The organism is Bradyrhizobium xenonodulans, assembly GCF_027594865.1.
Lineage (GTDB): Bacteria > Pseudomonadota > Alphaproteobacteria > Rhizobiales > Xanthobacteraceae > Bradyrhizobium > Bradyrhizobium xenonodulans.
On the sequence record NZ_CP089391.1, the window covers coordinates 3,011,902 to 3,240,603 of the forward strand.

A 228,702-nucleotide genomic window follows, 5' to 3' on the forward strand; every position below is an offset into this window, starting at 1 on the left:
ACTGCGAAAAATCGCGGGTTGCGAATTCATCGTGCATGGGGATGCGCCCCATCAAGAAAATGCTTGAAGATAGGAATAAAGCCTCGGCCGCACACGCGAGTAATAAGCAAAGGACTACGCTTGCGGTCGCGAGCTTGACAATCTTGTGCACGGAATATCTCAACTTCCGGTGACCCGACGTACCCTCGCATAATTCAAAACTCGCGCCATGTGTGGGCCCTTAGGGATTACCCACATCGGCTTCGTGTTTCTCATGTGCCAACCCGGAAGTTCGTCGTCCAAACGTCCGTGACGCATCGGAGACTCCACTCGGCAGGTAAGTTGCCGACGCCGAGCATGTCGAGGCGTTCGCCAGCCAGGACGCCGTGGAAATCTGGTTCGAGCGGAACGATCCCGAAAGGCGGGCTCTTGAGAGGACGCCGTGCTCGATAGAGAGAAGCCGCCAACGGATTGCTCCACGACCCGCACGAGCAAGGTTCGCTGATCAGGCCGTGCGCGTTGATAGTGTGTGACGTTGGATGGCCGCTTTCCGCATGGATGGGCGACGTTACACGCTCTTCGGTATGGCGGCCTCGAGCTCGTCGACGGGCTCCAATTGCCGGCTTAGTACGGTCTGTTGGACCAGTCATCGACCGTTGGCTGGTCATCGCGGTATTCCCACCTTCCGTCCTCGCGCCGGCGACGCCACGTCTGCACGAGCCCGGTCCAATTCCCGTCGATGGTGCGGCGGGGAAATATCGGATGGCATTTGTGCCATATCGATGGATTGAGGACTGATGAGCCGCCACGGAAAAGTCTCGTCCATTGCGCCCAAGCTGGGAGATGTCGAATGCCGATGGCTTCGATCGTCGCGAAGGATATAGCTGACAGCAGCAAGGTGCCAAATGCGAAGCGCCCGAACGCCAGTAGCGTTTCGAGATCGAGCCCCTTCGGCCAGTCGATGTTGCTGAGGAGAAGAGCGTGGATCACATAGGCGGAGTAGCAGACGGTGCCGGCAAAGACGAAGGGCTGGGCGGCCCAGCTATCCCAGAATGTCGAGCGCCGAACTGCCAAGATCAGCGTTACGCTGCAGATCGCGAAGCCGGTATGGTTCGCTGATGCAAGCGCCGACTGCGGCCAGCCGCGCGGAACGGCCTCGAGATATGACCAGGACAGGCCGACGAGCAGCAGTCCAGGGAGCGCCAGCCAGCTGTAGGCCGATCTGATCGTGATGTCGTTGCGGACCGCTCGCATCGCGGCCATTCCGAACAGGAAATCGTCAAGTCGCCCGATGAAATTGTCCTTGAGGGGATTTATGAATGGATTGGAATAATCAGTGTGCCGGCTCATCCAGACGTGGTCGCCGACGATGCGATAGACGAAGCAAAAGACGACCGCCAGAATGAGGACGCGAGGAGGGCCGAGCCGTCTCTCGGCGAGCAGAAGCCCCGGCAGCGCGATCGAAAAGATGATTTCTACGCCAAGCGACCACAGGACCCAAAGAGCCCAAGATGGTTCCCAATATCTCGGAATAACGTCGTGAACGCCGGTCAGCAGCAGTGCGAAGCTCTTGCCGAAGGTGAAGACGTCGTACTGCTTGAGGTAGCCCAGGAGCAGAATCGTCAGAATATATAGAGGCCATAGGCGAAGTGCGCGCTGGTAGTAGAACTTCAACACTGTTTCCCAGTCGTCTGCGATGTTGGGTCGATAGAAAACCATCCCACTAAGGATGAAGAACAAGCCGACGCCGAGATGTCCGTGATTGATTGTTGCCGGCGATAGCAACCTGGACGCATTGAACGGATATGCCGTAGCGATCTGCTGGTAGAAGAAATGGTGGAACAGCACGGCAAGAATCGCAAAGCCGCGGAAGGCATCGATGTAGGAACTGCGCTCCGAGTTGCCTGCCATGAAAAGTCCCGTTGATTAACGGAACCATAAATCCATCGAGCGGCTCCGCTGATCGACCTTTCGGGTTACCCAATATTCGCTGTCCGCAATCCACGAGAAGCGTCCGCAGCAGGAGCATGTGCAGGCTATCATGCGGGTGGCCTAACACATCCGCGAGCGGCATGCCGAAAAGCAAACCTATACGGAAGCGGCTCGTTCGGATTACCCGTGCTGAAACTAGGAACGCCGCGTCGTTGACGATATGCATGTCATACAATCTTCCGGCAGGCGCGCGACGCCGTCCTAGAACTCGGAGCGTTGCCGGCGTAGCATTTTTGTGTTCCTCCAGGGATCGAGACGAGTGGTGACTTTATGCGAGTGATGTTTGTACTCAACTGTCTTGGAACGGGAGGCGCCGAGCGTCATACATATCAGCTTGCGAATGCGCTGGCGGCCCACGGCGATATCTGCACGATAGTGGGCCTAACAAGCAGCTATTCGGCAGCAGGTCCAGGCCAGGAATCCATCAAGCCGGCTCATCTAACCAAAAGCTGTATCAAGCAGGCGCATCTCAGCGAGAGCTCCGTTGAGATGCTTAATGGCAATCGGATTTACGACGTTGGCACAGCATTAGATCTGTCGCGAATGATCCGCAGCCACGCCCCCGAAGTAATTGTCGCAGTGGACGAGCGGCCGTTGCTGTTCGCGACTGTGTCACGGCGATTGGCAGGCTCACATGCCAAACTCATTTTGATCCTGCATAACCCGGACATTCTAACGGTGAGGGATCGAGTACTCCAACCCATTCATCGCTACGTTGTCGCACGGGCGGACGCAATGATCTACGTCGCCCAGGATCAGCGCAAACTATGGGAAGATCGAGGGTATCTACCTCCGACCTCCACCGTCATTCGGAATGGTGTGGACCTGCATCGATTCTCAACCCATTCAACCACTGAATGGAGAGATCGGACCCGCTCAATTCTGGGATTGGGACCAGGCGATTATGTAATCGGCTTGTGCGCCCGTTTCTATCCGCAAAAGAATCATCGTCAGTTGATTGACGCCATTCGAATACTTCGAAGCCGGGGGCATCCGGCCAAGGCCCTGCTAGTAGGAGGTGGTCCGACGCAAGCGAGTATCGGGCAGTATGCCAGCGAAAGCGGAGTGTCGGAGCACATTCTCTTTGCTGGCTTCCAGCAGGACGTCCGACCTTACACAAGCGCTTTTGACGTTGGTGTTCTCTGTAGTATCTCCGAAGCGGCGTCTCTCGTCGCGTTAGAGATGATGGCAATGGGCCTGCCGGTCGTTCTCAGCAACGTCGGCAATGCTGCCGAAATGGTACTTCCCGGGGAGACGGGCTTTCTATTCCCGCCCGGAGATACGATGTCGTTTGTGGACGTTCTCCAGTCGCTGAACGACCCGCTTAAGCGCGAAATCGTTGGACGGGCCGCATCGAAATTTGTTTCCGCAAATTTTGGAGCTGGCCCCATGCTCGATAGTTACCGGGATTTCCTGACGGTCCTCTTGGCGGAAGATGCGAGGCCTGACGCGGTCAAACGCCGATCCGCAGAGATGCGCGCTACTTGAAGGTGCTTATCGATCTACTGCTGGTATCCATATCCTGTGATTTCCGGATTCAAACCGGCTGTTACGGAAGGGTAATTGGAGGTCGAAAATGTCCAGGTGGCGTTCCGTTGTTGGGTCGCCTGGCTTGCTGTACCCCGGCCGCATTCTGTTTCGACCTTCCCGCTGCGATCATCATTTCTCTTATGAAGGGCGTGGTCTCACCTGGAGAATGAACGCGCGGAGTGTCGGATACTTGGCGCTGATCTCATTAGTTGCCCAATCACGGTCGGGCGTTTCGTCCATTCGCCCTCGTCGATCGAGAATGGGTAATCCGAATGAGTCCGAGCCAGGGACCGGTCCAGAAGTTATGCTTGCCCGGGATGCGCAAACGTTCCGGCATGTTGTACCGGCAATTGCTCAGCCCGCGAACGCCTTTAACGGGCGCAGTGGTGCGATGCGCAAAGCCCTAAGCCATCACGGGCCAAGCGTAGTGACCTTTGGTTGAGGAGCCTCTTATGGAGGACCGATGAAAATCGCTATTTTGGTTGGCACTCGCCCCGAAATCATCAAAATGGCGCCGGTTATCCGCGAATGCCAGAAACGAAAACTCGATTACCTCATCATCCATTCGAAGCAACATTACTCCGAGAAACTTGATGGCATCTTTTTCTCGGAGCTCGATCTTCCCCCGCCAAAGTACAATTTGAATGTCGGCTCCGGAGGACACGCGAACCAAACCGGCCGCATATTGATCGCGCTCGAGCCGATCTTGATGTCGGAGAAGCCCGATGTATTGCTCGTTCAAGGAGATACGAACACCGTGGTGGCTGGCGCGCTCGCGGCGAACAAACTTCATATCAAGGTTGGGCATGTCGAGGCCGGATTGCGCTCGTTTGACCAAACGATGCCGGAAGAAAGCAACCGCATTATCGCCGACCACATTTCGGATTATCGCTTTGCCGTCACCGACTTGCAGGTCGATTACCTGAAAAAAGAAGGTATTCCGGAGTCGAAGATCTTCAAAGTCGGTAACACGATCGTCGACGCTTTGCTTTCTCACCGTGGCCGCGCGGAGAAAACGAGTCAGATTCTTTCCGCGCTGAAACTACAAACCAAGGGATATTACCTCTTTACGTCCCACCGGGCCGCGAACGTCGACGATCCAGACGCGCTGAAGGAAATCATCCAGCTGATTGCGAAAATCCCCGGCCAAGTGTGCTGGCCGATCCACTATCGCACGCAGAAGGTTCTCAAGGAAAACAAGATCGATTTGCCTGGGAATTTGACGTGGACCGACCCGGTCGGCTATTCGGACTTCCTGAATATGCTTTCGAATTGCGCGGCTGTTATTACTGATTCCGGCGGTGTCCAGGAAGAAGCTTGCATCCTCGGTGTACCTTGCGTGACTATTCGTGATAGCACGGAGCGGCCCGAAACCGTCGCCGTCGGCGCGAATGTGTTGGTACACCGAAATGCGGAGGCGATGGTCGCGGCGCTCAATCGGCCGATTACCCCTTGGACAAATCCGTTTGGGGACGGCCACACCGCCGAGAGAATTCTCAACATCGTCATGGACCAAAGTGTGCAGCCGGTGGCGCAAACGCAGGATACGGTTTGCGTTGCAGGCCTTGGCTATATGGGACTTCCGACGTCCCTCTTGTTTGCGAACGCGGGCATAAAGGTCACCGGCTTTGATGTCAGCGAAAAGAAGGTAAATGAGATTAACAGCGGCCACTGCCCGTTTGAAGAAACCGGAATTCCGGAATTGTTGACGGCTGCCTTGAAGACCGGAAACTTCAAGGCTCAAACGAAGCCTGCGGCCGCGGACGTTTTCATTGTGGCAGTGCCAACTCCGCACGAAAGCAAGAAATGCGATTTGTCCTTCGTTCTTTCGGCCGTGACTAGCCTGCTTCCCGCTATGAAGGACGGAAATCTTCTCATCATCGAATCGACGATCAAGCCCAAGACCTGCGAAGACATCGTCGTGCCAATTCTCCGATCGAAAAACTTGAAAGTCGAAGTCGCGCATTGCCCGGAGCGGGCGGTTCCGGGCAACACGCTGCATGAGATTGCGTACAATGATCGCATCATCGGTGCTATGTCGCCGGAATCAGCACAGAGAGCGGCGCGCCTTTATTCGACATTCGCGAAGGGTGCGATTCACCAGACGAACCTCGTGACGGCGGAGTGCGTAAAGCTCATGGAAAACACGTTCCGCGACGTCAATATCGCTCTAGCGAACGAGTTTTCCTTGATTGCGGATAGGTTGAAATTCAACGTCTCCGCTGCGATTAAGCTTGCAAACAAGCATCCACGCGTCGACATCCTGCAACCGGGAATCGGGGTCGGGGGCCACTGTATCGCGATCGATCCGTGGTTCTTGACCGAAGACATTGCCGGTCTGGATCTTATCCGCACTGCACGGGAACGGAACGACGACATGCCGAGGTGCATCGCCGAGCGAATTTGCAGCAAGATCGGCTCGACAGTTGAGAGAATCGGAATTCTAGGAGTGAGCTACAAACCGGATGTCGACGATGCTCGCGAAAGCCCGGCTTTGGAAGTTGCAAAGCTTCTCTCGAAAAAATACAAAATCCGATGCCACGATCCGTTCGTGAAGGAGTTTGATCTCGAGCTTTTCCCGATCGAGCAAGTCGACGGTTGGGCGGACATGCTAGTGATTCTGTCGAATCATAAGATCTACGCGTCCAAGAAGTTCGGATCTCCGCTGCTTTCGTTTGACAAGTTGATCAACGCTGAGCCTGATACGATTTCGGGCCCCGGGGGTAAAGAATGCGTGCTTTGACGAGCCCGATGCCGGCTGACGTCCTGGCGCGTTCGAGATCAAAGTTCTGACGTGAGGCCGTGCCGCACGCGAAGCGCGCAATGATTCCGGCTGCAGAATGTCCAGACAGCACTGCGCGAGACCATAACCGCGGGCGCAGCGAGTGGGTGGCTTCGTCAAGTTGAAACCTTGAATGTCCGCAAAAAGAGTTCGAGATTCGTCAATGACCAAAGAACCTTTTCGTGATTCTGTCGACCGTTGAGGTGTTCGGTAACAAGCCTGCGAAGCTTCGGGGCCCTTATTACTTGGGCTAAACTTGAACTGTCGCTCACCAGCAGATCTTGTAAGAAATCGCGGTAGGGGCCTCTAAACCATTCTCCGATCGGCACACGAAAGCCAACTTTTTTCCGCCGCAGGATCTCGGGCGGCAGGATCTTGTCCATCGCAGCGCGCAGCACGGTCTTGCCACCCTTGCCACCGGTGAGAAATTCGTCGGGGAATCGCGCTACGGTGCCGGCCAGCGCCGTATCCATAAACGGCATCCGGCCCTCGATCGACCCGGCCATCATCATTCGATCGCCACGCTCCAGCAAATCATCTGGAAGCCAGGATGTTTGATCGAAGAATAGCGTCCGGCGCAGACTGGATTTCAGCCCGGACGAGTACGGATAGACGTCCGGCGGCGTTGCCGACAGGGGCCGCTCCAGCATTGCTTCGGCTTCAGCGACCGAAGTGCCGCCGAACCATAGCCGCATCCTATTCGGAAGGTCGCGCTCGCCCGCGGCTAACGCGAGAATCTTTACGCGCCGCATTCCGTAGGGCAGGGACCGCACCATCGGGTATATCAGCCCGTCGTGCAGCAGGCGCGGCATCAGCCATTGGTAAAGTCCTATCCATTGCTCTGCGCGATGCTTCGGATACCCACCCATCAACTCATCGGACCCTTCTCCGGTGAGTACCATCTTGACGCAGCGAGAAGCCATCTCCGAAAGCAGAAAGATCGGGATGTCAGATGTTTCGCTGACTGGGGCTCCACGTCGTAAGACGGCGGTTGGCCAATGCGTAAAGAAGCTGTCGGGTTCGACCAATAGTTCATTGTGAGCTGTACCAAACTGACGCGCAATGACACGCGCATGATCGAGTTCGGAGTATTCCGTTTCCCGAAAACCTACCGAGAAGGTCTGCACAGGCCCAGTGCTATGCCTAACCATGGTTGCAACGACCGCCGACGAATCGATGCCACCAGAGAGATAGGCGCCGAACGGCGCGTCGCTACGCATACGAATTCGGACCGCATCATCGAATGCCTGCTGGAACAGGGAAATCGCATCATGGAATGATTTAACATCCGGCAGTGCCGTAGAAACCGGCGGGGAAAAATAGCGTCTCGTCTTCAGCGTTCCGCTCTGCCACACGGCATAGTGACCTGGCGGCAGCTTTTTCAGCTTACGAAAGAATGTGGCAGGCCCCGGAACGTAGCGGTTGAGAAGATATTGGCCAAGTGCTTCGGAATCGAAGTCTCTGCTAAAGCCCGGAAACTGAATGAGGGGGTCGATCTCCGAGCCGAAGAGAAAACCACCTTCCAGCTCGCCGATAAACAGTGGCTTTTTCCCGAAGGCATCGCGAGCAAGTATCAGCCGCTGCTCCCGTTCATCCCACAACGCAAAGCCGAACATGCCGCGAAGTCTACGTATTGCGTCGAGCTGCCACGCCCGATACGCCTCTATGAGCACCTCGCTGTCCGAGTTCGTGCGAAACCGGTGGCCGCGACCAACAAGTTCCTGTCGCAGTTCAACGTAGTTATAGATTTCGCCGTTGAAGATTAGGGTGAAGCGGCCATCCTCACTAGACATAGGCTGCGCGCCGCCACCAATGTCGATAATCGAAAGCCGGCGGTGGCCGAAGGCGATTTGAAATCGCTCATCCGCTGTTGCGTGAAGCTGGTAGCCGGCGCCGTCCGGCCCCCGGTGTAACATCAAATCGGTAAGCTTGATGAGAGTTTCGCGATCCTGATGCTTTGCAGGCCCAAGAACCCATCCAAATATCCCACACATTGCAAAATGCCTTATCTGGACGATAGTTGGACGATACTCGTCACGTCATGTGCTCCCGCTCCGATTTGAGCCAGCAATCAAACTGGAGGTCAGAAGGCCGAAAAGCATGGTTACCCGAGCTGAGATCGCGGCTCGGTGATCACGTTAGACTGAATGACCGACCTCACCCGCGCTGGGGGGCAGCCCGCTGTTCGCCCGCGATCCAATGCCTAACTTCTGGCGTACAACGGCTTGGGCCAGAATGCCGGCAAACAAGGTATTGGTCTTGGCATATCGCCACCACATGCGTCCTGGCTCCTGATAGATGCGGTAAAGCCATTCGAGCCCGAGGTGCTGCATGCGAACTGGCGCCCGCCGCACCGTGCCGGCAAGAATATCGAACGAACCACCTACACCCATGATGAAAGGCACGCCGAGCGCATCGCGATAGGACGCAAGAAAGCGCTCCTTGCGCGGTGACGGCATGCCGATAAAAAGGCAGTCGGCGCGGCTGGACCGGATTTCACGAACCACCTGGGCCTCCTGCTCGCGTGTGAAGTAGCCGTCTCTGAGGCCGGCGAACGCGATCGAGGGATGCTTGTCGAGGACTTGCCGCGCGGCATGTTGCAACACGCCGGGAGTCGCTCCGAGAAAATACGGCTTGAAGCCGTCCCTTTCACATAGTGCAAGAAGCTCGGTGAGCAGATCGATGCCCGTCACGCGCGACGGGACCGGCAGGCCGAGCGCCCGCGCCCCCCACACTATGCCCATGCCATCAATGCTGATCACATCGCTGCTGGCGACGTCGGCAGCGAGCACCGGATCAAAACGCATGCTGACCAGCTTGGCGACGTTGAGCGCAACATGTTGCAAACGCTGCTGGCTATGCATCGCAGTGCGTGCCAACTCGACCGTATCGGCCATCGTAAGGACATCAATGGGGCATCCGAGAAATGACGCACGCATCGCCAACCTCCGTTCACCGCCGTGCAGACGCAGTAAGTCTGAACACCGCAATCCTCATTGATGCGACAATAGCTTAGGGCCTGCTGAGCAAGTACAAGCAGAAGGGTTGGTGCCTGGGGCTGAGTGGCTACCCAATTGTGAGTAATTCCGTGTTGAACGGAGTCTCAGTCGTTGCCCTCCACCTGATCTCGCGACGTGAGAGAGAAGCCCGAACGCTGCCGCGATCGCTGCGGAGGCTTGAAAGCTTCCACGCGGCGGTTGGCGTGGCGCAAAGGTTTGTTGGCACTGGTCGCTCGCCGCGGCGTTGGGTGGCCAGGCGGTGCGATTTCCAAAACGGCGGTTAGGATGATCAGTGGCGTGCGTCGGACGAACGTCCGGGCCAACCGCTAGGATGCTGGGCAATCGCGTGCAACTGGACTGTCGCTATAGGGGGCCGCAGTTTATCCTACCTGCGTAGTCCGATCGAGCAGCACTTTCGTTTGGCAGTTGAGAGTGGATTAGGATAGGCGGTCTCACCAGCTGGACACCGCGCTTGTGGGTAAGCGACCAAGAATGGTAAGGTCGTAGAACGTTTCTCGTCTTATGATCTTCACTTGGCTGGGCATCGCGGAAACTATCCCGGGGCGCTGCGCAGTCTTTCGGAAGACCGTCGGATTGATCTTCCCGTTAAGGCTCGCACTGTTGGGCGGGCATCGCCGAGCATGGCTTCGCCGTAGCGTGTTGACAGATTTTCGGGGTTTGATGAGTACGACCCAGAGTACCCTTCGGTTAATCGTAGCGACGCCCTACGGCCGGCATGGCCGAGGAGGAATTGATCGCCTTACGGATCTCATCATCGATACAATCGATCAACGCGGAGATCTTGGCGTCAAGGCAGAGCGACTGGTAACCAGGGGACAGAAGAGCAAGTATTGGGGAGTGGTGGTCTTTGCCCAGGCACTGATTCAATTCTGTGTCGCCGCAGGAGGAGGGAAGGTTGACCTAATCCATTTTCAGCTTGCATGGCGCGGAAGCGCGTACCGCAAGCTGATCATCGCGGCTATAGCGCGCCATTTTGGGGTGCCCTATGTCGTTCATCTTCACGCCGGCCAGTTTGATCAGTTCTGGGCAAGTGCCGGGACATATCTGCGTCGAAGCATCAACCGATTGTTCGTTGATAGTGCAGCGATCATTGTGCTTGGCGACTATGGTGCGCGCGTCATTCTCGATCGGCTTCCCGGCCTTCGCGACAAAATAACGATTCTTCCGAACGCAAGCACCTCTCCGGGCCAACCAAATCTGGGCCGATCGGAATCCGGGCAGATTCGCATTACCTTTCTCGGCTTCCTTGAACCGGATAAGGGTGTGCCACAACTCGTTGATGCACTTGGACAGCTGGCATGCCGCACGGACTGGACCGCGACCATAGCTGGAAGCGGCGAAATAGAGCAAACCCGCGATCAGGCTGAACGGCTCAAAATCGCCCATCGCGTGGACTTCCCAGGCTGGCTCAGCTCTTCAGAAACTGCGGCGCTGCTTCAGCAGACCGATATCCTCACGCTCCCATCCTTTGTCGAATCGCTGCCAATGGCGGTCATCGAAGCCTTCGCTTACGGTATAGCTGTGGTGGCAACACCTGTTGGCGCGGTTCCCGAAGTAGTTGCTCACGAACGCAACGGGCTCCTGGTGCCTGTAGGGGACGCCGCGGCGCTTGCCAATGCGCTTAACCGATTGCTTGAGGATCGAGCGTTGAGGCTCCGCCTGGGCGGCGCCGCCTGCCGTGACCATGCAGAACGATACGAAATTAACGCTTACATGAAGCGACTGGTGCCGATCTGGCGAAAGGCCGCACGGTGTCGAGAGCCGGAGACACGTAGCTGACACCGATCTAATTTGGTGTCTTAGAGATGGACGTTTGGCAACGGCAAGTCGTAGCTCGGAGCCAGATGCACCCCGTTACTGCGTTGTCTGCGGTCGGCGATCGTCTCGGTGGTGGCGAACCACATTTCACGGGTGCGCCTCCCGAGAGTTGAGGCGGTCTCAGCTCACCGTCGCCCGGCCCAGGCCCGAAGCGTCTCTTCCAAGTGCTGCCGATGGGGTCGTCTCGCAAGTAGCGTCTGCGCGGCCAACTGCACACCATTCATTCGCGCCGCGAAGGAAATGTTCGAGTCAAACGCACTACTCACCCCAATGCGTGGAAGCGCGAATTGGTTGAGTCGATCGCTGCCCAGTTGCCCGTGTCGCGTTGTTACGGCGCTCGAATAACCCACCTCCTTGGCGAGAAGCTCTTCGCGTACACCGCACGCTCCATACGGATAAGCGTGATGCCGGACAGGCGCCTGAAGTAAGTTCTGCAGATAGTTGCGGTTATCGGCCATTTCGGCTCGCGCTAAGGTCGCGTCAATGGCCGCCAGCGCCGCGTGTGAGGTAGTGTGGCCGCCGATTGATGCGAGAGGATGACGCGCTAGTTCTTGAAGCGCGCACTCGTCCAGGAAGTATTGGTGGTTCAACGTCGCTATCGAAATGCCAGCTTTGTTGAAGGTCGGCGCAAGCATTTCGGCACGATTGTAATTCTGGTGAACCCAGTGGTCGACTTTTGTCAGGGCGAACCGTTTGCTCTCGTAGTCAGGGCAATGAAACCGAATGCCCATTGCATCGATTGTGATGTCATCTCTTGACCGAAACAGCTCGCGCAATCCTAACCACCAGGACTGCATGGTGCGCGTTACCGCAGCCGTCGGCACGTACATCATGAATGGAGCATTGTTGCGCTCCAGGATTGGCAGCGCCACCGAGACATTGTCGCGGTACCCGTCATCGAAGGTGAGGACCGCGTAGCGGCGCGATTGGTCATTTCTGGCCAGCCGCTCTAGGCACTCCTGGAGGCTGACAATCGCCCATCCTTCTTGTTGGAGCCAACTGAGCGAGTACTCGAAGAGTTCAACGGAAGTGCCGGTCATCAATTCCGACCGACAATCCCGCTGAATTTCGTGAAACATTACGATCGCCGCCCTACCAGCGAAGACACTCCGAAAGACCGGAAAAAATCCGGCACTTCCGATGGTACGAAATACAAGGTCTTTAAGCTGCCGCTTCAATTTAGGTGACCTCCGTAGCGATGAATCCGTTCAGCCAGGGCACATTTCCGATACTAGTCTAGCCAGAGGCTACGAATAACGCACTTCGATTGAGTTCGATCGGTGCTCACGTTGTGGCTACCCCGTTTTGAGTATTGGTCGGCACCTGGGACGGGTGGTATCGTGAGGAATGGCATCCGAACTCCTGATAGATCCCAAGCGCGCGCACCACTACAAGGTGGAAGTCAAGCTCGCTGATCGGTTACGCAATTCCTCGCGCGCGGAGCGCAAGCACCTTTACAGCTCGGTCTACGAAGAGTTGTTTCGCGAGGTGCCGTACCACCCGCTGCTCGAGCTCAAGAGCCAGAGGGCGGTGAAGCGGGCCGAGTTGCAGGAGCTGTTCGAGACGCTCCGTCCGTTCCTTGATCGTGACACGGTCTATGCGGAGGTCGGAGCTGGCGACTGCGCGCTCACGATGCTCGTCGCGCCGCACGTGCGGAAAGCCTATGCGATCGATGTCTCTGAGACGGTGACGCGCGGCGCGGGCGCCCCGAACCTTGAAGTGGTGCTCTCGGACGGCATCAGCATTCCGATAAAGGCGACGCTGATTTTCTCGAACCAGCTGATGGAACACCTCCATCCGGAAGACGCGTGCGACCAGCTCGCGAACGTGTTCGCCGCGCTTGAGCCCGGCGGAAAATACTTCTGCATTACGCCGAACCGAATGAACGGCCCGCACGACGTCTCGGGCGGCATCGACGAAGTGGCGCGGGGCTTTCACTTGCGCGAGTACACCAACCGTGAGCTGGCGAGCCTGTTGCGCTCCGCGGGTTTCGCGCGCGTGCAGGCTTTCGTGCGCATCCGCAAGTTCCAGACGACGCTGCCGCTAGGCGTCGTGATCGCGCTCGAAACCGTCGTCAGCTGCCTGCCGCGGAGCCTCGGACGGCGCGTTTCGAACTTGCCGATACTGCGCCGCACGCTCGGAATCCAGCTCATCGCGACACGTCGCTGAGGATAACTCCGACTGCATTGCGGCGAGACCGGTGACGCTGTCGGCATTCCCAGCCGGCCTGCCGAGCCCCTTCGCCAGGTCAGACTTGAGCAAGTGGTTGCCGACGATTGAAATTGCGACAGGCCTCGATCAGCGGGCGCTCGACGAACAGGTGCAGCAGGCAGCCGCAGGCGATCGTGCCGGCGAAGACCACAACATAGATAACTTTCGGCGTCAGCGAGACATAGGCCGAAACCCTGATCATGACCTTGGCGAGCAGGCCGAGAAAGGCCTCATGGGTCAGGTAGATCGAATAGGATGCATCCCCGATCAGGTTGAGAAGCCGCACGTTGGATGGCCACTGTCCGGCAGATTCCAGCGATGCTGCCCCGGCTATGATCAGGCCGAAGGCGATGGCGTAGGCGATCTGCGTCTGGCTGTAGGGCATGCCCTCGCTTTCGAGCGCATAGGCGGCGGCCAGCAGCGCCAGACCGGCTGGAAACGCGCATTTGACGACACTCGGCCTGCCGTTCGTCCAGCAGTGGAAGGCCAGGATACCGACAAGAAAATTGAGATTGAGCGACGTGAAATAGGTAGTCCACGGCGTCCAGCCGCTGCCATCTTGGTGCTGGAATATCGGCAGGCAGGCCAGCATCCATAGCGCAAAGACGGCCCTTCCAACATTCCTATTAATAATGAAGAGCGCGAAAACGAGATAGAAGGCCATTTCATTGACGAGGGACCACGCCGGCGCGATCGGAAATTCCAGGCTGTCGAGGCGGACGAGGAATGCGGTCGAAATCCAGCGGCCGACGGTGTCCGGCAGCACGACCGCTCCCGGCGTTCCAAATCCCATCGCCACCAGTGCGCAGAAGATGCCGACATAGACCCAATAGACCGGGAACACCCGCACAAAGCGGCGTGTCAGATAGCGGCCCAGCTGGTCTGGGTTGCCGATATCGTGACGGTGGGCGAGGGCGATGACGAATCCCGAAAGTACGAAGAAGAAATCAACGCCCAAATTGCCGCGTCGGGTGAAGTTGGAAAACAGTTCCTCTCCAAGATAACGCGGCAGAGTCATCGTGAGCGAAAGATGGTAGCCGAGGACGGCCATTGCCGCAAAACCTCTGGCCTGCTGCAAGGCGTGCAATTGCATCGCTCAACCTCCACGAGGCATCAGATGAAGAGGTAGCATGTCTATCCTTTTACTGGAGGATTCGTCAAAAATGTCGTGGCTATAAGTAGGTAACCCTCGGCCGTTGCGCGAACTAAGTGGTCTGAGCTGACCTGAGCCCCTGAACTTCCTCCAAAAATGGGTAGAATCCGTCCACCTTGAGGGAGACGGAGATGAAGCAGTCGAGGTTCACGGAAGAGCGGATCATTGCGGTGTTGCGGGAGCACGAGGCAGGATCGAAGACCGGTGATGTTTGCCGGAAGCACGGGATCAGCAGCGCGACGTTCTACAAGTGGAAGGCCAAGTATGGTGGCCTGGACGTATCCGAAGCTCGACGCCTCAAGGTCCTTGCCGACGAGAATGCGAAGCTGAAGAAGCTGTTGGCCGAGGCGATGCTCGACAACGCCATGCTAAAGGACCTCAATTCAAAAAAATGGTGACGCCCGTTGCAAGGCGGCAGGCTGTGGCTCACCTTTGTTCGAGTTTTGAGGTCAGTCAGCGGCGGGCGTGTGAAGTGATTGGGGCTGATCGGTCCTCGGTGCGTTATCTCAGCCTTCGGCCTGACGACGCGACCATTCGCGTCCGGCTGCGCGAGTTGGCGTCGGTGCGCCGGCGCTTTGGCTATCGCCGTCTGCTTCTCATGATCCGCAGTGAAGGCGTGCTTATCAACCACAAGAAGCTGAGGCGGCTGTATGCCGAGGAGCGGCTGCAGGTTCGCCGGCGAGGTGGACGCAAAAGAGCTCTCGGAACACGGGTTCCGATGGAGTTGCCGCAGGGACCGAACCAGCGCTGGTCACTGGATTTCGTCAGCGACACGCTGACCGACAGCCGACGCTTCCGTATCCTGGCTGTCGTTGATGACTTCACCCGGGAATGCATCGCATTGGTGGCCGACACGTCGTTGTCGGGGATCCGGGTGGGTCGTGAGCTCGATGCCGCGATCGCCCGACGAGGCCGCCCAACGATGATCGTCAGCGACAACGGGACCGAGCTCACCAGCATGGCCATCCTGCGTTGGTCGCAGCTCACCCGGATCGAGTGGCACTACATCGCGCCGGGCAAGCCGCAGCAGAATGCCTTCGTGGAAAGCTTCAATGGACGACTGCGCGACGAGTTGTTGAACGAGACGTTGTTCTCGTCACTCGATCATGCTCGGGAGCTGCTCGCCGAATGGCAGGACGATTACAACACCGTTCGTCCGCACAGCGGGATCGGCAACCTGCCGCCATCAACTTACGCCAGGCTAACAGCGTCCGAGATGCAACGGGACGGGACGCTGCGCTGTGTCGAGGGCTCCGCGCCCCGTCCCGTTGCATCACCAAGCCACACAGGCTCAAATGACCAAAGGATTCCGCCCATCGCTGGATGACCTTTGGGGCTCAGGTCAGAGCCCGCAGAGTCTTCCAAGAATGGTAGAGTCCGTCACCTTTGAAGGGATGGACCATGAAGCCAAGTCTGCTTGACGTTCGCTCCGGTCCGCGACGAGGGCCAGAGCGATCATGTAAGCGGTGGGACCGGCAGCGGATTGTTGATGCGCGATGCAAACGGCTGCGAGCCCGATGCATCTATCTCGATGTTCGCGTACCAAACGGCCAACGGCAGGCCATCTAGGTTATTCCCTCGATACAACGCCAGATTCCACCAGAATGGTGCCCTGGCCTGCGTGCCAACTTGCACGCCGCTCCGATTCCAGAGCTGATTGCCATCGAGCCAAGTCTGCACAAACCCATTGGGATAGTTGTCCATCCGGAATGTCGTCCTCACGAAATGCCAACGGCCAGTCGCGCAGCTGACATAGGGAGAACTCCAGGTCGTCGGATCGATATGAACCCAGGCGCCATACCTCCCGTTACGAGCATAGAGCGCATGGGTTGGTCCGGAATTGACGCCGCCAGTCTGATCGTGAAGATTGGGAAGACCACAGAAGGTGCAGTCGAAGGTCGAGCCTGGCTCTATGAAGAAGGCAAACGAGATGTCGCTGGTCACTTGCCACGGAATCAAGAGATGGGCGGTATTGAATTGAATTCGGTCGATGCTGGCCCCATCGAACGGGGCGTGATCACCTTTATGCACTTCGAAGCGATATAGATTGAGGTAGTTCGGATCGTTCACCTTGATCAGGCAATAGGGATAAGCCCCGGCACGACCCTGCAAGGACCCATTAAGAGCACTCGTCGACGTCGTGACCGGATAAATGAGGTTGTTTCCGTTCCCGGTCGGGAGATGTTTGTAGGGCGCGACATTGGTCGGCCCCGTACTCAAGCCGAGACCGCCGATCTTCGGCCTGACATCCATCGCGGTCAGGAAGCTATAGAGCGCCTTGCTGAAATCGAGCTGCTGCTGTGCTGTCAGCTTCGATCCATAATGCACGAAGGCAACCTGACGCGACGTGAAATGACCGCGCCCGCTCTTGAGGATCTGAACGGTGCCGGCGCCCGCACTGTGGGTTGCGGTGCCAGTGCCGATCGATGAGCCGTCGAGAAAGACCTGAATCTGCGCCGTTGTGTCATTCTGTTGTACTGTCCAATGTCCAACGGTCGAGCCGTAGACGCTGCTGAGGGAAATTCCATCTGACGTATTGAGGCCCGCTATGATGTTACTGATTACGGAGCCATTGGCCTTGTGACCGATAAACAGTTTTCCGCCATTGCACTGGAATGGACTGACGTCGTCGGATGTGCACTCGTTAAGACAAAAGTGCCCAAAAGCAGAATTGCCATCGGTAGCCTTGCCGCTGTTGACCTGGAAGTTGGTCGAGAACCAGCCTGTGGAGCCATCGCCTGCGAGGCAATTGTTGGCGTTATAGGAAATGGTGCCATTGGCAGCGAGGCGACCTGTGGCTGTGTTGACCCAGTTGTAGCTGCAAGCACTCTCGGATGGTGCGGCGAAGCAATAGAACAGATCGAGCGTCGCCCAGATGCCCCGTTGCTTGAGCGTGGTGATCAGGATATCGACCTGCTGCAGCCAGTCGCTGCTCGGTGCAGGCGAGATGGCAGAAGCGAGTGCATTGGTCTCATCGTTGACTGCTGGCATTGATAACCCGGCGGTCGTCCGCATGGCGCTCGCCGTCGTGGTCGCCAACAATCCGGTAAGAAGATCGCGCCGCCGCATGTGCCGGCTCCTCAACGGTCTCGCCTATGTGATGAGAAGGACGCCCGACACCTTGTCACGCAGCGCGAGCGGAAGAATGTCGGATGGCGTTTCCAGCTTTGGGCAAGCGTCCGATGCATCATGGATGTCTGCACAAAGAGCCTCGGTTTCGCTGGTCGATTGGGTCGATGATAACGCGAAATCCAATGGAAGCCCGCGGGGTAATCCGAAAGGGCGGGCACCTGAGGCGAATTAGACCGTAGGATACGTGCGGATAACCACGTTACGTTGGACCTTTCGCACACCGTCGCCCAGGTCGCCCGGGCTGAACGCCCCCTGCTGAGTGCGCTGCATCGGAGAGGCCGGCCGGACGGGAAGTCAGCCTGCGCTAAGGAGCCAGTCGATGAAAGCACGAACCCGGATTCCGCTGACGAACGGTTGGGATCACGCGATGGAGGTGATGTCCCGCGAGATTCGCTCGATCAAGGATCATGGCAAGGTTCTTGAGATCCTCGAAGCTGGCTGCGGCCAGAAGTGGGATCTCGACATCGGGGATGGCGGCTATGTGCTGACCGGGATCGACCTTGACCCCGAAGCCCTTCGCATCCGGCGCGACGAAACGAAGGACCTCCACGAAGGCATCGTCGGGGATCTGCGCACGGCCGATTTTGGCCAGCGGACCTTCGACGTTATCTTCAACTCCTTCGTGCTGGAGCACGTGCCTGGGGCACAGCAGGTCCTGGAGAACTTCAACAGATGGACGAAACCGGGCGGGCTGATCATCATCATGATCCCCGACCCTTATTCGGCGTACGGTTTCACCGCCAGGATGACGCCGCACTGGATTCACGTGCTCTTCTATCGGTTGATCCTCGGATGGAAGAACGCCGGCAAGCCAGGCTACGGCCCCTACAAGGTTACCTATGACCAAGTAGTGTCGCGCGAAGGCATTCGGACGTTCTGCGAAGAGAACGGACTGGTCCTGGCCGCCGAATACGGGATGCCTAGCAGCCACGGCCTGAACAACAACAGCCCCAAGCTGAAGCTGGTGGAAGCCTACAAGAAGGCGCTTCAGGTCCTGTCCCTCGGCCGCCTGAGCTCCGATTACAACGACATCATCTTTATCATCCGTAAACCGGCTCTTCGCGCGCGGGCGGACCTGCAGGTCAGCGCTGCCCTTCTCGCCTGATTTGCAGGCTCTAGCGCCGGGTCATATCTACCAAGCGTCGGTTGATCGCGCGGGACAGCGCCGTCACGCTTGCCGGCCCTCTCGTCAATGATCGGACGACACCGCCTTATCGCCAGGTCGGATTTCTATGAAGTCGCGGCGCGAACGGCAGAAGATCGAGATGTTGGCTCCAGTCTGAAGCGCTTCCTGCGCTTCGTCCGGCCCAGGTTGAGAGGCCCATCAGCGGCTCAAGTCGAATTCTCCTTGCTGCCACGGCTCAGAACTTTAGCAAGCAATAAACCGAGCGACCTCATGAGCGATGAAGCCGCGTTGCCTCCCTGTTTCGTTTGGGGCTCCAACGCGATCCCAGCGCGCATCGCGTGACTAAACTTTCCGGCGGAGACGACCTCTTTCTGCGAAAGAGCGGATGGCTATGAGGCGGATTATTGGGGACTGGTCGCGCAGTCCGGATTTTGAGGATCCGCAAGATCAACGTAAACGAAACCAGTTCATACGTTGGTATAAATCATACTTTGAAAGTTTTTTCGCCACTTTTGCTTATTAACCCCCCAAGCCAGCACTCGGGGGGGCCAGTTCCCGATGCTTTGAAATCCGCTCGCAGTCCGAGGCTGCGATGCGTTGAAATGTGCTCGCGAAGCCAGTCTCTGCGAGCAGCGGTATGTTGCGCGCCATCGTGATGCGCGGCACTGGAATGCTCGTCAACGCCAACCAGAAGCAGTAATTCGAAGGAGCCTGAATTGGATACTACCGGCACGATCACGTCATTTTCGGCAACGCCGCAAACGTACCTGACCATTGGGGGCGACCGCTACTACGTTCAGACGCCGGGCAAGAGCTACAGCCTGACCAATCCCGATCCGCAGACCTTGCAATTTTCAATTCAACCTGGCGATCACGCCTGGTTTGACGGATCAAGTGTTGATCGCTCTGAAATCATGTGGGCGGGTACGGCCGGAAGCACGACCACCCAATACATTCCCCCGGGGACTCCCATCGCCATCGACTACCAGTTCGCGGTACAGCCCAACGGGCCAAACAACACATTCGTCAACAACGCATGGTTCTTTGTTACCGCAGAAATGCATGATGGCGGCACTGTGGCTGGAACCTCGCCGCCATTCGCAGTTCAGCTCAACGGCGACCATCTGCAGCTTGTCGCGCTCTATGTCCTGCCTGGCGGGAATCCCGCCCAGGGCTCCCCCGATCTGCATTATCAGGTTCTATGGACCGACCCGAACCCGATTGTTCCGGGGCATTATTACGACATCAACATCCAGGCCAACGTCTCGAACAGCGGCGGCGGCTATCTCAAGCTGGCGGTCGACGGCAAGCAGGTCGTGAACTATTCCGGCCCGCTGGGCTATGGCTCGCAGACCTATTGGGAAGAAGGCCTCTATCGGAATGCAGGTCCTACCGAGAGCGTAACCGCCGACTTTCGCAGTCTGACGATGGTCACCGGATCGCAGGCGATCGGCTGGACGGGTGTGGGCGGCTCGCCCACAACGCCAACCACCCCGCCAAACGTCGCGCCGACAGTGACCCAAGCCTCCGCTTCACCGGGGACAGGTATCGAGCATGCCGGCGATACCATCACATTGACGCTCGGCTTTAGCGAGGCTGTGACCGTCACGGGCACGCCCACACTGAAGCTCAACGACGGCAATACCGCCACCTATGTCGGTGGTTCCGGCACGGGTACGCTTACCTTCCACACCACGGTTGCATCGACCGACACCAACACTTCGGCGCTCGCCATCACCGGCGTCAATCTTCCGAGCGGTGCGAGCATCAAGGACGCCTCCGGTCTCGCGGCGAACCTGTCGGGCGCGGTGAAGACGTTCACCGGTCTCCAGATCGATCCGATCTCACCGGCGGTGACGCAGGCCACGGCCACTCCGGGAACGGGTACCGAGCACGTCGGGGACACGATCACGCTGTCGCTCGCCTTCAACGAGGCCGTGACGGTAACAGGCACGCCCACGCTGTCGCTCAATGACGGCGGCAAGGCCACCTATGTCGGCGGGTCGGGCACGGGTACGCTCACCTTCAAAACGACTGTCGCGTCGACCGACACCAGCACCTCGGCGCTCGCCATCACCGGCGTGAATCTGCCGAGCGGTACGGCCATCAAAGACGCGAGCGGTATTGCGGCGAACCTGTCGGCTGCGGTGAAGACTTTCTCCGGCCTGGCGGTTTCGACGGCATCGACGACGCCGACCTCCCCAACGACGCCGACCACGCCGACGGCACCAACGACGCCGTCAGCGACCAAGCCGGTCCTCACCGTCGCGGATCACTCGCTCTGGGTGGCCGGAAGAGGCGGCTCCGTCGACCTGGGCACCAAGGTGACCACGACCGACTCCAACGATCACGTGACCGTAAACATCACGGGGTTGCCGAGGTATGAGACCATCACCGACAAGCTCGACGGTCAAACGTTCCGTGGAAATAACATCACCCTCACGGCTGCGCAGGTCGACAGCGGACTGGAACTGCACTCGTACTATCGTGGCGGCGGCCATCCGACCGCAACGCTCACGCTGACTGCAAGTGCGAAGGATCCGACCACTGGTGCGGTTGCGACGGCTTCGCCACAGACCATCACCGTGGTGGATCCTCGACCAACGACGACCACGACCACGACGACGTCGTCGCACCACCACCACACCGCGACGGATCATCAGCCTGTTGCCACCACGACGGCCGCGGCCCCGACGACCTCGCACACGACCGAGTCCACGGATCATCAGCACACGGCCTCTGCAAGCACGGGGTCCTTGGCAAACCAGGGCTTTGCGCTGCTCCAGCAGCACTTTGACCCGGCCGCCAGCACCCTGGCAACGACCGCTGCCCATCCGACCATTCCGGCGTTTCATCCGGCTGCAACCGGCACCACGATGGCGTCGTTCGCAAGTCAGAGCTTTGCGCTGCTGAACCAGTACTTGGCCGCTCACACCGGCCATGTGGACCCCGGTCAGATCGTGGCGGCTCTCTCGCACGCGACCGGTTTGGGGACCGACTCGTTGCTGGCCCGTCCGCAACACTAAGGCCGAGCCGCACCCAGGCTCAACGCCTGGGTGCGGCGCCGTCAATGTCTGGGAATGATGAGAAGGAACATCGTACGCGGCCGGTAGCCGCGAAGGGTTGAGTAATAAATGGCGATCCAGAATGGAAATGCCCATGCCGCAGATCTCGGGCTTCGGTCCCTTGCTCTGTTCCTGCGCCTTCATGGCGTGAACGCCGAGCCCGACCAGCTCCGCATCCGTTGCGGGGAGAGTGCAATCGGCATCCGTGCGATGCTTCGCTGCGCCCGCGATTTCGGACTGAAGGTCGGTTCGTGCACGACACATTGGAAACAACTCGCAGGCATCGGCCTGCCCGGAATCGCAGCGCTGCGTGATGGCGGCTTCTTGCTGCTCGGGAAGGTCGACGACGACGCCGCGCTTGTGCTGCATCCGACCTCGTCACATCCGAAGCTGATGCCGCGTGCGGAATTTGAACAAATCTGGGACGGCCGCTTGCTCCTGGCCGGATCTCAAGGCCTCGCCGATCGGGCGCAGCAGGCCTTTGCCGGTCTAATTGCGCGCGGGCGTGATCTGGTTGCGCTCGCCGGCGATGCTCTGGCGTCTGCACGGTCCGCTGAACGTCGCGATATACCCGACCAGGAGCCGGCTCCTGAGCCCGCGGTTGGCGATGAGTCGGGGCTCATTGCGATGGCGATATTGCTGCGTTGCCATGGCATTGCCGCTGACCCAGAGCAAATTCGCCATCGCATGGGCACCTCGCGCATCGGTGTGACTGAAATCCTGCGCTGTACCAGGGAGTTCGGCCTCAAGGCGCGGGCACAGCGGTCAAGCTGGAACAGGCTTGCCGTCACGCCGTTGCCGGCAATCGCCGCGCTGCGCGACGGCAGCTACCTGATCCTGGGCAAGGTTGTCGACGACAGGCTTCTCGTTCAACGCCCATTGTCGTCCCGACCCGAATCCATGACGCAGGCCGAACTCGAGGCCGTCTGGGATGGCGACATCATCCTGATGACCCGGCGTGCGGCTCTGACGGATCTGTCCAGGCGATTCGATATCGGCTGGTTTCTCGGTGCGGTCCACAAATATCGCCGTCTTCTCGGCGAGGTGCTGATCGCGTCGTTCTTCCTTCAGGTCTTTGCCCTCGTCGCCCCGCTGTTCTTCCAAGTCGTCATCGACAAGGTGCTCGTGCATCGGAGCATCAGCACGCTCGACGTCCTGGTCGCGGGCCTCGTCGCGTTGACCTTGTTCGAGACCGTTCTCGGCACGTTGCGCGTCCATCTGTTCGCGCACACGACAAACCGCATCGACGTCGAGCTCGGCGCCCGGCTGTTTCGTCACCTGATGGCGTTGCCGATCGCATATTTCCAGACACGCCGCGTCGGCGATTCGGTCGCACGCGTTCGCGAGCTCGAGAACATCCGCCAGTTCCTGACGAGCTCGGCGCTCACCCTCGTCGTCGATCTTTTGTTCACTGTCGTCTTCCTGGCGGTCATGTTCTACTATTCGACCGCGTTGACCTGGATCGTTCTGGCGTCGTTCCCGTTCTACATCGGAATTTCCGCCGGCGCCGCGCCGCTGTTTCGCCGGCGACTCGATGAGAAGTTCAATCGCGGCTCGGAGAACCAGGCCTTCCTGGTCGAAAGCGTCACGGGAGTCGAGACGCTGAAGGCGATGGCAGTCGAGCCTCAAATGCAACGCCGCTGGGAGGAGCAACTCGCCGGTTATGTGGGCGCGAGTTTCCGCGTACTCAGCCTGAACAACACGGCGAGCCAAGCGGTCCAGATGATCAACAAGCTGGTCACGGCCGCAACGCTTTACTTCGGCGCCAAGTTCGTGATCGGCGGCGACCTGACCGTCGGAGAGCTGGTCGCGTTCAACATGCTGGCGGGGCGGGTAAGCATGCCGGTGCTACGGCTCGCGCAGATGTGGCAGGATTTCCATCAGGCCCGGCTGTCGGTCGATCGTCTCGGCGACATTCTCAACACCATCCCGGAACCAAGCTTCAGTTCGGCCCGCGCCGCGCTGCCGGCGATCCGCGGCAAGGTCGTATTCGAGCACGCGACCTTCCGCTACCGCGTCGACGGCCCCGAGGTGCTGCACGATGTGTCATTCGGCATCGAGCCCGGCCAGGTCATCGGTATCGTTGGTTCTTCAGGCTCGGGCAAGAGCACCATCGGCAAGCTGATCCAGCGTCTCTACGTGCCGGAGAGCGGACGCGTGCTGGTCGACGGCGTCGACCTCGCGACGGTCGACCTGACCTGGCTTCGGCGCCAAATCGGCGTGGTTTTGCAGGAAAACGTGCTCTTCAATCGCTCGATCCGTGAGAACATTGCACTCGCCGACCCGGCCATGCCCATGGAGCGCGTCATCGAGGCGGCATCGCTCGCCGGCGCTCACGACTTCATCTTGGAGCTGCCCGAAGGCTATGACACCATCGTGGGCGAGCGCGGCAGTAGTTTATCCGGCGGGCAGCGCCAGCGTGTCGCGATCGCACGCGCACTCATTACCAACCCCCGCATCCTTATCCTCGACGAGGCGACCAGCGCGCTCGATTACGAAAGCGAACGCGCCATCCAGCAGAACATGAAAAGGATTTCTGCCGGCCGGACCGTCATCGTCATCGCTCATCGGCTCTCTACCGTACGCAATGCAAACCGGATCATCACGCTCGAGCATGGCCGCATCGTCGAAGACGGCAGCCATGATGAACTCCTTCGCTCGAACGGACGCTACGCAAATCTCCACTATCTGCAGGCCGGTATCCATGACGTCCGCTAGCCGCAATATCGTTCCGTTTCCGAGAGCCGAGGTCCGACGGCGCGAGCAAGAGATTGCGTTTCTGCCGGCGGCACTCGAGATCACCGAATCGCCGCCCTCGCCTGTCGGTCGTGCGATCGGGGCGAGCATCATCGCGGTCTTTTGCGTCGCGCTGTTGTGGGCATCATTGGGCAGCGTCGACATCGTCGCGACTGCGACGGGCAAGATCGTGCCCGGCGGACGCACCAAGCTGATCCAGCCGTTCGAGACAGGCGTTGTTCGCGCCATTCACGTACGTGATGGACAGAGTGTCAAGGCCGGCGACGTTCTGATCGAACTCGATCCGACGATGACGGAAGCCGATCAGGAGCGCCAGAGAAGCGATCTCGTTGCGGCCGAACTCGACGTCGCGCGGCTGCGAGCAGCGCTCACCAGCGATCCGCTTACCTCCTTCCGATCACCGCAGGGCGCAAGCGCCGCGGAGATCGAGATGCATCGCCAGTTTCTGATCAGCCAGCGCGCCGAGCAGAGCGCCAAGCTCGCCGAGATCGAGCGCCAGCAAGGTCAGAAGGAAGCGGAACGGGCGACCACATCGGCGAGCGTGGCGAAGCTCCAGGCGACGATACCGGTGCTCCAGGAGCGGGTCGACATTCGCAAGACTCTGGTCGACAAGGCCCTGGCCTCTCGGGTTGTCTATCTGTCCGAGTATCAGGAGCTGGTCGGCCTTCAGCAGGATCTGGTCCTCCAGCAGAGCCGGCTCGGCGAAGCCGACGCCGCCATCGCCCTGCTGAAAGAAACGAAGGAAAGGACTGCCGCGGAGTATCGGCGTGCTACCTATGACGCACTCGCGAAAGCCGAGCAGAAGGCAGCGAGCGCGGCGCAGGAAGTGGTCAAGGCGGATCGGCGCACGAAGCTTCAGCAGTTAACTGCGCCGGTCGACGGCGTCGTTCAGCAACTCGCCGTTCACACGGTGGGAGGCGTGGTGACGCCGGCGCAGGCGCTCGCCATCGTGGTTCCAAGCGAGAGCCAGCTCGAGATCGAGGCCATGCTCTCCAACCGCGATATCGGCTTCGTCCATCCCGGACAGAAGGCCGAGATCAAGATTGATACGTTCAACTTCACGCGCTATGGGCTCCTGCATGGGGACGTGCTCAGCGTGTCGACCGACGCCATCACGCGGGACAGGCAGAGCGGACTGAACGACCGCGCGGCGGGCGCGGTGCAAGGCAGCAGCGAGCCGAAAGGCCAGGAGCTGGAGTATGCGACGCGGATTTCACTCGACCGCACGCACATGCAGGTGGAGGACAAGCTCGTCAAGCTCGGTCCCGGTATGGCGGTGACGGTCGAGATCAAGACCGGCGCGCGCACGATCATCAGCTATCTTCTCTCGCCGCTGGCGAGGTACAAGCAGGAATCGCTGCGAGAGCGATAAAGGGCCGGCTGCCGTCGCCATTCGCGCGATGGCAGCCGTTTCCGTGTCCCTGCGCCTACTTGTAGAGCCGTACTGCGGCGCGAGCCCCTCGGTCGACGCCCTTGCGGAGCAGGCCGTCGATTGCGGGGACCACGACGTGACGAGAGTCGGGGGGGACCAACGGGGCCGGCTCGTTGAGCTGCTGCATTTCGGAGATCACCTCGATCGGCTTGGCGGTCCCTCTGGCAGCATCAACGGCCGGGGTGACGCGGCCGCTTGTCGACCGCATCAGTGACCCATGGTTCATTCCCCAGATCGCTGCTTGTGTCCGGTTCTGGACCCGGATCTTGCGCAGAATCGCCTTGACGTGAACCTTCACGGTGGCCTCGGCGATATTGATCTTTCTGGCAACGCACTTGTTGGAGTCACCTTCGATGAGGCAGGATAGGATTGCCTTCTCTCGCGGAGAGAGTTGCGGCAGGATCGACTCGTCGGCCGGGGCGAGAATGGCTTGTTCGCATTCGCCGGGCTCCGCCGTTTCGTGTTCGCGTTCGCGATTGGCATCGAGGGCGAAGGACAGGAATGCAGGCGGGAAGACCGTCTCGCCCATCGTCACCAATTCGACCGATTTGATGAAGGCGTCGCAAGAATTGACGTTGACGAAATAGCCGTTGGCGCCGGCGCGAAATGCGGAGGCGAGGTCGACCGGTCGATAATTGTCCGAGACGATCGCGATGCGTGCGTCCGGATGACGATCCTTCACAATTCCAATTTGCGATATCGCGTGATTGAAGCCTTCGCCCGTATGGACGATGAGGAACATCAACTTCTCTGCTCGAAGCGAACTCGGCAATTCCTCGGCACTTGACGTTGAGACGGGGATATGAAAATTTGCCGCGTCCAGAATTTTAGCAATGCCTTCTCTAATCAAAACGTTCTTTCCAATAAGAACGGTCTCGCAAGACTGCCGCCTCCTCATTTTATCCTCCAGCCTACTACGCAATGACACAACAGCGATGGGCGGTTGAACTCAATTTGGTCTCAGTTTTCTTGTCGGACGAACGAACCCTTGTTGGTTTGGTCGTTCTTCCTCGGCTTCTGGTCTTCAGAAATATCGAGTTACCCCGATCGTGATCCTCCTTTTGTTCTGCCTGATCTCAGTTGTGGATTTCGAACAATCCATCTTGCTTAATCTTTTATGAATGTTAGATGCGAATTTGAGATTGCCCTATATATCGTTGGTTATAGACGTGGGCCTGCGGATATCCAGGCGGCTACGGTGCAGAAAAAGCCTTCTGGCGCAGCCTCTGCGCGAATTAGATGACGATGTTCATTCAACATTGAAAAGGTTTTTGGTTGCGTTTTTTGCTCGATGCTACGTCTGCGCGAGCTCAGTCTGCGAGCGAGTTAACGGCGCGGCGCATATTGCACGTTGCGGAAATGTCGAAGGTATGCGCCGTTCGGAAATCGCGCCGTTGTCGGGAGCTGATAGCCGCGAAGGCCAGCCTCACCGCAGTCTGATCGCCGTGTTCTTACGGGCATTCGAGGCGCAATTTGTCGATGATAGTCGGGAAGCGAGCAGAGCAGGGCGCCAGTTAACTCTAGTTTCGCGCTGCGACATCGGCACTGCTTGCGTTAATGGAAATTTCGGATGAGTCTACCAAGGGTAGATGCAATAGCGGAAGGGTGTGCGGAGTTTATGTTTTGGGAGACGACACGCTGAGGAGCGCCGAATGCGACGTGCCAGTGTAGTCATTGCGGACCGGTATCCGGTCGTTTTGCAGGGACTGAGCAACGTGCTCGGTGCCACAACGGATTTCAACGTCGTTGCGTCTTGTAGCGACGCAGCCAGCTGCATCGAAGCGATCCGCAGCCTGGCGCCCGATATCGTGATCGCCGATCCCGCGATGCCTGAGCTCGCCGCCGCGAGAATCCTTTTGACAATCAATTCGGAAAAGCGGGCGACGCATCTGGTGTTTTTCGTCGCGAGTGAAGATTGCGAGGTGGTGCTCGCGGCGACGCCCGCAACCTGCAGCATCATCCTGAGAGATACCGATCCCGAGGCGCTGGTGCAGTCGTTGCGGCACATCGTCAATAGTCAGAACGTGCTTCCGTCGGCTCCGTCCGAGTCGATCGCGTCGCACGAGCAGGGCGCGATCTCGGAGAGCGGGCTGACGGCGCTGACGGAACGCGAGCGCCAGATCATGCGCCTGGTTTCCGAAGGATTGTCGAATAAGGAAATCGGGCGCCGGTTGAATATTACCGATGGCACGATCAAGGTGCATCTTCACAACATCTTTCAAAAGCTTGAAATCAGCAATCGTACCGTTCTTGCGGCCCTTGCCATCTCGCAACATGATCGCGCGACCGCTGCGCGGGAGAAGGCACATCCCGGATTGAGTCCGACCAGCGGCGAGCCCTGAGAGCGTCGTCACGCGCCACCATTTTTCGTCGGCGTTGTGTCCGGGAAGCCAAATGGGGTAGTCCGTCAGGACCGAAGTTGATCCAAAATCGCAGCCAGGGTCGCGGCAGAGACGTGCAATTGTTCGTCCTCTGCAGCTCTCGGTCGATCACAGCGTGCCCGTTGTCAGGTAAAAACGCAGTCGCGGGCAACAGATCGACATCCAGATGCGATGGCAGAGGTGAAAAGATGTACTGACTGGATGTCGGTACGTCTGGAGTGGCGGCCCTGGCCCTTTCTGCCCCGCCCCCAAGCGGTCAGGGCCGTTTCTCCGTCGTCGGCCTGCCAAGGACTGGAGCTCTGTGGTTGAGCTGAAAGCGAGAGGGCGGAACCCATCGTGATGTCCCTTGAGTTTCACCGAGCCGTCGAGAACATGGACATCTGGAGCCGGCTTTACCGAGGGAGCGGCGCGATCAAGATTGGAGGTCTCGACATCGAGAGCGTTTGAGCCGACCGGGGAGGTCGTCCGCGGTGCGGACGCCCCAATTCTCCCGGTCAGGCGGTGCTGCCGGCGTCGACCGTCACCACGGTGCCGGTGATGTTCCTGCCACCTTCACCGAGAAGATATTCGACCATGGAAGCGACGTCGCCAGCTTCGGGAAGGTGCCGCAATGCGCTGCGGCGAGCGATGCGTCGACGGCCTTCTTCGTCCAGGGATCTGGTCAATTCTGTGTCGATGAAGCCGGGCGCGATCGCGTTCACGGTGATGCCGACCCTGCCGACTTCTCGGGCCAGCGAACGCGTGAAGCCGGCAAGGGCGGCCTTGGACGCGGCATACACGGACAGGCCGCTGTAGCCCGTCGAGGCGACGATGGAGGAAATGTTGACGATCCGTCCCGCGCCGTCGGCCATCATATGGCGTGCAACGTATTTGGTCAGGATGATCGGCGACAGCACGTTCAACCGAATTAAGGACTCGATTTCGGAATTGTGCATGGTGGCCAGCAGCCCGTCGGTACCGATCCCAGCATTGTGGACGAGGCCGTAGATCGCGCCGAACTCGTTGCGCACCGATTTTGCGAAGGCCGGGATCGTTTCTGTGGCCCCAAGATCGCAGGCGCGGAAATGCAGATGCCGTTGTGTTTCGCCAGCTGCAGCTGCAAGCTCTTCGCTCTCGCGGCGCGCGACCGCGACCACATTGTAGTCGCCGGATGCCGCAAGCCTGCGCGCAATGGCAAGACCGATGCCGCGGCTGCCGCCGGTGACGAGGACGTTACGCATCGGTGCGCACCAGCTTTCCCGCTGCCGTGAGGTCGAGCCTCTCGACGAAGCGGATCACCGCTGGCACCTTCCATGCGGCCAGGCGGTTCTTGCACTGGCCGAGAATCTCCGCGCGGATCGTCTCGTGGCGCGCCGCATCGGTGCCGTCGGCGAGGATGACGTCGGCGACCACGATGGCGCCGGTGATCGGGCTCCTGCGCGATCGCGCGCGCGACATCCGGACGCAGACATGCCGGTTGATCACGGCCTCCACCTCCTCCGGATGCACCTTCAACCCGCCGATGTTGATGATGCCGCCTCGTCGGCCGACAAAGTGGTATCGTTCGCCGCGCCGCTCGACCATATCGCCCGTATCGACGAACCCTTCGGCGTCGGCGAGGGGCGGCGCCTCGGCGCCGACATAGGCGCGCGCGGTGCGACGGGAACGGATCCGCAGCGAGCCGTCGACCACCTTCATCTCGACGCCGGCGTGGTCTTGCCCGATCAGGTGGGCAGGAAAACCCTCGCGCCCGTCGTCCACGCTGAAACCGACGCCGGCTTCGGTCGAAGCATAGGCGTGCCCGATTGACGCGTGCGGAAATGCCCTGGCAAGGCCGTCCAGCAGGGCCTGGTCGGCGATTTCACCCGACAGGCGGACGTAGTCCGGCGAGAAGTCGGCGGACGCACCGCTCATCAGGAGCCTGCGCCAATGAGACGGCGTCCCGGAGATGTGGGTGACGCCGCCTGCGCGCAGCCGCGCCACGTAGGCCGCAACGGCTTCCCCGGGCTCCGAAAGCACCATCGATCCGCCGCCGATGACGGCTCGCAGGAAAATATGCAGGCCGCCGTAGCGGCGGATATCGTAGAACGTCCCCCAGGTCGCGTTCCGGTAGCGCGCAGGCCCCTCGGCGATGATCGCGCCGGCAAGCCCATCGAACGTATGTCGGACGATCTTCGGCAGCCCGGACGTTCCCGAGGTCAGCATCAGCCACTCGGTCGCGCGATCGACCTTCGATCCCGTGGACTTCCGTTGAGGCAGGTCGACGCCGACAACAAAGTACTTGCCCGCATGACTTGGGGGTAACGGCCGATCGGTGACGATGGCGTCGATATCGGCCTGCTCGAGCAGATCCTGCAGGCGATCCCAATCGAGGTCGGGCGGACTTAGAAGAAGGCGACGGACGACGCCGTCGAGCTCGATCATTGCCAGTGCGGACAGCAACTGTCCGGACGTCGCCAGCAGCACCGAGCGGCCGGAGAGCTCGCAGGATCTCTCAGTCAGGCAGCTGTGCTGGGCAATGTCGGTGAACGAGACGCTATGCCGGGCACCGGAAATCGTTCGGTCTTTCAATCCCGGGCCGAGATACTCGCGCAGCGCAACGCTGTCAGGCGGGGACATTCTCGTAGGCTCTGACAAACTCGCCGAAGGTTGACGGGAAGGCTGCGTCCTCGGCGACAGTGAAGGGATCGACGCCGAGTTCGTCTTCCAGCCGCGCAACCAGGATTGCGAATGCCAGCGAATCGAACCCGGTATCGTTCAGCGGCAGGTCGTCATCGAGAGGCGGCAGCGTGATCCTCTGTTCTTCTGCGATCTGCTTTATCGCGGAGAAAATCTTCGACTTGACCGACATGGTGCACCTCACATCTCGGCTTTTCGAGCCGATGCTAAAGCCTGATTTCGCCCGCAACGATGCGCGCGTAGACCACCCGGTCGATCGAACGATAGTCGCCGGTCGCCGGATCACGCAGGAACAGCGGATCGTCCACCACCGAAGGATCAAATCCCTCGCGGATCAGCCGCTGCTTCTGCTGCTTGAAAGTGTCGGTCACATCGAGCGCCCGGCACAATCTGACGAAAGTTGGAACTGCGTAGCGTGGAAGCCGGTACGAGAGGTGTTCCCTGAGCATCCCGAAATCGAAACGTTGGTCCACCACCAGGGCCGCCATGCCGGCGCGGCCATCCATCCCCGACACGGCAACTCCATAGGTCGAGGCGTCAACTATGCCTGGGCAGTCCCTTATTGCGTCGTTCACTTCGCTCGTCGCGACGTTCTCGCCCTTCCAGCGGTACGTGTCGCCAAGGCGGTCGACGAAGTGCAAATAGCCCTGCTCGTCGCGCAGCATCAGATCGCCGGTGCGGAACCACGCGTCGCCCTGGGAAAAAACGTTGCGCAGAATCTTCTTCTCGGTCTCGGCCGGATCCGTGTACCCTTCGAAAGGTGCGCCGTCGCGATCGGCGCGGCCGATGCGCCCGATAGCCTCGCCAGTCTCGCCAGGACCGCAGGCGATGCAGAGCCCGGTGTCGCTGCGGAGCGGTCTCCCGCTGTCGGCATCTACCTTGACGACCAAGGCGGGAAAGCGGTGTGCCAGCACCGGCGGGATCCGGCCGATCGCGCCGGGCTTTCCCTCGACGTTGAACAGCGAGAAGTTACCTTCTGTTGCGGCATAGAATTCGAGGATCTGCGGTATCGCGAACCGGCTGGCGAACTCTTCCCAGATGTCGCCGCGCAATCCGTTGCCGACAGCCAGGCGCAGGCGGTGTTGCGTATCGCGTTCGGACGACGGCGCCTTCAGCAGATAGCGGCACAGCTCGCCGATATACTGGAAGACGGTACAGTCGAAGCGCGCGATGTCGTCCCAGAAGCTGCTGGCGGAGAATTTCTCCGCAATGGCGACCGAAGCGCCCGCGCAAAGCATGCTGCAGGGCGCCGCGACGCCGCCAACCGAGTGATGGAGCGGGAGGCAATCGTAGATCCGATCGTCGGTGGATGCGTCCGTCAGTCCGGCGAACCACCCGCCCCAGGTGAGAATACGGCGATGACTGACGTTCGCGGCCTTTGGCAGCCCAGTAGTGCCCGAGGTGTAGATGAGGAGCGCGCGTTGATCGATCGTGACGTCGCCACGTTCGGCGGGGGGCAGCGGATTTGGCTCGAAGGTGGCGAGCGCCGCATCTAGATCGCCGCTTGCGTCGCGGGTGCCGACGGTCCAACTCCGCGGCACGCGGCGCAGGTGCGGACGTGCGCTCTCGAACGCCTCGACGCAATCGGCAGCGAGGATGAGGTGATCTGCAAGCGCAATGTCGATGCAGTGGGCGAGGGACCGGCCGACCAGCCTGGTATTGATCAATGCCACTGTCGCGCCGACGCTGCTGATGCCGATCCAGCAGGCGAGGTAGTCCGGCCGGTTCGGCATCAGAAGGCAGACGGTGCGGCCGGCATGAAGGCCGAGACCCCGCGCCCAGCGCGCATAGCGGTTGATCCGGGCGGCGAGTTCGCTATAGGTGAAGGATTGGCCATCCGAGAGCAAGGCAGGTCGTTCGGGCTGACGCTCGGCCCATTCCTCCACGATGTCGGCGAACAACCGATGCGGCCGGGCTTCTAGCCGCGCGGTGAGTGCGATGGCTCGCAGCCAGGTTTGGGCGGCGGAGCGTCTGCGCTGCGGAGTGCCGCGTCCGGTCGCCTGCGGGATCTTGGCTGGTTTCATGACGCGATCATTCGGCTGGGCGCGATCGGCATCCGCGCGCGCCTGCTTGCTGACCTGCAAGGCTGCGGCCGGAGGGACCTTGCAATCATTGGCGATGCGGCTCGCTTGGTCGTCGAAGCGGAATCTCCCTCCAACTGACGTCATCCCGACCCGGATCCCAGCTGGTTGAGGATCATCCGCTCCATCGCCTTCACCGATTGAAAATTTTCGGGCGTGATTTCGAGGTGGGGAAGGATGAGATCGAACTCGGCTTCAACCTTGAGCATCAGCTCGACCATGCCGATCGAGCTCAGCCCGATATCCACCAGGCGTGACTCCGGGTGGAGATCGGCGGTGATCGCGTTCTGCTGGAGGACGCTCTGGACGACGGATAGAACACGGTTCTGAACGTTGACGACAAAGTCGTGCATTTCACTGGCCCCTTGCCGTGGTCGGGCGTGATCACAATCGGGGCGACGATACCCAACTACTCTTCTGCTCAATAGCTCTGCTTCGGAGGTACCTCGCCCGGGAGTGGTAGCTCCCTGGCACCCACTTCTGCGCCAACGACGCAGCAAGCGAAGTGAGCTAGCTGTTGATTTTGAGCGGAATCTTTCTCGACCTGGGAACGATGAAATGGGAGGCGTTGGCGCATGAGTGTGCAGGAGGTCAAGCTTCGCAACTTCGCTACGGACATCGGACGAGCAACTTTCTCTCCCGACGGTTCCTCGTTCCGGCAGCGGATGACAAATGTCGCGGAGGTCGCTGCGACGGAGGCCGAGGCGGTCGATCGCGAGGCGCGCTTCCCACGTAAGGCGATCGACGCGGCGCGCAAGGAGAGACTGCTAGGCGCTCAGATTCCGGTCGAGTTCGGGGGGGACGGTGCGTCCATCTCCGAGGTGACAGACATGTGTTACGCGCTCGGTCGCGCTTGCGCCTCCGCGGGAATGATCTTCGCGATGCATCAGACCAAGATCGCGTGTCTCGTCCGCCACGGGACGGGCAGCGGGTGGCACGAAAGTCTCATGCGCCGCGTGGCTGCCGAACAGCTGTTGCTGGCATCGTCGACAACGGAAGGTCAGAACGGCGGAAACATACGCTTCAGCTCGGCCGCAGTGGAGCGCGCTGATACCGAGATTTCACTCGTGCGCGATGCGACGGTGATCTCGTACGGGGCCGAGGCGGACGGCATCGTCACGGTCGCCCGCCGCTCCGACTCTTCCGCCGGATCCGATCAGGTGCTGCTGGCCATCACCCGCGACGATTATACGCTGGAGCCCACTCTCGCGTGGGAGACGCTTGGCATGCGTGGAACCTGCAGTGCCGGGTTCAAGCTGAATTTCAGGGGCGCCGTCGACCAGATATTCCCCGTGCCGTACGAAAGGATCCATGCGCAGACAATGACACCCGTCGCCCACCTGTGCTGGTCCTCGGTCTGGGCCGGGATCGCGGCTGCGGCGGTAGACCGAGCGCAGCTCTTCATCCGCAAAGCCGCTCGCGGGTCGGGCGGCAATATGCCTCCCGGCGCGGCGCATTTCACCGCCGCCAAAATGACGCTGACAAAACTGCGCGCCGTCATCGCCGCGAATCTCCAGTTCTACGAAGCGCGCGAACGGGACGAGCGCGCGCTGTCGTCCGTCGACTTCCAGTCCTCGATCAATCTTCTAAAGGTGGAGGCCTCCGAGCTCGCGGTCGCCGCCGTCATGCACGCGATGCGCGCCTGCGGCCTGTCCGGTTACCGCAACGACACCGACGTCAGTATCGGCCGCCACCTGCGCGACGTGCTGTCCGCTCCGATAATGATCAACAACGACCGCATCCTCGCCAGCATCGGTACCGCCACGCTGATGAGCGCCGTCCCGGAGTCCCTGCGCGATTGAATTTCTCCCCAAAAGGAATTGACTGATGAACCTGGCCACTGTCGAAGCACCGGCGGACTCCACTCCGTCTCCGGCTGATCCGTTGGACCATCTTGCCGACGCGCTGTTCCACGAGATGGGATCTCCCGGCGTCTACGGCCGCACCGCGCTCTACGAAGACGTCGTGGAGCGAATTGGGGCGGTGATCTCGCGGAATCGCGAACCGAACACTGAGGTGATGCGCTTCCCGCCTGTCATGAACCGCGCTCAGCTCGAGAGGTCGGGCTATCTGAAGAGCTTTCCCAACCTTCTTGGCTGCGTCTGTGGCTTGCACGGCACGGAAAGCGAGATCGACGCGGCGATCAGCCGCTTCGATGCCGGCGGCGACTGGACCGGGGCGCTGTCAGTGGCCGATCTCGTTCTGTCGCCGGCCGCCTGCTATCCGGTCTATCCGATCGCGGCGAGCCGAGGTCCCGTGCCGGCTGGCGGCTTGAGCTTTGACGTGGCCGCCGATTGTTTTCGTCGCGAGCCCTCGCGTCATCTCGACCGGCTGCAGTCCTTCAGGATGCGCGAATTCGTCTGCATCGGTAGCCCCGATCACGTCTCGGCGTTCCGGGAGCGCTGGATCATACGCGCCCAGGAGATCGCCAAGGCTCTCGGACTGACCTTCAAGGTCGACTATGCCAACGACCCCTTCTTCGGCCGGGTCGGTCAAATGATGGCGGTGAGCCAAAAGCAGCAGTCGCTGAAGTTTGAGCTGTTGGTGCCTCTGCGCTCCGCGGAGCGACCGACCGCCTGCATGAGCTTCAACTACCACCGGGATCATTTCGGCACTGCCTGGGGCATCGTCAATGCGGCCTCCGAGCCGGCCCACACCGCCTGCGTGGCCTTCGGAATGGACCGTCTCGCCGTCGCCATGTTCCATACCCACGGCAAAGACGTTGCCCTGTGGCCGATCGCAGTGCGGGAACTGCTGGGCTTTCCGCTGACTGATCGCTGGTCGCCGTCAGTATTCGAGGAGTTCCGATGCGCCAAGGAAGTCGGGAGCTAGCCCGGGATCGGCGAGCCGAAGGGCCAGCCTCCATGAGGAGAGAGACTCTTGCCGTCCACGGCGGCTTCGACAACGATCCGGCAACGAAAGCCGTTGCCGTACCGATCTACCAGACGGCCTCGTATGCATTCGACAGCGCCGACCACGGAGCCGCGCTTTTCAACCTCGAAGCGGACGGCTTCCGATACACCCGGATCGGCAATCCGACCAACGCCGTGCTGGAGAAGCGCGTCGCCGCCCTGGAAGGGGGGATCGAGGCGCTCAGCGTGGCCTGCGGTCAGGCCGCGGTAAACTATGCGGTGGTCAATGTCGCGGAGATGGGCACCAACATCGTCTCGGTCCCGCAGCTCTACGGCACCACGCATACGCTCTTCGCGCACATCCTGCCGAGGCAGGGCATTATGGTCCGGTTTTCGGAAGATGACCGGCCGGCGAGCGTCGAAAGACTGATCGACGATGACACCCGGGCGGTGTTCTGCGAGAGCGTCGGAAATCCGGCCGGAAACGTCTGCGACATCGAAGCGATGGCCGAGGTCGCGCACAGGCACGGCGTCCCGTTGATCGTCGACAACACGGTCCCGACACCGATCCTGCTCCGACCGATCGAATACGGCGCAGACATCGTCGTGGAGTCGCTGACGAAATTCATGGGTGGGCACGGCACCACGCTCGGTGGAATTATCGTCGACGGCGGCAGGTTCCCCTGGGCGAAGCATCGCCGGCGCTTCCCGATGATGAACGAGCCGGAGACATCGTACCATGGGCTGGTCTTCACCGAGCGATACGGGGCCGCCGCCTACATTGCGCGTTGCCGCGCCGTCTCCCAGAGGACCACCGGCGCCGTCCTGGCGCCGATGAACGCTTTCCTGCTGCTACAGGGCATTGAGACCGTCGCGCTCCGCATCGAGCGGCACGTCGAAAATGGCGAGAAGGTCGCGCGGTTCTTGCGCGATGACCGCCGTGTCGGGTGGGTGAACTATGCGGGCTTTCACGACAGCCCGTATTACGCGCTGACACAGAAGTATCTGGGTGGCCGGGCGTGTTCGCTGCTGACCTTTGGCGTGGCTGGAGGCTTCGAGGCGGGCAAGCGGTTCTACGACGCGCTGAAGCTCTGCAAAAGGCTAGTCAATATCGGCGATGCGAAAACACTCGCCTGCCACCCCGCCTCGACAACGCACCGGCAAATGTCGGCCGACGAACAGGACAAGGCCGGCGTGCGGCCCGAGATGATCAGGCTGAGCGTCGGAATCGAGCACATCGACGACATCATCGCGGATCTCGATCAGGCTCTCTGTGCCGCGAACTGATGTGTCGTGAAACATGAAGGCATTCGGAATGACTGTCCTAATCGACATCGATTCGCACGAACACCACCTCTTCTCGAGAGCGCCGGGTGCAGGCGTCCATGCGGCGGCGTCACCGGGAAACCGGGTGGAGTGCCTCGACATCGGGGTCATCAATAACATGTCGGATGCTGCCTTGATGTCGACAGAGCGCCAGCTGTTCGATCTCATTAATGCGGCGGCCGGACGACTTTTCGTCAGGCTGCACTTCTACACGATGGCGGCGACCCCCCGTTCGGAATGGGGGCGCGATTACGTGCGGCGATACTATCGTGGCATCGACGATCTCTTGAACAGGCGCCTGGATGGTGTGATCGTGACCGGCGCCGAACCCAGGGCCGCCAGCCTGACGGAAGAGCCATATTGGGCCACTTTCGCAGAGATCGCCGACTGGGCCGCGGAGAATACCGTGTCGTCGGTGTTTTCCTGCCTGGCCGTCCATGCGGCCGTCCTGCACCTGGACGGCGTTGCGCGTCGCAAGCTGCCCAGCAAGTGTTTCGGTGTCTTCGCTCAGACAAAGACGAGACATCATCCCTTGCTGCAAGATGTGCCGAAGACCTTCAAGATTCCGCACGCCAGGTGGAACGAGGTGGAGGAGGGGGATCTGGCGCGCTGCGGATATTCAGTGCTCACGTGGTCGGCTGAGACTGGCGCCGACTGCTTCGTCAAGCAGCAGAAGGAGAGCCTTTTCGTTCATTTCCAGGGGCACCCGGAATACGAAACCCAGAGCCTGCTGGGCGAATATAGGAGAGATATGGGTCGTTTCCTCCGGGGAGAGAACGACATCTGTCCGACGCTCCCGAGCGGCTATTTCGGCAATGAGGCCGAAGAGCTGCAAATCGCTTTCCGACAGAAAGCACTTTCCGACAGACGCCCGGAACTCTTCGCCGATTTCCCTGCCGATCAAGTGGCCAAGGACCTGACCAACGTCTGGCATCAGCCGGCCAAGCGCATATACCGCAATTGGCTGCTGTATATGGTATCGCAGCGAGCTCGACGCTCAAAGCCGTTGGGCATGCGGGAAGCGGCTCTCTCTGCGGCCGGAGCGCCGGCACATCGCGATGCGCGCAAGGTGGCTGCCGCTCGATCCGCTCGCCCGGCGCGGTCGCCAAATCCGGTGACCAGGAGGCGGCTCGGATATTGCGAGTGAGAGGTCGGACCATGATCCGATGCCGCGAGATAGGAATAGCTGATCTTGACGCCATCGCCGACCTTCTGACACGCGGCTTTCCCATCCGCTCGCGCGACTACTGGATTAAAGGACTCCGGCGCCTGTCCGTGCGCGAGACGCCCGATAGTTTCCCGCGCTTCGGCTATATGCTCGAGCATGATCGGACCCCCGTCGGCGCCCTGCTGTTGATCCACACCGCGCGGAAGGATGCCGGACGCACCTCCATCCGCTGCAATCTCTCGAGCTGGTATGTGGACCCTGCCTTTCGCAGTTACGCGCCGATGCTGACCAAGGTCGCTCAGCGCCACAACGACGTCACTTACGTCAATATCAGTCCGGCGCGATGGACCTGGCAAGCCATTGAAGCGCAGGGGTTTCGCCGCTATTGCGGCGGCTTGCTCTTCTCGTTTCCGGCAGTGTCGCGCCCGGCCAAGGCCATGCGTGTCGAAGTGGTTCGGCAGGACGCGCAGGCCGTCGACGGGTTGTCCGAAGCCGATGTCGTGCTGCTTGCGCGTCACGCGGCCTACGATTGCCTCAGCCTGGTATGCCGCGCGCTCGACGGCCGCGCCTTTCCGTTCGTTCTGCAGCCGATGCGCGTCCGTCGCATCAGGCTGCCGGCCATGCAGATGATCTATTGCCCTGACGTGGCGGACTACATCGCATGCGCCGGCGCGATCGGCCGCTTCTTGCTCCGGCGTGGCCGGATATCGATCGCACTCGATGCCAATGGCCCCATACCCAACCTCGTCGGCATCTACAGGGAGCCGATCGGCCGCAAGTACTTCAAGGGCCCGCATTGTCCCCGGCTGGCCGATCTGTCGGATTCCGAGCTCGTGATCTATGGGCCATAATCAGTCGTTCCAGAATGGAGATTCGTTATGATGCCTGGCCCCAACTCCGTCAGCCATTCCCGGACATGGACGTTCTTCCAAGGCGAGTGGCACGAGGGCAATGTGCCGATCATGGGGCCGCGGACCCATGGGCTCTGGCTCGGTTCGACCATCTTCGACGGCGCGCGCGCCTTTGAAGGCGTTACCCCTGACCTCGATCGTCATTGCGCCCGCGTCAATCAATCCGCGGTCTATTTCGGGCTCAAACCGGTCGTCGATCCCGGTACGTGGCTCGGACTTGCGCATGAGGGTATCGCCCGTTTCCAGCCCGATGCCGAGCTCTACATCCGCCCGATGTACTGGCCGCAGAACGGCGTCGGCGGCGGCGTGCTCTTCGATCCGGAAACGACCGACTGGTGCCTTTGCATCTACGAAGCACCGATCCCCAAGCCTGTTGGCAGCGCGATCACGCTGTCGCCGTTCCGCAGACCGACCGCCGAATCCGCGCCGGTCGGTGCCAAGGCCTCCTGTCTTTACCCGAACTGCTCCCGCGCGCTCATCGAGGCCGCCTCGCGCGGCTTCCAGAATTGCTTGATGCTGGACATGCTCGGTAACGTCGCGGAGTTCGGCAATTCCAACGTGTTCATGGCGAAGGATGGCGTCGTCTATACGCCGGCGCCAAATGGCACGTTCCTGAACGGAATTACGCGGCAGCGCGTGATCGAACTTTTGCGCGGTGACGGCATCACCGTGCTGGAGACAACGCTGCGCTATTCCGATTTCGTCACTGCGGACGAGATCTTTTCGACCGGCAATTTCGCCAAGGTCGCGCCCGTAATCCGGATCGACGGACGGCAACTGTCGCCCGGGCGCTTTTATGCGCGTGCGCGAAGGCTGTATTGGGATTTCGCGCACGAGACGAAGCTTGCGGCGTGAGAGGGAACGAATAGAACCAATATGTTAGATCGCACCGTTTTGCAAAAATATGCGTAAAATTTGCGAATTTATGTCCGCGGCTTTATGCAGGAGACTCTTCTGCTTGGCGTCGCGGTCGAGCTTTCTCTAAATCTTCAGCGAAAAGAGCTCGCGAAGTGCGCGATCAACCCGAGCTTTGAGCCGCTCCTCGACCACCCAAGTCCTCCAACATTTTCTTGGGCGAGAGCAAGCCGGCCGCAGCCCCGACGCCGCTTGGGTTCAGCCAACGTTGTGGCGCACGAGTTCGGCTGCGCAAATAGTCAGAACTATAAGCAGAGCTTGCGAGCTGACGGCCCATGGCCACGTAAGCTAGTGCTTTGTGTGCGTCCGTGCGTGAAACCGTTGGAAGGAGCGGAAAGGTCCCCGTGGATACAGGCGATGGATCAACCGCAAGGGATCGGGCAGTATCCCACCAACCGCGCCAAGCAGTATTGCTGGGGTTGCCGGGGGAGCGGCATAAAGCAATAGCGCAATCGCAGGGCCAACTGATCCGTCGAAGGCAAGCAATCCCAAATCACGCACCCAGAGCCGATCAGCGAAAAGTGCCGGTCGGTTCCGGCTGATTGAAATGGAGCGCAGCGGATAATCTGAATGCGGGATAGCATCGATGGCAAAATGACTCGCTATTCCGGCGACGAAGGCCAACGCAGGCTGATCGGGCATTAGGCTGGCTATGGCCCCGCCTACGATAGCGTGAGTGCTCAGGATCATCTGCACGGACCTTCGTGACGCTGGCCGCATGATATCTGGCCGGACATCTCAACGCCACGGATTACATATCAGCGCTGACGCTTTTAAGGGCGTGTTCCAGCGCGTACAGCCTCTTGCCGAGTTCGTTATCAATCTCGCGAATGTCATTGCCGTAATGCCGTCGGAACCCGGCTTCAGCTCCTGGCGTTCCTCAGAAGCCGAGGCTCTGTGCAAGAGGCATCTCGGCGCCGATCGGCAAGATTGCTCCGTCCGAGGGGCTTGTGGTCGTCGCGATTGGTCGAGGGTGCGATCGGCGTAAGCAATTACCCATAGCCGGGGCGGCGTCATTTAGCGCGGTGACAAGATCCTCGACATCGTTCCTGATGAGGATTGATTGACCCCATTGAGGCGCAGGTCGGCGTCGAGGACATCAGCGACGTGCATCCGGACACGCGCGCGGAGGTTCACCTCACCGCCTACAAGCAGCCCATCATACCGATCATTCATGGTGACGTGATCCAGGTTTCGGCTGGCCGCTTGACGGATCCGAAGTCTAGCGCACCACATTACACCGCCTTTGTGCGGATTGATCGGGATGAGCTCGCCGCCATGCCGAATGTTCGGCTCTGTCCGGGCATGCCGGCGACGATCCCGACTGTGCAGCGGACGGCATTTGAGTATAACGTTGGGCCATTGGTGATCATTCAATCAGTCATTCCGATAGAAGTAGGAGCCGCGTTCATCGCTGCGACGCTTCCGACTGCGCGCAATCACCGGCTCCAGATCATCTTACGTCTGCTTTTGTGCCTGGCGCTAATGTGCGGCAACGCAGACGCACGACTGGATGCACTACGCGGCATTCGCGAAAGATGAGGCCGTTGAACTCTTGCGGCGATTGCAGCAGTCCGTCGAAGAGGCAATATGGCTTCAGCGCGCGTCTTTCAGGCTTTGTGGAGTTTGGATTCGACAGAACGAGCGGCCGTTCGGGCATCCAGCTGACCTTCCATCAGGTTTGGCTGATCGCTCGCGATGGCATCTTCTTCCCGCTCAAGGCTGTTGGCCCGCGCGGCCTGGTAAGCGCGGAGACCTGCCGCCGTGCGCCGGAATCGCCGTGTGTCGTTCGTCCGTATTTCTACGGAGCGAGGCACTTCGATAACGATTCCGGATTACCTCCGGTAATCCGAAATGCTCTGCAATAGTAGGGTTAACAAACGATTACCTGATGACAAGTTTGTTGCGATTGATTTAAGGTGTCGGTAGTTGGCGCAAATTTCTGCCGACGGACGGCAGATTTGAATGCCCAACATTGTCAGTGAATTAATCTTAGTAAGAGGGATTTTGTACAATGCTGCAGTACTACATCAAGACGACCGAAGCCTTGAAGCAGCTGCGCACGGACTCGAACGGCGTTGTGTCGTTCGAATACGTGATCGTCGCCGCTTGCATCGTTGCCGCAGTTACCGCTGCGTTCGGCACGACCACCGGCACCGGCATCGGTGCGGCTCTGACCACCGCAATCGGCAAAGTCACGACCGCGGTCACCGCAGCCGCCTAATTGAGCGCATGTAGCCGAGAGGCGCTCTTGGCTCGTTTGCAACCTATGCCGTTGGCGGCTTTCTGCCAACGGTGCCTGCCCCACAATTATTCCCATCATTCGTTATCAAAGCAGGGATTACCCCTATGCTGAAGTATTACGTTAAAACGAAAGCAGCCTTGACACTTTTGCGCACGGACAAGGACGGCGTTGTGTCGTTCGAGTACGTGATCGTCGCCGCTTGCATCGTCGCCGCCGTTACCGCTGCGTTCGGCACGACCACTGGCACGGGCATCGGAGCGGCTCTCACCACCGCGATCGGCTCGCTTACCACAGCTGTCACTGCTGCCGCTTGAGGCAGAGACCGTCCGACTTCGGGGGCGTTGCGACGCGCCCCCGTCTCGTCTGAGGCAGATATTTCATGAGCTGGATTGCGTCCACGACCTCGTGTCTGGAAATCGCATTGTTGTTGTATGTCGCAACGATCGATATCGCGACACGGTTGATCCGAAACGAAATTTGTCTGGCGCTGGCATTCCTCGGGATCGTTGGTCAATTGGCCAACCCGATGCAGATTGGCCAGTCGCTGATCGTTGCAGCAATCCTGTTTCTGGTGCTCTTCGTGATATACCAGCGCGGAATGATCGGCGGCGGCGATGTCAAGTTGCTGGTTGTCCTGGCGATCGGTCTGCCGCTGACCGGCGTGATTGAGCTGTTGACAGCAACTGCATTGACCGGTGGCGTTCTGGCCGCGGTGCATCTGATGATGCGCCACCTGCCACATCCGAAGCTGGCGCCCGCCGGATCGTCGCTGGTGCGAAGGATTTACGCGATAGAGCGCTGGCGTCATTTGCGACATGCGCCGCTGCCTTACGGGGTCGCGATTGCCAGCGGCGGTATCTGGGCCATTTCGAGCAAGGGATTTTGACATGTCGTCTGCATTGCGCGTCTCGATTATCATGGTGCTGTTGCTTGCGGCTACGGCGCTTGGGCTCATTGCCTACAGTGTGAACCAATCGAAAGATCCGGTTGTTGCGGAGATCGTGGCAAAGCAGCCAGCCGGGCCCGCGACGGTTGGTTACTTTGTTACGACACATGCGCTTTCGAAAGGAACGCTGGCGCGCGACGAGGATTTCACCGTGCGCCAGGCTGCGCCAGATCGTATTCCGGCAGGGGCGATCCTCGAAACGCCCGACACCAAGGCCGGACTTCCCGGTTCTCTGGTTCGCAAATTCGTCGACGCCGGCAGCGCCATTACATTGCAGGACATCCTGCGCCCGCGGGATCGCGGCTTCCTCGCCAGCGTTCTGGCGCCGGACAGCCGTGCGATCAGCATCAAGGTCGACGAGGAGACTGGCGTCTCCGGGCTGATCAGGCCGGGCGACAATGTCGACGTGGTGTTGACCCAGGTGTTCGAGAAGGCTGATCCGGCGCGTCGGGCCGTCAGCGAAACCGTCCTCTCCAATGTGCGCGTCATCGCGATCGACCAGGAGATTGCGCAAGGCGGGCGACCCGTCAGCAATGCCGTCGCAGGCAAGACGGCGCAAACTGTATCGTTGGAGCTTACGCCGGAGCAGGTCAAGAAGGTCTCCGTGGCAAAGCAGCTTGGAACGCTCTCCCTCGTTGTCCGGGCTGCGGCCGAGCAGTGGGACAAGGCCGACACGGGCGCGACATCCAGTTGCGATGTGTCGCCAGAGCTAGCGCGCCAGAGTGCAGTTGCCGGCCAGAGCACGACAGTGGTGATCTATAACGGCCGCGAACTCAAGCAATACTCGGTCAGGAAGCAGGACATGGACGACGATGCTCTCGTCGCCTGCGAGGGGGCGACGGAGGCTGCCCGCCTGACGGCTGCTGCGTTGGGTGATGCTGGCAAGGTGCCGGAGAAACGTTGATGAGTGTGAACATGGCAGTGGTGGAATCACCCGTAGCGACGACGTCGGCTCTCACGCGTAACCGTATCGTCTGCTTCGTGAACGACGAGTCGAGCGCTGCGGCGCTGCGCAAGGGGCTCGATGGCAGCAATCTGGCGATCCGGCGGGGCTCCATCCGTCATGCGACACGCATGCTGGAGACCGACACCGATCTGTTCGCGCTGGTGACCGACATCAGTGGGATCGATGATCCCTTCACGGAACTGGAAAGGTTGGCCAGCGTCTGTCCGCCCGATGTGCGGGTGTGCCTGATCGGTGACAACAGGGAGATCACGTTCTACCGCGAACTGATGGAGACCGGCGTTACCGAGTATCTTCCAACGCCGATCACCCGGGATATGGTGCTGGACCAGCTCCGCCCGAAGCTGCTTGGCGACGTCGCGCCCGCTCATAATGACCGGGGTGGACATGTGGTGTCGATCTGCGGTGCGCAAGGCGGCGCGGGAGCGACCAGCATTGCGATCAACCTCGCGCTGCAACTGGCTGAGACCACCAAGGCGAAGGTCGCACTGCTCGACCTTCATCTGCAGGGCGGCGAGACTGCGGTAATGCTCGGTGTTCGCCCCGGACCCGGCCTCCGCATTGCCCTCGAAAACCCGATGCGGGCCGACACGCTGTTTCTGGAGCGGGCGGCTATCGAGGTCAACGATCGGGTTTGCCTGATCTCCGGCGAAGAAGACCTCGATGCCAAACTCGACATCACTGAGGCGGGCGTTCGGCACGTGCTGGGATTGCTCCGCCAGCGGTTCAACTACGTCGTTGTCGATGTACCGGTGCCGTTCCCCGCATCCATCTATCCGGTCATCAAGATGTCCCGTCATGTATTGGTGCTGCTGGAAGCCGAAGTGACAGGGCTGCGCAATGCCCATGCGCTGCGCAACGCCGTCACCAACATCGCCGGCAAGGATCGGGTCTTTACCCTGCTCAATCGTGCCGATCGTGCCGGCGGTCTGCCCAGGGGAACAATCGTCAAGGCGCTCGGCGCAGAACCGGACATGGTGATCCCGGATCTCGGCAAGGGAATGACGCAGGCGGTAAACCTCGGCATTCCGGCTCTCAAGCATGTATCCGCGCTGCGGCGTCACCTCGCTCCGATTGTACGGGAGATCACCGGCGTCGGCTCCGAGCGAAAGGGACGGTGGAGGAGATGGCTCGGGCTATGAAAAAATTCGGCAGGCGCGATGACGACGCGCCACTGCGTTTGCCTACACTGATGGCGGGTCCGTCCACGGTGGCGCCCAGCTTGCCGCCAGCTACGCCGCCAACTGAGCCCAGTCTGGCGTCATCGGCGCCAAGCCCGTCCGCGTCCACGCCGAAGCGCGAGGAACCAGCGTCGCATCATCCGGTAATGTCGGCGTCGTTGCGCGAACGGGTCATCGAGCAGATCGAGCCATCCGTCGCCGCAACCGTCTCGCGCGATGTTCTTCGTCGGCAGATCGAGGAAATCATCCACGGCATTGCCAACCAGGACCGGCTGGAGTTGTCCGGTCGTGAGCAGCTTCTGTTGGCGGAAGAAATTGCGGACGATATGACCGGTTACGGTCCGCTCCGTTCGCTTTTGCTGGACGAGACGATCAACGACATCATGATCAACGGGCCGAGCAACGTCTACGTCGAGCGGAGCGGCAAGCTGGAGCGTGTCGCCGTGCGATTCCGCGACAACGATCACATTGCCGCGGTCGCGCAGAAGATTGCTGCGCAGGTCGGTCGGCGCGTGGATGAATCCAGTCCGATGGTGGATTGTCGCCTGCCGGACGGCAGCCGCGTCAACATCATCCTTCCGCCGCTGGCTATCCATAGCCCTTGCGTCTCAATCCGAAAATTTCCGAGCCGGCGTCTAAATATTGCTGGAATGATCGAAAACGGCTCGATGACCGCCGCTCTCGGACAGCTGTTGGAGATTGCCTCCCGCTGCCGCCTCAATGTTCTGGTCTCCGGCGGCACGGGGTCGGGCAAGACAACGCTCCTTAACGCTCTCAGCCAGTTCATCGACCACAGCGAACGTATCGTCACGATCGAGGATGCGGCGGAGCTCCAGCTTCAGCAGCCGCATGTAATCAGCCTGGAGACGCGGCCACCCAGCCTCGAAGGTACAGGACAGGTAACGCAACGCGATCTGCTGTGGAATGCCCTGCGCATGCGCCCGGATCGCATCGTCGTGGGTGAGGTGCGAGGCGCCGAAGCATTCGACATGCTGCAGGCAATGAACACCGGCCATGATGGATCGATCTCGACGGTACATGCCAATAGTGCGCGCGATGCTCTGACGCGCGTCGAAAACATGGTGCAGATGGGCCAGGTTAACCTGCCGTCGCGCGCAATCCGCGCGCAGATCGTCGCCGCCCTGGATCTGATTGTGCAGATCGAGCGCATGCGGGACGGTCAGCGACGGATCATTCAGATTACTGAGGTGATAGGCCTGGAAGGCGAGGTGATCACCACCAACGACGTCGCGCTGTTCGAGTATAAGGAGGAGGATGTGCACGGGCGTATATCGGGCACATACCGGTCCACCCAGGCAGTCCCGAAATTCAAGAGCCGTCTCGTTTATTACGGGCTTGAGCGGGCCTGGGCCGACGCGATGAGGCAGATCTGATGTCGACGCCCTTGATCATCGTTCTGGTGCTCCTGCTGTGCGCGGCGGCCAATACCCTTCGGCTCGACGCGCGACAGAGGAGGATGAATCGCCAACTCGAGGTTGCTCTACCGATCTCTGAAGCGGCAACCTTGGTGTCTATCCGTCGCGCGGCTAAAGCTTCGCGTTGGGATATGCTCTATCGCATCGCCAATTACCGCCCCGAGATCGTCTACTCCTGGCATCCGGCCTATGTGTTGCTCGCCGGCGTCATGGCCGCGGGTCCCGTCGTTTACGCCAATCGCTTGCTGGGATTATCCACGCCCATCGTGTCGATCGCTGCTGCTGTGGTCGCCATCCTGGTGGTACGAGGCCTGTTCGGATGGCAGCGAAATCGCTTCATCAATCAGCTTTTCCGCCAGCTTCCTGACGCAATTCAGCTGGTGACCAGTACCGTTCGGTCGGGGTTGCCCGTCAACGAAGCGTTTCGCACGATCGCGCGCGAGTTGCCACAACCAACGTCCGGCCAGTTCGCGATCGTCTGCAGCGAGTTGAGTATGGGGAGGCCCCCGGAAGAAGCTGTCGAAGGAATTTATCGGCGAACGCTGGTTCCTGAATATGCCATGTTTGCGGTGACGCTCGCGGTCCAGTTGAAAGCGGGCGGCAGCCTGGCAGAAACCCTGCAGATACTTGCCGACACTGTAAGCCAACGGGTTGCATTGGCTGCACGCGCGAAGGCCATGGCCGGAGAAGTCATCTTCTCTTCGCGTGCGCTTTCGCTATCGCCGTTCGTCGTGGGCGGGTTGCTCTACGTCATTAATCCACAATCCGTTGACCTGCTGTTTTATGACCCGACTGGAAACATGCTGCTGGCCTACGCGGCCGCGTCCGTAACTATCGGACACTTCGTGATACGTTGGATGATCAAAAGGGAGACGGCACTATGACTGCTGCTGTCGGTTTCGCGGCCCTCGCCACGGTAGCCGTGGCCGCAACCTTCATTCTGATCATTCGCGAGGTGCATATTCGCGCGCTGGATACGCGGGTATCGAACGCAGTGCTGGGCATCCCTGACCGGTCAAGCTCGTCGCCGGACCTGATTGGCTGGCTTTCCTCAATAGGCGCTCGCTACAGGCGCTTCTATGCGGAGGAAAATCTGGAGCAACTGCGAACGATCATTCAGTCGGCAGGATTCAACCATTATCGAACCTTGCCGATCTGGATCGGCGTCAAAGCGGTCAGCATGTTCCTGTTTCCGCTCGCGGCTTTCTTTGCGGCGCAGCTTCTCGGAAAGCCGGTCTCCGATGCGATGATCTTCACGCTGATCGGAGTGGTGATCGGCATCATGGGGCCACGTTTGATTCTCATGGTCTTGAAGCGGCGCTTTGACGCTGCCATTCGGCTGGGGACCCCGGATACCATCGATCTGCTCGTTGTATGCAGCGAGGCCGGCATGGGCCTCGAGGGCGGGGTCGAACGTGTGGCAGCGGAGATGAAGGAAACCAATCCGGCGATGGCTCAGGTATTGCGCGGGCTTCTCGACGACCTCCGCATATTGCCGAACCGCAGCGAAGCATTCGAGAAGTTGGGCTTAAAGTCTGATGGGCTTCGTCGCTTTGGAACGGTTGTCAGTCAGACCTTGCAGTACGGAACACCGCTGGGGCAGGCCCTGCGCGGTATCGCTGTCGACCTTCGGCGGGAGCGTATCACCAAGCTGGAGGAGCGAGCTCACAAGCTGGGCGCCAAGCTGACTGTTCCGATGGTGCTGTTCATGCTTCCGGCCATGTTCGTCATTCTGGGCGGGAGCCCGTTTTTGCATCTCGCTCGTGCGTTCAAGTAGGTAATTTTATGAGCACCCTCACTCTATCGAATAAGTCGACTTACGAGCGGACGATGCAGTTGCTCGGCGGCATGTGGTTCATGCTGCTGGCGCTCGTCTATGCGATCAAGATCGGATCGTTTTCCGAATCCTGGCTGATACTCGTGTCAAGTTTTTGTCTCGCCAGTTTCTACGTCCTTCTCGGGCTGCTGGTGATAACTCGGCCGCCGGCAAAGGCGCACGCGGATGGCTTGCTGCCAAGGATAGCGGCATTTGTCGGCACCTATCTGCCATGGACGATCGGCTTCTTCGGCGAGACAGGCAAGACGTTGCCAAACCTTGCATCCACGGTTTGCGTGCTGACCGGCATGGCCATGATGCTCGTCACGATCAGGCATCTTGGCAAGTCGTTCAGCCTGGTGCCACAGGCGCGTTCAGTGGTGCAAACGGGTCCCTACCGATGGATCAAGCATCCGCTCTATTTGGCGGAGGAGATCGCAATATTTGGCGTGGTTCTTAAGGTCCTTTCGCCGCTGACGTTGACTCTGTTTGTGCTGCATATCGGCGTGCAAGTGTGCCGGATCTACTACGAAGAAGATCTGCTCCGGCGCAACTGCCCGGAGTACGCGAGCTACGAAGCGTCGCGTTGGCGATTGATACCTTATGTCTGGTGATCGGACGTATGACCGCGAGATTTGTCGTAGGCAATACATGATGAGATGCATCAGTCTAGCTGTAGCGTAAAGGTGCCAACGTGTTGCATTCTTTGCTCTGCCGAAAACGGCTTGTGAGAGGCGAACGTAATCTGTTCGCGGATCAGCGCGGCGCCGTCGCGTTTGAGATGCCGTTCGTCTACCTGTTCCTGATTATGCTGATCCTTCTGCCGCTTGCTGATCTTGCGGTGGCCGGCTACCGGTACATTTCGGCGCTCGCCGCATTGCGCGCGTTCGGGCAATCCATTCAGTATTCCCAGCCACCCGACGTCACCAACGCGTCCAGCTGGGCGTCGGCCGCGCTCGCCAAGGCCGATAGCCGCTATCCGATCCCCAGCATTACGCTGATTTGCGGCGACAGCAATGCTGTCTGCGCGGCAGGAAACTCTGATCCTGCGCTGGCGAAATACTACGTGTACTCAACGACGATCACGTTAGCGCCGATCGTGTTGACGTCTGTGTTGTGCACGAGCACCACCGGCAATGCTTGTTCGTTCACGTTGTCGTACTCAGAGCGGTTTCAATAGGTGTCCCATGCTTGACATGCTCCGCTGCCGTCGAGGGTCAGCTGCATTCGCGACCGTAGTTGCATTGGTGCCGTTGGTGGGAGCGATGGCGCTCGGCGGCGAGGCCGGATCGTGGTATGTGACCAGACAACGCGCCCAGGGGGCGGCCGATGCGGCCGCCTATTCGGGCGCCTTGCGGTTGGCGTGCGACAACGCTCCACAGCCTGGCACAACCTGCAGCAATACACAGTCTGTCGATTGGCGCGGCAAGCAGGTTGCAGCCCAGAACTCGTTCTGCAATTCGGGTGACACGTCCTATCCCGGCGCCACGTGTGCTACCAGCCTTCCGCAAGGCGTGTCGAAGTCGGTGCAGATCGCCACGCTGGGGTCGTGGAACGGGATCCCGGGAAATTACGTTCAGGCCACCGTCAGTCAGCAGCAGCCGGCCTACCTGGCCCAGTTGCTTGGCTTGTCGACGATCAACGTGGTCGCGACGGCGGTCGCCAGCGTTGATAGTTTGGCGACACCTCCATGTGTGCTGGCGCTGAAAGACCCTGTTACCTTCCAGGGAAGTCCTACCGTGTCGTCGCCAACCTGCGGCATTTCATCGAACAGTACGGCCGACAACGCAATTGGCTTCAAGGGCAACAGCGGCATCCAGGTGAATGCGCCGAGCTATACGGTCGGCGGCTGCTCCCAAACGGGGGGAAGCCAGTGCACGGGCGTGAAAACCTATCAGCAACCGATTCCCGATCCGTTAAGTGCATTGAACACCGCGCTGTCCGCGTTGACCACGTCAAATTTCTCGAGCCGGAACAACAACGCAGCACCTCTGCCATATGAGACATGCAGCTGTTACAACACTAATCCGTCGTTCGGTTCGACTACTTCATTAAACGGCACGTACTATTTTTCGGGGAACGTCGTTATCAATGGCAATCCGACCATAACGGGAACGGCTACCCTGATATTTTTCGGAAGTGGTACATCGCTCAAATTTACCGGAAACCCCACGATCCAGATTACGGCAATGAAGTCACCTACGGGGCCGTCCGTATTGTCAGCATCGGTCAAGGCCCTGATGAAAGATCTTCTGATCTATGACGGCGAGGCCTATACGAAGTCGGGCGTCAACATCAGCGGCACCTCCACTAGCTACTTCAACGGCACGGTCTATGTACCGAATACTCCCGTCACCTACGGAGGCAACAGCTCATCGAGTGCCCCCGCTACCGGTTGCTATCAGGTCATAGCCTACGCGGTGAATTTCCTGGGCAATACGGCGCTGGACAATTCCAAATGTACGTCAGATGGGGCAGTAAAGCCGAATGTCCAAACTGTGCGTTTGGTGCAGTGATGAGAAAGCTCGACCAGCGCGGGGCGGCAGCTTTCGAGTTTTGTCTCGTCGGCGGGGCCTTGTTCACTCTGATCTTCGCCATCTTTGATTTCGGACGATATGCGATCACGGTGCAATCGTTGCGCATGCTTGCGAGTGCCGGCGCCCGGGCGAACATCATCAATTGCTACACGCCTGCTGTAATAGCCGGCACATCACCATCCGCTTGCACCACCGACTATCTGTCGGCCGCAGAGAAGCAGGCCATTGTTCCCTTCCTGTATAATGGCGGTCTCTCGCCTACCGTGACCACCACGGCGGGAGCCTCCGCGCTTACCATAACGGCATCGCAGTCGGGTTTCACCATGCTGGTGCCGGTATGGGGCACGTCCTTCGACACGCCGAGCGTGTCCACCCAGGTTCCGTTCTGACGTGCCCCGATTCCTTGCGGCTGATCTGGAGCGCTCGGCGCCGGCGGGCCGCCCGAAGGGCCTCGGCCCGTTGGGCAGACCGACGATTAGCCTAAGCGGGCTACGGAAGTGGTGCGCTCTGGCAACATCGGGGAGTTTTCTTAAGGGGTGCCACGGCCGGACGGGCCTCTCTCCTTGCAATCAAGGCGCGTGGCAGGGGATGATCCTTGGGCCGCGATTTGCGGCCTGGCTCCGGGGCATGCCCGGACCGAGCTCGGGTGTGCTCCGGTTCGGACATGCCAGGGAATGAGAATAGCAAGTAACTATTTGTAGTCGGACCGACTGTAAGCTCTATGTCGTGGTGCGCGAACGAGAGCGATCAGGAAGTCGGAGGCCGTAAATTTGCGGGGTTGGCCGTAGGTAACACGGCGAAGGGGATTCGGATGGTTGGTGGTCGCGTCTGGGGTAGCGCGGGACAGGCGATTGTCGCCTTGAGCATAACAGCTCTTGGCGCTGCGGCTGCCTTGTTTGATTCCACCGACCGCGCAGGGGCCGCGGACCGGCGGGCTCCGACCGGTGGCGTCTTCGTCAGCGAAATGAATGACGTCCAGCGGGTCAAGGTGATCGTCAACAAGTCGCGCACCTTCAGGGTCGAGACGGCGTTTTCTACCATCGTGGCGGGCTCGGCCGACATCATCGACGTGAAGTCGCTGAGCGATCATCAGATCTACATCCAGGGCAAGCAGCCTGGCACCACCAACGTCATTCTGCTCGATTCCTCGATGAAGCAGATCGGCATCCTAGACGTCGAGGTCACGATCGACATCGGCAACCTTCAGCAGAACATTCAATCCTCGACCGGCGCCCGTGGAATTCGGGTGTCGGCCTCCGAGGGACAGGTGATCGTGAGCGGAACAGCCCCCGACGCGGTCGTCGCCGAACGTGCGATGTCGATTGCGACCAGCACCGCTCCGAAGGGCAGCGTCGTCGTCAATGCCATGAACGTGACGGGGCCGCAGCAGGTCATGCTCGAGGTGCGCTTCCTCGAGGTCAACCGGTCTGCCGGGCGCGAGCTCGGAATGAATCTCTATGGCGCCAATGCAAGCGGAACGAACATTGGCAATACCGGACTTGGCGGGCCTAATTCCATAAATACGAGCAGCGGTCGCGTGGCGATGCCAAACACGGGGCCGCCCGCCGGCTCGATACCTCTGCTCGGCACTGCTGGCACGTTAGCGGCGACGGCGACGGGAGCGGCCGCTGTCCCGTTTGGAAGTCTCCTGACCAGCGTCCTCCGAACGAGCAGCGGCGCCTCGGTCGATTTGCTTGTGACAGCATTGGAGCAGAAAGGTCTGGTGCGTCGGCTTGCGGAGCCAAACCTGATGGCGCTATCGGGTGAATCGGCTCGGTTCCTGGCTGGCGGTGAATTCCCGGTGCCGGTGGCGTCGACGGCGGCCGGTGCCGGCCTAGCGCCAACTGTCACCATCCAGTTCAAGACGTTCGGTGTTGAATTGGGCTTCGTTCCCACGGTGCTTTCGCGCGGCGTGATCAACCTGCGGGTCGAGCCGTCTGTCAGTGAACTCGATTTCACTAACGCCGTCACGATCGCCGGTACAACGATTCCGGCTTTGAGCAGCCGCAACGCTCGGACCACGGTTGAATTGCGTGACGGTCAGAGCTTTGCCGTCGCGGGCCTGCTGCAGACGCGTAACCGGCAGGATATTTCGCAACTGCCCTGGATCGGGTCGGTGCCGGTGCTTGGGACATTATTTCGCTCCTCGTCCTATCAGCAGCAGGAAACCGATCTCGTCATCATCGTGACGCCGCGCCTCGTGGCGCCGGCGGCGCCCGGCCAGCAACTGGCGACGCCGCTGGATTCTCGGATGCCGGCCAATGACGTCGACTTCTTCCTGAACGGTCAGATGGAAGTGAAGAAGCGCTACAACGACTACGTCAGTTCCGGTGGTGAACTGAAGGGACCGTATGGTCACATCATCGCGCCCGATGCGCGCCTGCCCGCGCCGCCGGGGGTAACCGACCAGCCCGTCGTCAAGACACTCAATTAAGGGACGACCGATATGACATGCACGACGTTACTCGCGGTCTTCACGCTTGGGGCTTGCAACGGCTTGGCAGGCAACGACGAGATGGACCGCTACTTTCAGCGGTCTGACACCATTACGCTGAGCGCCGGCGACGCCAAACAAGTCAACGCCGTAACCCACACGATCCATCCGTGGCCGAGAGGTGTCGGCGATCGCAGAATCGTTGTCGATGCGGGGAAGACCAGCGGCGCTATAAAGCGCTACCGCGCCGGTACCCCACCGCGCGATCCGCTGCCGGCGTTCGGCGGAAATACGCCGGCAGCGGGGCATCCTCCAATGGGGACCGCCGGCGCGACGGCGGCCATAGTGGACGCAGGTGGCAGCGTCGACGTGGGCACGGGCGCGGCCCTTGCGGGCGCAGGCACCCGATGAGTCTGATGGTTGATTTATTGCCGGTGGTGGGGCGGGGATAATGCTCATGGGGCGCCTTCTTGTATGGCTGGCTTGCGCCATACTGGCCACAGCCTTGGCAGCTTGCGAAACGGTGCAGGAAGCCACCGTCCGCGATGCTGCCGTGGTTGCGCCCGTTGCTCCGGCCGGTCCTGACCCCGTGCAGGAGCCAACCGATGTCAAGTACTACGCTTCAGACGAACCCGTCCGGATGGGCCTGGAACACTTCAACCGCGGCAATTACGGAATCGCCAACCGCTATTTCAGGGACGCCGTCGAGAAGGCGCCGAAGGACTTGACGGCCTGGATCGGGCTTGCGGCGAGCTATGACCGGCTACGGCGGTTCGATCTGGCCGATCAGGCTTACGCGCAAGCGATCCGCCTCGGCGGCGAGACGGTGCAGATCCTCAATGACCAGGGATATTCGTACATGCTGCGCGGCAATTTGCACGCGGCGCGGCGGAAGTTCGAGAAGGCGTATTCGCTCGATCCGGGCAACCCGGTCATCGCCAACAACCTTGAGCTCCTCAACGGTAGCCGGAAGTTCATCGAGAGGCCGCCGAACAATCAGCCGTAGCCTGATCGCGTTCGCGGGACAGCAGCTTGATCTTAACGAGCGTTCTGGAGTGTGGAGTGCGAGATGCTTGATCCGCGCCCGAGCTCACTGGATGCGTGCCATTTTGACGTCATGGGGGCCAAAAAGGCCACTCGCCAGATCCTTCATGTCTAAACCGCACCAGCAATCCGGATCGTTGCTGCATCGGCTTTTGCAAATCGTCCCTTCGCATAGTTGATAAGCGGAGATTCAATCACGTGCCAGCTTATCTCAGCCAGGATGCACACGATTGGGAGCGCCACGAATCCCGCGTAAAAGCCAAAGTCGAAAAATAGGAATATGTCGAGCACGACCATGTGGAATAAGTAGAGCGAATAGCATCGGCGCCCCGGCCAGATGAAGGGCCTAAGCAGCACAGTCCTTTCCATGTTGGCCCCCGCCCATACTATTATGCAGCAAGCGAATGCTGCGATCGAGAGGAAGGAGAATGGCCCAACCATTGTGGCGTATGCCACGTCGCAGATCGGCGGCACGCAAGCGAGGATTGCCCACGCGACAGGTGACCGGCAATAGCCACGCATATAGGATGCGAGTAGAACGCCTCCGAATAGTTCGTCCAAGCGGCCTGGCAGCAAAAATTCCCAAGAGTGGTCTGGCAAATATGCGTGGAATAACCAGCGCCAAGCCGGCGCGAGCAGCACGCCGCTCCAAAGAATGCGGATCAGCCATCGCCGCGGCAACCAGTAGATCAGCATCGGCAGTATCAGATAAAACTGCTCTTCGATCGCCAGTGTCCAGGTGACAAATGTTGGTTCGGTCAGGGGATAGCCGAACTGAAGCCACGGCTTGGCTTGCATGAAGAACAGGTAGTGGCCCCAGTGATCTGGCGGCACGATCAGCAGTAACAGCCAATACAGGGGGAGGATGCGGAATGCCCGCCGTCCGTAAAAGGACGAGAAGTAGCCGGGCTGTTCGCGGTCATCCAACAGGACGCCGCCGATCAGGAAACCGCTGATGACAAAGAACAGATCGACGCCCAACATGCCATATTTGAACTCGAAATAGTGGCGGGCGATGACCGTGAGGATGGCCAGACCTCTGAGCGCATCAAGCGGCTCGGAGCGGTTCGAAAAATCCGACGGCAAATTGCTCATAAAAATCGCCCCGGGCCCACCTACAAAACTGCGCCTATCGCCCTTTCATCAGCGGCGGAGGAGCACCAAGAGACCTTTAGCCCAATCGCTCTTCGACGCTCGATGCCGCAAATGGCGGATTGGCCAGATCACACTATTGATGATGTCCACTCGTTCAGCAGGCACGAGTCCCGTTGCGGGATACTCATCCGGTTTCGGCACGCACGCTGTGCCGAAAAGAATGTCCCAGAGCGGAAAGAAGGCGGCGAAGTTTTTGTCCCGATGCTCCATGAGCACCGAATGATGGATGCGATGCCATTGCGGGTTGTTGATCCATGTCACAAACCGACCGAGTGGGATGCGCACGTTCAGGTGCGCACAAGCGTCGGGAATGAAGAAGATAAAGCCCGTGGCGATTGCCATATCTGGTGGGATCCGAAACAGGATCGCCAGAATTGGAAGAAAGGCGTCAGCCAGCACTCTCTCGAGCCAAAGATGTCGAGCGCCGGTGATGAACGTAACGGCGTTTGCGCTGTGATGAAACGAATGCATCGACCAAAGGAACGGGATGGCATGTTGGAGACGATGGAATGTGTATTTGTAGAGATCGAGCGCCACCACGACAAATGCGAGCGAGGCGTACCACCAGTAACCTTCAGTCGGTAAGTGAATCCAGCCAAGCCCAGTATAGCTCGCGATCGTACTTGCGATAATTGCTGCGAGCGGAGCGAGCAAGCTTGACAATCCGACGCTCACAATCACCGCAAGCCAATCATCACAAAACTCGGAGTGAGGGACGTCCGCGATAGGCCATGTTTTTTCCAACAGGCGACTGCCGTAGATGGCCCCTAGGAAAAGCGCCAGGTAGAAGGCACTATGTGCAATCTCACTCGACATGAACAACGACTCGCCGATTCAATATGGTCTTTGCTCGGTAGGAGCCTTTAGACTTCGCCAGCAGAAATCAAAATGCGAATAAATGAACGGCGAAAGATGCGGAAACACCCGTCATCTTGGGTGCCGAAAAACTCATATTTCCTTAAACCTTGAGCGAGCGCAAGCCGCGATTTTTGCTGAATTTTCCGGCGCTTTCTTGATCGCATCTCCCTTGAAATAAGGAGGATCATGCGCGACGCGCAGCCCTTCCTTAGCCGGCAGGAAGCTTGAATCCAGACTTTGTGTGTTTGACTGCTGTTCGCGAAGACGAGCCGGCAGAACGACAAACCTCGGGTTAGCCAGAATGGGGACGTTCATCGTCTGTTCTCGCGCCCTCGCGGCAAACCGGGGCGCATGTTCGGCGGCGCGCCGACCGAACCTCGCCTTCCGCTGACCGCGTGAGGCGCGGTCAGGATCCAATAATGCGGGATCTCGGGACGCCAAGCCCGGGCGCTCGAGTGACTCGCCCGAAGCTTGAGAGAATATAAAGTTTTCTGGCTTAGACACCCGCTATTGCATCGTTTCTGGCCCTTTTAGCTCCGCTGTTGCTCAGGATCCTTTGATATGACCAAGCCAAGCAGCTTCAGTGTCGAAGGCCTAAAAACAAACTGGGTTAAAGCACTCTTAGTGCTGTCCTGCCTGGTGCTGGGGTGCGCCGACCTCTTGACGACGAATGTGATCCTGGCTCTGGGAATGAGCGAACTGAACCCGGTCATGAGGCTGGCCCAGACCTGGCTCGGGGTGTGGTGGCTTGTTCCCAAACTCGGCTTAACGCTTCTGCTGGTGGGGCTGCTTTGGCGCAGCAAGAACGTTTACAACGTGGCCCTTGTCGTGGCTTTCTGCTCTACGCCCGTACTAAACAACCTCCTCCTCATCGTTGCGGGCACGAACTGAACGCACGACTTCGTCCCTTCAGCGATTGGCGAATAAGGAGGCACGTGATAAGCTTCCGCCATTTCCAAGGCGGCGATTTGAATGGACGAGCTATTTGGACTGAGCAGATTTCTGTTGACGCTTTTGATCTTCGTTCCGATCGAGCGACTATTTGCGGCGAGGCCTCAGAAGATTTTCAGACGTGGCCTGCTGACCGATGTGGCCTTCCAGTTCGTCAACGGGTGGCTGATCATGATCGGCGTAATCGCTATCGTCGCGGTGGCCATTGTGATCAATCAAACGGTGCTCCCACTGCCAGTGAAGCAGGCGATCGACGGTCTTCCTTACTTGGTCCAGGCGATTCTCGTGGTCTTGATCGGGGACCTCGGGGTCTACTGGACTCACCGTGTCCTGCATGTCGTGCCCGCCATGTGGCAAATCCATGCCGTTCATCACGCTGTTGAAGAACTAGATTGGCTCGCTGCGGTTCATCAGCATCCGCTTGACGTGATATTCATGAAGGCTGGCTCACTGTTTCCGCTCTTCGCGCTCGGTTTCTCCACGGAAGCGATCGGGACCTATCTCATTGTCTACTACTGGCAGGCCTATCTCGTTCACGCCAACGTGCGCTTGAACTACGGCCCGCTACGCTACGTCCTGGTGTCGCCGGAATTTCATCATTGGCACCACAGCAGCGAAAACGAAGCCAGAGACAAGAACTTTGCCGGGATGATCTCATTCTACGATTGGCTGTTCGGAAGCGTCTATCTTCCGAAGGGGCAGAAGCCGAAGACATTTGGCGTCGATAATCCTATGCCCTCAAACTATTTGGCTCTTTTGGCCTATCCGTTTATCGCATGGGCATCGAAGCAAAAAGACGACGCCAAACCACGCGAGAGATGAGCGGCCGACGTGCTGCACGGACAAGTTGGAAATGGCCGACGGCTGTGGCAACTAAAGGCTACCCGCCTCATCCGTTGGCTCAGCCTTTTGCTGCGCCAAGGCGGACTTCGTGATGCCTCAGTGCGCGCTCGCCAAGATGACAAGATTGTTCAATACTGGCGTAGAGCAGAAGGCCACCACGATAGCAATGTTGTAAGGATTATTGCTGCGCCAAAGCAACCACATCATGAAATATGTCAAGGCAAGCTTAGGGATAAGCCACCAAGCACCGAGCCATGTTTGAGCAAGGTGCATGAACGGGTTTAGCTCGTGAAGGCCAAGATTCAGGATCATGTTTGTGGTGAAGAGGTCGGCGATCCCAAGCAGCAAGACGGAAAGCACCAAGAGAGGCTTAGCCAAATTCCCATCGACCTTGGGCGCTGAAGATGGCTTGCAGCGTGGCGCCACAATGGTCTCATAAGCTAATGCAACGCCCTCGGGGGCGTTCTGCTCAAACCAAGCCTGCGCGTCCTGGTTGGTCGCAAAGACCTTCAGGTGCTGCGGGTCGCCAACGTTTCTGCTTTTGTCTGTATAGATCCAAACTTTCATCTCATAAGCTCAAATGGGCGCCGATTTAATCTGGGAGGGTGGAGAAGGTCAAACGAGAGGATCATGACCTAAATGGCTTATGCGCCGCAATTGGTCATTCGCCCGTGGTTTTACAGGAAAATGAGCTTCTCAGAGCGTCGCATTGCTAGCCCTGACCGCAAAGATCTGACCGATCTCCGCTAACTGACGGGCATTCGTGCCGTTGCGCAGCCAAGAAATGCAAAGATGCACGGCGGCATTTCATCACTATGGCTCGATCTTTCTGGCAATTCTAGGTTGAGCTCGCAGAACCGTTCCGAGCCGCTTGACGCGCTACGCGGGTAGCGGCGTCAAAAAGAAATGACCGGGGTCTCTGGGGCGAGCTGACGCCGCGAGTTGAAATGTTCGGAATTTTGGATATGCATAATGGGTTCTGCAAGCTGCCGGCGTATCTCCACCCGATCGGCCGAAAGGCCGATCGGGTTACGAGGAAGGGTGCCCTCGACTTGGCGGATCGCTAGTGGAGGCGAAGCTCGATAATTTCTCGCGGAGGTCGCGGATAATCGAGAGGCTCGCACGAATTCTGCGAGCCACATCAAGTTGGGATAGGCATGGCCATGCGTGGACAACTAGCCGGTTTGCCGCGCAGTGCAGGAAACCGCCCGAGGGGCAATCCATACGAATCGATTTTCCCGGCGCCAGAAAGTGGTGTCAGCGCGATTTCGCGGATTTGGTTCGCTTCGCTCAGCAGAAACCACTGCGCACCGCTTTTTGTAAATTTCTCTGTCAGCAGAGAACTCGGTCTTCTCGGCTTTTGATTGCATCATCCCGCGCCGCTTGCGCTCTGCCACGTCTGCCTTTTGTCAATTGGGCCCGATCACAGCATCAGCGCGATGGCTGCCATTTTGGGAAATGACAATGAGGCCATTGCGAATGGTAAATCTCGCGCCGAGCATTTTCCGCACCTTATCCGTGATCGAAGAAGGGAACGGGATTGTTTCTCCCATGACGGGATCGCCGACCTTGATCGACTCAGTTGCGGAGCCCGCAACCGGGGCGGGCTTGATATAGTCGCGGATCAGCTGAATCTCTTCGCGCGATAGGACGAGAGCAGCCTGGTCGGTGCGATTCTCGACCGGCGGCTTGGGTGCTTCGGTGCCTGGCTTGTCACGTGCCTCATTGACGCTTGCGATCTGATCGAGCCTGGCTACGCGGAGCTTGAGCGCGATGATTTCGCGTTGCAGTGTGGTGATCTCCGCTTTGAGCGCCGTGGCCTGCATCAAGACGATGGTGGCGCAAACACAACTCACGATGACAAGAACGCTCAGCAACGCGAGCAGCCAGCGCTCGATGTTTCCCATCGACCCTCCGGTTGACTCGGGGAGTTGATCGCGCTGGAGGTGCCCGCGCCAGATGCGGCGTCCATGCTGCATCCAATGCGCAATTGCTGTCACACGGGCGGACTCCTCCCGCCCGGAACCGAAGTGCGCGGACGACAAGGCAGGGGCCCCCTGGAGCGGGTGAATTATGGGCGCACTGTTACCTTGATCGGTGCGTGGCTGCTGATCTCGGTCCTCGACGACAGGATCGTCCGCCAGGGGGTGAGCGGAGGCGCGCGGATGAGTGCGGGACGGATCATCATCCATCTGGTGATCAAGTCGGCCCGTATCCGTTCTCGATGGAGCCATCTATCAACTTCAGCGGTTGTTCCGCCTGGAGCATCGAATGGGGCGGTCGTTTTGCACGCTGCGCGTTGCGGGCCCAGCCCGCCGGATCTGCAAATCATTCATGGACGTGGACGTAAACCGTGCCGATAAGCGAGCCCTATGTCAATTGAGGAAAAGGGTAGCAGCATCGAATCGGGATATCCGCAGATGGTCTCAGTCGCGCCGGCCCTGGGGGCGGGGCCGCGCCTGACGGTTCATCCTACAGACGCCCGACGTCGCCTCATAGAAGGCAGCGGCAAATGCGAAGCTGGCGAGTCGATCGAGGCCTCGGAATGGCTGTGCCTGCCAAACCAATCCGGACGAGGCCTCATCTTGAGGTCTGATCCGAGATTGGGAGAAGCGGCCTCAGTGTTTCGCGTTCGCGAATCCGTGACAAGACTTCATTCGCCCTGCAAAGACGAAACAACTGACATCGGATTGAAATCACTTTCCAGCAACCTCGAAGTCAGGGAAACGGCATTGCCGACGTAGTGTTTCCGACCCTTCTAACCTGGAGAGCCAGCAGACGTCGCGAGAGAGACGGAAGACGCCGACGTCGTCGCCGAAGCGATGGCGAAGCCCGACAGCGAAGGAGCCAGCAGGCGCGAGCGAAGGCGGGCGAAGCCGAAGAAGCGGGCGTCTTCCAGACTCGGCGACAAGGAAGCCCGCGAGGCCGTGCAGGAATTCGAGAGGAAGCCGACGCCGCGAAGACGCGGCGCGGGCAAAGCAGCGTGAGAAGCGGAAGAGAGCGATCAAGGCGCAGGCGGCGATGGACAAGGGTCGGCGTGAGCACGAGGCGAAGGCGAGGGCCATCGAGGCCGAGCGCGCGGCATTGCACGAGCGCACCGAGGCCGAAAGAGAGGCGCTGGGAGAAGGGGAGGGAAAACGTGGAGGCGGCTCTGCGCCGCGCACGAGAATAACTGGCGGCGTAACGGGAGTTCACTCCGCCTCAGGTATGAGTCCCTTGCCGCCGCACTTAATGCAGCCGCCCGGAAACATCCTGCGGCCGGGTTCGGCCTCGTGCACAGGCTGATGGCCGATGCTGCCGCAGGCGTCGCACTTGACCTCTGCAGGCCCGCTCTTCCTCATGCTTCGCCGAAGGCGGAGAAGAGCGTCGAAGGCGGGCTGGTGCGCGGTGGCGGCCGCGGCCGGGCGCGCGCTACGTCTGCCCCGATTGCGACGACGATCCGCTGCGCGATCCCGCCGCTCGGACGTGGGTGGACAGCCCGTTGCGCCGGCCGGCGAAATAGCGGTCAAGGAAAAATCAGCATGGACTGGTCCCGGCCTCGCAAAGCCAGGACCGGAGTGCGGTCCTATACTCGGTAAGGCAGATCAGGACACTCCGGAGTGAGTGCCTCTTTCGAGCAATCGTTATTCTCTGTTAGCGGTCGTAACATCTGGCGGCCTCCGGGCCCCATCTCCAGCCTCGGTATCCCGGAGCGCAGGCGGCCTCGCCATCTGTAACAGCGTTGGTGGGGCCGCTGCTGTGCGAGCGCCCGCAGGAGCCGCTGCGCGAGGACGCATGTGATGAAGTTAAAGAGGCCGCCAACTGAGGCGGCCTCATCCAGGCGCTTTCAGTTGAGCAGACGATCGTGACTTCGCCGGCGCCCGTTCCTCCGCTGCGGCAGCCCGCCGATCGGACCAGGCGGCGCCGCGAACGCCGTGAACGTCGTCGAGAGGCGCGCGAACGGGCGATCCGACACGGAAGCGACCCCGCCCAGCGGATAGCTCGGCGGGGCCCGCCTGCTTTTCCGGGCGCCAGGGCTGAAAGGATGAACCAGCCCGGTTGGCCAGCTCAGTCTATGCCGGTGAAATGGGAAAGACGACTGCCCAAAGGGGGCACTCCCTTGGAGGCTCCAAAAAGTGTCATTTGTTTTTTTACGCCTATGGTGCAACCTGGTCCGTGCCGGGATTTTGCTAGTTCCTCCCGGGACTTGGAACTTATATTCGAAGGAAATTTCAATGCCATCTTCTATTGAGCAGATTGTTTCTATCTACGTTCGGTTGAGGAATCGGACTGCGTTGGAGGACATGCGCATGCATCGGCGCCGGCTGCTAGCTGATGTCCAAAGCAGGACGGGAGTCGATCCAAGGGAATCGGTTCGGGTTCTGCAGCAGGACGTCGAGCTGATCGAAGCAGGGCTGATGCAGATCGGTCAGGATTGATCGGCAACGGGTCGAGCGCTCGACCCCGGTTCGAGTCTTGGCACCATTACAGGAAGGCGCCCCAGCCGGGGGCTCCCGCTAGGGACTGTCAGTTCTCCGGCACGACCATTTGGATAGAAGTGCCAGCCGCCTCAAGATTGAACATCAACAGTGCGGGCACGGTATGGCGACAGTTTGCGGAAAGCTAATCTAGGTTGTGGCGCTTAGGCGATTGCGCCATTCGGCAACCGCACATAAGTCCCGCTTTCGTGCAGCTCGAGCCGTCCTTGCTCCACGGCATGCTTGATGCCGGCGCCGAACTCACTGCCAGTGCCGCCGAGCGTGAACAAGAACGGGGCATGATCCTCTCGATGTAGATGCGGCCGTCCTGGACCGGCGGGGTGCTTGCGGCGAGCTGGACGAGCCGGCGCGCAGCGGCTGCCGGATCTGCACACGGGCGTTCCTCGACGTGCTTCATGCTGCAGCCTGATCTTCCTTCACGCCCCGGGCGACGATCCGGAGCGTCCCGTCCGGCAACGGTCGCTGCAGCTTGAGGTCCTCGTCGGCCGGTGCGGTTAGCCAGATTTTGACCTCGTCGGGCGTCGTCAGGATCACCGGCATGCCGTTCCGATGAACGGCGCCCACTTCGGTGTTGGCTTAACGGCGAACACTGGGAGCTGTTCGGCCCAGTTCTGGAGGTAGCGGGGCCTGCGGGCTAGGCTGCCGTGCTCTTAGGATTCAGTCGGCGGCCGGTTGTGCTGTCACTTTTTCCGACGTCGTCGGTGCTAAAGCCGGATCGGAATGCCGACAATATCGAACCTGGTCGCGACATTTGCAGAGAACGCTGTGCGGGTGACGCCCAGTGGCATCTTTCAGGGCCGAGACGCCATTCGCGGGAGTTTCCGCGACGCTCTCAAGCTCGGATTGCATGACTATTCGGTTCAAAGAACCATCTCGCGTTCCTCAGGCGCTTTCGTTTTCAACGCGGGAACGTGGCAGGCCAAGGTAGGAGATTGGTCGTTCCACGGCTACTACTCGTCCATCCTTACTAGCGAAGGCGGGCAGCCGAAGATTGTCGAAGAGACGGTTGCAGTCGCCGCGCCCTGAACGTCTCATGGTGATCGTGCAGAAGCGGGAACTGCAACTTTCTGCTTCTGGCCCATTTGCGGACTTTCCTCGCTGCGGCGCTAACGCCCGATAAGCGCCCTTAACGGCTCTAGGGCCGAAACCCAGGTGGCATTATTCGCCAAAAACCGCCCTGCGGGCAGTAAGCGCGAGCGCCTTTTTCAATGTCATCGGCGGCTACGCCCACGTTTTCCTCAAACAGAACCGCCGGAAACAGCTTTCCGTGGACGAGCTTGATCATATCGCCACGTAGAATCTGTTCGCCGGCGTACCCTAACATGACAGACATGATCCCTCGCGAGGCGGACGTCGATGCCGAACGAGCTTGTCGACCTGATGAGCTCGGTGCGAGCTTATCTCGAAGCGGAAAAGTTTTCTAATACCCGAAAGAGGTACGCCACTGACTGGGCGGACTTCACGACCGTTACCGCGCGATCAAGGACCTGAGCTTGTTGACGGCGCGGATGGCGAAGCCCAGCGGATGCGGATTGTTCAGACGAAGGAAGGCGACTTTCTTCACGTAGCCTTCGACATGCCATCTGGCGTGTGCACCGCGATAAAACACGGAGGTACCTCTTTCGAGTCTTGCGACAAAGTAGCCTCTTCACATTCGTTACGGAAATCTGACTTTGCGGTCTTGGAAACTTGGCAACTGGTAACGCCGGGATGATCCTTTCAGTTCGGGGTGACATGATGCCGCTCGCGCTTATTGAAACCAGTCATTGCAATGTGGATCTTAAACCATCGCCGATCGAGCCATCCTGGATCATTGAAGGCAATCCGGAAGCCCGCGCCTGCACGCTGTCGATCAGCACGGATCGTGCGGCCCGCACCCTGATCTGGTCCTGCACCGAAGGCAAGTTCAACTGGTACTACGATGTCGATGAGACCATCGTGATCCTCGAAGGATCGATCATGCTCGAGTACGACGGCATGCCGCCGAAGCGCTACAACGTTGGTGACGTAATCTTTTTCCGCAACGGTTCCCACGCCAAATGGCATGTCGAGGGTTATGTGAAAAAGGTGGCCTTCTTCCGTACGACCAATCCGTTGGGGCTCGGTTTGGCCGTCCGCGCGGTCAACAAGCTCAGGTCCTTGATCTCGCGGCGCCTTCATCCTGCTGCCCCACGAGAGGTAAGCGTCCCCGCCGCCTGACCGATCAATTTTTCGGTCAGGCGAAGAACGAACCGCACGCGCGGCAGCATTGAGGTCGGCGATGACCTTCGGACTTGATTGTCGTCCAAACGAGACACTCTTGCAATCATTGCTTTGCTCGCAATTAAATCCAGACCCGGCGCTGCCGACCGTTGCCCTAGGGATTAACGAAAGCAGCAAGCCGGCGATTTGCTCGCGCTCGCTGCGCCGTGATCGCCCTCGCCTATGTCGAATAGCTTGATTGCCTGTGAAGTAGTTTACATCCCTTGGCTCTTGGCGCGGGCTAGTGTGAAGCAAGGTTCTTACATCGACGGAGGCCTCCGATGCTTGCAGAAATCAAGTGGAACTCCCGACGTAGTACTCGCGAATGGGTAATGATCGCTATGGCGCGCGTCATTCGCGCACAGGCAAACCTGCGGAGCGGCGAAGGCAAGCAAAGGCAGCCACTCTGGAAGCACTTCGACGACAGCCATCATTGGGATGCAACCGCGGAAGAATGGGTTCCCAACCTGGACCGCTGATAGTGCAATGCATGCGCCTTTCACAGGCCGCCTGTCCGTTGCATTCCGCGGATGCGTTATCGTGTCTAGCCAACAATGACCCACAGACGGTTGATGTTAGCCATCCGCATTCTCAAGCATGACGTCAGTACGCTTTTCGCTCCATATCTCTGAGGCGCGCTTGGAGAAAGCCGCTTGCATGGTCATATTGTGCTCCGCCGCCTGCGATAGACGTTGCGGCGCCTCGCATTTGCGCCACCGCCGGACTCGTGGGCTGGTGTCCGCCTGAGGTTTGGACCGTCTTGGTCGGCAACTTCCGTTCCGGGGCAGAATGTGAAGAACTCGACCTGAGCAAATCCAGTCCGCAGTAAGCGGACTTCAACGGGCGGCGCGGCCACTTCGCTGATGGGCCAAAAGGTGACATGCGGGATATTGTTTTATCAACAGCAGGCCCCGCTTCTTATCCGTGGCCTCGAACAAGCACCTCGTCCTTGCGGACGAGGATGGCTAATTGGAAAAAGTGCGTTGCACGGACCGCCCAACCGGGCGCTATGGCCTATCCCGGAAGTTGGCACTGGTCCGACCGAGACCGATATGCTCTGATGCGAGGGAGCGTATGGCGCGTGGTGGCCCCATGTACATGGTCATTCGCAAGTACACGAAGGTTCGTTCGGTAGCGGACGCAGCTCGTCGCGCCAAGAGCGGCGTCGGTGAGATCCTGAGGCAATCGCACGGATTTAGATCTTACTATGTGCTGGATGCGGGCGACGGCGTCGGCATCGCCGTGATGATATTCGATGACCGCGAAAGCGCCAACGCAGCGAACGCCAAGATACTGGCGTTTGTTCAGGCAAGTTTGCATGACCTCGATCTTGGGGTTCCCGAGATAATCAGCGGCGAGCTTTTGGTGGACATAGAGCCTGATGGATCTTCCGGCATAAAGTAGCGTCGCCAGTTTCATGGCGGGTGCTGCCCTTGCTCATGTCATCGATCTGATGTCCACCCTCGCGTTTGCGACAATCGCGCCCTGAACATACGCGTGCCGCCGCTTAGGAATATTCGACCGCGGGGGCCTTTCGAGGAGCAGCAACGACATGAAGCAACACACCTTCGAAGCATTTTCCATGACGGCGATCTGCGGGACATCGCCCGTGCTCATGGGCACCGCGAAACCACCAAGAGATCCTGATGAAGAGGAGGAAGATGAGGAGGACGAAGACGACGACGGGGAAGATGACGCTGACGAACCGGCGGTCGTGCGCGAGCCGGACGAAGACTAGATTGACGCGTGTTCGGAAATCGGCGCTATAATATGCCCCATGAGCTGGGATGCGAAAGACATAGGGCTCCTCACCAAGGATCTGGTCCGCAGGACAGCTTTCGCTTCCTCGCGTTTTTACACAGCCAGGGTCACAAGCGGAGATCTATGTCGGTTCGGTTGGTCCGCTGTTCGGGGTGGACCGGCGGTGACAGGCAGAAGTTTGCATCGACGTGAATGACCCCCGGCGGACTTAGCGTCGCTGTTCTGATCAACATGTTGGAAGCACGGCGGCGGCTTGATCGACGCCTTGATTATTCCAGTCATCACGTGCCTATGACGTGCTGTTGCTGCTGATGATGATTGGAGGGCGGGCCGATCGTTGGGCCTAAAGACGGCATTGCAAGCAGCGGAGTTGCGTCGGGCAGGTGAGGGCAGGTTATTGAACTCGGAGTTCTAACGTAAACACCTTGAGGAACACCGAAGACGGCTTTGAACAGCCTCCTCAGCGGACGATGCCCTGCGGAACGATTCCGATACCGTGGTACGCCGTGAGCCGCACGATGTCGGCGACCTGCTTCGTCGTCCTCGGCTTCAGCACGGCAAACGTCGAGCCTGTGGAGAGCTGGCGTTGATCCGTCGTGTAGGTAGCCATCCGCTCTGGGTCGTCAACGACGCCTCCGTCGCCGACAAGGTCGCGAAAGGCCCGAACGTGTACTGACAGGGACATGCTCAGCTCCCGATTGGCATCGTGGGTAAATGCTGACGAGCACCGATCTGAGTGAGACGTTTGGCGATTGCTCATGACGCTGTGGCGGTCAACTCGCGGGTATCGCCAATAGTTACTTCGACGTTTGGCGCGCGCTTCTCTTCTATCCTGAGATCACCGCTGGCCGCCGACAAGCCGCAATACAACGCCGATTTCATCGAGCTGACGGCAAAGCTCCGCAAGGACATTGATTGCTCGAAGTTGGGTGAGGGGCATTGTCCGACCGTCAGGCGGCTCCGCTTTCCGTCCTTGATACATGGCCCCGGATGATGAGCTGACCCGTCTTGTCGCGAGTAAACCTCTGGTCGGCAGGCACGAACGTCGTCGTCGTGGGTTCCTCGACGAGCGCCGGGCCCGGAATCAACGATCCGATCGGGAGTCGGTTTCGATCGTAAACGTTGCAGGCGATCCAACCATTCTTTCTTGCAAGGAAGACGAAGCGTTGGCCCTTGAGGGCGTGGTCAAGCGTGTCTTGCTGGTTACCCTGAACGTTCGGCAGGGCGATCACGTCGCTGAGCACTTCGGTCTGCAAATGAAGCGTCGTGATCTCGGCTGTTGCGGTCATCAGCGCGAATGAGAAAGCCTTCCGATGGGCGGCATGGAAGTCGGACAAAAAGTCTTCGGCACCGTCGCCGGAAATGGCCACGGGGACGCTATGCTCCTGGCCACGATATCGCATCTCGACATAGCGACGGAATTTCAATTTGGCCGCACTGGTTCCGGCGAAATACTCGAGGGCCTCCTGTTCGAGCTCCGCAAACAATTGCGAGACGGAATTCATGTCGTGTTCGCTAACCGTCTTCAACACCGTACGCCTGATATCGGCGCGCGGCCGCGCGGCAAGCATTCCCCAGGCCGAAAAAATGCCGGGATGCGTGGGAATCACGGTCCGTTTGACATTCAGTTCTCGCCCGAGGCTGGCAGCCAGCAACGGTCCCGCGCCTCCGGATACGATCAACACGAGGTCGCGCGGATCGTGTCCGCGCTGTATCGTGATCAGCTTCAGTGCGTTGATCATAGACTCTTCGGCCACCTTGACGATCGCCAGCGCGGCCAGTTCGACGGAGAGCTTCATCGGCAGGGAGACACGGGTGATCGCCGCACGCGCGCGCTCGACGTCGAGCGGCATGCGGCCCTCCGCGAAGGTGAGCGGGTCCAAGATTCCGAGCGCCAGCTTGGCGTCTGTCACAGTCGGATCGACGCCACCTCTGCCGTAACAGGCAGGCCCAGGGCTGGATCCCGCGCTTTGCGGGCCGACCCGCAGCCTGCCGCTCGGGTCGAGCCAGGCTATCGAGCCCCCGCCGGCGCCGACCTCGACGATATCAACGACCGGGACTTGAATGGTGTAACCAGGAGAGCTTCGTGTCTTCTCGAGGCGATATTCTGCATCGACCTTGGGCTGTCCCGCCTTGATCAGGGAGCATTTCGCGGTCGTACCGCCGACGTCCAGATATAGAACGTCGGTTTCGCCGATTTCCGATCCGATACGCGCCGCGCCGGCCACGCCGCCGGATGGACCGGATTCGACCAGCGTGAGCGCGGCCGTTACCACCTGTTCGAAGCTTGCGATGCCGCCGTTCGACTGCATCGCATAGTAGGAGCAATTTATTCCCTTGCGTCGCAGTGCGACATCGAGGTTGTCGAAATAGCCTCTGATGATGGGCTGAACGTAGGCATTGAGCACGGCCGTGTTGGATCGTTCGTATTCCCGCCATTGCCGTGAGATTTCGTGACTGGCGCAGACCGATACCCCAGGCAGCTCCATGCGCAGCAGTTCTGCGCATTGCTTCTCGTGGGCGGGATTGGCGTAGCTATGAAGAAAGATGATCGCGACGGCGGCGACGTCCTGCTCTCGGCATTGCCGGGCGCAGCGCGCGACATCTTTCTCGTCCAGGGCGTGCAGGACCTGCCCCGACGCGCTCATGCGTTCTCTCACTTCGAACCGCAGCTGACGCGGGACGAAGGGCGCCGGAGTCCTGGCGCGCAAATTATAGAGATCGGGGCGGTTGCCCCTGCCGATTTCAAGCACGTCACGGAAACCAGCCGTCGTGATCAGCGCGGTCTTGACACCTTTGCGTTCGGTGATGGCGTTGATGACGGTCGTGCCGCCGTGCACGAAGAAGCCGACGCCGCCAACGCCCAATCCGGATTGTTCGGCCATAGCGATGGTGTCGAGAACCCCGACCGACTGGTCATCGACGGTTGTCAGGCTCTTCGAGAAGACGACGGCGCCGCTGGCGTCGTCATATGCGATCAGGTCGGTAAAAGTGCCGCCTACATCCGTGGCAACGCGAATCATGCCGAGCACCCCTGGCCAAGCGTCATAACCGTCTTCCGTAAATGCGCTGCGCGTCCTCCCGGGAGATCAGCCCACTCTCGACATCGGCTGTCACCCTTGCGGGGGCCCGGTCCGATGGCGCTCCCCAACCGCCGCCGCCGCCCGTCACGATCTTGATACGGTCGCCTTGGCCAACGGGCCTGGCCGGCGATCGTCCGAGCTTCAAGACGTTTCCATCGGCCTTCACGATTTCGAGGTAATTCACCGATCCGCACGCGCCGCCATCCATCGACCATGGTGGCGTGACCGTTCGCCCAAAGCCGCAATAGACCTCGGCGCGCTCGGCCAGTACCCGATACTCCCTCACCAGGCCGTATCCGCCGCGAAACAGGCCGGCACCGGCGCCGCCCTCGACGTTGAAACCGTAGCGCTCGACCAGCAGCGGAAACTTGGCTTCGATCAGTTCGACGGAGTAGTTGTAGGTATCGCCGTCGGTCAGCGCGATCAGCGCATTGGCGCCGTCGCTGTCGTGACAGGCACCCCAGCCCCCGTGCTCGGGCTCGATATGAACGAACAATTCGCCGGTTTCATCATGCCCGGCGATGTAGGTGACGCAGAGGCTGGTATAGGAGCCGGCGGAAAATCGTTCGGGCAGGATCGGCGCCAGCGCCTTCCAGACCAGCTCGGAGGCATGCACCGACCCCTCATAGTACCAGCCGGTGGGGGACGGCCGCTCGGCGGTGAACAGCGTGCCTTGCGGGGCCAGGATCGATAGTGGGCGGAACCAACCTTCGTTCGATGGTTCGTAGGGCGCGACCAGGGCCTTGAAGACGGTCTTCACTGCGGAGTGCAGCGCGCCGCGGGCGCAATTGATCGGACCGGCGCACGCCGCGGGGCAGCCCGTGAAGTCGACCTCCATGGCGTCGCCGGCGATACGGACTGCAACCTTGACCTCGATGGGAAGCGGATCGACTCCGTCGCCGTCGATCACGTCGGTGGCGATGTACTTGCCATCCGGCAACGATCGGATGACGTCCCGGACTCTGTTCTCGGAATCCCGCAGCAGCTGATCGAATGAAGCGAGCAGTGCGTCGGCGCCGTATCGGCCGACCACTTCCTGCAGCCGCTGATCGGCGATTCGGACGGTCGCGAGTTGGGCATGGAGGTCGCCGATGGCCATGTCGGGAAGCCGGACATTCTCGCGGATGATTTCGACGATGCTGTCGACCAATTGATCTCTTTCGGCGATCTTCACGCAAGGCAGCCGCAGCCCCTCCTGAAAGATCGAGGTCGCATCCGGCGGCAGGCTGCCCGGAATCGCGCCGCCGACGTCCAGCCAATGCGCGACGTTGATGGCAAACGCGATCAGTCGGGCCTCAGCGAACACCGGACGCACGATCGCGAAATCACAGGCATGGGTGCCGCCGCGAAAAGGATCGTTGGTGACGATCACATCGCCGGGAAAGATCGATGCGCCGAACCGGTCGATGACGCTTCGAATTTGCGCGCCGAACGTACCGGTGAACAGCGTAATGCCATTGGTCTGAGCGATGAGCTCGCCGTGCGCATTGCAGATGCCGCAGGCGAAATCCAGCACCTCGTAGATCACCGGGCTCATGCTGGTCTTGGTCATCACGATTGCCATTTCGTCGACGATCGAGAGCAGCTTGCCCTGGATGATTTCGTGGGTGACCGGATCGAACGACGCGACGGACTCGCTGGTTTCAATGGCCAAGATGCATCACTTTCGATCTTGTGCAGCCGTGCCGTGCGGTCGCACCAGATTGTCGACCCAGGCCTCGGCGATGTGGGGGTGGCCGAGCTCACCGTTGCGGGCGAGCAGAAGTTCGAGCACCCGCGGCGGCGTCAGCGGCAGTTCCTGGACACGCTTTCCGGTCGCGTTGGCCACCGCGCAGGCGACGGTCGCGCCGACGTTCAGGATCGGCACCTCGCCGGCACCTTTGGTGCCGAGCGGTCCGACCGACGGCGCGCCTTCGTACAGGCTGATCTCGACCGGCACGACGTCGAGCGCCAGCGGCAGGCGGTAGGTCTCGAAGCCGTTCTGGCAGACGCGGCCATTTGTGCCGATCGTGACCTCTTCGTGCAAGGCATAGCCGAGGCCTTGCACGACGCCGCCCTGGATCTGGCCATGGATCGCGCGCGGATTCAGTGCGCGGCCGACATCCTGCACGACGCGATAGTTCAGCACCTCCACCTGTCCGGTCTCGGGATCGACCGCGACATCGCAGTCATGGACCGCGAAGACGGGGATATCGATCGCGTCGATGAAGTGGCCGGCGACGCAACCGGGCATCGCCGGCACGCCGGCGCCCGTGAAGGCACCAGTGCCGGAAACCGGCCCGAACCGGGCCTGCGCACGGGTTGCGACTTCAGCGATCGCGTGGCCGGAGCCGGGCGCGCCGGCGATCTCGATCCGCCCCTGGCGCATCACGAGGTCTTCGGGCGCAGCTTCAATCATCTCCGAGGCGACCTTCAGCAGCTTGGTTCGCACCTCCTGCGCGGCCGAAAGGCTCGCCGCGCCGAGCGAGACCGTGGTACGGCCGCCGCCGACGCCGGCGTCGTAGCCGGCCGCGTCGGTATCGGCCGCGCGCACCACGACGTCATCGGGATTGAGGCCGAGCGTGCCGGCGACGATCTGGGGTAGGCTCTGCATCATCGAGCCGGAACCGATCTCGACCCCCGATGTCACGAGCGTGGCCGTCCCGTCGGCGTTCATGTTGATTGTCGCGGCCGAAGGGCCGACGAACACGAACCATGTGCCGACCGTGGTGGCGCGGCCGAACAATCGGCCGTCGGCCAGTTTGCGGGACGGCGCGGCCGCTTCGCGCAGCGTATCCATCCGATCGAGCATCGGACCGAGCACGTTGCCTTCGAATACCTGGCCGGTGGCGCCGAGGTCGCCGTCGCCGAGCACGTTGTGTCGGCGGAAGGCGAGGGGATCCATGCCAATCCGCGCTGCGATCTCGTCGGTATGTCGCTCGAGTGCGAAGGTGCAGTAGACACCGTTGCAGCAGCGGAAGGCGCCGTTCGGCGCTGTGTTGGTGTAGACCGCGCGCGAGACCAGGCGCGTCGTCCCAAGCCGGTAGTTTCCGCCGAGCGTATGGGCGGTCATGGTGGTCAGGAAGATCTGCTCGCCGCCATAGGCGCCGCAATCCATCAGGACGACCGCCTCGCGTCCGACGATTTCGCCGGCGCGCGTCACCGCCGAGCGAATACGAATATCGGCGTTCTCGCGGAACAGGCAGGTCAGCATCTCCTCTTCGCGCGAGTTGACCAGCCGCACTGGTTGTCCGCTGGCGCGCGCGAGCAGGGCTGCGAATGGCTCGATTGCGAGATCGAATTTGAGGCCGAAGGCGCCGCCCACCGGCGGCACCGTGACCCGGACCCGCGACGGGGCGACGCCGAGGATGCGCGCGGTCGCATTGCGGATGGTCCAGGGCACCTGGGTCGAGGTCTCGATATGGAACCGCCCGTCTTCATAGGTCGCGACGACCGCGCGCGGCTCGAAAGCGACATGGTTCTGGCGGCCAACGCGAAAATTGCTCTCGACGATCTCGACGTCAGGCCGTGCGAAGGCGGCATCGACATCGCCCCGGACCACCGTTGCCTCCCAGGCCACGTTGCCTTCGCGCGCGCCGCCCTCGAACAGCACCTCGTAGTTCGGCCAGTCGGGATGAACCAGCGGTGCCGCCGCTGCGAGGGACTCCGCCATGGTGAGCACGGCCGGCAGCGGCGCGATTTCGACGTCGATCGCAGCAAGTGCGGCTTGTGCCTGTGTGAGCGTATCGGCGGCGATGGCCGCCAGCGGCTCGCCGTCATAGCGGATCACGTCGCGGGCAAACAGCGGGTGATCGGCGATGCCGATCCCGATCTTGCCGGGGGCATCCGCCGCGGTGATGATCGCGCGCACGCCAGGCATGCACGCGGCGCGCGACGTGTCGAGGCGGACGATGCGCCCCGAGGCCACATTGGCGCGCAGCACGGCCGCGTGCAGCATCCCGGGCAGGTAGCGGTCCATGGTGTAGCGTGTGCGGCCGCGCAGCTTGTCACGCGCGTCGCGGCGGCGGAAATCCATGGTGGCTGAGATGTCGGACATGGGCGGCCCTCGGTCATTTCACGGCAAGCGCGGACAGCGTGGCGTCGACGATGCGCTCATATCCGGTGCAACGGCAGATGTTGCCGCTCAGCGCCGCGCGGATCTCGTCGCGCGTGGCCTCGGGTGAGGTCGCCAGAAGATGTGTCAGGGTCACGACCATGCCCGGGAAGCACATGCCGCATTGGACCGCATCACAGGCTTCGAGCGCGGCCTGGATTGCGGTCAGCGTACCGCCGCTGCCAAGGCCCTCGACGGTTCGGATATCGGAACCCTGAGCGAGCGCTACTGGCATCAGACACGATGGGGTCGGCTTGTCGTTGACCAGCACCATGCAGGCACCGCAAAAGCCTTCGCGGCACACCGGCTTGGCGCCGGTGAGATGGAATTCCTCGCGCAGGACGTCGACCAGTGGCGTCACGGGATCGGCGACAGAGGCGCGGTGGTCACCGTTGACGGTCAGGGTCAGAACCATGTTCACCTCCAGCAATCTCGTTCAGGTGCCAAGCGCCGCGGCAGTCGCGCGCCGGATGAGACCGGGCAGCACGCTGACGCGATACCAAGGGGGAACCTCGACGCTGTCGCGGCCGGCGAATTCGCCAGCCAGGTCTGCCGCGATATCCGCGGCCTGTGCGGGGTCGAGTGCGCGGCCAAGCAGAGCCGTTTCGAGCCGTTCCCAGCGACGTGCGACCGTCTCGACGGAACCGATCGCGATCCGCGCTGCCCGTACGTGGTTGGTCGTATCGACATCAAGGGAGAGGCTCACGATGGCAACCGGATAGTCGCCAGCTTTGCGCAGCGGCAGGCGCGCATGTGCAGACTTGGCGCGGGACCGCGGTACCACGACCTTGGTGAGCAGCCGGCCTGGCGCCAATGTCGATCGCTGCTTCAAGAACGTATCGAGTCTCATGCGTTCGCGGCCGCTCCGGCTTGAGACTTCAGTCTGGGCGTCGAGGCAGAGCAGGGCGGGCACGCAATCCGCCGCGGAAAAGTCCGATGTCGCAAGATTGCCGCCGATCGTCGCCAGCCCCCGGATCGCCGGGTTCGCGGAGCGGCCCGCCGCCGCCGCGAGCACTGTGAACTCGGGCAGATCGGCCAAAGCTGACGCCAGCGCGGCGTGCGTGACTGCTGCACCGATTTCGATCGTATCGGCGCCGATTCGGATCTCGGTCAGTTCGGGAATTTTCCCGATCGCGACATAGCGGGCCTTGAGCAGTTGGTGCCGGATCGGCGCGCGCATGATCCAGGTGCCCCCGGCAAAGGCCGCGCCCTCCGGGCCGTAGTCGCCCAGCGCATCGAGGGCCGTAGCCAATGACGGTGCGATATAGAACATTCCCGTCGCATCGCCTTGCGTGAGAGCCCCAGTCGTCATTGGCGTCGCTCCAGGCGCAGGCGATCGAGCAGCACACCGATGATGACGATGGCGCCGAGCACGACCATCTGGATGTAACCGTCGATGCGCGCGAGATTCATGCCGTTGGACAGCACAGTGATGAACAGGGCGCCGAGCACGGCGGTGCCGACCCCGCCGCGTCCGCCTGCCAGGCTCGTTCCACCAACCACGGCGCCGGCGATGGCCTGCAATGACAACGAGCCGCCGAGATTCGGCTCTCCCGAGCCGGTGCGCGCGGTCATCATGATCGCGCCGAGCGCGGCGAGCGTCGAACACAGCACATAAGTCGCGATCAGGACCCGCTTGACCGGCAAGCCGGCGACCGCCGCGGCGCGTGGGTTGGTTCCGATGATGTAGAGCGAGCGGCCGAACACCGTGCGGCCGAGCATCAGGTGCAGCACCAAGCCAATGGCCAGCGTGATGACGATTGCTGCCGGGATGCCAAAAATACTGCCGCCGTATAAGGCCTGCGAGAACAGTTTCGGTACGCCCTGGACCGGACGACCAGCGGACAGGGTGGTCGCGACGCCGATAGCGATGTTGTAGCTGCCGAGCGTCGCAACGAAGGGGCTGACGCCGAGCAGCGCGATGACCACGCCATTGAACAGGCCGCAGGCGATGCCGAGGCCGAAGCCGGCGCCGAGCCCGGCGAGCAGCACGGTGAACGGATCATGGCCGGTTGCTGTGGCACCGGCCATCGCCAGCGCGGTGCCGACGCTGACCATTGAAACGGCCGGGCCAAGGGCGAGATCGAAGCCGCGGGTGAGGATCACCACGGTCTGCGCCATGGCAAACAGCGCCAGATAGCTGGTCTGCTGTGCGATATTGAGCAGATTGGCCGGCGAGAGCACGCTGTGGTCGACGGCAGCGAAGCCGAGCAGCAGCACAACCAGCGCAATCGGCAGCACCGCGCGCCAGAGCCATTCGCGGTGAAACGACCTCTTGCGGATGGTCTGCTCGGTTGTGACAGACAATTCCAGGTCAGACACGGATCTTGCTCCGTCGGCTCAGTTCATCCAGCGCCACGGCTGCCACCATGATCATGCCAAGGAAGACCGGTTGCAGGCGGGAGTCGACATGCAGCAGGTTGAGCGCGTTGCCGAGGATGGTCAGGAACAGCGCGCTGACTGCCACGATCTCGACGCGACCGACGCCGCCGCGCAACGAGACCCCGCCTATCACAGCGGCTGCGATCGACTGCAACATCATACGGTCGCCGCCAAAGCTGGCCTGGCCGGAGCCGACCTGCGCGGTAAGCAGGATTCCGGTCAGGGCCGCGAGCAGGCCGGACACGACATAGGTGCCGACGATGTGGCGCTGGATCGACACGCCGGAAACCACGGCTGCATCGACATTGCCGCCGATCGCGTAGACATAGCGGCCGAACAGGGTGCGCCGCTGGACGAATATGATCGCGGCAATGACCGCGAGGGCGACATAGACGGCGGTCGGCAGGCCAAGCAACTGAGCGCGCCCAAATCCCTTCACGAAGCTGTCGGGCATGCCGTAGACAGGGATGCCGCTCGTGATCATGAGACCGACGCCGGCGGTCGCAGACATCGTGCCGAGCGTCACCACGAAACCGGAAACCTTCAGCTTCGCGACGCAGAAGCCGTTGACGAGCCCGACCGCCAGCCCGCAGCCAAGCCCCGCGGCAACGCCGCTGGCGATGATCAGGGCGGAGTTGCCGGGAAACGCCGCAGTCGTGGCCGCCATGGTCTTGGCGGTCACCACGCTCGCCAGCGCGACCACCGCGCCGACCGATAGATCGAAGCCGCCCGCGACGATCACCAGTGCCTGGCCGCAGGCTACAATGGCCAGCAGCGAGGCGTTGCGAAGGATGTTGAGGATGTTGATCAGGCCGTAGAACTGGGGATCGATGGCCGCCATGCCCGCGACGAGCGCGACCAGCAGAGCTGGCAGAAATCCGATTCGTCCAACCAATGATCGACCGAGGCCCATTGATCTCCGAGGCGCGCTGGCGGTCACGACGGTGCTCATGCCACCTCCGCCAGGAGATGTTCACGAAAGAAGCCCGCCAACACGTTCTGCTCGGTCTTCTCGGTGCCCGACAGCTCTGCGGCGATGCGGCCGTGATGCATGACGTAGAGCCGGTTCGACAGCGCCAGCACTTCCGGCAGTTCCGACGACACGACGATGACTGCGGCGCCGGTCCCGACCAAGCGCTTCATGAATTCGTAGACCTCGAGCTTGGCGCCGACGTCGATACCGACGCTCGGTTCGTCGAACAGGAACACGCTGAGCTCGCGCGTCAGCGCGCGGCCGAGCATCACTTTCTGACGGTTGCCGCCGGACAACATGCCGGCGGGCCGCTCGATATTGGGCGGCCTGAGCTGCAACTGCTCCATGACACCCTTGATCGCGATACGCTCTGCGGCCTGCCGGAGCACGCCGAAGCCGGCGAAGGCGGGCAGGTCGAGCGCGGTCATCGACGCGTTCTCGCGGATCGGACGCGACAGCGCGAGACCTTCGACGATCCGATTGGCCGGGAAATAAGCCATGCCGCGCTTCAGGCTGCGCCGGGGGGCCGGGAATTCATAAGGCCGGCCGTCGATCCTGACGGTGCCGGAGGCGATCGGCTCGATCCCGTAGATCGCCCGGATCAGCTCCGATTTGCCGCAGCCGACGAGGCCGGCAATGCCGGTGATCTCGCCGGCACGGGCGTGAAAGTTCACATCGCGCACGCTGCCGTCGGCCGAGGTGAGGTTCTCGACGTCGACCATCACCTTATCCGGCTTGTGCGTGATGGTCGGAAACAGCAGGTCGATCTTGCGGCCGGTCATCAGCTCGACCAGCTCGCTGTCGGTCGAGGTCGCGGCATCGAGCGTGCGGATGTGGCGGCCATCGCGCAGCACGGTCACGCGGTCGGCAAGTGCGCGGATCTCGCGCATGCGATGCGAGACGTAGATCAGCCCGATATTCTGGCTTTTCAGGCGAGCGATCAGCTCGAACAGCCGGCCGGTCTCGCGCTCGGTCAGTGACGCCGTCGGCTCGTCGAGGATCAGGAGCCGCACGCGGCCGAGCAGGGCCTTGGCGATCTCGGCCATCTGCTGGTGCGCACGCGAGAGGTCGTCGACCCGCTGCGAGGGATCGAGATCGAAGCCGAGCTCATCGATCAGCGCGGCTGCGCGCTTGCGCATCTCGCGCGCATGCAATACGCCGCCGCGCGTGATCTCGCGGCCGAGGAACAGGTTCTCTTCCACCGTGAGGCTTGGAACCAGCGAGAACTCCTGGAACACCGGACTGATGCCGATTGCACGTGCCCGCTGCGGCGTCAGGTGGCTGATGTCCTCGCCGCCGAATTGGAAGGTGCCCTCGTCGGGCGGGAACGTCCCCGACACTACGTTGATCAGAGTCGATTTGCCGGCGCCGTTCTCGCCGAACAGCACATGCAACTCGCCGGCATGGACATCGAGATCGACCCGGTCGAGCGCGCGGACACCGGTGAATCGCTTCGAGATGCCGCGCAAGGCGAGCAACGGTCCGGCCGGCTTGGGGGCGGTGTCGACGTCCATCTGGTCTCCGCACGCATTGGATGAAGGAAGCGGGAGCGCAGGTCTCCCGCCCCGACCATTTGACGGTTACTTGGCCTTGACCGAATAGACCGGCTTCCAGCTGCCCGGTGCCAGCACGAGGTCCATCTGCAGTTTCGGAGCGGTGGTCTTGTCGACGGCCGACGCCAGCGGCTGGGCGAGGCTCATCACCGGCTTCTTCTCGATCAGGCGCACGGCCTGATCGACCGAGACGGCGCCTTCGCCGACCGGGTACTGGGTCGCAAAGGCAAGGACGTCGCCGCGGTTGAGTGCGTCGAGCATCGCCTGGTTCTCGTAAGAGGACATGATCTTCATGTCGCTGCGGCCGGCTTCGGCGACCGCACCGATGGCGGCTTCCGCGGTTGGTGCGGTGCCCCAGATCACGTTCATGGTCGGGTAGGCCTGCAGCGCGTCCTGGATCAACTGCAACTGGACGGCGACGCCGGAGTCGCCGAACTTCTCGGCCAGGACCTTGGCGTTGGGATTCTTCGCCACCGCTTTCTTGAAGCCTTCGTTGAAGGACTCGGCCCAGCCCGAGCCGGCCGGCCCAGGGAAGGTCACGATGTTGAGCTTGTCGCCGGGCTTGGCCTGCGCGAGCAGACCGTTGCCGGTGACCTCGCCCATGGCAACGAAATCGACATAGATCGCGGCGGGCAGGGCATTGGGCGGCAGCGGATTAGCCACGCCGACCACCGGAACGCCTTTGGTCTTGGCTTCCTCGAACTTCTTGCTGAGGCCCGCGCCGGAGATGGCGCCGACGATGATCGCATCGGGACTGCTCGCCATGCAATCGTCGAACTGCGAGAGCTGCTTGGGCAGGTTCTCATAACCGCCGGCTTCGTAGAGCGTCATGTTGACGTTCATCGCTTCGGCCTGCTTCACGATGCCATAAGCGACGGCGACCCAGAAGCTGTCCTTCATGTGCGGGAAGAGGACGCAGAGCTTGTAGGGTTTCTCGGCCTTCGCCAGAGCCGTGTATTCGGCCGGCTTCGGCGTGCCTGAGGAAGCATCGTAGACCTTCATGGGGAACCACGGCGTCTCGGCTGCGGCGGGCGTCATGGCGGCGCAAGCGAAGCCTGCAGCGATACTGACGGTGAAGCAGATCGGCCGGAGCGGGTCGATGGAAAGCAATGTCGTACGGGTCATGGCTCAATCCTCCTGGTTCGATTGAAAGGTGAGGGCCGACGGCTTCGGTTCCTCTGCATGCAAGTGCCACGCCGCCCGTGGGCGACGCAGTCGTCGACAGGGATCAGCCGGTCGCCCATTTTGCGACCGAGCGCCGCTCGAAGGATTCGCGGAATTGACGCGTGGATTCAGGAAGGAGGACGCCGCTGCCCCAGTCGAGGATCACGGCGTGCTGGCGGATGACATCGAGGGCGTCGATCTCGCCGCCGCGAAAGCGCTGTGCCACGACCTCCGGATCGAGCCTGACCTTCGCGATCCGCTCCGCCCTGATCTTGGCGCGGAGCGCATCAGTGGCGGCCTTGTCCACCTCATATTCGCAGAGCTCGGCGTCGATGATCTGCACGACGACGCCATAGTCCTTTGCGGCGCGCTCGACCGAAACGTAGTCGTCCTTGATGTCCTCGATCACGAGGCGGGGATCGCGCTCGAGCGGATCGCCGAAACCGCCGCCGCCGGCGGTGGGCCGCGAGAAAACGTCGCCTTCGCCGATCGGCACGTCCGAAAATATCGAGCCGAGACGCTCTTCGCTCGCGCTGCCTTTGCGCTTCAGCGTCAGCCCGTGCGGCATGGAAGGCAGGCCGCCTTCGATGCCCCACACGACGGCGCGCTCGCGGTCGCAGATATAGGAGATGACGGTCTTCTCGGCCTGCAGCATGCGCGAGGTCTTCATCACGCCGGCGCCACCGCGCCATTTGCCGGGACCGGGCGAGTCCTTCAGGATCTCGCATTTCGTGGTCAGGATCGGATTGGCGCGCTCTTGGCCCTCGACCGGCTGCGACATCAGTCCGGTGCCGAAGCAGGCGGTGGTGACGTTGCTGCCGTCCTTGCCGTTGCGACCACCCCAGCCGCCCGGCAGCCAGTCGTAGAACATGAAGATTGGCTTGTCGGCGCTGCGGCCGTCGAACCCGCCGGTGAGCAGATATTCGAGATTGAAGGCGCAGGCGAGCGCGCGCTCGGGCATCAGCTTCGACCACATCTCGTAGATCGAATTCATGATCTTCTCGAACGGCATCAGGAATCCGGTGACGGCGATCGGCCACTTCGCATCGACGATCGAGCCTTCGGGGGCGATGATCTCGAAGCAGCGATAGAAGCCGGAATTGAGCGGCAGGTCGGGGAAGAAGGTCTTCATGCCGGCTGCGACGGCGGAGAATGTCGCACCGAATGCGGAGTTGTAGATCGAACCGATGGTCGGATGGCTGCCCGTGAAGTCGTAGATCGCCTTGTCGCCCTTGATCGTCATCTTGATGCGGATTGGGATCATGCCTTCACCGCCGGCCGGATCGCGATCGATGAAGTCGACCGTCTCCCATTCTCCGTCGGGCAGCGCGGCGATGCGTTGCCGTGCCGAGCGCTCGACATAGTCCTGGACCGCGGCCAGGCCCGACTCGACCGTGTCGCGGCCATATTTGTTGACGAGACGCAGGATCTCGCGACTGCAGACGGCGGTGGCTTCGGCCTGCGCCTGGATGTCGCCGATGATGGAGGCGGGATCGCGGGTGTTCGACGCGATCAAATGTGCCACGTCCTTGCAGAACCGACCCTTGTCGAACAGCCGGATTGGCGTGATGCGCAGGCCTTCGCGGAACATGTCGCGCGCCGCGACGTCGAACGAGCCGGGCACGCTGCCGCCCATGTCCGACCAGTGGCCGTTGGACTGGCTGAAGGCGATGATCTTGCCGTCGGCGAAGATCGGCCGGATCAGGCGTACGTCGGAGAAATGGGTGCCGCCGGCGTAGGGATCGTTGATCGCGAACACGTCTCCCTCGTGCATGTCGCCCTCGAAGTGGCGCATGACGTCCTGGCAGGTGAAGTGCAGCGTTCCGACATGGACGGCGATGTCCTGATTGCCCTGGGCGGCGCACTCGCCGCTGGCGTCATGCAATGCGCTCGAAAAGTCGCGGTTGTAGATCACGAAGGAGTAGCAGGTGCGCAGCACCTGCTCGCCCATCTGGTCGACACTGGTGATGAAGGAATTCTTGAGAACCTCGAAGGTCACGGGGTCGAGCGGGAGATCTCCGGCCATGGTTCATTCCTTCACGCGGATGATGATGTTGAGATATTTGTCGACCTCGGCGTTGGCGCCGGGCGGTACGACCGTGGTCGCATCGACCTGCTCGACGATCGCAGGGCCCTGGAAGGTGAAGCCGCAGGGCAGGTCGTCGCGCGCATAGACGGGCGTATCGAGCCCGTTGCCCTCGAACCACACCCTGCGGCGGCCGATCGGCTCAGGGATCACGCCAGTCGGCTTATGAACGGCGAACTCGGCTTTCGGCACTACGCCGATCGCTTTCAGATTCAGCCGGAAGAAGCTGACGGGCGAGTCGTCGCGGCGGAAATTATACTCGCGCTTGTGCTCGGCATGGAAACTCTGGACCAGGTCGGAGATCGCGCCGACCGGACGCGGCGTCTGCACCGCGAGCGAACGCCATTGGCCGCGATACATCATGTCGATCGACCGCTGCAGCACGATGTCGCCTTCCGCGACGCCCTCGTGGGTGAGCCGGGCGAGCGCCTCTTTCTCCAGCGCGAGGAATTGTGCCTCGATATCGGCAGAGATCGCCTCGTCGGCGCCGACCATGCAGCTCTGCGCGAAGTCGTGCTGCATGTCGACCAGCAGGCAGCCCAGCGCCGAGGTGACGCCGGGATTCGGCGGCACGATCACGACGGGGATCGCAAGCTCCCGCGCCACGTCGACACCGTGGAGGGCTCCAGCGCCGCCGAAGGCGACCAGCGCGAAATCGCGCGGGTCGTAGCCGCGACTGATCGAGATCAGCCGTACCGCGTCCGACATGTTGGCGTTGGCGACCTTGACGATCGCATCCGCCGCCTCATGCAGGCCGAGACCGAACGGTTTTGCGACGCCTTCCTCCACAGCCTGGCGGGCAAGTGCAGGATCGAGCTTGACCTTGCCGCCGGCGAGGTCGGTGCCGAGCCGGCCCAGCGTGATGTTGGCGTCGGTGTTGGTTGGCTGCGTGTTGCCGTTGCCGTAGCAGGCCGGGCCCGGAAAGGCGCCCGCCGATTGCGGGCCGTTGCGCAAGGAGCCGGCCTGATCGGTCCAGGCCAGCGAACCGCCGCCTGCGCCGATGGTGAGCACCTCGATGGAGGCAAACCGGATCGGATAGCCGAACTCGATGTACCAATCCTTGGTGATGCGGGACCGGCCTTCATAAGCCAGCGAGACGTCGGTCGAGGTGCCTCCCATGTCGAGGCCGATCGAATTGGGGTAGCCGCAGAGGCTGGCAATGTAGCGGCTCGCGATGGCGCCTGCGGCAATGCCGGAGCCGGCGAGGCGCGCGGCGAAGTCCTTTACGGAGGCCGGCGTCATGACGCCGCCGCCGGTGTGGAGCAGCAGGAGATCGCGGGTGTAGCCTTCGTCGGCGAGGCGCTCGCCCAGCCGGCTCGTATAGCTGACGACGACCGGGCTCACGACGGCGTTGGCGACTGTCGTCGAAAACCGTTCGTGCTCGAAGATCTCGGGCAGGACCTGCGAGGAGATCGAGACGGGAACGTCGGGCATCTCGGCGAGCAGGATATCGCGCATGGCGCGTTCATTGGCGCCGTTGAGATAGGCGTTCATGAAGCAGACGGCGATTGCGGCGACGCCCCGGCGCTTGAGAATGCGCGCGACGTTGCGCGCTGCCTCGACATCGAGGGGCTCGATCACCACGCCCCCTGCATCGATCCGTTCGGGTACGGTCAGGCGGTCGCGCCGTGGCACGTAGGGGCGCACGACATCCTTGTAGGTATCCCAGAGATCTTCCTTGTTGGCGCGCCGGATCTCGATCACGTCGCGGAAGCCTTGGGTCGTCACCACGGCGGTGCGCGGCAGCCTGCGTGTGATCAACGCGTTGGTCGCAACCGTGGTGCCGTGCGAAAACAGGGCCACCTTGGAAAGATCGATGCCGGCCTTGGATACGCCGCCCATGATCCCTTCGATCGGGTCGCGCGTGGACGAGGTCTTTTCGATGCGGATGAGACCGGTCGCCTCGTCCATGATGCAGATGTCGGTAAAGGTGCCTCCGACATCGACAGCCACACGAAGGTTCTGCGCCATGCGTCTTCCTTTCCGGCAAGCGTTTTGGCGATCATAGGCAGACCGGCCGCTTGGGCGCTTGACGCTGAGTGCAGGAAGATTTGTGCGAGAGAGCGAACCGCGCCGCTGCCTCGATCGTCGGCCGATCGCCTAAGGATCGGCCAGACCGGGGCGCCGCGGAGAGCCGATCAGGACGGTGAGACGCGTGAGGCCGCGCGTGCCTCGCTCGGGGTGCAACCGAACCGGCCGCGATAGTTCCGGCTGAATTGCGCCTGGTCGGCGAAACCCCATTGGTAGGCGATTTCCGAAATGCTCTTGCGGCAGTTGGAATCGCGCAGCAGGGTGTCGCACATCGACAGGCGCTGGTTGCGGATGTAGGCGCAGACCGTCAGGCCTTCGCCCTCGAAGATCTGGTGCAGGTAACGAAGCGATATGCCGCATCCGTCGGCGATCGTCTGGGGGTTGAGCTTCATGTCGTCGAGACGCGTGCGGATGAAATGCTCGCAACGGAGCAGATGGCCGTTTCGCACCGAGGACGAGTGGCCGGTCAGGACGCGGTCATCGGACTCGATGGCCATTGCGAGAAGTTCGACGAGGTGCTTGCCCATCATCGTGCGCGCCGTCTCGTCCATTTCGCCGATGCGTTCGCCGGCAAGGCGCAGGGTGTCGACGAACAAGGCGCCGACGCTGCGGCTCGCGTCGAACTGCAGCGTGGCGAGACGTTCGGGCCGCGAGATGCGTGCACGCAGGACTGCGCTCGGGATCTTCAGCACCCAGAGCGCCGTCGTGTCTCGATGGCTGAACTCGTATGGCAAATGGCTGCGCTCGATCAGGAACGCGCCCGGCCGACAGTGCACGACCTTGTTGTCCTGCTCGAAGCGAATTTCGGCGAGCTCCGGCACCGTGATCAGGAAGGACTCTTCACGCTCGCTCTGGAGGTGCCGTTCGTTGCGTTTGTAGAGCAGGCCGTTCGCGATGTTGCGCGATACCGCGACGGGCCCCATCGACCAGGCGCCGAGGCGCGCATCGAAATCGCGGCCGCTCGGAAAGCGCAAGTCCAGCGAGAAATAGGTCCTGGAGACGATGTCCTGCCAGTACTGCCGCCGGCTGTGCAGCGGAATGTCATTGGTCGCGTAAGTGACTTGCATTGCTGCGCTCCCCGCTGCCGGCTGCTTCTCCGGCCGTCAAGCCATTGCTGAGTTTGGCGAGGGCGGCCGGATGACGTCAAGTCGAATAAAGCGGAAACAGATATCTCAGATTTCGATCCTCTCCTCGGCGTGATGCCGGTGGTCGACGCCGATCGGCGGTCGGCCGGGGCCTACGCCTGCCACCGCAAAGCGCATGAAATCCCGGAATGCCTTTGCAGCTTCCGAGAGCCCGATGTCGCGGCGCCAGGCGAGGCCAATGTCCATGGTCGGTACCTCGTCCTCGATGACGCGAGTCTCGATCCGCTGTCCTTCCAGCGACCAGGGCCGGTAGATCAGGTCCGACAGGATCGCGATGCCCATTCCGCCGGCGACCATGGAACGCACGGCTTCGACCGAAGACGTGCGGAAGACGGTCTTTGGTTCGAGCAGAGCGTTGTTCCAATAGCGCATTGAGGTGTGCTTGGCTTCGTCCACGGTGAGCATGACGTAGGGATAGGTCGCGATTTCGGCGAGATGGACGTGCTCGGCGCGGGTGAGCGGATGATCAGGAGCGAGCCACAGGCGGCGGGGCGAACGCAACAGCGTTTCGCTGCCGAGCATGGCGTTGTCGCGCAGGTTCGAGACCAGCATCACCGCGAGATCGAGTGCGCCATCGACGAGTGCACGCTCGAGTACGTCGCGCGGGGCCTCGAACAGCTCGACGGTGATGCCGGGAAAGCTCGCCTGGAAGCGCATCTGGTGCCGCGGCAGGAAATAGCCTGATACGGTGTAGGTGACGCCGATGCGCACGGTGCCGAACAGCGGTCCTGCGGACATTTGCGTGCTGCGCACGGCTTCGGCGACCGCGGCGAGGATCTGCCGTCCCTGGGACAGGAAGCGGCTGCCTTCCATGGTCACGGTGACGCCGTTGGGCGTGCGCTCCAGCAGACGCGCGCAAACGGTCGCTTCGAGCTGCTGAATCGCCGCAGTGACCGCGGATTGCGAGACGTTGAGGTCCATGGCCGCCTGGCTGATGCGGCCGGTCTCGGCAGCGGCGACGAAATAGCGGATCTGTTTCAGAGAAACGGACATCGCAGTTGTCCCGATGTTGACATAGGTCATGTGTGGTGTTTCTCAGCCCGAACGAGTCCGATGCAACTCTCGTGCCGAACGAGGAAATGTCGAACGGCAGCGTCGATATTCGGATGTGAGGCGCAGACACACCCATTCGCCCCGGCCGGTGGCGGCCAGGGCGCCAGCAGATCGTGCACAGCGACGGCGACTACGCCAGGGCCGTGCGGAGCTTGCCCAGCAACTCTGCCCGGTTCTTGCGGGCTGCGAGCGCCTGATTCATGTCGACCTTGACGAACTTGACCGGCGTGTTCGGCTGAAGCTGCCCGATCAGGTCCATGTCGGCGGCGATGACCGTGCCGACCATGAAATAGCCACCGCCTGAAACCGCATCACGGTGCAGCACGATTGGCTCGGTGCCGCCGGGCACCTGGATCGAGCCGTAGGGATAGCAGGCATCGGTGATGTTGGACGGATCGGAGCCCGCGCCGAACGGCGGCTCACGCGGCACGAATTCGAGCGGCTTGCCGCCCTTGAAACGGTAGCCGATGCGGTCGGCCTCGGGTGCCACCTTCCATGTGTCGGAGAAGAAGCCATTGCCTGCGGCCTCGGTGATGCGGTGCCAGTAGAGGCCGGGCATGGCACGCAGTTCCGCCGGCATGCCCGCCGGCTGACCGCGCAGATCCGTTGCGACCGCGCGGCCGTCCTTCGCGGCGGCTGCGGCCTTGCCGACCGGCACCTCGTCGCCGGCCTCGAGCTTGCGGCCCTTGAAGCCGCCGAGCGCGCCGAGCGCGTAGGTCGAGCGTGAGCCGAGAACGATGGGAACGTCGATGCCGCCGGACACCGCGATGTAGCCGCGCGCGCCCTGCTTGAGGAAATCGAAGGAGAGGATCTGGCCGCGCTTGACCCTGAAGCTCGTCCAGGTTTCGCGAGGCTCGCCATCGAGCTTCGGCGGCAGTTGGGCGCCGGTGATCGCGACGGTCGCATCTTCGGTGAATTCGAGCTCCGGTCCCATGAAGACGGCTTCCAGGACGGCTGCACCTTCTTCGTTGCCGACGAGCAGGTTGGCGGCGACGAGTGCGTGACGGTCCATGCCGCCGGAGAGAGGGATACCGATGTGATAGTAGCCGGGACGCCCGAGGTCCTGGACGGTGGTCGCAAGACCCGGCTTCAAAACCTTAATGGCCATGGAGAACTCCATCGAGCTTGCGGTTGTAGGCGTCAATGTCGCGATTGAACTCGGTCAGCGAGAACGAGACGTCGCGGATGACGGGTGCGAAGCGACCGGCGTCGACATCGGCGACCGCCGCGTCATAGGCAGGCCGATCGATCGGCTTCCATTTCACGATGTCGCCAGGCCTGAACAGGCACATGAAGTCGCGCAGATAGCTGATCTTCTGGTTGGGGTCGTAGATCGGCATCGGCGTGATGCCGAACATCTGGTAGCCGCCGGCGCCGCGTACCGAGTAGATGCAACTGAAGCATCCGCCATGCCCGACGGTCAGCTTCGGCGTGTCCGTGCGCGGCCGCAGATATTTCGGAGCCTGCAGCTGCCGCTTGCGCTCCACCATCTGGTAGAGGAAGGGCAGGCCCGCGACGAAGCCGACCATCGAGACGAACCAAGGAGCGCTCGAATGTGCTTTGATGAAGGCATCGACGCTATCAAGCCCGTTGATGCGCGCGGCGTATTCGAGATCGGTCCCGTTCGGATCCTGATGCCGCTCGCGGAAGCGCATCAAGGTCTCGTGGGTCCAGGGATCGTTGTAGAGCACGGGGATCTCGATGATCCGCGTCTTGATCACCGGCTCGGACTTTTCGGATCCCGCATCCAGCCGCTTCAGCTCCGCGAGCAGATCGTCGGGCTTGATCTGATCGGGATCGAACTTGATCTGATAGGACGCATTTGCCGGGCAGATCTCGGTCACGCCCTTGATCCTGGCGTCGCGCACCGCATTGGTGACGAAGAGGCTCTTGAAGAAGGCCTCCAGCGACATCGCCTCGCCGACCTCGGCGAAGATGTGCTCATCGCCACCGAAGGAAAATCGGGTTTGCATGGCTAGCGGCCTCCTGTTGCTGACGGGGCGGGTTCTCTTGCGATCATGGTGCGACCTTTGCGGCCGGCGGCGGCGCGGTGAGCGCCGCGGCATGAGACTCCAGCCATGGCTCGAGCCAGGCGGTGTGGAAGCGTCCGGCCTGCACCTCGGCATCGCGCGCGAGCGCCTGGTGCAGCGGCTTCGTCGTTGCAAGCCCCTCGACCTGGAGCTCTGCGAGGGCGCGTTCGAGCCTTCGGATCGCGCTCGGCCGGTCCTTGTCGTGGACGATCAGCTTGCCGAGCAGGCTGTCGTAGAAGGGTGGCACCGTGTAGCCCTGATAGAGCATGGTGTCGAAGCGCACGCCGTCGCCGGTGGGCACACTGAGCGCGCTGACGGTGCCGGGGTTCGGCATGAAGTTCTTCGAGGGATCCTCGGCATTGATGCGGACCTCGATGGAGTGGCCGCAGACGCGGACTTCGTCCTGGCGGATGCGCAGGCGCTCGCCGCCGGCGATCCGGATCATCTCGCGCACGAGATCGATGCCCGTGATCATCTCCGTCACGGGATGCTCGACCTGGATGCGCGTGTTCATTTCCAGGAAATAGAATTCGTGCGTGCTGTCGTCGTAGAGATATTCGAGCGTCCCGGCGCCGCGGTAGTTCACCGCCTTGGCCAGCGCGACGGCCGAGGCGCAAAGTGTTTCACGCACGGCCGGTGCGAGCGAAGGCGAGGGCGCTTCTTCCCAGACCTTCTGGCGGCGGCGCTGCAGGGAGCATTCGCGCTCGAAGCAATGGATGACGTCGTGGCCGTCGCCGAGCACCTGCACCTCGATGTGCCGCGCGCCCTCGATCAGCTTCTCGACATAGAGTCCGCCATCGCCGAAGGCCGCGAGCGCCTCGGCCTGCGCCTGCGGCATCAGGTGATGAAATTCGTCCGCCGAACGCGCGATCCGGATGCCGCGTCCGCCGCCGCCGGCGGCGGCCTTGATCATCACCGGGAAACCGGTCTTGTCGACCAGCGCGAATGCCGCCTCCGCCGTTTCCAGCCGTCCCGCGCTGCCAGGCACGGTCGGAACGCCGGCGGCGGCAGCTGCCTCGCGTGCGGCGACCTTGTCGCCCATCAGCCGGATCGACTGCGCGGTCGGACCGACGAAGATCAACCCCGCCGCTTCCACCGCCGCCGCGAACTCGGCATTCTCGGCCAGGAAGCCATAGCCGGGATGGATGGCGTCCGCTCCCGTACTCCTGGCCGCATCGAGAATGACGGCCTGGTTGAGATAGGATTTCGACGCCTGGGGCGGACCGATGTCGATCGCTTCGTCGGCAAGCCTGACCGCAAGCGAGTCCTTGTCGGCCCTGCTGTAGACCTGGACGGTCGCAATGCCGAGCTCGCGCGCCGCGCGGTTGATACGCACGGCGATTTCGCCGCGATTGGCTATGAGGAGCTTCTTGATTGCCATGAAGGGAACGGGCGATCTCAAACGTCGATTTCGGCGATGGGCTGGCCAGCCATCACCGCCTCCTCGTTTTCGGCGAGGAATCGCAGGATCTTGCCGGCGGCACCGGCCTTCACCTCGTTGAAAGACTTCATCACCTCGATGAGGCCGATCGTATCGCTGTCGGCGACGACATCTCCGTCGTTCTTGTAGACCGGCTTGTCGGGCGCGGGCTTGCGGTAGAAGATGCCCGGAAGGGGCGAGAAGATTTGCTGTGTTGTCATGGTGTCCTCGTGATGTCTTGCCTGGTTCCTGGCGCGCCGGCTCAGGGGGCGGTCAGATAGGGACGGACCGCTTCGCGAACGGCCTCGGCGATGGCGACGGCGTTGGGGGTATCGGAGTGGATGCAGATTGAATCGGCGCCGACCGCGATGTCGTTTCCCGCCACCGAGCGCGTCTTGCCTTCATTGACCGCTCTTGCGCAGCGGGAGGCCGCATCGGTCGGATCCTTGGCTTCGTGTTCGCGCGTGATGATCAGGCTGCCGTCGGCATTGTAGTCGAGATCGGCGTAGTACTCGGCGACGAAGGTGTGGCCACGGCGCTCATAGACCTTCTGATGCAGCGTTCCCTTCATGCCGAGCAGGGGCACCTTATAGACGTCCGCCGCGTCCGCCACGGCTTCGGCGATCTCTTCGTTGCGCGAGGCCATCCCGTAGAGGGCGCCGTGCGGCTTGATGTGATTCAGCGCCATGCCCTCCGCATCCAGGAACGCCTTGAGCGCCCCGATCTGATAGAGCAGGCAGTTGGCCAGTTCCTCGCGGCTGATCTTCATCTCCCTGCGACCAAAGCCCTGCAAATCCGGCAGCGAGGGATGCGCGCCGACTTTCACCCCGAACTCCTTGGCGAGCTGCACCGTCTTGCGCATGTGGTTGAAGTCGGAGGCATGAAAGCCGCAAGCAACGTTGGCGACGTCGATATGCGGCATTAATGCCTTGTCGTCGCCCATCTTGTAGAGGCCGTAGGCCTCGCCCATGTCGCAGTTGATCACGACCATCTCTCCATTTTCCTCTCAAACAGCTTTGTAGACGAAGAGGTAGGGCCGCCCGGCGAGCGACCTGCGCCCCGGGCGGCCCTGCCGGCTTACTTGGACACCAGATAGTCGACCGGAATCTTCTCCGAGATCGTCCACTGATCGATCACGCGCGGCTTGCCGGCTTCGGTGTCGACGATCAGGTAGCGGCCCTGATTCTGGTGGTGCAGGTCCTTGCTGAAGGTGCGCGGTCCGAACAGCGTCGGCTCGTTGTTCATCTTCTCGAGCGCGGCCACGACGGCCGCCGCATCGGTCGACTTGGCGCGTTCGACCGCCTTGGCCCAGACGTCGATCAGGACGTAGCCCGGATAGACATACTGGCTCGACGGATCACCGCCGGTGACTTCCTTGTACTTCTTGTTGAACTCGTTGACCTTCGGGTTCGGATCGTCGCCATAGACCGAACCCTGCACCGGGACGTAGAAGTTCGACAGGTCCGGCGTGGCGTTCAGCCAGTAGCTGCCGTCGACGCCGGAGCCGTTCAGGATCATCGACTTGATGCCGGCGGCGCGGATCTGCTTGATGGCGGATACGGCGCCCGGCATCATCGTGCACAGCATGATCGCGTCCGGCTCCTTCGGCAGGCTCTTGATGCGCGTGATCTGCGATGCGATCGAGGCATCGTCGTTCTTGAAGGTGTCGCTGCCGACGAGCTTGGCCTCCTTCAGGTGGGGCATCTGCCAGTCGAAGCCGTCGCAAATGCCCTTGTTGTAGACGGTCCAGCTGTCGAGCAGCCGATAGAAGTTGCGGGCATTCTTCTTGTTGTAGGCCCATTCCGCCATGGTCGCGCCCTGTACGGCCGCCAGCACCGAGGCGGAGAAGGAGAACGGCCCGACGCCGGGAATGCCGGCCTTGATCGATTCGGCGCAGAGGAAGAACGAGACCTTGCCGGCCGCCTGCGCCTGGAGTGCCGCCGGCGCACCGAAATCATAATCGCAGGAAACGATGACGAGGTCGGCGCCCTGGTCGAGCACCGTAAGGCCAGCCTTGGCACCTTCTGCCTGGTCGGTCTTGGTGTCGGCGAAGACGGGCTTGATCTTCTTGCCGAGCAGGCCACCGGCCTTGTTGATCTCGTCGATCCGGATCAGGGCCGCATCCTGCGCCGGCTTGTCATAGGCCTGCATGAACCCGGATGCCGCGGTGGCAAAGCCGATGACGATCTCGTCGGCCGCCTGGGCCGGCGTGAACCAGAGCGTGGATGCTCCAGCCAGAATGCCGAGTAATGTCGTGAAACGCATGAGCCATTCCTCCAATGAGCAAAACGAACGTCAGTTCAGTTCCTTCAGGGCCGTCCGCACCGGACGCGCCAGCCGCCGCTGTAACGGCCATCCGCGCCAGGAGAACTCCTGGTTGCGGGTCAGTCCGGTGGGCAGGTACATCAGGATCACGATGGTGATGGCGCCGATCGCGATCTCCTGGACGCCGTTGGGCAAGGCGACGGTGTGGCCGCCGAGACTGATGCCCCGCTCGAGATTGCGGAACAGCTCGATCAGCACCGACATCACGACGACGCCCGAGACCGCACCGCTCAGGCTGTACATGCCGCCGACCACCAGCATCGACAGCGTGACGAAGGTCGTCCGCAGATAGAACGCGCCGGGATTGACGATGCTCAGGAAGTGGGCGTAGAGCGCGCCGGCGAGCCCGATGATGAAGGCGCTGACGACGAAGGCGATCAGCCGCTCGCGGACGATGTCGATGCCCGAGGCGCTGGCCGCGACCGACTCGTCGCGCGTGGCGCGAAGTGCAAGTCCCGAGCGCGAGATCGAGTAGAGGTAGGCGATGACGATGGCGACCGTGGCGCCGATCCAGCCGATCCAGACGTTCATGGTCGGCGGAATGCCGACGATCGAGCCTTGTCCGCCCGTGACCGAGTCCCAGTTCGAATAGACGTTGTTGACGACGCCGAGCAGGCCGAAGGTCGCGATCGAGGCGGCGATGCCCGACAGGCGCATGATGACGCGCCCGATGATCAGCGCGAACAGCGCCGCGAATGCGCCGGAGATCGGGCTTGCCACCCACATCGGCAGTTGTGTGTGCAGCAGCCACGCCGGCAATCCCTTGAGCGTGATCGATTTCATCACCGGCGGGATGGCGAGCCAGGCGGTCATGTAGGCGCCGAGGCACATGAAGCTGATATGGCCGAACGACAACAGGCCGGAATTGCCGACGAAGACGTAGAGGCCGACCACGACCATGATGTTGATGAACATCTCGACCGCTGTGCGGTTGAAGGCCCGGCTGCCGAACTGATAGGTCAGGGCGGCCATGATGAGCAGCGCCACGATCAGGATGATCGGCGTTGCGATGGTCTGCCGGATGACGGATGGCCGCGTCGACATTCGTCAAACTCTCTGCTTGGCGGATTTGGGTGCGAACAGGCCCTGCGGCCGCACCAGCAGCACGACGATGACCGCGCCGTAGACGAAGGCGTCGCGGAATACGCGGGCATCGTGCGGCAGGGTCGCCTGGAACACGACGCTCGCCGCGCCGATCAGGAAACCGGCCGCGACCGCGCCGGGAATGCTGCCGAGGCCGCCGATCACGGTCGCGATGAAGGCGATCAGCATCACGTTGGCGCCCATGCCGATGTCGGCGGTGCCGGAGTTGGTGGCGAGGATCAGGCCGATCGCCGCCGCCAGCATGCCGCTGATGGCGAAGGCGAGCAGGATCACGCCATTGGCGCGGACCCCGAGCATGCGGGCCATGGTGAAGTTCTCGGCCGCCGCGCGCATTTCCAGGCCGTAGCGCGTGCGTTTGAGGAACAGCACGAGCACGGCGAGGGCGGCCAGCGTGATGATGATGGTCACGACCTGGAGCATCGGGATGTGGGCGCCGAGGAATTCGACCGGCAGACCGAGGCTCGGCCACAACGTGATCGATTTCGGCCGGCTCGAATACAGCATCAGCAGGAGGTGCCGGATGACGAAGCCGAGTGCGAAGGAGGCGATCATCATGGTCGCCGGATTGGCATTGCGGAAGCGGCGGAAGACCACGATCTCCGACAGGATCGAAAGCGCGGCGCCGATCAGGAGCAGAAGCGGGATCAGCAGGTAGAACGGCAAATGGCCGGCAAAGACGATCGCCGCCGCGTCGATCGAAGGCCACAGCATCGCGAATACGCAGAACGCGATGAAATCGCCGTGCGCGAAATTGACCAGCCGCATGACGCCGAAGATCAGGGCGATGCCGAGCGCACCCAGCGCATAGAGGCTGCCGAGGCTCAACGCGTCGAAGACGATCTGGAGGACCTCGGTCATCTCAGTGGTCTCCGAAGCCGAAATAGGCCTGCTTCAGCCGATCGTCCTTGATCATGTCGGCAGCCGGGCCTTCCAGCACGATGCGGCCGCCGCGGATCAGGACCATCCGTCCGCCGGTCATCATGGCGCGGGTCGAGCTTTGCTCGACGATGAGGAGCGTGAGCTTGCGCTGTGCGCGCAGCCGCACCAGGATCTCGTAGACCTGATCGATGATCTTCGGCGCAAGGCCGAGCGACGGCTCGTCGATCGCCATGATGCGCGGCGCGGCCATCAGGGCGCGGCCGATCACGAGCATCTGCTGCTGCCCGCCGGAAAGCATGCCCGCCGGGGTGCGGCGACGGTCGGCCAGGATCGGAAATTCGGCGTAGACCGATTCCAGATCGTCGGCGATCGCCTTGCGGTCGCGCCGCATGCCGGTGCCGACCTTCAGATTCTCCTCGATCGTGAGCGCGCCGAAGACGTTGCGTCCCTCCGGCACCAGCGAAAAGCCGCGCCTGGCGATGTCTTCGGGCGAGTTGCCCGTGACCGTTGCGCCGTCGATCGTGATCGAGCCCGAGCCCGCCGGCACCACGCCCGCGATCGCGTTGAGCAGCGTCGACTTGCCGGCGCCGTTCGGGCCGGTGACGAACAGAACCTCGCCCTCGTCGATCTTCAGCGTCACGCCGCGGAGCGCGGTGAGGCGTCCGTAGCTGACCGTGATGTCCTCGACCGCGAGCAGCGTCATGACGCGACTACCTCTTCGGCGACGATCGGCGGAATCAGCTCGTCACGCTGCGTGCCCATATAAGCGTGCCGCACCGCGTCGCTGTCGCGGATCGCTGCGGGCGTGCCGACTTCGATGATCTCGCCGGAATCGAGCACGAAGATGCGCTCGCAGAGTTCGAGAACGAGGCCGATATTGTGCTCGATCAGGAGCACGCCGACATTCAGCTCGCCGACGATCCGTCGGATGATCGCTGCGAGATCGTGGCTCTCGTGCTCGGACATGCCGGCCGCGGGCTCGTCGAGCAACAGATAGCGCGGCGTGCACATGATGGCGCGGCCGATGGCGACGCGCCGCTCGTCGGTATAGGGCAGGGCACCGGCGATAGTGCCCGCCAAATGCGAGATGCCGAGCCAGGCCATGACGCGCTCGGCTTCCGCGATCGCATCGCGCCGGGTCTGGCCGAGGCCGACGCCGGTCACCTCCAGGTTGTCCATCACCGGCAGATCGCGGAATAGTCGGCCTGATTGGAAGGTGCGGGCGACGCCTTTGCGCCGCAGCTTGTGCGCCGCAATACCGCTGAGCGGCTCGCCCTCCAGCTCGACGCAGCCGGTACCGACCGGTTGGAAGCCCGTCAGTACATTAATAAGGGTGGTCTTGCCGGCCCCGTTCGGGCCAATCAGTCCGGTGATACCTCCCCGTGGCACGGCAAGTGTCACGTCCGACAGCGCTTTCAAGCCTTCGAATTGGACGCTGACATCGCGAGCGACCAACTCCAAGCCATCGGACCTCATCACAACGCCTTCTCACCGCACACCAATGGATTGATCTTTCCGTTCCATCGGGGGATTGTAAAATTCGAAATATCGTTCACTGATATCGGAAATTTTGATGTCTCTGACGTTCCGTCAGGTTCGGCACTTTGTTGCAACGGCCGAAACAGGACGGGTTTCGGCCGCCGCGGCCGCGCTGAACGTGACACAGTCGGCGGTTACGGCGTCCATCAAGGCGCTCGAAGCCGAACTCGGGCGCAAATTGTTCGACCGTCACTCGAACGGTGTGACGCTGACCTTTGACGGGCAGGAATTTCTACAGCGCGCCCGGACCATCGAGGCGAGCGTGTCGGATGCGATGCGCGGGCCGCATCGCTGGGGAACGCAGGTCGACGGCGCCGTCGACGTGGCCGTCAGCTATACGGTCGCGGGGTATTTCCTGCCGCCATTGTTGTCGCGCTTCTGGCGTTCCTTTCCAGGCATCACGGTGCGTCTGCACGAGTTTGCGCGCGATGCCATCGAGCAGAGCCTGATGAGCGGCAGCGTCGATGCGGCGGTGATGCTGGTCTCCAATCTGCACGACCGTCACTCCATTCGCTCGCGGCTGTTGCTGCGCTCTCCGCGTCGCTTGTGGACCTGCGCCAATCATGCGCTGCTCCGCAAGGACAGCATCAAACTGGCAGATCTGGCGAGCGAACCCTATTTGATGTTGACCGTCGACGAAGCCGAGCGCTCCGCAATGCGCTACTGGCAGCATACGAAGGTCGTTCCGAACGTCATTTTCCGGACCCTGTCGGTCGAAGCCGTTCGCAGCATGGTCGCGACCGGCATGGGAATTACGATCCTTTCCGACATGGTCTACCGGCCCTGGTCGCTGGAGGGACATCGCATCGATCTCAAGACGCTTGATGACGATGTCCACACCATGGATGTCGGGCTCGCCTGGAAGAGCGAGGCGAAGCTGTCTCCGGCGGCTCGCGCGTTCTGCGAGTTCGTCGCTCATTCCTACCCCGGGTCGGAGCCGGTTCAGTTCGATTGAACGGGCTGCTTCAAATTCGATTGCGAGTGGTTACCGGGAATTCCTCGCGGGGGCATTGCCGCAGTTGCGGACAGCTTGGCGATCACTTGCGCCCGGCGGCTATACTATTCGCGCGGAAATAGTATAACGGGAGCGGACGGGAAGAGGACTTGGTAACAGATTGAAATCAAACGACTATCGCTTTTCCGTGGCGCCTATGATGGATTGGACCGAGAGTTCAAGTTTTTCAATTGGTTAGATGGCTGCGTGTGCGCGACGTGTGCACCGCGAGATCCATAAAAATCCAGTCATGATCATTGTAAGCGTGGGGTTTGAAGAGCAGGGCCGCGGTTGTCGCACTCATTCCGTGGGTTGAATGCGAGTGGCAACAGACAGCCCCAATCACCGGAATCCTTCCGCGCAATCGTGTCCTGCTGTGCGCAACCGCCGTGCGTGCGCGAGACCGCACTTTCGGTAGAGCCGCTGTTTCGCGGAGAGTGCGGACCCGATCACGGGACCGCTGTGTGCTGCACATCAAAAAAGTATCAGTTGCGCATTGAAATGGTGGTGGCGTGCCTAGGTACCGGTCGCTACTCTTCTGACGAGAGGAAGCGCTGAGCAAATTCAGCCGATAAGGGAACAGGGGCGGATCATTGCAAACCGCACCGGCCTGAAGGGAGCGGATATGGAACCGGACCTGGAAGTTGTCCAGATACGGCGCGGCGAGTCGTTCAAGGCGTGGTCGCACGGCTACCCATTCCACACGGTCCGCTGGCATTTCCATCCCGAATACGAGCTCCACCAGGTTGTGGCGACCAGCGGTCGCTATTTCGTCGGCGACTTCATCGGCGAGTTCGAGCCGGGCAATCTCGTGCTCACCGGGCCAAATCTGCCGCACAATTGGGTGAGTGATCTGCCGGCCGGAAGCACCGTCCCGCTGCGCGGACGGGTCCTTCAGTTCAGCGAAGAATTCATCGGCGATCTCATGAAGGTCATGCCGGAGCTGTCGGGCCTTGCCGCGCTGCTGGATTTCTCCCGACGCGGCGCGCTTTTCACCCGCAGCACAAGCGACAAGATCGCTCCGCTCATGGAAGAGATCGTGACGGCGAACGGCATGCGCCGGATCGAGCTGTTCCTGATGATCTTGGGGACACTTGGCCGCGCCCGCAATGCGCGTCCGCTCTCCAGTCCGAATTATCTGCCCGACCCGTCCGGATATATGTCGGCGGGCATGAACAAGGCGCTCGCCTTCATCCGACAGAACCTGACGCAGCCTTTCGGTGAAGCCGAGCTTGCGGCCATCGCCGGCCAGTCGCAGAGCGCGTTTTCGCGCTCCTTCCGACGGCACACCGGCATGTCGTTGGTGCAATACGTCAAGCGCCTCCGCATCAATCTCGCCTGTCAGATCTTGATGAGCGACGAGCAGGCGTCCATCACCGACATCTGCTTCGAGGTCGGCTTCAACAATATCTCCAATTTCAACCGGCAGTTCTTGGCCGAGAAAGGCATGCCGCCTTCGCGCTTCAGGCGATTGCTCGCGCAGAACATCGATACGGCCCGCGCTGCCTAGCCGGCAATAAAGCAAAGGAGGACGACCACAACGGGAAGAATGACGTGGGCATGCCGATGGCAGCCCGCGACAGGAATCGCTTGTCCAGGAATTCAGCGCGGCCTCGCAGCACCGGCACTCATCGCCGCCGGGACCGGAGCCGCGAAGGCCAATCTTCAAGGATCAACCACAGCACTCTAGTTCTGGAAAGGAAAGTCCGAATGAAAAGGTTCTCCCCGAAACATACGGGCACGCTTGCCCTGACCCTGTCGCTGCTCGGCACAACGGGCATGTTCTCGCAGGCCGCAGAGGTGAAGGACGCGACCGTTGCCTTCCTGATGCCGGATCAGGCGTCCACCCGCTACGAACAACATGACTATCCAGGCTTCGCTGCGGAGATGAAGAAGCTCTGCGCAAGTTGCAAGGTGATCTACCAGAACGCCAGCGCAGATGCGGCACGGCAGCAACAGCAATTCAACTCGGTGATCTCGCAGGGCGCCAGGGTCATTGTACTCGACCCGGTCGACTCGACCGCTGCGGCCTCCCTGGTCAAAATGGCACAGTCGCAGGGCATCAAGGTCATTGCCTATGACCGGCCGGTCCCCGATGCCAAGGTCGATTTCTACGTCTCCTTCGACAACGAAGCCATCGGCAAGGCCATCTCCGACTCGCTCATCAAGCATCTGAAGGCCGCAAACGTCACTGCGAAGGAAGGCGAGGGCGTGCTCGAAATCAACGGATCGCCGACCGATGCCGCCGCGGGGCTCATCAAGAAGGGCATCCACGAGGGTCTTGATAAGAGCGGGTATCCAATTCTTGCCGAATACGACACGCCGGACTGGGCGCCGCCGAAGGCGCAGCAGTGGGCGAGCGGCCAGATCACCCGCTTCGGCAAAAAGATCCTCGGCGTCGTGGCCGCCAATGATGGCACGGGCGGTGGCGCAATTGCCGCTTTCAAGGCCGCAGGCGTCGATCCGGTCCCGCCGGTGACAGGCAACGATGCGACGATTGCCGCGCTCCAGCTCGTCATCGCCGGCGATCAGTACAACACGATCTCCAAGCCCAGCGAGATCGTGGCCGCTGCGGCCGCCCAGGCGGCGGTGAAGTTCCTCTCCGGCGAGACGCCCAAGGCGGAAACCACGCTCTTCAATGCGCCATCGAACCTGTTCGTGCCGGCGGTCGTCACTCAGGAGAACCTGAAGGCGGAGATCATCGACAAGAAGATCCAGACGGCCGATCAGCTGTGCACGGGCCGATATGCCGCCGGCTGCAAGAAGCTTGGCATCACGCAGTAACTGCGTCCGTCCCGGCCGCTCGCGGCGGCCGGGACGAACGACGAGAGGGCGGACTGGGACATGACCATGATCTCGGATGTCGATCACCCGGAAGGCGGACCGCGCAAACCGGTCTTGAGTCTTCGTGGAATTTCCAAGCATTTCGGCGCCGTGTCCGCCCTGACCAATGTCGATCTCGACGTGCATGCCGGCGAGGTCGTGGCGCTCGTGGGCGACAACGGTGCTGGAAAATCCACGCTGGTGAAGATCCTTGCCGGCGTGCACCAGCCCAGCTCTGGAACGATCGCCTTCGGCGGCGAGCCGGTCGTCCTGTCCGATCCGTCCACTGCGCTCGGCCTCGGCATCGCCACCGTTTTCCAGGATCTGGCGCTCTGCGAAAACCTCGATGTGGTCGCAAATATCTTCCTCGGCCGCGAGCTCAATCCGATGCGGCTCGACGAGGTCTCCATGGAGCTCCGTGCCTGGACGCTGCTCAACGAATTGTCGGCGCGGATCCCGAGCGTGCGCGAGCCGGTTGCGTCGCTCTCCGGCGGACAGCGCCAGACCGTGGCGATCGCGCGTTCGCTGCTGACCGAGCCGAAGCTCATCCTGCTCGACGAGCCGACCGCCGCGCTGGGCGTCGCCCAGACCGCCGAGGTGCTGGACCTCGTCGAGCGCGTTCGCGCCCGCGGCCTCGGTGTCATCATGATCAGCCACAACATGGAGGATGTCCGCGCGGTCGCGGACCGGATCGTGGTGCTGCGCCTCGGCCGCAACAACGGCGAGTTCGAGCCCGACGCTTCCAACCAGGATCTCGTCACCGCGATCACCGGTGCGGACGAAAACTCGGTCTCGCGCCGCGCCAACCGGCGCCACGCCCATCAGTCGCCGGAGCTTGGGCGATGACCGGCGACACGCAACAGGTTTCGACGGCGCGGCTGCTCGACCGCAGCGACGAGCGGGTCAGGCACGCAGACACGCTCGGCAACACGATCAGCGCTTTTGTGGACCGTGTGCGATCGGGCGACCTCGGTTCGCTGCCGGTGGTCGTCGGGCTCATCGTCATCTGCACGGCATTCGAGAGTCTCAACCCTGTTTTTCTCGCGCCGAACAACTTGGTCAATTTGCTGTTCGATTGTTCGACGGTGGGGGTGATTTCGCTGGGCATCGTCTGTATCCTGATGGTCGGCGAGATCGACCTCTCGGTCGGTTCGGTGAGCGGGTTCGCTTCGGCGCTCGTCGGCGTGCTTTGGGTCGGTCAGGATTGGCCGGTCGCTGTGGCGATCGTCACGGCGTTGGTGCTGGGCGCTGCCATCGGCGCGCTCTACGCATTTTTGTTCAATCGCCTGGGGATGCCGAGCTTCGTCTCGACTCTGGCCGGCCTGCTGGGGTGGCTCGGCCTGCAACTGTATCTGCTCGGCTCCTCGGGCTCGATCAACCTTCCCTACGGATCACCACTGGTCAATTTCGGGCAGATGCTCGTCATGCCGCCGATCGTGTCCTACGTGCTGGCGGCGGTTGCGAGCCTTGTGATGTTCGTGACCAGTTACCGCACAGCGTTGCGCCGGCGGCAGGCGGGGCTATCGGCCAGCTCGCTGGGCCGCATGGTGCTGCAGGCGCTGTTGGTTACCATCGTGCTCGAATTTGTCGTCTATTATCTCAATCTGGGGCGCGGCATTCCGTGGATGTTCGGTCTGTTCGTCGGCCTGTGCGTGGTCATGAACTACGCGTTGACGCGGACCAAATGGGGCCGCTCGATGTCTGCCGTCGGCGGCAATCGCGAGGCGGCCCGGCGGGCCGGCATCAACGTTCGCCGGGTCTATCTGACCGCATTCGTGCTGTGCTCCACGCTGGCGGCCGCCGGCGGCATTCTTGCCGCGGCGCGGCTGGCATCTTCCAGCCAGCAGGCCGGGACCGGTGACGTGAACCTCAATGCGATCGCCGCCGCGGTGATCGGTGGCACCAGCTTGTTCGGCGGCCGCGGCAGCGCCTATTCCGCGCTGCTCGGCGTCATCGTCATCCAGTCCATCGCGAGCGGCCTTACGCTGCTCGATCTCTCCTCGTCGCTACGGTACATGATCACGGGCGCGGTCCTTGCCATTGCGGTCATCGTCGATTCGCTGGCACGGCGCTCACGCCTCTCCCATGGCCGAGCTTGAATAATTCGCACAAGAAAAGGACAAGCCTTGGCCCAGGTACTTGCAGGAAAAGTTGCCGCAATCACCGGCGCTGCATCGGGCATCGGTCTCGAATGCGCCAGAACATTGATCGACGCGGGCGCGCGGGTGGTGCTGATCGATCGGGCGGAGGAGGCGCTGAGCAAAGCCAGCGTCGAGCTGGGCGACCAGGCGATTCCATTGCGTATCGACCTCACCGATCCCGTGAGCATGCAAGCGATGATGCCGCAGCTGCTGGAGAAGGCGGGACAGCTGGACATCTTCCACGCGAACGCAGGCGCCTATGTCGGCGGCGAGGTGCTCGCCGGCGATCCCGACGCCTGGGATCGCATGCTCAATTTGAACATCAATGCGCTATTCCGGTCGATCCATGCAGTGCTGCCGCATATGGTCGAACGCAAAAGCGGCGACATCATCGTCACCAGTTCGATCGCAGGTCTCGTCCCCGTCGTCTGGGAGCCGATCTATGCCGCGTCCAAGCACGCGGTGCAGGCGTTCGTGCATACGCTGCGCCGCCAGGTCGCGAAACATGGGTTGCGCGTCGGTGCCGTTGCACCCGGTCCAGTCGTGACCGCGCTCATCAAAGACTGGCCCAAAGAGAAGATCGAGGAAGAAATGGCGGCCGGTGGCTTGATGCAGCCGGTGGAGGTCGCAGAGGCGGTGCTTTTCATGTTGACGCGTCCGAGGAACGTCACCATCCGCGACCTTGTCATTCTGCCGCAGAGCAACGATCTGTAGCGTTCTCCGATTGGCGATCCAGATGACCAAACAATCCGATGACCGCCATTTTCTTGGCATCGATGTCGGCACCGGCAGCGCACGGGCCGGCGTGTTCGGCCGCTCCGGCAGGCTGATGGCGAGTGACAGCGCCTCCATCGCACTTTGGCGGGAGGCCGGCGACGTCGTCGAGCACTCAAGCGAGGACATCTGGCGTGCCGTATGCCGCAGCGTGCGTGGCGCGGTGGCACAGGCCGGCATCGCGCCAGACAGCATCGCCGGCATCGGCTTTGATGCGACCTGCTCGCTGGTGGTGCTTGGCGAAGGGGGCGCGCCGCTGCCGGTCGGCCCGTCCGGCGATCCTGCTCGCAACGTCATCGTATGGATGGATCACCGCGCCGCCGATCAGGCGCGCCGGATCAACCAGACGGGCGAAAAAGTTCTCGACTATGTCGGCGGAACGATCTCACCCGAGATGGAGACGCCGAAACTGTTGTGGCTCGCCGAAAATATGCCCGACACGTTTTCCCGTGCGTGGCAGTTCATGGACTTGACCGATTTTCTCACCTGGCGTGCGACGGGGAGCCTGTCTCGCTCCATCTGTACCGTGACCTGCAAGTGGACCTATCTGGGTCATGAAAACCGCTGGGACGATCAATTCTTCCGCAGGATCGGTCTCGGCGTGCTGGCGGACGAGCAGTTCCGCAGGATCGGCACCGAGATCGTGCCCGGCGGAACGAGGCTGGCGGCGGGCCTGACGGCGGAGGCCGCGGCCGATCTCGGACTCGCGACGGGTACGCCGGTCGGTGCGGGCCTCATCGATGCACATGCCGGCGGTGTTGGTACGGTGGGCGCGCGCGGCACGGCAGGCACGGTGCTGACGCGCATGGCCTATGTATTCGGGACGTCCGCCTGTACCATGTCGACCACGCCGGATCCGTCCTTCGTCCCCGGCGTGTGGGGACCCTATTTCTCCGCCATGGTGCCCGGGCTTTGGCTCAATGAAGGCGGGCAGTCAGCCGCCGGCGCTGCCATCGAGCATCTGTTGCAGATGCATCCGCATTCCGCGCAAGCGACACAGGCTGCACGCCAGAAGCAGCAGACGCTTGCCGATTGGCTTGCCTCGGAAACCGAATCCCGCGGCGGTGACGGAATTATTCCGCAATTGGTCGGCGAGGTTCATGTCGTTCCCGAATTCCTCGGCAATCGCGCGCCGTTCGCGGATCCTGACGCGCGTGGGCTGATTGCAGGGCTCGATATGCGCTCGGATCTGGAGAGCCTGCTGGCGCTTTATCTTGCCGGGCTGTGCGGTCTCGGTTGCGGGGCCAGGCAGATCGTTCGTGCCCAGCAGGACAAGGGCATTGCGGTCGATACGATCGTGGTCAGCGGTGGCGCCGCAAAGAGTCGCCTCGTGCGGCAAGTCCTCGCCGATATGACGGGCTTGACGGTCGCCGCGTCGGAATCCCCGGAGGCCGTCCTGCTCGGCTCCGCGATGCTTGGATCAGTTGCATCGGGCGACCATGCCAATCTCGGCGAGGCGATGCAGGCGATGTCGGTTCTGGGAGACATCTCTCGACCCCAAGCCGCTCTCGCAGACTGGGCCGATCGGCGCTTTCGAGCCTTCGAGGCCCTGCAGAAGGTAAGTCGGACAATCAGAAGCGCTCCGTAGCCCCTTTGCCAGCTGGACCGAGCCTACCCAGGCACGGCTTGCATCCAACGTCGGCGCTGCCTGCGTAGGAGAGGACATTCGACCCTCTTTCATCATCGCGACACATATGTCATGATAAAAATACAAATGTATATCCCGGGTCTTTTTGCCCGGCGAGGGAGGGCTGCCCATGGGTAGGAAAGTCGCATTCATTGCGGCCTTGTTCGGCGCGTTGGCATTGGTTGGTCCGGCGCAGGCGCGGGTCGAGGTCCAGTGGTGGCACGCCATGAGTGGCGTCCTCGGCGACCGGCTCAATGAGCTGGTCGAGAAGTTCAACAAGTCGCAGGAAAAGTACACGGTCGTCGCGGTCGCCAAGGGGAACTATGACGAGGTGACCAACGGGGTGATCGCCGCCTATCGTGCCAAGCGGCCGCCGGAGATGGTGCAGATCGCCGAGCGCGGTTACATGACGATGCTGCTTTCAGGGGCCATTGTCCCCGTGCAGGATTTGGTGGAGCAGAAGGGTTACAAGATCGACTTCTCCGACTTCATCAAACCCGTCGCAAGCTTCTGGAGCTACAAGGGCCGGATGTCGGCGATGCCCTTCAACTCGTCGACGCCGATCTTCTGGTACAACAAGGATCACTTCCAGAAGGCCGGCTTCGACAAGCCGGCCGATACATGGCAGGAGCTGGAGAAGCAGCTCTATACCATCAAGTCCAAGGGGATCAGCGAGTGCGGCACGGTGCTGCCCGGCGATTTCTACTGGAGCCTGCTCGAGAACTACAGCGCCATCAACAACCAGCCCTATGGTACGCTCGCGAACGGCTTCGACGGGCTCGGCTCCGAATTCGTCTACAACAAGACGAAGGTGGTGTCGCAAGTCGCGCGGCTCAAGAAATGGCTCGACGACGGCGTGATGCAAATCGCGGGCCAGGGCTTCAGTCCCGAACAATTGTTCACGTCGGGCCGGTGTTCGACCTTCGTCAATTCGACCGCATCGCACGGCAACATCGAGCGCAATGCGACCATCAACTGGAGCGCCACCTTCCTGCCGCACGAGAGCGACATCAATCCGCCTCTCAACAGCACCATCGGGGGTGGGGCCATCTGGGTCATGAAGGGCCACACGTCGGAGCGATACGAGGCCGTCGCAGCCTTTCTGGATTTCGTCGCGCAGCCGGAAACCCAGGTCTGGTGGCATGGCGCAACCGGCTATGTTCCCGCCACCAATCGCGCCTATGCGGTTGCGCGGGAGCGGGGCTACTACAAGGATCATCCAACTAGGGAGATCGCGGTGCTGCAGCTCTCGCGCGGCACGCCGAACGAGAACTCACGCGGCTTTCGCTTCGGCAACTTCGTGCAGACGATGCTGGCCCAGCGCCAGGAGGTCGAGGCGGTGTTCGCCGGTCAGAAGCAGCCGCAGCAGGCCATGGATGACGCAGTCAAGCGGGGTAACGAGATCCTGCGGCAGTTCGAAAAGCTGAATGCCGGGAAGACTCCGGAAACCGAGCGTCCATGACGTTGCGCCTGTCCATCCCGTGGCGCGAGGCACGCGCACCCGTGCTTCAGGGAAGGTGCGGGGGCGGTGGGTCCAAGGCCGTGCCGGCGGCAGTCGCCGGCAGCTCGCGTCGGTCCGGCAGAACGCGGCCGCGTGAGGAGGCCGGACTGAAGCGCGCCAATTTCGGCGACGGTCCCGGCCTGCCGACGCTGCTGCTGCTGCCGCAATTGCTGATCCTGCTATTCTTTTTCTTCATTCCGTCGCTGCGGGCGCTGATGCAGTCCGTTCTGCTCAGCGATCCATTCGGGACCAACGTTCAGTTCGTGTGGTTCGACAATTTCAAGACGCTGCTTGCGAGCAGCGACTACCGCCAGTCGATCGCGGTGACGTTCTGGTTTACGGTGGCGCAGAACGTGCTCACATTAGGCAGCGCGCTCGTGCTGGCCTTTGCCACCGACAGGATCGTGCGTGGCCGCTCGGCCTATCGCACGATCATCCTGCTGCCCTATGCCATTGCGCCCGCGATCGCCGGCATCCTGTGGGCCTTTTTGTTCAATCCGGCGGTCGGCCCGCTCGCACAGGTGCTGCACGGGCTCGGTATTGCATGGGACCCCAACCTCAATCCGACCGATGCGCTGATCCTGGTGACGCTGGCCGCGTCATGGAAGCACATCTGCTACGACTACATCTTTCTGGTCGTGGGGTTGCTCGCGGTGCCGGTGTCGCTGATGGAGGCTGCGGCCGTGGATGGCGCGGGACCGATCCGCCGCTTCGTCTCGATCGCGCTGCCGATGCTCGGGCCCACCATCTTCTTCCTCACGGTGATGAACTTCATCTACGGCTTCTTCGAAACCTTCGCCATCATCGATGCCGTGACCAAAGGCGGCCCGGCCGGCGCAACCAACATTCTAGTCTACAAGGTCTTCGTCGACGGCTTCGTCAATCTCGATCTCGGCTCTTCGGCTGCGCAGTCAGTTCTCTTGATGAGCTTTGCGCTGATCTGCACGCTGCTGCAATTCCGCTACTTCGACCGCAAGGTCAACTACGGGGTCTAGCCGCATGGTGGAGCGCTCTCCAGTCCTTAACATGCTCTGCCACGCGATCCTGATCGCCGGCGCGCTGATGGTCTGCGTACCGCTGTATTTCGCGTTCGTGGCCGGCTCGCTCACGGTGGCCGAGGTGCAGAAAGTGCCGCTGCCATGGCTGCCGGGAGGCCAGTTCTTCGACAATCTGCAGCTGGCCTGGAGCAAGGGCAATTTCAGCCGCACCTTCGCCAATTCGATTATCGTGGCGCTCGGCATCACGGCCGGCAAGATCGCGGTATCGCTGCTCTCGGCCTTCGCCATCACCTACTTCCGATTCCGCTATCGAATGCTCGCATTCTGGCTGATCTTCATGTCGCTGATGCTGCCGATCGAGGTCCGGATCGTGCCGACCTTCGAAGCCGTGGCAAATGCGGCGCTGCCGCTGCAATGGCTCTTGGATACGCTGCATGTCGCCGATCTCTGGCGCTGGATCAGCGGGCACGAGGTCGCGATCGCTCTCGAATGGAACATGGTCAACACCTATCCGGGGCTGATCCTTCCCCTGATTGCCTCAGCCACTGCCACGTTCCTTTTTCGCCAGTTCTTCCTGACGATCCCGGAGGAGCTGTGCGAGGCGGCGAGGCTGGATGGCGCCTCACCGCTGCACTTCTTCTGGAGCATCCTGCTGCCGCTGTCCGTTCCGAACATGGTGGCGCTCGCCATCATCCTGTTCCTGTTCGGCTGGAATCAATATCTCTGGCCATTGCTGTTCACGACCGATAAGGACATGGCAACGGCGGTCATTGCGTTGAAGGGCCTGATCCCCCGCTCCGACAGCGAGCCGGCCTGGAACATCGCCATGAGCGGCGCGCTCCTCACGATGTTGCCGCCGGTGTTGGTCGTCCTGCTGTTGCAACGCTGGTTCATCAAGGGTCTTGTCGACAGCAGCAAATAGGGACTGATCATGGTTTTCATCGCCGGGCATCGCGGCGGACGCAATCTTTGGCCGGAGAACAGCCTGACAGGTTTCCGCAACGTGTGCAGGGAAGGGGTCGACGCAGTCGAGTTCGACGTCCATCAGAGCACGGACGGCGGGCTTGTCGTGATCCATGATCCGCTGCTCGACCGCACCACATTCGAGAGCGGGTCGGTTGGCGAGCGCAGCCTGAGACGCTTGACGGAAACACGTCTTCGCGATGCCGGCGATGAGTGCATTCCAACCTTGGACGAGGTGCTCGACGTGTTCAGCGAAACCACGCTCGAGCTCCACATCGAGATCAAGACGGATGCGCTTGGCAATCCCTATTCGGGCCTTGAAGCGCGGCTCATCGACCAGATCAAGCGCCGGGGTCTGGAACGGCGTGCCGTCATCACCTGCTTCGTGCCCGGCGTGATCGAGACCGTGCGCCGGCTGTGGCCGGAGGCGCGGGTGCTCGTTTCGCTTGACCGTCGTTCGGCAGAGATGATGGGGGGGATGGAGCCCGCGCTGACGCAATTGGCTGCCATTCCCGGCTGCATCGTCGCGGTCGAAAAATCGCTCCTCGGGCTCGCGTTGCCGCTCACCCTCAAGGTGCTCGGCTCCGAGCGACTCGGCGCATGGGTGACCAACGAGCCGGAGGATATCGCTTACTGGCTTGCCCAACCGGTGCGGCAGATCACCACCGATCGGCCGGATCTCGCCGTCAGCATTCGGCGCAGGCTCGAAACGATGCCGGCGCGCCCATGATTCCCCGTCGCAGCTTTCTCGCGGGATCGCTGGCGAGCGCCGCCTTGGCTGCGCCCGTCGGTATCGTGCGGGCAGCGCCGGTCGCATTCAGCGCAGATCCTTTCACGCTCGGCGTCGCCTCCGGATGCCCGCGCGAGGATCGCGTCATTCTCTGGACCCGTCTTGCGCCGCAGCCGCTCGACGGAGGCGGCATGCGGGACGCGTCAGTGGACGTCGAATGGCAGGTTGCGGAGGATGAGGTCTTCTCGCGCGTCGTCTCCCGCGGGGTGGTGCGGACGACCGCGGAGCTTGCGCATTCCGTGCATGCCGAGGCAACGGGGCTGCGGCCGGACCGCGTCTACTGGTATCGCTTCCGTGCCGGCCCGGCGCTCAGCCCGGTCGGACGGACCCGAACCGTGCCCGCAGATTCGGTGCGGCCTTTCCGTTTTGCTTTCGCATCCTGCCAGCAATACGAGCAGGGCTATTTTATCGCCTACCGCGATATGGCCGCCCGTGATCTCGACTTCGTCGTGCATCTCGGCGATTATATCTACGAGAAATCCTGGGGATCGCGCCACGTCCGCCAGCACGGCGTCGGCATTCCGACGACGCTCGAGGAATTCCGCAACCGCTACGCGCTCTACAAGAGCGATCCCGATCTACGAGCGGCGCACGCTGCCTTTCCCTGGCTTTCGGTCTGGGACGACCACGAGGTGATGGACGATTATGCCAATGATCGCTCCTACACGGTGCGCGATGCCGCTCAGTTCCTGAAGATCCGTGCGGCAGCCTATCAGGCCTATTACGAGCACATGCCGCTGCCACCCTCGGCGCGCCCGCGCGGCGCCGACGCCACGATCTATGAACACTATCGCTTCGGCGAGATGCTCGACGTGCTGTTGCTAGACGACCGGCAATATCGCTCGGCATCGGCCTGCGTCGGAAGCGGACGTCCGACCTGGGTGGCTGACTGTGTGAGCCGGACGGATGAAGCGCGGACGATGCTCGGCGAACAACAGGAACAATGGCTCGATGCGCGCCTGCGCGACTGTCGCGGCCGTTGGACAATCGTCGCGCAGCAGACATTGATGGCGCAGGACAAGCGAAACGGGGACGATGGCGCGCATTTCTGGATGGACGGCTGGGACGGCTATCCCAACGCCCGCCGACGTCTCCTTGATTCGCTCGTGGCGCAGCGCCGACGCAATCCGATCGTGATCGGCGGCGACCGTCACGCCTTCTTTACCGCCGATCTGAAGCATGATTTCGCCCGGCCGGACGGACCGACCGTTGCGACCGAGTTCGTCGGCACGTCGATCACCTCAGACGGTCCGAGCGAAGCCAGCGTGCGCAAGGCGCAGGCGGAGAATCCGCATCTGATCTATGCGCGTGGCGACAAGCGCGGCTATGCGACCGTGGAGCTCGACGCCCGGCATTGCACTGTGGGATTCGAGGCGCTCGACGACGTCAAGGATGCCGCGAGCGCGGTGCGCCGGCTGACGAGCTTTGTGGTCGAGGATGGCGCACCGGGCGCGAAGGTCGCATGACGAGATCCGCACGGCACAGATTTGACGACCAACGAAAGATCGCCTCAAATGCTCCGACGTCTGACTGTGCCTTGAGGCCGCTGTGGGGGCTGCGCCGTGACTGATCAAACCATCCTGCGGGTCGCCTGGCTCTACTACATGGAGAACTTGACCCAGGCCGAGATCGGCGAGCGGCTGGGGCTGACCCGCGCCCGCGTCAATCGCATGCTGTCGGATGCCCGGCAGACCGGTATCGTCAACATCCGCCTCAACTCCGCCTTCGCGAGCTGCACGGAGCTGGAGCACCGCTTGCGCCGGGAATGCGGTCTCGAGGACGCGGTCGTCATCCCGAGCCCGGAGAATCCCGAGCAGGTCGGCAGCCTGATCGGGATGGCGGCGGGTGCGTATTTATCGAAATTCCTCGAACAGAAGCGGCCGCGCATCATCGGTATCGGCTGGGGCGCGACCTTGCGTGAGACCATCCGTTACGTGACGCCGGCAGATTTTCCCGAACTCTCCATCGTCTCCATGATGGGCGGCCTGTCGCGCGGCCTCGAGCTCAACACCTTCGAAATTGCCGGTGAGCTCGCGCACCGGCTGCACGCCCAGTGCAGCTATCTGGCCGCGCCGATCTTTGTCAGCAGCCGGCGCTCGCGCGACACCTTCCTGGCTCAGGAGGTCTATCAGGAGGTGCTGAACAGCGTTGAGAAGATCGATCTAGCGCTGTTGAGCATGGGAGATCTGACACCGCGCTCGTTGCTGATGCGGCATGGGCTGCCGCCGGACGTTCGTGCCGAGCACTTGCGGGCGGCAGGCGCCGTCGGCGACGTCCTGGCGCAGTTTCTCGACAAGACCGGCCGACCCATAGATCACGGCATCAACAGCCGCGCGATTGCGCTGCCGCTGGAGAAGCTGGCGCGCGTGCAGACGTCGATGCTGATCGCCGGGGGGCTCAACAAGGCGCCGATCATCGCCGCGGTGCTGCGCGGCCGGATCGGTAAGGTGCTGGTGACGGACGAGAACACCGCCGTCGCCGCGCTGAAACTGATCGACAAGCAAAGATAGCGGCGTTCTCGTAACGGAGAGGGGATCCCGCGCCTTCGGCACCGAGGGCGCGATAGCCCACGCGCGTGTCGAAAGGCGCGCAAAAGCATTTGTCACTTCGCAGTTACATATGTAATATATGGGAGACAATTGCTCAGAAGGATGGCGTCGACATGCGCGCTGCGATGCTCCAGGACATTCGTGACATCCGCGTCCTCGATATCCCCGAGCCGAAGCCGCTCGCGGAGGACGAACTCATCGTCCGCGTCAAGGCCGTCGGCGTCTGCGGCAGCGACTTGCATTCCTATCTCGAGGGCGGAACAACTGGCCCGACGCGCGTCAGACCGTTCGTCCTGGGCCATGAGTTCTCGGGTGTCCTCACGCTCGATTCGGCGCGAAAAGCAGGGTTCTCGGCCGACGCGTTGGTGGCGGTCGATCCTTCCATTCCCTGCGGCCGTTGCGAATGGTGTCACCGCGGTCACACCAATCTCTGCCCCAATGTGAAATTCCTGGGCTACGCGCCTCACAACGGCGCCATGGCCGAATTCGTCTGCGTACCCCGATCCGCCGTGCATCTGGTGCCTGACAGCATCGACCCGGCTGGCGCGGCGATCCTGGAGACGCTTGGCGTCGCGATCCATGCGATGGATCTGGCGCGCCCGCGGCTTCTGGAAAGCGTGGCGGTGCTCGGCTGCGGGCCGGTGGGATTGCTGCTCGTGCAACTGGCGCGGTTTGCAGGTAGCGGAAAGATCATCGCGATCGACCCCGTCGAGCAGCGTACTGCACTGGCCTGCGACCTCGGGGCGGACGTGGCATGCCGCAGCTACGCCGAGGTGGGGGACGCCACCGAAGGCCGCGGCGTCGATCTGGTGATCGAGGCAACCGACTCATCGCACGGCTTCGAGCATGCCGCGCGCTGTGCCCGCATCGGTGGCCGGGTCGTTCTCGTCGGCATCCCGGAGAATAATCAGTATATCCTCAGCGGCGCGGAGTCACGCCGGAAGGGCCTGTCCATCAAGTTTTCACGGCGCATGCCGGAAGTTTATCCGCGCGCCATCGCGCTTGCGCAAGGCGGGCAGGTCAAGCTGGCGCCGCTGGCCACGCATCGTTTCTCGCTCGACCAGACGCCTGCCGCGTTCGAGCAGCAGGTCGCGCGGCGCGATGGCATCATCAAGGCGATCATCTGCCCGTAGATTGAGCGCGATCTCGCAAGTGCTCGGCAGGACTGGTGGTAATGGCGAAATCGTCGAAGTTGGTCGTCGCAAAAAAAGGGCGCGTTCTCATGGTGCGCCGCAAGCGCGACGGGCTCTGGATGTTTCCCGGCGGCCAAAGGCGGGCACGCGAGAGCGACAGGAGCTGCCTTCGTCGCGAGATCAAGGAGGAGCTTCCCAAGCTGAAGCTCGGACCGTTGAAGCTATGGAAGGAAGTGAAAGCGCGGAAGAGCAGAACCGGCCGGCGGATGAGTGATGCGATCTTCCTGGCCAAGAAGGTGTCGGGGCAGCTGAAGGTCGGCGACAAGAAGGAGATCGATCGAGCAGTTTGGCGCAAGCCGCGCGGCGCCAGACTCACTCCGACCTCGCGCTACATCCGCGACAAGCTGTTTCCGAGATGAAGCTCCATCATTGCAGCGCCTGGTGCAACAGAGCCAGCAATTCCTCGTGAATCAATCCGTTGGAAGCGATCTTGTCGAGATCGTCGTCCTTCAAGCCCGCGACGACGATCGCCTCGGAGGCAAGATCCGCCGCTCGTTGTTCCACCATGCGGCAGCGATCCGGCGCAGGTGGTGCCTGTACGTTCAGATATGAATCGCGTGTCCCAGCGACTTCAGCGCGGTCTCGTGAAAGGCCTCGCTTTGGGTTGGATGCGCGTGGATGGTCATCGCGACGTCCTCGAGGCGTGCACCCATCTCCAGCGCAAGGCTGAAGGTTGCTGAAAGTTCAGCGATGCCGGCTCCGACACCCTGGATGCCAAGCAGGAGATGATTGTCGGCCCGTGCCACGGTCCGGATGAAGCCGTCGTCCCGCTCCAGCGTCAGCGCACGACCGTTGGCCTTGAATGGAAAGAGGTCGGTCTTGACGTCGAAGCCCTTCTCGCTCGCCTCGCTCGGTGACAGGCCAACCGTGACGATCTCCGGATCAGTGAAGCAGATCGCCGGGATCGAAACCCGGTCCCAGGCGCGGCGGAGACCGGCGACGATCTCTGCAACCATCTCGCCTTGTGCCATGGCGCGATGCGCCAGCATCGGTTCTCCCGTGATGTCACCGATCGCGAAGACGCCGCGCATTGACGTACGGCATCGGTCATCGATACGGATGAAAGGTCCATTCCTGTCGAGATCGAGGGTCTCAAGGCCGAAGCCTGACATCACGGGCCTGCGGCCGACTGTTACAAGGATCTTGTCGGCTTCGAGTGATGTCTGCTCATCACTGGAGGCCAAGGCCAGCGCCGAGCCGTCCGCGACGAGCGCCGTTGCCTTTGCGCCTGTCAGAACCGTGATTCCGAGGGTGGTCAGGCGTCTTGCGACGGGCTCGCTCAGGTCGCCATCGTATTGCGGGAGAATGCGTGGCGCGGCCTCGACGACCGTGACGGCCGCGCCCATTTTCGCAAACGCCGTACCGAGCTCGAGGCCAATGTAGCCGCCGCCGACGACGACAAGTTTCGCCGGAATTTCGGTGAGCGCCAAAGCCTCGGTCGACGAGATCACGCGACCCCCGAAGGGAAGAAGCGGCAGCGCGATCGGCTCGGAACCCGTCGCGATCACCACCATCTCGGCATGGATCACCTGTCGGCCGGATTGCGTTTCGACCTCGATGGTCTTGCCGTCGCGAAATGAGGCGCGGCCGGTGACATGCCTGGCGCCGGCTCTTTTCAGCAGGCCAGCCACGCCGCTGTTCAGACGTCGGACGATATTGTCCTTCCAGGCGACGGTCTTGGCAAAGTCGAGCAATGGCGTTGCAGTGGAAATGCCAAGAGCATTCCTCCCCACCGCGGCACGTGCAATCGCTTCATACTCCCCAGCGGCGTGGATCAGGGCCTTCGAAGGGATGCAGCCGACGTTGAGACAGGTGCCACCTGGCTTTTCGGCCTCGACGACGATCGTATCGATGCCGAGCTGGCCGGCGCGGATCGCGCAGGTATATCCGCCAGGGCCAGCACCAATGATGAGAAGCTTGCAGGAAAGTTCGTTCACAGGCTTAGCCTTCGATGAAGATCATGGCCGGCGTTTCCAGGAGCAGTTTGATGCGCTGCACGAACTGGGCCGCATCGAACCCATCGATCACGCGATGATCGAAGCTGGACGACAGGTTCATCATCTGGCGCGGCACGAAGGCTGTGCCGTCCCAATGCGGGCGGATTGCGACCCGGTTAACACCGACGATGGCAACCTCGGGGTGATTGATGATGGGAGTCGTCGCGAGTCCGCCCAGGGCGCCGAGCGAGGTGATCGTGATGGTCGAGCCGGTGAGTTCGTCGCGGGTGGCACTAGCATTCCGGGCCGCCTCCGCGAGCCGCGCGACCTCGGCGGCGCAACTCCAGAGGTCGCGCGCTTCCGCATGCCGGACGACGGGAACCACCAAGCCGGTCGGCGTTTGTGTGGCGATCCCGATATGAATGCCTGCGTGCTGGTGAACGATCCCGGCCTCGTCGTCGAAATGCGCATTGAGATGCGGCTGCTCGGCGATCGCGCGCACCATGGCGCGCATCAGGAACGGCAACAATGTCAGTTTGGGCTTGTCTGGCTGCTTCTGGCCGTTGACCTTCGCGCGCAAATCCTCGAGCGTAGTGACATCGACCTCTTCGACATAGGTGATGTGCGGAATGCGCGAACTTGCAAGCGCCATCTTCTCCGCGATCTTGCGGCGCAACCCGACGATCTTGATGTCGGTTACCGCGGTTTGTGCCTGATACGGCGTCGCGGTCGTTCCGGTGTGGCCGCGTGCGAGATGGGCGTCGAGGTCATCGTGGGTGATCCGTCCAGCCGGACCCGTGCCACGAAGTTGGCGCAAGTCGAGACCTGCTTCCCGCGCACGAAGCCGGACCGCGGGGGCGGCCAACGACCGTTGGCCCGTGTGCTGGAGCGACGCTGCCGAGGGCTGCGACCTCGATACGTGGGACGGCTCGCTCGCCGGCACGCGCGGAGTGCTTGCGTCATGATCAGACTTTTTGGCCGAAGCGCTTGCCGCGGACGATTCCAGCTTTGCTGCCTCCGTCGCCGGCTCGCTCGTGCCGTCCACCTCCAGCCGAACGAAGTCCGAGCCGATGGCGAGAAGGTCGCCCACATTGCCGGCGAGCCATAGCACCCGTCCTTTGGCCGGCGAGGGAATCTCCACCGTCGCCTTGTCGGTCATGACGGCGCCGAGCACAGCGTCTTCGCGCACGGCATCGCCAACCTTCACGTGCCATTCCACGAGCTCGGCTTCTGCAATGCCTTCGCCGACGTCGGGCAGCTTGACCACGCGCTCGGCCATCTCAGGCCTCCAGAGTTTCGATCAGCGCGCGGCCGATCCGCGCCGGTCCAGGGAAGTAATCCCATTCCTGCGCGTGCGGGTAGGGCGTGTCCCAGCCGGCGACACGAACGATTGGCGCTTCCAGATGGTAGAAGCAGCGTGTTTGAACCAGCGCGCAGAGCTCGGCGCCGAAACCCGAGGTGAGTGTTGCTTCGTGAACGATCATGCAGCGTCCGGTCTTCTTGACCGAGGCTTCGATGGTGTCGAGATCGAGCGGCAGCAGGGAGCGCAGATCGATGATCTCGGCGTCAACGCCGGTTTCGGCCGCGGCGGTCTCCGCGACGTGAACCATCGTGCCGTAGGCAAGGATGGTCACGGCCTTGCCCTCGCGACGGATCGCCGCGTTGCCGAGCGGAATCGCAAAATGCCCCTCGGCGACTTCGCCGAGATCATGCTTCGACCATGGCGTCACTGGCCGGTCATGATGACCGTCGAACGGACCATTATACAGCCGCTTGGGCTCAAGGAAGATCACGGGATCGGGGTCCTCGATCGCCGAGATCAGAAGACCCTTGGCGTCGTCCGGGTTCGACGGCACCACCGTCTTGATGCCGCAGACATGGGTGAAGAGCGCCTCCGGGCTCTGGCTGTGAGTCTGGCCACCAAAAATGCCGCCGCCGGTCGGCATGCGCACCACCAGAGGGCAGGTGAACTGGCCATTGGAGCGGTAGCGCAGCCGCGCGGCTTCGGAGACGATCTGGTCGTAGGCCGGATACATGTAGTCGGCGAACTGGATCTCGACGCAAGGTTTCAGGCCATAGGCCGCCATGCCCACCGCGATGCCGACGATGCCGAGCTCGCTGATCGGGGTGTCGAAGCAGCGGCTCGTTCCGTATTTCGCCTGCAAGCCCTGACTTGCCCGGAATACGCCGCCGAAATAGCCGACATCCTCGCCGAACACGACGACATCGTCATCGCGCGACATCATCACGTCCATGGCGTCGCGGATCGCCTCGATCATAGTTCGCCGCGGCATGGTTCAGACTCCCGATTCTTGGCGCTGCCGGCGCAGATGCGGCGGCATTTGCGAAAACACGCCATCGAACATGTCGCGCGCAGAGGCATGCTTAGGGGAATGCAGCGTGCCGTGGCTCTCCGCCTCCTTCTGCGCCGCGATCACGGTGTCCATGATCTCGGCTTCGGTCTGCCTGTGCCGCTTGTCCGACCAGGCGCCGCGCACGATCAAATGGTTCTTCAGCCGGATCACGGGATCGCCGAGCGGCCAGGCGTCGGACTCCGTCTTCGGCCGATAGCCCGCGGGATCATCGGAGCTGGAATGCGAGCCGACCCGATAAGTGACGTGCTCGATCAGGGTCGGTCCGAGATTGCGGCGTGCGCGCTCGCAGGCCCATTTCGCCACCGCATGCACCGCAAGATAGTCGTTGCCGTCGACGCGCAGCGCCGGAATGCCGAAGCCGAGGCCGCGCGCCGCGAAGGTGCCGGAGCCGCCGCGCGCGATGCCCTGGAAGGTCGAAATGGCCCATTGATTGTTGACGATGTTGAGCACCACGGGCGCGCGATAGGTCGACGCGAACACCAGCGCGGCATGGAAGTCGGACTCAGCGGTCGCGCCGTCGCCGATCCAGCCGACTGCGATCCGGGTGTCGTTCTTGATCGCAGATGCCATCGCCCAGCCGACCGCCTGGATATACTGGGTGGCGAGATTGCCCGAGATCGAGAAGAAGCCATGCTCCTTGGAGGAATACATCACGGGCAGCTGGCGTCCCTTCAGGGGATCGTGCGTGTTCGAGTAGATCTGGCAGGCCATCTCGATCAGGGAGTAGCCGCCGGCGATCAGGAGGCCGGCCTGGCGGTAGGTCGGAAAATTCATGTCGCCTGGCGAAAGTGCGTTGCGGAAGGCGCAACTGACGGCTTCCTCGCCCAGGTGCTGCATGTAAAAAGACGTCTTGCCCTGGCGCTGCGCCATCTGCATGCGGGCATCGAAAGCGCGCAACGTCATCATGTGACGCAGGCCTTCGAGCAGTTCACTGTCGGAGAGCGCGCCCGCCCAAGGGCCGACGGCTTCGCCGTCGCGATTGAGCACGCGGATGACGGAAAAGGCGAGGTCGCGTATGGCCTCGGCGTCCACTTCGATGTCGGGACGATCGACCTGACCTGCGCGTGGGATGCGGATGTTCGAGAAATCGGGCGTGCCGCCCGGGCGCACCGCGGGCTCCGGCACATGCAGCTTCAGCCGCATAGGCTCCGTGGATTGAACCGACTCGCCCTGCGGGATCAGGGGGCCACGCGTGAGGTTGGGCTCTCGCATTGGCATTCACCTCTCACCTCGATTGCATCGATGCAGAACAACGCCCCAACGCGGCGAACGAGCCGGTCGATGATGTCGCGGTCATCGATGTCTATGGAAGCCGATATGTGGCACGCGTTCGCTTCCGCCCGAGTGCTGACGGCGGCAAGCGGGAGCCCCGCGACCCGCGTCTGGTCGAGCAAGCGGCCGAGTGCGGCATGCATATCGCTGGTCTGGAGTTCGAGAAGAAACACCGCATGCATCTCGTTTTGTCAGTATATCGTACTCGCAATTTTCAGGACTGTTGTTCTTTTGAACTGGGTATAGCATGCTAATGCGGTACGAATATTCTACTTATCGACCGTAAGACCAGAATGGAGTTCTTGGTATGGCGCTTGGGCGTGCCTCAAGGGCGATCAAGGCTCCGCGCAAGGACGCGCTGCGGCTCGACGAGATCGATCGCAAGATCCTGCGTGCCTTGCAGCAGGATGCGCGCCTGACGACGGCTCAGCTCGCCGACAAGATCGGGCTCTCCACCACGCCGTGCTGGAACAGGCTGAAGCGTCTCGAGACGCAGGGCTATATCGATGGTTACGTCGCGCTGCTCAATCAGGACAAGCTTGGCCTTCCTGAAACGGTCATCATAGAGCTGACGCTCGATCGTCACGACGAGGAGATGCTCGAACGTTTCGGCCAATTGCTCACGAACTTGCCGGAGGTGATCGAGGCTTACCTCACCACCGGCGACTATGATTACGTCGTAAAGGTCGCCGTCGAAAGCACCGCCGGCTACGAACGCTTTCTGCGCGAAAAGCTCTACCGCATCCCGGGCATCCGCCACAGCCGGTCATCATTTGCGCTGCGTTGCCTGAAAAAGCTGACCTCGGTGCAGGTCTAGGTAAATGCGCCGCAGCAATGAGAAGAGGTCATCGGGGGGGCGTCCTCTCCTTGCGTTCGGGTTGAAAACGTGCGGCGTCGTCAGAAGGTGGTCTTCTTGCCGATGATGCCGACATAGCTCGATCGCACCAGAACTCCCCAGCGCCCGTGCTTCTTGACGATCACCTAGACGGAATCTGCCGGCAACAGCGGCTGTAAGTTCGAGCGGGGACGAATCTCAAACCGTGCCATCACTGATTCAGGATGCCGAGGCGGGCTGTGCGCCTGCCTCCGATAACGATGATCAGCGAGAGCCGGCTCGATCCGTGCAGGTAACGATATCGCGGGGAGTATTTCGATCCACGATCTGAGGTGGGACGAACACCGCCAAGTATCCGCCATCACCTGCAAGCTGATATGTGGCGATCTCTCTGTAGCCAACGGCGGTCAATTCGCAACGCAACAGCGCAATCGGAGTGCCATGCCTTGAGGTCGGACGCTCGAAGTCGACAACTCCGATCCGCGCGCCCGGCTTCAAGGCGGGCACGAGATTATAGAGGAAGGCATAGGGTTGAGTGACCTCATGGTACATGTGGGCGAGGATGGCGGCATCCAACGAGGAAGCGGGCAGGCGGGGGTCGTGTGGTTCGCCTATCGCGAATATGATGTTTGTCAGCCCCAGTCGTTCTGTGCGCTTGCTGAGCGCGATGACGTAGTCCCGCATGATATCTTGGGCGACGACGAAACCGCTTGGGCCGACGATGCTTGAGAGGCGGAGCGTGTAGTAGCCGCTGCCTACACCGATATCGCCGACCATCATGCCTGGTTTCAGCTCAAGAAGCCGCGCAACCTCGCCGACCTCATTCAGGAAATCGCGGTGCTCGTCGGCGGAGCTGCTTAGGCTGGCGATCGGCGCAACCGGACGCCGGATTGGGGGGAAGTCCTTTGCAGGGACTCCTGGAGGGGCCAGATAACCGATGTCAGCGGCGCATACGCCAGTTGAGCCCAGCACTGCGACAAGCGTCACGATGCGGAGCAGCATCATCGTGGGTCCGCCAAGTATCAGGCGTGGCCGTCCACTTTGGGAGAGACCTCGGTCCACGGTGATCCCTTCCCACGCCGGCGAAGCAGTGTTGCGAGGATCGGCAGCTTTTGGTGCGAAGCAGGCTTGCTAACGCTCTTACTTGCCGTCGTTCCAGATGTCGGTGGCGAGCTTCCAGTCATTTCCGACCTTTTCCCAAACCACGACATATTTTCCAGCCACTTCCTGCGGTGTCGATCCCTTGGTCTTCAGCACGAACGTTCCGATCTCGCGCGCCGCGGAAGGGCCAAGCGGCTTAACGTCAACCGTTGTGAGCTTCGGATCGCCAACTTGCTCCGCCATGCCCTTCCACATGGTCTCAATGGCTGCTCGGCCCTGCACCATCGCAGATCCGGGCGGAAACGCGGTCGCATCCGTGCTGTAGAGTGAGCCGATCCCGGAGAAGTCGCCCTTGTTGAACATTTCAATCCATTTGGCGTTGATCGCTTCAATTTCGGCCTTCTGAGCCAAGGCCGGGACGGTCAACGAGATCACGAATGCAATAACCAGTGCTATGCTGTGCATGATCATCTCCAATTCTGATGTAGATGCGAATGCAGGGCCGCAATTGACCCGAAGTCGAAGTGGATACGTTGTCGCGCGGTCATCCGAGTGCGCGCCCCTCCCATCGAAATAGTGGCCGAGCATCGAGCGAGTCGCCCCGGCGCCTCTTGCGGCAGGCGCCCTACAGACGCACACCGGTTGTAGCAAATGCCTGGGCGACGGGCTGCTGCACCTGATCCAAGATTGCCATTGCGGCAAACGCGATGACAATGGCCGCAGTGCAGCCGAGCAGAAATGCCTTCATGCGCAAACTCCATCACTTACAAGCCGCACGCATCTTACGATTCCGCTTGCTGGGAGCAACTGTGTCGGACGATATAACGTTCGCCCGCCGTTCCTGCCGGCTCTAAGGGCTCTTAAAAACCGGATCGATTGGAAATGCATCGCCCATCAAGCCCAACGATTGAAGGTCGGCGCCGTGCAGGTCCACTTCCAATATGGCGAGCAGCAGCGCTAGCGCGGTGACCGCGAGGATGAGAAGAGGCGAGGTTTCTCGTGTCGCCGGATCCGGGGCAATCAAGAGCACGCGCACGGCGCGGAGCCATGAGATCACCCGCAGCAATGGCCTCGACTGCCCCTGCATGTCGTCTTCCTTGACATGACGAGCAAAGACGTGACCAACCAAAGCTAGAACTCGTGCCGCCGCCATTCAAGGGAAGAAGGCCGACGATGGGCGAACTGACGCAGTACGCGCTCGGGAACAGATATCGATCCGTCCTCGTTGAAGCTTGGGCTCCAAAGGAGGATTCGCCGTGAAGGCACTGACATCCATCCTATGCCTGGCAGCGGTCGTGGTCTTCGATAGCGCGTTTGCGCAGTCCGGACAGACAGGGGCGCCTGCGGCACAGACCCGTCCCGAAGAGAAGGGCCAACCGCAGCCACAGGGTTGGACCGGCCCGATCAATACAGGTTCGGGCGGCGCGCCCGCCGAAAGCCCGCAAGGCCAGAGCCCGCCCGGGATGCAGGCGGCGCCCGAGGGCTCGTCCAAGAAGGTCGTGGCACCGCAGAAGTAGACGTGGCGCCGCGGACATTTATTTCGGGCATTCTTGAGGGTATCGTATCGACGTGACCATGGCCGGCAGAGATTGATGGGATGGGCTTCCTGCGCCCGGGCCGCCGCAGCCCTCCTGGAGATTGTTATTGCGTCAGCGGCGCACGCGCAGCTTGCGGGTCACGGCGGCCCCGTCCGGGCGCTCGCCGTTTCGGCTGATGGCAACAGCCTGTTGTCCGGCAGCTTCGACACGTCCGCCATCCGCTGGTCGCTAAAGTTCGACGCGGCGAGCGAGGTGCTGCGGTATCATGCGGATGCCGTCAATGCTGTTGCCTTCCTGAAAGATGGTCGCATGATCACCACGGGGACGGACGCCCGGATTGCGGTGTGGACGGCAGGCCGCCAGCAGCCCGATCAACTCCTGGAGGGCCATACCGGTCCCGTCGTCGCGCTTGCCGTCTCGCCGGACGGATCGACGCTCGCCTCGGCTTCGTGGGACCACAGCGTCCGGCTCTGGTCCCTGGCCGATGGAGCGTCCCGCGCGTTCGAAGGTCACGCACAGAATGTGAATGGTGTCGCCTTCGCTCCGGACGGCATGTCGCTCGTGAGCGTCGGCTATGATGGTGCGTTGTGCATCTGGCGCTTGCCGGAGGGCCGGCCTGAAACGGTGGCATTGCCGGCGCCATTGAATACTGTCGTCATCGCGCCCGATGGCGAGATCGTCGCGGGAGGGGCGGACGGCATGCTGCGCGTGCTGACGACGGACGGAGAGCCGGCGGGCGAGGTGGCCGCAGGCCCGTCACCGATCGTCGCGTTGGCGCTTTCCGATGACGGAGTGCTGATCGCCGCCGCCGGTATCGCCGGCACGGTTGCCATCATCGAGCGCAAGTCGCGCAGTGTGTTGCGGACGCTGGTGGGACCCGGTTTCGCGGTCTGGTCGGTTGTGTTCCTGCATGATGCAGCAACACTCGTGACCGGCGGCACGGACGGAAAGATCCGGCGCTGGAATGTGCACAGTGGTGAGCCGGTCGATTCGAACTCGTTCGGGACATCAGCGGATCCGCTGGCCGCTTATGCGGGCGATCATGGCGCCGATGTCTTTCGCGCCTGCGTTGCCTGTCACACGTTGTCGGCCAAGGACGCGCAACGCGCAGGGCCGACCCTTGCCGGATTGTTCGGACGGAAAATCGCCTCGCTCCCCGGCTATCGATTTTCCGATGCCCTCAAGACAATGGATATCGTCTGGACCCCGGAGACCGTCGCAAAACTGTTTGAGGTCGGGCCCAACGCCTACACGCCGGGAACGAAGATGCCGGAGCAGCGTATCGGATCGGCCGAGGACCGTCGCGCATTGACCGACTTCCTGGCCCGGGCGACGTCGCAATAGGTGAGGACCCCAACGCTAACGAGGAACGTTCGCGCTCAGGTCTTGCTGTCCGGCCGGCGCAAATAATCCTCGGTGGTTCGGGGCGGCGCGCGTTCCGGCACGCCCTCAAACGGATCGAACTGCTGTTCACTCATAGCGATCACGCGGCAATCCGCACACATCCTGATGGCGTCCAGGCGCCTGTCGCCAGCCGGATACATCCAATGACGGCCCTCGAGCTTGGCCGCGATGCGGTCAATCGTGCTCTTCACGCCGAACGCCGTGCCGCAGCGGATGCAGAGCGCAGGCTCCTCCTCCTTGATCACAATCGCGGGCGCGCGGCCCGCGCGGAAATCGATCTGGGGCTTCAGCGTGATGACCTTCTCGGGACAGGTGCTCTGGCAGAGGCCGCATTGCACGCAGGCATCTTCGACGAACTTGAGCATCGGGCGGTCAGGATCGTCGCGGAGCGCGCCGGTCGGGCAGACGGAAACGCAGGACAGGCACAGCGTGCATCCTCCGGTCTCAACCTCCACCGCGCCAATCGGAGCGCCCTGGGGCAGGGCAATGACGTCGACCGGCTTCGGCGCGAGGCGATGCAGTTCGTTCAACGCGAAGCGAAGCAGGTCGCGCCGCTTGCCGACGGTCTTGAACGTCGCAAGGGACTTCACCGCAGCAAGTCTCTCGATGCCTGCCAACTGCTTCAGCAATGAATCCGGATCGTCGGTTTCGATCGCAGCCACCCGGCGCCCTTCAAATCCGAGGCCCGCAAGAATGGTCTCTGCCATGTGGATCGTCCAGGTGAGTCCCGTCACGTCATGCCGTTGCTTGCCGCGGAGCAAAAACCGGAACGCGGCCGCTCCGTAGGCAAAGGCGCCGATCACAGACTCAAGCCCGACCTGCGTGACCTCGTTGACGGCGAGGGGGATGACCTCGGCAGGCAGGCCATTCCCGTGCCGCGCAATCGCGTCGATCAAAGGCGTGCCGTGCTGGCCATCGTGCAGCAACAGGACAGGGTTCGATCCACCCGCCTGATGATAGGCGAGTAGCGTGGCGCGGATGGTGTGAAGCTGGATGTCCGCGGGCGGCAACGCGTAGGACGCCGCGCCCGTCGGACAGGCGGCGGCACATTGGCCGCAGCCCGCGCAAATCTCGGCATCGATGGCAACGTGATTGCCGGCCGGTGTGATCGCATTCGTGGGACACAGATCGAGGCAGCGATGGCAGCCAGTCAGATTCGAGCGCGAATGGGCGCAAAGATCGGGCGTGAACTCGATATATTTGGGCTTGTCGAAACGTCCGACGAGATCGCGCGCGCTCAGAACGGCGCGGAGCATGGCGGCGAGGTCCTTGGGATCGGCCCGCAGGTAACCGTCGCGCAGATCATGCGCTGGGAATAGCGGTCTCTCTCCCGATAGGTCAAGGACGATGTCGCAACGCGAGGTCACGCCGTGGCGTGGAGGTTCAAAGACGTAATGATCGCGCGAGGAGGGATGCGGGCGAGCGTAGTCGTCGATCATGAGCTCGAAAGCGCCAAAATGTCCCCTGGCGTTACGGATCGTTCCCTTCACGACAGGGAAGGGCGTTGCTAAGGGGGAAACGATCTCGCCCGGCTCCCTCAGCATCACCGTCACATCGAGGTGATCCGAAAGCAGCCGCCCGGCCTCGATCGCCGCCTCGTCCCGGCCATAGATCAGGATGACCCCGTCGCTCCCGAGCGTGACCAGAGGATAGTCGGGCGCTTGCACGGCGCTCGCTGCGAGCAGCGCTGCCATCTTGGGGCCCGCTTGCGCGCCTTCGGTCGACCACCCTGCCGTCTCGCGAATGTTCACGAAAGCGACGGGCGCGGAACGCTCGCCGGCTTCCTCCGCAAACAAGGATTGCTGATACGTGCAGGCAACGGTCAGAGGAGCCTCTGCCTTCGCGGCCGCGCGAAAGTGGTCGAGCTCGGCGCCGCACAGGTGACGAAAGGTTTTGACGTCGCTGTGGCCGCATCCGCGCTTGATGGCAGCGATATCGAGCCGCATCGTGTCTTCGCACGAGCAAATCAGGATGGTCTTCGCTGGCTGCTCCAGGTTCATCCCTCCCGAGAAGGCGACGAATGGCGGGCTCGCGTTCATCCTTTGCTTCGTATAAATATTGTCAATCGGGAAAAAGGGCAAAGTGGAGGACGGCCTGCGGTCGATCCCAACCAGCCACGTTTCCATGGCGGAGCCGATCCAGCTGCCGCCGCTCTTTACTTTGGTCCGATTGCGCGAGAGCGGAGACGCATTTGCCCATGCATGCCGCATTGCACCCGAGAGTGGCGCCGGCACGCTGGTCTATGTTGGACGGTTCGACCTCGCCGAGTTCGCGGTGGTGCTGGAGCCGGCCGAGCCGCTGGTCACTGCGCGCCGCGCCTTTTACGCCGGTATGGTGGCTCTGACAGACGCCCTGCGCGCCTATGCCCCGCCGGCCAAGGAGGTTGCGGTCGGCTGGCCCGATGCGGTGAGAATTGACGGAGGGCTGGTCGGAGGGGGACGGCTGGGTTGGCCCGCATCCGCGGACGAGGATGAGTCGCCGCCTTGGCTCGTATTCGGGGCCATGATCCGGACAGTCATGATGAACGAGCACGATCCCGGTGTTTACCCGCTCGTCTCTGCCCTGGATGAGGAAGGGTTTGGTGAAGCCGGCGCAATACAGTTGACGGAGAGCTTTGCCCGGCACTTGATGCGGGTGATCGACAGCTGGCAGGCCGATGGATTTGACAGCGTCGCGCGCGACTATCTCAGCCGGATACCTCGCGAGCGGCAAACGGTTCGGCACATCGATGATCGCGGCGATCTGCTCACGCGCCGCATCGGCAGTGACACGACTGAGCGGGCAGACCTTGTTAAAGTGCTCGCCGCGCCATCCTGGCTCGATCCTGATCTCGGAGGGCCAAGGTCGTGAAAAACGCTGTGAAACTCCTGCGCACCATCGCGCTCGATGCCTCCGATACCTTCGTGTTCGACGCGCCGGCAATCTCAGGCGAATGGGCGGTCTCCGGCGCGTTCCGCTTCTGCGATCATGATCCGGGGACGCTGGGCGGAAAGGCGCGCTCCGCCTTCCGCAGCGGCTTTCTCGGCGTGCAATCCTGGGGATGGTCGACGCTGGCGCAGATTGTTCCGGCGACCGAGGACGATTGCCGAGCGCTGATCGAAGTCCTTGCCAGACAACTCGTTGATCGGTTCGGTGCCCCGGACATGGCAATTGCGAGGATCGCTGCGGAAGAGGAAGTCACCTTTGCGCAATCGCTCTGCTCGCACCCGATCAGTTCGCTCATTGCGGTCCACCGTTCGGCGCGTGATGGCGAAGTCCACGAGGCCTTCCGCAAGCTGCAACTGCGGGAAGGGCAGCGGCATGGCAAGGCATTCTCCTTCATGGAAGTCGAGGATGAGTGATTTCTGGATCGCATGCGGCCATCATCTGCTCGATCGCGACGAGAGCGGCGGGCTTCGCGTAACCGACGAATTCCTGAAGGCATATTTTGCCCGCCCCGAGCTGATGCCGCCGAAGGACGCGTGTCCGGTCGAACGAACACTGCATCGCGAGATGCTTGCCGATCCGCGCCAGCCGGTCGGAGCGGACGAGGTCGCAGCGATCGCCGATGAGGACGCGCGGGAGAACTGGCGCTTCGTGCTCGGGTTTCGCGATCTCATGTTGCGGCACCGAACGCTCGAAGCCGCCTATCTCGCAGCCCTGCACTCGTGGTCAGACAATCTGCCGCCGCTGTTCATCAATCAGCTCGTGCAGGTGATCCTGCGCAATGCCCTCGACGGCAACGACGATCCGTTCGTGCTGCGCGCCGCCGAGCTGTTCTTCCGGCCGCAGCGGATCCTTCCGCATGAACGGGCCTTGCTGCTTGGCGATGAAGAGGTCGTCGGCGGTCGCAGCCCGACGCCTGTGTTGTCGCTGATCTCGATGCTGGCCACCAAGACGGACGCCCAGCTCGATGTGTTGAGCGAGGACAACGCCGAGACCTATTGGGAACGCAGCGACCGGTTCGATTTGGCCCTCGATCTTACCGCGGGCGGACGAGGGCCCCACGCGCTGGCGCAGGCGATGGCACGCTGGGTTTCCCATTTGCTTGGGATCGACGTTGCCGTTGAACCGCTGACGGAACTGCGTGAGGCGAGACTGACTTGGTATGTTGGATTGGACGCTGAGGCCACCAATATGGGCGATCGGCTTTGGCACGGCGAGGAGCTCGACGAGCCCAGCGCAGGGCAAGTGCTCTCGCTGTTTCGCCTGACCTTTGCGGATGCTGGCCTCGCCATGGAGACCCTGCGGGGCGAGCCGGTCTATCTGATCCTGGCGATGACAGCCGATCAGAAACTTCGCATGAAGCCGCAGAATCTGCTGATGGGACTGCCGATCAGGCGCGGGGAGGCCATCTGATGAGCGCTACCCTGCCAATCCTGCGTATCCCCGTCGGCATCGTCGTCGAACGGCGCAAGATGGCATCGCCCTGGGGGGATTTTATCTGGCGGAGCGCCGCCGTGTTGCCTGACAAACCGGACACCAAGCCCTGGACAATCTTGCGCGAACAGGGCGGCACGACCTGGTTCTATGCCGGCAGCGCAACGGTTGATCTGTACGTGTCGGAAACCGCGCGTTACCGCGACAATGTTGCCTCCGGCGCGCCGAGCATCTGGGTGGTCTTGAGCCCATCCGGGGGGCCCTGGCCTTATGCGATCGCCGCCGCGACCGCCGATCCCGCGGAAGGAGAGGGATTTACCGAGGCCGCTGACAATCTGGTTGAAGCCGTACCGATGCCCGAGGCGGTGCGCGAGGTGATTGAAAGCTTTATCGCCGAACACCACGTCGAGAGAGAGTTCGTCAAACGCGAGCGACGGCGCGCCAATCCCGAGGCCCTCGCGCGTGGGCGGCACGAAGGGGGCAAGAATGACTAAGGAAGAATTCCTCGCGCGCTGGTCGCGCCGCAAGCGCGAGGCAGAGTCGAGCGTTCCGGCTCCGCAAACGGGCAAGCCTGCCAGCGAGACCCCTGCGCCATCCACGGCGGCCGAGGGCGCCTCCGAAGTCGATCTTGCGAGTCTGCCGTCCATCGATTCAATCACGGCGATGACCGACATTACCGCATTTCTGCGCGAAGGTATTCCGCGGGAATTGACCCGCGCCGCTCTTCGCCGCGCCTGGACGGCCGATCCGGCGATCCGCGATTTCGTGGGCCTTGCGGAGAACGCCTGGGACTTCACCGATCCGAACGCCATGCCTGGGTTTGGGCCGCTGGATTGTTCGCAGGCTGAGCTTGCCGCCCTGGTCGACCGGATCGTCGGCGGTGTGCATCGCGCCGCGGAAACCTTGGCTGACGCTCCGACGCAGTCGCAACAGTCCTCGGATACGATCCCAGCTCCGGACGTTGCGCACGTTGCCGTGCTTACAGAGGAGCCGGATCAAGGCCGGGAGATCGCGGGTCCCGCTGCATCGCCGCCAATCACAGATGTCGAAGCGGCTCCCGTACGGCGCCGCACACATGGCAGTGCGTTGCCCGGCTAGTCTTTCGACCAAAGGCTATAGCCTCCACCTATGCCTCGGCGATTGACCGTCTGCGGAACCGGGTCTACGCTTCTAGCGCTTTGTTAGCAAAGCGATAAATCAGTCACTCGGGTCTCGGGCAACGGAGGTCCATGTGCGTGATGCCGGACTTGATCGGGCCATTGACGCTGCAGGCGGCGTGGCCCAGCTTGCGCGCAAAATCTGCATCAGCCAGCCCTCCGTTTCAAACTGGAGCGAGATACCCGCGCAACGGGTGATTGCAGTGGAACTGGCAACGGGTGTTCCCCGCGCCGAGCTCCGGCCTGATCTCTATCCTGAACATCATCACGAGCGCACGGTCTCGCTGGACGGCGTCGATCCGATCGATGTCGCGCGTGCGCAGGAATATGCCCTTCTCGCCGCCTTGCTCGCGGCTGCGCCGTCCAAGAGCTTGCTCGATCGGCTTACGGGTCTGAACGGAGACGAGACGCCGCTCGGTCGGGCTCACGCCGCCCTGGCGGAAGCCGCCGCACGCGCGAACGCGGGTCAGATCGAGCGCGAATATTTTGACCTTTTCGTCGGTCTCGGCCGCGGTGAGTTGCTGCCCTACGCCTCTTACTACCTGACTGGATTCCTCAACGAACGGCCGCTGTCCCGTTTGCGATCCGATCTTGCGGCGCTCGGCATCGAGCGCGCCGAGAACAATTCCGAACCTGAAGATCACGCCGCTGTCCTCTGCGAGATCATGGCAGGAATGGCTGACGGCCGCTTGGAAGTGTCGTTCGAAGCGCAGCGCGCGCTGTTCGAAAAACACGTTTCGCCCTGGATGGGACGTCTGTTCGCCGACATGGAACAGGCGGCGAACGCAAATTTCTATCGCGCGGTCGGCACGCTCGGCCGCCAGTTTATCGAGATCGAGAGGCAAGGCTTCTCGTTCGCCAAGTGACCAGCGCAGGCTGGTCCGGGAGAGATGCGATGAGCGATGAAAAGAAAGCGGTCGTTGGACGGCGCGACTTCCTCCGCAAGGTTGGCATCGGCACGGTGGGCGCTGGCGCCACGCTGGCGACGCCAATTGTCGGCTCCGTGCAAGCCGACAGCGAGAACAACGATGAGAAGCGTAAAGCACGCTACAAGGAATCCGATCACGTGAAGGCCTATTACCGCGTCAATCGCTATCCCGCCTGAGGGAGGCTGCCGTGCTGATCAAGCGAACACAAGAGCATTCCGGAGTCGACCGCCGCGGCTCAGTCGCGAACACCCTGGCAAGCCAGAGCACCGGTCTCGACCGCCGCGCCTTCCTGCGCCGGTCCGGTATTGCGGGGGGCGCGCTCGCGGCACTCGGGATCGTGCCGGTGTCCGGCGTGCGCAAGGCGGATGCGGCTATGGCGGGTCCGCTGACCGCCGGCGCCACCGTCAAGAAAAGCATCTGCACGCATTGCTCGGTCGGATGCACCGTGACAGCGGAGGTGTTGAACGGGGTCTGGATCGGCCAGGAGCCGAGCTGGGAGTCCCCGATCAATCGCGGATCTCATTGCGCGAAGGGAGCTTCCGTACGCGAGCTGGTGCACAGCGAGCGGCGTTTGCGCTATCCGATGAAGCTCGTGAACGGTCAATGGACGCGCGTCTCCTGGGAGACCGCGATCAACGAGATCGGCGACAAGTTCCTCGAGGTTCGCGAAAAATCGGGACCGGATTCCGTCTACTGGCTCGGATCGGCCAAGATGACCAATGAAGGCGCATATCTGTTCCGCAAGCTCGGGGCGTTCTGGGGCACCAACAACACCGACCATCAGGCACGCATCTGCCATTCGACCACCGTCACCGGCGTCGCCAATACCTGGGGCTACGGCGCGATGACCAACAGCTACAACGATATTCGCAATGCCAAGACCCAGATGATCATGGGCGGCAATCCGGCGGAGGCGCATCCGGTTTCGTTGCAGCATCTGCTCGAGGGGAAGGAGCTGCAGAAGGCCAACTTCATCGTCATCGATCCGCGCATGACGCGCACCGCGGCACACGCTACGGAATATGTGCGAATGCGTCCGGGGACCGATATTCCGGTGCTCTACGGCATCATGTGGCACATCCTCCAGAACGGCTGGGAGGACAAGGAATTCATCAGTCAACGCGTCTACGGCTTCGACGATCTCCGCAAGGAAGTGGAGAAATGGAATCCGCAAGAGGTCGAGCGCGTCACGGGCATTCCCAGCGAACAGCTCAAGCTGGTCGCCAAGATGTTCGCCACCGAGAAGCCCTCGACGTTGATCTGGGCCATGGGCCAGACCCAGAAGACGGTCGGCACCGCCAATGTGCGGGCGAGCTGCATCCTGCTGCTCTTGACTGGCAATGTTGGCGGACCTGGCATGGGCGCCAACATCTTCCGCGGCCATGACAATGTGCAGGGCGCGACCGACGTCGGGCTCGATATTGTGACGTTGCCGTTCTATTACGGCCTTGCCGAGGGCGCGTGGAAGCACTGGTCGCGGGTCTGGGAGGTCGACTACGAGTTCTTGAAGTCGCGTTTCGATTCCAAGCAGATCATGGAAACTCCCGGCATTCCGCTCACCCGGTGGTTCGAGGCGGTGACGCTGCCGAAGGACCAGGTCGCGCAGAAGGACAATGTGCGGGCGGTGTTTGTTCAGGGACACGCCAGCAACAGCATCACGCGCATTCCGGAGTCTCTCAATGGCCTGAAGGCGCTGGAGCTGCTTGTCATTGCCGACCCGCATCCGACGACCTGGGCATCGCTTGCGGTCGAGGCCGGCCGCAAGGATGGCGTCTACGTTCTTCCGGTGGCCACGCAATTCGAATGCAAGGGATCGCGCGTCGCCTCGAACCGCTCGCTGCAATGGGGCGAGCAGATCGTCAAACCGATCTTCGAATCGAAGGACGATCTCGAGGTCATCTATCTGATGGCCAGGAAGCTCGGCTTCGCCGACTCGATGTTCAAGAAAATCAAGGTCGAGAATAACCTGCCTGAAGCAGAAGATGTGCTGCGCGAGATGAACCGCGGCAGCTGGTCGACCGGCTATTGCGGGCAATCGCCAGAGCGGCTCAAGGCACACATGAAGAACCAGGCGAAGTTCGACATGCTGACGATGCGCGCTCCCAAGGACGATCCGGAGGTCGGTGGCGATTATTACGGCCTGCCGTGGCCGTGCTGGGGTTCGCCGGAAGTCCGGCATCCGGGCACGCCACTGCTCTACGACACCAATCTCGCGGTGATGGACGGTGGCGGCACGTTCCGGCCACGCTTCGGCATCGAGCGCGAGGAGAAGCTGCCAGACGGGACCACGCGCAAGGTCAGCATGCTCGCCGACAAGTCCCACTCCAAGGATTCCGAGATTCAGGACGGCTATCCCGAATTCACGCTGGCGAGCCTGAAGAAGCTCGGCTGGGACACCGATCTCACCGAAGCAGAGATGGCCACCATCATGAAAGTCAATCCGACCAATCCGGATTCGGTGTCGTGGTCGCTCGATCTCTCGGGCGGCATCCAGCGGGTAGCCCTTAAGCATGGTTGCGTGCCCTATGGCAATGGCAAGGCTCGCATGAACGCCTTCGGCCTGCCTGATCCGATTCCGGTCCATCGCGAGCCGATCTACACGCCACGCGTCGACCTCGTCGAAAAATATCCGACGCTGCCCGATGCCAAGCAGTTCCGCATGCCCAATATCGGCTTCTCGGTGCAGAAGGCTGCCGTGGAGAAGGGGATCGCAAAGCAGTTCCCGCTCATTCTCTCTTCGGGCCGCCTGGTCGAGTATGAAGGCGGCGGCGAGGAGACGCGTACCAATCCGTGGCTTGCCGAACTGCAGCAGGACATGTTCATCGAGATCAATCCTGCCGATGCCGCCGATCGCGGCGTCAAGGACGGCGGCTGGGTCTGGGTCACGGGCGCGGAGAACAATTCCAGGGCAAGGATGAAGGCGCTCGTCACCGAGCGCGTCGGCAAGGGCGTCGCCTGGATGCCCTTCCATTTCGGCGGCTGGCTGGGAGGCAAGGATCTTCGCGGTGCCTACCCGAAGGGGACCGATCCGATCGTGCTCGGCGAAAGCGCGAACACTATCACCACCTACGGATATGATCCCGCGACGGGCATGCAGGAACCCAAGGTCACGCTTTGCCAGATCGCGGCGGCATAAGGAGCAACGACGATGGCACGTATGAAATTCCTTTGCGACGCCGACCGTTGCATCGAATGCAATGCCTGCGTCACCGCCTGCAAGAACGAGCATGAGGTGCCTTGGGGCATCAACCGGCGCCGCGTGGTGACCATCAATGACGGCAAGCCGGGCGAACGTTCGATCTCGATGGCCTGCATGCATTGTACCGACGCGCCCTGCGCGGCCGTGTGCCCCGTGAATTGCTTCTACACCACCGCCGATGGCGTGGTGCTGCACTCCAAGGACCTCTGCATCGGCTGCGGGTATTGTTTCTACGCCTGTCCGTTCGGCGCGCCGCAATATCCGAAGGTCGGAAACTTCGGCTCGCGCGGTAAGATGGACAAATGCACCTACTGCGCTGGCGGCCCAGAGGCCGACGGCAGCAAGGAGGAATACGAGAAGTACGGCGCGAACCGCTTGGCGGAGGGCAAGCTCCCGCTGTGTGCCGAAATGTGCTCGACCAAGTCGCTGCTCGCGGGCGACGGGGAGATCATCGCCCAGATCTACAAGGAACGCGTGACGAAGCGCGGCTACGGCTCCGGTGCGTGGGGCTGGAAGACCGCTTATCGCGAAACGATCGGGTCCTGACGCGTACCGCAGTCAGGGACGCGATACCAGGAGGCGCAGATGGCGTCATTTGGAAGGTTCATTCGCCTGGCGCTTGGCGCATGCGCGCTGGTTCTGGTGATTGTGGCGGCTCCAGCGAGTGCCCAGCAGGTCAACCCGACCGCAAGCTCCGTCAAAGAGCAGCAACTGCTGCAGGAGCTCAACCGGATTCAGGGCCGTGTCAGCATTCCGGATCAGAGGTCGGGTGTGCTCGAACAGCCGCAGGGGCGCGAATGGCGGGAGTTTCGCAATGTCACGCTGCGCTGGATTGGCGGCGTCGCGATTGTCGGCATGCTGGCGCTGCTCGTGGTCTTCTATCTCACTCGTGGCATGGTGCGTCTCGAAAGCGGGAGATCGGGACGCAGCATCGTGCGCTTTACCATGTTTGAGCGCTTCGTGCACTGGATGACCGCCACCTGCTTCATCATCCTCGCGATCTCGGGACTGAACATTACCTTCGGACGGCCGCTGTTGTTGCCGTTGATCGGCTTTGAAGCCTTCTCTGAATGGTCGCAATGGGCGAAATACGCCCACAGCTATCTGAGTTTCCCATTCACCATCGGCGTCATCCTGATCTTCCTGATGTGGATCGCGGGAAATATCCCGAACAAGGTGGATGTTGCCTGGATCAGGCGGGGAGGGGGCATTGTCGGCCATGATCATCCGCCGGCCTATCGCTTCAATGCCGGCCAGAAGATGATCTACTGGATCGTCGTGATCGGGGGAGGCCTCGTTGCAGCGACGGGATACCAGCTGATGTTCCCGTTTTACATAGGCGGCATCGGAGGCATGCAGATGGCCCAGATCATCCACTCCGTGGTGGCCGTGCTGTTTGTGGCCGCAATGATTGCGCACATCTATATCGGCACGATCGGGATGGAGGGAGCTTTCGAGGCCATGGGTTCGGGCGAGGTCGACCTCAACTGGGCGCGTGAGCATCATAGCCTGTGGCTCGAGGAACAGAGTGGGCGGACCGGACCGAACGATCAACGGCCGCAACAAGCGACCGCAGCGGCGGAATGAGCGAGCGGCCTGAAAAGGGCCGGTCCGGTGTGCCGCTCTATCGTGCCCACTCTCTGGCAAACAGAACCGACCGGTCCTCGATCTCCTGCTCAGGCAGCGTGCTCGCTCGGCCTTTCTGCAGCTCTTGAATGTTCGGCATGCTGCTTTGCGCGAAGCGAGAAAGTGCATGCGGTTTGAGCGCGCCGGCGGCAGCACTGATGACGAGCAGGGCCGTGGCGAGCGAAAGCATGAGGCGCTTCATCCGACATCTCCGGTTGGAGTGGCATTCACCATGACGGAATACGCTCTCATTCGTCCCAGCCATGTGAGCCGTCTCACATTTTGCCTGTGCTGAAGCGGTTGTGATGGACCAACGAGGCAGGAATGGCGCTGGGACGAACAGAATCGCGCGCGCCCTGGTGGCTCGCGATGTGGCAGTCGACACTCAGCCGAACGTTCAGCCGCATGCTTGGCGCCGGGAACGGAAGTCTCGCAAAACCTGATTCTTCGGTTGGTCCAATCACACGCAGGATCAATTGCGGCCGAAATATCTAAGCAAAATGAATGGCTTAGGCCGCGCATTTTCTACAGCCCCCATGATGGATTGGAATGAGAGTTTAAGGTTTTCAATCGTTTAGAAGGCGCCGTGTGCACCGGGAGATCAAGAAAAATCTCACCACAGCCAACGTGTGCAGGCTTTTGGCACATGTGCAGGATCTGAACTTCCGAGGGTAGGGTGCGGGCGAGTGCTTTGGACGCGGAATGGTCGAACGTCGTGAGTTTGACTCACATCTCTCCGCCAATTGCGCGATTGCGTACGCCAAACTACGATTTCCTGCGCTTGGGTCCGCTTCGCGAGCGACTCGTCCCTCTACTGGGCGCCCTAGCCACGGCCCGTCTCGGTTGGGTCGCGATCGGCACCGTTGGCACCAGTTCTCACGGAGCTTCGCTTGATAGCCTCAGCTCAACGCGTGACCGGCTAGCCCGTACACCCACGGCTCATTTTCTTTTCTGTTCAGGAATCGCCGGCCCTTAGACATCGTTGTGACGGTGTCGGTCATTCCGAGGCGGCTCTGTTGAAGGAAGTCGGCAAACAGACCCGTCTGCTCCCGCGTATCGACGCGGACGAATTGTCCCGCGAGATCCCTAAGATGCACAGCGGTGAGATGGATCGCATCACAATCATTGCTGGCAACGATCGGGCCGATCACATGACCGCGCCCGAATTCGCGCTTCATGGAATAACCCACGGTCTCTCCGCCGCGGCGCAAGACGGAGATTGAGGCACCTTCAGACAGCAATGCGAGCAGCTTCCGCCGGTTCGTTCCGAACGCGCGTTCGTCCACTGCCGCGATCTCTCCGATGTTCGCGGTGGACAGCGAGCTCAATTCACCGGCCAGACCGGGCACCGGCGGTGGCGACACGACCTCTCCTTGCCACTGATACACGGTGGCTTCCTTTGTGAACCCCAGTGACAGATACAGATGATAGGCGGCATGGGTTGAGTTGAGGGTCAAATTCCGATCGCCACACCGCTCGAACACCTGCTCCATGAGCCAGCGGCCAGTACCCTGCGCCTGGGTTCGGGGCGATGTGATCACCAGGCCAATGGTCGCGAAATCGTGCCCATGTGGGAACCACATCGCGCTACCGAAGACGCGGCCTATCCCATCAACGGCTACGATGCCGTGACCAGCGCGCCGCAGGAAATCCCAATCCTTGGGCCGATGCGGCCAGCCAACCCCGGTCGAGAGCGCGTGAAGTAGTGTCACATCAACGTCGTTGATGTCCTTGGCCATCAGTTCAAAGGACTTCACGCGTACCGTTCGTCCCATTCGCTCATCCGTTCCGTTGCGGGACTCAAGGCGCACAGCCTCTCGCTCCCCGGCCTTCTGCTGCCTGCCGCACAAGCCCTCTTTTGTAGCAGCATAGCGCGGAAGGCCAGCAGATTTCGCCTGTTTGGCAGGCGGTATTTGGAATGTTCGCCCGCAAGCGCAACTCGATTCGGCAGGGAAAGCTCCTGGGTGCGGCCTATCGATATCCGGCAACAGCAGACAAGGTGAGCCCCAGTGAATGTTGAAGGCTTCTCTGGAAGGCTCGCGGCCTTTCCAGCCCTCGTGGTCTGCCAGGTCGGTCTCAACGCCCCGCATCCCGGGCGAGGACCTGAGAGGACCACGTCGATGGCGTTCCTTTTCAATTCCGATGCTGCTCGGGGGGCTGTTTTCCGGCAGGCCTTTGCCCGCGAGCTCCCTGATCTCGAATTCTACCATTCCAGTGAATGCATCGAACCTGAAAAGGTGCGTTACCTGCTGACCTGGAATGTGCCAGACGATGTCTCACGCTTTCGCAATCTGGAAGTGGTCTTTTCAATTGGCGCCGGGGTCGACCAGTTCAAGTCGGAAACCATACCCGACCACGTGAAGCTCGTGCGCATGGTCGAGGATGGCATCATACGCATGATGCAGGAATACGTCGTCCTTGGTGTGCTGACGCTGCATCGCGAGGTGCTTGCGTATTGCGAGCAGCAGAGAAAAGGGCTTTGGCGGCCTCTTTTAACGTCCCAGGCGACCGATCGGCGCGTCGGTTTCCTGGGCCTTGGGATGCTGGCGCAAGCTGCGATCGATCGCTTGAGGCCGTTCCGATTCCCCCTTGCCGCGTGGAGCCGCAGCAAGAAGGTGGTCGAGGGTGTCACCTGCTTCCATGGCGAGGATCAGCTTGGCAGTTTCCTGCAAGGAACGGATATCCTCGTCTGTCTTCTGCCCCTGACGGGGCAAACGAGCGGCATCCTGAACGCAAGGCTCTTCTCGCTTTTGCCGGTGGGAGCGAGGCTGCTCCATGTCGGCCGCGGCCCGCAGCTTGACCACGGTGCACTCATCGAGGCGCTCGACAGCGGGCACCTTGCGGCCGCCATGCTTGACGTCACCGATCCCGAGCCGCTGCCGGAGAACCATCCACTCTGGTCGCATCCGAAAGTGATCATCACGCCGCATATCGCGTCCGTGACTCAACCGCATACGGCAGCACAATCCGTCATAGAGAACATCCGGCGCCACCGCGTCGGACAGGATCCGATCGGCCTCGTCGATCGAACGCTCGGCTACTAACAGGAAAAGCGCCATGTCACTTCTGATCACCATCGACACCAATCCGGACTTCGCACCGAAAGACGCCTTGCCCGCCCCGGAACGGCTCATTTCTGGCAATCCATCTTTCAAGACCTGGGCACAGGACGCCTCGAAAGGCGAGAAGGTGCTGACCGGCGTCTGGGAAGCAACGCCGGGCGAGACCCATTCCATCAAGGGCACCACCTTCGAGTTCTGCCACATTCTCTCGGGCCTCATCGAAATCGAGGAAAAGGGTGGCGAGACCAGGAGGTACCGCGCCGGCGACAGCTTTGTCATGAAACCTGGCTTCGTCGGGGTCTGGCGTACGATCGAGACCGTGCGAAAGATCTACGTCTGCCATTACGACTGAGACGGTGCTGAGGGCAGCAAGATCAAGCGGCCCTCAGAATATTCGACTTGCGAGGCTGCGTCTGACCAGATTCAACGCGGCCGGTCACTTCATTCTCAATGAAAAATGCGGCGTGCAGTCCTGTACTGCTCGCAGGAGACAACGTCGTCTCGCCAATCGCAAATCCAGACAGCGATGGCGGGACGGGCCTGTAGACAAGGAGCAAGCCCATGATTGCGATGAAGGACAAGGATCTGTTTCGCCAGCAAGCCCTGATCGGCGGCAATTGGCGGGATGCGAGCACGAAGGCCACCGTTGATGTCATCGATCCCGCGAGCCAGAATGTGCTTGGCACCATCCCCGACATGGGTCGAGACGAGACCAGGGCAGCAATCGACGCAGCGGCCGCTGCGTTCAAGCATTGGAAGACCAAGGCTCACGCAGAGCGCGCGGCGCTGCTGGAGCGCTGGTATGAGCTCATGCGTCGGCATGAGCAGGACTTAGCGCTTCTGCTGACGCTGGAACAGGGCAAGCCGCTTGCTGAATCGCTCGGAGAGATCCGGTACGGGGCATCCTTCGTCAAATGGTTTGCGGAAGAGGCACGGCGGATCAACGGATCGACCATCCCGTCACCAACTGTCGACCGCCGCATCCTGGTGCTGAAAGAACCGGTCGGCGTCAGCGGAATCATCACACCCTGGAATTTCCCAAATGCGATGATCACGCGGAAGGTCGCACCTGCACTTGCCGCGGGCTGTACTGTCGTTATCAAGCCCTCCGAATTTACGCCTTTTTCGGCTCTCGCCATCGCTGTTCTGGCTGAGAGGGCCGGAATTCCGGCGGGCGTGATCAACATCGTGACGGGCATGCCGGCGGAGATCGGCCAGGAGCTGATGGCCAACGAAACCGTCCGCAAGATTTCGTTCACCGGATCGACGCGCGTCGGTGCTTTGCTGATGAAAGGCGCAGCCGACAACATCAAGAGGCTCAGCCTCGAGCTCGGCGGCAACGCACCGTTCATCGTTTTTGACGATGCCGATCTCGACCGGGCTGTCGAGGGCGCGATTGCGTCGAAGTTCCGCAACGGCGGACAGACCTGCGTCTGCTGCAATCGCATTCTCGTTCAATCCGGCATTTACGACGCCTTCGCCCAGAAGCTTGCCAGCCAGGTCGCAAAAATGAAGGTCGGTCCCGGCACGGAAGACGACGTTGCGATTGGGCCGATGATCAATGGCGCGGCGATCGAGAAGATCAAGCGGCACGTTACCGACGCCCTGAATAAGGGTGCAAAAATCATCTCGGAGAGCGAGGCTGTGCCGGAAGGTCGGCAATATGCCCGGCCTCTCGTGCTCAGCGGTGCGACGACTGAGATGCTGCTCGCTTCGGAGGAGACCTTCGGGCCGGTCGCTCCGCTTTTCCGGTTCGAGACCGAGGACGAGGCGATTGCGATCGCAAACGGTACGCCATTCGGCCTTGCGGCGTATTTCTACACTGAAAACCTGAAGCGTTCCTGGCGGGTTGCGGAAGCGCTGGAGTTCGGCATGGTCGGCCTGAACACGGGCTTGATTTCGACTGAGGTTGCGCCGTTCGGTGGCGTCAAGCAGTCCGGCTTGGGGCGCGAGGGATCTCAGCTCGGGATCGAAGAATATCTCGAGACCAAGGCGCTCCATATCGGCGGGCTGGATTGAGCGGTCTATCGGTTGAGTAGCTGAAACGCGAAAAGGGGGCGGTTGAACCGCCCCCTTTTTGCGTCACAACGCAAGTCTGAAAGGCCGAAAAGAACTGCGCTCACGCGCTTTTGCGCAGGGGCTCCAGGCCGACAGCTGCGGCAAGCCCTCCGATGTCAGCGACCTCGGTGTATTCATAGAAGGGGTTCGCGGGCTCGTGACCGCGGTTCACCCAGACCTTGCTCTTGATGCCGAGGTCATAGGCCGTCATCAGGTCGTAGCGGAAGGAAGAGGAGACGTGGGTAATGTCTTCCGGGCCGCAGCCCAGCTTGTCAAACATGTACTCAAAGCCTTTCATGTGGGGCTTGTAGGCTCCGGTTTCCTCGGCCGTGATGACCGTGTGGAAGGGAGCGCCGAGCTTCTCCACGTTCGACATGATGAGGTTCTTCATGGAGTTCGACAGGATAACCAGCGGAATCTCTCTGGCAACTTTGGCCAGGCCCGCCGGGACGTCGGGATGTGGACCCCATGTGTGGATCTCATCATTGATGCGCTGGGCATCCTCTGGCCGAAACACGATACCGTTGCGCTTGCACGTGCGCTCTACCGAATTATGCACGACCTCGAAGTACGGCTTCCATGCGCCAAGAACCTCGTCCAGACGATAGGCAGCGAAATCCTTGATGAAACTTGCCATCGTCGTGGCAGAAAGTTGAGAGCCGTAAACTCTCCTTGCCGCGCCGGCCATGTCGAAATTGGTGAGCGTGCCGTAACAGTCGAAGGTGACGTATTTCGGTCTAAACGTTGCCATAGCTCCAATCCTTGTGATCACACGCACCGCTTGCCGGTACGACGAGCATCATAGCGAGGAGCCGACAAGACAAAGCGCCGATGTCGCGGGGGTCGGGAGCAGATTGTGTCGTATCGGATCGGAGCCGTGGCAGAGAGTTGCGTGAAGGGCGCGCTCCGGGGCGAGCGCCAATGCCGGGCGCAGGCCCATGCCGGCATAAGATGCGGCCCCGATCGTCAATGTCAGTCAAAATGCCCTTCGTCCATGTCCAGCATGAGAGCAACTGCTGTCTTGGTCATCCTACGTTGAGTGCGACAACATCGGGGTATCCGCACAAACGTTGCGGTCGATCTGGAGGACGACATGTTGAGCAACTCGCTGATTGAACTCGATCGCGCGCATCTGATTCATCCGGTCTCATCCTATCGCAGCCACGAGGCGACTGGCGTCCGTGTGCTGAAGTCAGCGAAGGGCGCGACGCTGACCGATGTTTCGGGACGACAATTGCTCGACGGCTTCGCCGGCCTGTGGTGTGTCAATGCGGGCTACGGACAGGACAGTATCGTTGAAGCGGCGACGAGGCAGCTCCGCGAACTACCTTATGCGACGGGCTATTTCGGGTTGGGCTCCGACCCGGCCATCCGGTTGGCCGCAAGGCTTGCCGAATTGGCGCCTGGCGATCTGAACCATGTCTATTTCACCCTGGGCGGCTCCGATGCCGTCGACAGCACGATCCGGTTCATTCGGTACTATTATCATGCCAAGCGTACGCCGCAGAAGGACCGGTTCATTTCCGTCGAATCTGGCTACCACGGATCGTCGACGGCGGGCTCCGGTTTGACCGCGCTACCGGCTTTTCATACGGGCTTCGGAGTGCCGTACAATTGGCAGCACAAGATTCCATCGCACTATGCCTATCGCAATCCGGTCGGCTCCCATCCCCAGGCTATCATTGCCGCCTCGGTTGCGGCGCTGCACGCCAAGATCGCCGAACTGGGCGCCGATCGCGTTGCCGCCTTCTATGTCGAGCCGATACAGGGCTCGGGCGGCGTCCTCGTTCCGCCGCCGTCCTGGCTGAAGGCGATGCACGCTGTTTGTAAGGAGCACGACATTCTGTTCGTTGCCGACGAGGTCATCACCGGCTTTGGCCGTGTCGGTCCGTTCTTCGCCTGTGAAGAGGACGACGTCATGCCGGATCTCATGACCACGGCAAAGGGATTGACTTCCGGTTATGTGCCGATGGGAGCCGTTCTGATGTCGGACCGCGTCTACAACACGATCGCGGACGGTGCCGGCAAGACGGCCGTCGGCCACGGCTACACCTATTCCGCACATCCCGTCAGCGCAGCCGTTGGGCTCGCTTGCCTCGACCTCTACGAGAACGGCCTGCTCGACAACGGCCGCAAGGCTGGGCACCGCCTGATGCAAGGCCTCCGCGCGCTGGCCGATCATCCGCTTGTCGGCGATATCAGGGGGCGGGGCATGCTGGCCGCAATCGAGCTTGTCACCGACAAGGAACGCAAGACGCCCCTGCCGGCGGAAGCCGACGCGGCGCGCCGTATTTTCGACCGCGCATGGGACAACGGCCTCGTCATCCGTGCCTTTGCACAAGGCGTGCTGGGCTATGCGCCGCCGCTCTGTTGCACGGATGCGGACATCGACGGCATCATCGAGCGGACCAGGATGACGCTCGACCAGACGCTCCAAGACAAGGACGTCCGCGCGGCCATGAAAGGATAAGGATCGAGCCTCTCCTCTAGCCGTCGAATATGCTTTCGAGAGGCAAATGAGATTTCACGATCGGGGACTTCAGCACGACGAAACTGAAGTATTTATCGATGCCGATATCCATCTCGACCAGGCGTTCCATGACCGCCTGGTATTCGCTGATCCCTGCCGTGATGAATTTCACGAGATAGTCGTACCCGCCTGAAACGAGATGGCACTCGACGACGGAATCGATCTTTTCGATCGTCGTGAGAAAGCGGGCGAAATCGATCTGCCGATGATTCTTCAGGGTGATTTCGGCGAAGACGGTTAGAGTTTGTCCGAGCTTGGCAACGTCAATCTGGGCGGAATAGCCGGTAATGAAGCCTTCCGTCTGAAGCCTCTTGACGCGCATCAGGCAGGGGCTCGGGGAAAGGTTGATCAGCTCCGCGAGCTCGACGTTGGAAATCCGCCCGTTCTTTTGCAGTTCGCATAAAATCCTGATGTCGATCTTATCGAGCTTCATAGCAATGCCATGAGAGGGGGGCGACAAGGGCGTCAGGGCTTTGAGGCTTCGGCGTCATATGCATTGTCATAGCATCAACCAGCATTTTTTCCCACCGGGCAACTGCTTTCAGAACTCGGCGACTTTGCTCCAAGCGCCCGTTTTCAGCCGCTCCGGCCTATAGGGGCGCGGATCGACGATCGGTTCGCGGCCGGTGATCAAGTCGGCGATCATATGTCCCGCGCCGGGGCCTATGCCGAAGCCGTGGCCGCTGAACCCCGCTGCCAGGATGAAACCGGGAATCGACTCAACTTCACCGATTGCGGGAATGCCGTCCGGCGTGCTGTCGATGTAGCCGGCCCAAACGTTTGAGATTGCGACGTCCCGGATTTCAGGCACGAGCTCGCAAGCTCGTCGATGTGTCAGCCGAATCTGCCTCATGTTGGGGCGGGGATCGAGCGTCCGGTTCAGCTCCATCGGAGTCACCTCATCGAGCCTCCATTTCACCAGGGACTCGTGACCTTGCCTCAAGCCCTCGAAAGCCCCCGGGCTGAGACTTCGCCACCGGCGGGCGAACATGGGCAGGAATTCGCGGCTGAATCTGAATTGCTGCGGCGTGGGGTCAACTCGCGCGCGCCCGCTGATGGCGAGCGTGTATCCGCCGTCGCCACGCCGGGTGAGTGAGGCAAGCTCGGTATAAAGAGCATCAGGCAGGCCAGCGGCGCCAGGAGCCACGGCGAGAATGGACTGGCGCACGGACGCTTGCGGGAAACGAATTCCAAGCTGGTTGCAGAACGACGAGGCCCACGCACCTCCTGCCATAACCACTGTCCTGGTTCGGATCGTGCCCGCTTCGGTCACGACTCCGCTGACTTGGCCGCCACTGAGCTCCAAGCCCCGCGCCGCGCATCGCTGGTGCACGGTGCCACCCGCCGCCATGATCGCGCGCGCGGCGATGGGCACTGCCTTTGAGGTATCTGCCGTCCCGTCGGTTGGAGAGAAGACGCCACCTTTCCACTTGCGGCCCGTCGCCTTGCCGCGCTCGTTCGCTTCGTCCGCACTCAACATGTGCGTCGTAACGCCGACGGTCCTGGCGAAGTCTCGCCACTTTGCCCAGCCCGCCAGCTCGTTCTCATTGTTCGACAGATACAAGAGACCGCAGCGGCGGAAACCCGTATCTTCACCAGTCTCCTGGGCAACCTTCTCCCAGAGATCGAGGCTCCTGGTTGCGATCGGCAACTCGCGCGCGTCGCGGTTCTGTTGGCGGCACCATCCCCAGTTGCGGCTGGACTGTTCGGCGGCGACACGGCCCTTTTCCAGCAAGGCGACCTTGAGGCCTCGACGCGCCAGGTAGTAGCTCGTGAACACGCCAACCACCCCGCCGCCGATGACGACGACGTCGGCTTCCCGAGGCAGTGTCGGACTGGAATCGATATGCATGAGCGGCGCGCTCATTGGGCGGCAATCTCCGGTGAGGGCTGTATCGTATCCGAGGAGGTACGGCAGACACGCCGCGGACTTTCAGGGTCCGGCGCAATATCCTGCGGTTTGCTGCTTTTAGCACAGGCAATTATTGCGGGATGCTTCGCTTGCACCGCAAATCGTAGATGAGGAAACCGACGGATAGTCGCTGCAATCGGATCGGCCTTCGTCGGCCCAATCCGGTGCCCGCGTTCGGCAGCCGTGGCGGCGCAGACCGAAATGCCAAATCGAGCTTCGTTTTTGGAACTTCATGCTGCCTATCTGGCGCGTTTCGGCGACTCCGGGATGATTGAAGCAGTCAGACTTGTGAGTACCGGATCAATGGCGATCAACGGGCAGAATGCAAAAGGTGACGCGCGATGGGCCTTGTCAGGGAGGAGACCTTTGCCGAAGCGATCGAGCTGGGCGCCAATGGCAGCCTCTCGGACCTCGATTCAATGTTCGAGCGCTCCATTCGACTGATCGCCCGCGCTCAGCGACGGCTTTGCCTGTAGAGCAGCCACCTCTGAATCATGTCGTATTCACCGCGCGGAGAATGGCAGAATGAGCGACGAGTTGTTGACCTGTCCGAGCGTCGCGGCGGTAAAAGAAGCCGAAGAGCCGATCCGCAACGGGATCATGGGACGCGCTTGAAAGGGGAGAATGTTCAGATGACCTCTGCCCCGCAACCTTCAGCCTCAGAGGATGTGGCACTCGCGGTCCGTGACCTGACCGTGAGCTTGCCGGCGGGCATGGAGCGCGCGTACGCAGTCGAGAACGTTTCCTTCGAATTGAAGCGCGGCCAGATTCTCTGCATCATAGGCGAATCCGGATCGGGCAAGTCGGTCACGGCCAACGCGATCATGGGGCTCCTGCCCAGGTCGATCCGCGTGTCCTCGGGAGCAATCCGTCTGGAAGGGATGGATCTGGTCGGACTTTCGTCGGACAAACTACGCGACCTCCGCGGCCGTGTCGTGTCCATGATCTTTCAAGACCCGCTCTCCGCGCTCAATCCGTTGATGACGGTGGGCGCGCAGATCGAGGAAGTGATGGCGGCGCACGGCGTGGGTACGCCGAAATCCCGTCGTAGTCGCGCCATGGAACTGTTGACCGAGGTGGGCCTGCCGGATCCGCCGCTGATGTATCATCAGTATCCCTTCCGGCTCTCCGGCGGGCAGCGACAGCGGGTGATGATCGCCATGGCTCTGGCTTTGGAGCCGGCGATCCTGATCGCCGACGAGCCGACCACCGCACTCGACGTGACGACCCAGGCACAAATTCTGCAACTGATCCGCGACATTCAACGCCGCAAGGGAATGAGCGTGATGTTCATTACCCATGACTTTGGAGTTGTGGCGGAGATTGCCGATTCCGTCGTGGTGATGGAGAAAGGGCATTGCGTGGAGCAGGGGAGCGCCGAACAGGTGCTGAAATCCCCCAGTCATCTCTACACGCGCCGCCTGATCGCGGCCGTGCCGCATCTGACGGGCAAGGACCGTGTTCCAGCGGAAGCTGCGGCCACGTCCTCCGTTCTGAAGGTCGAATGTCTGGTCAAGACTTACCGGAGCGGCAGTGCGCTGTTCGGTAGGCAGCGGATCGTACCCGCGGTCAATGGCGTGTCCTTCGACCTTTCACCGGGACGCACACTGGGCGTTGTCGGCGAAAGCGGCTCCGGCAAATCATCCCTCGGGCGATTGTTGATCAAGCTCCTCGACAGCGACAGCGGCTCTATCCTGTTCGAGGGACGCGACGTCGCCCGGCTTTCCGAAGCCGAGTTTCGGCCGCTTCGCCCAAAGATCCAGATGATTTTCCAGGATCCATTTGCCTCGCTCAATCCCCGATCGACGGTCGGGCAAATACTGACGGTTGGTCCGATCGCGCATGGAGTGTCTCGCAAGGAGGCACGTGAGCAGGCACGAGAGCTCCTGGCCCATGTCGGCCTGGATGCGGGAACGTTCGATCGTTATCCCCACGAGTTCTCCGGTGGCCAGCGCCAACGCATCGGAATCGCTCGGGCGCTGATGTTCAAGCCGAAGCTGCTGATCGCTGACGAGGCGGTTTCCGCACTCGACGTGTCGATCCAGGCGCAGATCTTGAAGCTGCTGGACCAGATTCAGCGGGAGACCGGGGTGTCGATGATCTTCATTACGCACGATCTGCGCGTGGCCAGCCAGATCTGCGATGAAATCGCAGTCATGCATCGAGGGCAGGTCGTCGAGCACGGCCCCCCATCGCAGATCTTCCTGAATCCGAAATCCGCCTATACGCGAGAACTGGTCGCTGCCATCCCCGGCGAGCAGCAGAGCAGCTCCCGCGCCGTTGGAAGCCAATCGACATTGGCCGGACATAGCCACAAATGAGGAGGGGTCATGACTGAGGCAAAGACTGCATCGATCTATTCGCGGCGTAACGCAGTCCAGTTGATGATCGCCGGGGCGGCCGGCCTCGCTGGATCAAATCTGTTGGGCAAACCCGTCCTTGCGCGTAGCTCGCCGGCGAAACCGACCGGCCGCGTGATCGTCGGGCTTGGACAAGAGCCGACGGTCTTCAATCCGCTGATGGTACATATTGAGGTCGATGACGGGGTGCATTTCTCGGTTTTCGACGCGCTGTTCCGCATCGATCCTCAAGGCGCCATTCAGCCCAATCTTGCTGCGGAAGTACCGGACCAAAAGAACGGTGGCATCTCGGAAGACGGCCTCAATTGGCGAGTTCGTTTGCGTGACGATGCCCGCTGGCACGACGGCACGCCTTTCAGCGCCGAGGACGTGAAGTTCACTCTCGAACTGATCATGAATCCCAACTTCCGCAGTTGGCGTACGGCCGGCCATGCTCTCGTGCGCGATATCAAGGTGATCTCGCCCACGGAGATCTCGTGGCGAATGGAAGAGGCCTTTGCGCCATATTTGTCGTTCCTGACCGAGACCTTTATCGTGCCCAAGCACATCCTCGAAAAAGAGGCCAATCCGAACAGCGCCGCCTTCAACCAGGCGCCGGTCGGCACCGGGCCGTTCAAGTGGGGCCAGCGGGTCGCCGGCGATCATCTCGAGCTCGTGGCCAACCCTGACTATTTTGGAGAAGGTCCTCATATCGAGAGGTTGGTCTTCAAATACATTCCCGATCTCACCGTCCTCTACACCCAGTTCAAGAGCGGTGACATCGATCTCGTGGGCCAGCCCTACATCACTCCCGATCACTATGCCGAAGCCAAAACGTTGCCGAACCGTGTGGTGACCCTCGTCCCAAGGACCTCGTTCGAATCCTTCTACCTGAACCTCGAGCGGCCGCAGTTCAAGGAGCTTGCTGTTCGCGAGGCGCTTTACGCGGCGATCGACAAGGAGGCGATCATCCAGGGGCTCTATTACGGGGTGCCGACGCCGACAGAGACGTTCATGCCGCGGCAGTCCTTCTTCTTCAACGCCAATCTGCCGCTGCACCAGTTCGACGTGAATCGCGCGGGCAAGATGCTCGATCAGGCCGGCTGGGCAAAGGGCGCTGACGGCATTCGTGCCAAGAACGGCGTTCGCCTGTCCTTTGCCAATTCGACCACGTCGGGCGATCCCCTTCGTGAACAGGTACAGCAGTACTTGCAGCAGACGTTTGCTCAGTTGGGCGTCGAGATGAAGATATCGAACCTGCCCGCCGCCGTGATGTGGGGCGAGTTCTGGATGCAATCGCAATTCGATTCCGTGATCGTCGGCAGTTCCTATCTGATTGGCGCCGATCCTGATGTCACCAATCGCCTGCACTCGCGCTCGGTCGCAGCGAAGGGCGGCCGCGGCTCGAACAACGCGCAATACGCAAATCCGGAGGTTGACGCTTTGCTCGACAAGGGCGCGCGCACTTTCGATCCGGAAGCGCGGCGCGCGATCTACTTCCAGGTACAGGAACTCGTGCGTCGCGACCTGCCTTTCCTGCCGCTGTATCAGAGCAACGCGGTCGAAGGTCTGAAGAAGGGGATCAACGGGTTCGTGCCGAACGGCAATACGCGCACCGAATCCTGGAATGCGCTGGCCTGGTATTGGTCGAGCTGATGTGGTGCCGGCCAAGGCCCCCCGGCCGAGGTCGGCGCTGGAGTGACGCTGCAACGCCAAAATGGTGACTCGAATGTCCGGGTTCTTGCTCAATCGTCTCTCTCAGAGCATCGTGCTGCTGGTGATCGTCTCGATCATCGGCTTTACGGTTCTCAACCTCATGCCGGGCGGTCCTCTCGCGCAGTTCGGGCTCGATCCGGGCATGACTCAGAAGGATGTGGAGCGACTCGCAGCGCAGCTCGGGTTGAACCGGCCGCTATGGATTCAGTATCTGGACTGGGCCTGGCGGCTGCTCCAGGGCGATTGGGGACACTCGTTCCGTGATGGCTCGTCCGTGCTTGCGGTGATCGGTCGCCATCTGCTGGCGACGCTGCTGCTGATGGGCACATCCACGGCATTGGCAATCGCTGCTGGAACGTGGATCGGAATCCGCGGCGCCACCCACCGCTATTCGCTGTTCGACTACTGCGCGACGGTCGGCGCCATGGTGGCACTGTCGGTGCCAACCTTCTGGTTCGGCCTGATCGGCATCTACATCTTCACCCTGAAGCTGGGCTGGGTGCCTGCAGGCAACATGTACGCGATCGGCGACGGTTCGGTGCTGGACTATCTGCATCATCTGATCCTGCCGAGCCTGGTGCTTTCGCTGGTTCATGTGGCGATCTGGAGCCGTTACATGCGCACGGCAACGCTGGATGCGCTGAGTCAGGACTTCGTCAAGACGGCCCGGGCCAAGGGCGTGAGCGAGCGCCGCATCCTGCTGAAGCATGTCGTCGGCAATGCGCTGTTGCCGATGATCACGCTGGCGGGAATGCAGCTCCCCAGCATTCTAACCGGCGCCTTGGTCACCGAGACCGTGTTCACGTGGCCGGGAATGGGCCGGCTGTTTCTCGACAGCCTTGGGTATAGCGACTATCCCGTGGTGATGGGGCTGTTGATCTTCTCGGCCATTCTGGTCGTGTTGGGGAATCTGATCGCAGACATCGTCATCGCAACCGTCGATCCGCGCATTCGCCTGGGTTGAGGCCAGGCGTTCTCGTCTGTCAAAAGAAGGCAACACATATGACCGCCATTGTAGCAGACGCAGCTCCGACCCGCTGGTGGCACAGCCGTGCGGTTTATCGCTTCATGCGGCATCATCTGGCGCTCATCGGGATCGCGATGATCACCCTGCTCGTGCTGGCGTGCGCCATTGGGCCCTATGCTCTGCCCTACGACTCGCTCCACATCGATCTGCGTGCCCGCTTTGCTCCGCCGCTCACTGGTCACCATTACTTCGGCACGGATCCGTTGGGGCGTGATCTGGCTGTGCGGCTGTTGATGGCCGGGCGGGTTTCGCTGCTGGTGGGATTCTCGGCGATGTTATTGTCAACGCTCATCGGAACGCTCGTCGGCGTGACGGCCGGCTATCGCGGCGGCTGGGTCGGGGCAGCGCTGATGCGCATGGTGGACGGCTTCCTCTCTTATCCCTCGATCTTTCTCGTGCTGGCGCTGGCCGCAACGCTGCGGCCGAGTCCGGTCATGATTACCGTGATCATTGCCGTCACGAGCTGGATGGAGACTGCGCGCATCGTCGAGGCCGAGGTCCGTTCGCTGCGCGAGCGCGAATTTGTCCAGGCTGCGCGCATGGTGGGGCTCAGCCGTCGGCATATCATGTTCCGCGAGATCCTGCCCAATGCCATGGGCCCGATCATCGTCGCCGCAAGCCTGGCGGTCGCCCGGGCGATTCTTCTTGAAGCCTATATCAGCTTCCTCGGCTACGGCATCCAGCCGCCGCTGCCCAGCTGGGGCAATATGCTCAATGGCGCCCAGCAATATCTCGCGCGTGCTCCGTGGCTTGCCATCATTCCCGGTGCTGCGATCACGATTGCAGTGACGAGCTTCAACTTCATCGGCGATGGTCTTCGTGATGCGCTCGACGTTCGAAACGACAATTTTTGATCAATGTGAGCCAGGCCGCGGCCGAACATAGAAGCCATAAGAGAAGCACACGCCATGCACGCGCCCAGAATTGCCGAGAAGGCAACGCCCTACTGGTGGGAAGCGGCCCCGTTGAGGCCGCTGTCTCAGCAGCCATTGCCCAAAAAGATCGACGTACTGATTGTGGGCGCGGGCTACGCCGGACTTTCGGCCGGTCTGGTATTGGCGCGCGAGGGACGCTCAGTTGCAGCTTTCGACGCAATGCATCCCGGTGAAGGGGCTTCCACGCGCAATGGCGGGATCACCAGCGGAAGCATTCGACCGGATTACGCGACACTCACGCGGCGGTTTGGGGAGGAGAGGGCGCTGGCGATCGAGGCCGAAGGCAAGGCCGCACGCGAATTCCTGTACGATTTCATCAAGTCGGAAGGACTTGCCTGCGACTTCCAGTTGGTGGGGCAGTTCAAAGGCGCATTCGGCTATGAACAATACGAATCCATGGCGCGGACCGCAGAGAGGCTCGCGAAGAGGCTGGGGATCGAGGCTTATGCGGTTCCCTATGCCGAGCAGCGAAAGTACATCGGCACTGATGTCTATCGCGGCGGCACGGTTCGGATGGACATCGGCGGGCTGCACCCAGTGAAATTCCATGCCGAACTCCTGCGGGTCGCGCTCGCTTCCGGATTGACAGTCCACGCGCGTACGCCCGTGATCTCGATCGAAAGAGATGGCGCCGGATTCCGCGTCGTCACCGCGGCCGGCTCGGTGCAGGCACGTCAGGTGCTGGTCTGCACGAATGGTTACACCGATGGTGCCGTGCCTTTCCTGCGTCGCCGGCTGGTGCCCGTTCGCAGCCGGATCATTGCGACCGAGGAGCTCGCGTCCGAGGTCATGGCGCGGCTGATGCCGAAGCGCATGACGATCACCGAGACTCGCGAGGTCGGCTTCTATTACCGGCCTTCGCCTGATGGCAAACGCATTCTGCTCGGTGGCCGCGACAGCTCCCGCGTCGGCGATCCCGTGGCTCCGAAGCTGCTCTTGCGCAAGGGCCTGGTCAATCTGTTTCCGGAGCTGGAAGCCGTTCGCCTCTCGCACAGCTGGTTCGGCAATGTGGCAATGAACCGCGACATGATTCCCCGCATCTTTGAGAAGGATGGCATCGTCTATGCCACGGGCTTCTGTGGTTCAGGCGTCGTCTGGGCACCATGGATTGGCGTGCATGCGGCCCACAAACTCTTGAGACACGACGCGCAGGCGCGCACGGCCTTTGACTTCCGGCCGCCGGCCTTCATTCCGTTTTATCGAGGCAATCCCTGGTTCATGCCTGCCTTCATCCAGACCTATCGCATGCGTGACCGGATCGCGCTGTGGCGTGCCAGCCGCTGACAGCAGATTGGCCCTTCTGCCGCATCATCAATGAAAGACTGTGCCGAACTGTGTTCGAGTCTGATTGCGTAATGCTGTCGGCCTCAAGATACCCTTTAGACCGTGCGACGATCGTCAGATTGCACTCACACTGTGGCGAGTAGTCCGGCAACCCGAGCAAGAGACGTCGACCGATCATGACAGCCGCAGCTTATCCAGTCGGGCATCGCGACAATGAGGACGTGGCCCTGCTTCCTTTCTCGAGAGCGCATCTGGAAGGCGCCCTGAAGCTCTCGCAGGAGATGTCCTGGCCCTACCGCATCGAGGATTGGGATGTCGCGTTGCAGCTGGGTCATGGCTTTGTTCTGGAGCGCGCTGGGACGGTGATCGGGACCGCCGCCTGGTGGCCGTACGGCGAAACTCATGCGTCCGTCGGCATGATCATTGTCGCAAAGGCCGCTCAGGGCCGTGGCTATGGGGCCCGGCTCATGGATGCGTTGCTGGCGTCCGCGCGCCCGCGGACCATCTCGTTGAACTCGACGGCCGAAGGCATCACGCTTTATCGTCGCCGCGGCTTTCTGCCGACCGGGATTATCCATCAGCATCACGGAATTCCACGCCAAAGCCACGAGACGCCGCGATCGGGCCTCGTCAGACCGATGGCCGCATCGGAGTTCGAAGCGATCGCGCGGCTCGACCGCACTGCTACCGGGTTGGAGCGGCGGCAGTTGCTGAATCGACTGTTCGATAGCGGTGATGGTTATGTTCTGCTGCGTGACGGTATGCTTCGCGGCTACGCCATCTCTCGGCTCTTCGGCCGCGGACACGTCATTGGCCCCGTGGTGGCCGAGAGCCCGACCGATGCGCGCGCGCTGATTGAATTTGCGATCGCGCAGCTCGGGCCGGTCTTCGTCCGGATCGATACTCCTGCCTCCTCGCAACTCGGGGAGTGGCTCGAAAGCATCGGCCTGCCGCGCGTCAGCGATGCCACCACCATGGTGCTGGGAACGCCGGCTCCATGGACGGAGCCGGCGCGCATATTCGGGCTCGCCAATCAGTCATTCGGCTAGGGGTACATCGGGATGTTGCGGGTGGAGATGGACAGGGCAGATGTCCCGGACGCCGGTCCGGGCGAAACAGCCGCAACGGTCTGCTCATTGGCAACGCCGGCCCCCCTGCTCGACAAGAATCGGCTCGATCGCAATCTCGCGCGCCTGTCTTCTCGCATGGTCGATCAAGGTGTCGTGCTGCGTCCTCATATGAAGACGGCGAAATCCATCGACGTCGCGCGACACGCTCAACGCTCCGGGGCAGGCCCAATCACTGTCTCCACCCTAGCGGAAGCGGAGTATTTCGCACGGCATGGCTTCCGGGACATCACCTATGCCGTGGGTGTGGCGCCGCACACCGCCGACAGAGCGATGCGCCTGCGGAAAGCAGGCATCGACATCAAGGTGCTGCTGGATTCGCCAGAGCAGGCCGCCATGCTTGGTGCGGCCGGTCGCGCAGCCGGTGTGACACCATCCGCCTTCATCGAGATCGACTGCGACGGTCATCGCGGTGGGCTCACCCCGACCGATCCCAAACTCGTGGTCGTTGCGGCCGCCATGGTCGAGGCTGGCGTCAAGCTTGCCGGCGTTCTCACCCATGCCGGCGAGTCCTATGGACTCAGCACGCCGGCGTCCCTCGTCGCGGCTGCGGAGAACGAACGCGCCGTGGCCGTGGCCGCCGCAACGACGCTTCGGGCGGCTGGCCATGAATGTCCCGTCGTCAGCGTCGGCTCGACGCCAACAGCGCATTTTGCCGAAGACCTGACCGGTGTCACGGAAATGCGCGCCGGCGTCTACATGTTCTTTGATCTGGTCATGCACGGCGTCGGTGTCTGCACGACCGATGACATCGCCATCTCGGTGCTTGCCACCGTGATCGGCACGAAGCCCGAGAAGGGCTGGATTTTGGTCGATGCGGGGTGGATGGCGCTGTCGCGCGACCGCGGCACCGCGGCGCAGCGGGTCGACCAGGGATACGGTCTGGTCTGCGACGTGGCCGGCAAGATCTATCCCGACCTGATCGTTTCGCAAGCAAGCCAGGAGCATGGGATCCTCGCCATCAGGCTCGGGTCGGCGCACGCTTTGCCCCATCTTCCGATCGGCGCGAAGGTCAGGATTCTCCCCAATCACGCCTGTGCGACGGCGTCGCAACACGAGTTGTACAACGTCGTCTCCGCCGGCAGCGACGCGATTCACGCCCGATGGCCCCGGATTCGCGGCTGGTAGGCCGTCGAAAGGATCGCTTCCAATGACCTCGCCCCTTCGACACCTGACCGAAGCCGGCTTCCTCGGAAAATTCTACATCGACGGAGAATGGCGGAAGCCGATCGGATCAGTCACGGCAGCAGCAACCGTCATCAATCCGGCGACGGAGCAGCCGATCGCTGACGTTGCGCTCGGCGATGACGATGACGTGGATTGCGCCATCGCAGCCGCCAGACGAGCCTTCGCCGGTTGGTCCATGACACCGCCTGCTGAGAGAGCGGCGCTGCTCGACCGGATTCACGCCTTGCTCCTGGCGCGGCTGGAGCTGTTCGCGCAGGCGCTTACGTGCGAGATGGGAGCTGCGATCACCTACGCGCGCCGCGCCCAGGTGCCGTTGGCCGCCCAACATATCCGCGTCGCCCGCGATAATCTCGCGACTTATCCGTTCATCATCCCGCGCGGCGCTACCGCGATCATGCGTGAGGCAATTGGCGTCTGCGGCCTCATCACGCCATGGAACTGGCCGCTTTATCAGATCACCGCCAAGGTGGGTCCGGCGATCGCAGCCGGCTGCACCGTGGTGTTGAAACCGAGCGAGTTGTCGCCGCTGAGCGCCTTGCTGTTCGCCGAGGTGATGAACGACGCCGGTTGTCCTCCCGGCGTCTTCAACCTCGTCAACGGCACCGGTCCAATCGTGGGCGCCGCTCTGGCGTCGCATCCGCAGGTGGACATGATCTCGATCACCGGCTCGACGCGCGCCGGCGTTCTCGTCGCGCAAGCGGCAGCGCCAACCGTCAAGCGCGTTGCCCAGGAGCTGGGCGGCAAGTCGCCGAATATCATCTTGCCGGACGCCGATCTCAGCCGTGCTGTTCCGCTCGGCATCGGCGCTGCCTTCCGCAATCTCGGCCAATCCTGCAGCGCACCGACGCGCATGCTCGTGTCTCGCTCACACATGGAAGAGGTCGAGACCTTGGCGGCAGCGGCCGCTTCAGAACTGGTGGTCGGCGATCCCCTTGCGGAAAGCACGACCCATGGCCCGATCGCCAACCGGCCGCAGTTCGAGCGCGTGCAGACCATGATCGGTGTCGGCCTGGATGAAGGCGCCAAACTCGTCATCGGCGGGCCCGGGCGGCCCGGCGACCTTCAGATTGGCTTCTATGCACGGCCGACCATCTTCTCGAACGTCTGTCGCGACATGCGGATCGCGCAGGAGGAGATCTTCGGCCCGGTGCTGTCGATCATTCCCTACGACACCGTGGACGAGGCGATCACGATCGCCAACGACACCGTCTATGGCCTCGGCGCTCATGTGCAAGGCACTGATATGGAGTCGGCGCGCGCAGTCGCCCGTCAGATCCAGTCTGGTCAAGTGCATCTCAATTATCCCGACTGGGACCCGAACGCACCTTTCGGCGGCTACAAGCGCTCCGGCAACGGTCGCGAATACGGCCTCGAGGGCATGGAGGAGTATCTCGAGACCAAGGCAGTTCTCGGATTTTACCGATAGTGCAATATCGGCTCCGAAAAGCTGCGGCATCGCGCTTTAGATGGAGCTCTTGCACTGTTCTTGCAGCCATGCCCGGTAGGAGCCTGAGCAGCATCGTTCAATCAAGCGGCCAAAAACCCGAGCATCTTGCGAAGTCCTGGATGATTTCAGCACATTCTATCGCGCGCACGATGCGATGAAGGGCTGATCGGAAGTTTGCTTCCGCATTCTTGGCAGCCGAGGTTCGTTGGAACATGTCGCCCCACGTCCAGCGCATTCACAGCGATGAGCGTCTTCCCGCCGAGGTCGACGTCGTCATCGTCGGCGGCGGCGTCCTCGGCTCTACGGCAGCCTATTATCTGGCGAAGCGCGGCCTCTCTGTGGCGCTCCTCGAGAAGGGGCACGTCGCCTGTGAACAATCGAGCCGAAACTGGGGTTGGTGCCGCCAGCAGAACCGCGATCGCCGCGAACTGCCGCTCTCCGTGCTCTCTATGCGGCTGTGGGACGAGCTCACGCGCGATATCAATCGGGACCTCGGATTTCGTCGCTGCGGTCTTGTCTATGCGACCCACGACGAGGCGGTGCTCGCGGGTTGGGAAAAGTGGCGCGAGGTCGCCAGGGAGTACGACGTCGACACCCGCGTGCTGAGCCGGGCGGAGGTGGCCGAGCGCGTCCCCGAAGCGCGCGACAAATGGGTCGGCGGGACCTATTCGGAGCGGGACGGCAAGGCCGAACCTGCACTTGCCGCGCCGGCTATCGCGGAGGGGGCCAGAGCTCTGGGGGCCACGATCCACCAGGAATGCGCCGCGCGGTCGCTCGACGTGGCCAATGGCAGGATTGCGGGCGTACACACGGAGAAGGGCTACATCAGAACCAGCGCGGTGCTGTGCGCCGCCGGCGCCTGGTCCTCGCGCTTCCTTCGGCCGCTCGGGATCAGTTTCCCCCAGGCGAGCATCCGGCAGACCGCGCTGCGTTCCACCCCGACAATCAACATAGGCGAGGCGGTCTCCACACCCTATTGCACGATCACTCGTCGACTGGACGGCAGCTATACGCTTGCGATCAGCGGCAAGGCGAACCTCGAAATCACGCCCCAGGCTATCAGGTATAGCCGGGAATTCATGCCGCAATTCTTGCGTCGGCTGAAGAACGTCAGGCTCGGCGTCGGCCAATCGTTCGTTTCGGGACCCGATTCAATGCCGGCACTGCTGACCAACGACGATCGGATCTTCGAACAGAATCGCGTGCTGGATCCTCCGCCCTTGAAATGGCTGGTGGGCCAAGTGGTGGAGAGTGTCCGGAAAACCTTCCCTCAACTCGGCGAGATTAAGATCGATAGCGCCTGGGGCGGCTTCGTCGATTGCACGCCGGACGCAGTGCCTGTGGTATCGCAAGTGGACGGGGTGAAGGGCCTTGTCCTTGCGGCGGGCTGCTCGGGTCACGGCTTTGGTCTGGGCCCGGGGCTCGGCTACCTGGCCGCAGAGCTTGTCGTGAACGACACGCCTTGCGTCGATCCCACACCGTTCCGGCTGTCGCGTCTGATCGATGGGTCGAAGCTGGACATCTCCGCCATCTGAATATCCTCATCTGAGTAGGACATAATGTTCATCGCAGACGGCTACCTTCAAGGCCCGCGGCCGAGAGTCTCTGTCTGCCATGCTCCCGATCGAACAGGTCGCAGCCTGGTCGCGATTTAGCAGTCCTTAAGAGGCGTTTCCTCCCCAACTTGAGCCACTCGTTCGGAGTGGCTCTTTCTTTATGGTCAAGACGATTTGGCTGATCAAGGTATATCGGCCGAAGACCGCTTGGAAAGCATCGCCAACTCGCCGGCCGATGGTTCAAGAGACAGACTTCTCGCCCAGCGGACGAACGATCGCGCCGGCGTTCATGATATCCGCCGGATCAAAGGCGGTCTTGATCCGGCGCATCGCCGCGATGCGCCCGACATCGCCGTACCGCTCCAGAAGGTGCTTCTTGAAACGCCCGACGCCGTGCTCCGCGCTGAACGTGCCGCCGAGCGACGCGGCCGTGTCGTAGAGTTGCAGCGATAAGCTGCCTTCGATTCGCCTGGTGAACTCCAGCCGATCGACGTCGGGAGGAATGAGCATGTTGTAGTGCAGATTGCCGTCGCCGACATGGCCGTAGACGGACAGCTCAAGGTCGGCGTCATACGATCGCACTTGCGAGCCGGCCAGATCGAGGAAGCGCTGAATGGAGGAAAGCGGTACCGAGATGTCGTGCTTGACCGATCCGTTCCGGCGCTTCTCGCCCTCAGGAATGGTCTCGCGGAGCCGCCACATCGCGGTCCGCTGCGATCCGCTCTGCGCCAGCAATGCGTCCTCGATCCATCCAGCTTCGATCGCCTCGGTCAGAACGGCTTCCATCAGTTCATCCAGATCGAGATGGCGTGAGGAAGAGGCGAACTCGACGAGGACGGCGTCTGCTGAGCCCGCTCCAAGGGAGGGCCGGTCGGTCATTGCGTCGGTCGCAAGCGCGATGGATCGGGCCGCCATGAACTCGAAAGTGGTCAGCAGGTCAGCGGATTCACGACGGATCAGGGCGAGAAGCTCAGCGAGCGGCGCGCCCCGCGCGAGCTTCAGCCAGGCAGTCGCGCGGCGGGTCGGCAAGGGCGCGAGACGCAGCACTGCGCCCGTCACGATGCCGAGAGTCCCCTCGCTTCCGACGAAGCACTGTTTGACGTCGTAGCCGGTATTGTTCTTCCGCAACTTGCGCATGTCGGAGACCACCGTGCCGTCCGACAGCACGGCCTCGATTCCGAGCAGCAGATCGCGCGTCATCCCGTACCTGACGACCGACAGCCCGCCGGCGTTGGTGCCGATGTTGCCGCCGATCCGGCAACTGCCTTCCGCGCCGAGGCTGAGCGGGAACAGAAGTCCGGCAGCCGCTGCGGCGTCCTGTACGTTCTTCAGGATGACGCCGGCGTCGACAGAGATGCTCATGGAGACGGGATCGATTTCGCGAATCCTGTCCATCCGCTCGAGGCTCACGACGATTTGGCGTCCGGACGCGTCGGGCGTCGCACCGCCGCAGTAGCTGGTGTTGCCGCCCTGCGGAACGATTCCTATTTCGTGGTACGCCGCGAGCCGCACGATGTCGGCGACCTGCTTCGTCGTCGTCGGCTTCAGCACCGCGAACGTCGAGCCCGTGGAGAGCTGGCGTTGATCAGTCGTGTAGGTAGCCATCCGCTCCGGGTCGTCAACGACGCCTCCGTCGCCAACAAGATCGCGAAAGGCCCGAACGTGTACTGACTGGGACATGCTCAGCTCCCGATTGGCATCGGGTCATCTTTGCGCGTTTGGGCGGCATTGGCTGCTGTTGAGAGGACATTCCGAAGAAAACAATGCTGAATTGCTACGATTGTCGGCGGCTTGAGCCGGCGAACACTTCTCGCGAGGCCTTTGGGACTTGAGAGCAGCAGTCGATGATTGCACGGGTCATCTACCGCGCCCTGGTGGTTGAAGTGGGGCGTCGCTACTCGTAGCCAAGATCGTAGCTTGCCCTGTGCTGAATTGAAAAACGGCACATATTTCAATGGGGGTTGACTGACACTCGTGGGGTGGCTCTTGGGAAGAGGTGATGGACGAAACCTCCTTGAATTGGCTCCAACCGGATATCGATTGCTGGAGATAGCTCAAACTTGCCCATGATGGACCGGACTGGCTGATCTCGGACCCCGTTGCACGATACTTGATGATGCGCGGCCAAGTTGGATGGGCGAGATATTTGGACCGCAGATTGCGCCAGCAGGCAACAGCTCCTGTGCGATTGCCATCAAGCGTTCGGCAATTTTGAAAGTCGCGGGTTCAGCGCTGTTGTCGCGCATTTCCTGTTCGTCAAGCGCGCTGTGCTGGCGACACGTTTCAGTCCGCGTCCGGGGCGCTCGGCTACGAGTCGGTGAGCGCGTTCATCACCATGTTCAAGAAGACGCTCGCCAAGTCGCCGGCGCGCTACTTCTGCGAGCGCGAGGCCGGCCAGACTGGGCCGGGGGAGATCTGTCGCGAGACGAACTGCAAGCGTCGCCGGATGCCTGAGGTGCGGGACCCGCTCATGGATTTTCGCAACGCAGATGGCTGGAATTAGAGCGCTTCGTTTCGGACGATCTCGATGCCAAAGCCTGACAGTCCCTTGAAGTGATGCGTCGACGACGTGAGGTGACGGATGGAACTGATCTTGAGATCCCGCAGGATCTGGGCGCCGACGCCGATCTCGCGCCATTGCCGATTGCGGTCATCTTCGCGCGAACGGGTCCGGCCTAACGGTGCAGGCGGAACGCCCGCCGCGCCGTCGCGCAGATAGACGAGCACGCCGCTGCCATTATCCTTGAAGCGTTGCAGAATGACGTTCATCTTGGCCTGTTCCTGACCCGAGAACAAATCGCGCAGGATGTTGGGTTTGTAGAAGCGCGTGAGGACGTTGGTGCCGTCGCCCAGTTCTCCGTAGATATAGGCGACGTGATGAATGGGGTCGAACGGCGAGCGATACGAATAGCCCTGGAGCGGGCCGATCGGGCTCTCCGCCGTGACGCTCGAGACGCGCTCGATCAGCGTCTCGCGGGCCTGCCGGAAGCTGATGAGGTCAGCAATGGTGACCTGTTTCAGCTTGTGCTTGTCGGCGAACGCCGCGACTTGCGGACCCTTCATTACTGAGCCATCGTCGTTCATCAGTTCGCTGATGACACCGACCGGCTCGAGACCTGCCAGTCTGCACAGGTCGACGGCGGCCTCGGTGTGACCCGAGCGCAGGAGTACGCCCCCCTCCTTTCCGATCAGAGGGAAGACGTGTCCCGGCCGGCAAAAATCGCCGGCGCCAGCGTTGGGATTGGCGAGCGCGCGGCAGCACGAGGCCCGCTCTGCGGCCGAGATGCCCGTTCCGTTATCCGGCCGGTAGTCCACCGACACGGTGAACGCCGTGGTGTGAGCCGAGTCGTTGTTGAGAACCATCGGGTCAAGCCGCAGCCGTCTCGCGTCTTCGAGGGTAATCGGAGCGCAAACGATTCCCGATGTATGGCGGATGATGAAGGCCATCTTCTCAGCCGTGCACCGCGAGGCGGCGACGACGAGGTCGCCTTCGCCCTCGCGATCGTCGTCATCGGTGACCACGACGATTTCGCCGTCGGCGAGCGCCTGCAGGGCCGCTTCGATCGATCCCGTCATCTCGGTCGCTCTGCTCGCTAGAACCGATGGGTGCTCGCGTTGGGTCGTGTGCGGATTGTCAGGCTCGCTGCGCCGCTCGAGCACTCTGCCGATCTTAACTTCACCATTATTGCCAACTGGCCGGAGCCCATGGCGGGGCGCCTCATAGTCTTTCCACGCTGTAGCTGGGACGATTGGTGTCGAGCCCGATCGGCGCATCGGACAGCAAAGGACCAGTTGGGTCGAATCGGGGTCTTAGTGAGCGCTCCAGAGGGCGCGAGGGGTTGGCGCAAGCCTTGACGGTGACCGGCCGATTGGCGTCGATCGGCAGCACGGTCTTGTGCGAAATGCGCTTGAGGGCCAGATTTGATCGAATGCTGCTGACGCCGGGAATGCGGGATAGTTTGTTGACAATCAGATCTTCGAGATCTTCGATGTCGGCCGCCATGACGCGGAGCATGTAGTCGCTCTCACCGGTCATGAGATAGCATTCCATTACCTGGGCCAGCCGGTCGATGGATCGGGTGAAATTCTCGAGGGACGTCTGGACCTGCTTTTCCAGCTTGATCTGGATGAAAGCCGTTACACCAATGCCGAGCACGGCGGGATCGAGAAGGGCGATCCGTCGATCGATCACGCCGAGTTTTTCGAGTGTTCTGACGCGTGCCAGACACGGCGACGGCGAGAGATTGACGCGTGATGCGAGCTCGACATTGGTCAAGCTCGCATTCTGCTGGAGCTCGTTGAGGATCTTGATATCTATTCTGTCGAGAGAGGTTGTCGACATCGCGTATCTCCCAAGTATGGCAGTCTTCTGCGGCGCGTATCACCGTCGTTTGCGGGGTGATGACAATCGCGTGGTAAAAGCTAACCGCAATTGCGCTTGTGGGATTTCGACAAATCGTCGACTTGTATCGAAAAACCGTCAACCTTCGCATTGTGCATTGCGATCAGGAGGTTAGTTGCCTACTTCCGATACATTTTTGCCTATGCAATATGCAGGCCGACGTTGATCCACGGATTCGGTCAAGATGTAATGCCCGCCGCTCCATCGATTGGCTCCCTATGTCACTTGACGGGATGTGCAGCAGAGCTCGATGTCGAGCGCTGCCCTATTTCGTACAACTGCCTGTCGTCGCGTGTGGCCCTGGTCCCACGTCGCTGACCGCGCCGCGGGCGTTGCGCGAGACAAAAAGTTTGGCAGCAACGACGCCCACCCTCGTCAACCAGAAAATGGCAAAGATCGGCCGGATGCAGAGTTGGATCTAGCGACTCGACAAGTCGTTACAGCATAAAATGCTGATGAAGCTTCTGTGACAGGCGTTGTTCAAGCAGTAATGCTGAGAGGCTCGGGCGACTATCCACCACGATCGCACTTGGGTAGCGACGGTTTGGATGTCGAGCGTGAAACTGAAGCAAGTCTATTTGACAGCGAACGATCCTGGACGCCTGGCCGAGTTCTACGAAGGCCTGGGTCTGAAGGTGCGCTTCGCTGATCCCGGCAAGTGGATCCAGTTCGTGAGCGATGCGGCTGCGTTCTGCGTCGCCGGACCGACGGAGTCGGTCTCGGACCAGCTGCAAGATGCCGTTCTTGTCTTCGATGTCGATGACCTCGAGGCCGCCATGGAGCGTGCCGCAGCGATGGGGGCGCAAGTCGGCGCGGTCCGGGACATGGCCAGTCACGGCCGTGCGGTGAAGGTGCGGGATCCGGGCGGCAACGTCATCCAGTTCTATCAAGCAGCCGGATAGCTCAGACGTTCACCGGGGCAGCGCTGCATGCCCGGACTCACAACCAGACAAAGAGGGCGCATCCATCCCATGAATCCAAGGGTCGTAGCCATGCCGTCCGCAACACCGCCGTTGTCCGAAACGAGCCCACTCGATGCCGCAGCATTCCGCGCTGCAATGCGCAGCGTGCCGGGCACCGTGTCGATCGTCACGACAGGCCGGGCGCCGAACCGCCATGGTCTGACACTGACGGCGGGCTGCTCACTGTCGGCGGCTCCGCCCAGCGTGCTGGTTTGCGTCAATCGATCTGCCGGTGCGCACGACACCATTCTCAGCAGTGGGTCGTTCTGCTGGAATATTCTAGGGGTCGAGCATCGCGATCTGGCGCTCAAGTTTTCCGGGCAGGACGGCAGCAAGGGCGATATCCGCTTCGGTGACGGTTTGTGGTGCGATCTCAAAACCGGAGCACCAAGTCTGGTCGGCGCGGTCTGCAGCTTCGATTGCCGCGTGGTGAATGCTTACAGCGACAGTAGTCACACCATTTTCACCGGAGAGGTGGTGGCTCAGACCACGAGGGCCGGATGTGAGTCGCTCGTCTACATCGACGGATGTTTCGCCGCGCCAAAGGCGGTCTGAAACACAGGACGACGTCAGGCGCCGCTACGTTTCCGCTACAGCCAAGATGGAACCGATCAGCATGCAAGGAAGACGAAGACTTTCTATCGCGCATCCATCGGCGGTCGGTCGCTGATGCTGTCGCTCTGGCTCAATGTCATCGCCGGCGGGGTGCTCATCGGGCTGGTTTACGGGCTCGTCGCGCTCGGTCTCACGATCATCTTCGGCGTCATGCGCGTGGTCAATTTCGCTCATGGCGAGATGGTCGTGTTCGGGATCTACATCGGATACTGGACCGTTCGAATCTGGGACGTCCCGATCGTTTTAGCCGCCGCGATCGCCGCGGTCGTCATGTTCGTGTTCGGCTTTCTGCTGGAGACGCTCGTCGTGAAGCGGTTCGTCAATCGGCCGCATCACTATCAGTTCATCGTCTTCATCGGCCTCTCACTACTTTTCAGCGGCGTATTGCTGATGTCGTTCGGTCCGGATCCGCGGCCGACGGCGTCTCAGCTGTCCTTCCAGACCGTGAGCGTGGGACCGCTCACCTTGGATTGGGCCCGCATCCAGGCGGCCGCTACGGCCGGACTGCTGATCGCCGCACTGGGAGCCTATCTGAAGTACTCCGCATTCGGCCGATCGCTGCGGGGCGCCGCCAATAATCGACTGGGCGGACTGGTGGTCGGGCTGAACATCCCTCGGATCTATGCGGTGACCTTCGGCATCGGAACAGCCTGCGCTGGCGTCGCCGGCGCATTGATCTCGCCGTTGTTCGATGCGCAGCCCTATCTCGCCGTCGACTTCACGCTGCTGGCCTTCGTGACGGTGATCGTCGGCGGTCTCGGCAGCTTCGGCGGCGCTCTTCTGGGCGGCCTGACGATCGGGGTCGCCGAAGCGATCGCGGCCCTGATGTTCACGCCGTCGATGAAAACAGCACTCCCTTACGCGCTCCTGATCATCATCCTGATTTTCCGTCCGAGGGGGTTTTTCGGTGCAAAGGACATCTGATCAAGCCAGCGACGCCAAGCGTTGGGGCGCCGGCGCGCTGGTCTTCGCCGCCCTGGCCGTGGTGGGTGGCATGTCCAATGCCTACGTCATCTCGCTTCTGACCATCGTCCTGTTGTTCACCTTCATGGGACAATCATGGAACCTGATGCTCGGGATCGGCGGGCAGCTATCCATCGGTCACGCGCTGTTCGTTGGAATCGGCGCGTATGCGGTGGCGATCCTGAACATCAAATACGGCGTCACCCCGTGGATCGGTCTGCTGCTGGGCGCGGTGATTGCGGGCTCCGTCGGCGCGGTGCTGGCGTGGCTGAGCTTCCGCTTCGAGGTCCGTGGCATCTATTTCGCGCTGCTCACGATCGCAGCCGCCGAATTCGCCCGGATCATGTTCGGCGGGTGGGACTATGTCGGCGGCATGCAGGGCCTGTTCTATCAGGCGCCGAGCGGCGCGATGGACCTCCGGATGCTGCGCGGTGACGCGCGGTTCTACTACTTCGTCGCGCTCGCGCTTGCGGCCATCGGCGTCGCGGGAACGGAGCTGATCTCGCGGTCCTATTGGGGCTATGTCTGGCGGGCGATGCGGGATGACGACGAGGCCGCCCGCGCGCTGGGGGTGCGGACGTTTCGCCACAAGGTGCTGGTGGTCTCGATATCGGCAGCGACGGCCGCGATCGGCGGCGGCGTGCTGGGCCTGGTGCAGGGCGCTATCTTTCCGGATTCCATCATGGGCATGGCGATCTCGGTCGACGTACTGATCGGCCCCGTGGTCGGCGGATTGGGCACTGCGTTCGGCCCGCTGGTCGGCTCGATGGTCGCAATCCCGCTGCATCACGCCATGGGGGTTCTCGGCGACGCCCTGGGACTCCCCGGACTGAACAGCGTCGCCTACGGGGCGGTGCTGATCCTGGTCGTGTGGTTTCTGCCCGACGGCATCTGGCCGTCGATCGTCCGGCTCTACGGGGCGATCCAGCTGCCGGCGCGCGGCCGGATCCCACAACTGCGGAAGGTCGGGGAATGACCGCGCTGCTCGAAGTGAAGAACCTGACCAAAGCGTTCGTTGGATTGGTCGCGGTCAATGACGTCAGCTTCTCACTGCAGGCAGGCCGCATCACCGCCCTGATCGGACCGAACGGCGCCGGCAAAACCACCTGCTTCAATCTCGTCGCCGGGGCGCTGAGACCGACCGCCGGGCAGGTGGTGTTCGAGGGGCGCTCGCTCGAGCGCGAGCCGCCCGAAGCGGTGTGCCGCATGGGCATTGCGCGCACCTTCCAGATCGTCCGGCCGATGAAAGATATGTCGGTGCTCGAGAATGCCATGGTGGGCGCTTTCAGCTGGACGACGAGCGTCAAGGAGGCGCGGGACAAGGCGTATGAGTCGCTCGAAAATGTCGGGCTCGCTGGCAAGGCGAATGCCCGGACGGATCAGTTGACTTTACCCGATCGCAAGATGCTAGAGATGGCGAAGGCGCTCTCGGCTCGCCCCAAGCTGCTGCTGCTCGACGAAGTGATGGCGGGGCTGCGTCCGACCGAAGCGACCGGCGTCGTCGGCGTGCTGCACAGGCTCGCCGAGGGCGGATTGACGATCCTGCTGGTCGAGCACGTGATGCGGATCGTAATGGAGGTGGCGTCGACCGTGGTCGTGCTTCACCACGGCGCCAAGATCGCCGAGGGCAAGCCGTCAGAGGTGGTGGCGGATCCTGCGGTGCTGGAAAGTTATCTGGGAGCCGGTTTCCATGCCTGACGACGCGCTTCTCGAAATCGACGACCTGTGCGTGGCCTATGACGGCTCCAATGCGCTGAACGGCGTGTCGCTCCGCATCGGCAAGGGTGAATTGATCTGCGTGGTCGGCGCCAACGGCGCCGGCAAGACCTCTCTGATCCGATCAATCGCGGGGATCGTGCCGTCGTCGCGCGGTTCCGTCAGGATCAACGGAGTCGAAATCTCGCGGCGACCGCCGTGGGACATATGCGAAATGGGCATCGCTCAGGTCGCTGAGGGCCGCCAGATCTTCAGTGCGCTCTCCGTCGAGGACAATCTGCTGATCGGCGGCTCGCTGAAGCGGGCCAGGCACGACCTGGCAAATGCGCTTGATTCCGTCTATCAGCTGTTCGGGCGACTTCGCGAGCGCCGCGACCAGCTCGCCGGCACGCTCTCCGGCGGCGAGCAACAGATGCTAGCGATCGGTCGGGCGATCATGTCGAAGCCAGAAATCGTGATGTTCGACGAGCCGTCGATCGGACTGTCGCCGGCGCTGACCGATGTGATGTTCGGCGTCGTCAAATCCCTCAACGAGCAGGGCATCACGGTCCTTCTCGTCGAGCAGAATGTCGCCAAGTCGCTCGCGCTGAGCAGCCGCGGCTATGTGCTCGAGAACGGCTCCGTGGTGTTGCATGGATCTAGCCGCGATCTGCTCGAGAACCCCGATGTCCAGCGCGCCTATCTGGGATTGTGAGGCGCGCCGTCTCGGCGAGGCGTCGGGCGTTGCGGCTCTCGTCGCGCCGCCGTTCGGTCCACCGCTCCCCGGCTGTTGCAGCCCCCTCTCGCTTGGGTCTCATTGATGAACACTGCTACTTCTCTCCTGATCGAGCGTGATCAAGACCTGGTCACGATCACGATGAACCGGCCGCCGGCCAATGCGCTGAATGCGCAACTCATCGTCGAGTTGCTGGAGGCGATCCGGCGCCTTGCCGACGACGAGAATCCGCCCGGCATCGTGCTCACCGGAAGCGGCGACCGCTTCTTCAGCGCAGGTGGCGACATCAAGGAAGTCGTCCGGATCGACGTCGCGAGGCCGCGCATCCGGTTCTTCCACGAACTCCTCGTGGCGATGGAGAACTATCCGGGCCCGATCGTCTGCGCCGTCCGCGGCTATGCAGTCGGAGGCGCCCTGGAGTTTCTGCTGCATGCGGACTATGTTGTGGCCGATGCGGCGTGCAAGATTGGATTTCCGGAAATCAACCATGGCCTGCTGCCGGTGACCAAAGGCATGCGCCGGGCCGTCGAGAAGCTCGGCGTGCGGGCGGCGCAAGAGCTGCTGTACTGGGGCGAGCTCGTCGGCGCGGAGCGCGCCGTGGCGATCGGCGCCGTGAACGAGATCGTCCCGACCGAGGAGGTCGCGTCCCGTGCGCGAGACGTGTGCGGCGTGTTGCGGCAGAAAGACCGCAAGCTGTTCCATGCCATCAAGCGATCGCTCAACCTCACTGCGCAAATGAGCGATCAGGCGCTCGAAAAAATGACCGTGGCCGACCTCGACGCCTATGTCACAGCCGAGAGCTCAACCAACGCGCGTGCGAGATTTTTGTCAAAGAACAGTAAGGGCTGAGGCGATGACGCGCGGATATCCCGATCAGATCTATCTGGAGCAAATGAGCCACGAGGAAGTCGCCGCGGCGCTGGCCGATGGGTGCACGACGGTGGTGATCCCGCTGGGGGCCGTCGAGCAGCATGGGCCGCATTTGTCTTTGGGCATGGATGCGGATCATGCCGATGCTCTAGCCGAGCGGATCGCGCGCAGCTGCGGCAACACGCTGGTGGCGCCCACCATCAGGGTCGGCTGCTCGTCTCACCATCTGCCATTCGCGGGTACGATCTCGCTACGGCCGGAGACACTGGAAGCGATTTGTGTCGATTATTGCACAAGCCTGGCGCGGCACGGCTTCAAGCGTATCCTGATTCACTCGGGTCACATCGGCAATTTTCCGGTCCTGAAGGACATGCTCGGTCGCTTGCGCGAGGCCGTCCCCTCGGATGTCGAGATCCTGGCGTTCTTCGACTCGACGAAATGGATCGACACGTGGCGCGATGCGGTGCGCGAAGCCGGAGGAGACGGGTCGGCCGTCGGCGGCCACGCCGACATCGCCGAGACGTCGCTGATGATGGTCATTCGGCCCGACAGCGTCAGACCGGACCGCTTCGAGGTGGGTCATCTTGGCGGCTTGTCGGAGGCTGATCTCGAACTGATGTGGAAGAACGGCATCCGATCGGTTTCGCAGAACGGCGTGATCGGAAGTCCGATCGGCTCGAGCTACGCCATCGGCGAAGCGTGCCTCGCGGCGGTCGCCGAGTTGCTGATCAAGACCTTCGATAGCGAGGCCGGAGCCGCCAGCGCCCGCCGTTGACGGTCAGCCCGTCCGCTGCGTGGCGAAGCTTCCCGAGGCGACTGCCATGTTGCTGACAGCATAAAATTCGGAAAGCGTTACTACGCAACGCGGCTTTCGGGCGAAAATATCGCCACGCCTATGAAACCCTGTGCCATCTCGCAAGCTAAAAGGATTGAGACATGGCACTTACGTTTGGGTTCTGGTCTGAACAGGAAACCCAGGTCGGCCACAGTTACTCGCGCAGGCTTCACGAACTGGTCGACGAAGTCCGTCTGGCCGAGAAGGTCGGCTTCGACTGCGTCGCGCTCTCCGAGCAGCACGTGGCACTGGGCGGGATCTCGAGCTCGGCGCCCGAAGTGGTGTTCGGCTATCTGGCCGCGGTGACGTCGCGCGTCAAGCTGCGCGCGGCGGTGACGCTGATGCCGCAGCGCATCAACCACGCCTTGCGTTCGGCCGAGCGGCTTGCCGTGACCGACATCCTGTCCAACGGCCGCATGGAATTCTACGGCGGCCGCGCCAACACCACCATCGCGATGCGGGCGTTCAACGTCGATCCGAACGAAACGCTGGCGCAGATGGAAGAAGGGCTGGCGCTGCTGAAAACGGCGATGCGCCAGGACATTTTCACGTTTGACGGCAAGTACTACCAGATCCCTCCGCGCCAGCTGGTTCCGAAGCCGCTGCAGAAGCCGCATCCGGTGATCGGGATCGCGGCGACCAGCGAGCGCAGTCATCTCTGGGCGGCCTCGCAGGGCTTCGCCGTGATGAGCAGCAACATCTATCAGGGCTGGGAAGCTCAGCAGAAGCTGATCGACGCCTATCAAAAAAACTGGAAGTGCGACGCGGAGGGACCGCTGCAGCGTCCGCGTATCGGCATTCCGCTGTTCATCGGCATCGGGAAAACTGACGAGCAGGCCAAGGCGGATTATGCCGGCCCGCTAATGCACTATGCCAAGATCTCGACCGATGCCTATCCGCGTCTCGCAGCGATTGCCGACGACTACAAATACATGGGGGAGAGCGTGCCGTCGATGGAGCGCGCCGCCAACGACTGGGACTATCTGGTCAACGAGTCGGCCACGACGGTGTGCGGCAGCCCCGATACGGTCATTCGTCAGATCGAGAAGTTCGAGGCCATGGGTATCGACGAGGTGCTGCTGCACATGGACTCCGTCCCGCACGAAAAGATCATGGAGGCGATCGACATGGTCGGTCGCTACGTCATCCCGCATTTCAACGACGGAAACAACGTCGTGCGGCCGACCGAGGAGATCCTCGGGCAGATCCGGCTGATGCGGACCCAGAAGCAGTAATCGAACGGTGAAATCAATGTCGCAATACGGCTACAAGTACCTGATCGTCGAGCAGCGCGCCACTGGCGTCGCGATCGTCACGATGAACCGCCCGGAGATCCTCAACGCGATCAACTGGGAGATGCACGAGGAGCTCGAAGACGTCTTCGTCAAGCTGGATCACGACAGTTCTGTCAACGCGATCGTTCTCACCGGTGCGGGTCGCGGATTTTGCTCTGGTGGCGATCAGAAGTCGCTGGATAAGGGAACACTGCCGTCCCCGACGCGCAGCGGTCGCCACCTCATCCGCAACATGCTGGAAGTCGAAGTGCCGATCGTCGCGGCCGTCAACGGTGTCGCGGTCGGCCTGGGTGCCACGCTCGCGCTGTTCTGCGACGTGATCTATGCGAGCTCGACAGCCCGTTTCGCCGACACGCACGTCAATGCCGGCGTCGTCGCGGGCGATGGCGGCGCGGTGATCTGGCCGCTGCTGATGGGGCCGGTGCGCGCGAAGCACTATCTGATGACCGGCGAATTCATCTCCGCCGAGAAAGCGGCTGCTATCGGCATGATCAACGAGGTGGTCGCAGACGGCAACGTTCTCGATGCCGCGATCGAATACGCCGAACTGCTGGCAAGCGGGCCGAAGGAATCGATCGTGTGGACCAAGTACAGCGTCAACAAGATCATCAAGCAGTACGCCCACCTGCTACTCGACACCTCTGCGGCGCTGGAGATGTTGACGTTCAAGTCGCCCGAGCGGGCCGAGGCGGTTGCCGCATTCGCGGCCAAGCGCAAGCGTTTCGCGGAGCGCTGAGATGAACGTCGCTGAGATGACATCCGGCGCCGAGTTGGCGGATACGACCGTCGTGCAGCTTTTGGCCGCGCGACTCGCGGAGCGGCCCGACAAGATCGCCTTACAACAAAAGCGTCACGGCGCCTGGACCGCCATGACGTGGGGCGCCTATGCGCAGCGTGTCGTGAACCTGGCCAGCGCGCTGCGGCGTGCTGGTCTCGAGCGCGGCGATCGGGTCGCGATCATGGGCGATTCGTCCGAGGAATGGCTGATCGCCGACATGGCCACGATGTGCGCCGGCGGCGTCATGGTGGGCGTTTACTTCACCTCGTCACCCGAAGAAGTGGCTTACTGCTTCACGGATTCAGGCGCGAAGTTCGCGTTCGTCGGCGGGGAGCCGCAGCTTCGCATCGTGCTCGCCTCCGGTCGGGCCGAGCAGCTCTGCGGCATCATCGTGCTCGACTCGGATTGGACCGGCGAGGCCTCGGTGTCGATCAAGTCGCTGGCCGAGTTTGTTGGAGGACACGATGTCGATGCGCATGACTATCTGCAGAAGGAGAGCGCGACAGCAAAGGCGTCCGATGTCGTCAGCATCGGCTATACGTCCGGGACGACCGGAAACCCCAAAGGCGCCATGCTGACGCACCTTTCCATTCTCGCCGGCGTTCATTGCATCACCTTATTCGGCCCCAGCATGCGCGAAGAGGAACACCGGGTGGTCGTGCATTTGCCGATGTCGCACACCGTGGCGCGCGGGCAGGCGACCACGTTGCCGCTGATCGCCGACGCAGTTCCATATTTCGGCGAGACGACCGCGGACTTCGCCCAGACGATCAAAGAGGTGAAGCCCACCTACTACATGGCACCGCCGCGGTTCTACCAGCGTTTTGCGGCGCAAATTCTCAGCAAGGTGCATCCCGCCGGCGGTGCGGGAGATCAGAACTACACGCTCGCCATGACGATCGCGCGCAGGGCGCTCGAAGACCGCCAGGGCGGCCACGAAGATGCCTTCGTCTCGAAACTATTTGCGGCCTGCCGCGAGCAAGTGTTCCTGCCACTGCTCGCCGAGGTCGGTTTCGACGAGCTCAAGGTTGCGTTCACCTCGTCGGCGGCGATGCCGTCCGAGCTGATGTCGCTGTGGCAGCTGTGGGGCTTGCAGCTCAAGGAGTGCTACGGCCAGACTGAATTGGTCGGTGCCAATCTGGTGCAGATGGCGGAGTGGCCGAAGGCCGGCAACGTCGGGGTCCCGTTGCCGGATCCGGCTTGGGAAACCGCGGTGCTCCAGGACGGCGAGATGATCGTCCGTGGACCGGGATTGTTCGCGGGCTATTGGAACAAGCCGGACGAAACGAAAGCGGCTCTTCGCGACGGCTGGCTCTACACCGGCGACATCGTAGAAGTGTCGCCGGAAGGAATCTTCAAGCTGGTCGACCGGAAGAAGGAGATCATCATCACGTCGAACGGCAAATCCATCAGCCCGACTCAGATCGAAAACGAGCTGAGGCACAGCCCCTTCATCTCCGAGGCGGCGGTCATCGGCGAGGGGCGAAAATATCTCACCGCCCTGATCGAAGTGGATGCCACCGCCACAATGGACTGGGCGAAGTCGCGCGACGACAAGATCACAGATTACGCCGACCTGGCAGCCTCCGAGATCGTCAACCGGCTGATCGAGGCGGAGATCGGCAAGGCCAACGGAAGGCTGGCGCGAGCCGAGCAGATCAAGGCGTTCCGCATTCTGCCAGAGGAGCTGTCGCTCGAGAACGGCGTGATGACGCCGACGCGGAAGAAGCGTCGCAAGCAGATCAATGAGCGCTATCAGTCGCTGATCGCGTCGCTCTACGACGAAACCGAGGAAAAGCTAATCAAGGCCGAGATGGGCCTTTGACGTCGGCGGTCGTTCCCCAACCTACGAAGCTACTAGTCAAGATACAGTTCACTCCTTCAGCAACAGGACATCGAGATGACCAAGCGAAGCGGGATCACGCGGCGGACGATTGTCGGAAGCGGATTGGGAATTGCGGCAGGGGTGGTATCAAGGCCATCGTTTGCTGCGACCACGAAGGTGAAGGTCGGAGCGATCATGCCCAGCAGCGGCGTTCTCGCGTTTCCCGGTCAGGCCTGCGTGCGCGGCATCGATCTCGGCGCCAAATTTGCGCGTGAGAAGTTTGGCCTCGACGTCGAGATCGCTCACGCCGATACGCAAAGCCGTCCGGAGAACGGCCGGATCGCCGCCGAGAGCCTGATCCGGCAGGGCTGCACCGTGCTGATCGGCGCTTGGGATTCCGGTGCCACTATTTCGGCGCTGCAGGCCTGCGAGGCCGCCAAGGTGCCGATGGTGGTCCACATCGCGAGCGCCACCCAGGTGACTTCGCAGGGCTTCACCCAGGTGTTCCGCTATTACCCCACGTCGCTGACCATCGTGCGGCAATCGTTGAGCGAGCTGAAGTCCGTGCTCCGCACGCTGAAGGATCCGCCGAGCAGCGCCGTCGTTCTCCATCTCAACAACACGATGGGGCAGTCGACGGCGGCCAGCATCGATCAGGCGTGGAAGGAAGTGGATGTTCCGCTCAAGATCGCGCAGTACGTTGCCTATGACGAGAAGGCCAAGGATCTGTCGGTGGAGGTTGCCAAGGCGAAAGCGTCGGGTGCCGATGCCTTGATCTCGGTCACGCGCGTCAACGACGCGATCATGATCGCGCGCGAATGCATCAAGCAGGGCTGGGACCCGAAGATGGTGTTTTCGCCCAACTCCAACGGCGTGTCCGACAAGGCGTATCACGACGCGCTCGGAAAGTATGGTGACGGTCCGGTTCTGTCGGCGTTGTGGCTCAATCCCAAGGGCGCCGAGACCGACAAGATCATGAAGATGTTCGCGGCGGACTACCCGAACGACTGGTTCGATGCCAATGCGGGCTGCGCGTTCGAGGCGGTGCAGATCGTCGCAGACGCCGTGACGCGGGCGGCTTCGCCGGAGTCGGCGGCGATTCACGGCGCGCTCAAGAAGACCGACATGAAGCCGATTCTGATGTACGGCGACAACACCAAGTTCGACGAGACCGGCCAGAACATCCACTGTTCGATGGTGATGCTGCAGGGTTTGAAAGGCAGGCCTCGGGTGGTGGCTCCAAAGGCCATTGCGGAAGCGTCGCTCGAGTATCCGCTTGCGCCTTACAGCAAACGCTGACGTCGTTACGGGCGGCCCCGCGAAAGCGTCGCGGGGTCGCGGTCGTCAAGTGCCCAGGCAGGGACGTGCGAGCTAGGGCAAACTGTCCGAATTGATCAGGCGCGACCGCTCGGCAAGGAAGCGGCGGGGGCTCTTTCCCATCGTCTTCTTGAACATCGTGATGAACGCGCTCGGGGTTTCGTAGCCCAGTTCCAGCGACACGGCCTGGACCGAAGTGCCCGCCGTGAGGCGTTGCATGGCGATCAGAATGTGGAGACGCTGGCGCCAGCGCCCGAAGGTCATCCCCGCTTCCTTGGCGATGAAGCGTGCGAAGGTACTCTCGCTCATCGCGTAGCGCGAGGCGACTTCGTCCATCGTGCTGCGGTCGCCCGGATTATTCAACAAGGAGGTCGCGAGGTGTTGAAGACGGGCGTCGGGGGAGATCGGCAAATACATTTCATCCGTCGTCGACATCTGCACGAGTTCGTCGAGCAAAACCCGGCCGAGACGGCTGGTCGGTCCTTCCAGCGGATAGAGCGGTGGGAACACCGAGAGGCGGTGGATCAATTCCCGCACCAGCGACGTGATCATCAGCGTGCAGCAGGTCCGCGGCAGCATGCTGACCTGCGGATCGATGAACACGGTGTAGAGTTTGCCGAAATCGGCCACGCAATTGCTGTGCTGCACGCCGGCCGGGATCCATACCGCGCCTTGCGGAGGCACGATCCACAAGCCGCCAGGCGCCCGGCACATCACCGAGCCATGAGATGCGACGACCAATTGGCCTTTGCGGTGTGAGTGCAGCGGCAGGTCGTCGTTGTCTTTGCTGGTTTCGAGACAGAATGAAGTGACGGGACGATCGAACTGGTCCGGATCGACAGGATCATAGTTGATCCGAAGATCGGGCAGATCCATTCGCGCAAAATCGCGATCGAACTCGGTCTCGGGCGGCATTTCAATCCTGCCAATTCGTCAAGTCAGTCAAGCCTTGATGCAGATCCTGCTGCTAGCCGAGGTTAGCTGTTTTGAAAGGTCAGGTCACTAGTCGCGGCGAGCCGTCGAGTTCGCTGATCTGCGACAAGATGCCCGCTACTGCGCCGTGACCAAACGGGAGCACCCGTCAGGCGGCCGACGGCTCGATCACTCGCCTGATTAAACCAACAGCAGAGAATGCTGCGATGCGAGCCTCGGCGTCCCGCCGGAGCCGGGCAATCCGTCGGAACGCGGCCGTATTCAGCAGCACGTGCCATAGTACCCGATGCTACCAAGTGCGGGCTTTCTCGGAGCCCGACGCATGACTGCACACATCGATCCGCCACGCAAGGCCGTCAACGCCGATCAGGATGCGGTCGAAACCGCCGATTGGCTCGCCTCGCTTGGATCGCTCCACCACAGCGCCGGTGCCGAGCGCGTGCGATACATCCTGGCTGCGCTCGATCGGCGCGCGAAGGAGCTCGGCGTTCTGCCGGACTCTCCGCCGTTTTCGCCCTATCGCAATTCTATTCCGCTCGAGCAGCAGAAGCCCTACCCCGGCGACATCGCGATCGAGACCCGCCTGACGGCGATCATTCGCTGGAACGCGCTCGCGATGGTGGTCCGTGCCAACAAGGCCTATGGGGAGCTCGGCGGGCACGTCGCCAGCTACGCCTCGGCCGCGGAGATTTTCGAAGTCGGTTTCAATCATTTCTTTCGCGCGTCAAGCTCCGAGTCGGAGGGCGACTTGGTATATTTCCAGCCGCATTCGTCCCCCGGAGTCTATGCACGAGCGTATCTCGAAGGCCGACTGTCGGACGAAAATCTGAAGCTGTATCGCCAGGAACTGAGCGGCCCCGGTCTGTCGTCCTATCCGCATCCCTGGCTGATGCCGGAGTTTTGGCAGGTGCCGTCGGCATCGATGGGCCTCGGCCCGATCAGCGCGATCTACCAGGCGCGGTTCATGAAGTATCTGCAGCATCGCGGCCTGGTGCAGACGGCTGGTCGCCACGTCTGGGGTGTGTTCGGCGACGGCGAGATGGACGAGCCTGAATCGATCGCCGGGCTCGCCCTGGCGGCGCGGGAAAATCTCGACAACCTCACCTTCGTCGTCAATTGCAACCTGCAGCGCCTGGATGGGCCGGTCCGCGGCAACGGGCAGGTGATTCAGGAACTCGAATCACTTTTCCAGGGCGCCGGCTGGAACGTCATCAAGGTGCTGTGGGGATCGGACTGGGACGATATCTTCGCGCGCGATAGCAAGCATGCGCTGCTGCGCAAATTCGCCGACACCGTCGATGGCAAATATCAGACGCTCGGCGCCAAGGATGGGGCCTACAACCTCACCAACTTCTTCAGCGAGGACCCCGAGGTCCGGGCGCTGGTTGCGCACATGTCGGACGTGGATATCGACGGCCTGAAGCGCGGTGGCCACGACTCCAAGAAGCTGTTCGCGGCCTTTGCTGCCGCTAAGGACATGAAGGGTCGGCCGACCGTCATTCTGGCGAAGACCAAGAAGGGCTACGGCATGGGCGGCGCCGGCGAGTCGCGCATGACGTCGCACCAGGCCAAGAAGCTCGACGTCGACGCGCTGTATGCGTTCCGCGACCGGTTCGCTCTGCCGCTCAGCAACGAGCAGGTCGAGAATCTGGAGTTCTTCACGCCTGCGGAAGACAGCGCGGAAATTCAGTATCTGCGCGCCCGTCGCGCGGCGCTCGGCGGCTACATGCCGGTGAGGCGACGCGCTTCGGCGGCGCTGCCGGTGCCGCCGCTGCAATCCTACGCGGAGTTCGCGTTGCGCGGCGACGGCAAGGCGACGTCGACCACCATGGCGATCGTGCGGCTGTTCACCAATTTGCTCAAGGACAAGACGCTCGGCCCGCGCATCGTTCCGATCGTCGCCGACGAAGCCCGCACCTTCGGAATGGCGAACCTATTCAGGCAGGTCGGCATCTACTCGCCGGCGGGGCAGCTCTACGAGCCGGAAGATGCCGGCTCGATGCTGTACTACAAGGAAGCGATCGACGGTCAATTGCTGGAGGAGGGGATCACCGAGGCGGGGGCGATTTCGTCATGGACCGCGGCGGCGACCTCCTATAGCATCCATAACTTCCCGTTGCTGCCGTTCTATATCTATTATTCGATGTTCGGCTTTCAGCGGGTCGGCGATCTGATCTGGGCGGCGGCGGACCAGCGCGCGCGTGGCTTTTTGATCGGGGCGACGGCCGGCCGGACGACGCTCGGCGGCGAAGGCTTGCAGCATCAGGACGGGTCCAGCCATCTGATGGCGGCGACCGTTCCGAACTGCCGGGCCTACGATCCGGCATTCCCCTACGAGGTGGCCGTCATCGTCGATCACGGCATGCGGTCGATGCTCGAGCAGGGCAACGACGAGTTCTATTACCTCACGGCGATGAACGAGAACTATGCGCAGCCCTCGATGCCCGACGATGCACGCGACGGCATCATCAAGGGTCTCTATCGGGTTCTGCCGAGCGCTGACGGGCCGGCGAAGATCAGGCTGGTCGGCTCGGGCGCCATTCTCCCGGAGGCGCTCGCCGCCGCAGCGATGCTGCAAAGCGAATGGAAAGTGGCCTGTGACGTCTGGTCGGCAACGAGCTTTTCCGAGTTGGCGCGGGAGGCGCGCGATGTGGAGCGAACTAATCGGCTTTCGCCGCTGTCGACCCCGGTCGAGAGCCACGTCGTACAATGCCTCGGCGGCAAGGTGCCGATCGTCGCGGCATCGGATTATGTCCGGGCGTATCCGCAACTGATCGGTTCTTACATCGAGGCGCCCTATACGGTGCTGGGCACCGACGGCTTCGGGCGCAGCGATACACGCGCCGCGCTGAGGTCCTTCTTTGAGGTCGATCGCAAGCAGATCGTCGTTGCGGCGCTGTCGGCGCTGGCAAAATCGGGTGAAGTGGCGCGTGAGCAGGTCGCCAAGGCTGTCGCCAGCTACGAATTGCCGACCGGCGTTGCACCGCCTTGGTCTCGCTGACAGAGGGCGGAGCGCGCATGTCTCATTCACTTGAAGTCGTTCTGCCGGATATCGGGGACTACAAGGATGTTCCGGTCGTCGAAATCAATGTGTCGGTCGGCGACGAGGTCACGATCGACATGCCGTTGCTGTCGATCGAGTCCGACAAGGCGACGATGGAGGTGCCGTCCCCGGCCGCAGGCACGGTGGCCAAACTGATGATCGACGTCGGGACGCGGGTTTCTCAAGGTTCGGTTCTGATGATCCTCGAAGGTCGCGGTCAATCCACCGCGCCTCCGTCCGCGGCTGCGTCGGCGCAACAGGTGGAGCAACGGTTCTCGCAGCAGGAGGCGCTGTCGCAGCCGGCGCCCGCCACTCCAGTCGATGGTTCGCGAGCACGGGCACAGCAGCCGCAGCCCAGCGGGGCTGCGCATGCGTCGCCGTCGGTCCGCGCTTTGGCGCGTGAGCTCGGCGTGGCGCTGGACTCTGTCGTGCCCACCGGCCCCAAGGGCCGGATTCTGCGCGAGGATGTGGCGGCCTTCGTCAACAGACTGGCGCAGTCGGGATCGGCGATGGCCCCTGCGCCCGACGCGCCGGTCGATTGGCCCAAAGTGGATTTCGAGAGGTACGGCGCGGTCGAGCGCCTGCCGCTGACGCGAATCCAGAAGCTGACCGGCGCGAACCTCTCGCGCAACTGGAGCGTCATTCCCCATGTGACGAATTTCGACAAAGCGGATGTGAACGACGCCGAAGCCTTTCGTCAGCTCGCCAACGCCGAGGCCGCGAAGGACACGGCGAAGCTCACTATGGTGTCGCTGCTGATCAAGGCCGCGGCCTTGGCGCTGCAGAAATACCCGCGCTTCAATTCTTCGCTCGATGGCGATGAGCTGATCCTCAAGCACTACGTCCACATCGGCTTCGCCGTCGACACGCCGAAAGGTCTGGTCGTGCCGGTGATCCGGGACTGCGATAAGAAGGGCCTTCGGCAGATCGCCGCGGAGATGCGCTCGCTCGCCGACAAGGCGCTCGCGGGGCAGCTCGCGTCGGGCGACATGCAGGGCGGCTGTTTCTCGGTGTCGTCTCTGGGAGGCGTCGGCGGTCAGGGATTTACGCCCATCATCAATGCGCCCGAGGTGGCAATCCTCGGAGCTGGTCGTGCCGCCACCGAGGCAGTCTGGAACGGCCGCGAGTTTGAACCGCGACTCATCCTTCCGATGAGTCTGTCGTGGGATCACCGGGTCGTCGACGGCGTGGCCGGGGCCCGGTTCCTGGGATTCGTCGCGTCGGTGCTGACCGATCTGCGGCGCTTCGCATTGTGAGGACGCAGATGCGGACAGAGGAGATCCGGGTCCCCGACATCGGGGATTTCCGAGACGTCGAAGTCGTCGAGGTCCACGTCAGGGCGGGCGACGTCGTCGCGCGAGAGCAGGCTTTGATCACCGTCGAATCCGACAAGGCGACGCTGGAGATTCCGTCACCGATCGCAGGGGTGATCACGAGCATTTCGTTGCGCGTTGGAGACAAGGTATCTCAAGGTTCCATGATCGGCACGGCGTCGGCGTCCGACGGGGGCGGCGCGCAAGCCGAGACGATCTCGCCGGAACAGTCCTATGCTGGCCCGCACCCAATCGACCCCACGCGCTACGACCTCGTGGTGATCGGAGGGGGGCCCGGCGGCTATTCAGCAGCTTATCGCGCCGCAGACCTTGGACTGCGGACCGCGATCGTCGAACGCTACGGCACCTTGGGCGGAGTTTGCCTGAACGTCGGATGTATCCCGTCGAAGGCGCTGCTTCATGTTGCGGCCGTCAAAGAGGAAGCCGAGCGGATCGCCGACCTGGGCATTCGCTTCGGCGCGCCGCAGATCGATCTGCAAGCGCTGCGCGCCTTCAAGGACGGCACCGTCACGAAGCTGACGGATGGGTTGCGCCAGATGGCGGCGGCGCGCCGCGTCACGGTGATCCACGGCACCGCGAAATTCGCCTCCGCCACGCGGCTCGAGATTGCCGGCGAGGGGGCAAGCTCGCAGCAGATCGATTTCGGACATTGTATCATCGCGACGGGCTCGCGCGCGGTGCAGTTGACGGTGCTTCCCAAGGACGAGCGGGTCGTGACCTCGACCGGCGCGCTCGCGCTGCGAAGCATTCCGGGCCGCATGCTCGTGATCGGAGCGGGGATCATCGGGCTGGAGATGGCGACCGTCTACAGCGCGCTCGGCGCCAAGATCGATCTTGTCGAAAGGCTTCCCGATATCCTGGCGGGCGTGGATGCGGATGCGGTGAAGATCTGGCGTTCGCGCAACGCGCATCGATTCGCGCATATTTACCTTGAAAGCAGCGTATTAACTGCCGCGGTGACGCCCGACGGCGTGACGGTTGGTATCACGGTCGCGTCAGTTGAGACACGATCCTACGATCTAGTGCTGCAATCTGCAGGCCGCGTTCCTAACAGCGGCGAACTCGGTCTCGAGCGGATCGACGTTGCAATCGATCCGAACGGCTTCATTCAGGTCGACGATCAGATGAGAACGACGGCGCGCAACGTCTTCGCCATCGGCGACGTCGTCGGTGGTTCGATGTTGGCCCACAAGGCCGTTCACGAGGGGCACGTTGCCGCGGAAGTAGCTGCCGGGAAGCCGGCGGCCTTTACGGCGAAGATCGTCCCCAATGTTGCCTACACCGATCCTGAGATCGCCTGGGTCGGCAAGTCCGAGCGTGATGTCGCCGAATCCGGAGGGAAGATCCGTTCGGCAAAATTCCCATGGGCCGCGTCTGGCCGGGCTATCGCGTCGGGCGCGTCCTATGGCATGACGAAGCTGTTGTTCGACGTCGAAACCGGTCGCATCGTCGGGGGCGTGATCGTCGGACCGCATGCCGGCGATATGATCGGGGAAATCTGTCTCGCGATCGAAATGGGGGCTGACGCGATCGATATCAGCAAGACCATTCACCCGCATCCGACCCTCGGCGAGACGATCGGCATGGCTGCCGAAGTCTATGAAGGCATTTGCACCGACCTGCCTCCAATCGCCAGAAACCGGTAGATCAGTTGGCCCAATCGATGTCCGTTATCGAAGCCCTTGAACAACGTCGCGCCGGTGCCAAACTCGGCGGCGGCGAGAAGCGCATCGACGCGCAGCATGCGCGCGGCCGCCTCACCGCGCGGGAGCGGATCGACCTGCTGCTCGATAAGCATTCGTTCGAGGAGATGGACATGTTCGTCCAGCACCGCTCGACCGAATTCGGGATGGAGACCACGAAAATTCCGGGAGACGGCGTGGTCACCGGCTGGGGCACCGTCAACGGCCGCAAGGTGTTCGTGTTCGCCAAGGATTTCACCGTGTTCGGCGGCTCGCTGTCCGAGACCCACGCGGCCAAGATCACCAAGATCCAGGACATGGCGCTGAAGGCGCGGGCGCCGATCATCGGCCTGTACGACGCCGGCGGCGCACGCATCCAGGAGGGCGTCGCCGCGCTCGCCGGCTACTCCTACGTGTTCCGTCGCAACGTGCTGGCCTCCGGCGTGATCCCGCAGATCTCCGTCATCATGGGCCCCTGCGCTGGTGGCGACGTCTATTCGCCCGCGATGACCGACTTCATCTTCATGGTGAAGAACACCAGCTACATGTTCGTCACCGGCCCCGACGTGGTGAAAACCGTGACCAGCGAGGTGGTGACGGCGGAAGAGCTCGGCGGCGCCTCGGTGCACGCCACGCGCTCCTCGATCGCCGACGGCGCCTTCGAGAACGACGTCGAGACGCTGCTGCAGATGCGGCGCCTGATCGACTTCCTGCCGTCCAACAATACCGACGGCGTGCCGGAATGGCCGAGCTTCGACGACATCGGCCGGGTCGACATGTCCCTGGACACGCTGATCCCCGACAATCCGAACAAGCCCTACGACATGAAGGAGCTGATCCTGAAGGTCGTGGACGAGGGCGACTTCTTCGAGATCGCCGACATGTTCGCCAAGAACATCGTGACCGGCTTCGGCCGTATCGCCGGGCGCACCGTCGGCTTCGTCGCCAACCAGCCGATGATGCTGGCCGGCGTGCTCGATTCAGACGCTTCGCGCAAAGCGGCGCGCTTCGTGCGCTTCTGCGATGCCTTCAACATCCCGATCGTCACCTTCGTGGACGTGCCGGGCTTCCTGCCGGGCACCGCGCAGGAATATGGCGGCCTGATCAAGCACGGCGCGAAACTCCTGTTCGCCTACTCGCAGTGCACCGTGACGCTGGTCACCATCATCACCCGCAAGGCCTATGGCGGCGCCTTCGACGTCATGGCCTCCAAGGAGATCGGCGCCGACATGAACTATGCCTGGCCGACCGCCCAGATCGCGGTGATGGGCGCCAAGGGCGCGGTGGAGATCATCTTCCGCTCCGACATCGGCGATCCCGACAAGATCGCCGCGCGAACCAAGGAATACGAAGACCGCTTCCTCTCGCCGTTCATCGCGGCCGAGCGCGGCTACATCGACGACGTCATCATGCCCCATTCGACGCGGAAGCGGATCGCAAGGGCGCTAGCGATGCTGAAGGACAAGAAAATGGAAGCGCCGGCGAAGAAGCACGACAACATGCCGTTGTGAGAAGAGCAGTGTTCAAACGCATTCTGATCGCCAATCGCGGCGAAATCGCCTGCCGGGTCATCAAGACTGCCCGCAAGATGGGAATTCAGACGGTTGCGGTCTATTCCGAGGCCGACCGCGATGCCCTCCATGTCGAGATGGCCGATGAGGCTGTGCTGATCGGCCCGCCCGCTGCGGCCGAGAGCTATCTGGTGATCGAGAAGATCGTCGAGGCCTGCCGTAAGACGGGCGCTGAGGCCGTGCATCCCGGCTACGGCTTCCTGTCCGAGCGCGAGGCGTTTCCGCGCGCGCTGGAGGCGGCCGGCATCGTGTTCATCGGCCCGAACCCCGGCGCGATCGCGGCGATGGGCGACAAGATCGAATCGAAGAAGGCGGCCGCCAAGGCCAAGGTCTCGACCGTGCCGGGCTATCTCGGCGTCATCGAGGACGACAAGCACGCGGTCAAGATCGCCGACGAGATCGGCTATCCCGTGATGATCAAGGCTTCCGCCGGCGGCGGCGGCAAGGGCATGCGCATCGCGCATTCGACCGCCGAGGTCGCCGAAGGTTTCAACCTCGCCAAGGCCGAGGCGAAAGCCTCGTTCGGCGACGACCGCGTCTTCGTCGAGAAGTTCATCGTCGATCCCCGTCACATCGAGATTCAGGTGCTGGGCGACAAGCACGGCAACGTGATCTATCTCGGCGAGCGCGAATGCTCGATCCAGCGCCGCAACCAGAAGGTCATCGAGGAGGCGCCGTCGCCGCTGCTCGACGAGGCCACCCGCCGCAAGATGGGCGAGCAGGCCGTCGCGCTGGCCAAGGCCGTGAATTACGACTCCGCCGGCACCGTTGAGTTCGTCGCGGGGCAGGACAAGAGCTTCTACTTCCTGGAGATGAACACACGTCTCCAGGTCGAACATCCCGTCACCGAGCTCGTCACCGGCATCGACCTCGTCGAGCAGATGATCCGCGTTGCCGCCGGCGAGAAGCTCGGCATCGCGCAGAAGGACGTCACGCTGACGGGCTGGGCGGTGGAATCGCGCCTCTACGCCGAAGACCCGTTCCGCAACTTCCTGCCCTCGATCGGGCGGCTCGTGAAGTATCGCCCGCCGGCGGAAGTGAGCCACGACGGCATCACCATCCGCAACGATACCGGCGTCCAGGAGGGCGGCGAGATCTCGATCCATTACGATCCGATGATCGCCAAACTCGTCACGCACGCGCCCTCGCGCGCCGCCGCGATCGAGGCGCAGGCGACCGCGCTGGACTCGTTCTACGTCGACGGCATCCGTCACAACATCCCGTTCCTGTCGGCGCTGATGCATCATCCGCGCTGGCGCGAGGGCCGGCTCTCGACCGGCTTCATCGCCGAGGAATTCCCCAAGGGCTTTGCGGTGCGCGTGCCGGAAGGTGAGGTCGCCCGGCGCATTGCCGCGGTCGGCGCCGCCATCGACCACGTGCTGGGCGAGCGCAAGCGCCAGATCTCGGGGCAGATGGGCGGCCGCGTCGTGCAGCGCGAGCGCCGCCGCGCGGTCTGGCTCGACCGTCAGGAGATCCCGCTCGAGGTCGCCCGCGAGGGCGAGGCGATCACGATCCGCTTCGTTGATGCCGACGGCAAGACCGGCAATGCGCATCTGTTGCAGTCGCCATGGAAGCCGGGCGATCCGGTCTGGCAGGGCACCATCGATGGCCATTTCATCGCGGTGCAGGCGCGGCCCATTGCCAACGGCATCCGCCTCGCGCATCAGGGCGTCGAGGTGCCGGTCTATGTCTGGACCGAGGCAGAGGCGGCCTCGGCACGGCTGATGCCGGTGACGACGGCCTCCGACACCGGCAAGAAGCTGCTGTGTCCGATGCCCGGCCTCGTGGTCTCGATCGCGGTGACCGAAGGGCAGGAGGTCAAGGCCGGCGAGACGCTGGCCGTGGTCGAGGCCATGAAGATGCAGAACGTGCTCCGTGCCGAGCAGGACGGCACGGTGAAGAAGGTTCACGCCAGCGCCGGTGCGACTCTGGCGGTGGACGCGCTGATCTTGGAATTTGCGTAAGCAGGCCATGTAGCCGCGATGCGTGGTTGACAATTAGGTCGGTAACCGGTGCGAGATAAGGAATGTCGATGTCATTTCCAGATGAATGGAAGAGGATTGCCGAGAAGGAACTAAAAGGCGATCCCATCGCGCTTGTGCGTAAGGTTCCGGAGGGCATTGAAGTCAAGCCGATCTATACGGCTTCTGATTTAGATGGGATCGACCATCTGGACACGTTACCTGGCATGTCGCCGTTCGTTCGTGGTCCTAAGGCGACGATGTATACTGGCAGACCGTGGACAATCCGCCAGTATGCGGGATTCTCGACTGCAGAGGCGTCAAACGCATTCTATCGTTCGGCCCTTTCCTCAGGACAGAAGGGCTTGTCGGTTGCATTCGACTTGGCGACCCACCGCGGCTATGATTCTGATCATCCTCGCGTCCTAGGTGATGTCGGGAAGGCGGGCGTTGCCATCGACTCAGTCGAAGACATGAAGATCCTCTTTGACGGCATTCCCCTCGGGGAAACGTCGGTGTCGATGACCATGAACGGAGCGATAATCCCCATTCTCGCAACCTTCATTGTCGCCGGTGAAGAGCAGGGAATTCCGCGCGAAGCTCTCTCGGGAACTGTCCAAAATGACATTCTGAAGGAGTTCATGGTCCGCAATACATACATTTATCCGCCGGAACCATCGATGCGCATTGTTGCTGACATTATAGCGTTCACCGCGCAGAACATGCCGCGCTTCAACTCCATCTCGATTTCAGGCTACCATATGCAAGAGGCGGGGGCGACGCTCGTCCAGGAGTTGGCCTTTACGCTCGCTGATGGACGTGAATACGTCCGGTCTGCTCTTGCCAAGGGCCTTAACATCGATGACTTCGCAGGGCGGCTTTCATTCTTCTTCGCTATCGGAATGAATTTCTTCATGGAGGCGGCGAAGTTGCGCGCTGCTCGGCTTATCTGGTCGCGTGTTATGGCGGAATTCAACCCTAAAATGCAGTTGTCCTTAGTGCTTCGTACGCACTGTCAGACGTCGGGAGTGTCGCTCCAGGAGCATGATCCGTATAACAATATCGTGCGGACCGCTTATGAGGCCTTAGCCGCCGTTCTGGGCGGCACGCAATCGCTGCACACAAATTCGTTCGACGAAGCCATCGCATTGCCTACTGAGTTTTCGGCTCGGATTGCCCGGAACACCCAGCTGATCCTTCAGCATGAGACGGGCGTCGCCGACGTCGTCGATCCCCTCGCGGGATCCTACTATGTCGAGCGCCTGACGGACGATCTCGTCAAGGCTGCCTGGCAACTCATGGAGGAGGTCGAAGAGCGGGGAGGGATGGCGAACGCGATCGCGACAGGGTGGCCTAAGCGATTGATCGAAGAATCGGCGACGCGCAAGCAGGCCGCGATCGATCGCGGCGATCAGGTTATCGTCGGAGTTAATCGGTTTCGGCTTGAACAAGAGGAGCCAATCGACATTCTGGAGATCGACAATTCGACTGTGCGCGCTTCGCAAATTCGCCGCCTGACCGATATCAAACGGTCGAGAGATTCTAAGAGCGTCTCCAGTGCGTTAGCTCGACTGACCCGGGTCGCGCAATCAGGTGAGGGAAATCTGCTGGAAGCCGCGATTGAGGCCGCTAGGTCTCGAGCAACCGTCGGCGAAATGTCTGATGCAATGCGGCAGGCTTTTGGAGATCACCAGGCGATACCCGATGTTGTTTCGAGTGTCTATGGCCCTGCTTATGGAAACGATGCCGAGTTCACCAATCTTGTCTCGCGGCTCGACGAAGTGTCACAAGCGATTGGCGTGAGGCCAAAGATTATGGTCGCCAAGCTGGGACAAGATGGTCATGATCGAGGTGCGAAGGTTATTGCGTCGGCATTCGGCGATATGGGGTTCGATGTTGTTGCCGGTCCTTTGTTTCAGACGCCAGCCGAAGCTGCCGCGATGGCCGTTCAGGCAAAGGTACATGTTCTGGGGGTCTCGTCGCTCGCGGCCGGTCACAGGACGCTCGTTCCTCAGGTTGTCAGGGAGTTGAAGCTGGCTGGCGCTGGCGGCATCATTGTTGTTTGCGGGGGCGTCGTGCCACGGCAGGACTACGAGGAATTGTTTCGGAGCGGAGTGGCAGCCGTGTTTGGACCTGGTACCAACGTACTTGAGGCCGCTATGGCAGTTCTCGATCTTATCGAGGGACGGCGAAGAAATCGCTGATCGAGGCCCGGCCGCTTTGAAGTTGCACGGGCTTCGATCAGGGTGCGTTCTATTCATCCAAGCACTAGCGCGCGCCGCGAGCGTACGGCTGGCCCGCGGGGGTGATGGCCACTTCGGTTAGCGGCACGTCGAAGACGTCATGGAGAAGAAAAGCGGCCCGCTCCAGAGGGGACAGACACTCGAGGGCCAGCATCAACGTGACCGTGACGTCGTCGGCGACGGTCTCGTCTGGCTCCATGGAACCCATGAGAGGATCTGGCAGCCAGGGTCCCAGGTAGGCTTCCCGGCGCGCCCGCGCGGCGCGGCGTCGTCAGGGCACAGGCGTGTGACGATGCGGGTTAGATGGGCGGGAGGCGAATCGACGTCATCCTCCACCCCGACCCACCGCAGCCATGCGTCCTGAACGACCTCCTCCGCCTCGGCGAGCGAGCCCATCATCCGATAGGCCAGGCGTGTCAGGCGCCTGCGCTCCGCTCATCCGTCGGGGAGGGAGCAATAGCCTCGGCCTGGTACATTGGAAACATAGCCATCGCACTGCGACGCTGCCATCAGCGGCGACGACGTCGTACGAGATCCGCCCCGCTGGCAAATAGAACAGCGCGCCCGCTTGCAAGGGCCTTCGAGCCGCTGCTCGGCTCATTAGCCGCCCGAATAACGGGCAATCGGAAAGGGCGCTTTGTCGTCCGGTGTGGGATACCGGATTGATCCGGCAAAACGAGAAGCGTTTCTGCAGGCGATCGCCGGCTTGGAGCAGAAACGACGGCGCGACGGCGCTTACGCGTGGGATCTCTTCGAGGACGCGGCTGTGAACGGCCGCTACCTGGAGGCTTTCAAGGTCGCCTCGTGGCTCGAGCACCTGAGGCAGCCCATCGCGTGACAAACGCTGACCGTGCATCCAGGATGCGATCGGCGGCGTCAGCGCATCAGCCGCTCCAACCATTACGCATTTCATCGCCACCGATCTTCGGATGCGCGATTAAGCGGGCTCATTCCCCTGCGGCGATCAGAAGCCGAAGGACCGGATTTGGCCAGAGTTGGCTTCGGGGAGCCTTATGGGGTCCGATCTGAAACCCGTCATTTTTTAAGTGGGTCATTTTTGGCGGGTTGAGTGTTACGGCTTCTCGCCTACGCGCCGTGTATTGCCAAGACGGACTCACAGCGGGCCGGAAAGCCCATCATGAGTCTGCGTTCCGCCGACAGCCACCACCTGTCGCAAGTCAGCTCATGGCGCAAGGCTGACGTGATGCAGTTACCCGCCGAAGTCCGCTCTCAAGGCCAAAGCAGGCAGGACGATCCCTTGCAGTTACATATTCAGCGAGCAGGTTCAAATTTGACGAAGGTCGCGCTCTAGCTGGCGACCAGGGTGGCTAGGAATTGCTCCATTGATGGCTGTGCAGCTTTCTGCATCTTGTGCAGATCTTCGGGCTTGAGATTTGTATATCGGCGCAACATTCGCCAGTCTTTATGGCCTGTCACCATCGCAACCTGCTGTATCGAAAAGCCCGCTTCGAAGAGTCTACTTGTTCCTTCATGGCGCAAATCGTGAAAGCATAGGTCATCTATATCGATAGCGTTGCATGACCTGCGGAAGGCAGCTCCTACCGACTTCGAGTGGTATGGAAAAACGCGTCCGAGGCCGCGCGTGAGAATCCGCTGCTCGAGCATAAGCTGCCAGGCATCGTACCCGGTCGAATTGAGGAGAGGAACCACTTGGTGGTTTCCGTCTTTGCGTCGAGGATCTTTGCGGTCGCGAATAGTGACGGTTCGCTTTGACATGTCGACATCAGTCCACTCGATGCGGCAGATCTCAGCTTGGCGCATTGCCGTCGCCACAGCAAAGCGAACAATTCTACCGAGTGGTAGATACTGTTGGGCGTTAGATTCGGTGTATCCGATCAGTCGATCGAGTTCATCTTGGCTAGGGCGCCGATCTCTCTCGTTTGACTTTCCGACGAGATCCAGGTGCTTTAGCGCAGCTCTGGCCAGCTGTACGTTCTCGACTGAAACGTTAATGCCGTGGACTGCGGCAGCGTGAAGTAGGATCGTTCGGATGAATGAGAAATCGATCGCAAGGGTCGCCGGTCCAGCGCCTTGAGCAGCTCGCTTTCGCCCGAACTCAATCAATCTCTCCCTGGTCAGCTCTTTGAGGTTTGTTCGTCCAAGCGAGATCTTGAGGGCCTTGAGCACCATCGACTTGGATCGTCGTACGGGCTTGCCGACTTGGGCAAGATCGTCGAGATGCAGGGTGATCAAATCGGAAAAAATTCGAGGCTGCTCAAAAGGCCGGGAACGTCGAATTGGGGTGCCGCGATCGATAGAGCGCTCCACATCAAGCGCCCATTCTTCAGCATCGCGCCGTCGCACGAACGTGTTTGCGATGTACTCGTTTTTCCTCCTGACCTGAACGCGCCAGCTTCCCGATCTGAGTTTTGTAAACGTCGGCATTGCGTGTGCACTCCACCCCGATTTCGTGTGCGCTACGTGTGCACCGGGAGATCAAATGCGGTACAAACGTGTGCAATTTTGGCTAGTTTGGAGTGCACACGTGTGCACTTGTTCCTGTTCTAGTCCGTTGAAATGATAGGGTAAGTAATTGGAATATCAAGGCTATCGCTTTTCCGTGGCACCCATGATGGATTGGACCGACCGGCATTGCCGGGTGTTCCATCGTCACCTGACGCGACGGGCGCTGCTCTACACGGAGATGCTGACCACTGGCGTCATCATTCATGGCGACCGGGAGCGGCTGCTTGGGTTCGACGCGGTCGAGCACAAGGTTGCGCTTCAGCTTGGCGGGTCGGATCCGCGCGAGCTCGCGCAGGCCGCGCGGATCGGCGAGGCGTTCGGCTATGACGAGATCAATCTCAATGTCGGCTGCCCGTCCGACCGCGTGAAGGATGGCCGCTTCGGTGCTTGCCTGATGGCGGAGCCGGAACTGGTGGCGCGGTGCGTCGAGGCGATGAAGGGCGCGGTCGCCGTTCCCGTCACGGTGAAATGCCGCATAGGCATCGATGACCAGGATCCGGAAGCCGCGCTCGACACGATCGCACGTGCAGTGGTCGCGTCCGGCTGCGATGCGCTGATCGTGCATGCCCGGAAAGCCTGGCTCAACGGTCTGTCGCCGAAGGAGAACCGCGACATCCCGCCGCTCGACTACGATCGCGTCTACCGCCTCAAGCGCGCGATGCCTGACGTGCCCGTCATCATCAATGGCGGCATCCCCGGCATCGGCGAGGCGAAAGCGCATCTTGAGCAAGTTGACGGCGTGATGCTCGGCCGCGCCGCCTATCAGGAGCCGTGGCGGCTACTCGGTGTCGATCAGGACATCTTCGGCGAGGCGGCGCCGCATGCGACCATGCAGGACGCGTTTGAGGCGATGATGCCGTATATCGAGGAGCAGCTCGCGCGGGGCACGCGGCTGCACGCCATCACGCGGCATTTCGTCGGCGCATTCCACGCCGTGCCCGGCGCACGTGCCTTCCGCCGCCATCTTGCCGAGCAGGGGGTGAAGCCGGGCGCGGGCGTGGAGGTGCTGCGCGATGCCATCGCGCGTGTCGGTGCGCGCGCTCCGGCGGAAGTGGCCGCCTAATCGCCATTACGAAGAGCCGGATCGTGAAATCCGGCTCTTCGTCGATCTGTCTCAGCGGAACAGATCGAAATGATAGTTCACGCCGACGCGGAAAGTGTGGAATTTGGCGGCGTCTTGCGCTTAATCGACCGCCGTGCGCGAACGGCGGTGGCTGCTCTGGAGCTCCGGATAACCCGTGAGCATCAGTTTGTCGGCGCGCACGCCCCAGCTTTCCAGGCGGTCGAGGAAGCTCATGCCGAGCAGATTGGTTTTCATCTGCCCGCGCTGCATGACGAGCGCCGGCACCGACTTCTCGACGAGGTGGCCGACGGAGAGACGGTCGAGCGTGAGGCGGGCTGCCTTGGTGTGGCCGGCCGCGGTTTCGAGGTCGACATTGTATTCGAGCATCTCGACAGGCAACCCGATCGCCTTCGCGGTTTCCCAGGTCAGCACCACGGAGGTCGCACCGGTATCGATCACCATCGGTGCGACAACGCCGTTGATCTTCGCACGCAGCGCGAACTCGCCACCCTGGCCGCGCTGGATCTGCACGGCGGGTGCGGGCGTCACTGCCGGTCCGCGGAACAAGTGCGAGACCTTGGTGCTCGCACGAGCAATCTGGTCGGGATCGCCATAGGCGACGACGGCACCGGCGGTGCCGGCGAGCATGATGAGGACGAGCAGGAAGCGGATCATTGCGCGCCTCCACAGGCGCACAGGCCCGTCAGGCGCGTTCGGTCGATCCCGCGATCGGCGCCAGTCCGGCGTCCGCCATGCGTGCCGGCAACAGCGCCATCACCGCCAGCCGTTCCACGCTCTCCATGGCGTGCCAGCGTGCGATCTCCGGCAAGGTCCGGCCGCAGCCGAAGCACAGCCTGGTCCTGGGATCGATCATGCAGACGGCGACGCACGGCGTTTCTTTGCTCATTTGGACATAGTGGGGGATCGTCGGGCATTTCTGCAAGCATGTCGTTAAGAGCCCGTACCTGCGCTCATGATCGGCCTGTGGCGCGGCCGGCGTTTCTCGTCGGGGACCGCGGAACTCTCCGGCTGGAGCGGCGGAGAATCGTCTGATATCGGCGCAAGCGCACTCATCACGCGTTCCGGCGGGAAGGTGACGATCACCTCGGTGCCGATGCGCAGCTTCGATTTCAGTGTGAACGTGCCGCCATGCAGATCAATCAGGTTCTTGGCGATCGGCAGGCCGAGGCCTGCGCCCTGTTCGGCCGACTTGATTGAGTTGGAGCCTTGGCCGAACGAGGCGAGCACGACCGGGATCTCGTCCTCGGGAATGCCGGAACCGGAATCCCGCACCGAAAGATATTGTCCGCCCGAGGCAGTCCATCCGGCCTTGAGCCAGATCTCGCCGCCTTGCGGGGTGAACTTGATCGAGTTGGAGACCAGATTGAGCACGACCTGGCGGATGGCGCGCTCGTCGGCCCAGAGCCGCGGCATGGCCTGCTCGAACACCTCGTGGATGGTGATGCCGCGGCTGGAGGCGCGCAGCTTCATCAGATGATGGCAGTCGGCGACGATGCCGACCAGCGACACCGCTTCCTCGTTCAGTTCGTAGCGGCCGGCCTCGATCCGCGACAGATCGAGGATCTCGTTGATGAGATTGAGCAGGTGCACGCCGGAATTATGGATGTCGGCGGAATATTCTTTGTAGACCGGCACGGCATGGGCGCCGAAAATCTCGCTCTTCATCACCTCGGAGAAACCGAGGATTGCGTTCAGCGGCGTGCGCAGCTCGTGGCTCATCTGCGCGAGGAAGCGCGACTTGGCGACGTTGGCGGATTCGGCACGATGCCGCGCTTCGTCCGAGATCGCCTTGGCCTGCTCGAGCTCACCGATCAGCGCGTCCTTCTCGGCGCGCGCCTCAAGCGTAGCAAAGGTCGAGGAGTGAAGGCGATGCGCCAGCAGCACGAAATAGCCTTCGGCCGCGAGCGCGAGCGCGGCCAGGATGTAATTGTCCAGCGCGCCGGTCATCGCGAAGCTCAGCGCCATCGCGACCGCAACCGGCGCGGTGGCGGCAAGGGCGGCGATCGGCAAGTTCGCCGCCAGCATGCTCGATACTGCGATCACCAGCAGCATCAGGAACATCATCAGCGTTTCCGTGACCATGTCGAGCACGGGATGGATCAGGATCGCCATCCAGCACAGGCCGTAGAGCAGGTCGAGCACCACGAAGCGCGTCCGCCAGGCGCGCGTTGCCGCGGGCGAGGCGGGCTCGGCTAAAAAGCGGTGGCAACTGCGGATCATCGCAGCGTGAATGCAGAGCATGCCGGCGGTCCAGGCCGCGGCCGGAATCGGCTGCATCCACAGCCCGAACAGTATGCCGGTGGCGACCACCAGCAGCATCACGACATAGGACGCCGACAGCCGCGTCTGGGCATATTGGCGCAGCATCTCGGCGTCGAAGGCCGGGCGGGTTCCGCTGGTCGACGTTAACTTGTCGCGCGCCTCGCGCACCCGCTGCGCCGCAGCCCGTCGGCTGCTCGCCGATGGCGCGCTGACCGGCTCGGCCGGAAGCTGCACGACCTCTGGCTTTTCAGCGGGTTTACTCATCGAACAACAACATTCCTGCCCGCGCGAGGCGGGCCTTCTGCATTGTCTATCTCTGGCAAGAAATCCTTAAGAGGTGACTTAAGGAGCTAAAGAATTACGTTAACCGCGCGTTAATTTTCAGCCCGCGCGATTCCACTCAGTGGAGCCAGGCGTGCTGCGCAATGTAGACGACGGCGCCGGCCAGATAGCCCGCGAGCGCAGGTCCTGCGATGCGGCGGGCGTACCAGAGGAACTCGATGCGCTCGAGCCCCATGGCGGCAACGCCGGCGGCCGAGCCGATGATCAGGATCGAGCCGCCGGTGCCGGCGCAATAGGCGATGAACTCCCAGAGGAAGCTGTCGGTCGGATAATGCGCGAGGTCGTACATGCCCATGGTCGCGGCCACCAGCGGCACGTTGTCGATGACGGCGCTGAGCAGCCCGAGAATGACGACGATGACGTCCTGGCGGCCAAAGGTGGCGTCCAGCCATTTGGCCAGCATCGACAGCAGGCCGGCATGTTCAAGGCAGGCGACCGCGAGCAGGATGCCGACGAAGAACACGATCGAGCCCATGTCGATGCGGGTCAGCGCATGCGCAAGCGTGAGCGGCTGGCGAACGTGCTCGTCCTTGTTGCGATGGACGATCTCGCCGACCAGCCAGACGATGCCGAGCCCGAGCAGCACGCCCATGAAGGGCGGCAGATGGGTGAGCGTCTTGAAGGCCGGCACCGCGATCAGCACGCCGAGCCCGAGATAGAACATCACGTTGCGCTCGAACGGATCGACGCCCTGCAATCCGCCGTCCTTGGACGGGGCCGCGATGGTCCTGCCGCGCAGCGCCAGGCTGATGAACGCCAGCGGTATCAGCAGATTGACCAGCGAGGGCAGGAATGTCGCAGCCATGATCTTCAACGGCGAGATCTGCCCGCCGATCCACAGCATGGTCGTGGTGACGTCGCCGATCACGGTCCAGGCGCCGCCGGCATTCGCGGCGATGACGATGAGGGAGGCGAACAACAGGCGGTCGTCGCGCCTGGCGATCAGCCGCTGGATCAGCGAGACCATCACGATGGTGGTGGTCAGATTGTCGAGGATCGCGCTGAGGAAGAAGGTCACGAAGCCGATCAGCCAGATCATGCGGACCTGGCTGGTCGTGCTGATCCGTGAGGTGATGACCTCGAAGCCGTCATGGGCGTCGATCACCTCGACGATGGTCATGGCGCCGATCAGGAAGAATACGATCTGTGCGGTGGAGGCGACCGATTCATCGAGCTGGCGGCCGACGATCGTGTGATCGCCGGTCGCTATCGCGTAGACGGTCCAGAGCAGGCCCGCACCCAACAGCGCGGACGCGCTCTTGTTGACCCCGATAGGGTGCTCGAGCGCGATCGCCGCATAGGCGAGGACGAAGATGGCGGCGATCGCGATCAGCAAGGCGAGGTCAGTCCGTTTATTGTCAGCGATTGAGGCGTGCGAGCAGGCTCGACGTGTCCCAGCGCTTGCCGCCCATCTTCTCGACTTCGGCGTAGAACTGGTCGACCAGCGCAGTCACCGGCAGATTGGCGCCATTGCGGCGGGCTTCGGCCAGCGAGATCGAGAGGTCTTTGCGCATCCATTCGACCGCAAAGCCGAAATCGTACTTGTCCTCGTTCATGGTCTTGTAGCGGTTCTCCATCTGCCAGGACTGCGCCGCCCCTTTTGAGATGGTCTCGATCACGGCGGTGACGTCGAGGCCACTCTTCTTGGCGAAGTGGATGCCCTCGGAGAGTCCCTGGACCAGGCCGGCGATGCAAATCTGGTTGACCATTTTGGTCAACTGGCCCGAGCCGGCGGGGCCGAGCAGTTTGCACATCCGCGCATAGGCGCCGGTGATGATCGGCTCGGCGCCGGAATAGGCGTCCTGCGTGCCGCCGCACATCACCGTCAGCACGCCGTTCTCGGCGCCCGCCTGGCCGCCCGACACGGGTGCGTCGATGAACTTGAAGCCGGCCTTGGTTGCGGCGGCATCGAGCTCGCGCGCGACCTCGGCGGAGGCGGTGGTGTGGTCGACGAAGGTCGCGCCCTTCTTCACGCCGGCGAAGGCGCCATCGGGGCCGATCGTGACCGCGCGCAGATCGTTGTCGTTGCCGACGCAGCACATCACGAAATCCTGGCCTTCGGCGGCGGCCTTCGGGGTCGCCGCGGTCTTGCCGCCGAACTTGTCCGCCCATTCCTTCGCCTTGGCCGCGGTGCGGTTGTAGACGGTGACCTCATGGCCCCCTTTTTTCACGAGGTGTCCGGCCATCGGGAAGCCCATGACGCCGAGACCGAGGAAAGCGACTTTAGCCATGTGTGGTACCTTGTCCGTAGTTTGGATTTTACGGTTCTTGCCGGGCGAGGGGGCGCCCGGTTCCGCCGTTGCGGCGGATTGGAGGCGCACCATAAACCCTTGACGCCGGAGGGCAACGCCTTCGTTTGTCCTCCTCCTGTGCTAGGATGCGGGACCAAGGAGTTACAATAAAAAAGGGAGCGAGAGCATGGGCGGCGTGAGCGTGGGCGTGCTCGATCATTTCAACATCCGGACCCGGAATCTGGCCGAGACGGTCCGCTTCTACGAGGACGTGCTGGGCCTCGAAAAAGGCGCCCGGCCGAATTTTGCCTTCCCGGGGGCCTGGATGTACAGCGAGGGCAAGCCGGTGGTGCACCTCGTCGACATTTCTCCGACCAGCGAGCCACAAAAGCCGGATTCCGGCGTTGTCCACCATGTCGCCTTCGTCAGCCGCGGGTTCGACGGCATGAAGCAGCGGCTGGCGTCCAAGGGGATGAAGTTCGACTCCCGCCAGGTGCCCGGCGGCGACCTCTGGCAGATCTTCGTCCACGACCCCAACGGGGTCATGATCGAGCTGAATTACGAGGCGGCCAAGGAGCAGGGGGCCGCGCCCGCCGAGATGGCTGGCGATATCGGCAGGCAGTAGCCTTTTGGGCGTTTCCGCTCTAATGGGGCATCCTGAAGCCTTGGGCATGATCTGGTGGATCATGCCCCGTTTGGGAGATGCGCTTTGAGCGTGACGCAGCAACAGGTTCTTGACAGCCTCGCCCGGATCAAGTCGCCCCGCGGGGTTGCGCTCACCAATGCTAATGTGCTGAGCGCGATCAGCGCGGCCGACGGCAAGGTGTTCTTCTCGATCAACGTCGATGCCGCCGAAGCGCGGGCCTGGGAATCCGTCCGGGCCGAGGCTGAGGCCGCCGTGCGCGCCATTCCCGGCGTCACCACCGTGATGGTGGCGCTGACCGCCGAGCGCAAGGCCGGCGCCGCGCCGCCGCCACCCCCGCAGCCGAGCCGCGGCACGCCCGGCGTGCAGCCGGTCCACGCCCACAAGCCGCCTCAGGGCGGCGCGTCGCCGATGTCGCGACAGTCCGAGATTCCGGGCGTCGCCGCCGTGATCGCGGTGGCCTCCGGCAAGGGGGGCGTCGGCAAATCGACCACCGCGCTCAACCTGGCGCTGGGCTTGCGCGACCTCGGCCTCAACGTCGGGCTGCTCGATGCCGACATCTACGGCCCCTCGGTGCCGCGGCTGACGGGCTTGCACGACAAGCCGGAGCTCGATGGCGAGCGCAAGATGATTCCGCTCAGGCGCTTCGGCCTTGCCATCATGTCGATCGGCTTCCTCGTCGAGGAAGAGACCGCGATGATCTGGCGCGGTCCCATGGTGATGTCGGCGGTGACGCAGATGCTGCGTGACGTCGCATGGGGTCAACTCGACGTGCTCGTCGTCGACATGCCGCCGGGCACCGGCGATGCCCAGCTCACGCTGGCGCAGAACGTGCCGCTGAAGGGCGCCGTGATCGTCTCGACCCCGCAGGACCTGTCCCTGATCGACGCGCGGCGCGGGCTTGCCATGTTCAAGAAGGTCAACGTGCCCGTGCTCGGCATCGTCGAGAACATGAGCTATTTCCAGTGCCCCCATTGCGGCACGAAATCGGACATTTTCGGTCATGGCGGCGCGCGCCACGAGGCCGAGAAGCTCGCCGTGCCGTTCCTGGGCGAGATTCCCCTGCACATGGCGATTCGCGCTTCGTCGGATGCCGGTAGCCCCGTGGTCGACAGCGAGCCGGACGGTCCCCATGCGGCGATCTATCGCGCCATTGCGGGACAGGTCAGGGACCAGCTCAAGGGCGTCGTCACCGCGGCCTGAGCCGGGCAGGGGCAATCCCTCCCGGCCAATCCCTTGGGGGCATGCGACTTTCGTAGAGCCCCGTCATGCCATTGTCGCGTTCCGAAAGCCGGCCGTCCGTGTTAAAGGCCCACGGCAGTCAAGCCCCTTCGGTTCGACGCGGCCCAAACGCGTCGCCGGAATGAGCGGCAGCAAAGAGGAAGTTAGGGGAAACGCCCCAACAAGGAGAGACCTGAAGATGAAGCGTCGTGATTTCCTGAAAGTGTCGGCAGCAGGCGCGGCGGCGACCGCCGCGGTGGCCTCGCCGGCGATCGCGCAGTCCTCGCCCGAGATCAAGTGGCGCCTGACTTCGAGCTTCCCGAAGTCGCTCGATACCATCTATGGTGGCGCCGAGCAGGTGGCGAAGTACGTCGCCGAGATGACCGACAACAAATTCCAGATCCAGGTGTTCGCCGCCGGCGAGCTCGTTCCCGGCCTCCAGGCGCTCGATGCGACCACGAACGGCACGGTCGAGATGTGCCACACCGTCTCGTACTATTATGTCGGCAAGGATCCGACCTTCGCGATCTTCGCCTCGGTCCCGTTCGGCCTCAATGCGCGCCAGCAGAATTCGTGGCTCTATCAGGGCGGCGGCAACGAGCTCGCCAACGAGTTCTTCAAGAAGTCGAACGTGATCGGCTTCCCCTGCGGCAACACCGGCACCCAGATGGGCGGCTGGTTCCGCAAGGAGATCAAGACCGTTGCCGATCTGTCCGGCCTCAAGATGCGCATCGGCGGCATTGCCGGCCAGGTGCTCCAGAAGGTCGGCGTGGTGCCGCAGCAGCTCGCCGGCGGCGACATCTATCCGGCGCTGGAAAAGGGCACCATCGACGCGGCCGAATGGGTCGGTCCCTACGATGACGAGAAGCTCGGCTTCGCCAAGGTCGCCAAGTACTACTATTACCCGGGCTTCTGGGAAGGCGGTCCGACCGTCCATGCCTTCGCCAATCTCGAAAAGTGGAATACGCTGCCGAAGAACTATCAGGCGATTCTCACCAACGCGATGGCCAACGCCAACAGCTGGATGGCCGCGCGCTACGACATGCAGAACCCGGCGGCGCTGAAGCGCCTGGTCGCCGGCGGCACGCAGCTTCGTCCCTTCACCAACGAGGTGCTCGAGGCCTGCCTCAAGGCGACCAACGAGCTGTGGGGCGAGGTCTCGGCCAAGAACGCCGACTTCAAGAAGTCGATCGACGCCATGCAGGCCTACCGCTCCGACGAATATCTGTGGTGGCAGGTCGCCGAATACACCTACGACAGCTTCATGATCCGCTCGCGCACCCGCGGCTGATCTTCAAGTCCAAAGTCGCAAGACCGGAAAGCCCGGCCTCCTCGTGAGGCCGGGCTTTTTCTTTGCCGCAGTGCGATCACGATGGCATTCGGTCCGCCGTTGCGTCATGCTGTCCGCAAGCCTCGGCAAGAAGGCCCACAATCACGATCCATCAGGGCAGGAAATCATGAAGAGAAGAGACTTCATCAAGGTCACAGGACTTGGCGCGGCCGGCGCCGCCACGCTCGCGGCTCCCGCGATCGCGCAGTCGATGCCGGAAATCAAATGGCGCATGCCGACGAGCTGGCCGAAATCGCTCGACACGCTCTTTGGCGGCGCCGAGATGATGTGCAAGATGGTCGCGGAAGCGACCGACAACAAATTCCAGATCCAGATCTTTGCGGCCGGCGAGATCGTGCCGGGCCTCCAGGTGCTCGACGCCGTGCAGAACGGCACCTGCGAGATCGGCCACACCGCGTCGTACTATTATTTCGGCAAGGACCCGACCTTCACTTTCGGCTCGGCCGTGCCGTTCGGTCCCAACATGCGCATCAACCAGGCCTGGTACATGCAGGGCGGCGGGCGCGAAGTGCTAAACGAGTTCTACAAGGGCTACAACGTCGTCTCGCTGCTCGCCGGCAATACCGGCTGCCAGATGGGCGGCTGGTTCAGGAAAGAGGTCAACACGCCCGAGGATCTCAAGGGCATGAAATTCCGCATCGGCGGCTTCACCGGCCGCGTGCTCCAGAAGCTCGGCGTGGTGCCGCAGCAGCTCGCCGGCGGCGACATCTATCCTGCGCTGGAGAAGGGCACCATCGACGCCGCCGAATGGGTCGGTCCCTATGACGACGAGAAGCTCGGCTTCTACAAGATCGCGCCGCATTACTACTATCCCGGCTGGTGGGAAGGCGGGCCGATGCTGCTCGCCTTCGTCAATCTCGACAAATGGAATGCGCTGCCGAAATATTACCAGAGCGTGCTGGAGCAGGCCGGCCACTACGCCAACAACTACATGATGGCGCGCTACGACACGGCCAATCCGCTGGCGCTGAAGAAGCTGCTCGCGGGCGGCACCAAGCTGCATGCCTTCTCGCCGCCGATCATGGATGCCTGCTACAAGGCCGCCAAGGAGCTGCACGCCGAAGTCGGCGCCACCAACGCCAACTTCAAGAAGGTGCACGACTCCCTCGCCAAGTTCACCAGCGACGGCTACGCCTGGTTCCAGGTCGCCGAGGTCGGCTACGACATCTTCATGGCGCGGCGCTCGCAGAGCTGATCGCCTCACTTGTCGCCTGCAACGCCCCGAAGCGAAGGCTTCGGGGCGTTCTTGTTGGTACGTTCAGAAGCGTCTCCAACAAAAAAACTGAAAAACAACCCCATGCACAGTAGACGGGGACAGCGTTATCAATGACTTGCCGGAATGGCGCGAGCATCTGCGGAATTACCGAAGTTACTTGACGCGTCGGGCGAAACAGCGACATAAGCCTATCATTGCCTAATCCGAATTTCGGTCGCCGAACCCGAGGGCCCGATGAGCTTCAATCCAGATGAGGTTCAGACCGTGCTGCGCAAGGCCTGGTCGTTGGCCACGGCCAGCCTATGGACGGCGGACAATCCGGCGGCAGGGCAATGCAACGTCACTGCGCTGCTCATTCATGAATTCTTTGGCGGCGACTTGCTGAAGACGCCGCTGCCGGCCGGCGATCATTTCTACAATCGGATCGAGGGGCGGCGGTACGACTTCACGGCGAGCCAGTTCGATCAGCCGATCGCTTACATGGATTTGCCGACGGATCGGGCGGATGCTGAGCAGGGAGCAACAAGCGACCAATTGGCTGAGCTCAGAGCTGCGTTTCAGGAGAATCGTACAAAGTCAGGTTAGGGCCAGCGTAGGATGGGTAGAGCGCAGCGAAACCCATCCTTCTCACTCCGGGTGATCAAGCGCGCCATTGCCATTGTTGCCTGAGACTGGCCGCGCGATGGGTTTCGCTGCGCTCTACCCATCCTACGAGTTATCTGATCACCGATGCGCAGTGACGCCCCAGCCTGATCCCTGCATGCGCATCACGGTGCGATCGCCGTCTGTCCAGAAACCGGAAAATCCTGCCCACGGCGCAAACTTCCATAGAAGTTGGCCAAGTTCCGTCGGTTTTTCCTCTTCATCCATCTGGCAATCGGCAGAAGCCCATATTGCATTCGCGAGCACGACGAAGATGATTGCAGTATCGACCACGTCCTGCGTTGGCCTCCAAGCGCGTGAGCCGGGCTGATCGTCGGGCCAATCGCCAGTGACCCACAATTGTGCGCCCGTTTCCGGCTTGAACCCACACGCCCATGCATATTGATTTTCCTTGATGATCGGCACCACCCCATCGGGCCGAGCTTCGTACCGATGTGGGGATATCAGGGTGTCCTGACTTTCGAAGATATTGATGTTCCCGCGCTCCAGCCACAGACGACCCAGGCGGCGATTGGTGGTCCGGATGGCCGGCGGCACGGCGAAAGCGAGAGTGATCTCGGACCCTGCAAAATCATTCTTCCAGCCGAACCAACCGGAGATGAATGAGCAGGCGTCTTCGACGGTGGCAATGATCTGTGGCGGTTCGCTCATTTTCCAATCCCGAAAAAATGCACGCGCTAGACCTGCGCTTCCGCCTTCGTATCCGGAGCAGTTCGACCCAGGCGCGGCTCCGTTCCCGCCAACAGCCGCCCGATGTTGGCGCGATGGCGCACGATCACGTAGAGGCCGCCTGCGATCACCAGCAATCGGTAGGGCAAGGGGTGCTCGAAAGCGCAGACGAGAACGATGGCCGTCAACGCCGCGAGGATCGAGCTGAGGGAAACAACCCGGGTCATCGCCAGCACGATGCCGAAGGTCGTTGCAGCACCCAGTCCCACCGGCCACGACAGCGCCAGCAACACCCCCAGCCCGGTCGCCGCGGACTTGCCGCCTGTAAAGTTCAGCCAGATTGACCGGCTGTGTCCGAGCAGTGCGGCAATTCCGGCCAGGCCAACGGCCCAGGGCACCCACGTTTGCAGGTCGGACGCTGTCGGCGGCGTTGAGGAAAACGCTGCAGCGAGCCAGGGACAGAACGAGCGGGCTATGATGATGGCCGCCACGCCTTTCAGCACATCGGCGATGAGCACAACCAGCGCAGGCCATTTTCCCAGAGTCCGCAAGACATTCGTCGCCCCCGTGGATTTGGAGCCATGCTCGCGGATATCGATGCCTTTCAGGAGCTGTCCCGCCAGATAGCCCGTGGGGATAGAACCGAGAAAATAGGCGATCACCAATCCGACGGCGCTCGCTGTCCAGAAGGCCATGGGTTCGTTTCCAGTTTCCGCAATCGGCATTTTATCGCTGAGTTTGTTTGACCGCCATGGGATGCTCTTGAAATGGATGCTCTTGAACCTCATTCCGGCTGGGAGCGTCAAACTCTGGACGCTTCAGGGTGCTTGCCTTGTCCACCAGTTTGGTCGGCCTTTTTCATATCCCAACGCTGATCCTTGCATGGATCTTTACGCTCGCCATCGCGGGCGGGCCGCTGCTTTGGAGGTTCCTGAACTACACGCCGGTGACGCGGTGCGCGGTCGTGCAAGCGGTGTCGAACTTTGTTGCGACGGGATGCTGGCTGACATTCGGCAGCGCGGCGATGAACGCCCACGAGCGCGGTCTGATCTCCTTGTTCACGAGCATCCTCGCCGTGGCATTCCTGTTTGCTGGAGCGGCCGGTGGCTCGCACCTTATCGCGCGATGGTGTCCCGATGAGCAGCCTTAGCGTGCGACAGGCGCGGATTATTGGCTGCTGCGCAGCGCTTGCACGAGGTTGAGGGGGAGATCAAAAGGCGGGCAGACCGCAGGATGGGTGGAGCGCCGCGAAAGCCAACCTACGAGTTCAGCGAGCACATCGACCGCCATCCCGCCGCTACACCTCCTCGTCAGCTTCGTCATTGCTCTCCAGCTTGTTCCGAAGCGCCGTGACCACGCGGTGAACGGTTTGCAGGTCCTTGACTGCGAGGCCTTCCGCGAGGCCGTTGACCCATGGCGCCTGCAAATTCATGGCGGCGCCGAAGGTGCGCTTTCCCTTGTCGGTCAGGACGACGAGTTGAGCGCGGCGGTGGTGCGGGTTGGCCTCGAACGCCACGAGCCCTTCCGCATGAAGGTCGTTGACGATCCGCTGCACGTTCTGGCGGTTCGCGCCGAGATCGCGGGCGAGCCATGCGACCGGTTGCGGGCGCTCTGCGTGCACGATGGCGCCGAGGATCTGCCAGCGGGCGCTCGTGAGCCCGAGCCGGGCCACCAAGCGGTCACCTGCGGTCAAAAGCTGGCTGTTCAGCCTGAAGAGGTCGAGCATGAGATTGGTCAGGGCATCGCCCGCCGGCGTTCGTTGCGATTTCAGCATATGTCACCATAAATCTATCTTGACATCATGGTGTCAAAGATTTACTTAGCGATCGTACCACATTGACATCATGCAACCAAACAAATGAGGCATTCATGTCGCATCTCCGTCCACTGGATCCCGCTTTTCCGATCGAACGTCAGCTCGGCATCGAGACCAGTCCCGTCGTGCTGGTGAATGTGTTCACGCTCGACAAGGCCGACGAGCAAAGCTTTCTCCAGGTCTGGCAAGACGATGCTGCCTTCATGAAGCGGCAGCCGGGCTTCATCGACACCCAGCTTCACCGCGCGATCGGCGAGAGCCCGACCTATCTGAACTACGCCGTCTGGGAATCGACCGCCCACTTCCGGGCTGCGTTCACGCACCCTGAGTTCAGATCGAAGATCTCGGCCTATCCTTCGTCCGCCGTCGCTGCTCCGCACCTGTTCCAGAAGGTCGCGGTACCAGGCATCTGCGTCGCATAGCTCGCCGGGCAATTTATAGGGAGGACCCGACGCGATCATTCAGCGCTGATCGGTTCTTGCCAGATGCTCTCGAAAGAAGGCCAGTGCGGCGGCGCTGAACTCGTCGCGAAAGGCGATCCGGTCGAACCCGGATCTGTCGACGCAGAGGTTGGGACGTTTCAGCGCCAATTCCGGCGAGCAGGGCGCACGGAAGACAAATGGCCAGCGTCCCCCACCAGATGATAGTCGGGCTTGATCGGCAACTCGCGAGCAATCGCTGAAGCATAGTCGGCTGTGACTTCGCCGCCGGTCCTGTCTTCTCCACTCAGTGCCGATGCCCAAAGCTGCATCGGGATTTTCATGTTGTTGAGTCCGTCCCGGTCGATGAGTGGCCACGGCTTACACGAACCTGACAAGCGTGCTCCTGGCTTCTCGCCCGCGCGTCAGCGGTGCGACTGCAGCGGCCATCGATGTCGTTCCAGCGCGCGAGGCTTGCTGTCACTTCAACGCTCACGTGATGCGTAGTTCTTCGGTGTTCCTTTTTCGGAACGGTCAGGTTATCGGAATCCGGCAATCGGGCTGAAGCCGCGGCGTGTCATCACGCCGGTCACGCTTCACGGTACGGTATACCGGACTCAACCAGTCCCGACGGGAATGCAGCATTCACCGAACACGGCGGCTCCTGATCGTTGATCGCGATGTCAGGGCGACCGTTTCCCGTGGGACTTCTGAAATGAGACTGGCAATTGAAATTCTACGACTCCTGGTGCAATCGGCCGACAGCTGGCTTTTTGAAGGGAGCCTTGCGGGACTGAGCGATCGGGAGTGGATGGCCTTGCGCTTTCTCGCCCGCGCAAACAGGTTTTCGCGGACGCCGACAGCGCTCGCCAGCTTTCTGGGGACGACTCGCGGCGTCGCATCGCAGATCGCCGCCGTGCTCGAGAGCAAGGGGTTGATGGTTCGCAAGCCATCAGCAGAGGACAAGCGTTCGATTGCGCTCTGCATCACGGGTGAAGGCGAGAGGTTCCTCGAGCGCGACCCGATCAATACGCTGCGGGATCAGCTCGTGGCGCTTGAGCTCCCCGATCGATCTCAGCTGCGCGATACGCTTCGCCGCGTCCTCGATGGGCTCGATGTTGCCAGGCGCCGTCACAACGCCGACGTCTGCGGCCGATGCATGTTCCTGATCGAGAGCGGAGAGGGGAAGGATCGTCACTTCAAGTGCCGGCTGTTCCGGAAATCCATAGCTCCAAAGGACACGACCATGCTTTGCGCCTATTTCGAGGCACGAGGCTAGCTAGCTGCTACAACCCCGCCTTTGGCGGGCGCATCTGTTGCCTTACAAGAACCTGACAGGCGACTGGTTCGGCCGACGCTTTTTTGCTGGCCGAGGCGGTCCGAATGCTGGAAAAGAGCGAAGATGCGGCGCGAGCCGTGCGTGATTTGAGTAGCCCGCGGACATGCAATGCGCCTTCTGATCGTCGAGGACAATGCCGAGCTGTCGCGGCTCGTTGCCGGCGGGCTGGCGGCGGCCGGCTATGAGAGCGACATCGTCGGCAGCGCAGCCGAGGCACGCGAGGCGGTCAGCAGTGTCAATTATGCTGCGATGATCCTCGACCTCGGCCTGCCCGATGGCGATGGCCTGTCGGTGCTGCGCGAGTTGCGGCGGCAGATGGAGCCGCTGCCGGTCCTGGTGCTGACCGCGCGCGGCGGCTTGCAGGACCGCGTCAGCGGGCTGCGCAGCGGCGCCGACGACTATCTGGCAAAACCGTTCGCGATGGAGGAGCTGGTGGCGCGGCTGGAGGCGATCCTGCGCCGGCCGGGCCAGTTGCTCGGCCGCTCGCTGCGGCTCGCCAACCTCGTCTACGACACCGAAAGCCGCCAGATCTTCGTCGACGACCAGCCGCGGATCATTTCCGCGCGAGAGACGTCCGTGCTGGAAATCCTGCTGCGGCGGCAGGGGCGGGTGGTGCCGAAGAAGAACGTCGAGGACCACATCTTCGGGCTCGAATGCGAGGTCGCCTCCAACGCGGTCGAGGTCTATGTCTCGCGGCTGCGCAAGCAGCTCACCGAGCACGGCGCCAAGGTCGTGATCCACACCATCCGCGGCGTCGGCTATCTCATGGCCGAGGAGAAATAGCGTGGCTGCGGCCGGGATCTACGCGAGATCGCCGACGTTCAAATCGCTGATCTGGCGCATCGTGTTCATGCACATCGTGGCGGTCGCGGTGGTCGCGATCTTCCTGCCGCTGGTGCTGTTCTGGCTGCTCAATTCGGAAGTCGACCAGCTGCACCGCGACGCCATGCGCGCGCAGGCCGAGGTGCTGGCCGAGCGCATCGTCGCGCAGCCGGACGGGCTGTTGACGTTCAATCTGCCGGACAGTCTTCGTGGTCTCTACTCGGAAGCCTACGGCCGGTATCTGTATGATATTCGCGATGCCGACGGCCGTTTGCTGTTTTCGTCCCGCCGCAAGACCGGCGCGGCGGTCCAGGCGCCGCCGCTGTCGGAGACGATTTCCGGTGCGGGCGTCACCCGCGTCATCGACGGCAAGACCGTGCGCATCCGCGTGGCCGAGGATCTCGCGCACCGCGACGTCATCATCGACGACATCATTTCGAACTTCTTCCGGCGGGTGGGGTGGATCACCATCCCGATCCTGCTGGTCCTGCTCGCCGCCGACATCATCATCTTCCGCCGCGCCATCGCGCCGCTATGGAAGGCGTCCGAAGAGGCAAGCAATATCGGCCCGGCACGCACGCACATCCGCCTGCCGACCGAACAGATCCCGCGCGAGATCATGCCGCTCGTCACCGCCGTCAACCAGGCGCTCGACCGCCTCGAGGACGGCTTTCGGGTGCAGCGGCAGTTCACAGCGGATGCCGCGCATCAATTGCGCACGCCGCTCACGATCCTGCGTACCCGGATCGAGACGCTCGGCGATGACGCGGCAAAGCAGGCGCTGCATGACGACATCGAAGCCATGAGCCGCATCGTCGTCCAGTTGCTGGAGATCGCCGAGCTCGACACGTTGGTGATCGATCCCGGTGAGACCGCGGATCTGCGCGCCGTCTGCGCCGAGGTGGTCGGCGCGATCGCGCCGTTCGCGATCACGCAGCACAAGGACATCGCGCTGAAGGGCACCGACACGCCGGTGCTGATCCACGGCAATGCCGTGATGCTCCAGCGGGCGATCTTCAACCTCGCGGAAAACGCCATCAAGTTCACCGCGAAGGAGACATCGGTGGATGTCGAGGTGAGCGAAGACGGCGCGGTGCGCGTGCGCGATTGCGGGCCCGGCATCGCGGATGCCGAGCGCGAGCTGATCTTCCAGCGCTTCTGGCGCGCCGACCGCCAGCGCAGCGACGGCGCGGGCCTCGGACTCTCGATCGTGCGCGCCGTCGCGGACGATCACGCGGCAACGGTCGCGGTGGAAAATCTTCCGGGTGGCGGCGCGGAATTCCTACTGCGGTTCAGATTGGCGGAGCAGGCCGTTTGAAACAGCGAGCCGCCGCTATTTCAGCTTGCCGGTCGACAGATCCATGATCATGCGTGTGGCGAGGTAAAGACGCGGCACGATGCTGTCGAGCTTCACATACTCGGCATCGTTGGAGTGCGCGCCGAAGCCGGACAGGCCCATGCCTTCGACCACGGCGCCGCTGGTCTTGAGCGCGGCGAACGCGGCGTCGGTGCCGCCGCCGGTCGCCTTCTCGTCGACCTTGAGGGACAGTCCGATCTCCCCGTAGATCGTCTTGCCGTAGGCGGCGACGCGGCGCGAGGCCTCGTTGGCCTCCAGCGGCGGGCGACGCACCTCGAACTTCAGGTCGACCTTGGAGTCGGGCAGCAGGCGATTCTTGATCTTGTCCTGAAGCGTCTTCTCCAACTCGTCGAAATCGGACACCTTGAGCGCACGCGCATCGGCCTGGGCCGTGGCTTCGGCTGGGATCACGTTGCGGTTGGTGCCGGCCTTGGAAACGGTCCAGTTCAGCTTCAGGCCCTGCTCGGGCTTGGACAGGTCCTTCATCTGAAGCACTTGGTGCGACAGCTCGTACAGCGCATTGATGCCGCCCTCGGGCCGGGCGCCCGCATGCGACGACTTGCCATGCACCATGAGATAGGCCGAGCCGATGCCGCTGGTGGCGAGGCGCAGCGTGCCGTCGGTGCCGCCGCCCTCGAACGAGAACACGACGTCCTGATCCGCGGCGAATTTGGTGATGGTGCTGCGCCAGCCCGGCGAGGAGATTTCCTCGTCGCCATTGGTGAGCACGGTGAGCGTGCCGTAATCCTTGAAGCCCAGCTTCTGCAGCACCGCCACGGTGTGGAGAATGAGTGCGACGCCCTGCTTGTCGTCGGCGATGCCGAGGCCGTAGGCCTTGTCGCCGTCGATGCGGAACGGCTGGTCCTTCAGCATGCCCTTCAGGTACACCGTGTCCATGTGGGCGATCAGCATGATCTTGCTGCTGCCACCGCCCTTGAAGACGGCGTGCACGGCCGGCCCGATCTTTTCGGGCGTGTCGTCGAGGCGATAGATGTCGGTGGGTTGCAGGATCTCTACCGCACCGCCGAGCTGCTTGAGCTGGCCGGCCACACGCTCGGCGATCCGGTTCAGGCCGTCGACGTCCTTGCTGCCGGATTCGATGTTCACGAGATCGCGCAGCGTGTCGAGTAGCGGCTGCTGCTCCTTTTGTGCCAGCGCGTGCAAATCGGCGACAGGCTCGGCCTGCGCGACGGTGGCGGCACATGCCAGCCAGAGTGAGGCGATCAACCGGCCAATGAGCGATGAAGCAGGGTGCAATCGGGGCATGAGCGGCCATCCATGGGCTGAGGACAGCCCGGTATGCCCGCGTTTCCCGTGCTTGTCACGCGCGCCGTCGCGCGTCATGCGCCGCTTGCGCGGAGCACGACGGCGGGTGTCGTCCTCGCTACTTCTGCGGCGGACCGAAATCGAGCGGCGGCAGCTCGATCTGCGGCACCTCGATCTTGATGGTGCTCGGGTCGATGTTCGACTGCACGCCCTTGTAGTGCATGACCATCGACGGGAACGCGATCACGAGCCCGACCATGATCATCTGGATCACGACGAATGGCACCGCACCCCAATAGATCTGGCCCGTGGTGACGGGATCCATCCGCTTTCCGGTGACGCGATCGGTGTATCGCTCCTTCGGCGCGACTGATCGGAGATAGAACAACGCGAAGCCGAACGGCGGATGCATGAACGAGGTCTGCATGTTGACGCCGAGAATGACGCCGAACCAGATCAGGTCGATGCCGAGGTGCTCGGCGGCAGGTCCGAGCAGCGGGATCACGATGAAGGCCAGCTCGAAGAAGTCGAGGAAGAAGGCCAGCACGAAAACGAACACGTTGACGAAGATCAGGAAGCCAACCTGGCCGCCGGGCAGGGAGGTGAGCAGGTGCTCGACCCAGACGTGCCCGTTGACGCCGTAGAAGGTGAGCGAGAACACGCGGGCGCCGACCAGGATGAACACGACGAAGGCCGACAGCTTGGCAGTCGATTCCGTGGCCTGCCGGATCAGGTCCCAGCTCAGCCGCCGCTTCGCGGCGCCGAGGATGAGGGCGCCGGCGGCGCCCATCGCGCCGCCTTCGGTCGGGGTCGCAATGCCGATGAAGATCGTGCCCAGCACCAGGAAGATCAGAAACAGCGGCGGCACCATGACGAAGGTGGTCTGCTGCGCCATCTTCGAGAGGAAACGGAAGCCGGTGAGCTTGGCGATGACCCAGTTCAGCACCGCGACGGCGAAGGCGAAGATGATGCCGCAGAACATGCTGAGCACGACGTAATCGGCGCCATGCACGGTCGAATTGCGCATCATGAGCCAGCCGAACGCGCAGCTCGCGAGGAACAGCACACCGAGCGAGACGAGGCCCCGATCGCCATTTTCCTCGCGGAAGCCGATGGCTTCCTTCGGCAGGCCCGGCGTGGCCTTCGGGAAGATCATGCTGACGAGGAAGGCGTAGGAGGCGTAGAGGCCGGCGAGCACGAGGCCCGGGATGAAGGCACCCTCGTACATGTCGCCGACGGACTTGCCGAGCTGGTCGGCCATCACGATCAGAACGAGCGAGGGCGGAATGATCTGCGCGAGCGTACCGGACGCGGCGATGACGCCGGCTGCCACGCGGCGGTCGTAGCCATAGCGCAACATGATGGGCAGCGAAATCAGCCCCATCGAGATCACGGACGCTGCGACCACGCCCGTCGTCGCGGCCAGCAGCGCGCCGACGAAGATCACGGCATAGGCGAGCCCGCCGCGGATGGTACCGAACAGCTGCCCGATGGTGTCGAGCAGATCCTCGGCCATGCCCGACCGCTCCAGCACCAGCCCCATGAAGGTGAAGAAGGGAATGGCGAGCAGCGTGTCGTTGTTCATCACGCCGTAGACGCGCTCCGGAAGAGCCTGGAGGAAGTCCGGGTGGAATTGGCCGAGCTGGACGCCGATGATGGCATAGAACAGGCCGACGGCGCCGAGCGAGAATGCCGCGGGATAGCCGAGCAGCAGCACGACGACCAGCGACGCGAACATGATGGGCGCCATATTGGCGATGATAAACGCGGTCATGATTTCCCCTAAACCGTCGCCAACGGCTACTTCTTCTCGATCGCTTCGACGAGGTGCTCGACTTCCGCCTCCAGCGCCGACACTTGCGATTCATGGGGATCCGGCATCAAGCCGCGCGTCACCGCAATCCGCTTGATCAGTTCGGAGATGCCTTGAACGAGCAGCAAAGCGAACCCGATCATGATGAGCGCCTTGGCGGGCCATTGCGGCAGGCCGCCGGCATTGCCGGATTGCTCGTTGATGTGGAACGAGCGCTGGAAGAACGGCACGCCGGTGACGATCATGACGATGCACAGCGGAATGAGGAAGAACAGGTGACCGATCACGTCGATCACGTTGCGGACCGTCTTCGGCAGCGCGTTGTTCACGATGTCGATGCGGATGTGCTCGTTGTCGAGCAGTGTCCAGGGCGCGCACAGCAGGAACACGATGCTGAACAGCACCCATTGCAGCTCGAGCCACGAATTGGAGGACGTGTCGAAGGTCTTGCGGACGATCGCATTGACCGCCGAGATGATGACGGCGGCCACGATCAGCCACGCCAGGCGTTTGCCCGTCCAGCGCGTGAACGCGTCAATCCTGCTGCTCAGCTTAAGGAGCGCTTGCAACGATAGGTCCTCCCCCGATTGTGCCCCGGCCGTCTTGACTGCGCCGATCTGGGCGCGTGGCTTGTCTCGCCGCGCAGGCATGAGGCAGGCGCACCAAACCAGCGAGCGTGCCGCCAGTCAATCGGAAGTTTGTTGATAGTTAAGGGGAATAAGGCCGCAGCGCGCCTGAATCCTAGCCGCCCGTGACGCTCATATGCCTGGAGACGCTGGGGCGGTCGTGGCGGCGGTCGATGATGAAATCGTGGCCCTTGGGTTTCAGCCCGATAGCGCGGTCGATTGCATCCGCAAGCAGCATGTCGTCGTCCGACGCACGCAGAGGTTTGCGCAAATCGGAGGCATCCTCGTGGCCGAGGCAGGTGTGCAGCGTCCCCGTGCAGGTGATGCGCACCCGGTTGCAGGATTCACAGAAATTATGGGTCATCGGCGTGATGAAGCCGAGCTTGCCGCCGGTCTCGGCGACGCTGACATAGCGCGCCGGGCCGCCGGTGCTCTCGGCCAGGTCCGTCAACGTGAATTGCTGGGCGAGGCGCGCGCGCACCAGCGACAGCGGCAGATACTGGTCGATGCGGCCTGAGCCGATTTCGCCCATCGGCATCACCTCGATCAGCGTCAGGCCCATGCCCTTGCCGTGGGCCCAGCGCATCAGCGAAGGCAGCTCGTCCTCGTTGAGGTTTTTGAGCGCCACCGCGTTGATCTTCACGTAAAGCCCCGCGGCGCGCGCGGCTTCGATGCCCTCCAGCACCTTGTCGATCTCGCCCCAGCGGGTGATCTCGCGAAACTTCCTGGGATCGAGCGTGTCGAGCGAGACGTTGATGCGGCGGACGCCGCAATCGGCGAGTTCGCTGGCATGCTTCGCAAGCTGGGTGCCATTGGTGGTCAGCGTCAGCTCGTTGAGCGCGCCGCTGGACAGATGCCGCGACAGCGAGCGCACCAGCGTCATCACGTTGCGGCGGACCAAGGGCTCGCCGCCGGTGAGGCGCAGCTTCTTCACGCCCTTGGCGATGAAGGCCGAGCAGAGCCGGTCGAGCTCTTCCAGCGTCAGCAGGTCCGCCTTGGGCAGGAACGTCATGTCTTCCGACATGCAGTAGAAGCAGCGCAAATCGCAGCGGTCGGTGACGGACACGCGCAAATACGAGATGGTCCGCCCGAACGGATCGGTCATCGCGCTCGACAGCGCGGAGCGGGGGCTCGCGGAAGGTCCGTTCATACCAAATGCCTTGTCACTTACGGCGACGGGCGCACCTTTGCTTCAACGGTGCTCTGGAAGCAATCTAAGCATCGCGCAGGCAGAGGACAATCGGGTGGTATACGTAAGTCAGCGCCTGGATCAGCGCTTTCCCGCGTTCGGATCGGGGAACGCCGAGCCCGCAGCAGGTGCAGCATCGGCGGGGGCCGCGGCAGGCGCGGCTGCGACCGGCCTCGGCTTCTTCGGCCGGTGCGGTTTCCTCACCGGCTTGGGCGGGACAGCCGGCTGGAGTTCCGCGAACACCGGATTCGGGTCGGTGGTCACCGAGGCGGATGTGACGAGATCGCCGGGAGTCTTGATCACGTTCACCGGCACGCTCGCCGGCTGGTATTTTGGCAGCGCGAAGGCAACCGTGAACGGCGCGTCGGGCGCGGGAACCGAGACGGAGCAGGGGGTCTTGCAACCCTGACCGAGCGAGGTCGTGGCGTCAGCACCGGGGGGATTGGATTCGAGCCGGACCTGGACGGTCGGCGGCGCCGATTTGAACATGTCCCAAGACATTGAGGAGCAGCCCCCAAGGCTCGCTCCCGCTAACGCAATCGCGATGACACGACGCATGACTATCCACTTCTACTGCGACGAACCGCCACATCCCCGCCCGGACCATAGGAGCGTCGTTTGGGGCAGGCAACCGGCGCGCCGCGCATAGATAATAGATGGTTAACGCGGGGTTCCGCAGGATACCCTAGCCAAGTCAGTGGTTTGCGACGGATCAGGCCGTCATCAAGCTGTGGGCTGCGGCCGGCAGATCACGCATGTGATGGATCAGACGGTCCGGCTTCAGCTCGGCGATCGGCACGTCCGTATAGCCGAAGCTGACCCCAATCACGGGCACCCCGGCGCGGCGGGCGACCCCGACATCGGTTCCGGCATCGCCGACCATGATGCTGGCTTTGACCTCTCCGCCAGCGCGGGACACCGTCTCGCGGAAGATGGTGGGGTCCGGCTTCTGGACGCCAAACGTGTCCGCGCCACAGATCGCCGCGAAGCGGCGGGTCAGGTCGAGCTGGTCCAGAAGGCGCTTGGACAGCCATTCCAGCTTGTTGGTGCAGACCGCCAGCCGGTGGCCCTGGGCCGCAAAATGGTCAAGCGCGGCCTCGAGCCCGTCGAAGGGGCGGGATTCGACCGCGATATGGTCGGCGTAATAGGTGATGAAATCCGCCGTCATCCGGTCCATGTCAGCTGTCGTGACGGTGCGGCCCTCGGCCTCCAGCCCGCGCTCGATCAGCTTGCGGGCGCCGGCGCCGATCATGTTGCGGGCCGAGGCCATCGGCACCGGCGGCAGTCCCTCGCGGTCGAGCACGTAATTCAGCGCGGTGATCAGGTCGGGCGCCGTGTCCACAAGCGTGCCGTCGAGATCGAAGACGAGGGTGTAGGGGGAGGTCTTTTGGGGGGAGGTCATGGTCCCAGCGCTATCGGGCCGGCCGGATCGGCGCAAGGGCCGGAGCCATAAGATCACCTTATAAGATGGTCCCGGAGGCCTGTTCCGGGGCGAAAAACGAGGCTACATAGGCCGCCGCAAGCGGCTATACCGGCGGCACTCTCAATCCAGAGGCGGGCGCATCGTGAACATGGACCAGTTGAAGCGGCAGGCTGCGGCGCGCGCACTCGAGGAGGTGCGGGACGGCATGCAGCTCGGGCTCGGCACCGGCTCGACCGCGAAACATTTCGTCGAGCTGCTCGGCGAGCGCGTCGCGGCCGGGCTCAAGGTGATCGGCGTGCCGACCTCTGAGACGACGCGCCTCGATGCGGAGCGCTGCGGCGTGAAGCTGACCACGCTGGACGAGATCGATCATCTCGACCTGACCGTCGATGGCGCCGACGAGATCGATCCGGAGTTCAATTTGATCAAGGGCGGCGGCGGCGCGCTGCTGCGCGAGAAGATCGTGGCGGCCGCCTCGGATCGCATGATCGTGATTGCCGACGACAGCAAATGGGTGCCGACGCTCGGCAAGTTTCCGCTGCCGGTCGAGGTCATCCCGTTCGGGCTCGGCGCGACGCGCCGTGCGATCGAAACGGCATTTGCCGAATGCGGCGTTTCCGGGCAGATGGCGGTCCGCAAGGCCAAAGACGGCCACGTTTTCGTCACCGATGGTGGCCACTGGATCGTCGATGCCCAACTCGGAAGTATCGTGGATCCTCCCGCTCTCGCCAAGGCGTTGAGCGCGATCCCCGGCGTGGTCGAGCATGGGTTGTTCATCGGCTTGGCCAGCTCGGCCGTTCTGGCGGGCGGCGAGGGAATCCGCGTGATTGAACGGCGCAAGCCGAAAGGAGACTAGGAATGAATAGCGTCTTGAAGTTGCTGCCCGTGGCAGGCCTTGCCTTGGGATTGGCTTTTGGCACGGCCGCGGCACAGCAGGCGGCCGCCCCCAAGGCTTCAGCGGCGGCGATTGCGTCGGCCAAGGAAATCCTGACGTTGAAGAACGCCACCGCGATGTACGCCAAGGCGGTGCCCGGCATGGTCGAGAAGGTCAAGGGCACGCTGATCGGACAGAACCTCAACTACCAGAAGGAGCTCAACGAGCTGGCGCCGGTCGTGGCGCAGCAGCTGGCCGGCCGCGAGAAGGAGATCGGCGACGGCATGGCGCAGGCCTATGCCGCCCAGTTCACCGAGCAGGAGCTCAAGGATCTCGTGACGTTTTACAAGTCGCCGCTGGGGCAGAAGCTGATCGCCGCCGAGCCGCGCGCGATCGAACAGAGCATGGCGGTCATGAACTCGTGGGCGCAGAGTTTCTCCGAAACCGTTGCGAGCGTGTTTCGCACCGAGATGCGCAAGCGTGGCAAGGAAATCTGACAGACACTATCTGATCAGAGATCCGGATCACGCTCTAGGAGAGGTCGGAGTGGACAATGGCTGAATTCGACGTCGACCTCTTTGTCATCGGTGGCGGTTCGGGCGGCGTGCGTGCCGCCCGTATCGCGGCAGGTTACGGCGCCCGCGTGATGATCGCGGAAGAGTACCGCATGGGCGGCACCTGCGTGATCCGCGGCTGCGTGCCGAAGAAGCTGTTCGTGATCGGCTCGCACTTCCGCCACGAGCTCGAGGACGCCGCCGGTTTCGGCTGGACCGTTCCGCCCGCCAGCTTCGACTGGCCGACGCTGATCGCCAACAAGGACAAGGAGATCGCGCGGCTGGAGGCGGCCTACACCGCCAATGTCGAGAAATCGGGCGCGCAGATCGTCAAGAGCCGCGCGGTGATCGAGGACAAGAACACCGTCCGTCTGCTCGAGAACGACCGCAAGATCACGGCGAAATACATCCTGATCGCCACCGGCGGGGCGCCCAACCACGGCGCCTCGATTCCCGGCATCGAGCACGTGATCTCATCCAACGAAGCCTTCCATCTGAAGAAGCTGCCGAAGCGGATCGTGATCCAGGGCGGCGGCTACATCGCGCTGGAATTCGCCGGCATCTTCGCCGGCTTCGGCTCCGACGTCACTGTGATCTATCGCGGCGACAACATCCTTCGCGGCTTCGACGAGGATGTCCGCGCCCACGTCCGCAGCGAGATGGAGAAGCAGGGCATCACCATCCTCACCGGCTGCACGGTGGCCAAGGTCGATCGCCACGGCGAGGAATTCACCACGCATCTGTCGAACGGCTCGAGCCTCGCCTCCGACCAGGTGATGTTCGCGATCGGCCGCCATCCGGCGGTGGCCAATCTCGGCCTGGAGAAGGCCGGCGTCGCCATCAATCCGAAGAACGGCGGCATCGCGGTCGACCATTTCTCGAAGAGCTCGGTCGACAGCATCTACGCGATCGGCGACGTCACCCATCGCTTCAACCTGACGCCGGTCGCGATCCGCGAGGGCCATGCCTTCGCCGACACCGTGTTCGGCAAGCGCGAGGTGCAGGTCGATCACGCCAACATCCCGACGGCCGTGTTCTCGCAGCCGGAGGTCGGCACGGTCGGTTTGACGGAAACCGAGGCGCGCGCGCAATTCAGTCACGTCGACATCTACAAGACGAATTTCCGCCCTATCAAGGCGACGATGTCGGGCCGCGATACCCGCGTGCTGATGAAGCTCGTCGTCGACGGCGCGACTGATCGCGTGCTCGGCTGCCACATCGTCGGCGATGCTGCCGCCGAGATCACCCAGGCGGTCGCGATCGCGGTCAAGATGAAGGCGACCAAGGCTGATTTCGACTCCACCATCGCGCTGCACCCGACCGCCGCCGAGGAACTCGTCACCATGCGCACGCCGACCGCACGCCACGTGCGGCAGGCGGCGGAGTAGGGGCGCAGTGCTTTCAATGCAGCGTTGCCGCCGCGGCCTCGTCGACCGCGGCCATCAGGTCGGCCGTATCCGATTGCTGGATCATGTGGCCTGAGTTCGGGACGCGGCGCATCTTGCTGTGCTTGATTTCATCATGCAGCCGGCCGGACTGCTCGTCGATGTCGATGAGACGATCGTTCTCACCGGCCAGGATGATGACCGGCATGGACAATTCGCCGTACGTCTTCGCAGACTGAATGGCCGCAGGCACCATCAATGCTGCCTCGGCGGCGCCGGCACGCAGCTGCGACGGACGCACGGCCAGTGCTTTCGGGAAGCCATCGAATTTTTGCGGGACGGATCTGGGCCCGAACAGTCGGCGCAGCGTGGCCGGCCACATCAGGCGGCTGAGGATCGGTGAAATCGTGTGGCTGAGGATATCGCCAAACCCCGGTATCGCCGGCCCGGCCATCGCCATCATCGCGTCGGTGCGGGCCGTCGGGAAATAGTATCCCGACGCCAGTATCAGCGCCTCGACCATTGAAGGATGCCTGCTCGCCAGGGCGACCGCCACGGACGCTCCCCAGGAATGTCCGAGCACGATCACCTTGCCGACGCCAAGGTGCGCAAGGGCATCCCTGAAAAGATCGGCTTGGGCCGCAGGCGTCCAAACGACATTTCGGGGCCTCTGGCTGTGGCCGAATCCGGGACGATCGAACACGATCACGCGATAGTCCTTGGCGGCAAGATCGATCAGACCACTGGACTCGAAATCCTGGATCATGCTGCCGTTGCCATGGAGCAGGACCAATGGCCGACCGGATCCCCGCTCGACATAGTGTAGGCGGACGCCGTCGATGTCGATGAATCGTCCTTGTGGCGGGTTATCGCGCTGTGCCTTGTCGGACAGCCGTCGATTGATGGCCGCGGCCGCAACCATCAGGCCGGCCGTCGCGACGATCGCGGAGGCGAGGGGATGTGCCGTCAGAGCACCAAGGGTCCTGGCCGCCGGCGATTGCGAACGTCTTTTCAGGATGCGCATATTGACTTTCGTTGAACGGCGTCAGCTGTTGGATGACGGCAAGGGATGGGCTTCGGATCAGCGTCCGGGTCGCATGACGACCTTGATGACGCCGGCTTCTTTGTCGCGGAATTTCTGGTACATCTCGGGCGCGTCTTCGAGACTGGCCGGATGAGTCACCACAAAGCTGGGGTCGATCTCGCCCTCGATGATCTTGGCGAGCAGCGGCCTGGTGTAGGCTTGAACATGGGTTTGCCCGGTTTTGATCGTCAGACCCTTGTTCATGGCGGCGCCGAGCGGGATCTTGTCACCCATTCCGACATAGAAGCCGGGAATCGATATCGTGCCTGCCTTGCGACAGGCCATGATGGCCTGTCGCAGGACGTGAACGCGATCCGTCGCGAGGAATGTCGCGGCCTTGACCTTGTCGAGCACCGCGTCGGCCGAGCCATGACCCGATGCTTCGCAACCCACTGCATCGATGCAGCTGTCCGGACCACGCTTATTGGTTCGCCTCATCAACTCCTCATGAACGTCGGCCTTCGAGAAATCGATGATTTCCGCGCCGCCGGCTTCCGCCATCTCGAGGCGCTCGGGCACTTCGTCGATCGCTATGATGCGTCCCGCCCCCAGCATGAGAGCGGAGCGGATCGCGAACTGACCGACCGGACCGCATCCCCAGATCGCGACCGTGTCGCCCGGTTCGATCTGCGCATTGACCGCCGCCATGTAGCCCGTCGGAAAGATGTCAGACAGGAACAACGCCTGCTCGTCCGTGATGCTGTCGGGAATCTTGATGGGACCGATATCGGCCATGGGGACGCGCAGATATTCGGCCTGTCCGCCTGAATAGCCACCCAGCATGTGGCTGAAGCCGAAGAGTCCCGCGGGCGATTGTCCCATCGCTTTGGCCGCGACCTCCGCGTTCGGATTGGTCCGGTCGCAGCAGGAAAACAATCCCTGCTGGCAGAACCAACAATTCCCGCAGCTGATCGTAAAAGGAACCACGACGCGGTCGCCGATCGCGAGATTCGTGACTTCCGAACCCAGCTCGATCACCTCGCCCATATTCTCATGGCCAAGGATGTCGCCGCTTTCCATCGTCGGCTGGTAACCGTCAAAGAGATGGAGGTCCGAGCCACAGATGGCACAGGCGGTAATTTTGATGATCGCATCGCGCGCATGCTGAATTTTGGGATCGGGGACCGTGTCCACCCGGACGTCGCCTTTGCCGTGCCAACAGAGTGCACGCATGGTCAAATCTCCATTCTTGGGGACGGCATGCGCATTCGCGGGTCATGTCGTGCAATCGCAACAGGGGCCGCGACGGTATGTTCCTAAAACGGAATGGTGCGACAGGTGGAGGAAGACAGCCGAGGGCCGGCGCAGGTCGCCCTGGCGATGCCGAGCCAGGCCTTGATCGCTTGCCGGCGAGCATAGGAACGAACCACCAGGGTTCGTTTGAGATTCATTGGCGATTTGACGCGAACAGCAGGAAACGTCCGTGCGCAAGCTTTTCATTTTGATGGTTCTGAATGCTGGGTCGAGCATGCTTGCCGGTCCGGCACCTGCGGTCCCACTCATCCCTCGGATCACCGGACAAATGTTATGAATCGAGACGAGAGCGGACGCATCGTGGAAACCTCGACCGAAGCGCGCCAGGCCGAACTCGGTCCGAGCGTGTTGATGCTGCTGGGTGTGAGCGTGGCACTTGCAGTTCTGATCATGGCAATCGTTTGGATGATATTTTTCCGGACTTGATCGCCTGGACGTTGTCTCCGCGTGACTTTAGGAACGAAAGCTCCGCCGGGAGCTTGGGTCAGTCCTCAAGCTTTGGAGACAATTATGAAACGTACGTCGCTCTTCATTTGTATTTCTTTGTTCGCGGCCGCCGCAGCATTGGCTGCGGTCCCGGCCTCAGCGCAAAATCCTCCGGCGAAGTCAGGCCCGAACAACAACGCGGTCAATAGCGCCGGTCAGAACAACTCCGATGCGCCTGTCGCGGGCCGCAACAGTTTCACCGAAGGACAGGCCAAGTCGAAGATCGAGGATGCCGGGTACACCAACGTCACCGAGTTGAAGAAGGACGACAATGGCGTTTGGCGCGGCCGGGCCAGCAAGGGCGGATCGGCTACCGCGGTAAGCGTCGACTTTCAAGGCAACGTTAATTCGGCCAAGTAAGAAAGACTCAAAATGACCGTTACGATTTCTCGTCTTTACGACAATTACAATGATGCTCAGCAGGCGGTTCGGCGCCTCGAGGCTGCCGGGGTACCACATTCGGACATCAGCATCGTCGCCAACAATTCGGATAGCTGGTTCAGCACCGACAAGAAGGTGGACCGTGATCGCGATGGTGTCGACGATCGCGCCGAGGGCGCCGGGAAGGGCGCCGGCATCGGCGCTGGCGTGGGTGGCACCGCAGGCCTTCTTGCCGGCCTTGGCTTGCTGGCAATCCCTGGCCTTGGCCCAGTCGTTGCAGCGGGTTGGCTGGCTGCGACCGCGGTCGGTGCGGCCGCGGGAGCGGCGACCGGCGGCATCGTCGGAGCGCTCACGGAGGCTGGAATCTCGCAGGAGGATGCGCACTCCTACGCGGAAGGTGTTCGTCGGGGTGGCACGCTGGTATCGGCGCGGGTGGCGGATGCGGATCAATCCCGCCTCGACACCATCCTGAACGAGTCGTCCGTCAATTTGCGGGACCGCAGTGCCGCCTGGCAGAAAGCCGGCTGGAAATCGTTTGATCCCGCCGGCCAGCCTTACGGTGCCGAAGAGGTTCGCAAGGAGCGGCAGCTATACAGCGGGTCATTGCGCTAGTCAGATCGGACGGCCCGCTCAGGCGGGCCGTCCCTTTTTTGTGTCGTTATGCGTACAAATACCCGACCGGCTTGCCTTCGGTGCGCAGGGGGCGGACGTCCTTGTGCGTGATGATCTGACCGGCGAGGCCGTCGATCTCGTCGCGCTGTGTCGGCGTCCAGCTCCGGAGCTCGTTCATTCCTTTGAGAAGGCCGAGCCGCAGGACTTGCGTGTTTTCACCGACGCCGATGAGGCTGATCGAGGCCTTGCCCGCCGTCACGACATCGCCGACGGACAGTTCAAAGGTCTCGCCGGTCTTCTTCTTGAACTCCGCCGTGCCGCGAATGACGCGATAGATCACGACTTCACCCTTGGAAAAACAGCTGGTGTCCGCAGCAACCGATGTGCTCTTCGGCAGAAGCGACTGGCCGCGCGGGTCGGTTGCGATGATGTGGCCGGTGACGAGATGACCGCTCGGAGCCTCGATCCCGATATCGCGCACGTAAACCGGGATGGCCGATTTGACCGCGCCATCGGTGAGCGGCTTGAACAGCGCATCCAGGGCCAGGGGGTCCTGAAGCCAGAAGCCGGCATCGGCAGGCCGGTTGTGCAGCGGATGGCTCCAGGCCACGCGCGGCGTCTCGGCCTCGTTGATCTGGTCCGGGCCGACGATGGTCGGATTCGGAAATGTGGTCGGGTCGGTGATGAAGGCTTCGAGAAATTTGCCCGAATAGCCCATCGAGATCGGATCGGGCACGACCGTCTGCGGCGTCTTCAAATTCTCTTCGGTCGACAGTCCCGACCAGGTGTAGAAGAGCTGCCGGTGGACGATCGCGCTTTGCAGCATCACCGCGCCGGGGCCGACATTGTAGAAGCGCCCGTCATAGTCGAAGGTGAACGCGCCCGAGGTGACCAGCACGAGCTGAAAGCCGCCCGGTGGCAGATGAAGATGGAAATCGGTAGGGCCGGTGTCCGGACGGTAGATCGGCAGGTTGGTCGCGACCTCGTGCAGCAGGAAGGTCTCGTTGTTGGCGTGAAAGCCTTCGTTGGCGCGGTTGTAGAGTGCTTGCGGCCGGTATGTCGCCTCATACTTCGTATTCTTGTCGCGATCGATCGCCACAAAGTCCTGATCGTTGAGACGAAGGGGCGCGCCGTTCGGGCGGGTGAGGCCGGTGAATTTGAGATCGCCTGCAGCATGCACATTCATGGCATTCTCCGAATTCTCGGCCGGTCATCCCGGAGCTGCGCGTGCGCATCTCGCCGCTCCACGCGGTGGGAGGCCAGAACGAGGTCCGGTGCTGTCTTGCGAATTCCGGGCCAGTCAGGTTGCAGCGCGGCAGGCGGCCTTTTGGTGCCTTGTGGCCGGAGAAAAAATCGAGATGGCACCAGAGCTTAGGGAATCCGTTTCGCCAGTCTGCCGCGATCGCCGCGTGAGCTTTGCAAGTTCGTCACCAGGGCCAATTTGTCCAATTTATCGGCAACCCTGGCTGGAGCGGTGCATCCGCACGGGTGCTCCGCGCGCGGCCGCGGAACGCATTCAGCCCGGCGGGATTAAGGCCCCTAGGTTACCTTTTGAACCGAGACACCGGTCTCATGAAGTCCTAATCGGGGAGTTCCTATGCCAGATGGCTGCGGAAGGCCGCAGGAGGTTGCCCGCTATATTGCCGAGATCAGCACCGAGCTGCGTGAACTGGCACAAGGAGCAGGGCTATCCTTCCTGGCTCATTTGCTCAGCATGGTGATCGTGCAGGCCGGAAAACACCATCATGCGGATGGACCGGAGTTTCGCCGGGCGTCTGAAGCTCATTCAAACGATTGAAGCGGGGTGCGCTCGGGTTTGCCGGAAGGGCTGTCCGCCCACTTCGCCATTTCCATCGTTCGCGCGTCGACGCCTTCGCACCAGAAGCAGCTCGACGCCGTCGAGCCCTTCTCGGACAGGATGGGGACCAGACCGTGGCCGCAGCCGGCGCAGCAGGTAATATGAGTCACGCGCTTCTCCAGGACACTGTACGAGAGATGGCAAATTCCGGAACGCCCTTATCGGTCCCAAAGCTTGCGCGAGCGCTATGGCGTCGCCTGCGCACTGCGGCCTGTGGGCGCGCTCGTTCCCGAGATCGTGGATGTAGCGATCCATCGTGACACGGATGCGATATCGTCGCCGTTTTCACGGTAGGCGCGGAGCTGGAATTCGGCGGAGCTGCCGCGCTCCACGATCGTGCGGCAGTGCTCGACCTCGGCGGTGCAATTCAGTACGGCCGCGTCCTCGGCGGTGTCGTCGATCAGCCGGGAGAGCAGCTCGGAGATCGTGACCGGTCCGTCCTTCGAGGCAAAGATGCAGTCGGTGCCATAGCGCTGGGCCCGCCATTTGTTCTCGACCGCAATCGCGCGTTCGACCACCGTGACCTCCTTCGACAGATGAGGCCGCCGATAGAGATGCCGTGTCAGGCAGCGATAGAGCGAGGCGATCGCGACGGCATCGTCGACGAAGGTGCAGGTGTCGGGTGCGCGAAGCTCCAGCGTCGGGTGCTTCATGGAAGGGCGCATCGCCCACCAGATGTGGCTTTCATCGGGGATCACGCCGGAGCGTTGCAGCGCGCCGATATATTCGTCGTAGTCCTGCCTGTTTTCGAACAATTCGGGCAGGCCGGTGCGTGGCAGCTCCGAATAGGCGGCCAGCCGATAGCCCTTCAGTCCCGTCTTGTGCGAATTCCAGAACGGAGAGGAGGCCGACAGCGCGATGAACAGCGGCAGATGCGGCAGCATCGCCCGCATCACCGCCATTCGCTTCTCGGGATCGGGCAGTTGCACGTGCACATGCATGCCGCACATCATGTTCCGGTGGCCGATGCTGCGCAGATCCTCGATCATCTCCTCGTAGCGCGGTTTCGGGCTTGGCTGCGACATGCGCCAGACCGCGGTCGGGTGGGTGCCGCAGGCCATGATCACGAAGCCATATTGCGCGGCGACGTTGGCGACCTCGCGGCGCAGGAACCTCAGCTCTTCCCGCGCGTCTGTGACATCGACGTGAACGTTGGTGGCGACTTCGAGCTGGGATTGCAACATTTCGCGCATGGCCTGGCCGCCGGTCGACCAGTTCGCGGACTCGAACAGTGCATTGGGCGTTTCGATCGCGACCTCGAAGGACCGGCGATCGGCGAGGAAATATTCCTCCTCGATGCCGAACGAATATTCAGCCGCCTTGCCGCGTCCTCCGGCGGAGCGAATAACGAGGTGCTGCCTGTCATCCGAGGAATCGAGGCGGAGCAGTTTCAAGACGTCCGAAGCAAATGTCATTGGCCGCCCCGCAGTGGTATTACCTGCGGGCAATAATCCGTCTGACCGGGGCCGGTTCCGCCTCAGTGCCCCCGGAAATCGCAAGGTTGAACGGAACAATTTTCACGCTGTCGGACGCACGCGCGATCAGGGCGTGATTCGGCGGCACCTCCGTCCAGTCCGTTTCCTTGTCGAACGGCTCGGACACGACGACGATTTGGTCGCCAGCTTCGCGATAATAGAGCGTGTTGGCGGCGTCGTTGACCGCAACCCGGAAGGCGTAGAGATCACGGCCATTCGCGATCGCGCTGGTGAAGCGCAGCCGTTCGCGCAGCTGGCCTTCGTTGACGAGGCCGACAAGCGATTGCAGCACGGTTTGCGTTGCGCCAAGCGGATCGCTGTCGAGGCCCGCACCCATCATGGCGAGGAACACGGCTTCGGAATCGGTCGTGCCCAGCCGCGAGGGATAATAGGCATCGGGGATCAGCGCCTCGACCTTGCGACGCAGGCGATTCCAGCTCCCGACGAAGCCGTTGTGCATGAACATCCACTGGCCGCAGGCGAACGGATGACAATTCTGCCGCGTCACGGCCGTGCCGGTGGCGGCGCGGACATGGGCGAAAAACAGATGCGAGCGCAAATGGCGGCAGAGGTAGCGCAGATTCTCATCCGACCAGGCCGGCCGCGTTTCGCGATAAAGGCCGGGCTCCGGATGCTCGCCATACCAGCCGAGACCAAAGCCGTCGCCATTCGCGCCGGCCGTGGACTGAAGCGAGCGGATGCTCTGCGCGATCAGCGAATGCTCGGGCTCGGTGACGTAAGGTTCGAACGAAGTTGTCTCGCCCCGGTATGCGATCCAGCGACACATGAAGTTCCCGTGCGGCTAAGTGTCATGAGGTGCACCAACGATCCTCACTGCGTCGGGGTTCCAGCAGATCGATCGAAGCAGGCGCGCGGAGCGGGGTTGCCTTAATCCGATCACCGTGTAGAACAGCCCCGGGTGCTCGCTGCGTTTGGGCAGCGACAGGTCAAGCGATGGTCGGGCCGCCACGCGGAAAGCGTGCGCCCCATGAACGATCAGCTCCCCGGCAGGGACCTGTCCAAATCCCAGCCTTTCGTCGAGCGAGCGCTCGCCACGCTCCAGCAGTTCCTGCATGTCGAAGCCGTCAGCGGGATCGTGCTGCTGGTGGCGGCGGCCGCGGCCTTGCTGTGGGCCAACTCGCCCTTTGCCCATTCCTATCATGATCTTTGGAACCTACTGATCCCGCTTCGCCTCGGCGAATTCACCTTCGTCAAATCCCTGCATTTCTGGATCAACGATGCGCTGATGACCGTGTTCTTCCTCGTCGTCGGCATGGAGATCCGCCGCGAGATTCACGAGGGCGCGCTCAGCAGGTTTGATCAGGCGGTCTTGCCGGTGCTCGCCGCTCTGGGTGGCGTCGTCGTCCCCGCACTGATCTATTTGAGCTTCAACGCCGCTTGGGGGCGTGACCAGGGCTGGGCAATACCGACCGCGACCGACATCGCTTTCGCCGTCGGTGTGCTCGCGCTACTCGGAAAATCGATCCCGACCAATGTCCGAATCTTTCTGCTGGCGCTGGCCATCATCGACGACATCATCGCGGTGCTCATTATCGCCCTGTTCTACGCGGGCGGGCTGGACTCTGGCGGCTTTGTCGTCGCTTCGCTCGGCGTGCTGATGGTGCTTGGGTTTCAGCGAATCGGGCTTGGCTCGGCCTGGGCCTATGTCCTGCCGGCGGCCATCATCTGGGCGGGATTCCTGATGGCCGGCGTTCACCCGACGCTTGCAGGCGTCGTGCTCGGCCTGATGACGCCGGTCCGGTCGGTCCGTCGCGAGAGCGAGCCGCCCGTCATACGCGTTCAGACGGTGCTGCATCCCTGGGTCGCCTACGGGATCATGCCGCTGTTCGCGCTGGCGAATGCCGGCGTCAGTTTCACCGGCATGAAGTTCACGGACGGTGCGCAGTTCGTGACGCTCGGCGTCGCGCTCGCGCTGTGCGCAGGGAAGCCGATCGGCGTGATCGGCGCAACGTGGCTCGCCGTGCGCACCGGCTGGTGCAGACTGGCGCCAGGCGTCTCATGGACCGGTGTCTGCCTCATCGGGCTGCTCGCCGGGATCGGCTTCACCATGTCAATCTTCATCGCCATGCTCGCCTTCACCGACGACAGGTTGCTGGATGCAGCGAAGCTCGGCGTGCTGCTCGGCTCGCTGATCTCGGTGACGCTCGGCCTTGGATGGGGTGCAGAGTACGCGCAGCGCCAGCGCAGAGAAACCGAGGGCTGACGCTGGATCCCGTTTCAACGGAACTGCACGTCACATCGGAACCGGGATCAAGAGCGCGACCTTCGATCCTGCGGGGACTCGCTTGCCGCAAGACCCTGTGCGATGTCGACATGATCGGCCTCGGAGCGGTTGCGGCGGCTGGTCGCACTCCCGCTGCCTTGATTCCGGCGGACCCATCTTTATCTCTGGGAGGAACAAGAATCCGGGCCCCTCTGGCGAGGACGCCGACTTATGTCGGCAAACCTCGTGATGTCGGATGACCTGTCCCGCGCGAATGCGATGGATCGGCCGATCGTCGGGCCTTCTTGAATTCCCTCCGACCTGTCGTCCCCATCGCAGCTCCGCGCGGTCATTTCGCAAGATTAAGGGAGCATCGATGTCTGACGCCACTACTTCAAACCCGATCGAAATCGAGATCACCGAGCCGTCCAGCCTGAACGAGCAGGCGGCGGTGGCGCTGGTGATTGCCGGCGCGCTGGTCGCCGTGGCCGACCGGCGCGTGTCGCCGGTCGAGCGCGACGAGGTGATCCGCTTCATCCGGGACCGCGATCTGGCGCCGCACATGAGCGACGAGCGCCTGTTTGCGATATTCGACGAGCTGGCGGAACGGCTCGAGGAGCCGGACTTTGCCAATGTGGTGATCGACACGCTGCGCCCGGTTTCGAACATGTCGCTATCGTCCCATCTGATGGAACTATCGGAGCGCGTCGCGGCCGCGGACGAGGATGTGCATCCGCATGAAGTGCAGGCGATCAAGCTGTTGCGCCTGCTGACCTTGGTGCTGCCGCGCGCGAAGCCGGTGACGCCGAACGCGGTGCGCACCGAATAGCGCACCGGACCCAATGGAGTGAGCATGAGCGCAGCATCGGACGAATCGACGACGCGAGCTGGGGACACCACCGGCCAGATGGCCGGCGGTGACCCGCGTCTCGACAAGCTCGTTCATCGTCTGCCGCCGCGTATGGGTGACACCGTCACCTATCTGCTCAAGCCGTCGAGCCGCTGGGTGAGAATCCCCTCGGGCGCGCTGCTCATCATCGGTGGCGTGTTCTCCTTCCTGCCGGTGCTCGGCATCTGGATGCTGCCGCTCGGTCTCGCCTTGCTCGCCGAAGACGTGCCCGCGCTACGCTCGTCCCGCGCCAAGGTTCTGGATTGGGTCGAGCGGAAGAAGCCGCAATGGCTCGATCCGTCCGCATCGAAAAAATGATCAATCATGACTGAACTCATCACCGCTGACGCACTGACCGCGCTGCTCCAGGTCATCCTGATCGACCTCGTGCTCGCCGGCGACAACGCCGTCGTCATCGGCCTTGCCGCCGCCGGCCTGCCGGCCGAGCAGCGCCGCCGCGCCATCGTCGTCGGCATCGTCGCCGCCACCGCACTTCGTATCCTCTTTGCCGGCGTCGCGACCCAGCTCCTGCAAGTGATCGGCCTGCTGCTCGCCGGCGGTGTGCTGCTGCTCTGGGTCTGCTGGAAGATGTGGCGAGAGCTGCGCGAGCAGACGACGCACGCGGAGCTCGCGTTCAACCATGGCGGCGGCGCGAGCAGCACATCGGCGCCGCGGAAGACCTTCGGGCAGGCCGCGCTCCAGATCGTCGCGGCCGACGTCTCGATGTCGCTGGACAACGTGCTCGCGGTCGCGGGCGCCGCGCGCGAGCATCCCTACATCCTGGCCTTCGGCCTGCTGCTGTCGGTCGCGATGATGGGCGTCGCCGCCGACCTGCTCGGCCGCGTGCTCCAGAAGCAGCGCTGGATCGCCTATGTCGGTCTCGCCATCATCGTTTACGTCGCCTTTGAAATGATCTATCGCGGCTCGCTCGAGCTTGCGCCTGTCATCGCGAGTCTCTGAGGCGACAAGTCTGCCCGCAATCCGGAGTGATCCATGACGTCTGAACCCAAAGCACCTTCGGCGCATGCCGTGCCGCGCCCGCAGATCGGCCCGTTTGCCCAGCTCATCTTCGGCTCCCGCTGGCTGCAAGTGCCGCTCTATGTAGGCCTCATCATCGCGCAGGGTGTCTATGTGCTGCTGTTCCTGAAGGAGCTCTGGCACCTGGTCGTGCACTCGTTCGACGCCAGCGAGCAGCAGATCATGCTGGTGGTGCTCGGGCTGATCGACGTCGTCATGATCTCGAACCTGCTGGTGATGGTGATCGTGGGCGGTTACGAGACCTTCGTCTCGCGCCTGAACCTGAATGGCCATCCGGACGAGCCGGAATGGCTCAGCCACGTCAATGCCAGCGTGCTCAAGATCAAGCTGGCGATGGCGATCATCGGCATCTCCTCGATCTCGCTGCTTCGGACCTTCATCGAGGCCGGCAATCTCGGCACCACGCGCAGCAATTTCACCGAGTCCGGCGTGATGTGGCAGGTGCTGATCCACCTGACCTTCATCATCTCCGCAATCGGCATCGCCTGGGTGGACCGCCTCAGCGAAAGCGGCCACCGCAAGGCGGCCAGCCACTGAGCCCTGGCTCACGACGTCGGTGGATACGCCGCGTTCTCCTGCCGCTCGCGCTCGCCGAGGTCGCGCACCAGCTCTTGCAGAAAGGACTCGGTGTAGGCGGGGAGGGTGCGCTCGGCGCGGACATAGATGCCGAGGTCGGACCAGACCGGGCTGCCGGCATTGTCGAGCGGCAGGAAGACGAGCCGGCTGTCGCGCGACAGCCGGCTGATGCCGAGCTGGGTCTGGAAGGCGACGCCGACACCGCGCGCGGCGAGCTCGCGCATCAGGTCGATCGAGTTGGCCTGGATTGCCGGCTCCGGTGTCTCGGAGAGCTGCGCAATCAGCGGCTGGAGCAGATGATAGATCGACAGCTCCGGCAGCGCGTGGATGACGGGGAAGGCGAGGCATTGCGCCAGCCTGACCGTCTTGCGGCGCGCCAGCGGATGCTCGCGCGCGACCACCGCGCCGAGGCGAAACCGCTTCAATGCGACCTGGCGCAGATCCGGCGGATGGCGGAGCGCCATGGCGATGCCGATGTCGGCCTCGCCGCGGCTGAGTGCCTCCAGCACGTCCGACGATCCCTTCACCTCGGTGGCGAAGCTGACACGGCGGGCCCGGCCGCGATGCGCGGCGATCAGGTCCGGCAGCACAGATTCCGTGAGCGACTCGATGCAGGCGATGCTGACGGTGCCGTGCCAGGCGCCGGACAGGGACGCGACGTCCGAGCGGAAGCGGTCGAGGTCCTGGAGCACGTTCATGACGTGCCGGGCCAGCATCTCGCCGACCGTCGTCAAGGTCAGGCCGCGTGCATTGCGCTCGAACAGGGGCGATCCAACCTCCTGTTCAAGCTTGAGAATCTGGCGGCTGACAGCCGAAGAGGCGACGTTCAGGACGCGCGCGGCGGCCCGGATCGAGCCGGTGCGGCGGACGGCGTGGAAGTACTGGATGGCCGGTGAATGAAATCGCATGGATCCCCGGGACGAATTATAGCCGTTGCCGAAACGGCATCAACATGTACGAAATTCTCTGCTTTTCGAGAGCGCTCGTCCCACCTAGGTTCGCCGCCGGTTCGGCCGGTCCCGGGAGACCGCCATGCCATGCGCAACGAGGCGCCGGGGAATTTGGGGTGGACGAGAACATTGTTTGCGAGCCCGGGATCGCGCGGGACACGCGTCTGGTCGACCGCCGTCGCGCGGCGGCCCATGTCGGCGTGACCGCCGGCCGCTTCGAGCAACTGGTGCGTGACAATGTCGTGCCGCCGCCGGTGATGGTGGACAACAAGCGGCGCTGGCCGATCGCATTGCTCGACGTGGCCAAGGACGCGGTCGTCGGCAGCATGCCATGCCTGGCTCAGGTCGCCTCCGACGCCCCGCAGGACGCGCCTCCCTGCCAACGTGACCCGGTGCCGGCCGCGCACGAATTGCCCGATCAAGCCTGGTTCGCGCAGCGCGCGCGGTTCGTTCAGCGCGTGCGCCGCTCGCTGCTCTCCGGCAACGAGATCCGTCTGTTGCGCGAGTTCAAGCTGCTCAGGCAGAACCAGATCAGCATGTACGGCTACTATGGCAGCTTCGAAGCCCTGATGGTGCGCGGCTATATCGTCGAGATCGACCGCAAGCCGCCGTCGAGCCGTCCGCTCGTGACCTATCGATTGACCGCGCAGGGCGAGCAGGTGATCGCGGCGCTGAAGGACGAGCCGGCGATCTGACCGGACACATGGGCTCCGCTGCAAGAGCACTCATTCGAGAAGTTCTAGGAAATTCGACTGGACGGTATCGGCGGAATCGTTATATCCTAATAGATATAGCGTTGTCGTCGCGCGGGGATTTGCGGTGGAAATCAAGGTCAAATCGCTGACGAGCTGCGAGGTAGCAGAGGGTGGCGGTGCGATCTCGCTGGGCTTCGAGGATGTGGCGGGCAATGCTGCTGCGGTCAGCGTCTCGCTCAACCAGGTCGGCGCGCTGATCATGACGCTGCCGGGGTTGCTCGAGGCCGCGTTGAAAGCCCGCTACGGCGACCAGAGTCTACGCTACGCCTATCCGCTGGCCTCCTGGGCGATCGAGCAGTCGACCGACACGACCCAACGCATCATCACGCTCCAGACCGAGGACGGCTTCAGGGTCCGCTTCTCGATCCCGAAGGCGGAGCAGGGGCTGCTTGGCGAAGCGCTGACCCAGCCGACGCCCGAAATGTCGGTGCGGCCGAACTAGCGGGCTGGGCCAAACAGCGCAGATGAAACGCGGCTCCAAGAATGGAATTGCCGACTGGGCAGGTTGAACGCCCAAAATATTGCACGCGTCCCCTGAACTAGAGAATCGCATTGTCCGCTCGCTCGCCTAAATTGTGAGTGCGCAGAGGTGGGCAGGCAATGAACGGTGTTCGAACGGGCTTCCTGGATTCGATCGGCAACACGCCGTTGATCAGGCTACGAGGGCCGTCGGAGGCCACGGGTTGCGAGATCTACGGCAAGG

General features: G+C 62.0%; 213 protein-coding genes and 2 pseudogenes (2 of these 215 cut by a window edge). 129 read left to right on the plus strand and 86 right to left on the minus strand.

Annotation, left to right across the window (positions count from 1 at the left end; all coding sequences use genetic code 11):
- Together I3J27_RS13850 and I3J27_RS13855 are read right to left on the minus strand one after the other, a co-directional pair.
- Nucleotides 1-151, minus strand: partial view of a polysaccharide lyase family 20 protein gene (locus I3J27_RS13850; RefSeq protein ID WP_270170066.1) — the 5' end (the start) only. Its footprint begins 689 nt before the window's first position; 151 of the gene's 840 nt are visible here — the first part of the coding sequence; the start codon lies at nt 149-151; its stop codon lies beyond the left edge, outside the window.
- A gap of 452 nt (nt 152-603) precedes the next feature.
- Entirely contained in the window at nt 604-1,890 is a 1,287-nt protein-coding gene (locus I3J27_RS13855; protein ID WP_270170068.1) for an acyltransferase family protein, read from the minus strand.
- A 360-nt stretch (nt 1,891-2,250) separates the two neighbouring features.
- On the opposite strand from I3J27_RS13855, the gene I3J27_RS13860 reads away from it, so the two are divergent.
- Both I3J27_RS13860 and wecB read left to right on the plus strand, forming a co-directional pair.
- Nucleotides 2,251-3,459 (plus strand): glycosyltransferase, encoded by a 1,209-nt coding sequence (locus tag I3J27_RS13860; protein WP_270170071.1) that lies wholly within the window; start codon nt 2,251-2,253, stop codon nt 3,457-3,459.
- A 505-nt stretch (nt 3,460-3,964) separates the two neighbouring features.
- Nucleotides 3,965-6,244 carry a non-hydrolyzing UDP-N-acetylglucosamine 2-epimerase gene (gene wecB / locus I3J27_RS13865; protein WP_270170073.1) on the plus strand — a complete coding sequence of 760 codons (2,280 nt, stop codon included), beginning with the start codon at nt 3,965-3,967 and terminating at the stop codon, nt 6,242-6,244.
- Between the two features lie 155 nt (nt 6,245-6,399).
- Here the strand turns inward: wecB and asnB are convergent, their stop codons facing one another.
- Together asnB and I3J27_RS13875 are read right to left on the minus strand one after the other, a co-directional pair.
- Nucleotides 6,400-8,277, minus strand: coding sequence for an asparagine synthase (glutamine-hydrolyzing) (gene asnB / locus I3J27_RS13870; RefSeq protein ID WP_270170075.1), 1,878 nt, complete (start codon nt 8,275-8,277; stop codon nt 6,400-6,402).
- Between the two features lie 144 nt (nt 8,278-8,421).
- Nucleotides 8,422-9,180: a WecB/TagA/CpsF family glycosyltransferase gene (locus tag I3J27_RS13875; protein ID WP_270170077.1), complete on the minus strand. Its 759-nt coding sequence runs from the start codon at nt 9,178-9,180 to the stop codon at nt 8,422-8,424.
- A 783-nt stretch (nt 9,181-9,963) separates the two neighbouring features.
- On the opposite strand from I3J27_RS13875, the gene I3J27_RS13880 reads away from it, so the two are divergent.
- Nucleotides 9,964-11,082 (plus strand): glycosyltransferase family 4 protein, encoded by a 1,119-nt coding sequence (locus tag I3J27_RS13880; protein WP_270170079.1) that lies wholly within the window; start codon nt 9,964-9,966, stop codon nt 11,080-11,082.
- A 164-nt stretch (nt 11,083-11,246) separates the two neighbouring features.
- Here I3J27_RS13880 and I3J27_RS13885 read toward each other — a convergent pair whose 3' ends face one another.
- Nucleotides 11,247-12,200, minus strand: a complete 954-nt coding sequence (locus I3J27_RS13885) for a polysaccharide deacetylase family protein (RefSeq protein ID WP_270170081.1) — start codon at nt 12,198-12,200, stop codon at nt 11,247-11,249.
- A 268-nt stretch (nt 12,201-12,468) separates the two neighbouring features.
- Here I3J27_RS13885 and I3J27_RS13890 point away from each other — a divergent pair, with 268 nt between their 5' ends.
- Complete coding sequence (locus tag I3J27_RS13890; RefSeq protein ID WP_270170083.1) at nt 12,469-13,290, plus strand: methyltransferase domain-containing protein; 822 nt, start codon at nt 12,469-12,471, stop codon at nt 13,288-13,290.
- Between the two features lie 79 nt (nt 13,291-13,369).
- On the opposite strand, the gene I3J27_RS13895 is transcribed toward I3J27_RS13890, so the two are convergent.
- Nucleotides 13,370-14,425 (minus strand): acyltransferase family protein, encoded by a 1,056-nt coding sequence (locus I3J27_RS13895; RefSeq protein WP_270170085.1) that lies wholly within the window; start codon nt 14,423-14,425, stop codon nt 13,370-13,372.
- A 191-nt stretch (nt 14,426-14,616) separates the two neighbouring features.
- Here I3J27_RS13895 and I3J27_RS13900 point away from each other — a divergent pair.
- A protein-coding gene (locus tag I3J27_RS13900; RefSeq protein WP_370691928.1) for an IS3 family transposase occupies nt 14,617-15,812 on the plus strand; the annotation gives its coding sequence in 2 pieces (ribosomal slippage) (nt 14,617-14,878 and nt 14,878-15,812; 1,197 coding nt in all).
- 128 nt (nt 15,813-15,940) lie between these two features.
- On the opposite strand, the gene I3J27_RS13905 is transcribed toward I3J27_RS13900, so the two are convergent.
- Nucleotides 15,941-17,554, minus strand: coding sequence for a polysaccharide lyase family protein (locus I3J27_RS13905; RefSeq protein WP_270170087.1), 1,614 nt, complete (start codon nt 17,552-17,554; stop codon nt 15,941-15,943).
- A 382-nt stretch (nt 17,555-17,936) separates the two neighbouring features.
- On the opposite strand from I3J27_RS13905, the gene I3J27_RS13910 reads away from it, so the two are divergent.
- From I3J27_RS13910 to I3J27_RS13925, 4 genes are all read left to right on the plus strand, one after another.
- Nucleotides 17,937-18,722 carry a class I SAM-dependent methyltransferase gene (locus I3J27_RS13910; protein WP_270170089.1) on the plus strand — a complete coding sequence of 262 codons (786 nt, stop codon included), beginning with the start codon at nt 17,937-17,939 and terminating at the stop codon, nt 18,720-18,722.
- A 737-nt stretch (nt 18,723-19,459) separates the two neighbouring features.
- Nucleotides 19,460-21,769 carry a heparin lyase I family protein gene (locus tag I3J27_RS13915; protein WP_270170091.1) on the plus strand — a complete coding sequence of 770 codons (2,310 nt, stop codon included), beginning with the start codon at nt 19,460-19,462 and terminating at the stop codon, nt 21,767-21,769.
- A gap of 108 nt (nt 21,770-21,877) precedes the next feature.
- Nucleotides 21,878-24,526 (plus strand): type I secretion system permease/ATPase, encoded by a 2,649-nt coding sequence (locus I3J27_RS13920; protein WP_270170093.1) that lies wholly within the window; start codon nt 21,878-21,880, stop codon nt 24,524-24,526.
- Nucleotides 24,513-25,937 (plus strand): HlyD family type I secretion periplasmic adaptor subunit, encoded by a 1,425-nt coding sequence (locus tag I3J27_RS13925; RefSeq protein WP_270170096.1) that lies wholly within the window; start codon nt 24,513-24,515, stop codon nt 25,935-25,937. The genes I3J27_RS13920 and I3J27_RS13925 overlap by 14 nt, the downstream gene beginning before the upstream one ends.
- A gap of 55 nt (nt 25,938-25,992) precedes the next feature.
- On the opposite strand, the gene I3J27_RS13930 is transcribed toward I3J27_RS13925, so the two are convergent.
- Entirely contained in the window at nt 25,993-26,895 is a 903-nt protein-coding gene (locus I3J27_RS13930; RefSeq protein WP_270170099.1) for a LuxR C-terminal-related transcriptional regulator, read from the minus strand.
- A gap of 754 nt (nt 26,896-27,649) precedes the next feature.
- On the opposite strand from I3J27_RS13930, the gene I3J27_RS13935 reads away from it, so the two are divergent.
- On the plus strand, nt 27,650-28,339 hold the full coding sequence (locus I3J27_RS13935; protein ID WP_270170101.1) for a LuxR C-terminal-related transcriptional regulator: 690 nt from the start codon (nt 27,650-27,652) through the stop codon (nt 28,337-28,339).
- 533 nt (nt 28,340-28,872) lie between these two features.
- Here the strand turns inward: I3J27_RS13935 and I3J27_RS13940 are convergent.
- The 5 genes from I3J27_RS13940 to I3J27_RS13960 are packed head-to-tail and all read right to left on the minus strand — an operon-like array spanning nt 28,873 to nt 33,470.
- Complete coding sequence (locus I3J27_RS13940) at nt 28,873-29,598, minus strand: SDR family NAD(P)-dependent oxidoreductase (protein WP_270170107.1); 726 nt, start codon at nt 29,596-29,598, stop codon at nt 28,873-28,875.
- Nucleotides 29,591-30,976 (minus strand): ANL family adenylate-forming protein, encoded by a 1,386-nt coding sequence (locus tag I3J27_RS13945; RefSeq protein WP_270170109.1) that lies wholly within the window; start codon nt 30,974-30,976, stop codon nt 29,591-29,593. Before I3J27_RS13945 ends, I3J27_RS13940 begins: the two co-directional genes overlap by 8 nt.
- A complete protein-coding gene (locus tag I3J27_RS13950) occupies nt 30,963-31,208 on the minus strand; it encodes a phosphopantetheine-binding protein (protein WP_270170111.1) in 246 nt (81 codons plus the stop codon). The genes I3J27_RS13945 and I3J27_RS13950 overlap by 14 nt, the downstream gene beginning before the upstream one ends.
- Nucleotides 31,209-31,242: 34 nt before the next feature.
- Nucleotides 31,243-33,204 carry a long-chain-acyl-CoA synthetase gene (locus I3J27_RS13955; RefSeq protein ID WP_370691953.1) on the minus strand — a complete coding sequence of 654 codons (1,962 nt, stop codon included), beginning with the start codon at nt 33,202-33,204 and terminating at the stop codon, nt 31,243-31,245.
- A complete protein-coding gene (locus tag I3J27_RS13960) occupies nt 33,201-33,470 on the minus strand; it encodes an acyl carrier protein (RefSeq protein ID WP_270170113.1) in 270 nt (89 codons plus the stop codon). The genes I3J27_RS13955 and I3J27_RS13960 overlap by 4 nt, the downstream gene beginning before the upstream one ends.
- A 222-nt stretch (nt 33,471-33,692) precedes the next feature.
- Here I3J27_RS13960 and I3J27_RS13965 point away from each other — a divergent pair, with 222 nt between their 5' ends.
- The 22 genes from I3J27_RS13965 to I3J27_RS14070 all read left to right on the plus strand — a co-directional run bounded on the left by I3J27_RS13965 (nt 33,693) and on the right by I3J27_RS14070 (nt 54,854).
- Nucleotides 33,693-34,919: an acyl-CoA dehydrogenase family protein gene (locus tag I3J27_RS13965; protein WP_370691954.1), complete on the plus strand. Its 1,227-nt coding sequence runs from the start codon at nt 33,693-33,695 to the stop codon at nt 34,917-34,919.
- 25 nt (nt 34,920-34,944) lie between these two features.
- Nucleotides 34,945-35,949 (plus strand): amino acid--[acyl-carrier-protein] ligase, encoded by a 1,005-nt coding sequence (locus I3J27_RS13970; protein WP_270170115.1) that lies wholly within the window; start codon nt 34,945-34,947, stop codon nt 35,947-35,949.
- A gap of 32 nt (nt 35,950-35,981) precedes the next feature.
- Complete coding sequence (locus I3J27_RS13975; protein ID WP_270172750.1) at nt 35,982-37,256, plus strand: O-acetylhomoserine aminocarboxypropyltransferase/cysteine synthase family protein; 1,275 nt, start codon at nt 35,982-35,984, stop codon at nt 37,254-37,256.
- 28 nt (nt 37,257-37,284) lie between these two features.
- Entirely contained in the window at nt 37,285-38,442 is a 1,158-nt protein-coding gene (gene metA, locus I3J27_RS13980) for a homoserine O-succinyltransferase MetA (RefSeq protein WP_270170117.1), read from the plus strand.
- An 11-nt stretch (nt 38,443-38,453) separates the two neighbouring features.
- On the plus strand, nt 38,454-39,314 hold the full coding sequence (locus tag I3J27_RS13985; protein ID WP_270170119.1) for a GNAT family N-acetyltransferase: 861 nt from the start codon (nt 38,454-38,456) through the stop codon (nt 39,312-39,314).
- A gap of 27 nt (nt 39,315-39,341) precedes the next feature.
- On the plus strand, nt 39,342-40,229 hold the full coding sequence (locus I3J27_RS13990; RefSeq protein ID WP_270170121.1) for a branched-chain amino acid aminotransferase: 888 nt from the start codon (nt 39,342-39,344) through the stop codon (nt 40,227-40,229).
- Nucleotides 40,230-41,348: 1,119 nt separating this feature from the next.
- Nucleotides 41,349-41,831, plus strand: a complete 483-nt coding sequence (locus I3J27_RS13995) for a beta-barrel domain-containing protein (RefSeq protein ID WP_270170123.1) — start codon at nt 41,349-41,351, stop codon at nt 41,829-41,831.
- Between the two features lie 472 nt (nt 41,832-42,303).
- Nucleotides 42,304-42,513: a hypothetical protein gene (locus tag I3J27_RS14000; RefSeq protein ID WP_270170125.1), complete on the plus strand. Its 210-nt coding sequence runs from the start codon at nt 42,304-42,306 to the stop codon at nt 42,511-42,513.
- Between the two features lie 125 nt (nt 42,514-42,638).
- Complete coding sequence (locus I3J27_RS14005; RefSeq protein ID WP_270170127.1) at nt 42,639-42,848, plus strand: hypothetical protein; 210 nt, start codon at nt 42,639-42,641, stop codon at nt 42,846-42,848.
- Nucleotides 42,849-42,913: 65 nt separating this feature from the next.
- Nucleotides 42,914-43,420 (plus strand): A24 family peptidase, encoded by a 507-nt coding sequence (locus I3J27_RS14010; protein ID WP_270170129.1) that lies wholly within the window; start codon nt 42,914-42,916, stop codon nt 43,418-43,420.
- A 1-nt stretch (nt 43,421) separates the two neighbouring features.
- Nucleotides 43,422-44,384: a Flp pilus assembly protein CpaB gene (gene cpaB / locus I3J27_RS14015; RefSeq protein ID WP_270170131.1), complete on the plus strand. Its 963-nt coding sequence runs from the start codon at nt 43,422-43,424 to the stop codon at nt 44,382-44,384.
- Complete coding sequence (locus tag I3J27_RS14020) at nt 44,384-45,586, plus strand: CpaE/TadZ family protein (protein WP_270170133.1); 1,203 nt, start codon at nt 44,384-44,386, stop codon at nt 45,584-45,586. The genes cpaB and I3J27_RS14020 overlap by 1 nt, the downstream gene beginning before the upstream one ends.
- A complete protein-coding gene (locus tag I3J27_RS14025; RefSeq protein ID WP_270170135.1) occupies nt 45,583-47,019 on the plus strand; it encodes a TadA family conjugal transfer-associated ATPase in 1,437 nt (478 codons plus the stop codon). The genes I3J27_RS14020 and I3J27_RS14025 overlap by 4 nt, the downstream gene beginning before the upstream one ends.
- Nucleotides 47,019-47,945: a type II secretion system F family protein gene (locus I3J27_RS14030; protein WP_270170137.1), complete on the plus strand. Its 927-nt coding sequence runs from the start codon at nt 47,019-47,021 to the stop codon at nt 47,943-47,945. The genes I3J27_RS14025 and I3J27_RS14030 overlap by 1 nt, the downstream gene beginning before the upstream one ends.
- On the plus strand, nt 47,942-48,838 hold the full coding sequence (locus I3J27_RS14035; RefSeq protein WP_270170139.1) for a type II secretion system F family protein: 897 nt from the start codon (nt 47,942-47,944) through the stop codon (nt 48,836-48,838). Before I3J27_RS14030 ends, I3J27_RS14035 begins: the two co-directional genes overlap by 4 nt.
- 53 nt (nt 48,839-48,891) lie before the next feature.
- Entirely contained in the window at nt 48,892-49,491 is a 600-nt protein-coding gene (locus tag I3J27_RS14040; RefSeq protein ID WP_270170141.1) for a methyltransferase family protein, read from the plus strand.
- A gap of 83 nt (nt 49,492-49,574) precedes the next feature.
- Complete coding sequence (locus I3J27_RS14045) at nt 49,575-50,057, plus strand: hypothetical protein (RefSeq protein WP_270170143.1); 483 nt, start codon at nt 49,575-49,577, stop codon at nt 50,055-50,057.
- Nucleotides 50,058-50,142: 85 nt separating this feature from the next.
- A complete protein-coding gene (locus tag I3J27_RS14050; protein ID WP_270170145.1) occupies nt 50,143-51,393 on the plus strand; it encodes a TadG family pilus assembly protein in 1,251 nt (416 codons plus the stop codon).
- Nucleotides 51,393-51,803 carry a TadE family protein gene (locus I3J27_RS14055; RefSeq protein ID WP_270170147.1) on the plus strand — a complete coding sequence of 137 codons (411 nt, stop codon included), beginning with the start codon at nt 51,393-51,395 and terminating at the stop codon, nt 51,801-51,803. The genes I3J27_RS14050 and I3J27_RS14055 overlap by 1 nt, the downstream gene beginning before the upstream one ends.
- A 422-nt stretch (nt 51,804-52,225) precedes the next feature.
- Nucleotides 52,226-53,848: a type II and III secretion system protein family protein gene (locus I3J27_RS14060; protein WP_270170149.1), complete on the plus strand. Its 1,623-nt coding sequence runs from the start codon at nt 52,226-52,228 to the stop codon at nt 53,846-53,848.
- 12 nt (nt 53,849-53,860) lie between these two features.
- Entirely contained in the window at nt 53,861-54,259 is a 399-nt protein-coding gene (locus tag I3J27_RS14065) for a hypothetical protein (protein ID WP_270170151.1), read from the plus strand.
- 46 nt (nt 54,260-54,305) lie between these two features.
- Entirely contained in the window at nt 54,306-54,854 is a 549-nt protein-coding gene (locus tag I3J27_RS14070; RefSeq protein ID WP_270170153.1) for a tetratricopeptide repeat protein, read from the plus strand.
- 149 nt (nt 54,855-55,003) lie between these two features.
- Here the strand turns inward: I3J27_RS14070 and I3J27_RS14075 are convergent, their stop codons facing one another.
- The 3 genes from I3J27_RS14075 to I3J27_RS14085 form a co-directional block, all read right to left on the minus strand.
- The gene (locus tag I3J27_RS14075; RefSeq protein ID WP_270170155.1) at nt 55,004-55,987 is read right to left on the minus strand and encodes an acyltransferase family protein; all 984 of its coding nucleotides are present in this window, start codon (nt 55,985-55,987) and stop codon (nt 55,004-55,006) included.
- A gap of 48 nt (nt 55,988-56,035) precedes the next feature.
- Nucleotides 56,036-56,863 carry a sterol desaturase family protein gene (locus I3J27_RS14080; protein WP_270170157.1) on the minus strand — a complete coding sequence of 276 codons (828 nt, stop codon included), beginning with the start codon at nt 56,861-56,863 and terminating at the stop codon, nt 56,036-56,038.
- 132 nt (nt 56,864-56,995) lie between these two features.
- Nucleotides 56,996-57,220 (minus strand): hypothetical protein, encoded by a 225-nt coding sequence (locus I3J27_RS14085; protein WP_270170160.1) that lies wholly within the window; start codon nt 57,218-57,220, stop codon nt 56,996-56,998.
- A gap of 246 nt (nt 57,221-57,466) precedes the next feature.
- Here I3J27_RS14085 and I3J27_RS14090 point away from each other — a divergent pair, with 246 nt between their 5' ends.
- A complete protein-coding gene (locus I3J27_RS14090; RefSeq protein ID WP_270170162.1) occupies nt 57,467-57,796 on the plus strand; it encodes a DUF5658 family protein in 330 nt (109 codons plus the stop codon).
- 81 nt (nt 57,797-57,877) lie between these two features.
- Complete coding sequence (locus tag I3J27_RS14095) at nt 57,878-58,678, plus strand: sterol desaturase family protein (RefSeq protein WP_270170164.1); 801 nt, start codon at nt 57,878-57,880, stop codon at nt 58,676-58,678.
- 117 nt (nt 58,679-58,795) lie between these two features.
- Here the strand turns inward: I3J27_RS14095 and I3J27_RS14100 are convergent, their stop codons facing one another.
- From I3J27_RS14100 to I3J27_RS14115, 4 genes and pseudogenes are all read right to left on the minus strand, one after another.
- Entirely contained in the window at nt 58,796-59,266 is a 471-nt protein-coding gene (locus I3J27_RS14100; RefSeq protein WP_270170166.1) for a DUF5658 family protein, read from the minus strand.
- A gap of 842 nt (nt 59,267-60,108) precedes the next feature.
- A complete protein-coding gene (locus tag I3J27_RS14105; protein WP_270170169.1) occupies nt 60,109-60,606 on the minus strand; it encodes a hypothetical protein in 498 nt (165 codons plus the stop codon).
- Between the two features lie 2,714 nt (nt 60,607-63,320).
- A complete protein-coding gene (locus I3J27_RS39080; protein WP_306417060.1) occupies nt 63,321-63,446 on the minus strand; it encodes a hypothetical protein in 126 nt (41 codons plus the stop codon).
- 124 nt (nt 63,447-63,570) lie between these two features.
- Nucleotides 63,571-63,750, minus strand: a pseudogene (locus I3J27_RS14115) (SOS response-associated peptidase); the annotation flags it as partial.
- Nucleotides 63,751-63,897: 147 nt separating this feature from the next.
- On the opposite strand from I3J27_RS14115, the gene I3J27_RS14120 reads away from it, so the two are divergent.
- A complete protein-coding gene (locus tag I3J27_RS14120; protein ID WP_270170171.1) occupies nt 63,898-64,203 on the plus strand; it encodes a Cif family virulence factor in 306 nt (101 codons plus the stop codon).
- Between the two features lie 442 nt (nt 64,204-64,645).
- Here the strand turns inward: I3J27_RS14120 and I3J27_RS14125 are convergent, their stop codons facing one another.
- Nucleotides 64,646-64,786 carry a hypothetical protein gene (locus I3J27_RS14125; RefSeq protein ID WP_270170173.1) on the minus strand — a complete coding sequence of 47 codons (141 nt, stop codon included), beginning with the start codon at nt 64,784-64,786 and terminating at the stop codon, nt 64,646-64,648.
- A 128-nt stretch (nt 64,787-64,914) separates the two neighbouring features.
- On the opposite strand from I3J27_RS14125, the gene I3J27_RS14130 reads away from it, so the two are divergent.
- From I3J27_RS14130 to I3J27_RS14145, 4 genes are all read left to right on the plus strand, one after another.
- Nucleotides 64,915-65,376, plus strand: coding sequence for a cupin domain-containing protein (locus I3J27_RS14130; RefSeq protein ID WP_270172753.1), 462 nt, complete (start codon nt 64,915-64,917; stop codon nt 65,374-65,376).
- A gap of 323 nt (nt 65,377-65,699) precedes the next feature.
- On the plus strand, nt 65,700-65,897 hold the full coding sequence (locus tag I3J27_RS14135; protein WP_270170175.1) for a hypothetical protein: 198 nt from the start codon (nt 65,700-65,702) through the stop codon (nt 65,895-65,897).
- Between the two features lie 613 nt (nt 65,898-66,510).
- Nucleotides 66,511-66,822: a hypothetical protein gene (locus I3J27_RS14140; protein ID WP_270170177.1), complete on the plus strand. Its 312-nt coding sequence runs from the start codon at nt 66,511-66,513 to the stop codon at nt 66,820-66,822.
- 148 nt (nt 66,823-66,970) lie between these two features.
- Complete coding sequence (locus I3J27_RS14145) at nt 66,971-67,156, plus strand: hypothetical protein (RefSeq protein WP_270170179.1); 186 nt, start codon at nt 66,971-66,973, stop codon at nt 67,154-67,156.
- 483 nt (nt 67,157-67,639) lie between these two features.
- On the opposite strand, the gene I3J27_RS14150 is transcribed toward I3J27_RS14145, so the two are convergent.
- The 24 genes from I3J27_RS14150 to I3J27_RS14265 form a co-directional block, all read right to left on the minus strand.
- Entirely contained in the window at nt 67,640-67,864 is a 225-nt protein-coding gene (locus tag I3J27_RS14150; RefSeq protein WP_270170181.1) for a hypothetical protein, read from the minus strand.
- Nucleotides 67,865-68,129: 265 nt separating this feature from the next.
- A complete protein-coding gene (locus tag I3J27_RS14155; protein ID WP_270170183.1) occupies nt 68,130-70,202 on the minus strand; it encodes a hydantoinase/oxoprolinase family protein in 2,073 nt (690 codons plus the stop codon).
- A 22-nt stretch (nt 70,203-70,224) separates the two neighbouring features.
- Nucleotides 70,225-71,916, minus strand: a complete 1,692-nt coding sequence (locus I3J27_RS14160; RefSeq protein ID WP_270170185.1) for a hydantoinase B/oxoprolinase family protein — start codon at nt 71,914-71,916, stop codon at nt 70,225-70,227.
- A gap of 6 nt (nt 71,917-71,922) precedes the next feature.
- The gene (locus I3J27_RS14165) at nt 71,923-74,298 is read right to left on the minus strand and encodes a xanthine dehydrogenase family protein molybdopterin-binding subunit (RefSeq protein WP_270170187.1); all 2,376 of its coding nucleotides are present in this window, start codon (nt 74,296-74,298) and stop codon (nt 71,923-71,925) included.
- A gap of 13 nt (nt 74,299-74,311) precedes the next feature.
- Complete coding sequence (locus tag I3J27_RS14170; protein WP_270170189.1) at nt 74,312-74,770, minus strand: (2Fe-2S)-binding protein; 459 nt, start codon at nt 74,768-74,770, stop codon at nt 74,312-74,314.
- A gap of 21 nt (nt 74,771-74,791) precedes the next feature.
- Nucleotides 74,792-75,628, minus strand: a complete 837-nt coding sequence (locus I3J27_RS14175) for an FAD binding domain-containing protein (RefSeq protein ID WP_270170191.1) — start codon at nt 75,626-75,628, stop codon at nt 74,792-74,794.
- A 35-nt stretch (nt 75,629-75,663) separates the two neighbouring features.
- Nucleotides 75,664-76,677 (minus strand): ABC transporter permease, encoded by a 1,014-nt coding sequence (locus I3J27_RS14180; protein ID WP_270170193.1) that lies wholly within the window; start codon nt 76,675-76,677, stop codon nt 75,664-75,666.
- A complete protein-coding gene (locus I3J27_RS14185; protein WP_270170195.1) occupies nt 76,670-77,689 on the minus strand; it encodes an ABC transporter permease in 1,020 nt (339 codons plus the stop codon). Before I3J27_RS14185 ends, I3J27_RS14180 begins: the two co-directional genes overlap by 8 nt.
- Nucleotides 77,686-79,224: a sugar ABC transporter ATP-binding protein gene (locus tag I3J27_RS14190; protein ID WP_270170197.1), complete on the minus strand. Its 1,539-nt coding sequence runs from the start codon at nt 79,222-79,224 to the stop codon at nt 77,686-77,688. The genes I3J27_RS14185 and I3J27_RS14190 overlap by 4 nt, the downstream gene beginning before the upstream one ends.
- 66 nt (nt 79,225-79,290) lie before the next feature.
- On the minus strand, nt 79,291-80,388 hold the full coding sequence (gene torT, locus I3J27_RS14195) for a TMAO reductase system periplasmic protein TorT (RefSeq protein WP_270170199.1): 1,098 nt from the start codon (nt 80,386-80,388) through the stop codon (nt 79,291-79,293).
- A 103-nt stretch (nt 80,389-80,491) separates the two neighbouring features.
- On the minus strand, nt 80,492-82,453 hold the full coding sequence (locus I3J27_RS14200; RefSeq protein WP_270170201.1) for a hydantoinase B/oxoprolinase family protein: 1,962 nt from the start codon (nt 82,451-82,453) through the stop codon (nt 80,492-80,494).
- Between the two features lie 3 nt (nt 82,454-82,456).
- Entirely contained in the window at nt 82,457-84,484 is a 2,028-nt protein-coding gene (locus I3J27_RS14205; RefSeq protein WP_270170203.1) for a hydantoinase/oxoprolinase family protein, read from the minus strand.
- 167 nt (nt 84,485-84,651) lie between these two features.
- Nucleotides 84,652-85,611: an AraC-like ligand-binding domain-containing protein gene (locus I3J27_RS14210; RefSeq protein WP_270170205.1), complete on the minus strand. Its 960-nt coding sequence runs from the start codon at nt 85,609-85,611 to the stop codon at nt 84,652-84,654.
- A gap of 105 nt (nt 85,612-85,716) precedes the next feature.
- Nucleotides 85,717-86,682, minus strand: a complete 966-nt coding sequence (locus I3J27_RS14215; protein WP_270170212.1) for a LysR family transcriptional regulator — start codon at nt 86,680-86,682, stop codon at nt 85,717-85,719.
- 190 nt (nt 86,683-86,872) lie between these two features.
- The gene (locus tag I3J27_RS14220; protein ID WP_270170214.1) at nt 86,873-87,850 is read right to left on the minus strand and encodes a 5-oxoprolinase subunit C family protein; all 978 of its coding nucleotides are present in this window, start codon (nt 87,848-87,850) and stop codon (nt 86,873-86,875) included.
- Nucleotides 87,840-88,715 carry a 5-oxoprolinase subunit B family protein gene (locus tag I3J27_RS14225; RefSeq protein WP_270170216.1) on the minus strand — a complete coding sequence of 292 codons (876 nt, stop codon included), beginning with the start codon at nt 88,713-88,715 and terminating at the stop codon, nt 87,840-87,842. The genes I3J27_RS14220 and I3J27_RS14225 overlap by 11 nt, the downstream gene beginning before the upstream one ends.
- 43 nt (nt 88,716-88,758) lie before the next feature.
- Complete coding sequence (locus I3J27_RS14230; protein WP_270170218.1) at nt 88,759-90,153, minus strand: acetyl-CoA carboxylase biotin carboxylase subunit; 1,395 nt, start codon at nt 90,151-90,153, stop codon at nt 88,759-88,761.
- A 17-nt stretch (nt 90,154-90,170) separates the two neighbouring features.
- A complete protein-coding gene (locus I3J27_RS14235; RefSeq protein WP_270170220.1) occupies nt 90,171-90,413 on the minus strand; it encodes an acetyl-CoA carboxylase in 243 nt (80 codons plus the stop codon).
- A 41-nt stretch (nt 90,414-90,454) separates the two neighbouring features.
- A complete protein-coding gene (gene pxpA / locus I3J27_RS14240; RefSeq protein WP_270170222.1) occupies nt 90,455-91,183 on the minus strand; it encodes a 5-oxoprolinase subunit PxpA in 729 nt (242 codons plus the stop codon).
- Between the two features lie 86 nt (nt 91,184-91,269).
- Entirely contained in the window at nt 91,270-92,457 is a 1,188-nt protein-coding gene (locus I3J27_RS14245; protein WP_270170224.1) for an ABC transporter substrate-binding protein, read from the minus strand.
- Between the two features lie 30 nt (nt 92,458-92,487).
- A complete protein-coding gene (locus I3J27_RS14250) occupies nt 92,488-93,561 on the minus strand; it encodes a branched-chain amino acid ABC transporter permease (RefSeq protein ID WP_270170226.1) in 1,074 nt (357 codons plus the stop codon).
- 3 nt (nt 93,562-93,564) lie between these two features.
- Entirely contained in the window at nt 93,565-94,479 is a 915-nt protein-coding gene (locus I3J27_RS14255; RefSeq protein ID WP_270170228.1) for a branched-chain amino acid ABC transporter permease, read from the minus strand.
- A 1-nt stretch (nt 94,480) separates the two neighbouring features.
- Entirely contained in the window at nt 94,481-95,203 is a 723-nt protein-coding gene (locus tag I3J27_RS14260) for an ABC transporter ATP-binding protein (protein ID WP_270170229.1), read from the minus strand.
- Nucleotides 95,200-95,976, minus strand: coding sequence for an ABC transporter ATP-binding protein (locus I3J27_RS14265; protein ID WP_270170231.1), 777 nt, complete (start codon nt 95,974-95,976; stop codon nt 95,200-95,202). Before I3J27_RS14265 ends, I3J27_RS14260 begins: the two co-directional genes overlap by 4 nt.
- Before the next feature lie 97 nt (nt 95,977-96,073).
- Here I3J27_RS14265 and I3J27_RS14270 point away from each other — a divergent pair, with 97 nt between their 5' ends.
- From I3J27_RS14270 to I3J27_RS14340, 15 genes are all read left to right on the plus strand, one after another.
- Nucleotides 96,074-96,994, plus strand: a complete 921-nt coding sequence (locus I3J27_RS14270; RefSeq protein WP_270170233.1) for a LysR substrate-binding domain-containing protein — start codon at nt 96,074-96,076, stop codon at nt 96,992-96,994.
- 664 nt (nt 96,995-97,658) lie between these two features.
- On the plus strand, nt 97,659-98,543 hold the full coding sequence (locus I3J27_RS14275; RefSeq protein ID WP_270170235.1) for an AraC family transcriptional regulator: 885 nt from the start codon (nt 97,659-97,661) through the stop codon (nt 98,541-98,543).
- Between the two features lie 200 nt (nt 98,544-98,743).
- On the plus strand, nt 98,744-99,817 hold the full coding sequence (locus tag I3J27_RS14280; RefSeq protein WP_270172756.1) for an ABC transporter substrate-binding protein: 1,074 nt from the start codon (nt 98,744-98,746) through the stop codon (nt 99,815-99,817).
- A gap of 60 nt (nt 99,818-99,877) precedes the next feature.
- Nucleotides 99,878-100,702 carry an ATP-binding cassette domain-containing protein gene (locus tag I3J27_RS14285; RefSeq protein WP_270170237.1) on the plus strand — a complete coding sequence of 275 codons (825 nt, stop codon included), beginning with the start codon at nt 99,878-99,880 and terminating at the stop codon, nt 100,700-100,702.
- On the plus strand, nt 100,699-101,955 hold the full coding sequence (locus tag I3J27_RS14290) for a sugar ABC transporter permease (RefSeq protein WP_270170239.1): 1,257 nt from the start codon (nt 100,699-100,701) through the stop codon (nt 101,953-101,955). The genes I3J27_RS14285 and I3J27_RS14290 overlap by 4 nt, the downstream gene beginning before the upstream one ends.
- Nucleotides 101,956-101,982: 27 nt before the next feature.
- Entirely contained in the window at nt 101,983-102,711 is a 729-nt protein-coding gene (locus tag I3J27_RS14295; RefSeq protein ID WP_270170241.1) for an SDR family oxidoreductase, read from the plus strand.
- A gap of 22 nt (nt 102,712-102,733) precedes the next feature.
- Nucleotides 102,734-104,359, plus strand: a complete 1,626-nt coding sequence (locus I3J27_RS14300) for an FGGY-family carbohydrate kinase (RefSeq protein WP_270170243.1) — start codon at nt 102,734-102,736, stop codon at nt 104,357-104,359.
- Between the two features lie 169 nt (nt 104,360-104,528).
- Complete coding sequence (locus I3J27_RS14305) at nt 104,529-105,860, plus strand: extracellular solute-binding protein (RefSeq protein WP_270170245.1); 1,332 nt, start codon at nt 104,529-104,531, stop codon at nt 105,858-105,860.
- Nucleotides 105,857-106,894: an ABC transporter permease subunit gene (locus I3J27_RS14310; protein ID WP_270170247.1), complete on the plus strand. Its 1,038-nt coding sequence runs from the start codon at nt 105,857-105,859 to the stop codon at nt 106,892-106,894. Before I3J27_RS14305 ends, I3J27_RS14310 begins: the two co-directional genes overlap by 4 nt.
- Nucleotides 106,895-106,898: 4 nt before the next feature.
- Nucleotides 106,899-107,819, plus strand: a complete 921-nt coding sequence (locus I3J27_RS14315) for an ABC transporter permease subunit (protein ID WP_270170249.1) — start codon at nt 106,899-106,901, stop codon at nt 107,817-107,819.
- A gap of 9 nt (nt 107,820-107,828) precedes the next feature.
- Entirely contained in the window at nt 107,829-108,590 is a 762-nt protein-coding gene (locus tag I3J27_RS14320) for a glycerophosphodiester phosphodiesterase family protein (RefSeq protein ID WP_270170251.1), read from the plus strand.
- Nucleotides 108,587-110,116 carry an alkaline phosphatase D family protein gene (locus tag I3J27_RS14325; protein ID WP_270170253.1) on the plus strand — a complete coding sequence of 510 codons (1,530 nt, stop codon included), beginning with the start codon at nt 108,587-108,589 and terminating at the stop codon, nt 110,114-110,116. Before I3J27_RS14320 ends, I3J27_RS14325 begins: the two co-directional genes overlap by 4 nt.
- Before the next feature lie 96 nt (nt 110,117-110,212).
- On the plus strand, nt 110,213-111,160 hold the full coding sequence (locus I3J27_RS14330; RefSeq protein WP_270170255.1) for a sugar-binding transcriptional regulator: 948 nt from the start codon (nt 110,213-110,215) through the stop codon (nt 111,158-111,160).
- Nucleotides 111,161-111,312: 152 nt separating this feature from the next.
- On the plus strand, nt 111,313-112,332 hold the full coding sequence (locus I3J27_RS14335; protein ID WP_270170257.1) for a zinc-dependent alcohol dehydrogenase: 1,020 nt from the start codon (nt 111,313-111,315) through the stop codon (nt 112,330-112,332).
- Between the two features lie 41 nt (nt 112,333-112,373).
- Entirely contained in the window at nt 112,374-112,751 is a 378-nt protein-coding gene (locus tag I3J27_RS14340; RefSeq protein ID WP_270170259.1) for an NUDIX hydrolase, read from the plus strand.
- A 7-nt stretch (nt 112,752-112,758) separates the two neighbouring features.
- On the opposite strand, the gene I3J27_RS14345 is transcribed toward I3J27_RS14340, so the two are convergent.
- Genes I3J27_RS14345 through I3J27_RS14365 form a run of 5 tightly spaced genes read right to left on the minus strand, consistent with a single transcriptional unit; the run spans nt 112,759 to nt 117,847 of the window.
- A complete protein-coding gene (locus I3J27_RS14345) occupies nt 112,759-112,899 on the minus strand; it encodes a hypothetical protein (protein ID WP_270170261.1) in 141 nt (46 codons plus the stop codon).
- Between the two features lie 35 nt (nt 112,900-112,934).
- Nucleotides 112,935-114,329, minus strand: coding sequence for a dihydrolipoyl dehydrogenase (gene lpdA / locus I3J27_RS14350; protein WP_270170263.1), 1,395 nt, complete (start codon nt 114,327-114,329; stop codon nt 112,935-112,937).
- 4 nt (nt 114,330-114,333) lie between these two features.
- Nucleotides 114,334-115,608, minus strand: coding sequence for a dihydrolipoamide acetyltransferase family protein (locus tag I3J27_RS14355; protein ID WP_270170265.1), 1,275 nt, complete (start codon nt 115,606-115,608; stop codon nt 114,334-114,336).
- A gap of 1 nt (nt 115,609) precedes the next feature.
- Complete coding sequence (locus I3J27_RS14360) at nt 115,610-116,623, minus strand: alpha-ketoacid dehydrogenase subunit beta (RefSeq protein WP_270170267.1); 1,014 nt, start codon at nt 116,621-116,623, stop codon at nt 115,610-115,612.
- Nucleotides 116,624-116,626: 3 nt separating this feature from the next.
- The gene (locus I3J27_RS14365; RefSeq protein WP_270172758.1) at nt 116,627-117,847 is read right to left on the minus strand and encodes a 3-methyl-2-oxobutanoate dehydrogenase (2-methylpropanoyl-transferring) subunit alpha; all 1,221 of its coding nucleotides are present in this window, start codon (nt 117,845-117,847) and stop codon (nt 116,627-116,629) included.
- 68 nt (nt 117,848-117,915) lie between these two features.
- Here I3J27_RS14365 and I3J27_RS14370 point away from each other — a divergent pair, with 68 nt between their 5' ends.
- Both I3J27_RS14370 and I3J27_RS14375 read left to right on the plus strand, forming a co-directional pair.
- Nucleotides 117,916-118,230 carry a hypothetical protein gene (locus I3J27_RS14370; RefSeq protein WP_270170269.1) on the plus strand — a complete coding sequence of 105 codons (315 nt, stop codon included), beginning with the start codon at nt 117,916-117,918 and terminating at the stop codon, nt 118,228-118,230.
- Between the two features lie 53 nt (nt 118,231-118,283).
- Nucleotides 118,284-118,793 carry an Lrp/AsnC family transcriptional regulator gene (locus I3J27_RS14375; RefSeq protein WP_270170271.1) on the plus strand — a complete coding sequence of 170 codons (510 nt, stop codon included), beginning with the start codon at nt 118,284-118,286 and terminating at the stop codon, nt 118,791-118,793.
- Between the two features lie 282 nt (nt 118,794-119,075).
- Here I3J27_RS14375 and I3J27_RS14380 read toward each other — a convergent pair whose 3' ends face one another.
- From I3J27_RS14380 to I3J27_RS14395, 4 genes are all read right to left on the minus strand, one after another.
- Nucleotides 119,076-119,813: a class I SAM-dependent methyltransferase gene (locus I3J27_RS14380; RefSeq protein WP_370691979.1), complete on the minus strand. Its 738-nt coding sequence runs from the start codon at nt 119,811-119,813 to the stop codon at nt 119,076-119,078.
- A gap of 138 nt (nt 119,814-119,951) precedes the next feature.
- Complete coding sequence (locus tag I3J27_RS14385) at nt 119,952-120,383, minus strand: YybH family protein (RefSeq protein ID WP_270170277.1); 432 nt, start codon at nt 120,381-120,383, stop codon at nt 119,952-119,954.
- Between the two features lie 154 nt (nt 120,384-120,537).
- Nucleotides 120,538-120,660, minus strand: a complete 123-nt coding sequence (locus I3J27_RS14390) for a hypothetical protein (protein ID WP_270170279.1) — start codon at nt 120,658-120,660, stop codon at nt 120,538-120,540.
- A gap of 102 nt (nt 120,661-120,762) precedes the next feature.
- On the minus strand, nt 120,763-120,999 hold the full coding sequence (locus tag I3J27_RS14395; protein WP_270170281.1) for a hypothetical protein: 237 nt from the start codon (nt 120,997-120,999) through the stop codon (nt 120,763-120,765).
- 169 nt (nt 121,000-121,168) lie between these two features.
- Here I3J27_RS14395 and I3J27_RS14400 point away from each other — a divergent pair, with 169 nt between their 5' ends.
- Both I3J27_RS14400 and I3J27_RS14405 read left to right on the plus strand, forming a co-directional pair.
- Nucleotides 121,169-121,429 carry a hypothetical protein gene (locus I3J27_RS14400; RefSeq protein WP_270170283.1) on the plus strand — a complete coding sequence of 87 codons (261 nt, stop codon included), beginning with the start codon at nt 121,169-121,171 and terminating at the stop codon, nt 121,427-121,429.
- A 75-nt stretch (nt 121,430-121,504) separates the two neighbouring features.
- Complete coding sequence (locus I3J27_RS14405; protein ID WP_270170285.1) at nt 121,505-122,794, plus strand: c-type cytochrome; 1,290 nt, start codon at nt 121,505-121,507, stop codon at nt 122,792-122,794.
- Nucleotides 122,795-122,829: 35 nt separating this feature from the next.
- Here the strand turns inward: I3J27_RS14405 and I3J27_RS14410 are convergent, their stop codons facing one another.
- A complete protein-coding gene (locus I3J27_RS14410; RefSeq protein WP_270172761.1) occupies nt 122,830-124,800 on the minus strand; it encodes a 4Fe-4S binding protein in 1,971 nt (656 codons plus the stop codon).
- Between the two features lie 178 nt (nt 124,801-124,978).
- Between I3J27_RS14410 and I3J27_RS14415 the strand changes: the two genes are divergently transcribed.
- From I3J27_RS14415 to I3J27_RS14460, 10 genes are all read left to right on the plus strand, one after another.
- Nucleotides 124,979-125,704 (plus strand): biotin/lipoate--protein ligase family protein, encoded by a 726-nt coding sequence (locus I3J27_RS14415; protein WP_270170287.1) that lies wholly within the window; start codon nt 124,979-124,981, stop codon nt 125,702-125,704.
- A gap of 8 nt (nt 125,705-125,712) precedes the next feature.
- Nucleotides 125,713-126,195, plus strand: coding sequence for a DUF6505 family protein (locus I3J27_RS14420; protein WP_270172763.1), 483 nt, complete (start codon nt 125,713-125,715; stop codon nt 126,193-126,195).
- Nucleotides 126,188-127,192, plus strand: coding sequence for a DUF6352 family protein (locus I3J27_RS14425; RefSeq protein ID WP_270170289.1), 1,005 nt, complete (start codon nt 126,188-126,190; stop codon nt 127,190-127,192). The genes I3J27_RS14420 and I3J27_RS14425 overlap by 8 nt, the downstream gene beginning before the upstream one ends.
- Nucleotides 127,192-127,707 (plus strand): DUF3305 domain-containing protein, encoded by a 516-nt coding sequence (locus I3J27_RS14430; protein ID WP_370691955.1) that lies wholly within the window; start codon nt 127,192-127,194, stop codon nt 127,705-127,707. The genes I3J27_RS14425 and I3J27_RS14430 overlap by 1 nt, the downstream gene beginning before the upstream one ends.
- Nucleotides 127,700-128,311, plus strand: coding sequence for a DUF3306 domain-containing protein (locus I3J27_RS14435; protein WP_270170291.1), 612 nt, complete (start codon nt 127,700-127,702; stop codon nt 128,309-128,311). Before I3J27_RS14430 ends, I3J27_RS14435 begins: the two co-directional genes overlap by 8 nt.
- Nucleotides 128,312-128,444: 133 nt before the next feature.
- Entirely contained in the window at nt 128,445-129,236 is a 792-nt protein-coding gene (locus tag I3J27_RS14440) for a molecular chaperone TorD family protein (RefSeq protein ID WP_270170293.1), read from the plus strand.
- A gap of 29 nt (nt 129,237-129,265) precedes the next feature.
- The gene (locus tag I3J27_RS14445; protein ID WP_270170295.1) at nt 129,266-129,475 is read left to right on the plus strand and encodes a twin-arginine translocation signal domain-containing protein; all 210 of its coding nucleotides are present in this window, start codon (nt 129,266-129,268) and stop codon (nt 129,473-129,475) included.
- 11 nt (nt 129,476-129,486) lie between these two features.
- The gene (locus I3J27_RS14450; protein WP_270170297.1) at nt 129,487-132,435 is read left to right on the plus strand and encodes a formate dehydrogenase subunit alpha; all 2,949 of its coding nucleotides are present in this window, start codon (nt 129,487-129,489) and stop codon (nt 132,433-132,435) included.
- Nucleotides 132,436-132,447: 12 nt separating this feature from the next.
- Nucleotides 132,448-133,044, plus strand: coding sequence for a formate dehydrogenase FDH3 subunit beta (gene fdh3B / locus I3J27_RS14455; RefSeq protein WP_270170299.1), 597 nt, complete (start codon nt 132,448-132,450; stop codon nt 133,042-133,044).
- Nucleotides 133,045-133,083: 39 nt separating this feature from the next.
- Nucleotides 133,084-134,085 carry a formate dehydrogenase subunit gamma gene (locus tag I3J27_RS14460; RefSeq protein WP_270170301.1) on the plus strand — a complete coding sequence of 334 codons (1,002 nt, stop codon included), beginning with the start codon at nt 133,084-133,086 and terminating at the stop codon, nt 134,083-134,085.
- Nucleotides 134,086-134,122: 37 nt separating this feature from the next.
- Here the strand turns inward: I3J27_RS14460 and I3J27_RS14465 are convergent, their stop codons facing one another.
- Together I3J27_RS14465 and I3J27_RS14470 are read right to left on the minus strand one after the other, a co-directional pair.
- The gene (locus I3J27_RS14465; protein WP_270170303.1) at nt 134,123-134,326 is read right to left on the minus strand and encodes a hypothetical protein; all 204 of its coding nucleotides are present in this window, start codon (nt 134,324-134,326) and stop codon (nt 134,123-134,125) included.
- 697 nt (nt 134,327-135,023) lie between these two features.
- Nucleotides 135,024-135,899, minus strand: a complete 876-nt coding sequence (locus I3J27_RS14470; protein ID WP_270170305.1) for a GNAT family N-acetyltransferase — start codon at nt 135,897-135,899, stop codon at nt 135,024-135,026.
- A 345-nt stretch (nt 135,900-136,244) separates the two neighbouring features.
- On the opposite strand from I3J27_RS14470, the gene I3J27_RS14475 reads away from it, so the two are divergent.
- The 3 genes from I3J27_RS14475 to I3J27_RS14485 all read left to right on the plus strand — a co-directional run bounded on the left by I3J27_RS14475 (nt 136,245) and on the right by I3J27_RS14485 (nt 139,205).
- Complete coding sequence (locus I3J27_RS14475; RefSeq protein WP_270170307.1) at nt 136,245-137,168, plus strand: 2-hydroxyacid dehydrogenase; 924 nt, start codon at nt 136,245-136,247, stop codon at nt 137,166-137,168.
- A gap of 13 nt (nt 137,169-137,181) precedes the next feature.
- Nucleotides 137,182-137,538: a cupin domain-containing protein gene (locus I3J27_RS14480; protein WP_270170310.1), complete on the plus strand. Its 357-nt coding sequence runs from the start codon at nt 137,182-137,184 to the stop codon at nt 137,536-137,538.
- 209 nt (nt 137,539-137,747) lie between these two features.
- Nucleotides 137,748-139,205 (plus strand): NAD-dependent succinate-semialdehyde dehydrogenase, encoded by a 1,458-nt coding sequence (locus I3J27_RS14485; protein WP_270170312.1) that lies wholly within the window; start codon nt 137,748-137,750, stop codon nt 139,203-139,205.
- Between the two features lie 100 nt (nt 139,206-139,305).
- On the opposite strand, the gene I3J27_RS14490 is transcribed toward I3J27_RS14485, so the two are convergent.
- Nucleotides 139,306-139,995 carry a haloacid dehalogenase type II gene (locus I3J27_RS14490; protein WP_270170314.1) on the minus strand — a complete coding sequence of 230 codons (690 nt, stop codon included), beginning with the start codon at nt 139,993-139,995 and terminating at the stop codon, nt 139,306-139,308.
- 342 nt (nt 139,996-140,337) lie between these two features.
- Here I3J27_RS14490 and I3J27_RS14495 point away from each other — a divergent pair, with 342 nt between their 5' ends.
- Nucleotides 140,338-141,714, plus strand: coding sequence for an aspartate aminotransferase family protein (locus tag I3J27_RS14495; protein WP_270170316.1), 1,377 nt, complete (start codon nt 140,338-140,340; stop codon nt 141,712-141,714).
- A 16-nt stretch (nt 141,715-141,730) separates the two neighbouring features.
- On the opposite strand, the gene I3J27_RS14500 is transcribed toward I3J27_RS14495, so the two are convergent.
- Complete coding sequence (locus I3J27_RS14500; RefSeq protein WP_212431184.1) at nt 141,731-142,207, minus strand: Lrp/AsnC family transcriptional regulator; 477 nt, start codon at nt 142,205-142,207, stop codon at nt 141,731-141,733.
- 108 nt (nt 142,208-142,315) lie between these two features.
- Nucleotides 142,316-143,641, minus strand: a complete 1,326-nt coding sequence (locus I3J27_RS14505; protein ID WP_270170318.1) for an NAD(P)/FAD-dependent oxidoreductase — start codon at nt 143,639-143,641, stop codon at nt 142,316-142,318.
- Nucleotides 143,642-144,027: 386 nt separating this feature from the next.
- Here I3J27_RS14505 and I3J27_RS14510 point away from each other — a divergent pair, with 386 nt between their 5' ends.
- The 10 genes from I3J27_RS14510 (at nt 144,028) to I3J27_RS14555 (ending at nt 156,284) form a co-directional block, all read left to right on the plus strand.
- Nucleotides 144,028-144,162: a hypothetical protein gene (locus I3J27_RS14510; protein ID WP_270170320.1), complete on the plus strand. Its 135-nt coding sequence runs from the start codon at nt 144,028-144,030 to the stop codon at nt 144,160-144,162.
- 156 nt (nt 144,163-144,318) lie between these two features.
- Nucleotides 144,319-146,007: an ABC transporter ATP-binding protein gene (locus I3J27_RS14515; RefSeq protein ID WP_270170322.1), complete on the plus strand. Its 1,689-nt coding sequence runs from the start codon at nt 144,319-144,321 to the stop codon at nt 146,005-146,007.
- A 9-nt stretch (nt 146,008-146,016) separates the two neighbouring features.
- The gene (locus I3J27_RS14520; RefSeq protein ID WP_270170324.1) at nt 146,017-147,681 is read left to right on the plus strand and encodes a peptide ABC transporter substrate-binding protein; all 1,665 of its coding nucleotides are present in this window, start codon (nt 146,017-146,019) and stop codon (nt 147,679-147,681) included.
- 73 nt (nt 147,682-147,754) lie between these two features.
- A complete protein-coding gene (locus I3J27_RS14525; protein ID WP_270172774.1) occupies nt 147,755-148,705 on the plus strand; it encodes an ABC transporter permease in 951 nt (316 codons plus the stop codon).
- A 38-nt stretch (nt 148,706-148,743) separates the two neighbouring features.
- Nucleotides 148,744-149,622, plus strand: coding sequence for an ABC transporter permease (locus I3J27_RS14530; RefSeq protein WP_270172776.1), 879 nt, complete (start codon nt 148,744-148,746; stop codon nt 149,620-149,622).
- A gap of 54 nt (nt 149,623-149,676) precedes the next feature.
- A complete protein-coding gene (locus tag I3J27_RS14535; protein WP_270170326.1) occupies nt 149,677-150,987 on the plus strand; it encodes an NAD(P)/FAD-dependent oxidoreductase in 1,311 nt (436 codons plus the stop codon).
- A gap of 176 nt (nt 150,988-151,163) precedes the next feature.
- Nucleotides 151,164-152,036: a GNAT family N-acetyltransferase gene (locus I3J27_RS14540; RefSeq protein WP_270170328.1), complete on the plus strand. Its 873-nt coding sequence runs from the start codon at nt 151,164-151,166 to the stop codon at nt 152,034-152,036.
- Between the two features lie 12 nt (nt 152,037-152,048).
- Nucleotides 152,049-153,242, plus strand: a complete 1,194-nt coding sequence (locus I3J27_RS14545; protein ID WP_270170330.1) for an alanine racemase — start codon at nt 152,049-152,051, stop codon at nt 153,240-153,242.
- Between the two features lie 22 nt (nt 153,243-153,264).
- Entirely contained in the window at nt 153,265-154,728 is a 1,464-nt protein-coding gene (locus I3J27_RS14550; RefSeq protein ID WP_270170333.1) for an aldehyde dehydrogenase family protein, read from the plus strand.
- A gap of 233 nt (nt 154,729-154,961) precedes the next feature.
- Nucleotides 154,962-156,284, plus strand: a complete 1,323-nt coding sequence (locus I3J27_RS14555) for an NAD(P)/FAD-dependent oxidoreductase (protein WP_270170338.1) — start codon at nt 154,962-154,964, stop codon at nt 156,282-156,284.
- A gap of 261 nt (nt 156,285-156,545) precedes the next feature.
- Here I3J27_RS14555 and I3J27_RS14560 read toward each other — a convergent pair whose 3' ends face one another.
- Nucleotides 156,546-157,856: an FAD-binding oxidoreductase gene (locus tag I3J27_RS14560; RefSeq protein ID WP_270170340.1), complete on the minus strand. Its 1,311-nt coding sequence runs from the start codon at nt 157,854-157,856 to the stop codon at nt 156,546-156,548.
- Nucleotides 157,857-158,622: 766 nt separating this feature from the next.
- On the opposite strand from I3J27_RS14560, the gene I3J27_RS14565 reads away from it, so the two are divergent.
- Nucleotides 158,623-158,808: a hypothetical protein gene (locus I3J27_RS14565; RefSeq protein ID WP_270170341.1), complete on the plus strand. Its 186-nt coding sequence runs from the start codon at nt 158,623-158,625 to the stop codon at nt 158,806-158,808.
- Here the strand turns inward: I3J27_RS14565 and ribB are convergent.
- Nucleotides 158,805-159,881: a 3,4-dihydroxy-2-butanone-4-phosphate synthase gene (ribB, locus tag I3J27_RS14570; protein WP_270170343.1), complete on the minus strand. Its 1,077-nt coding sequence runs from the start codon at nt 159,879-159,881 to the stop codon at nt 158,805-158,807. The genes I3J27_RS14565 and ribB overlap by 4 nt on opposite strands.
- A gap of 142 nt (nt 159,882-160,023) precedes the next feature.
- Complete coding sequence (locus I3J27_RS14575) at nt 160,024-160,647, minus strand: Lrp/AsnC family transcriptional regulator (RefSeq protein WP_018316670.1); 624 nt, start codon at nt 160,645-160,647, stop codon at nt 160,024-160,026.
- Between the two features lie 608 nt (nt 160,648-161,255).
- On the opposite strand from I3J27_RS14575, the gene I3J27_RS14580 reads away from it, so the two are divergent.
- From I3J27_RS14580 to I3J27_RS14635, 12 genes are all read left to right on the plus strand, one after another.
- Complete coding sequence (locus I3J27_RS14580; protein ID WP_007594462.1) at nt 161,256-161,609, plus strand: VOC family protein; 354 nt, start codon at nt 161,256-161,258, stop codon at nt 161,607-161,609.
- A gap of 90 nt (nt 161,610-161,699) precedes the next feature.
- Complete coding sequence (locus I3J27_RS14585; protein ID WP_270170349.1) at nt 161,700-162,224, plus strand: flavin reductase family protein; 525 nt, start codon at nt 161,700-161,702, stop codon at nt 162,222-162,224.
- 114 nt (nt 162,225-162,338) lie between these two features.
- A complete protein-coding gene (locus tag I3J27_RS14590; protein ID WP_270170351.1) occupies nt 162,339-163,208 on the plus strand; it encodes a branched-chain amino acid ABC transporter permease in 870 nt (289 codons plus the stop codon).
- On the plus strand, nt 163,192-164,223 hold the full coding sequence (locus tag I3J27_RS14595) for a branched-chain amino acid ABC transporter permease (RefSeq protein WP_270170353.1): 1,032 nt from the start codon (nt 163,192-163,194) through the stop codon (nt 164,221-164,223). The genes I3J27_RS14590 and I3J27_RS14595 overlap by 17 nt, the downstream gene beginning before the upstream one ends.
- On the plus strand, nt 164,220-164,945 hold the full coding sequence (locus tag I3J27_RS14600) for an ABC transporter ATP-binding protein (protein WP_270170355.1): 726 nt from the start codon (nt 164,220-164,222) through the stop codon (nt 164,943-164,945). The genes I3J27_RS14595 and I3J27_RS14600 overlap by 4 nt, the downstream gene beginning before the upstream one ends.
- A complete protein-coding gene (locus I3J27_RS14605) occupies nt 164,938-165,657 on the plus strand; it encodes an ABC transporter ATP-binding protein (RefSeq protein WP_270170357.1) in 720 nt (239 codons plus the stop codon). The genes I3J27_RS14600 and I3J27_RS14605 overlap by 8 nt, the downstream gene beginning before the upstream one ends.
- Nucleotides 165,658-165,762: 105 nt before the next feature.
- Nucleotides 165,763-166,527 (plus strand): enoyl-CoA hydratase/isomerase family protein, encoded by a 765-nt coding sequence (locus I3J27_RS14610; protein ID WP_270170359.1) that lies wholly within the window; start codon nt 165,763-165,765, stop codon nt 166,525-166,527.
- A gap of 4 nt (nt 166,528-166,531) precedes the next feature.
- Complete coding sequence (locus I3J27_RS14615) at nt 166,532-167,323, plus strand: creatininase family protein (RefSeq protein WP_270170361.1); 792 nt, start codon at nt 166,532-166,534, stop codon at nt 167,321-167,323.
- Nucleotides 167,324-167,484: 161 nt separating this feature from the next.
- Nucleotides 167,485-168,618 (plus strand): LLM class flavin-dependent oxidoreductase, encoded by a 1,134-nt coding sequence (locus I3J27_RS14620; RefSeq protein WP_007594451.1) that lies wholly within the window; start codon nt 167,485-167,487, stop codon nt 168,616-168,618.
- Between the two features lie 16 nt (nt 168,619-168,634).
- Nucleotides 168,635-169,414: an enoyl-CoA hydratase/isomerase family protein gene (locus I3J27_RS14625; RefSeq protein WP_007594449.1), complete on the plus strand. Its 780-nt coding sequence runs from the start codon at nt 168,635-168,637 to the stop codon at nt 169,412-169,414.
- Nucleotide 169,415: 1 nt separating this feature from the next.
- Entirely contained in the window at nt 169,416-171,281 is a 1,866-nt protein-coding gene (locus I3J27_RS14630; protein WP_270170365.1) for an AMP-dependent synthetase/ligase, read from the plus strand.
- A gap of 195 nt (nt 171,282-171,476) precedes the next feature.
- A complete protein-coding gene (locus I3J27_RS14635; protein ID WP_270170367.1) occupies nt 171,477-172,580 on the plus strand; it encodes an ABC transporter substrate-binding protein in 1,104 nt (367 codons plus the stop codon).
- Nucleotides 172,581-172,652: 72 nt separating this feature from the next.
- Here the strand turns inward: I3J27_RS14635 and I3J27_RS14640 are convergent, their stop codons facing one another.
- Nucleotides 172,653-173,513: an AraC family transcriptional regulator gene (locus I3J27_RS14640; RefSeq protein ID WP_270170369.1), complete on the minus strand. Its 861-nt coding sequence runs from the start codon at nt 173,511-173,513 to the stop codon at nt 172,653-172,655.
- Nucleotides 173,514-173,853: 340 nt separating this feature from the next.
- Between I3J27_RS14640 and mdeB the strand changes: the two genes are divergently transcribed.
- The 6 genes from mdeB to scpA all read left to right on the plus strand — a co-directional run bounded on the left by mdeB (nt 173,854) and on the right by scpA (nt 185,326).
- Nucleotides 173,854-176,532 carry an alpha-ketoglutarate dehydrogenase gene (gene mdeB / locus I3J27_RS14645; protein ID WP_270170371.1) on the plus strand — a complete coding sequence of 893 codons (2,679 nt, stop codon included), beginning with the start codon at nt 173,854-173,856 and terminating at the stop codon, nt 176,530-176,532.
- Between the two features lie 17 nt (nt 176,533-176,549).
- Nucleotides 176,550-177,830 (plus strand): 2-oxo acid dehydrogenase subunit E2, encoded by a 1,281-nt coding sequence (locus tag I3J27_RS14650; protein ID WP_270170373.1) that lies wholly within the window; start codon nt 176,550-176,552, stop codon nt 177,828-177,830.
- A gap of 8 nt (nt 177,831-177,838) precedes the next feature.
- The gene (lpdA, locus tag I3J27_RS14655; protein ID WP_270172777.1) at nt 177,839-179,554 is read left to right on the plus strand and encodes a dihydrolipoyl dehydrogenase; all 1,716 of its coding nucleotides are present in this window, start codon (nt 177,839-177,841) and stop codon (nt 179,552-179,554) included.
- A 17-nt stretch (nt 179,555-179,571) separates the two neighbouring features.
- Entirely contained in the window at nt 179,572-181,101 is a 1,530-nt protein-coding gene (locus tag I3J27_RS14660) for an acyl-CoA carboxylase subunit beta (RefSeq protein WP_270170375.1), read from the plus strand.
- An 8-nt stretch (nt 181,102-181,109) separates the two neighbouring features.
- Nucleotides 181,110-183,125, plus strand: a complete 2,016-nt coding sequence (locus tag I3J27_RS14665) for an acetyl-CoA carboxylase biotin carboxylase subunit (protein WP_270170377.1) — start codon at nt 181,110-181,112, stop codon at nt 183,123-183,125.
- A 62-nt stretch (nt 183,126-183,187) separates the two neighbouring features.
- On the plus strand, nt 183,188-185,326 hold the full coding sequence (scpA, locus tag I3J27_RS14670) for a methylmalonyl-CoA mutase (RefSeq protein WP_270170379.1): 2,139 nt from the start codon (nt 183,188-183,190) through the stop codon (nt 185,324-185,326).
- Between the two features lie 79 nt (nt 185,327-185,405).
- On the opposite strand, the pseudogene I3J27_RS14675 reads toward scpA, so the two are convergent.
- Nucleotides 185,406-185,785 (minus strand): annotated as a pseudogene (locus I3J27_RS14675) (sigma factor); the annotation flags it as partial.
- A gap of 217 nt (nt 185,786-186,002) precedes the next feature.
- Between I3J27_RS14675 and I3J27_RS14680 the strand changes: the two are divergent.
- Both I3J27_RS14680 and I3J27_RS14685 read left to right on the plus strand, forming a co-directional pair.
- Nucleotides 186,003-186,203, plus strand: a complete 201-nt coding sequence (locus I3J27_RS14680) for an MFS transporter (RefSeq protein WP_270170382.1) — start codon at nt 186,003-186,005, stop codon at nt 186,201-186,203.
- Nucleotides 186,204-186,503: 300 nt separating this feature from the next.
- Complete coding sequence (locus I3J27_RS14685) at nt 186,504-186,677, plus strand: hypothetical protein (RefSeq protein WP_157644208.1); 174 nt, start codon at nt 186,504-186,506, stop codon at nt 186,675-186,677.
- Here I3J27_RS14685 and I3J27_RS14690 read toward each other — a convergent pair.
- A complete protein-coding gene (locus tag I3J27_RS14690; RefSeq protein ID WP_177236914.1) occupies nt 186,674-187,771 on the minus strand; it encodes an integrase in 1,098 nt (365 codons plus the stop codon). The genes I3J27_RS14685 and I3J27_RS14690 overlap by 4 nt on opposite strands.
- 184 nt (nt 187,772-187,955) lie before the next feature.
- Here I3J27_RS14690 and dusA point away from each other — a divergent pair, with 184 nt between their 5' ends.
- Nucleotides 187,956-188,915 carry a tRNA dihydrouridine(20/20a) synthase DusA gene (gene dusA, locus I3J27_RS14695; protein WP_270170388.1) on the plus strand — a complete coding sequence of 320 codons (960 nt, stop codon included), beginning with the start codon at nt 187,956-187,958 and terminating at the stop codon, nt 188,913-188,915.
- A 120-nt stretch (nt 188,916-189,035) separates the two neighbouring features.
- Here dusA and I3J27_RS14700 read toward each other — a convergent pair whose 3' ends face one another.
- From I3J27_RS14700 to I3J27_RS14720, 5 genes are all read right to left on the minus strand, one after another.
- Entirely contained in the window at nt 189,036-189,590 is a 555-nt protein-coding gene (locus I3J27_RS14700) for a TIGR02281 family clan AA aspartic protease (protein ID WP_270170390.1), read from the minus strand.
- 28 nt (nt 189,591-189,618) lie between these two features.
- On the minus strand, nt 189,619-189,822 hold the full coding sequence (locus I3J27_RS14705; protein ID WP_270170392.1) for a DUF1289 domain-containing protein: 204 nt from the start codon (nt 189,820-189,822) through the stop codon (nt 189,619-189,621).
- 44 nt (nt 189,823-189,866) lie between these two features.
- Nucleotides 189,867-191,462 (minus strand): sensor histidine kinase, encoded by a 1,596-nt coding sequence (locus I3J27_RS14710; protein WP_270170394.1) that lies wholly within the window; start codon nt 191,460-191,462, stop codon nt 189,867-189,869.
- Nucleotides 191,463-191,598: 136 nt separating this feature from the next.
- Nucleotides 191,599-192,876: a sodium:proton antiporter NhaD gene (gene nhaD / locus I3J27_RS14715; protein WP_270170396.1), complete on the minus strand. Its 1,278-nt coding sequence runs from the start codon at nt 192,874-192,876 to the stop codon at nt 191,599-191,601.
- A gap of 22 nt (nt 192,877-192,898) precedes the next feature.
- A complete protein-coding gene (locus tag I3J27_RS14720; RefSeq protein WP_270170399.1) occupies nt 192,899-193,771 on the minus strand; it encodes an NAD(P)-dependent oxidoreductase in 873 nt (290 codons plus the stop codon).
- Between the two features lie 187 nt (nt 193,772-193,958).
- On the opposite strand from I3J27_RS14720, the gene I3J27_RS14725 reads away from it, so the two are divergent.
- The 5 genes from I3J27_RS14725 (at nt 193,959) to I3J27_RS14745 (ending at nt 198,787) form a co-directional block, all read left to right on the plus strand.
- Entirely contained in the window at nt 193,959-194,396 is a 438-nt protein-coding gene (locus I3J27_RS14725; RefSeq protein ID WP_270170401.1) for a VOC family protein, read from the plus strand.
- An 84-nt stretch (nt 194,397-194,480) separates the two neighbouring features.
- Nucleotides 194,481-195,617, plus strand: a complete 1,137-nt coding sequence (locus I3J27_RS14730) for an Mrp/NBP35 family ATP-binding protein (RefSeq protein ID WP_270170408.1) — start codon at nt 194,481-194,483, stop codon at nt 195,615-195,617.
- A gap of 217 nt (nt 195,618-195,834) precedes the next feature.
- On the plus strand, nt 195,835-196,926 hold the full coding sequence (locus tag I3J27_RS14735) for a TRAP transporter substrate-binding protein (RefSeq protein WP_270170410.1): 1,092 nt from the start codon (nt 195,835-195,837) through the stop codon (nt 196,924-196,926).
- 166 nt (nt 196,927-197,092) lie between these two features.
- On the plus strand, nt 197,093-198,181 hold the full coding sequence (locus tag I3J27_RS14740) for a TRAP transporter substrate-binding protein (protein WP_270170412.1): 1,089 nt from the start codon (nt 197,093-197,095) through the stop codon (nt 198,179-198,181).
- Between the two features lie 255 nt (nt 198,182-198,436).
- Nucleotides 198,437-198,787 carry a YunG family protein gene (locus I3J27_RS14745; protein WP_270170414.1) on the plus strand — a complete coding sequence of 117 codons (351 nt, stop codon included), beginning with the start codon at nt 198,437-198,439 and terminating at the stop codon, nt 198,785-198,787.
- A gap of 138 nt (nt 198,788-198,925) precedes the next feature.
- Here the strand turns inward: I3J27_RS14745 and I3J27_RS14750 are convergent, their stop codons facing one another.
- On the minus strand, nt 198,926-199,516 hold the full coding sequence (locus I3J27_RS14750) for a hypothetical protein (protein ID WP_270170416.1): 591 nt from the start codon (nt 199,514-199,516) through the stop codon (nt 198,926-198,928).
- 26 nt (nt 199,517-199,542) lie between these two features.
- On the minus strand, nt 199,543-200,229 hold the full coding sequence (gene plsY / locus I3J27_RS14755; protein WP_270170418.1) for a glycerol-3-phosphate 1-O-acyltransferase PlsY: 687 nt from the start codon (nt 200,227-200,229) through the stop codon (nt 199,543-199,545).
- Nucleotides 200,230-200,357: 128 nt separating this feature from the next.
- Between plsY and I3J27_RS14760 the strand changes: the two genes are divergently transcribed.
- Nucleotides 200,358-200,684, plus strand: a complete 327-nt coding sequence (locus tag I3J27_RS14760; protein WP_270170420.1) for a hypothetical protein — start codon at nt 200,358-200,360, stop codon at nt 200,682-200,684.
- Nucleotides 200,685-200,831: 147 nt separating this feature from the next.
- Here I3J27_RS14760 and I3J27_RS14765 read toward each other — a convergent pair whose 3' ends face one another.
- Entirely contained in the window at nt 200,832-201,308 is a 477-nt protein-coding gene (locus I3J27_RS14765) for a MarR family winged helix-turn-helix transcriptional regulator (RefSeq protein ID WP_270170422.1), read from the minus strand.
- A 95-nt stretch (nt 201,309-201,403) separates the two neighbouring features.
- Here I3J27_RS14765 and I3J27_RS14770 point away from each other — a divergent pair, with 95 nt between their 5' ends.
- The 4 genes from I3J27_RS14770 (at nt 201,404) to I3J27_RS14785 (ending at nt 205,248) form a co-directional block, all read left to right on the plus strand.
- Nucleotides 201,404-201,772 (plus strand): antibiotic biosynthesis monooxygenase family protein, encoded by a 369-nt coding sequence (locus I3J27_RS14770; RefSeq protein WP_270170424.1) that lies wholly within the window; start codon nt 201,404-201,406, stop codon nt 201,770-201,772.
- A gap of 712 nt (nt 201,773-202,484) precedes the next feature.
- A complete protein-coding gene (locus I3J27_RS14775; protein WP_270170426.1) occupies nt 202,485-203,048 on the plus strand; it encodes a MarR family winged helix-turn-helix transcriptional regulator in 564 nt (187 codons plus the stop codon).
- Nucleotides 203,049-203,216: 168 nt separating this feature from the next.
- The gene (locus I3J27_RS14780) at nt 203,217-203,891 is read left to right on the plus strand and encodes a response regulator transcription factor (protein WP_270170428.1); all 675 of its coding nucleotides are present in this window, start codon (nt 203,217-203,219) and stop codon (nt 203,889-203,891) included.
- A 67-nt stretch (nt 203,892-203,958) separates the two neighbouring features.
- Nucleotides 203,959-205,248: a sensor histidine kinase gene (locus I3J27_RS14785; protein WP_370691980.1), complete on the plus strand. Its 1,290-nt coding sequence runs from the start codon at nt 203,959-203,961 to the stop codon at nt 205,246-205,248.
- A 15-nt stretch (nt 205,249-205,263) separates the two neighbouring features.
- Here I3J27_RS14785 and I3J27_RS14790 read toward each other — a convergent pair whose 3' ends face one another.
- The 6 genes from I3J27_RS14790 to I3J27_RS14815 form a co-directional block, all read right to left on the minus strand.
- Nucleotides 205,264-206,553 (minus strand): M20/M25/M40 family metallo-hydrolase, encoded by a 1,290-nt coding sequence (locus I3J27_RS14790; protein ID WP_270170432.1) that lies wholly within the window; start codon nt 206,551-206,553, stop codon nt 205,264-205,266.
- 118 nt (nt 206,554-206,671) lie between these two features.
- On the minus strand, nt 206,672-208,327 hold the full coding sequence (locus I3J27_RS14795) for a TRAP transporter large permease (protein ID WP_270170434.1): 1,656 nt from the start codon (nt 208,325-208,327) through the stop codon (nt 206,672-206,674).
- A 26-nt stretch (nt 208,328-208,353) separates the two neighbouring features.
- Nucleotides 208,354-208,935, minus strand: a complete 582-nt coding sequence (locus I3J27_RS14800; RefSeq protein WP_270170435.1) for a TRAP transporter small permease subunit — start codon at nt 208,933-208,935, stop codon at nt 208,354-208,356.
- A 172-nt stretch (nt 208,936-209,107) separates the two neighbouring features.
- Entirely contained in the window at nt 209,108-210,142 is a 1,035-nt protein-coding gene (gene moaA / locus I3J27_RS14805) for a GTP 3',8-cyclase MoaA (RefSeq protein ID WP_270170437.1), read from the minus strand.
- Nucleotides 210,143-210,262: 120 nt separating this feature from the next.
- Nucleotides 210,263-210,739 carry a hypothetical protein gene (locus tag I3J27_RS14810; protein ID WP_270170439.1) on the minus strand — a complete coding sequence of 159 codons (477 nt, stop codon included), beginning with the start codon at nt 210,737-210,739 and terminating at the stop codon, nt 210,263-210,265.
- A gap of 154 nt (nt 210,740-210,893) precedes the next feature.
- Nucleotides 210,894-211,583 (minus strand): HAD-IA family hydrolase, encoded by a 690-nt coding sequence (locus I3J27_RS14815; protein WP_270170441.1) that lies wholly within the window; start codon nt 211,581-211,583, stop codon nt 210,894-210,896.
- A gap of 163 nt (nt 211,584-211,746) precedes the next feature.
- Between I3J27_RS14815 and rpiA the strand changes: the two genes are divergently transcribed.
- Genes rpiA through gor form a run of 3 tightly spaced genes read left to right on the plus strand, consistent with a single transcriptional unit; the run spans nt 211,747 to nt 214,420 of the window.
- Complete coding sequence (gene rpiA, locus I3J27_RS14820) at nt 211,747-212,460, plus strand: ribose-5-phosphate isomerase RpiA (RefSeq protein WP_270170443.1); 714 nt, start codon at nt 211,747-211,749, stop codon at nt 212,458-212,460.
- 2 nt (nt 212,461-212,462) lie between these two features.
- Nucleotides 212,463-212,975 carry a DUF2059 domain-containing protein gene (locus tag I3J27_RS14825; RefSeq protein ID WP_270170445.1) on the plus strand — a complete coding sequence of 171 codons (513 nt, stop codon included), beginning with the start codon at nt 212,463-212,465 and terminating at the stop codon, nt 212,973-212,975.
- Nucleotides 212,976-213,031: 56 nt separating this feature from the next.
- Nucleotides 213,032-214,420: a glutathione-disulfide reductase gene (gene gor, locus I3J27_RS14830; protein WP_270170447.1), complete on the plus strand. Its 1,389-nt coding sequence runs from the start codon at nt 213,032-213,034 to the stop codon at nt 214,418-214,420.
- 13 nt (nt 214,421-214,433) lie between these two features.
- On the opposite strand, the gene I3J27_RS14835 is transcribed toward gor, so the two are convergent.
- Nucleotides 214,434-215,441: an alpha/beta fold hydrolase gene (locus I3J27_RS14835; RefSeq protein ID WP_270170452.1), complete on the minus strand. Its 1,008-nt coding sequence runs from the start codon at nt 215,439-215,441 to the stop codon at nt 214,434-214,436.
- Between the two features lie 57 nt (nt 215,442-215,498).
- On the minus strand, nt 215,499-216,674 hold the full coding sequence (locus I3J27_RS14840; RefSeq protein ID WP_270172780.1) for a zinc-dependent alcohol dehydrogenase: 1,176 nt from the start codon (nt 216,672-216,674) through the stop codon (nt 215,499-215,501).
- Between the two features lie 354 nt (nt 216,675-217,028).
- Here I3J27_RS14840 and I3J27_RS14845 point away from each other — a divergent pair, with 354 nt between their 5' ends.
- The 3 genes from I3J27_RS14845 (at nt 217,029) to I3J27_RS14855 (ending at nt 218,234) form a co-directional block, all read left to right on the plus strand.
- A complete protein-coding gene (locus tag I3J27_RS14845; RefSeq protein WP_270170454.1) occupies nt 217,029-217,181 on the plus strand; it encodes a hypothetical protein in 153 nt (50 codons plus the stop codon).
- An 84-nt stretch (nt 217,182-217,265) separates the two neighbouring features.
- Complete coding sequence (locus tag I3J27_RS14850; protein ID WP_270170455.1) at nt 217,266-217,601, plus strand: hypothetical protein; 336 nt, start codon at nt 217,266-217,268, stop codon at nt 217,599-217,601.
- Between the two features lie 12 nt (nt 217,602-217,613).
- Nucleotides 217,614-218,234, plus strand: a complete 621-nt coding sequence (locus I3J27_RS14855) for a general stress protein (RefSeq protein WP_270170456.1) — start codon at nt 217,614-217,616, stop codon at nt 218,232-218,234.
- Between the two features lie 46 nt (nt 218,235-218,280).
- On the opposite strand, the gene I3J27_RS14860 is transcribed toward I3J27_RS14855, so the two are convergent.
- A complete protein-coding gene (locus I3J27_RS14860; RefSeq protein WP_270170459.1) occupies nt 218,281-219,420 on the minus strand; it encodes a hypothetical protein in 1,140 nt (379 codons plus the stop codon).
- Between the two features lie 411 nt (nt 219,421-219,831).
- Here I3J27_RS14860 and I3J27_RS14865 point away from each other — a divergent pair, with 411 nt between their 5' ends.
- Complete coding sequence (locus I3J27_RS14865) at nt 219,832-220,032, plus strand: hypothetical protein (protein ID WP_270170466.1); 201 nt, start codon at nt 219,832-219,834, stop codon at nt 220,030-220,032.
- Nucleotides 220,033-220,277: 245 nt separating this feature from the next.
- On the opposite strand, the gene I3J27_RS14870 is transcribed toward I3J27_RS14865, so the two are convergent.
- Nucleotides 220,278-221,507, minus strand: coding sequence for a carboxylate-amine ligase (locus I3J27_RS14870; protein WP_270170468.1), 1,230 nt, complete (start codon nt 221,505-221,507; stop codon nt 220,278-220,280).
- Nucleotides 221,508-221,526: 19 nt separating this feature from the next.
- Complete coding sequence (locus tag I3J27_RS14875) at nt 221,527-222,354, minus strand: class II glutamine amidotransferase (RefSeq protein ID WP_270170481.1); 828 nt, start codon at nt 222,352-222,354, stop codon at nt 221,527-221,529.
- Between the two features lie 201 nt (nt 222,355-222,555).
- On the opposite strand from I3J27_RS14875, the gene nhaA reads away from it, so the two are divergent.
- The 5 genes from nhaA to I3J27_RS14900 all read left to right on the plus strand — a co-directional run bounded on the left by nhaA (nt 222,556) and on the right by I3J27_RS14900 (nt 226,255).
- Nucleotides 222,556-223,791, plus strand: coding sequence for a Na+/H+ antiporter NhaA (gene nhaA, locus I3J27_RS14880; protein ID WP_270170483.1), 1,236 nt, complete (start codon nt 222,556-222,558; stop codon nt 223,789-223,791).
- Between the two features lie 376 nt (nt 223,792-224,167).
- Nucleotides 224,168-224,620, plus strand: coding sequence for a TerB family tellurite resistance protein (locus I3J27_RS14885; RefSeq protein WP_270170485.1), 453 nt, complete (start codon nt 224,168-224,170; stop codon nt 224,618-224,620).
- A gap of 24 nt (nt 224,621-224,644) precedes the next feature.
- Nucleotides 224,645-224,998: a hypothetical protein gene (locus tag I3J27_RS14890; RefSeq protein ID WP_270170487.1), complete on the plus strand. Its 354-nt coding sequence runs from the start codon at nt 224,645-224,647 to the stop codon at nt 224,996-224,998.
- 6 nt (nt 224,999-225,004) lie between these two features.
- Nucleotides 225,005-225,640: a TerC family protein gene (locus tag I3J27_RS14895; RefSeq protein WP_270170490.1), complete on the plus strand. Its 636-nt coding sequence runs from the start codon at nt 225,005-225,007 to the stop codon at nt 225,638-225,640.
- A gap of 33 nt (nt 225,641-225,673) precedes the next feature.
- Entirely contained in the window at nt 225,674-226,255 is a 582-nt protein-coding gene (locus I3J27_RS14900) for a TIGR00645 family protein (protein WP_270170492.1), read from the plus strand.
- Between the two features lie 8 nt (nt 226,256-226,263).
- On the opposite strand, the gene I3J27_RS14905 is transcribed toward I3J27_RS14900, so the two are convergent.
- Nucleotides 226,264-227,202, minus strand: a complete 939-nt coding sequence (locus tag I3J27_RS14905; protein WP_270170494.1) for a LysR family transcriptional regulator — start codon at nt 227,200-227,202, stop codon at nt 226,264-226,266.
- Between the two features lie 158 nt (nt 227,203-227,360).
- On the opposite strand from I3J27_RS14905, the gene I3J27_RS14910 reads away from it, so the two are divergent.
- The 3 genes from I3J27_RS14910 to I3J27_RS14920 all read left to right on the plus strand — a co-directional run.
- Nucleotides 227,361-227,939, plus strand: coding sequence for a hypothetical protein (locus I3J27_RS14910; RefSeq protein WP_270170496.1), 579 nt, complete (start codon nt 227,361-227,363; stop codon nt 227,937-227,939).
- A 124-nt stretch (nt 227,940-228,063) separates the two neighbouring features.
- Nucleotides 228,064-228,441 (plus strand): hypothetical protein, encoded by a 378-nt coding sequence (locus I3J27_RS14915; RefSeq protein ID WP_270170499.1) that lies wholly within the window; start codon nt 228,064-228,066, stop codon nt 228,439-228,441.
- A 158-nt stretch (nt 228,442-228,599) separates the two neighbouring features.
- Nucleotides 228,600-228,702, plus strand: the start of a protein-coding gene (locus I3J27_RS14920) for a cysteine synthase A (protein ID WP_270170500.1). Its footprint extends 884 nt past the window's final position; 103 of the gene's 987 nt are visible here — the first part of the coding sequence; its start codon is at nt 228,600-228,602; the stop codon falls past the right edge of the window.

Excerpts from the sequence above, each read along its gene's own strand:
- I3J27_RS13855 (WP_270170068.1), bottom strand. The coding sequence starts at position 1,890 with ATGGCAGGCAACTCGGAGCGCAGTTCCTACATCGATGCCTTCCGCGGC.
- I3J27_RS13860 (WP_270170071.1), top strand. The coding sequence starts at position 2,251 with ATGTTTGTACTCAACTGTCTTGGAACGGGAGGCGCCGAGCGTCATACA.
- wecB (WP_270170073.1), top strand. The coding sequence starts at position 3,965 with ATGAAAATCGCTATTTTGGTTGGCACTCGCCCCGAAATCATCAAAATG.
- asnB (WP_270170075.1), bottom strand. The coding sequence starts at position 8,277 with ATGTGTGGGATATTTGGATGGGTTCTTGGGCCTGCAAAGCATCAGGAT.
- I3J27_RS13875 (WP_270170077.1), bottom strand. The coding sequence starts at position 9,180 with ATGGCCGATACGGTCGAGTTGGCACGCACTGCGATGCATAGCCAGCAG.
- I3J27_RS13880 (WP_270170079.1), top strand. The coding sequence starts at position 9,964 with ATGAGTACGACCCAGAGTACCCTTCGGTTAATCGTAGCGACGCCCTAC.
- I3J27_RS13885 (WP_270170081.1), bottom strand. The coding sequence starts at position 12,200 with ATGTTTCACGAAATTCAGCGGGATTGTCGGTCGGAATTGATGACCGGC.
- I3J27_RS13890 (WP_270170083.1), top strand. The coding sequence starts at position 12,469 with ATGGCATCCGAACTCCTGATAGATCCCAAGCGCGCGCACCACTACAAG.
- I3J27_RS13895 (WP_270170085.1), bottom strand. The coding sequence starts at position 14,425 with ATGCAATTGCACGCCTTGCAGCAGGCCAGAGGTTTTGCGGCAATGGCC.
- I3J27_RS13905 (WP_270170087.1), bottom strand. The coding sequence starts at position 17,554 with ATGCGGCGGCGCGATCTTCTTACCGGATTGTTGGCGACCACGACGGCG.
- I3J27_RS13910 (WP_270170089.1), top strand. The coding sequence starts at position 17,937 with ATGAAAGCACGAACCCGGATTCCGCTGACGAACGGTTGGGATCACGCG.
- I3J27_RS13920 (WP_270170093.1), top strand. The coding sequence starts at position 21,878 with ATGGCGATCCAGAATGGAAATGCCCATGCCGCAGATCTCGGGCTTCGG.
- I3J27_RS13925 (WP_270170096.1), top strand. The coding sequence starts at position 24,513 with ATGACGTCCGCTAGCCGCAATATCGTTCCGTTTCCGAGAGCCGAGGTC.
- I3J27_RS13930 (WP_270170099.1), bottom strand. The coding sequence starts at position 26,895 with ATGAGGAGGCGGCAGTCTTGCGAGACCGTTCTTATTGGAAAGAACGTT.
- I3J27_RS13935 (WP_270170101.1), top strand. The coding sequence starts at position 27,650 with ATGCGACGTGCCAGTGTAGTCATTGCGGACCGGTATCCGGTCGTTTTG.
- I3J27_RS13940 (WP_270170107.1), bottom strand. The coding sequence starts at position 29,598 with ATGCGTAACGTCCTCGTCACCGGCGGCAGCCGCGGCATCGGTCTTGCC.
- I3J27_RS13945 (WP_270170109.1), bottom strand. The coding sequence starts at position 30,976 with ATGTCCCCGCCTGACAGCGTTGCGCTGCGCGAGTATCTCGGCCCGGGA.
- I3J27_RS13950 (WP_270170111.1), bottom strand. The coding sequence starts at position 31,208 with ATGTCGGTCAAGTCGAAGATTTTCTCCGCGATAAAGCAGATCGCAGAA.
- I3J27_RS13955 (WP_370691953.1), bottom strand. The coding sequence starts at position 33,204 with ATGACGTCAGTTGGAGGGAGATTCCGCTTCGACGACCAAGCGAGCCGC.
- I3J27_RS13960 (WP_270170113.1), bottom strand. The coding sequence starts at position 33,470 with ATGCACGACTTTGTCGTCAACGTTCAGAACCGTGTTCTATCCGTCGTC.
- I3J27_RS13965 (WP_370691954.1), top strand. The coding sequence starts at position 33,693 with ATGAGTGTGCAGGAGGTCAAGCTTCGCAACTTCGCTACGGACATCGGA.
- I3J27_RS13970 (WP_270170115.1), top strand. The coding sequence starts at position 34,945 with ATGAACCTGGCCACTGTCGAAGCACCGGCGGACTCCACTCCGTCTCCG.
- I3J27_RS13975 (WP_270172750.1), top strand. The coding sequence starts at position 35,982 with ATGAGGAGAGAGACTCTTGCCGTCCACGGCGGCTTCGACAACGATCCG.
- metA (WP_270170117.1), top strand. The coding sequence starts at position 37,285 with ATGACTGTCCTAATCGACATCGATTCGCACGAACACCACCTCTTCTCG.
- I3J27_RS13985 (WP_270170119.1), top strand. The coding sequence starts at position 38,454 with ATGATCCGATGCCGCGAGATAGGAATAGCTGATCTTGACGCCATCGCC.
- I3J27_RS13990 (WP_270170121.1), top strand. The coding sequence starts at position 39,342 with ATGATGCCTGGCCCCAACTCCGTCAGCCATTCCCGGACATGGACGTTC.
- I3J27_RS14000 (WP_270170125.1), top strand. The coding sequence starts at position 42,304 with ATGCTGCAGTACTACATCAAGACGACCGAAGCCTTGAAGCAGCTGCGC.
- I3J27_RS14005 (WP_270170127.1), top strand. The coding sequence starts at position 42,639 with ATGCTGAAGTATTACGTTAAAACGAAAGCAGCCTTGACACTTTTGCGC.
- I3J27_RS14010 (WP_270170129.1), top strand. The coding sequence starts at position 42,914 with ATGAGCTGGATTGCGTCCACGACCTCGTGTCTGGAAATCGCATTGTTG.
- cpaB (WP_270170131.1), top strand. The coding sequence starts at position 43,422 with ATGTCGTCTGCATTGCGCGTCTCGATTATCATGGTGCTGTTGCTTGCG.
- I3J27_RS14020 (WP_270170133.1), top strand. The coding sequence starts at position 44,384 with ATGAGTGTGAACATGGCAGTGGTGGAATCACCCGTAGCGACGACGTCG.
- I3J27_RS14025 (WP_270170135.1), top strand. The coding sequence starts at position 45,583 with ATGAAAAAATTCGGCAGGCGCGATGACGACGCGCCACTGCGTTTGCCT.
- I3J27_RS14030 (WP_270170137.1), top strand. The coding sequence starts at position 47,019 with ATGTCGACGCCCTTGATCATCGTTCTGGTGCTCCTGCTGTGCGCGGCG.
- I3J27_RS14035 (WP_270170139.1), top strand. The coding sequence starts at position 47,942 with ATGACTGCTGCTGTCGGTTTCGCGGCCCTCGCCACGGTAGCCGTGGCC.
- I3J27_RS14040 (WP_270170141.1), top strand. The coding sequence starts at position 48,892 with ATGCAGTTGCTCGGCGGCATGTGGTTCATGCTGCTGGCGCTCGTCTAT.
- I3J27_RS14050 (WP_270170145.1), top strand. The coding sequence starts at position 50,143 with ATGGCGCTCGGCGGCGAGGCCGGATCGTGGTATGTGACCAGACAACGC.
- I3J27_RS14055 (WP_270170147.1), top strand. The coding sequence starts at position 51,393 with ATGAGAAAGCTCGACCAGCGCGGGGCGGCAGCTTTCGAGTTTTGTCTC.
- I3J27_RS14060 (WP_270170149.1), top strand. The coding sequence starts at position 52,226 with ATGGTTGGTGGTCGCGTCTGGGGTAGCGCGGGACAGGCGATTGTCGCC.
- I3J27_RS14065 (WP_270170151.1), top strand. The coding sequence starts at position 53,861 with ATGACATGCACGACGTTACTCGCGGTCTTCACGCTTGGGGCTTGCAAC.
- I3J27_RS14070 (WP_270170153.1), top strand. The coding sequence starts at position 54,306 with ATGGGGCGCCTTCTTGTATGGCTGGCTTGCGCCATACTGGCCACAGCC.
- I3J27_RS14075 (WP_270170155.1), bottom strand. The coding sequence starts at position 55,987 with ATGAGCAATTTGCCGTCGGATTTTTCGAACCGCTCCGAGCCGCTTGAT.
- I3J27_RS14080 (WP_270170157.1), bottom strand. The coding sequence starts at position 56,863 with ATGTCGAGTGAGATTGCACATAGTGCCTTCTACCTGGCGCTTTTCCTA.
- I3J27_RS14085 (WP_270170160.1), bottom strand. The coding sequence starts at position 57,220 with ATGAACGTCCCCATTCTGGCTAACCCGAGGTTTGTCGTTCTGCCGGCT.
- I3J27_RS14090 (WP_270170162.1), top strand. The coding sequence starts at position 57,467 with ATGACCAAGCCAAGCAGCTTCAGTGTCGAAGGCCTAAAAACAAACTGG.
- I3J27_RS14095 (WP_270170164.1), top strand. The coding sequence starts at position 57,878 with ATGGACGAGCTATTTGGACTGAGCAGATTTCTGTTGACGCTTTTGATC.
- I3J27_RS14100 (WP_270170166.1), bottom strand. The coding sequence starts at position 59,266 with ATGAAAGTTTGGATCTATACAGACAAAAGCAGAAACGTTGGCGACCCG.
- I3J27_RS14105 (WP_270170169.1), bottom strand. The coding sequence starts at position 60,606 with ATGGGAAACATCGAGCGCTGGCTGCTCGCGTTGCTGAGCGTTCTTGTC.
- I3J27_RS14120 (WP_270170171.1), top strand. The coding sequence starts at position 63,898 with ATGCCGACAATATCGAACCTGGTCGCGACATTTGCAGAGAACGCTGTG.
- I3J27_RS14130 (WP_270172753.1), top strand. The coding sequence starts at position 64,915 with ATGCCGCTCGCGCTTATTGAAACCAGTCATTGCAATGTGGATCTTAAA.
- I3J27_RS14135 (WP_270170175.1), top strand. The coding sequence starts at position 65,700 with ATGCTTGCAGAAATCAAGTGGAACTCCCGACGTAGTACTCGCGAATGG.
- I3J27_RS14140 (WP_270170177.1), top strand. The coding sequence starts at position 66,511 with ATGTACATGGTCATTCGCAAGTACACGAAGGTTCGTTCGGTAGCGGAC.
- I3J27_RS14145 (WP_270170179.1), top strand. The coding sequence starts at position 66,971 with ATGAAGCAACACACCTTCGAAGCATTTTCCATGACGGCGATCTGCGGG.
- I3J27_RS14150 (WP_270170181.1), bottom strand. The coding sequence starts at position 67,864 with ATGTCCCTGTCAGTACACGTTCGGGCCTTTCGCGACCTTGTCGGCGAC.
- I3J27_RS14155 (WP_270170183.1), bottom strand. The coding sequence starts at position 70,202 with ATGATTCGCGTTGCCACGGATGTAGGCGGCACTTTTACCGACCTGATC.
- I3J27_RS14165 (WP_270170187.1), bottom strand. The coding sequence starts at position 74,298 with ATGTCCGACATCTCAGCCACCATGGATTTCCGCCGCCGCGACGCGCGT.
- I3J27_RS14170 (WP_270170189.1), bottom strand. The coding sequence starts at position 74,770 with ATGGTTCTGACCCTGACCGTCAACGGTGACCACCGCGCCTCTGTCGCC.
- I3J27_RS14175 (WP_270170191.1), bottom strand. The coding sequence starts at position 75,628 with ATGTTCTATATCGCACCGTCATTGGCTACGGCCCTCGATGCGCTGGGC.
- I3J27_RS14185 (WP_270170195.1), bottom strand. The coding sequence starts at position 77,689 with ATGAGCACCGTCGTGACCGCCAGCGCGCCTCGGAGATCAATGGGCCTC.
- I3J27_RS14190 (WP_270170197.1), bottom strand. The coding sequence starts at position 79,224 with ATGGACGTCGACACCGCCCCCAAGCCGGCCGGACCGTTGCTCGCCTTG.
- torT (WP_270170199.1), bottom strand. The coding sequence starts at position 80,388 with ATGACCCGTACGACATTGCTTTCCATCGACCCGCTCCGGCCGATCTGC.
- I3J27_RS14200 (WP_270170201.1), bottom strand. The coding sequence starts at position 82,453 with ATGGCCGGAGATCTCCCGCTCGACCCCGTGACCTTCGAGGTTCTCAAG.
- I3J27_RS14205 (WP_270170203.1), bottom strand. The coding sequence starts at position 84,484 with ATGGCGCAGAACCTTCGTGTGGCTGTCGATGTCGGAGGCACCTTTACC.
- I3J27_RS14210 (WP_270170205.1), bottom strand. The coding sequence starts at position 85,611 with ATGCAAGTCACTTACGCGACCAATGACATTCCGCTGCACAGCCGGCGG.
- I3J27_RS14215 (WP_270170212.1), bottom strand. The coding sequence starts at position 86,682 with ATGTCCGTTTCTCTGAAACAGATCCGCTATTTCGTCGCCGCTGCCGAG.
- I3J27_RS14220 (WP_270170214.1), bottom strand. The coding sequence starts at position 87,850 with ATGGCCATTAAGGTTTTGAAGCCGGGTCTTGCGACCACCGTCCAGGAC.
- I3J27_RS14225 (WP_270170216.1), bottom strand. The coding sequence starts at position 88,715 with ATGCAAACCCGATTTTCCTTCGGTGGCGATGAGCACATCTTCGCCGAG.
- I3J27_RS14230 (WP_270170218.1), bottom strand. The coding sequence starts at position 90,153 with ATGGCAATCAAGAAGCTCCTCATAGCCAATCGCGGCGAAATCGCCGTG.
- I3J27_RS14235 (WP_270170220.1), bottom strand. The coding sequence starts at position 90,413 with ATGACAACACAGCAAATCTTCTCGCCCCTTCCGGGCATCTTCTACCGC.
- pxpA (WP_270170222.1), bottom strand. The coding sequence starts at position 91,183 with ATGGTCGTGATCAACTGCGACATGGGCGAGGCCTACGGCCTCTACAAG.
- I3J27_RS14245 (WP_270170224.1), bottom strand. The coding sequence starts at position 92,457 with ATGCGTTTCACGACATTACTCGGCATTCTGGCTGGAGCATCCACGCTC.
- I3J27_RS14250 (WP_270170226.1), bottom strand. The coding sequence starts at position 93,561 with ATGTCGACGCGGCCATCCGTCATCCGGCAGACCATCGCAACGCCGATC.
- I3J27_RS14255 (WP_270170228.1), bottom strand. The coding sequence starts at position 94,479 with ATGACCGAGGTCCTCCAGATCGTCTTCGACGCGTTGAGCCTCGGCAGC.
- I3J27_RS14260 (WP_270170229.1), bottom strand. The coding sequence starts at position 95,203 with ATGACGCTGCTCGCGGTCGAGGACATCACGGTCAGCTACGGACGCCTC.
- I3J27_RS14265 (WP_270170231.1), bottom strand. The coding sequence starts at position 95,976 with ATGAGGTCCGATGGCTTGGAGTTGGTCGCTCGCGATGTCAGCGTCCAA.
- I3J27_RS14270 (WP_270170233.1), top strand. The coding sequence starts at position 96,074 with ATGTCTCTGACGTTCCGTCAGGTTCGGCACTTTGTTGCAACGGCCGAA.
- I3J27_RS14275 (WP_270170235.1), top strand. The coding sequence starts at position 97,659 with ATGGAACCGGACCTGGAAGTTGTCCAGATACGGCGCGGCGAGTCGTTC.
- I3J27_RS14280 (WP_270172756.1), top strand. The coding sequence starts at position 98,744 with ATGAAAAGGTTCTCCCCGAAACATACGGGCACGCTTGCCCTGACCCTG.
- I3J27_RS14285 (WP_270170237.1), top strand. The coding sequence starts at position 99,878 with ATGACCATGATCTCGGATGTCGATCACCCGGAAGGCGGACCGCGCAAA.
- I3J27_RS14290 (WP_270170239.1), top strand. The coding sequence starts at position 100,699 with ATGACCGGCGACACGCAACAGGTTTCGACGGCGCGGCTGCTCGACCGC.
- I3J27_RS14300 (WP_270170243.1), top strand. The coding sequence starts at position 102,734 with ATGACCAAACAATCCGATGACCGCCATTTTCTTGGCATCGATGTCGGC.
- I3J27_RS14305 (WP_270170245.1), top strand. The coding sequence starts at position 104,529 with ATGGGTAGGAAAGTCGCATTCATTGCGGCCTTGTTCGGCGCGTTGGCA.
- I3J27_RS14310 (WP_270170247.1), top strand. The coding sequence starts at position 105,857 with ATGACGTTGCGCCTGTCCATCCCGTGGCGCGAGGCACGCGCACCCGTG.
- I3J27_RS14315 (WP_270170249.1), top strand. The coding sequence starts at position 106,899 with ATGGTGGAGCGCTCTCCAGTCCTTAACATGCTCTGCCACGCGATCCTG.
- I3J27_RS14320 (WP_270170251.1), top strand. The coding sequence starts at position 107,829 with ATGGTTTTCATCGCCGGGCATCGCGGCGGACGCAATCTTTGGCCGGAG.
- I3J27_RS14325 (WP_270170253.1), top strand. The coding sequence starts at position 108,587 with ATGATTCCCCGTCGCAGCTTTCTCGCGGGATCGCTGGCGAGCGCCGCC.
- I3J27_RS14335 (WP_270170257.1), top strand. The coding sequence starts at position 111,313 with ATGCGCGCTGCGATGCTCCAGGACATTCGTGACATCCGCGTCCTCGAT.
- I3J27_RS14340 (WP_270170259.1), top strand. The coding sequence starts at position 112,374 with ATGGCGAAATCGTCGAAGTTGGTCGTCGCAAAAAAAGGGCGCGTTCTC.
- I3J27_RS14345 (WP_270170261.1), bottom strand. The coding sequence starts at position 112,899 with ATGGTGGAACAACGAGCGGCGGATCTTGCCTCCGAGGCGATCGTCGTC.
- I3J27_RS14355 (WP_270170265.1), bottom strand. The coding sequence starts at position 115,608 with ATGGCCGAGCGCGTGGTCAAGCTGCCCGACGTCGGCGAAGGCATTGCA.
- I3J27_RS14360 (WP_270170267.1), bottom strand. The coding sequence starts at position 116,623 with ATGCCGCGGCGAACTATGATCGAGGCGATCCGCGACGCCATGGACGTG.
- I3J27_RS14365 (WP_270172758.1), bottom strand. The coding sequence starts at position 117,847 with ATGCGGCTGAAGCTGCATGTGCCGGAGCCCGCGGTGCGCCCGGGCGGC.
- I3J27_RS14375 (WP_270170271.1), top strand. The coding sequence starts at position 118,284 with ATGGCGCTTGGGCGTGCCTCAAGGGCGATCAAGGCTCCGCGCAAGGAC.
- I3J27_RS14380 (WP_370691979.1), bottom strand. The coding sequence starts at position 119,813 with ATGCTGCTCCGCATCGTGACGCTTGTCGCAGTGCTGGGCTCAACTGGC.
- I3J27_RS14385 (WP_270170277.1), bottom strand. The coding sequence starts at position 120,383 with ATGATCATGCACAGCATAGCACTGGTTATTGCATTCGTGATCTCGTTG.
- I3J27_RS14390 (WP_270170279.1), bottom strand. The coding sequence starts at position 120,660 with ATGAAGGCATTTCTGCTCGGCTGCACTGCGGCCATTGTCATCGCGTTT.
- I3J27_RS14395 (WP_270170281.1), bottom strand. The coding sequence starts at position 120,999 with ATGCAGGGGCAGTCGAGGCCATTGCTGCGGGTGATCTCATGGCTCCGC.
- I3J27_RS14405 (WP_270170285.1), top strand. The coding sequence starts at position 121,505 with ATGGGATGGGCTTCCTGCGCCCGGGCCGCCGCAGCCCTCCTGGAGATT.
- I3J27_RS14410 (WP_270172761.1), bottom strand. The coding sequence starts at position 124,800 with ATGCGGCTCGATATCGCTGCCATCAAGCGCGGATGCGGCCACAGCGAC.
- I3J27_RS14415 (WP_270170287.1), top strand. The coding sequence starts at position 124,979 with ATGGCGGAGCCGATCCAGCTGCCGCCGCTCTTTACTTTGGTCCGATTG.
- I3J27_RS14425 (WP_270170289.1), top strand. The coding sequence starts at position 126,188 with ATGAGTGATTTCTGGATCGCATGCGGCCATCATCTGCTCGATCGCGAC.
- I3J27_RS14430 (WP_370691955.1), top strand. The coding sequence starts at position 127,192 with ATGAGCGCTACCCTGCCAATCCTGCGTATCCCCGTCGGCATCGTCGTC.
- I3J27_RS14435 (WP_270170291.1), top strand. The coding sequence starts at position 127,700 with ATGACTAAGGAAGAATTCCTCGCGCGCTGGTCGCGCCGCAAGCGCGAG.
- I3J27_RS14445 (WP_270170295.1), top strand. The coding sequence starts at position 129,266 with ATGAGCGATGAAAAGAAAGCGGTCGTTGGACGGCGCGACTTCCTCCGC.
- fdh3B (WP_270170299.1), top strand. The coding sequence starts at position 132,448 with ATGGCACGTATGAAATTCCTTTGCGACGCCGACCGTTGCATCGAATGC.
- I3J27_RS14460 (WP_270170301.1), top strand. The coding sequence starts at position 133,084 with ATGGCGTCATTTGGAAGGTTCATTCGCCTGGCGCTTGGCGCATGCGCG.
- I3J27_RS14465 (WP_270170303.1), bottom strand. The coding sequence starts at position 134,326 with ATGAAGCGCCTCATGCTTTCGCTCGCCACGGCCCTGCTCGTCATCAGT.
- I3J27_RS14470 (WP_270170305.1), bottom strand. The coding sequence starts at position 135,899 with ATGGGACGAACGGTACGCGTGAAGTCCTTTGAACTGATGGCCAAGGAC.
- I3J27_RS14475 (WP_270170307.1), top strand. The coding sequence starts at position 136,245 with ATGGCGTTCCTTTTCAATTCCGATGCTGCTCGGGGGGCTGTTTTCCGG.
- I3J27_RS14480 (WP_270170310.1), top strand. The coding sequence starts at position 137,182 with ATGTCACTTCTGATCACCATCGACACCAATCCGGACTTCGCACCGAAA.
- I3J27_RS14485 (WP_270170312.1), top strand. The coding sequence starts at position 137,748 with ATGATTGCGATGAAGGACAAGGATCTGTTTCGCCAGCAAGCCCTGATC.
- I3J27_RS14490 (WP_270170314.1), bottom strand. The coding sequence starts at position 139,995 with ATGGCAACGTTTAGACCGAAATACGTCACCTTCGACTGTTACGGCACG.
- I3J27_RS14495 (WP_270170316.1), top strand. The coding sequence starts at position 140,338 with ATGTTGAGCAACTCGCTGATTGAACTCGATCGCGCGCATCTGATTCAT.
- I3J27_RS14500 (WP_212431184.1), bottom strand. The coding sequence starts at position 142,207 with ATGAAGCTCGATAAGATCGACATCAGGATTTTATGCGAACTGCAAAAG.
- I3J27_RS14505 (WP_270170318.1), bottom strand. The coding sequence starts at position 143,641 with ATGAGCGCGCCGCTCATGCATATCGATTCCAGTCCGACACTGCCTCGG.
- I3J27_RS14510 (WP_270170320.1), top strand. The coding sequence starts at position 144,028 with ATGGGCCTTGTCAGGGAGGAGACCTTTGCCGAAGCGATCGAGCTGGGC.
- I3J27_RS14515 (WP_270170322.1), top strand. The coding sequence starts at position 144,319 with ATGACCTCTGCCCCGCAACCTTCAGCCTCAGAGGATGTGGCACTCGCG.
- I3J27_RS14520 (WP_270170324.1), top strand. The coding sequence starts at position 146,017 with ATGACTGAGGCAAAGACTGCATCGATCTATTCGCGGCGTAACGCAGTC.
- I3J27_RS14525 (WP_270172774.1), top strand. The coding sequence starts at position 147,755 with ATGTCCGGGTTCTTGCTCAATCGTCTCTCTCAGAGCATCGTGCTGCTG.
- I3J27_RS14530 (WP_270172776.1), top strand. The coding sequence starts at position 148,744 with ATGACCGCCATTGTAGCAGACGCAGCTCCGACCCGCTGGTGGCACAGC.
- I3J27_RS14535 (WP_270170326.1), top strand. The coding sequence starts at position 149,677 with ATGCACGCGCCCAGAATTGCCGAGAAGGCAACGCCCTACTGGTGGGAA.
- I3J27_RS14540 (WP_270170328.1), top strand. The coding sequence starts at position 151,164 with ATGACAGCCGCAGCTTATCCAGTCGGGCATCGCGACAATGAGGACGTG.
- I3J27_RS14545 (WP_270170330.1), top strand. The coding sequence starts at position 152,049 with ATGTTGCGGGTGGAGATGGACAGGGCAGATGTCCCGGACGCCGGTCCG.
- I3J27_RS14550 (WP_270170333.1), top strand. The coding sequence starts at position 153,265 with ATGACCTCGCCCCTTCGACACCTGACCGAAGCCGGCTTCCTCGGAAAA.
- I3J27_RS14555 (WP_270170338.1), top strand. The coding sequence starts at position 154,962 with ATGTCGCCCCACGTCCAGCGCATTCACAGCGATGAGCGTCTTCCCGCC.
- ribB (WP_270170343.1), bottom strand. The coding sequence starts at position 159,881 with ATGACGGGATCGATCGAAGCGGCCCTGCAGGCGCTCGCCGACGGCGAA.
- I3J27_RS14575 (WP_018316670.1), bottom strand. The coding sequence starts at position 160,647 with ATGTCGACAACCTCTCTCGACAGAATAGATATCAAGATCCTCAACGAG.
- I3J27_RS14580 (WP_007594462.1), top strand. The coding sequence starts at position 161,256 with ATGTCGAGCGTGAAACTGAAGCAAGTCTATTTGACAGCGAACGATCCT.
- I3J27_RS14585 (WP_270170349.1), top strand. The coding sequence starts at position 161,700 with ATGCCGTCCGCAACACCGCCGTTGTCCGAAACGAGCCCACTCGATGCC.
- I3J27_RS14590 (WP_270170351.1), top strand. The coding sequence starts at position 162,339 with ATGCTGTCGCTCTGGCTCAATGTCATCGCCGGCGGGGTGCTCATCGGG.
- I3J27_RS14600 (WP_270170355.1), top strand. The coding sequence starts at position 164,220 with ATGACCGCGCTGCTCGAAGTGAAGAACCTGACCAAAGCGTTCGTTGGA.
- I3J27_RS14605 (WP_270170357.1), top strand. The coding sequence starts at position 164,938 with ATGCCTGACGACGCGCTTCTCGAAATCGACGACCTGTGCGTGGCCTAT.
- I3J27_RS14610 (WP_270170359.1), top strand. The coding sequence starts at position 165,763 with ATGAACACTGCTACTTCTCTCCTGATCGAGCGTGATCAAGACCTGGTC.
- I3J27_RS14615 (WP_270170361.1), top strand. The coding sequence starts at position 166,532 with ATGACGCGCGGATATCCCGATCAGATCTATCTGGAGCAAATGAGCCAC.
- I3J27_RS14620 (WP_007594451.1), top strand. The coding sequence starts at position 167,485 with ATGGCACTTACGTTTGGGTTCTGGTCTGAACAGGAAACCCAGGTCGGC.
- I3J27_RS14625 (WP_007594449.1), top strand. The coding sequence starts at position 168,635 with ATGTCGCAATACGGCTACAAGTACCTGATCGTCGAGCAGCGCGCCACT.
- I3J27_RS14630 (WP_270170365.1), top strand. The coding sequence starts at position 169,416 with ATGAACGTCGCTGAGATGACATCCGGCGCCGAGTTGGCGGATACGACC.
- I3J27_RS14635 (WP_270170367.1), top strand. The coding sequence starts at position 171,477 with ATGCCCAGCAGCGGCGTTCTCGCGTTTCCCGGTCAGGCCTGCGTGCGC.
- I3J27_RS14640 (WP_270170369.1), bottom strand. The coding sequence starts at position 173,513 with ATGCCGCCCGAGACCGAGTTCGATCGCGATTTTGCGCGAATGGATCTG.
- mdeB (WP_270170371.1), top strand. The coding sequence starts at position 173,854 with ATGACTGCACACATCGATCCGCCACGCAAGGCCGTCAACGCCGATCAG.
- I3J27_RS14650 (WP_270170373.1), top strand. The coding sequence starts at position 176,550 with ATGTCTCATTCACTTGAAGTCGTTCTGCCGGATATCGGGGACTACAAG.
- lpdA (WP_270172777.1), top strand. The coding sequence starts at position 177,839 with ATGCGGACAGAGGAGATCCGGGTCCCCGACATCGGGGATTTCCGAGAC.
- I3J27_RS14660 (WP_270170375.1), top strand. The coding sequence starts at position 179,572 with ATGTCCGTTATCGAAGCCCTTGAACAACGTCGCGCCGGTGCCAAACTC.
- scpA (WP_270170379.1), top strand. The coding sequence starts at position 183,188 with ATGTCGATGTCATTTCCAGATGAATGGAAGAGGATTGCCGAGAAGGAA.
- I3J27_RS14685 (WP_157644208.1), top strand. The coding sequence starts at position 186,504 with ATGAGTCTGCGTTCCGCCGACAGCCACCACCTGTCGCAAGTCAGCTCA.
- I3J27_RS14690 (WP_177236914.1), bottom strand. The coding sequence starts at position 187,771 with ATGCCGACGTTTACAAAACTCAGATCGGGAAGCTGGCGCGTTCAGGTC.
- dusA (WP_270170388.1), top strand. The coding sequence starts at position 187,956 with ATGATGGATTGGACCGACCGGCATTGCCGGGTGTTCCATCGTCACCTG.
- I3J27_RS14700 (WP_270170390.1), bottom strand. The coding sequence starts at position 189,590 with ATGATCCGCTTCCTGCTCGTCCTCATCATGCTCGCCGGCACCGCCGGT.
- I3J27_RS14705 (WP_270170392.1), bottom strand. The coding sequence starts at position 189,822 with ATGAGCAAAGAAACGCCGTGCGTCGCCGTCTGCATGATCGATCCCAGG.
- I3J27_RS14710 (WP_270170394.1), bottom strand. The coding sequence starts at position 191,462 with ATGAGTAAACCCGCTGAAAAGCCAGAGGTCGTGCAGCTTCCGGCCGAG.
- I3J27_RS14720 (WP_270170399.1), bottom strand. The coding sequence starts at position 193,771 with ATGGCTAAAGTCGCTTTCCTCGGTCTCGGCGTCATGGGCTTCCCGATG.
- I3J27_RS14725 (WP_270170401.1), top strand. The coding sequence starts at position 193,959 with ATGGGCGGCGTGAGCGTGGGCGTGCTCGATCATTTCAACATCCGGACC.
- I3J27_RS14735 (WP_270170410.1), top strand. The coding sequence starts at position 195,835 with ATGAAGCGTCGTGATTTCCTGAAAGTGTCGGCAGCAGGCGCGGCGGCG.
- I3J27_RS14740 (WP_270170412.1), top strand. The coding sequence starts at position 197,093 with ATGAAGAGAAGAGACTTCATCAAGGTCACAGGACTTGGCGCGGCCGGC.
- I3J27_RS14745 (WP_270170414.1), top strand. The coding sequence starts at position 198,437 with ATGAGCTTCAATCCAGATGAGGTTCAGACCGTGCTGCGCAAGGCCTGG.
- I3J27_RS14750 (WP_270170416.1), bottom strand. The coding sequence starts at position 199,516 with ATGAGCGAACCGCCACAGATCATTGCCACCGTCGAAGACGCCTGCTCA.
- plsY (WP_270170418.1), bottom strand. The coding sequence starts at position 200,229 with ATGGCCTTCTGGACAGCGAGCGCCGTCGGATTGGTGATCGCCTATTTT.
- I3J27_RS14765 (WP_270170422.1), bottom strand. The coding sequence starts at position 201,308 with ATGCTGAAATCGCAACGAACGCCGGCGGGCGATGCCCTGACCAATCTC.
- I3J27_RS14770 (WP_270170424.1), top strand. The coding sequence starts at position 201,404 with ATGTCGCATCTCCGTCCACTGGATCCCGCTTTTCCGATCGAACGTCAG.
- I3J27_RS14775 (WP_270170426.1), top strand. The coding sequence starts at position 202,485 with ATGAGACTGGCAATTGAAATTCTACGACTCCTGGTGCAATCGGCCGAC.
- I3J27_RS14780 (WP_270170428.1), top strand. The coding sequence starts at position 203,217 with ATGCGCCTTCTGATCGTCGAGGACAATGCCGAGCTGTCGCGGCTCGTT.
- I3J27_RS14785 (WP_370691980.1), top strand. The coding sequence starts at position 203,959 with ATGCACATCGTGGCGGTCGCGGTGGTCGCGATCTTCCTGCCGCTGGTG.
- I3J27_RS14790 (WP_270170432.1), bottom strand. The coding sequence starts at position 206,553 with ATGCCCCGATTGCACCCTGCTTCATCGCTCATTGGCCGGTTGATCGCC.
- I3J27_RS14795 (WP_270170434.1), bottom strand. The coding sequence starts at position 208,327 with ATGACCGCGTTTATCATCGCCAATATGGCGCCCATCATGTTCGCGTCG.
- moaA (WP_270170437.1), bottom strand. The coding sequence starts at position 210,142 with ATGAACGGACCTTCCGCGAGCCCCCGCTCCGCGCTGTCGAGCGCGATG.
- I3J27_RS14810 (WP_270170439.1), bottom strand. The coding sequence starts at position 210,739 with ATGCGTCGTGTCATCGCGATTGCGTTAGCGGGAGCGAGCCTTGGGGGC.
- I3J27_RS14815 (WP_270170441.1), bottom strand. The coding sequence starts at position 211,583 with ATGACCTCCCCCCAAAAGACCTCCCCCTACACCCTCGTCTTCGATCTC.
- I3J27_RS14825 (WP_270170445.1), top strand. The coding sequence starts at position 212,463 with ATGAATAGCGTCTTGAAGTTGCTGCCCGTGGCAGGCCTTGCCTTGGGA.
- gor (WP_270170447.1), top strand. The coding sequence starts at position 213,032 with ATGGCTGAATTCGACGTCGACCTCTTTGTCATCGGTGGCGGTTCGGGC.
- I3J27_RS14835 (WP_270170452.1), bottom strand. The coding sequence starts at position 215,441 with ATGCGCATCCTGAAAAGACGTTCGCAATCGCCGGCGGCCAGGACCCTT.
- I3J27_RS14840 (WP_270172780.1), bottom strand. The coding sequence starts at position 216,674 with ATGCGTGCACTCTGTTGGCACGGCAAAGGCGACGTCCGGGTGGACACG.
- I3J27_RS14845 (WP_270170454.1), top strand. The coding sequence starts at position 217,029 with ATGAATCGAGACGAGAGCGGACGCATCGTGGAAACCTCGACCGAAGCG.
- I3J27_RS14850 (WP_270170455.1), top strand. The coding sequence starts at position 217,266 with ATGAAACGTACGTCGCTCTTCATTTGTATTTCTTTGTTCGCGGCCGCC.
- I3J27_RS14855 (WP_270170456.1), top strand. The coding sequence starts at position 217,614 with ATGACCGTTACGATTTCTCGTCTTTACGACAATTACAATGATGCTCAG.
- I3J27_RS14860 (WP_270170459.1), bottom strand. The coding sequence starts at position 219,420 with ATGAATGTGCATGCTGCAGGCGATCTCAAATTCACCGGCCTCACCCGC.
- I3J27_RS14865 (WP_270170466.1), top strand. The coding sequence starts at position 219,832 with ATGCCAGATGGCTGCGGAAGGCCGCAGGAGGTTGCCCGCTATATTGCC.
- I3J27_RS14870 (WP_270170468.1), bottom strand. The coding sequence starts at position 221,507 with ATGACATTTGCTTCGGACGTCTTGAAACTGCTCCGCCTCGATTCCTCG.
- I3J27_RS14875 (WP_270170481.1), bottom strand. The coding sequence starts at position 222,354 with ATGTGTCGCTGGATCGCATACCGGGGCGAGACAACTTCGTTCGAACCT.
- nhaA (WP_270170483.1), top strand. The coding sequence starts at position 222,556 with ATGAACGATCAGCTCCCCGGCAGGGACCTGTCCAAATCCCAGCCTTTC.
- I3J27_RS14885 (WP_270170485.1), top strand. The coding sequence starts at position 224,168 with ATGTCTGACGCCACTACTTCAAACCCGATCGAAATCGAGATCACCGAG.
- I3J27_RS14890 (WP_270170487.1), top strand. The coding sequence starts at position 224,645 with ATGAGCGCAGCATCGGACGAATCGACGACGCGAGCTGGGGACACCACC.
- I3J27_RS14895 (WP_270170490.1), top strand. The coding sequence starts at position 225,005 with ATGACTGAACTCATCACCGCTGACGCACTGACCGCGCTGCTCCAGGTC.
- I3J27_RS14900 (WP_270170492.1), top strand. The coding sequence starts at position 225,674 with ATGACGTCTGAACCCAAAGCACCTTCGGCGCATGCCGTGCCGCGCCCG.
- I3J27_RS14905 (WP_270170494.1), bottom strand. The coding sequence starts at position 227,202 with ATGCGATTTCATTCACCGGCCATCCAGTACTTCCACGCCGTCCGCCGC.